The organism is Paenibacillus sp. FSL R5-0470, from assembly GCF_037975205.1.
Taxonomy (GTDB): Bacteria; Bacillota; Bacilli; order Paenibacillales; family Paenibacillaceae; genus Paenibacillus_AQ.
This window is the reverse complement of sequence record NZ_CP150238.1, coordinates 807398-1038083: the sequence shown is the minus strand read 5'-3', so window position 1 is coordinate 1038083 and position 230686 is coordinate 807398. Positions and strand designations below refer to the sequence as shown.

At 44.1% G+C, this 230686-nt stretch carries 179 protein-coding genes, 15 tRNA genes, 3 rRNA genes, 2 pseudogenes and 1 riboswitch (2 of these 200 cut by a window edge); of the genes and pseudogenes, 60 read left to right on the top strand and 139 right to left on the bottom strand.

Annotation, left to right across the window (positions count from 1 at the left end; all coding sequences use genetic code 11):
* Both MKY99_RS04540 and MKY99_RS04535 read right to left on the bottom strand, forming a co-directional pair.
* Positions 1 to 1470, bottom strand: the 5' portion of a protein-coding gene (locus MKY99_RS04540; RefSeq protein WP_149646437.1) for a tubulin-like doman-containing protein. Its footprint begins 1920 nt before the window's first position; only the first 1470 of its 3390 coding nucleotides appear in the window; its start codon is at positions 1468 to 1470; its stop codon lies beyond the left edge, outside the window.
* Positions 1471 to 1531: 61 nt separating this feature from the next.
* Positions 1532 to 3349, bottom strand: coding sequence for a vWA domain-containing protein (locus tag MKY99_RS04535; RefSeq protein WP_339268938.1), 1818 nt, complete (start codon positions 3347 to 3349; stop codon positions 1532 to 1534).
* Between the two features lie 205 nt (positions 3350 to 3554).
* On the opposite strand from MKY99_RS04535, the gene MKY99_RS04530 reads away from it, so the two are divergent.
* The 3 genes from MKY99_RS04530 to MKY99_RS04520 all read left to right on the top strand — a co-directional run bounded on the left by MKY99_RS04530 (position 3555) and on the right by MKY99_RS04520 (position 6516).
* A complete protein-coding gene (locus MKY99_RS04530; protein WP_155986556.1) occupies positions 3555 to 3707 on the top strand; it encodes a hypothetical protein in 153 nt (50 codons plus the stop codon).
* Complete coding sequence (locus tag MKY99_RS04525; protein ID WP_339268936.1) at positions 3700 to 4626, top strand: hypothetical protein; 927 nt, start codon at positions 3700 to 3702, stop codon at positions 4624 to 4626. Before MKY99_RS04530 ends, MKY99_RS04525 begins: the two co-directional genes overlap by 8 nt.
* A 111-nt stretch (positions 4627 to 4737) precedes the next feature.
* The gene (locus MKY99_RS04520) at positions 4738 to 6516 is read left to right on the top strand and encodes a hypothetical protein (RefSeq protein WP_339268934.1); all 1779 of its coding nucleotides are present in this window, start codon (positions 4738 to 4740) and stop codon (positions 6514 to 6516) included.
* Between the two features lie 96 nt (positions 6517 to 6612).
* Here MKY99_RS04520 and MKY99_RS04515 read toward each other — a convergent pair whose 3' ends face one another.
* The 3 genes from MKY99_RS04515 to MKY99_RS04505 form a co-directional block, all read right to left on the bottom strand.
* Entirely contained in the window at positions 6613 to 7167 is a 555-nt protein-coding gene (locus MKY99_RS04515) for a pyridoxamine 5'-phosphate oxidase family protein (protein WP_339268932.1), read from the bottom strand.
* A 141-nt stretch (positions 7168 to 7308) separates the two neighbouring features.
* Entirely contained in the window at positions 7309 to 7485 is a 177-nt protein-coding gene (locus tag MKY99_RS04510; protein ID WP_339268929.1) for a hypothetical protein, read from the bottom strand.
* Positions 7486 to 7778: 293 nt separating this feature from the next.
* On the bottom strand, positions 7779 to 8261 hold the full coding sequence (locus MKY99_RS04505; RefSeq protein ID WP_339268927.1) for a GyrI-like domain-containing protein: 483 nt from the start codon (positions 8259 to 8261) through the stop codon (positions 7779 to 7781).
* 153 nt (positions 8262 to 8414) lie between these two features.
* Between MKY99_RS04505 and wrbA the strand changes: the two genes are divergently transcribed.
* Positions 8415 to 9056: an NAD(P)H:quinone oxidoreductase type IV gene (gene wrbA, locus MKY99_RS04500; RefSeq protein WP_076299112.1), complete on the top strand. Its 642-nt coding sequence runs from the start codon at positions 8415 to 8417 to the stop codon at positions 9054 to 9056.
* 85 nt (positions 9057 to 9141) lie between these two features.
* On the opposite strand, the gene MKY99_RS04495 is transcribed toward wrbA, so the two are convergent.
* The 5 genes from MKY99_RS04495 to MKY99_RS04475 form a co-directional block, all read right to left on the bottom strand.
* Positions 9142 to 10134: a Gfo/Idh/MocA family oxidoreductase gene (locus MKY99_RS04495; protein WP_339271500.1), complete on the bottom strand. Its 993-nt coding sequence runs from the start codon at positions 10132 to 10134 to the stop codon at positions 9142 to 9144.
* A 51-nt stretch (positions 10135 to 10185) separates the two neighbouring features.
* Entirely contained in the window at positions 10186 to 10539 is a 354-nt protein-coding gene (locus MKY99_RS04490) for a DUF1648 domain-containing protein (protein ID WP_339268925.1), read from the bottom strand.
* A 34-nt stretch (positions 10540 to 10573) separates the two neighbouring features.
* Positions 10574 to 10900 carry a nucleoside triphosphate pyrophosphohydrolase gene (locus tag MKY99_RS04485; RefSeq protein ID WP_076299111.1) on the bottom strand — a complete coding sequence of 109 codons (327 nt, stop codon included), beginning with the start codon at positions 10898 to 10900 and terminating at the stop codon, positions 10574 to 10576.
* Positions 10901 to 10937: 37 nt separating this feature from the next.
* The gene (gene mutT / locus MKY99_RS04480) at positions 10938 to 11333 is read right to left on the bottom strand and encodes an 8-oxo-dGTP diphosphatase MutT (RefSeq protein ID WP_339268923.1); all 396 of its coding nucleotides are present in this window, start codon (positions 11331 to 11333) and stop codon (positions 10938 to 10940) included.
* A 168-nt stretch (positions 11334 to 11501) separates the two neighbouring features.
* On the bottom strand, positions 11502 to 12215 hold the full coding sequence (locus MKY99_RS04475) for a YceI family protein (protein ID WP_339268921.1): 714 nt from the start codon (positions 12213 to 12215) through the stop codon (positions 11502 to 11504).
* 149 nt (positions 12216 to 12364) lie between these two features.
* Here MKY99_RS04475 and MKY99_RS04470 point away from each other — a divergent pair, with 149 nt between their 5' ends.
* The 4 genes from MKY99_RS04470 to MKY99_RS04455 all read left to right on the top strand — a co-directional run bounded on the left by MKY99_RS04470 (position 12365) and on the right by MKY99_RS04455 (position 16732).
* Complete coding sequence (locus MKY99_RS04470) at positions 12365 to 13045, top strand: response regulator transcription factor (RefSeq protein ID WP_339271498.1); 681 nt, start codon at positions 12365 to 12367, stop codon at positions 13043 to 13045.
* The gene (locus tag MKY99_RS04465; protein ID WP_339268919.1) at positions 13033 to 14448 is read left to right on the top strand and encodes an ATP-binding protein; all 1416 of its coding nucleotides are present in this window, start codon (positions 13033 to 13035) and stop codon (positions 14446 to 14448) included. The genes MKY99_RS04470 and MKY99_RS04465 overlap by 13 nt, the downstream gene beginning before the upstream one ends.
* A gap of 69 nt (positions 14449 to 14517) precedes the next feature.
* Complete coding sequence (locus MKY99_RS04460) at positions 14518 to 15009, top strand: hypothetical protein (RefSeq protein ID WP_149646426.1); 492 nt, start codon at positions 14518 to 14520, stop codon at positions 15007 to 15009.
* A 265-nt stretch (positions 15010 to 15274) separates the two neighbouring features.
* Positions 15275 to 16732: an amidase family protein gene (locus MKY99_RS04455; protein ID WP_076299108.1), complete on the top strand. Its 1458-nt coding sequence runs from the start codon at positions 15275 to 15277 to the stop codon at positions 16730 to 16732.
* Positions 16733 to 16817: 85 nt separating this feature from the next.
* On the opposite strand, the gene MKY99_RS04450 is transcribed toward MKY99_RS04455, so the two are convergent.
* The gene (locus MKY99_RS04450) at positions 16818 to 17375 is read right to left on the bottom strand and encodes a DUF1273 domain-containing protein (RefSeq protein ID WP_042185074.1); all 558 of its coding nucleotides are present in this window, start codon (positions 17373 to 17375) and stop codon (positions 16818 to 16820) included.
* Positions 17376 to 17551: 176 nt separating this feature from the next.
* Between MKY99_RS04450 and MKY99_RS04445 the strand changes: the two genes are divergently transcribed.
* Positions 17552 to 18220, top strand: coding sequence for a hypothetical protein (locus MKY99_RS04445; protein ID WP_339268917.1), 669 nt, complete (start codon positions 17552 to 17554; stop codon positions 18218 to 18220).
* Positions 18221 to 18295: 75 nt separating this feature from the next.
* Here the strand turns inward: MKY99_RS04445 and MKY99_RS04440 are convergent, their stop codons facing one another.
* Entirely contained in the window at positions 18296 to 20326 is a 2031-nt protein-coding gene (locus tag MKY99_RS04440) for a beta-galactosidase (protein WP_076283847.1), read from the bottom strand.
* A 119-nt stretch (positions 20327 to 20445) separates the two neighbouring features.
* Between MKY99_RS04440 and MKY99_RS04435 the strand changes: the two genes are divergently transcribed.
* Positions 20446 to 21279, top strand: a complete 834-nt coding sequence (locus MKY99_RS04435) for a helix-turn-helix domain-containing protein (RefSeq protein ID WP_076283846.1) — start codon at positions 20446 to 20448, stop codon at positions 21277 to 21279.
* Positions 21280 to 21945: 666 nt separating this feature from the next.
* Here MKY99_RS04435 and MKY99_RS04430 read toward each other — a convergent pair.
* The 4 genes from MKY99_RS04430 to MKY99_RS04415 form a co-directional block, all read right to left on the bottom strand.
* Positions 21946 to 23937, bottom strand: coding sequence for a beta-galactosidase (locus MKY99_RS04430; protein WP_339268914.1), 1992 nt, complete (start codon positions 23935 to 23937; stop codon positions 21946 to 21948).
* A 126-nt stretch (positions 23938 to 24063) separates the two neighbouring features.
* Positions 24064 to 25365, bottom strand: coding sequence for an ABC transporter substrate-binding protein (locus MKY99_RS04425; protein ID WP_042185065.1), 1302 nt, complete (start codon positions 25363 to 25365; stop codon positions 24064 to 24066).
* Positions 25366 to 25426: 61 nt separating this feature from the next.
* Positions 25427 to 26260, bottom strand: a complete 834-nt coding sequence (locus MKY99_RS04420; RefSeq protein ID WP_042185063.1) for a carbohydrate ABC transporter permease — start codon at positions 26258 to 26260, stop codon at positions 25427 to 25429.
* Positions 26260 to 27141: a sugar ABC transporter permease gene (locus MKY99_RS04415; RefSeq protein WP_339268912.1), complete on the bottom strand. Its 882-nt coding sequence runs from the start codon at positions 27139 to 27141 to the stop codon at positions 26260 to 26262. The genes MKY99_RS04420 and MKY99_RS04415 overlap by 1 nt, the downstream gene beginning before the upstream one ends.
* 163 nt (positions 27142 to 27304) lie before the next feature.
* On the opposite strand from MKY99_RS04415, the gene MKY99_RS04410 reads away from it, so the two are divergent.
* Together MKY99_RS04410 and MKY99_RS04405 are read left to right on the top strand one after the other, a co-directional pair.
* Complete coding sequence (locus tag MKY99_RS04410; RefSeq protein ID WP_339268910.1) at positions 27305 to 29098, top strand: histidine kinase; 1794 nt, start codon at positions 27305 to 27307, stop codon at positions 29096 to 29098.
* Positions 29095 to 30756 carry a helix-turn-helix domain-containing protein gene (locus MKY99_RS04405; protein WP_339268908.1) on the top strand — a complete coding sequence of 554 codons (1662 nt, stop codon included), beginning with the start codon at positions 29095 to 29097 and terminating at the stop codon, positions 30754 to 30756. The genes MKY99_RS04410 and MKY99_RS04405 overlap by 4 nt, the downstream gene beginning before the upstream one ends.
* Positions 30757 to 30856: 100 nt before the next feature.
* Here the strand turns inward: MKY99_RS04405 and MKY99_RS04400 are convergent, their stop codons facing one another.
* Together MKY99_RS04400 and yicI are read right to left on the bottom strand one after the other, a co-directional pair.
* Complete coding sequence (locus MKY99_RS04400; protein ID WP_339268906.1) at positions 30857 to 32023, bottom strand: GDSL-type esterase/lipase family protein; 1167 nt, start codon at positions 32021 to 32023, stop codon at positions 30857 to 30859.
* A gap of 124 nt (positions 32024 to 32147) precedes the next feature.
* Positions 32148 to 34469: an alpha-xylosidase gene (yicI, locus tag MKY99_RS04395; protein WP_339268904.1), complete on the bottom strand. Its 2322-nt coding sequence runs from the start codon at positions 34467 to 34469 to the stop codon at positions 32148 to 32150.
* Between the two features lie 127 nt (positions 34470 to 34596).
* On the opposite strand from yicI, the gene MKY99_RS04390 reads away from it, so the two are divergent.
* Together MKY99_RS04390 and MKY99_RS04385 are read left to right on the top strand one after the other, a co-directional pair.
* Positions 34597 to 35487 (top strand): AraC family transcriptional regulator, encoded by an 891-nt coding sequence (locus MKY99_RS04390; RefSeq protein ID WP_042185052.1) that lies wholly within the window; start codon positions 34597 to 34599, stop codon positions 35485 to 35487.
* Positions 35488 to 35611: 124 nt separating this feature from the next.
* Positions 35612 to 36370, top strand: coding sequence for a hypothetical protein (locus tag MKY99_RS04385; protein WP_339268901.1), 759 nt, complete (start codon positions 35612 to 35614; stop codon positions 36368 to 36370).
* Positions 36371 to 36469: 99 nt separating this feature from the next.
* On the opposite strand, the gene MKY99_RS04380 is transcribed toward MKY99_RS04385, so the two are convergent.
* The 9 genes from MKY99_RS04380 to MKY99_RS04340 all read right to left on the bottom strand — a co-directional run bounded on the left by MKY99_RS04380 (position 36470) and on the right by MKY99_RS04340 (position 47902).
* Complete coding sequence (locus MKY99_RS04380) at positions 36470 to 38539, bottom strand: class I SAM-dependent methyltransferase (RefSeq protein ID WP_339268899.1); 2070 nt, start codon at positions 38537 to 38539, stop codon at positions 36470 to 36472.
* Positions 38540 to 38666: 127 nt separating this feature from the next.
* Positions 38667 to 39542, bottom strand: a complete 876-nt coding sequence (locus tag MKY99_RS04375) for a radical SAM/SPASM domain-containing protein (RefSeq protein ID WP_339268897.1) — start codon at positions 39540 to 39542, stop codon at positions 38667 to 38669.
* Positions 39543 to 39561: 19 nt separating this feature from the next.
* Positions 39562 to 40548, bottom strand: coding sequence for a Gfo/Idh/MocA family oxidoreductase (locus tag MKY99_RS04370; RefSeq protein WP_042185046.1), 987 nt, complete (start codon positions 40546 to 40548; stop codon positions 39562 to 39564).
* 261 nt (positions 40549 to 40809) lie between these two features.
* Entirely contained in the window at positions 40810 to 42198 is a 1389-nt protein-coding gene (gene thrC / locus MKY99_RS04365; RefSeq protein ID WP_042185043.1) for a threonine synthase, read from the bottom strand.
* Between the two features lie 102 nt (positions 42199 to 42300).
* Positions 42301 to 42804 carry a CYTH domain-containing protein gene (locus tag MKY99_RS04360; protein ID WP_076283838.1) on the bottom strand — a complete coding sequence of 168 codons (504 nt, stop codon included), beginning with the start codon at positions 42802 to 42804 and terminating at the stop codon, positions 42301 to 42303.
* 189 nt (positions 42805 to 42993) lie between these two features.
* Positions 42994 to 43980, bottom strand: coding sequence for a phosphotransferase (locus MKY99_RS04355; RefSeq protein ID WP_339268894.1), 987 nt, complete (start codon positions 43978 to 43980; stop codon positions 42994 to 42996).
* 76 nt (positions 43981 to 44056) lie between these two features.
* A complete protein-coding gene (locus MKY99_RS04350) occupies positions 44057 to 44605 on the bottom strand; it encodes a GNAT family N-acetyltransferase (RefSeq protein WP_339268892.1) in 549 nt (182 codons plus the stop codon).
* A gap of 90 nt (positions 44606 to 44695) precedes the next feature.
* Positions 44696 to 45670, bottom strand: a complete 975-nt coding sequence (locus MKY99_RS04345; RefSeq protein ID WP_339268890.1) for a phosphotransferase — start codon at positions 45668 to 45670, stop codon at positions 44696 to 44698.
* 180 nt (positions 45671 to 45850) lie between these two features.
* Positions 45851 to 47902, bottom strand: a complete 2052-nt coding sequence (locus MKY99_RS04340) for a beta-galactosidase (protein WP_339268888.1) — start codon at positions 47900 to 47902, stop codon at positions 45851 to 45853.
* 170 nt (positions 47903 to 48072) lie between these two features.
* Between MKY99_RS04340 and MKY99_RS04335 the strand changes: the two genes are divergently transcribed.
* Entirely contained in the window at positions 48073 to 48906 is an 834-nt protein-coding gene (locus tag MKY99_RS04335; protein WP_339268886.1) for an AraC family transcriptional regulator, read from the top strand.
* A 70-nt stretch (positions 48907 to 48976) separates the two neighbouring features.
* On the opposite strand, the gene MKY99_RS04330 is transcribed toward MKY99_RS04335, so the two are convergent.
* Together MKY99_RS04330 and MKY99_RS04325 are read right to left on the bottom strand one after the other, a co-directional pair.
* A complete protein-coding gene (locus MKY99_RS04330; protein WP_339271496.1) occupies positions 48977 to 49942 on the bottom strand; it encodes an alpha/beta hydrolase in 966 nt (321 codons plus the stop codon).
* Positions 49943 to 50169: 227 nt separating this feature from the next.
* A complete protein-coding gene (locus MKY99_RS04325; protein ID WP_339268884.1) occupies positions 50170 to 52722 on the bottom strand; it encodes a glycoside hydrolase family 2 protein in 2553 nt (850 codons plus the stop codon).
* Between the two features lie 320 nt (positions 52723 to 53042).
* Here MKY99_RS04325 and MKY99_RS04320 point away from each other — a divergent pair, with 320 nt between their 5' ends.
* From MKY99_RS04320 to MKY99_RS04295, 6 genes are all read left to right on the top strand, one after another.
* Positions 53043 to 54395, top strand: a complete 1353-nt coding sequence (locus tag MKY99_RS04320) for an extracellular solute-binding protein (RefSeq protein ID WP_076299086.1) — start codon at positions 53043 to 53045, stop codon at positions 54393 to 54395.
* Between the two features lie 107 nt (positions 54396 to 54502).
* Positions 54503 to 55396: a sugar ABC transporter permease gene (locus tag MKY99_RS04315; RefSeq protein ID WP_339268882.1), complete on the top strand. Its 894-nt coding sequence runs from the start codon at positions 54503 to 54505 to the stop codon at positions 55394 to 55396.
* A gap of 2 nt (positions 55397 to 55398) precedes the next feature.
* Positions 55399 to 56232 (top strand): carbohydrate ABC transporter permease, encoded by an 834-nt coding sequence (locus MKY99_RS04310; RefSeq protein WP_042185023.1) that lies wholly within the window; start codon positions 55399 to 55401, stop codon positions 56230 to 56232.
* 30 nt (positions 56233 to 56262) lie between these two features.
* Positions 56263 to 58116, top strand: a complete 1854-nt coding sequence (locus tag MKY99_RS04305; RefSeq protein ID WP_339268880.1) for a sensor histidine kinase — start codon at positions 56263 to 56265, stop codon at positions 58114 to 58116.
* On the top strand, positions 58117 to 59616 hold the full coding sequence (locus tag MKY99_RS04300) for a response regulator (RefSeq protein WP_339268878.1): 1500 nt from the start codon (positions 58117 to 58119) through the stop codon (positions 59614 to 59616).
* A gap of 13 nt (positions 59617 to 59629) precedes the next feature.
* The gene (locus tag MKY99_RS04295; protein WP_339268876.1) at positions 59630 to 60367 is read left to right on the top strand and encodes a fused MFS/spermidine synthase; all 738 of its coding nucleotides are present in this window, start codon (positions 59630 to 59632) and stop codon (positions 60365 to 60367) included.
* An 82-nt stretch (positions 60368 to 60449) separates the two neighbouring features.
* On the opposite strand, the gene MKY99_RS04290 is transcribed toward MKY99_RS04295, so the two are convergent.
* The 5 genes from MKY99_RS04290 to MKY99_RS04270 all read right to left on the bottom strand — a co-directional run bounded on the left by MKY99_RS04290 (position 60450) and on the right by MKY99_RS04270 (position 65991).
* Positions 60450 to 61337 carry a sugar phosphate isomerase/epimerase gene (locus tag MKY99_RS04290; protein WP_339268874.1) on the bottom strand — a complete coding sequence of 296 codons (888 nt, stop codon included), beginning with the start codon at positions 61335 to 61337 and terminating at the stop codon, positions 60450 to 60452.
* A gap of 38 nt (positions 61338 to 61375) precedes the next feature.
* The gene (locus MKY99_RS04285; RefSeq protein ID WP_197069744.1) at positions 61376 to 62404 is read right to left on the bottom strand and encodes a LacI family DNA-binding transcriptional regulator; all 1029 of its coding nucleotides are present in this window, start codon (positions 62402 to 62404) and stop codon (positions 61376 to 61378) included.
* A gap of 68 nt (positions 62405 to 62472) precedes the next feature.
* Entirely contained in the window at positions 62473 to 64053 is a 1581-nt protein-coding gene (locus tag MKY99_RS04280; RefSeq protein ID WP_339268871.1) for a DUF3502 domain-containing protein, read from the bottom strand.
* Between the two features lie 77 nt (positions 64054 to 64130).
* Positions 64131 to 65027: a carbohydrate ABC transporter permease gene (locus MKY99_RS04275; RefSeq protein ID WP_197069743.1), complete on the bottom strand. Its 897-nt coding sequence runs from the start codon at positions 65025 to 65027 to the stop codon at positions 64131 to 64133.
* Positions 65028 to 65055: 28 nt separating this feature from the next.
* Positions 65056 to 65991, bottom strand: coding sequence for an ABC transporter permease subunit (locus MKY99_RS04270; protein ID WP_339268868.1), 936 nt, complete (start codon positions 65989 to 65991; stop codon positions 65056 to 65058).
* Positions 65992 to 66582: 591 nt separating this feature from the next.
* Between MKY99_RS04270 and bglX the strand changes: the two genes are divergently transcribed.
* From bglX to MKY99_RS04255, 3 genes are all read left to right on the top strand, one after another.
* Positions 66583 to 68742, top strand: a complete 2160-nt coding sequence (bglX, locus tag MKY99_RS04265; protein WP_339268866.1) for a beta-glucosidase BglX — start codon at positions 66583 to 66585, stop codon at positions 68740 to 68742.
* Between the two features lie 30 nt (positions 68743 to 68772).
* The gene (locus MKY99_RS04260; RefSeq protein ID WP_076121423.1) at positions 68773 to 69741 is read left to right on the top strand and encodes a metallophosphoesterase family protein; all 969 of its coding nucleotides are present in this window, start codon (positions 68773 to 68775) and stop codon (positions 69739 to 69741) included.
* 194 nt (positions 69742 to 69935) lie between these two features.
* On the top strand, positions 69936 to 70697 hold the full coding sequence (locus MKY99_RS04255) for a 3'-5' exonuclease (RefSeq protein WP_339268863.1): 762 nt from the start codon (positions 69936 to 69938) through the stop codon (positions 70695 to 70697).
* A 108-nt stretch (positions 70698 to 70805) separates the two neighbouring features.
* On the opposite strand, the gene MKY99_RS04250 is transcribed toward MKY99_RS04255, so the two are convergent.
* Positions 70806 to 72125, bottom strand: coding sequence for a 6-phospho-beta-glucosidase (locus MKY99_RS04250; RefSeq protein ID WP_076283820.1), 1320 nt, complete (start codon positions 72123 to 72125; stop codon positions 70806 to 70808).
* Positions 72126 to 72362: 237 nt separating this feature from the next.
* On the opposite strand from MKY99_RS04250, the gene MKY99_RS04245 reads away from it, so the two are divergent.
* The gene (locus MKY99_RS04245; protein WP_076283819.1) at positions 72363 to 73076 is read left to right on the top strand and encodes a GntR family transcriptional regulator; all 714 of its coding nucleotides are present in this window, start codon (positions 72363 to 72365) and stop codon (positions 73074 to 73076) included.
* A gap of 88 nt (positions 73077 to 73164) precedes the next feature.
* Here the strand turns inward: MKY99_RS04245 and MKY99_RS04240 are convergent, their stop codons facing one another.
* A complete protein-coding gene (locus MKY99_RS04240; RefSeq protein ID WP_339268860.1) occupies positions 73165 to 75717 on the bottom strand; it encodes a hypothetical protein in 2553 nt (850 codons plus the stop codon).
* 18 nt (positions 75718 to 75735) lie between these two features.
* Positions 75736 to 77580, bottom strand: a complete 1845-nt coding sequence (locus tag MKY99_RS04235) for an S-layer homology domain-containing protein (protein WP_339268858.1) — start codon at positions 77578 to 77580, stop codon at positions 75736 to 75738.
* 548 nt (positions 77581 to 78128) lie between these two features.
* Between MKY99_RS04235 and MKY99_RS04230 the strand changes: the two genes are divergently transcribed.
* From MKY99_RS04230 to MKY99_RS04215, 4 genes are all read left to right on the top strand, one after another.
* Positions 78129 to 79427, top strand: a complete 1299-nt coding sequence (locus MKY99_RS04230) for a sugar ABC transporter substrate-binding protein (protein ID WP_339268856.1) — start codon at positions 78129 to 78131, stop codon at positions 79425 to 79427.
* 93 nt (positions 79428 to 79520) lie between these two features.
* Positions 79521 to 80405 (top strand): sugar ABC transporter permease, encoded by an 885-nt coding sequence (locus MKY99_RS04225; RefSeq protein ID WP_076283815.1) that lies wholly within the window; start codon positions 79521 to 79523, stop codon positions 80403 to 80405.
* Between the two features lie 16 nt (positions 80406 to 80421).
* Positions 80422 to 81309, top strand: a complete 888-nt coding sequence (locus MKY99_RS04220) for a carbohydrate ABC transporter permease (RefSeq protein WP_081382815.1) — start codon at positions 80422 to 80424, stop codon at positions 81307 to 81309.
* Between the two features lie 138 nt (positions 81310 to 81447).
* Positions 81448 to 82224, top strand: a complete 777-nt coding sequence (locus tag MKY99_RS04215; protein WP_339268853.1) for a MerR family transcriptional regulator — start codon at positions 81448 to 81450, stop codon at positions 82222 to 82224.
* Positions 82225 to 82294: 70 nt separating this feature from the next.
* Here the strand turns inward: MKY99_RS04215 and aroD are convergent, their stop codons facing one another.
* Together aroD and rbsK are read right to left on the bottom strand one after the other, a co-directional pair.
* Positions 82295 to 83059 carry a type I 3-dehydroquinate dehydratase gene (aroD, locus tag MKY99_RS04210; protein WP_076283813.1) on the bottom strand — a complete coding sequence of 255 codons (765 nt, stop codon included), beginning with the start codon at positions 83057 to 83059 and terminating at the stop codon, positions 82295 to 82297.
* Positions 83056 to 83982 (bottom strand): ribokinase, encoded by a 927-nt coding sequence (rbsK, locus tag MKY99_RS04205; RefSeq protein WP_339268851.1) that lies wholly within the window; start codon positions 83980 to 83982, stop codon positions 83056 to 83058. Before rbsK ends, aroD begins: the two co-directional genes overlap by 4 nt.
* Before the next feature lie 277 nt (positions 83983 to 84259).
* Between rbsK and glgP the strand changes: the two genes are divergently transcribed.
* Together glgP and katA are read left to right on the top strand one after the other, a co-directional pair.
* On the top strand, positions 84260 to 85876 hold the full coding sequence (gene glgP, locus MKY99_RS04200) for an alpha-glucan family phosphorylase (RefSeq protein WP_339268849.1): 1617 nt from the start codon (positions 84260 to 84262) through the stop codon (positions 85874 to 85876).
* Between the two features lie 249 nt (positions 85877 to 86125).
* Positions 86126 to 87583 (top strand): catalase KatA, encoded by a 1458-nt coding sequence (gene katA / locus MKY99_RS04195; protein ID WP_339268847.1) that lies wholly within the window; start codon positions 86126 to 86128, stop codon positions 87581 to 87583.
* Positions 87584 to 87739: 156 nt separating this feature from the next.
* On the opposite strand, the gene MKY99_RS04190 is transcribed toward katA, so the two are convergent.
* Complete coding sequence (locus MKY99_RS04190) at positions 87740 to 87934, bottom strand: sporulation protein Cse60 (RefSeq protein WP_042184993.1); 195 nt, start codon at positions 87932 to 87934, stop codon at positions 87740 to 87742.
* Between the two features lie 394 nt (positions 87935 to 88328).
* Here MKY99_RS04190 and MKY99_RS04185 point away from each other — a divergent pair, with 394 nt between their 5' ends.
* Positions 88329 to 88784, top strand: a complete 456-nt coding sequence (locus MKY99_RS04185) for a GreA/GreB family elongation factor (RefSeq protein WP_060625163.1) — start codon at positions 88329 to 88331, stop codon at positions 88782 to 88784.
* A 100-nt stretch (positions 88785 to 88884) separates the two neighbouring features.
* On the opposite strand, the gene MKY99_RS04180 is transcribed toward MKY99_RS04185, so the two are convergent.
* The 20 genes from MKY99_RS04180 to MKY99_RS04085 all read right to left on the bottom strand — a co-directional run bounded on the left by MKY99_RS04180 (position 88885) and on the right by MKY99_RS04085 (position 100632).
* Complete coding sequence (locus MKY99_RS04180) at positions 88885 to 89349, bottom strand: YdeI/OmpD-associated family protein (RefSeq protein WP_339268845.1); 465 nt, start codon at positions 89347 to 89349, stop codon at positions 88885 to 88887.
* Between the two features lie 102 nt (positions 89350 to 89451).
* Positions 89452 to 89522, bottom strand: a tRNA-Gly gene (locus MKY99_RS04175).
* Positions 89523 to 89534: 12 nt separating this feature from the next.
* Positions 89535 to 89608: transfer RNA gene (locus tag MKY99_RS04170), tRNA-Pro, on the bottom strand.
* A gap of 30 nt (positions 89609 to 89638) precedes the next feature.
* Positions 89639 to 89715, bottom strand: a tRNA-Arg gene (locus MKY99_RS04165).
* An 8-nt stretch (positions 89716 to 89723) separates the two neighbouring features.
* Positions 89724 to 89798: transfer RNA gene (locus tag MKY99_RS04160), tRNA-Gly, on the bottom strand.
* Positions 89799 to 89804: 6 nt separating this feature from the next.
* Positions 89805 to 89888 (bottom strand) — tRNA-Leu (locus tag MKY99_RS04155).
* Positions 89889 to 89903: 15 nt separating this feature from the next.
* Positions 89904 to 89979 (bottom strand) — tRNA-Lys (locus tag MKY99_RS04150).
* Positions 89980 to 89986: 7 nt separating this feature from the next.
* Positions 89987 to 90061 (bottom strand) — tRNA-Gln (locus MKY99_RS04145).
* Between the two features lie 16 nt (positions 90062 to 90077).
* Positions 90078 to 90155 (bottom strand) — tRNA-Asp (locus MKY99_RS04140).
* Positions 90156 to 90180: 25 nt separating this feature from the next.
* Positions 90181 to 90257, bottom strand: a tRNA-Met gene (locus tag MKY99_RS04135).
* Between the two features lie 72 nt (positions 90258 to 90329).
* Positions 90330 to 90406: transfer RNA gene (locus tag MKY99_RS04130), tRNA-Met, on the bottom strand.
* A 17-nt stretch (positions 90407 to 90423) separates the two neighbouring features.
* A tRNA-Val gene (locus MKY99_RS04125) sits at positions 90424 to 90499 on the bottom strand.
* A 6-nt stretch (positions 90500 to 90505) separates the two neighbouring features.
* Positions 90506 to 90577 (bottom strand) — tRNA-Glu (locus MKY99_RS04120).
* A gap of 16 nt (positions 90578 to 90593) precedes the next feature.
* Positions 90594 to 90686, bottom strand: a tRNA-Ser gene (locus tag MKY99_RS04115).
* 5 nt (positions 90687 to 90691) lie between these two features.
* Positions 90692 to 90767: transfer RNA gene (locus MKY99_RS04110), tRNA-Asn, on the bottom strand.
* Between the two features lie 3 nt (positions 90768 to 90770).
* Positions 90771 to 90847 (bottom strand) — tRNA-Ile (locus MKY99_RS04105).
* Positions 90848 to 90905: 58 nt separating this feature from the next.
* Positions 90906 to 91022, bottom strand: a 5S ribosomal RNA gene (gene rrf / locus MKY99_RS04100).
* Between the two features lie 75 nt (positions 91023 to 91097).
* Positions 91098 to 94026 (bottom strand): 23S ribosomal RNA (locus MKY99_RS04095).
* A gap of 259 nt (positions 94027 to 94285) precedes the next feature.
* Positions 94286 to 95843: ribosomal RNA gene (locus MKY99_RS04090) — 16S ribosomal RNA — on the bottom strand.
* Together the 16S, 23S and 5S rRNA genes with 15 tRNA genes alongside form the textbook arrangement of a ribosomal RNA operon.
* 472 nt (positions 95844 to 96315) lie before the next feature.
* Complete coding sequence (locus tag MKY99_RS04085) at positions 96316 to 100632, bottom strand: S-layer homology domain-containing protein (RefSeq protein ID WP_339268843.1); 4317 nt, start codon at positions 100630 to 100632, stop codon at positions 96316 to 96318.
* A gap of 167 nt (positions 100633 to 100799) precedes the next feature.
* Here MKY99_RS04085 and MKY99_RS04080 point away from each other — a divergent pair, with 167 nt between their 5' ends.
* On the top strand, positions 100800 to 100925 hold the full coding sequence (locus MKY99_RS04080) for a DUF4023 domain-containing protein (RefSeq protein WP_052404154.1): 126 nt from the start codon (positions 100800 to 100802) through the stop codon (positions 100923 to 100925).
* 113 nt (positions 100926 to 101038) lie between these two features.
* On the opposite strand, the gene MKY99_RS04075 is transcribed toward MKY99_RS04080, so the two are convergent.
* Together MKY99_RS04075 and MKY99_RS04070 are read right to left on the bottom strand one after the other, a co-directional pair.
* Positions 101039 to 101743: a hypothetical protein gene (locus tag MKY99_RS04075; protein WP_339268841.1), complete on the bottom strand. Its 705-nt coding sequence runs from the start codon at positions 101741 to 101743 to the stop codon at positions 101039 to 101041.
* 187 nt (positions 101744 to 101930) lie between these two features.
* Positions 101931 to 102452, bottom strand: coding sequence for a GNAT family N-acetyltransferase (locus MKY99_RS04070; protein WP_076287051.1), 522 nt, complete (start codon positions 102450 to 102452; stop codon positions 101931 to 101933).
* Between the two features lie 164 nt (positions 102453 to 102616).
* Here MKY99_RS04070 and MKY99_RS04065 point away from each other — a divergent pair, with 164 nt between their 5' ends.
* Positions 102617 to 104212, top strand: a complete 1596-nt coding sequence (locus MKY99_RS04065) for an AMP-binding protein (RefSeq protein ID WP_339248425.1) — start codon at positions 102617 to 102619, stop codon at positions 104210 to 104212.
* Positions 104213 to 104292: 80 nt separating this feature from the next.
* Here MKY99_RS04065 and MKY99_RS04060 read toward each other — a convergent pair whose 3' ends face one another.
* Positions 104293 to 104871, bottom strand: coding sequence for a hypothetical protein (locus MKY99_RS04060; RefSeq protein ID WP_339268839.1), 579 nt, complete (start codon positions 104869 to 104871; stop codon positions 104293 to 104295).
* A gap of 11 nt (positions 104872 to 104882) precedes the next feature.
* A complete protein-coding gene (locus MKY99_RS04055) occupies positions 104883 to 105323 on the bottom strand; it encodes a HEAT repeat domain-containing protein (RefSeq protein WP_042184977.1) in 441 nt (146 codons plus the stop codon).
* A 227-nt stretch (positions 105324 to 105550) separates the two neighbouring features.
* On the opposite strand from MKY99_RS04055, the gene MKY99_RS04050 reads away from it, so the two are divergent.
* From MKY99_RS04050 to MKY99_RS04040, 3 genes are read left to right on the top strand one after another with little or no spacing between them, the layout of a single operon-like run.
* A complete protein-coding gene (locus MKY99_RS04050) occupies positions 105551 to 106039 on the top strand; it encodes a DUF4358 domain-containing protein (RefSeq protein WP_042184975.1) in 489 nt (162 codons plus the stop codon).
* A gap of 6 nt (positions 106040 to 106045) precedes the next feature.
* Entirely contained in the window at positions 106046 to 107431 is a 1386-nt protein-coding gene (locus tag MKY99_RS04045) for an MBOAT family O-acyltransferase (RefSeq protein WP_339268836.1), read from the top strand.
* 13 nt (positions 107432 to 107444) lie between these two features.
* Positions 107445 to 108584 carry a DHHW family protein gene (locus MKY99_RS04040; RefSeq protein ID WP_339268834.1) on the top strand — a complete coding sequence of 380 codons (1140 nt, stop codon included), beginning with the start codon at positions 107445 to 107447 and terminating at the stop codon, positions 108582 to 108584.
* 589 nt (positions 108585 to 109173) lie between these two features.
* On the opposite strand, the gene MKY99_RS04035 is transcribed toward MKY99_RS04040, so the two are convergent.
* Genes MKY99_RS04035 through MKY99_RS04025 form a run of 3 tightly spaced genes read right to left on the bottom strand, consistent with a single transcriptional unit; the run spans position 109174 to position 112496 of the window.
* Positions 109174 to 110583, bottom strand: coding sequence for a HAMP domain-containing sensor histidine kinase (locus MKY99_RS04035; protein WP_339268832.1), 1410 nt, complete (start codon positions 110581 to 110583; stop codon positions 109174 to 109176).
* The gene (locus tag MKY99_RS04030) at positions 110567 to 111214 is read right to left on the bottom strand and encodes a response regulator transcription factor (protein WP_339268830.1); all 648 of its coding nucleotides are present in this window, start codon (positions 111212 to 111214) and stop codon (positions 110567 to 110569) included. The genes MKY99_RS04035 and MKY99_RS04030 overlap by 17 nt, the downstream gene beginning before the upstream one ends.
* Positions 111215 to 111224: 10 nt before the next feature.
* On the bottom strand, positions 111225 to 112496 hold the full coding sequence (locus MKY99_RS04025; protein ID WP_339268828.1) for a cellulase family glycosylhydrolase: 1272 nt from the start codon (positions 112494 to 112496) through the stop codon (positions 111225 to 111227).
* Positions 112497 to 112652: 156 nt separating this feature from the next.
* Between MKY99_RS04025 and MKY99_RS04020 the strand changes: the two genes are divergently transcribed.
* Entirely contained in the window at positions 112653 to 113096 is a 444-nt protein-coding gene (locus MKY99_RS04020) for a hypothetical protein (protein WP_076286168.1), read from the top strand.
* 81 nt (positions 113097 to 113177) lie between these two features.
* Here the strand turns inward: MKY99_RS04020 and gshAB are convergent, their stop codons facing one another.
* The gene (gene gshAB, locus MKY99_RS04015) at positions 113178 to 115508 is read right to left on the bottom strand and encodes a bifunctional glutamate--cysteine ligase GshA/glutathione synthetase GshB (protein ID WP_339268825.1); all 2331 of its coding nucleotides are present in this window, start codon (positions 115506 to 115508) and stop codon (positions 113178 to 113180) included.
* A 19-nt stretch (positions 115509 to 115527) separates the two neighbouring features.
* Positions 115528 to 116871: an MATE family efflux transporter gene (locus MKY99_RS04010; protein ID WP_339268823.1), complete on the bottom strand. Its 1344-nt coding sequence runs from the start codon at positions 116869 to 116871 to the stop codon at positions 115528 to 115530.
* 228 nt (positions 116872 to 117099) lie between these two features.
* On the opposite strand from MKY99_RS04010, the gene MKY99_RS04005 reads away from it, so the two are divergent.
* The 5 genes from MKY99_RS04005 to MKY99_RS03985 all read left to right on the top strand — a co-directional run bounded on the left by MKY99_RS04005 (position 117100) and on the right by MKY99_RS03985 (position 123753).
* Positions 117100 to 118005 carry a winged helix-turn-helix domain-containing protein gene (locus tag MKY99_RS04005; protein WP_339268821.1) on the top strand — a complete coding sequence of 302 codons (906 nt, stop codon included), beginning with the start codon at positions 117100 to 117102 and terminating at the stop codon, positions 118003 to 118005.
* A gap of 113 nt (positions 118006 to 118118) precedes the next feature.
* Positions 118119 to 119393, top strand: coding sequence for an MFS transporter (locus MKY99_RS04000; RefSeq protein ID WP_339268819.1), 1275 nt, complete (start codon positions 118119 to 118121; stop codon positions 119391 to 119393).
* A 228-nt stretch (positions 119394 to 119621) separates the two neighbouring features.
* A complete protein-coding gene (locus MKY99_RS03995) occupies positions 119622 to 121595 on the top strand; it encodes a serine hydrolase domain-containing protein (RefSeq protein ID WP_339268817.1) in 1974 nt (657 codons plus the stop codon).
* Positions 121596 to 121654: 59 nt separating this feature from the next.
* Positions 121655 to 122332, top strand: a complete 678-nt coding sequence (locus MKY99_RS03990; RefSeq protein WP_339268815.1) for a response regulator transcription factor — start codon at positions 121655 to 121657, stop codon at positions 122330 to 122332.
* Positions 122329 to 123753 carry a HAMP domain-containing sensor histidine kinase gene (locus MKY99_RS03985; RefSeq protein ID WP_339268813.1) on the top strand — a complete coding sequence of 475 codons (1425 nt, stop codon included), beginning with the start codon at positions 122329 to 122331 and terminating at the stop codon, positions 123751 to 123753. Before MKY99_RS03990 ends, MKY99_RS03985 begins: the two co-directional genes overlap by 4 nt.
* A gap of 394 nt (positions 123754 to 124147) precedes the next feature.
* On the opposite strand, the gene MKY99_RS03980 is transcribed toward MKY99_RS03985, so the two are convergent.
* The 6 genes from MKY99_RS03980 to MKY99_RS03955 form a co-directional block, all read right to left on the bottom strand.
* Entirely contained in the window at positions 124148 to 124876 is a 729-nt protein-coding gene (locus MKY99_RS03980) for an ECF transporter S component (protein WP_042184957.1), read from the bottom strand.
* The gene (locus tag MKY99_RS03975) at positions 124858 to 126528 is read right to left on the bottom strand and encodes an energy-coupling factor transporter ATPase (protein WP_339268810.1); all 1671 of its coding nucleotides are present in this window, start codon (positions 126526 to 126528) and stop codon (positions 124858 to 124860) included. Before MKY99_RS03975 ends, MKY99_RS03980 begins: the two co-directional genes overlap by 19 nt.
* The gene (locus MKY99_RS03970) at positions 126501 to 127391 is read right to left on the bottom strand and encodes an energy-coupling factor transporter transmembrane component T (RefSeq protein ID WP_339268808.1); all 891 of its coding nucleotides are present in this window, start codon (positions 127389 to 127391) and stop codon (positions 126501 to 126503) included. The genes MKY99_RS03975 and MKY99_RS03970 overlap by 28 nt, the downstream gene beginning before the upstream one ends.
* Complete coding sequence (locus tag MKY99_RS03965; protein WP_339268806.1) at positions 127391 to 128365, bottom strand: DUF4430 domain-containing protein; 975 nt, start codon at positions 128363 to 128365, stop codon at positions 127391 to 127393. The genes MKY99_RS03970 and MKY99_RS03965 overlap by 1 nt, the downstream gene beginning before the upstream one ends.
* 73 nt (positions 128366 to 128438) lie before the next feature.
* Positions 128439 to 132440 (bottom strand): S-layer homology domain-containing protein, encoded by a 4002-nt coding sequence (locus tag MKY99_RS03960; protein WP_339268804.1) that lies wholly within the window; start codon positions 132438 to 132440, stop codon positions 128439 to 128441.
* A gap of 164 nt (positions 132441 to 132604) precedes the next feature.
* Positions 132605 to 132806: riboswitch (cobalamin riboswitch) on the bottom strand.
* Between the two features lie 90 nt (positions 132807 to 132896).
* Complete coding sequence (locus tag MKY99_RS03955; protein WP_339268802.1) at positions 132897 to 133475, bottom strand: hypothetical protein; 579 nt, start codon at positions 133473 to 133475, stop codon at positions 132897 to 132899.
* Positions 133476 to 133694: 219 nt separating this feature from the next.
* Here MKY99_RS03955 and MKY99_RS03950 point away from each other — a divergent pair, with 219 nt between their 5' ends.
* Positions 133695 to 135416 carry a cellulase family glycosylhydrolase gene (locus MKY99_RS03950; RefSeq protein WP_339268800.1) on the top strand — a complete coding sequence of 574 codons (1722 nt, stop codon included), beginning with the start codon at positions 133695 to 133697 and terminating at the stop codon, positions 135414 to 135416.
* Positions 135417 to 135479: 63 nt separating this feature from the next.
* Here the strand turns inward: MKY99_RS03950 and MKY99_RS03945 are convergent, their stop codons facing one another.
* The 7 genes from MKY99_RS03945 to MKY99_RS03915 form a co-directional block, all read right to left on the bottom strand.
* Positions 135480 to 135773: a transposase gene (locus tag MKY99_RS03945; RefSeq protein ID WP_076286155.1), complete on the bottom strand. Its 294-nt coding sequence runs from the start codon at positions 135771 to 135773 to the stop codon at positions 135480 to 135482.
* A gap of 24 nt (positions 135774 to 135797) precedes the next feature.
* Positions 135798 to 136355, bottom strand: a complete 558-nt coding sequence (locus MKY99_RS03940; protein ID WP_339268798.1) for a hypothetical protein — start codon at positions 136353 to 136355, stop codon at positions 135798 to 135800.
* 108 nt (positions 136356 to 136463) lie between these two features.
* Positions 136464 to 137117 (bottom strand): SprT family zinc-dependent metalloprotease, encoded by a 654-nt coding sequence (locus MKY99_RS03935; protein ID WP_339271494.1) that lies wholly within the window; start codon positions 137115 to 137117, stop codon positions 136464 to 136466.
* A gap of 80 nt (positions 137118 to 137197) precedes the next feature.
* A complete protein-coding gene (locus MKY99_RS03930; protein WP_339268796.1) occupies positions 137198 to 138571 on the bottom strand; it encodes a hypothetical protein in 1374 nt (457 codons plus the stop codon).
* A gap of 117 nt (positions 138572 to 138688) precedes the next feature.
* Positions 138689 to 139171, bottom strand: a complete 483-nt coding sequence (locus MKY99_RS03925) for a hypothetical protein (protein WP_339268794.1) — start codon at positions 139169 to 139171, stop codon at positions 138689 to 138691.
* Positions 139172 to 139340: 169 nt separating this feature from the next.
* Complete coding sequence (gene bshB2, locus MKY99_RS03920; protein ID WP_042193301.1) at positions 139341 to 139994, bottom strand: bacillithiol biosynthesis deacetylase BshB2; 654 nt, start codon at positions 139992 to 139994, stop codon at positions 139341 to 139343.
* Between the two features lie 23 nt (positions 139995 to 140017).
* Positions 140018 to 140362: a YojF family protein gene (locus MKY99_RS03915; RefSeq protein WP_042184926.1), complete on the bottom strand. Its 345-nt coding sequence runs from the start codon at positions 140360 to 140362 to the stop codon at positions 140018 to 140020.
* A gap of 267 nt (positions 140363 to 140629) precedes the next feature.
* Here MKY99_RS03915 and MKY99_RS03910 point away from each other — a divergent pair, with 267 nt between their 5' ends.
* Positions 140630 to 141088: a hypothetical protein gene (locus MKY99_RS03910; RefSeq protein ID WP_339268791.1), complete on the top strand. Its 459-nt coding sequence runs from the start codon at positions 140630 to 140632 to the stop codon at positions 141086 to 141088.
* A gap of 109 nt (positions 141089 to 141197) precedes the next feature.
* On the opposite strand, the gene MKY99_RS03905 is transcribed toward MKY99_RS03910, so the two are convergent.
* The 18 genes from MKY99_RS03905 to MKY99_RS03820 form a co-directional block, all read right to left on the bottom strand.
* Complete coding sequence (locus tag MKY99_RS03905) at positions 141198 to 142433, bottom strand: MFS transporter (protein ID WP_339268789.1); 1236 nt, start codon at positions 142431 to 142433, stop codon at positions 141198 to 141200.
* Between the two features lie 99 nt (positions 142434 to 142532).
* On the bottom strand, positions 142533 to 144092 hold the full coding sequence (gcvPB, locus tag MKY99_RS03900) for an aminomethyl-transferring glycine dehydrogenase subunit GcvPB (RefSeq protein ID WP_339268787.1): 1560 nt from the start codon (positions 144090 to 144092) through the stop codon (positions 142533 to 142535).
* Between the two features lie 26 nt (positions 144093 to 144118).
* The gene (gene gcvPA, locus MKY99_RS03895) at positions 144119 to 145519 is read right to left on the bottom strand and encodes an aminomethyl-transferring glycine dehydrogenase subunit GcvPA (RefSeq protein WP_339268785.1); all 1401 of its coding nucleotides are present in this window, start codon (positions 145517 to 145519) and stop codon (positions 144119 to 144121) included.
* Positions 145520 to 145573: 54 nt separating this feature from the next.
* Positions 145574 to 146356, bottom strand: a complete 783-nt coding sequence (locus MKY99_RS03890) for an SDR family NAD(P)-dependent oxidoreductase (protein ID WP_339268783.1) — start codon at positions 146354 to 146356, stop codon at positions 145574 to 145576.
* A 14-nt stretch (positions 146357 to 146370) separates the two neighbouring features.
* Positions 146371 to 149526 (bottom strand): glycoside hydrolase family 2 TIM barrel-domain containing protein, encoded by a 3156-nt coding sequence (locus MKY99_RS03885; protein WP_339268781.1) that lies wholly within the window; start codon positions 149524 to 149526, stop codon positions 146371 to 146373.
* 74 nt (positions 149527 to 149600) lie between these two features.
* Complete coding sequence (locus MKY99_RS03880; protein ID WP_076286144.1) at positions 149601 to 150413, bottom strand: carbohydrate ABC transporter permease; 813 nt, start codon at positions 150411 to 150413, stop codon at positions 149601 to 149603.
* Entirely contained in the window at positions 150410 to 151363 is a 954-nt protein-coding gene (locus tag MKY99_RS03875; RefSeq protein WP_339271492.1) for a sugar ABC transporter permease, read from the bottom strand. Before MKY99_RS03875 ends, MKY99_RS03880 begins: the two co-directional genes overlap by 4 nt.
* Before the next feature lie 62 nt (positions 151364 to 151425).
* Complete coding sequence (locus tag MKY99_RS03870; protein ID WP_076286143.1) at positions 151426 to 152691, bottom strand: sugar ABC transporter substrate-binding protein; 1266 nt, start codon at positions 152689 to 152691, stop codon at positions 151426 to 151428.
* A 115-nt stretch (positions 152692 to 152806) separates the two neighbouring features.
* Positions 152807 to 154027, bottom strand: coding sequence for a response regulator (locus tag MKY99_RS03865; protein WP_339268779.1), 1221 nt, complete (start codon positions 154025 to 154027; stop codon positions 152807 to 152809).
* Complete coding sequence (locus MKY99_RS03860; RefSeq protein WP_339268777.1) at positions 154005 to 155753, bottom strand: sensor histidine kinase; 1749 nt, start codon at positions 155751 to 155753, stop codon at positions 154005 to 154007. The genes MKY99_RS03865 and MKY99_RS03860 overlap by 23 nt, the downstream gene beginning before the upstream one ends.
* A 139-nt stretch (positions 155754 to 155892) precedes the next feature.
* The gene (locus MKY99_RS03855; protein WP_339271490.1) at positions 155893 to 157599 is read right to left on the bottom strand and encodes a trehalase family glycosidase; all 1707 of its coding nucleotides are present in this window, start codon (positions 157597 to 157599) and stop codon (positions 155893 to 155895) included.
* 279 nt (positions 157600 to 157878) lie between these two features.
* A complete protein-coding gene (locus MKY99_RS03850; protein ID WP_339268775.1) occupies positions 157879 to 159576 on the bottom strand; it encodes a hypothetical protein in 1698 nt (565 codons plus the stop codon).
* 61 nt (positions 159577 to 159637) lie between these two features.
* Complete coding sequence (locus MKY99_RS03845) at positions 159638 to 160483, bottom strand: transporter (protein WP_339268773.1); 846 nt, start codon at positions 160481 to 160483, stop codon at positions 159638 to 159640.
* Between the two features lie 141 nt (positions 160484 to 160624).
* Complete coding sequence (locus MKY99_RS03840) at positions 160625 to 162205, bottom strand: hydantoinase/oxoprolinase family protein (protein ID WP_339268771.1); 1581 nt, start codon at positions 162203 to 162205, stop codon at positions 160625 to 160627.
* A complete protein-coding gene (locus MKY99_RS03835; protein WP_339271487.1) occupies positions 162205 to 163320 on the bottom strand; it encodes a DUF917 domain-containing protein in 1116 nt (371 codons plus the stop codon). The genes MKY99_RS03840 and MKY99_RS03835 overlap by 1 nt, the downstream gene beginning before the upstream one ends.
* A gap of 1 nt (position 163321) precedes the next feature.
* Positions 163322 to 164632, bottom strand: a complete 1311-nt coding sequence (locus MKY99_RS03830) for a cytosine permease (RefSeq protein WP_339268770.1) — start codon at positions 164630 to 164632, stop codon at positions 163322 to 163324.
* Between the two features lie 37 nt (positions 164633 to 164669).
* Positions 164670 to 165251: a TetR/AcrR family transcriptional regulator gene (locus tag MKY99_RS03825; protein ID WP_076300294.1), complete on the bottom strand. Its 582-nt coding sequence runs from the start codon at positions 165249 to 165251 to the stop codon at positions 164670 to 164672.
* A 190-nt stretch (positions 165252 to 165441) separates the two neighbouring features.
* Positions 165442 to 165891, bottom strand: coding sequence for a VOC family protein (locus tag MKY99_RS03820; RefSeq protein ID WP_339268768.1), 450 nt, complete (start codon positions 165889 to 165891; stop codon positions 165442 to 165444).
* A gap of 96 nt (positions 165892 to 165987) precedes the next feature.
* Here MKY99_RS03820 and MKY99_RS03815 point away from each other — a divergent pair, with 96 nt between their 5' ends.
* Positions 165988 to 166926: a YafY family protein gene (locus tag MKY99_RS03815; RefSeq protein ID WP_339268766.1), complete on the top strand. Its 939-nt coding sequence runs from the start codon at positions 165988 to 165990 to the stop codon at positions 166924 to 166926.
* A gap of 2 nt (positions 166927 to 166928) precedes the next feature.
* On the opposite strand, the gene MKY99_RS03810 is transcribed toward MKY99_RS03815, so the two are convergent.
* Entirely contained in the window at positions 166929 to 167603 is a 675-nt protein-coding gene (locus tag MKY99_RS03810; RefSeq protein WP_339268764.1) for a MarR family transcriptional regulator, read from the bottom strand.
* A gap of 168 nt (positions 167604 to 167771) precedes the next feature.
* Between MKY99_RS03810 and MKY99_RS03805 the strand changes: the two genes are divergently transcribed.
* Entirely contained in the window at positions 167772 to 168395 is a 624-nt protein-coding gene (locus MKY99_RS03805; RefSeq protein WP_339268762.1) for an NAD(P)H-dependent oxidoreductase, read from the top strand.
* 1 nt (position 168396) lies between these two features.
* Here MKY99_RS03805 and MKY99_RS03800 read toward each other — a convergent pair whose 3' ends face one another.
* From MKY99_RS03800 to lpdA, 3 genes are read right to left on the bottom strand one after another with little or no spacing between them, the layout of a single operon-like run.
* Positions 168397 to 169557, bottom strand: coding sequence for an ABC transporter permease (locus MKY99_RS03800; protein WP_339268761.1), 1161 nt, complete (start codon positions 169555 to 169557; stop codon positions 168397 to 168399).
* The gene (locus tag MKY99_RS03795) at positions 169541 to 170173 is read right to left on the bottom strand and encodes an HlyD family efflux transporter periplasmic adaptor subunit (RefSeq protein WP_339268759.1); all 633 of its coding nucleotides are present in this window, start codon (positions 170171 to 170173) and stop codon (positions 169541 to 169543) included. The genes MKY99_RS03800 and MKY99_RS03795 overlap by 17 nt, the downstream gene beginning before the upstream one ends.
* On the bottom strand, positions 170170 to 171564 hold the full coding sequence (lpdA, locus tag MKY99_RS03790) for a dihydrolipoyl dehydrogenase (RefSeq protein ID WP_339268757.1): 1395 nt from the start codon (positions 171562 to 171564) through the stop codon (positions 170170 to 170172). Before lpdA ends, MKY99_RS03795 begins: the two co-directional genes overlap by 4 nt.
* Positions 171565 to 171760: 196 nt before the next feature.
* On the opposite strand from lpdA, the gene MKY99_RS03785 reads away from it, so the two are divergent.
* The 3 genes from MKY99_RS03785 (at position 171761) to MKY99_RS03775 (ending at position 173878) form a co-directional block, all read left to right on the top strand.
* The gene (locus MKY99_RS03785; RefSeq protein ID WP_339271485.1) at positions 171761 to 172327 is read left to right on the top strand and encodes a TetR/AcrR family transcriptional regulator; all 567 of its coding nucleotides are present in this window, start codon (positions 171761 to 171763) and stop codon (positions 172325 to 172327) included.
* 85 nt (positions 172328 to 172412) lie between these two features.
* Positions 172413 to 173399 (top strand): DUF4003 family protein, encoded by a 987-nt coding sequence (locus MKY99_RS03780; RefSeq protein WP_339268755.1) that lies wholly within the window; start codon positions 172413 to 172415, stop codon positions 173397 to 173399.
* A gap of 20 nt (positions 173400 to 173419) precedes the next feature.
* A complete protein-coding gene (locus MKY99_RS03775; RefSeq protein WP_339268752.1) occupies positions 173420 to 173878 on the top strand; it encodes a GNAT family N-acetyltransferase in 459 nt (152 codons plus the stop codon).
* A 120-nt stretch (positions 173879 to 173998) separates the two neighbouring features.
* On the opposite strand, the gene MKY99_RS03770 is transcribed toward MKY99_RS03775, so the two are convergent.
* Both MKY99_RS03770 and MKY99_RS03765 read right to left on the bottom strand, forming a co-directional pair.
* Positions 173999 to 176644, bottom strand: coding sequence for an ABC transporter permease (locus tag MKY99_RS03770; protein WP_339268750.1), 2646 nt, complete (start codon positions 176642 to 176644; stop codon positions 173999 to 174001).
* Between the two features lie 13 nt (positions 176645 to 176657).
* Positions 176658 to 177359: an ABC transporter ATP-binding protein gene (locus MKY99_RS03765; RefSeq protein ID WP_042184895.1), complete on the bottom strand. Its 702-nt coding sequence runs from the start codon at positions 177357 to 177359 to the stop codon at positions 176658 to 176660.
* 274 nt (positions 177360 to 177633) lie between these two features.
* Between MKY99_RS03765 and MKY99_RS03760 the strand changes: the two genes are divergently transcribed.
* Both MKY99_RS03760 and MKY99_RS03755 read left to right on the top strand, forming a co-directional pair.
* A complete protein-coding gene (locus MKY99_RS03760; protein ID WP_339268748.1) occupies positions 177634 to 179409 on the top strand; it encodes an ABC transporter ATP-binding protein in 1776 nt (591 codons plus the stop codon).
* Positions 179396 to 181171 (top strand): ABC transporter ATP-binding protein, encoded by a 1776-nt coding sequence (locus MKY99_RS03755; protein WP_042184891.1) that lies wholly within the window; start codon positions 179396 to 179398, stop codon positions 181169 to 181171. The genes MKY99_RS03760 and MKY99_RS03755 overlap by 14 nt, the downstream gene beginning before the upstream one ends.
* An 80-nt stretch (positions 181172 to 181251) precedes the next feature.
* Here the strand turns inward: MKY99_RS03755 and MKY99_RS03750 are convergent, their stop codons facing one another.
* From MKY99_RS03750 to MKY99_RS03695, 12 genes and pseudogenes are all read right to left on the bottom strand, one after another.
* Positions 181252 to 184617 carry a HEAT repeat domain-containing protein gene (locus tag MKY99_RS03750; protein ID WP_339268746.1) on the bottom strand — a complete coding sequence of 1122 codons (3366 nt, stop codon included), beginning with the start codon at positions 184615 to 184617 and terminating at the stop codon, positions 181252 to 181254.
* 171 nt (positions 184618 to 184788) lie between these two features.
* Entirely contained in the window at positions 184789 to 185541 is a 753-nt protein-coding gene (gene yaaA / locus MKY99_RS03745; protein ID WP_339268744.1) for a peroxide stress protein YaaA, read from the bottom strand.
* A 103-nt stretch (positions 185542 to 185644) separates the two neighbouring features.
* Positions 185645 to 185896 (bottom strand): hypothetical protein, encoded by a 252-nt coding sequence (locus MKY99_RS03740; protein ID WP_339268742.1) that lies wholly within the window; start codon positions 185894 to 185896, stop codon positions 185645 to 185647.
* A 31-nt stretch (positions 185897 to 185927) separates the two neighbouring features.
* On the bottom strand, positions 185928 to 187484 hold the full coding sequence (locus MKY99_RS03735; protein WP_339268740.1) for a glycosyltransferase family 39 protein: 1557 nt from the start codon (positions 187482 to 187484) through the stop codon (positions 185928 to 185930).
* Positions 187485 to 187654: 170 nt separating this feature from the next.
* Positions 187655 to 188527, bottom strand: coding sequence for an aminoglycoside phosphotransferase family protein (locus MKY99_RS03730; protein ID WP_143759535.1), 873 nt, complete (start codon positions 188525 to 188527; stop codon positions 187655 to 187657).
* A 37-nt stretch (positions 188528 to 188564) separates the two neighbouring features.
* On the bottom strand, positions 188565 to 188951 hold the full coding sequence (locus MKY99_RS03725) for a VOC family protein (protein ID WP_339268737.1): 387 nt from the start codon (positions 188949 to 188951) through the stop codon (positions 188565 to 188567).
* 146 nt (positions 188952 to 189097) lie between these two features.
* Positions 189098 to 189391: a hypothetical protein gene (locus tag MKY99_RS03720; RefSeq protein ID WP_339268735.1), complete on the bottom strand. Its 294-nt coding sequence runs from the start codon at positions 189389 to 189391 to the stop codon at positions 189098 to 189100.
* A 291-nt stretch (positions 189392 to 189682) separates the two neighbouring features.
* A complete protein-coding gene (locus MKY99_RS03715) occupies positions 189683 to 190303 on the bottom strand; it encodes a GHKL domain-containing protein (RefSeq protein ID WP_339268733.1) in 621 nt (206 codons plus the stop codon).
* A 653-nt stretch (positions 190304 to 190956) separates the two neighbouring features.
* Entirely contained in the window at positions 190957 to 191685 is a 729-nt protein-coding gene (locus tag MKY99_RS03710) for a LytTR family DNA-binding domain-containing protein (protein WP_339268731.1), read from the bottom strand.
* Positions 191686 to 191814: 129 nt separating this feature from the next.
* Positions 191815 to 192720 (bottom strand): GNAT family N-acetyltransferase, encoded by a 906-nt coding sequence (locus tag MKY99_RS03705; RefSeq protein WP_339268729.1) that lies wholly within the window; start codon positions 192718 to 192720, stop codon positions 191815 to 191817.
* Between the two features lie 133 nt (positions 192721 to 192853).
* Positions 192854 to 193594 carry a hypothetical protein gene (locus MKY99_RS03700; protein ID WP_339268727.1) on the bottom strand — a complete coding sequence of 247 codons (741 nt, stop codon included), beginning with the start codon at positions 193592 to 193594 and terminating at the stop codon, positions 192854 to 192856.
* Positions 193595 to 193715: 121 nt separating this feature from the next.
* A pseudogene (locus MKY99_RS03695) lies at positions 193716 to 194032 on the bottom strand (Na/Pi symporter); the annotation flags it as partial.
* Between the two features lie 268 nt (positions 194033 to 194300).
* Here MKY99_RS03695 and MKY99_RS03690 point away from each other — a divergent pair.
* Positions 194301 to 196106 (top strand): flagellin, encoded by a 1806-nt coding sequence (locus MKY99_RS03690; RefSeq protein WP_339268725.1) that lies wholly within the window; start codon positions 194301 to 194303, stop codon positions 196104 to 196106.
* A gap of 137 nt (positions 196107 to 196243) precedes the next feature.
* On the opposite strand, the gene gnpA is transcribed toward MKY99_RS03690, so the two are convergent.
* Positions 196244 to 198406 carry a 1,3-beta-galactosyl-N-acetylhexosamine phosphorylase gene (gene gnpA, locus MKY99_RS03685; protein WP_339268723.1) on the bottom strand — a complete coding sequence of 721 codons (2163 nt, stop codon included), beginning with the start codon at positions 198404 to 198406 and terminating at the stop codon, positions 196244 to 196246.
* A 12-nt stretch (positions 198407 to 198418) separates the two neighbouring features.
* Positions 198419 to 199438: a glycoside hydrolase family 88 protein gene (locus tag MKY99_RS03680; RefSeq protein ID WP_339268721.1), complete on the bottom strand. Its 1020-nt coding sequence runs from the start codon at positions 199436 to 199438 to the stop codon at positions 198419 to 198421.
* 416 nt (positions 199439 to 199854) lie between these two features.
* Between MKY99_RS03680 and MKY99_RS03675 the strand changes: the two genes are divergently transcribed.
* On the top strand, positions 199855 to 200796 hold the full coding sequence (locus MKY99_RS03675; RefSeq protein ID WP_339268719.1) for an AraC family transcriptional regulator: 942 nt from the start codon (positions 199855 to 199857) through the stop codon (positions 200794 to 200796).
* Positions 200797 to 200813: 17 nt separating this feature from the next.
* Here MKY99_RS03675 and MKY99_RS03670 read toward each other — a convergent pair whose 3' ends face one another.
* The 3 genes and pseudogenes from MKY99_RS03670 to MKY99_RS03660 form a co-directional block, all read right to left on the bottom strand.
* A complete protein-coding gene (locus MKY99_RS03670) occupies positions 200814 to 201536 on the bottom strand; it encodes an MBL fold metallo-hydrolase (protein ID WP_339268716.1) in 723 nt (240 codons plus the stop codon).
* A gap of 206 nt (positions 201537 to 201742) precedes the next feature.
* Positions 201743 to 203659, bottom strand: a complete 1917-nt coding sequence (locus MKY99_RS03665; RefSeq protein WP_339268714.1) for a hypothetical protein — start codon at positions 203657 to 203659, stop codon at positions 201743 to 201745.
* 324 nt (positions 203660 to 203983) lie between these two features.
* Positions 203984 to 204270: pseudogene (locus tag MKY99_RS03660) on the bottom strand (helix-turn-helix domain-containing protein).
* A 219-nt stretch (positions 204271 to 204489) separates the two neighbouring features.
* On the opposite strand from MKY99_RS03660, the gene MKY99_RS03655 reads away from it, so the two are divergent.
* Positions 204490 to 204786 carry an NAD(P)H-dependent oxidoreductase gene (locus tag MKY99_RS03655; protein ID WP_339268712.1) on the top strand — a complete coding sequence of 99 codons (297 nt, stop codon included), beginning with the start codon at positions 204490 to 204492 and terminating at the stop codon, positions 204784 to 204786.
* A 62-nt stretch (positions 204787 to 204848) separates the two neighbouring features.
* On the opposite strand, the gene MKY99_RS03650 is transcribed toward MKY99_RS03655, so the two are convergent.
* Together MKY99_RS03650 and MKY99_RS03645 are read right to left on the bottom strand one after the other, a co-directional pair.
* On the bottom strand, positions 204849 to 206015 hold the full coding sequence (locus MKY99_RS03650) for a DUF4317 domain-containing protein (RefSeq protein WP_339268710.1): 1167 nt from the start codon (positions 206013 to 206015) through the stop codon (positions 204849 to 204851).
* Positions 206016 to 206173: 158 nt separating this feature from the next.
* Positions 206174 to 207295, bottom strand: a complete 1122-nt coding sequence (locus MKY99_RS03645) for an FAD-binding oxidoreductase (protein WP_339268708.1) — start codon at positions 207293 to 207295, stop codon at positions 206174 to 206176.
* Between the two features lie 219 nt (positions 207296 to 207514).
* Here MKY99_RS03645 and MKY99_RS03640 point away from each other — a divergent pair, with 219 nt between their 5' ends.
* The gene (locus MKY99_RS03640) at positions 207515 to 208702 is read left to right on the top strand and encodes an ABC transporter permease (RefSeq protein WP_339268706.1); all 1188 of its coding nucleotides are present in this window, start codon (positions 207515 to 207517) and stop codon (positions 208700 to 208702) included.
* A 46-nt stretch (positions 208703 to 208748) separates the two neighbouring features.
* The gene (locus tag MKY99_RS03635) at positions 208749 to 209288 is read left to right on the top strand and encodes a helix-turn-helix transcriptional regulator (protein WP_339271483.1); all 540 of its coding nucleotides are present in this window, start codon (positions 208749 to 208751) and stop codon (positions 209286 to 209288) included.
* An 80-nt stretch (positions 209289 to 209368) separates the two neighbouring features.
* Here the strand turns inward: MKY99_RS03635 and MKY99_RS03630 are convergent, their stop codons facing one another.
* The 10 genes from MKY99_RS03630 to MKY99_RS03585 all read right to left on the bottom strand — a co-directional run bounded on the left by MKY99_RS03630 (position 209369) and on the right by MKY99_RS03585 (position 218241).
* Positions 209369 to 210355, bottom strand: coding sequence for an iron ABC transporter permease (locus MKY99_RS03630; RefSeq protein WP_339268704.1), 987 nt, complete (start codon positions 210353 to 210355; stop codon positions 209369 to 209371).
* A complete protein-coding gene (locus MKY99_RS03625; RefSeq protein ID WP_339268702.1) occupies positions 210355 to 211314 on the bottom strand; it encodes an iron ABC transporter permease in 960 nt (319 codons plus the stop codon). Before MKY99_RS03625 ends, MKY99_RS03630 begins: the two co-directional genes overlap by 1 nt.
* 147 nt (positions 211315 to 211461) lie before the next feature.
* The gene (locus tag MKY99_RS03620) at positions 211462 to 212283 is read right to left on the bottom strand and encodes an alpha/beta hydrolase-fold protein (protein ID WP_339268701.1); all 822 of its coding nucleotides are present in this window, start codon (positions 212281 to 212283) and stop codon (positions 211462 to 211464) included.
* Complete coding sequence (locus tag MKY99_RS03615; protein ID WP_076306684.1) at positions 212280 to 213290, bottom strand: ABC transporter substrate-binding protein; 1011 nt, start codon at positions 213288 to 213290, stop codon at positions 212280 to 212282. Before MKY99_RS03615 ends, MKY99_RS03620 begins: the two co-directional genes overlap by 4 nt.
* A gap of 112 nt (positions 213291 to 213402) precedes the next feature.
* Positions 213403 to 214515 carry a helix-turn-helix domain-containing protein gene (locus MKY99_RS03610; protein WP_339268699.1) on the bottom strand — a complete coding sequence of 371 codons (1113 nt, stop codon included), beginning with the start codon at positions 214513 to 214515 and terminating at the stop codon, positions 213403 to 213405.
* 195 nt (positions 214516 to 214710) lie between these two features.
* Positions 214711 to 215571, bottom strand: coding sequence for a hypothetical protein (locus MKY99_RS03605; protein WP_339268697.1), 861 nt, complete (start codon positions 215569 to 215571; stop codon positions 214711 to 214713).
* A complete protein-coding gene (locus MKY99_RS03600; protein WP_052404147.1) occupies positions 215564 to 216142 on the bottom strand; it encodes a sigma-70 family RNA polymerase sigma factor in 579 nt (192 codons plus the stop codon). The genes MKY99_RS03605 and MKY99_RS03600 overlap by 8 nt, the downstream gene beginning before the upstream one ends.
* A 279-nt stretch (positions 216143 to 216421) precedes the next feature.
* Positions 216422 to 216781, bottom strand: a complete 360-nt coding sequence (locus MKY99_RS03595; RefSeq protein WP_339271481.1) for an NAD(P)H-dependent oxidoreductase — start codon at positions 216779 to 216781, stop codon at positions 216422 to 216424.
* Between the two features lie 30 nt (positions 216782 to 216811).
* Positions 216812 to 217498 (bottom strand): nuclease-related domain-containing protein, encoded by a 687-nt coding sequence (locus tag MKY99_RS03590; RefSeq protein WP_339268695.1) that lies wholly within the window; start codon positions 217496 to 217498, stop codon positions 216812 to 216814.
* A gap of 245 nt (positions 217499 to 217743) precedes the next feature.
* Positions 217744 to 218241: a hypothetical protein gene (locus tag MKY99_RS03585; RefSeq protein ID WP_339268694.1), complete on the bottom strand. Its 498-nt coding sequence runs from the start codon at positions 218239 to 218241 to the stop codon at positions 217744 to 217746.
* Positions 218242 to 218502: 261 nt separating this feature from the next.
* Between MKY99_RS03585 and MKY99_RS03580 the strand changes: the two genes are divergently transcribed.
* The gene (locus MKY99_RS03580) at positions 218503 to 218730 is read left to right on the top strand and encodes a helix-turn-helix transcriptional regulator (RefSeq protein ID WP_076120142.1); all 228 of its coding nucleotides are present in this window, start codon (positions 218503 to 218505) and stop codon (positions 218728 to 218730) included.
* Between the two features lie 355 nt (positions 218731 to 219085).
* Here MKY99_RS03580 and MKY99_RS03575 read toward each other — a convergent pair whose 3' ends face one another.
* Positions 219086 to 220156: a hypothetical protein gene (locus MKY99_RS03575; RefSeq protein ID WP_339268692.1), complete on the bottom strand. Its 1071-nt coding sequence runs from the start codon at positions 220154 to 220156 to the stop codon at positions 219086 to 219088.
* 188 nt (positions 220157 to 220344) lie between these two features.
* Between MKY99_RS03575 and MKY99_RS03570 the strand changes: the two genes are divergently transcribed.
* Both MKY99_RS03570 and MKY99_RS03565 read left to right on the top strand, forming a co-directional pair.
* Complete coding sequence (locus MKY99_RS03570; protein WP_042184825.1) at positions 220345 to 220743, top strand: (deoxy)nucleoside triphosphate pyrophosphohydrolase; 399 nt, start codon at positions 220345 to 220347, stop codon at positions 220741 to 220743.
* Position 220744: 1 nt separating this feature from the next.
* A complete protein-coding gene (locus MKY99_RS03565) occupies positions 220745 to 223642 on the top strand; it encodes a DEAD/DEAH box helicase (protein WP_042184824.1) in 2898 nt (965 codons plus the stop codon).
* Between the two features lie 202 nt (positions 223643 to 223844).
* Here MKY99_RS03565 and MKY99_RS03560 read toward each other — a convergent pair whose 3' ends face one another.
* The 3 genes from MKY99_RS03560 to MKY99_RS03550 form a co-directional block, all read right to left on the bottom strand.
* A complete protein-coding gene (locus MKY99_RS03560) occupies positions 223845 to 224225 on the bottom strand; it encodes a DUF6438 domain-containing protein (RefSeq protein WP_156113051.1) in 381 nt (126 codons plus the stop codon).
* 687 nt (positions 224226 to 224912) lie between these two features.
* Positions 224913 to 225158 (bottom strand): helix-turn-helix transcriptional regulator, encoded by a 246-nt coding sequence (locus tag MKY99_RS03555; protein WP_042184818.1) that lies wholly within the window; start codon positions 225156 to 225158, stop codon positions 224913 to 224915.
* A 193-nt stretch (positions 225159 to 225351) separates the two neighbouring features.
* Positions 225352 to 230686: the 3' portion of an S-layer homology domain-containing protein gene (locus MKY99_RS03550; protein WP_339268688.1), read on the bottom strand. It continues 668 nt past the right edge of the window; 5335 of the gene's 6003 nt are visible here — the last part of the coding sequence; the start codon falls outside the window, past its right edge; the stop codon is at positions 225352 to 225354.

The window sequence follows — 230686 nt, the reverse complement described above, 5'->3', positions numbered from 1 at the left end:
TTGCTCTGGGTGCAGGAAGATGCGCTCCAGCTCTTCACTGAAACGTCCAACAATTTCGCCAGGCAGCTGCTTTTTCGATTTAATATATTCCTCACGGGCACGAGCCAGGAAGTTCTGCTCCAGCTCTGTATCCATACTTACCACTTGATTCTTGACTACATTGGCATGACTCAGACGTTCGCTGTTCTCGTAACCTGGCAATGGCTCAGGCACACGGGATTCAAAGGTTTTAATCATACTGTCGAGATCAATCCCAAGCTTACGTGCGAATTTCTCTACATCCTCTTGACCAGGCGCCTGCTGGAACATTTTTTCCATTTTATCAAACAAGCGGAAAGCCAGATAAGTCGTCATTTCCTCAATCGGAAGCACGGCAGACGAGGCACCGATAATGTTGTACTCATAGTTAGCTGGATAAGTCTTATTCATCTGCGCAATATTGGTGCGGATATTACTGATATAGTCATGGATGGCGAATTCTTCACCAGACTGTTTCTCTTCACTTGCCATAAAGTTCGTGATGTTCTCAGCCGTTACGTTCATACAATAATCATACGCATTCTCTAACAGCTTACCTTCGGTATTCGTTGCAGAGATCAAATGGCATAAATTAAACGGAGGCAGTGGAGAGTTTACCGTCAAAATATTCCCGTATTGCTGCTGGAATCGCTCCCCACGACTATCTACATTCATCCAGTAATCCAGCTCTTTTAGCGCCGCATAACCGTTCTTGCGAATATATTCACGCGTATGCTCACTTAGACTTTTATTAGACAGGTTCACGTCCGGTGTAAAGAGATAACCCAGTGTGTTCACACGGTCAATACCGGCTGATCCATAATCACGTTCAATAATACCGCGTACGATATAGGCAATATCAAGGAACGCTCCACTACCTGTACCCCCTGACAGACCTGTCAAAAGGAAGACCATCAGCTTTTTGTTCGTGCCTACAGATAAGGTCTTGATCTTCTTATCAATCGCTCCTACAACCTGATTAATCTTGGTGAACAAGAGCAGACGTCCAGCCTGCCGCACACCAGCGGCACCGTTCATACCATCTGTGATACTCAGCTCGGGTGACAGCCAATCCGTGATGTACGAATCAAGGATACTGCGGTTCTGCAGCAATCCGCCGATTTCAGCGTTCGCCAGCAATACAAATTCATTCTGTGGATCGAGTCCGATCCCTTTGTATTTCTTTCCGCGATCCTGTTCATTCGTTTCAAAAGCTAGAAACTCTACATTATCCGGCTTGTCCCGCTTCTTCTTGGATATCGGATCTTCCGGCAGCTTAAAGCGGCGGTTAATCTGATATTTAAGACGCAGCAGGGCATCAATGCCCGTGCCGCCTAGTCCAATGATCAGGATCGGATTATCAATCGTATCCACCCTGATCTTATCGCTGACAATCCCGCCGCCTAGTGATACATCCAATTGCTGTATATGCTCTCTTACTACTGGTTTCATATGCTTTATCCTCCTAAAAGTTTTGCGGAAGCTGTACTTCAGATTTCTTGCAAAACCACTTCTATACTAAATATTCGAGATAAATCGTCTTATCTACCGTGTGCAGGGACACTGAAACGCGGTCACCACTCTTCAGCTCAAGACCACGCGAGGCATCCGCAGCACGTCCGGATCTCTCTACAGTAATACCTTCTCCACTGCGTAACAGCAATCGGTCATTCTTAGCTGGTGTGAAAATAATACTCTCGCTTTCCTTCAGCTCAGGCGCTAATTGCAGCAGCTGATGAAGGGTGAACTTGCCTCTGAATCCAGCAAGTTTCTTATATTGTGGGTAGGTCTTCTCACCCGTATTGCCGTCTTTAACCTCAATTACCAGCTGTCCAACAAAACCACGTGCCGATTTCTTATTCAGCACATACCATGCCGCAGCGGCTGCCAACACCAGAAGAATACCACCAATAATGTAATACAAGTTATTGGACGATGCTTCTTTCAGAGGTTCTTCTTTGCCCGTTCCTGTCGAAGGACTGGTAGTTGCAGCGCCACCTGCCTTTGCGCTGATTTTTACAGGAGCACTTTCACGATAGAAACTGCTTTCCTCTGCACGAACCTTCAGCTCATAGTCATGGCTTTCTTTTACCTCGAAGGTGCCCTTAAAAACATCCCCGGAGTTATCCAGTTCGATTTCCTGTACATCACCTGTATCGATATCTGTAGCAAGCAGTACCGCCTTCATATCTTGATACAAATTACTGAGCGTTACCTGAGTACCATTGCTGAACAGGTGAGAGGTAATATCAATTTTATCACCTTTTTTATAGGTTGCTGATGGCAACGCATCGATCTTAAGCTCCAAATCGTAGTTAAAAACTAGATTAATATCAATTTTATCCTTTGGCACACCTTTGACCTGAAGCTTCCAATCTCCTTCTTGCGGTGACAACAGCTTGATCAAGCTATAAGTAGAAGACTTCGACAGCACAACATCCTTGGACGGGATGGCGACAGCATTTCCTGAAGGATCAGTTAGCTTCGCGGTCACAGGCTGTGACGACATAATTGAGATATTGGCTTCCAAAACACTGCCGTTAGGCACGTTAACGGTCACATCCTGATAATCCCCATTTGCAGTGATCGACTGCACAGGTACTACCTTTAGCTTCAGATGACTAGCAAAAATTTCACTAAGTATTTGCGGAAGATCATCTGCGGAGTCCGTCGAAAATGCTTTACCACCTGTCTCAGTGGACAGATCAGCGAGTTTCTGTTTATTCAGCTTGCCGTCTGCGTTAAGACCAATCGTATAAATGGGATAGCCATTCTTTTTAGCGACTTCCACGGCTGCATTCAATTCTTTATCCGATTCGCTTTGCGTCCGGCCTGTTGATTTGTTGAAATCGTTATTGCCGTCAGCTAGCATTACGATGATTGGCTCATGTTTCGGATCGCTACCATTCTGGAGCACCTTCACAGCTTCTTCCACACCGACAGCAATGTCGGTATAAGCTCCACGGTCCAGTCCATCAATAAAATCCTTCAAATCCTGTTTATCTGTCTCTGAGTTAATTTCCAGCAGGGCCTTCTCCCGCTGCACTTTGTCGGTATAGGCAACAATACCTACTTTATCACCTTGAGTGGATAGCATATCTATGAACATTTTCATCGCTTCGTTCGCGACCTTGTTCTTGTCACTAGTCTTCATGGAGTTACTGACATCGATAAGAAGCACCGCATCAATGTGAGATTGCGCCGACGTTGCCGCATAGGCCTTAACAGCTGCAAAAGGCGAGGCAGCTAGACAAAGAGCCAGGAGCAATGCCGGAAAGATACGTAGAAAGAGAGTCTTGGTTGTTCTAATACTTTGATATTTACGAAGCATAAATAGGGCTCCTCTTGTGTTATATTAGGCACATATGACAGCTTCAGCACTGTCGCTAAAATCTGTAAATAGTATGCCATTATGATATAATTAAACCTTGTAAACTTCAACTTTAGGACCGCCGGACCAAAGTAGCAATGATGCATAGAGTGATCATTCTATGAGACATCCGGTCTGCAAGGCGTCCATGAGAAAGGACTGTTCCATGATTTCATACGTCATTCTTGGGATTACGTTCCTAATTGCCGTAATTCAGATTTCCATTTATGCCGCACATCAGCGCAAACCACTGACACGTGATGATATTAACGATCGACTGCTAGCCGCTTTGAACGGAGGCGATAAAGGCCGTGAATAAGAAAAGACCCGTTACCTTCCGGCCTTTCAAGGCCCCGCGTTACGCTTATGACAAGCTTCGTATTTGTCGCCACTGCGGACAATACACCGCTCTCGGTGAAGATCGATGCACCAAATGCGGTAAAGACTCACTAATTACGGTAGAAAATCAAGCTGCATCTATTGCAGGAAGAAAAATGCATACGCGCCTCCTATTCATCTTACTGCTTACACTAGCCTCCGTCTATTTTGGGAATAGCATAGAGCAGATGATGTTATGTGGTGCCGGAGGGATTCTCCTCGCTGGACTATTGTACTATACGCAGCGAAAAGCACGGCAGAACGAGAATCTTCGTTCTCTTAACGAGCTGCTTGGACGAGGGATTGGCATCATCAAAGAGGGACTGGAGATCAACCGTCAGGAGGCTGTCTCCGTACTCCGTGAGGATGATGTGCTTGCCTACGAGAAGCTGCGCGAACTCTCCATCCTGCTTCGTGGTGACCGGATCGCACGGCAGCGTATCGCCTTGCTGCATGGATTTCTGCTTCGCAAGGATATGGATTTAGAACTGGAGCAGCTTCTTCTTAAGGATTTCGAGCCGCTGCTAGCCGAATATATCGGCGAGATCGCTAAGGTCCGTCCTGATCTGATCAAAGATCGTACACTACGATACGTAAAGAACTATGAAGTAGAAATTCGTCATATGAATAATGGTATGACCATCCTTACGGGAGTTGCCGGAGCTTCAGTAAGAATGAAGCGTTATGCCCTGCTCTATTCCAGTATGATCGGCCGATACGTGCAAGATCTACCTAAAGACCGCTTTATGCGGTTATCCAAACTCATTGCTGCGAATCCCCATGAACCGTGGAACGGCTTGGACCAAAGAGTAGCTGACATTCGCGAAGCCAAATACCGCTGGGACCCCGAAGTTCAATAGACATTCTTATATTTCAAGAAGAACCGGCATAATTGTTTCTCGGTGAAATATAAGAATAAAGAATGATGTGAAACTATGCTTTCTTATATTTTGAAAAAGAGGCTACTCTATATGACGTTCAAACAATTAATAACCCTGCGAAACTTTATGATCATTTTGTGTATAAGTATGTTTGTGATGCTTGGACAGAAGGTTTTTCTCATCACCGACAAAATACAAATAACCAAGGAAGCCGACCGTCTCTATGCTGCTGGCGATCTGATAAGTGCAGAGAATCAGTATCGCCTAGCGGCGGCAAACCATTCCATTCTTTATATGGAAGAAAAGGTTGCGAAGCGACTTGATGAGCTGTCACCAATCACGGCCATCCGCCAAGGTTTGAATGCCTTGGTATCTTCCGCTAAAGCACAAGCTGCGACTAAAGATTTCACCGGATTTATGAAAAGTTATGATACTCTCCTCAGCTTAAAAGCTACATATATGAAGCCCGGTGGTCCTTATGAATCCTATTATCGCCAGTTATCGACCGATTCAGGCATTTCTGACCAGTTCACAACCTACTTCCGAGAATTTAAGGAGCAGTTTCTTACCGAACTTGCTCAGAGCCAAGATGGAAACAAGAGTGAAGAAGACACTTTTAAATGGAATCTGTTGCAGATTCCCGATGCTTATTACGGAAGCGCTGCATCCAAGGAGGAGTTGCTAGCCTCCAAGTTCAAAAGTCATGATACAGCTAAACTAAAAGCCTTAGCAGGCACAGGAAACTTTACAGGCATGCTGGAGAGCACCCTCTCCATGATGAATGCTTACAGCCAGCATAGTTACGAAGCGCCATGGGTACTTGGGCAGGCAGAAAGTAGCGGAAAGATCATCCTGAACAAAGATCTAGAGAGCGATAACATCACCGCCTTTGCTGGGCATGCTGTTGCTTATCGTAATTTTGCAGGATCGGCAGGGATTACTTCATCCAAAGTACTAACCTTAGTAGATACTAGTAAAGCTAAACTACTTAAAAATGCCAAGCGCATGACCAGTAAAGGTCAATATGCTGAAGCTATTCAGCTATACAGTGATCTTGCTCCGTTAGAGGATACTTCTTCAATCATTGCCGCTACAAGTTTGGCTTGGAATATTGCCGAGCCTGTGCGCCTTCTCCCGGGCGGTGAAGAGCAAGGCAGATATGGGAACGTCATCTCCAGCAAGGGACTACACGATAAGAAGGTCATTGTGGCTGGAACGGATAGCAATGGTGTCCTCTATTATGCAGCAATGAATAGCGACGAAAGTGTCATAACTTTAACTGGAAATATTTTACCAAAATTCGAGAGTCTGCGCAGTCTAACTTTTAATGACCAGCTTGCTGCCTCTTCAGGTTCTGGTGCCCCCGTGGTTCTGGCTGAATCTGAGGTCGAAGGTGGACGTACCCTTTTTACAGCATATGAAATGAAATCGGATGGTATTTCGCAGTTGTTTTCAGTGTCTGGAGATAGCTATGAACTGCAGTCCGATGATTCCTTACTCGTATCTAACGCGGATCTCGGAGACGGTGTCGTTGGACAGACGGCACGTTATCGTAAAGTAGATGGCAGCTATCAATTTGCTGAGATTGTTCAGGAGTATGCGGTAATTTCAGCTTCCGATGTAGCGCTTCATCCTTTTGAAAAGGTATCTTTTCACTGTGAAATCGTCGCAGATAACTTCGGTAATATGCTGGCTTATTCGAATGGGGTTTATATTTTGCTTCAAGGAGACTTGGGTTCCGTTACAGGTAACGCGTTAGTTAGTGGTCAATATCAGAACGGTTATCAGCTTGTTGGAACGGACATGGGAGAGCAATATGTGCCTGTGTTTGTGGTGGAATCCGTGGGTAGTATGAGTTTTGGACAGTAGAATATATGAGATAACTGCTTAGTCGAATTGAGAGATCGCTCATCGTGATGAATGAGAAACTTTATATATACATGAACCTAGGATCACCATGTCCGCTTAGTTTTTTTGTCCAAGGGGTGTCGGTAGCCCGTCTATACTTGTGGTGTTCTTCTCTTGTCTATATTCTTTCAGACCTGCTTCGCCCTTTTGGATAGACCAACGTTGTAACGTATCTCGCTCACCATCATAACTCATGAATGGGACCGAAAATCCGCAGGAAGTCTGTACCTTATGAACATCAATTAAAATGATCTGTCTAGCTCCAGGCAGAGGTGTAAAAATAGGGTACAGTGCTTCCCATTCAAATGAACCAGGCAGGATTACTGTCCCTGTTCCATACAGTCTCAGAATATTCGGCGGTCCTTCAAACGCACAAAACATAACCGTCACTCTTCCATTTTCCAGCAGATGTGCGCTCGTCTCATTACCACTACCGGTCATATCGAGATAAGCCACTTGATTAGGAGACAAAATCCGCAAGCAATCATGACCCTTAGGTGAAAGATTAACATGCCCCTCTTCAGATAGCGGCGCTGACCCTACGAAAAAAAGATGCTGCCGAAGAATAAACTCCTGATGTGCAGGTAATATAGCCGCGAATTGTTTTCCCATTTGGTGTTCTCCGTTTCGTTTTGATTTGTGTGTGATTTGTTTGTTGGGTCTGTCATGCTCCATCGAACATATTAACTAAACCAGCTACTTCGTCTACACTTCCTTAGTTCAACTCCATCAAAATTCATCCATTTAACCAACTCAAACAGCTACTTCGTCTACTTCACTCCATAAAAGCTCATCAACTTCACTTGCTCCATCTACTTCCAAACGGTTTGGAGCATCATTAGGGTAAATGTAGGGTATTTCTACCCCTCTTTCTTGCTTTTTGGGCTCTTTAGGGTAAATGTAGGGCATTTCTGCCCTTGAAGATTGCAACTTCGGCTAGACGCAGCTAATGTGGGAGATTTTTACCGTTCTGTTGCACCACTTCAGCCTAACACAGCGAATGGTACGAAATTTTTACCGTTTACTGGTTAACGACACATCCGCATTTAAATATGAAGCGTATTTACTCATTCCTTCTATTGATATATATTCGTTTTAATCGTTGAGTAACCCTTCACCCTCACCCGAGGGATTCAGCTCATCCGCGAAAAAAGGAACTGCCTCTCGGCAGCCCCCAAATCCCCACGAAACATTTCTTTTAGCTAAAATATCTTTCACCCGATCTACTCAATCGCAATATAAATCTCAACCTGCGTGTTAGCAGGATCAAAATTCCGTGAATCGTAAATTTCAAAATCGCCCGTATAAGTTCTTATCTCTGTAGAGCCTTTAAAATACGTCCAAATCTCCCCCCATGCTTGCGAGACTACTTCAAATACCGGACCTTTTTTCGTCGTAAAAACCATATACTTGCTCTCCGGAACAGCCGCACTAACGATGCCACTATCCGCTAAATATCTCTCCCCAGCCACTTCATGCCCAATCACAACGGTATAAGCTCCTGACGCATCACTCTCATAATCTGTATACAAGGCATAGATATACTCAGGCTTAACCGTATCCATCTGCCCCGCAATATTACTTTGGAAATACGTTTCCCACAGCCGCGATAAGCCCCCATCGGGACCCATTTCTACTTCATTTGTCGTACGTATGCTAACCCCAGCCAATGTCATTTTCGGTTTTTGTGCAAAATAAGTATTCATTATTCTCCCTCATTTCCTGTAATTGAGTTCAGTATACACAAGGGAAGTGGACATCTGTCTGTCCAGTTAGAGCGGAATTATCGATTTGGGTTATAAAAGCATCAATGGGGTAATTAATAGTATGGAACTACACTCGAAGGGAATGACTCCAGCATGTCAAAAATTAAATTAGCCGTCATCTACTACAGTGCCACAGGAACTAACTACCAGCTAGCACAATGGGCCGCGGAAAGCGCCGAGAAAGCGGGAGCTGAGGTAAAACTGCTGAAGGTGCAGGAGCTGGTTCCCGAGGATAAAATCGCGGCCAATCCGGCCATGAAGGCCCTGGCGGAGAAGACAAAAGATATCCCCGTTGCAACACCTGATGATATTGTGGAGGCCGATGCGATTATTTTCAGTTCTCCAACCCGTTACGGTAACATTGCTTCTCAAATGAAGCAGTTCATTGATACAACCGGAGGGATTTGGGGCAAAGGACTCACCGTAAACAAAGTCGTCAGCGCCATGAGCTCAGCACAGAATCCACATGGCGGACAGGAAGCAACGATCTTGGCGCTCTACACATCGATGTATCACTGGGGAGCGATTGTCGCAGCACCAGGTTACACAGATCCCGTCACATTTGGAGCGGGAGGCAACCCGTACGGAACAAGCGTCAGTGTAGATGGAGACGGTAAAATGATCGAAGAGCAGGATCGGATCCGTGATGCTGTTTTTCATCAAGCGAAGCGCACCGTTGAAGTGGCCGGCTGGGTCCAAGCAGGCAAAAGTAAAAACGCCAATAGTCAGAACTAGACGCCCACCTTCGATCGATATAGCAAACACCCCTCGGAGCTACCTTAGTAGCACATAAACCGAGGGGTATTACTATTTTTAAAATTTACTCTCCAGGATACTTAAGACCCCACTGCGCACGTATTTGATCCAGCAGTTTCAGAATCGCTAACGATTCATCCAGTGACATAACTGGGCTTTCTGTTAGCCCTGCTTGTAGACAACGTCCTACTTCCTCTGCTTCAAAACAATATCCAATAGAAGCTCGATCATCCACAAAGCTCTCTACCTTCTCATCCCCTATATAAAGCGAAGCAGATTTCGGGTTCACTAATGTCCCTTCAACAATTATACGGCCCTCTGTTCCAAACACATGCGCTTCCTCCAGCGTATTAAGACGAATACCACCGTTCAACGAAGCGGTTTTTCCATTGCCATAATTCAGCAGCATGGAGAAATGCTCGTCCACTCCAGTCTCACCAATATGCACCGTACTGGAGATAGATTCAGGATGAGGTCCAAACACCATCGAGGCAAAAGAAACCGGATAAATCCCAACATCCAGCAGCGCACCTCCGCCCAGCTTCGGATTCAGCAATCTGCTTTCCGGATTCCAGTCGGTGCGAAATCCTAAGTCTGCCTTCACCAAGCGAACTTCACCGATTCTACCCTCGGCGATCCATTCTCTAACCTTCACAATCGCCGGGATGTAACGACTCCACATGGCCTCCATCAGGAACAGCTTATGATCTCTAGCGTAGGCCACCACTTCTTCCAATTCTCCGCTATTCACGGTAAAAGGCTTCTCACATAGGACAGCTTTGCCTGCACGTAGCGCCAATAATGCATTTTCTTTGTGAAAAGGATGTGGCGTTCCAATATATACCGCGTCTATATTCGGGTCATTTACCAATTCCTCATAAGTAGCATAAGCATGTGGTACTCCATGATCCCTCGCGAATTTATCTGCACTTTCCTGTGAACGCGAACCCACGGCATATGCCACGCCATTTCTGGCGTGAGCTAAATCAGTAACAAACTGATGGGCAATCCAGCCTGTACTGAGAATTCCCCATCTTACCTTGTAAGCGTTATCCATTTTCATATGCATGTTCCTCCTAATCCTTCTGCTAAGTCTCTTTTAATTCTATCAGACCATTCTAATAAATGTATAGGAACTGATGCCAGCAAACACCACCGTCACCACCAAAATAGCAATATTCCAGATCCTGCTCAAAGCCGCTGAATGCTCGTTAGAACTCTGAATAAACGCTTTTTGCAAAAGGAACTGCAGGAGTTTCATAATTATTAATCCCAAACATCCAAGCCCGCTTTGCAAAATAACCTCCAGACTAGACTTACTTACAAATCTATCAGCCATGTTCCCATCGTAATGGATCGGGACCCTATCAGGCATTTTGGAATATAGGAATAAATAAATAGCTACAGGAATTAAGGCTACCACACCGCTTAAGATCATCATCAGTTTGGTTTTGGACAACATTAATAACCTCCTTATACGGAACAATAATCTCTAGTTATTCTCCTTCCACTTCAATTAAAAATATCCGTTCCTTAAATCCACCACGACTTTCAGCTTTCTCCGCACGAAGCTCCTCCAGCTCTGCGCTATTACTTCCATGGGTCTCCGCCAGCGCTTGAATTACTTCCAGCATGTCGGCAAGCTCCTCTAGAGCTTCTTCATTACTCACTGCCCGAAAATACTCCTCCGACTCTTCTTTCAATTTTTTACGTAGTTCAGTTATGTATTCTTTGGACTCTAATATTCTTGTTTTAAAGTCTTTACCTTGAGAAGCTATCAGGTTAGGGATTCCATCACGCACTAGCTTTTCATATACGGGCACTTAAGTTCTTCCTTTCTACTTGATGTTCGGACTGCCTTCACACTTGATCTGACCCCACCATTAGCCGTACTACAAAAGGAATATCTGCAGGGGCAAAAGTGAACTGACCGAGTGCAGTTGGAAACACCCACCTATATTCATCGTGATCGACAAGTTCAATTACACCTCCCAGATATCGGGCTTTCCAAGCAAACAATCTGATCTCGACACTTCCATAGTTGTGCTCGTTCACGCCAAAGCTTTCATAGGGAAGGATTGTTATCCCCATCTCCTCCTGAAGCTCTCTTTGCAGACAATCTGCGATGCTTTCATCCTGCTCTATTTTGCCGCCAGGAAATTCCCACAGACCTGCCTGAGATTTACCTTGCCTGCGCCGAGCAATAAGAATCTGTCCTTCTTCATTATTTATAATCGCTGCCGCCACCTGGATCACAAGGAACACCTCCTTTATTGCTTTTTATTTGACAGATACTTCTATTAAAACATACATTTCATTCCAAACCAAAGAGACTCTCCCAAAAGCTATTAGGCCCGGGAAAGTCTCTTCCGTACAGTTTCTCTATAAATTTACAGCAACATCTTCCTTAAGGAAAGACTGCTGCTATTTCTTCAGCACAAGCTCTAATCGAACCTCAAGATTGTTCTCCGTATCCAGCACAACCGTGTGTGGATTGCTTAAGCCAAAATCAGAAAAAGCCACTGTTGTTGTACCCGACAGCATCAGCTGTCCACCACTGTACGCTGCTTGAGACTGGAAGGTAACATCCTTTTCTACACCCTTCACTGTAAGCGTTCCTTGCATTTCAACCGGCACAGTGGCTCCTTCGGTCCATTCCGTTGGCAGCTCCGAGAATGATTTAACGACAAACGTAGATTGTGGAAATTCCGTAACGGCTAGAAAGTCTTCCCCTTTTACATGCTCATCTCTTTGACCATTACCAGAGTCCAGATCGCTCATATCTACTGACCCTTCTCCAACCATCGAAGTAGAATCTTCTATATTAACTTTCCAGGTACCTTGAACTTTGTTATCCACGAAGTTTACTGTTTCTTTAGAGGTGGTTACTGACCAATATACTTTAGAAGCATCCGTAACCGTCCAATCACCGTTTAATTGGTCGGCTGTGACCGCCATACCTACTGGTGCTCCAGTGTTAGTCGTGCTTTCTCCATTACCGGCTGTTGTGGCTTGCCCTGGAATCACGGACTCGATCTGTACATTATTGCCCAGCGATTTATCCAGCAATGTATAACCTGTGACTACTCCTACGATAATGACTCCGGCAGCGATCAAGGCTATTCTTTTTCTCTTCATCCTGTTCCCTCCAATATTCAAAATATTCTGTATATTTTCAAGCTCGTCCCTCATTCTAACAAAGCAATAAGTCGGGAAGAAGTCAGAGCAGAGCGAGCTATGATGTGTTAAACTTGTCGTAATTTTATAGATTGGAGGACCACCACATGATGAGATCCATTCTAATTGTTGAAGATGAGGAAGCTATCTCCAGGGTCCTCAGTGCCTATCTGAAAAAAGCAGGCTTCCATGTCACCCGTGTAGCCGACGGACGTGCTGCGCTGGAGTCTTTTGCTATAACACCTCCCTCATTAGTATTACTCGACATCATGCTGCCAAACATGGACGGCTTTGAACTGCTAAAGCTGATCCGTGAAAAAAGCAGCTGTCCCGTGATCATGCTCACCGCAAGGGACGGGATCAATGACCGACTAGCCGGTCTCGACGGTGGTGCGGATGATTATATGTCTAAGCCCTTTATTCCTGAGGAAGTGGTGGCACGCGTGAATGCTGTGTTACGCCGTCCTTCGCAGTGGTCCGATGGTAGCCGCAAACGGCATTATGGCAGTTTGTTTATCGACTTTACTGCACGAGCTGTCTTTTTAAACGGGGTTGAGATGAGTCTTAGTCCACGCGATATGTCGGTCATGTTATTTCTGGCTGAAAGACCTAATCAAATATGTACTCGCGAGCAATTAATAGAACATGTCTGGGAGATGGATTACGAAGGAAGTGACCGGGCCGTGGACTTGTCTATCAAAAGACTTCGCCAAGCGCTGTCGCATTGGCCAGTAGATGAGGGGGAAATCCGTACCCTGAGAGGGACAGGATATCAATTATGGACAACCTAAAGAAAAGCAGCCCCAAACGCACTTCGATTCTCTCCTATTGGACGATTCGTTACCTGCTCATCATTAGTGTTGGCCTCCTGCTAACTGCACTAACGACGTTCTGGTGGATCCAACAAGAAGCTATGAGTAACCGGATGCAGACTACTGGATTATTAGCACAGGAGATTGCCGACCGGAGCGTAAATCGTGAGGGTTCAATAGAGATCAGCCAAAATCTTGGAATGCTCATTGAAGACCGAAAACGATTCTTCAAGTTAACCGTAGAAATGTGTGTAATCATTACGGATCAGCAAAATCAGATGCTGTTCTCTATGCCACCACTAACTGAAGATGAGATGAGGCATAAACTTAATGATAGTCTTAACGACTCTCGCAGCCCGGAGTTCAAAGCTGCAGTAGCGTCCATACAATCGGATGACAAAACGCTTGGACAGGTGATTGTCCTTCAATCCAAGAAATCACTGAGGCATATCCCTCAGGAGGAGATCATTTTTTTCTCCACCCTGTTGCTATTTCTAATCATATTAAGTTGGCTAACCATTTACCTCTTGTCTCGTAAACTGGCAAAACCGATCCAGAAAGTAGCCAAAGCAGCCGCTCAAATCAGTCATGGCCGTTATGATATCGTTCTGGATAAGGACGCTAAAGAACGAGAAATCCATGAACTGATGTTGTCTTTTGAAGAGATGGCAGGCAAGTTACAACAATTTGAGCAGTCCCGTGCGGTTATGTTAGCCGGTGTATCCCATGAACTAAAGACACCAGTAACCTCTATTAAAGGCCTAATCCATGCCGTTCGTGAAGGGGTTGTCGAAGACGATGAAGCTGTGGAATTTCTAGATATTGCTTTGCAGGAAGCTGGACGATTGCAACGGATGGTTGCCGATCTTCTGGATTACAACGCACTGACTGCAGGAATCGTCTCTGTCCGTCACGATCGACTGGATGCCGTGCCACTGTTATCAGAAATCGTGTATCAATGGAAGCTGACACAAGCGGATGAAGTTGCGGAGCCTATGCTCCATATGCCAAGAACTCCCTTATTTTTGTGTGGGGACCCGCTACGTATCCAACAAATCATCGTCAATTTACTTAATAACAGTGTACAAGCCAAAGCCCCAGACCGAATGGTGCAGCTTACAGTAGAGTTGCTTGAACAGCAAGGTCATGGCATGGCGGAGATTCGTGTTCAGGATAATGGGCTGGGCATCTCATCGAATCATAGTGAACACGTCTTCGAGGCTTTTTTCCGAGGTAGCGACAAACAGAGCACACTACGTGGTCTGGGACTCGGTCTCACCTTCAGCCGTCTTTTGGCCGAATCTATGAACGGAAGCCTCGTGCTTGAGAAGCACTCCCAGGAAGGCTGTACCTTCGTGCTGTCTCTGCCGCTTGATCACTAAAAAATAGTCTGCGGGCCATCGTCATGGTATAATCATGTGCACAATCACACCGAAAACCGGAGGCTGTATATGCTTACTTTTGAACAAAAATTAGCGATTCTCGACTCTTACCCCCAACTGGAACGTAAAAACGTATCCCTTGGGCGCGTGAACTATCACTACGAGGAAAGCCAGCATGATAAGAAAACCGTTGCTTACCATCTGCATCCTAATGGGAATGGTTATGTGTTCGCAGGCTTATTGCGGGGCTATGAGGCAGATGATAAGGGCTTTGTGAACATTCGCGACTACTCGGAATCCGAGCTGCGGAGTCTGTTGGATGCCTCCATCACCTCACTTTCTATTTACATTCCAGACGCCCCTGTAGCCAGCAAAAGAAAGAAAAAGGCTGCGGCAGCCGCCGACTCACTCTGGACTAATGATGAGGGCCATACACTGACTCTAAAGCTTGAGGATGATTTATGGTATGTCTATGCCGACCTTAATCTAGAAATGGCCTTTGAGACCCTTGAGGAAGCTAAAGAATATTTAGCAGAAGAGGGATTTACAGCACAGGAGTAAGCAGGGGTAATAATAACTCCTATCAGAAAAAAATAAAAAGAGGTGTCCTAACAGCCATTTATTTTGGCCATTTGGACACCTTTTTTCAGTTGCGCGCTTGCAAGCTCTACCCAAAACTTCGCTAATAAAAAACATTAATATCCCCTCTAACTACCGAGACCATCATTCAATAATTTGTAGTATAAAAAGAATACTACCACTAAAACCCAAATTATGGTTAGATGAAGGGGAAGCTATATCCTAAGGGAAAGAAGCGTGAACGCACATGAGTTTTGAAATCGTAGAAGCCACTATACCGGAGATCCAAGCTGCATTAGAAGCCGGAGAACTTACGTCAAAACAACTAGTTCTCATGTATTATGAACGCATAGCTGATCATGACAAAAATGGCCTGACGATTAACTCTGTGCTGGAGATCAATCCTGATGCATTATTTATCGCAGAATCTCTAGATGTTGAACGTACGATCAAAGGCTCCCGGGGACCCCTGCACGGCATACCTGTGTTATTGAAGGATAACATCAATACCGGGGATAAAATGCATACTAGCGCGGGCTCGCTGGCTTTGGCGAATTCTTTTGCCGGGGAAGATGCGTTTATAGTTACCAAACTGCGTGAAGCCGGAGCAATCATTATGGGTAAAGCCAATATGACCGAATTCGCCAATTTTATGACAACCGGCATGCCCTCCGGATACAGCTCCCGCGGCGGGCAGGTCCTTAACCCCTACAATATATCTACACCAACAGGTGGCTCCAGTGCTGGTTCCGCGGTAGCTGTCGCTTGTAACTTTTGTACAGTCTCTGTCGGCACAGAAACCTCGGGATCGATCCTTAACCCTGGCAACTTGGGCTCCATTATTGGCATTAAGCCAACCGTTGGACTGCTCAGCCGTTCGGGAATCCTTCCGCTATCCAATACACAAGATACTGCTGGCCCTATGGCCAGAACCGTTCGTGATGCCGTTCTGCTGCTAAACGCTATGCTCGGCAATGATACTCAAGATGCAGCAATGGGAACGAATATAGGTAGAATCCACAAGGATTACACTGTATTCCTAGACCAGAATGGCTTGCAAGGCGCTCGAATAGGTATCCCGCGTGATTATTATTTCGAGGAGCTGACAGAAGAACAACTTGCACTGTTCAATGCTTCTGTAGATAGAATGAAAGAGCTTGGAGCTACTATTATTGATCCTGCGGATATTAAGACCGCCCGGGAAATTAGTTATTCTTCTGTGGTATTGAATGAATTCAAAACAGCTTTGAACGCTTATTTATCTCGTTTGGGCCCTGGGGCACCGATGCGAACGTTGAAGGATATTATTGATTTTAATCATGCACATCCTGTGGAGACTTTGAGATATGGTCAAGCTACGTTAATAGATGCGGAATATACCTCTTCCGGCACACAAACCGAACCAAAGTATTTGCTGCACCGTGCGACTGACCTAAAACTATGTAAGGAAGAAGGCATCGACGCCACCATGAAGGAGCACAATCTGGATGCCCTGCTGTTCCCCGCCGATTTCGGCGCCAGAATTACCTCCAGAGCAGGATATCCGTCCATCGTTGTGCCTTCCGGTTATACATCAGCCGGCGCCCCCTTCGGTGTAACTTTCTCAGCGAAAGCTTATCAGGAGCCTACACTCATCAAGCTCGCCTATGCTTATGAACAAAACTACAAGGTGCGAAAAGCACCATCGCTAAAGAGTTTTATCTGATCACTTCTTATATCAAAAAGCCCGTAAACGGTGATGGTCTCATTCACTGTTTACGGGCCATTACTTTTCCAAAATCTACATATAATTACTCATAGTCACGTTGATTCTCTTCATCGGCAATATTCTGAATTTCATCAGAGTGAATTAGAAACAACTCATACTCTCCTTCAGCATGCAGCTTCAGCGCCCGCTCTTTAAAAAACTTCGGACTCCCCTCCGCCGCATCCTCATCATAAAAGAGCAATATTCCGTCACTTTTGCGGAACAACAAATCGTCTCTAGCCCGAAACTGCCAGCTACCGTCATAAGGAGCATTACTGACCGCCCCGAAGAAATCCGCACCCGCAATAATACGCCGATACTCGTTCTGCTTTTCTTCTTTCCATTTCTCTTCCTGTCCAGTATGCGCTGTAATGATCCCAAGCTTTAAGTCCGGATATTGCAGCTTAAGTTCGCTCACCACTTCGCATGCCCACAGATCCACACCATACTGGCCGGGCGTAATCACCCATTCCACGCCTTCTTCGATCAAAGGTTTTAATCGGTTAGCTAGTGCCTTTTTGATATAAGGAATCCCTAGATGCTTATTGTCAAAAATACCGAGCTCGTGCGCACGATACCCCGTTACTAGTAAAGTCTTCATGTGCTGCCTCTTTCCTGGTCGTTAGCTTATCCTTTAAGTCTACATATTTGTTCATTATATAACATTTGCATATTTCATTTCTTTAGGCAAACTCTCAGTAGAAATTAAGCAAACTTTCAGAACTGTTTGTTATATTTCTCCTAATCTATCTTTAACCTACTAAGGAGGAATAAAAAATGAGAAAGTTCGTCCCTATTCTAATATCTGGAGCCCTACTCGCTTCTCTATTATTGGCTGGCTGCAGCGCGAATTCGGAGGCTGAAGGAGCAACTGCTGCAAATAACCAAGCAGACAGGGGTTCAGCAGCCAAACAACCACAAGCAAACGGCGATCAACAGAATGGCGGACCTAATATGTCCATGAATTACGGTAAGATTAAGAGTGTAAGCGATACTACCCTTACCATCTATAAATCGGACATGTCTATGCCCCGACAAGGTGCTGGAGAAGGTGACGGGCAGAACAGTCAAGGCGGTACCCCACCGGAAAGACCTGATGGCGATCAAAGTACAGGACATGGCGCTGCGCCCGAGGGTGGGATGCCACAAGGGGAAATGCCGGAAGGTGGCGGAGGACAAGGCGGTGGGCCACAGGGAGGTAGAATGCAGCAAAGCTTCTCCGATGAAACCACAGACATTACGATTGATGCGGATACTAAAATCGTAGCGGTTACCTTCGACAATGGCACGCGTCAAGAAAATGCGATCACCTTAGCAGAACTGAAGGCTGATGATATTATCCAATACACACTTAAATCAGATTCCACCGTGGCGGAGAGCATTACATTAAGTAATGGCAATCCGGGTGGAGCTACTCCAGATGACAGCGCGAGCAGCAGCAGCTAATGAAATGCTGCACCACAAAAAAAGATCTCCGGGGACAAGCTGGTTCCCCGGAGATCTTTTTATATATACTACGAATTAGTTCTTATCCGACAAAATCAATACTCCACGGGCTGGCACAACAGCAGAACCGCTAACTTTATTGCCAGTCAGAAGATCCGTACGCTCAGTAGCACCAATATCCGCACTCAAATCACCAGTGGTGTGGTTCAGCAAGAATAGGTAGGATACACCTTCCTTCACACGTTGCACAGATTCGATACCTTCCGGTGCAGTTACTAGCGGCTGAATGTTCTTGTCGGCACACAGATTGGCTAAGAATCCTTTCAAGAATCCCGCTTCTGGGCTGGTAGCCACGTAATACGCTTTACCTTCACCAAAGTTATTCACAGTCAAGGCTGGCATTCCTTTATAGAAATCAGATCCGTACTCTGCCAAAACCTCAGCACCTTCGGCATGAATCAGATCGCAGAGCAGATCACATTTGTAAGAACCACTCAAATTACCCCACGCTTTGTCCATCACAATCTCATTACTCATCCCTGGCAGCAGTGCATCAATTTCCTCAGCCCAGATCCCTAGTACGTTGCGCAGTTCCCCAGGGTAGCCACCTACGGTTACGAGGTCGTTCTCATTAACAATCCCACTGAAATAAGTCGTAATGAATGTACCGCCTGCTTTTACAAAAGCTTCAACCTTCTCAGCAAAACCCGGCTTAACCATATACATCACAGGTGCGATTACAATCTCATATTTGAACAGATTCTCTTCTACACCGATCATATCGGCTTCGATATTTTGTTGGTAGAGTGCATCATAATATTTATGAATCTCATTCACATAATCCAAAGCTACGGATGGTCCGCTTGAAAGGTTGATGGCCCAGCGGTTTTCCCAGTCATAAATAATCCCTACTTTAGCTGCACTCCGCGCATCCAATAGCTGATCTCCAAGCTGTCCCAGCTCTTTACCTAGCTCAGCGCATTCACGGAATACACGCGTATGCTCATGCCCCACATGCTCAATAACAGCTCCATGATACTTCTCACATGCACCAATTGAACGACGCAGTTGGAAGAACAGAACAGTGTCTGCACCACGCGCAACAGCCTGATAACTCCACAAGCGCATAACCCCTGGACGTTTCAAAGAGTTATAGGGCTGCCAGTTCTGCTGGCTTGGCGTTTGCTCCATCAGCATGAACGGTTGTCCATTCTTCAATCCACGCATGAGATCATGCGCCATGGCTGTGAAGCTGACCGGTGTATCCAGCGAAGGATAGTTGTCCCAAGAAATGACGTCCATATGTTTAGCCCACTCAAAATAGTCCAATTCATCATAAAAGCCCATCAAGTTAGTGGTAACAGGTACGTTAGGACTGTGCTCCTTAATCGCATCGCTCTCAATTTTGTAGCATTCCAGCAAGCTATGAGACATAAATCTACGGAAGTCTAATGAAATGCCTTGGAAGTTGGTGCGGTTGCCATCCCATTCTTCACTCAGCTCACTAGGCAGTACAATTTCTTCCCAATCATAAAACGTATGTCCCCAAAAACGTGTATTCCACGCTTTGTTTAATGCATCCAGAGAACCATAACGATCCTTCAACCAGACACGGAACGCCGCTTCAGATAAATCAGAATAATCATAATTACTGAACTCATTCGAAACGTGCCAAGCTACAAGCGCCGGATGATCCTTATAACGTTCAGCCAGCTTTCCTGCCAGCTTCGCTGCAAACTTGCGGTAAACCGGACTGTTTGGATTCGAGTTATGACGTCCACCGAACTTGCGTTTTCTGCCCTTCACATCAACACGAGTAACTTCAGGATAACGATGAGCCATCCAAGCTGGGTGCGCTCCTGTACCTGTTGCCAGACATACGTAAGTACCATTTTTATATAGTCTATCCATTAATTCATCTAGTGATGAGAAATCATAAGTGTCTTCGGAAGGTTGGATCAGCGCCCAGGAAAACACATTAATTGTGGCAACATCAATTCCTGCCAGCTTAAACATACGCTCATCCTCTGCCCATACAGGCGCATCCCATTGCTCTGGATTGTAATCTCCACCGTACCAAATCTTAGGTAATTTATCGTTAATCACACTTCGCACATCCTTTATAGTATAATTATATATATATTGTAATCGGTTAACCTTACGCTATAAATATAAAATAATCTTCCCAGCATATAAGAATATGGAACTAAGAGGAGATGGAGTCATTGAAGGGAATCGTGCATCGTAGAATTGTGTTCCCCCATGAGGGTGGACAGGATCTACCTATTACATTAGACAGTATCGGTCACAATCATCAACAGGAAAAAGTATCCCGCTTAGATGGCTACGAAACCTATCATTGGCTCCAAACGGCGTCTGGTGAAGGGGTGATTCATTTTGAGAATAAAAGCTTCTCCCTTCCCGCAGGCAGTGGTGTATTACTCCTCCCCTATACTCCACATCGCTATGAAGCTTCGGCTGCTAACTGGAGCACCTCTTATTTAACGTTCGGAGGCAGCTCTGCAGGGTCTATTTTGGAGACGCTGGGGATGAATATGAATTCTTTTTACCGCTGGGAAAAAGAGGCGCCTCTCTCCAAGCTGCTAAGAGAAATACTTGATCAGTATGATGCCTCACAGGACATGTTTGGTCTGACTGCCTCCACTGATGCTTATCGCTTTCTGCTTACTTTAAGCAAATATGGGCAACTGCATAACAATACAACGATATCCCGCAATGTGGATAAGCTGCAGCCGCTACTGAAATGGATGGACAGCCATTATGGTGATCCTGATCTCGGACTTAACGATCTAGCCGATCAGCTTGGCGTCTCAGGGCGATATCTCAACAATCTATTCATACAAACCTTTGGGCTATCTCCTTATGCCTATTTCGTACGGCTACGTATCCGTAAAAGCAAAGAAATGCTCGTAAGCCAGCCGGATCTTACTGTAAAAATCATCTCGCAGAGAGTAGGCTTCCGTGATGTTAGCCATTATGTTGCCACCTTTCGCAAGCAGTCGGGGACTACACCGGAGCAGTTTAGACGACTTCACTAATACTCTAAGGTGTACAGCTTAATCGCCTCCTGCGTAGTGAAATATTACATAAGGTTTCGTATGATAGAGCTCATCGCTGTGTAGATCTCATTAGTATGGGCATGTGTGTCAGAGTAACTGCATTTTGTACACTTAAATCAGCCTGTTCAGCACAAAATATCCATATAAGTGTATTCTGTGCAGTTATATTCTCAGCATTTGGCTGTGAACCGCGATACTTCGCATTATAGCTGCACTAAATACAACTAAATCCATTTCATAGGCCGAGAGCATAAAATAAGTGTAGAAAGTGCAGCTATTCTGTATCAAACCAACTCTCCGTTCCTTCCAGTTCAGCTATTCCGCATCGTACCAACTGACTTGTCTCGACAGCTACAATCCCCGCCAAAAAGTGTATTCTATTGCACTTCATACATTAGAATGCCCTTTTCCATCTCATTTCGAGCATTCTATTGCACTTCGTGCATTAGAATCTGGTGAAACCCATCAAAATGGACGTTTCCCACCAATCTGATTGCACAATCTGCAACAGATCTCAAATCCCCCCACCCAAAAAGGAATTCTATTGCACAGAGTGCAATCACAATCACAATCACATTCACAAGGATTCGATCATACGCCGAAGGAGATATGAATGCCCTTCCCATCATCGGTTACTTAGAATCCCTACATCTCCAGAATATCCACACCATACGGCTCAAGCTGCAGCTCTCCTGAACAAATCGAGTGGTTCAGCAGACTGTTATACTCCTGCGGCAACGGGATCGTCACAGACTCCCGGCTCAAATTAAGCAAGAATAAGAAGCTTCCTTGATCTCCCGAGCGCACAGAGGCCTGTACTCCATCCGGCAAACCCTCAAATCTAAACAGCCCCTGCTGTTTGGAAAGGCGCTCCAATAAAACTGACCAGAATCTCTCTTCCATATGAGTCCCAAAGTAATAAACCTGACCTTTTCCAAAAGCATTGACGGTTACAGCCGGAGTTCCACTATAGAAATCATCGCCATACCATGCAATCGGCCATGCCACAACAGGTCTCAGGATGTCGCACCACTGCGTGCATTCATATTGGTTCCCCTCAGCATCAACGACCTTATGGGTTTCAGCACCTATTGGATCATACTCCAGCACTTCAACCCCTGTGCAATTGCTCAGTAGCCCCGGTAGTGGCTGCATGACTGCGATGTTATTTGTAGTTTTCACGCCACTTCGATTGGTAATAAGCAAAGTTCCGCCAGCTAGTGCAAAATCCTCCAAACTACGTACGATCTCCTCATCCAGCAAATATAAATTCGGAGCAATCACTACTTTATAACCATCCAGCGATTGTCTAAGATCGATAACATCGCAACCCATACCGAGCTTCGTCACCGCACGGTGTATCTGTTTAATATTCTCATAATAATCGAATCCTTCAGCCTGAGGCTGAATATCCAGCGCTGCTTTTTCTTCATGAGAATGGAGTATAGCTACTTCATTCTTTAGCGTCGTTCCAGTCAGCTTCTCCCCGAGTGTATTAACCTCATGGCATAGCTGAGTGAACTCCGCAAACCTGCGTCCTGGGACATTGCTGTGATCAATCAGTCCGTGCCAGAATTGCTCTGCTCCCGCGACTGCACTACGCCAGCGGAAATGAACGACGGTATCCGCACCTCTGGCTATCGTCTGCCACGCATAAGCACGAATCATCCCAGGATACGGCGTTCTCCACATCGGCATCCAACAACCTGGTGAACCACTTAGCTGCTCCATGATCCAGAAGTTTTGACGTTTAATACCACGGGTTACATCTAGTGAAAGTGCTCCGCTATATGGTGTTGTCGCTTGCTTGGTTGGCGAAGTATTCGGATAATAGTCAAATGCAGCGACATCCAGATCAGCACCGACTGCGTACATATCCAGACGCTGCGGATAGCTATGAAAGTTATGAGTGATAAAATGCTGCGGACAAACAGACCGCAAAATATCAATTTGGGTCTTCTGGAATGCTACCACCGAATCCCACTGAAACCGCTGATAATCTAGCAGGAATGATGGATTCTGATGTGGTGATCCACCCAGTGGAACAGTAAGCTCATTCCAATCGCTATATTCTCCACTCCACACAACCGTTCCCCACTCTGCATTCACCCGATCAAGGCTGCCATATTTGGCTTTCACCCAATTGCGAAACGCTATATTACAAGCATCACAATGACAATCTAACATCCCGAATTCATTATCAGTCTGCCAACCAATAACGGCCGGGTGTTTACTATAGTGCTCCGCAAGTCGCTGCGTGATACGACTTCCGTATTCGCGCAAAGATGTACTATTATAGCAGCGGTGTCCGCGTACCCCCGGATGAAAGGTCTCTCCCTTCGCAAATAGCGGCAAAACGTCCGGAAATTTCGTAGTTAACCATCTAGGAGGTGTAGCTGTGGGCGTACCAATCACAACCTGTAATCCATACTTATGAAAAAGATCCAGCGCGCGGTCCAGCCAACCGAACTGGTAATTGCCCTCCGCTATCTCTAACCGGCTCCATGCAAACTCGGCGACTCGAACTACCTTGACACCTGTTTCCTTCATTAATTTGATATCTGGTTCCCACATGGATTCTTCCCAATGCTCCGGGTAATAGTCCACACCTATCTGAATAAGATCATATCGTTTCACCGGCGTCCTCTCCCCCTATCTTGTTATCACCAAAATAAAAGGCGCTCCCCGTCTCATAATGATGAGGTATACGGAGAACGCCTTTGTTAACCACTAGTCCATTTTAATCTTATGAACGAGCTTCACTTATTTCTTAAGCTTGTCCCAAGCTGCTTGCATGCCTGTCATCCAGCCATTCACATCAACCTTGCCAGCGATCATCTGTTGAATCACACTAGCAAATTCTTGAGTTACACCGTCAGGGAATTTAGAGGATTGCAAACCATACACTTTGTCTTCTTTTACATAGTTCCATACGTCAGATCCAAGCTTACCGATATCTTCAGGAGTTGCTTCGATGGTGGACAACGCAGGGATGAATTTCCATTTTTTAACGATGTACTCTTTACCCATATCTGAAGTTACCAACCAGTTCAAGAATGTTTTAGCTTCTTCTTTAGATCCGGAATCTTTGTTGATAACAAGGTTTGCAGGAATACCTACAGTCATTTTGTCATTCTTTGCAGCATCTTCATTGATTGGCATAGGGAACATACCGATGTTCATGTCAGGTGTAATGTTATCAACAAGGGTTTGTGCCCAGTTACCTTCTTGCATCATTGCAGTTTCACCTTTAGCAAACATAGCCAAGTGAGTGTTAGCATCTGTAGTCAACGGATTTTTTTGTCCGTATTTCAAAGTCAAGTTGAGCAAGTTGCTCCAATCTTCAAACACTTTGTTACCTACGATTGTACCCGTACCGTCATTCAAGCTCTTAATGAAGCCATTTACATCATCTTGTTGAGCGAATGCTACGCTGATCCCTTGGTTACCAAGGAGCCACCATTCTTGATACGCATTACCAAAAGGAGTTACGCCAATCGCTTGCAATTTCTTAGCTGCATCTTCTAGTTGTGACAATGTTTTAGGAGTTTCAGTGATGCCTGCTTTTTCGAACAGGTCTTTGTTATATACAAAACCAATTCCTTCAAGGTTCATTGGCATACCGTACACTTTACCGTCTTTAGTCATTGGCTCTGCTGCCATAGGAATCAGATCTTTCACCCAAGGTTGATCGGACAGATCTTCCATCTTATCTCCCCAAAGCTCCATTTCAGCATATCCGCCATTTGAGAAAATGTCAGGCGCGTCGCCGGAAGCAAACTTAGTCTTCAGTGCTGCAGCGTAATCGGCACCACCACCAACGGTTTGAATATCCAGCTTGATGTTAGGGTGTTCTTTTTCAAATTCAACCTTAAGCTCATTAAGACCTTCAACGATTTCAGTTTTGAATTGAAAGATCTTAACCGTCTTTACTTCACCTTTATCTGTGCCAGCGCTTCCATTTTGTGAGTTACTAGAAGCGTTATTGCCTCCACCGCATGCTGTTAATGCTAAACTCATCGCCATTACTGCCGAAAGTGCAACTGCCGAGCGTTTCTTATTCATTATATTTTCCCCCTTAAGATAGTGGACTACTTATGAAATATTTGGAACGGAGGGCTCGGTGTTAACCTTTCACCGAGCCAGCCGCTATTCCCTCAACAATGTAACGCTGCATGAACAGATAGAAAATGATAATTGGAGCAATCCCGATTACGAGAGCCGGAAGCGCCATATCCCATTGTTTGGTGTATTGACCAAAGAAGGAGAAGGTCGCCAGCGGAATGGTCCGAAGTTCTGGTGCCTGAAGAATCAAGGAAGGCAGCAGATAGTCATTCCATATCCCAAGTGCATTAAGCACGATCGTTGTCATTACCATTGGCTTCAGCAAAGGAAGTACTATGCGGAAGAATACGGTAATTGGATTACATCCATCAACTGTAGCCGCCTCTTCAATTTCAAGCGGAACGGACTTGATAAAGCCGTGGAATAGAAAGATTGCCATTGGAACACTGATCCCTAGATTCGTGATAATCAAACCCAGGAAGGAGTTGTTTACTCCCATTACATTTACAACTTTCAAGATTGGAATCATGATCGTTTGAAACGGAACAACCATTGCGGCTACGAACAACAGTAACAAAAACTGATTAAATTTCGTATTCGCCCGAACCATACGATAAGAAGCCATCGCACTAAACAGAGAGATTAGAATAACACTGATAACAGTTATGATAACCGAATTTCGGAAAGCTTCACCGAAACGTGCCAATTTCCAAGCACTTGTATAGTTCGACCACATAAATGTCTGTGGCCAGCTTGCAGCATCACTCAGAATTTCACCGAACGATTTCACTGAGTTTGCTAGCAAGAAATAAAATGGAGACAGGAAGAGCAGGGCCAGAAGAATCATCAACACTTCCACGCCGATATTCCATCTGCTTTTTGTCTTGGCGTTCATTAAGCTTCTACCTCCTTGCTCTTCGTAATACGGACTTGAATCAGAGTGATAATCGCCACGATAACGAAGAACAGCAGCGCTTTAGCAGTACCCAGACCGTAACGATTGTTCAGGAAGGCTTCATTGTAAATATTCATAGCAACTGATTCTGTAGATTTGAACGGTCCGCCTTTCGTCAAGGAAAGGTTAAGGTCAAACATTTTGAAGGACCAAGAAATGGCCAAGAACAAACCAATGGTTACAGCCGGCATAATCAACGGAACTACAATGCTGCGTAGTACCTGCCAACGGGAGGCACCATCAATATCAGCCGCTTCCAGGACTTCTTTCGATACGTTACTGAGAGAAGCGATGTAGATAACCATTAGATAACCGGAAGACTGCCAAACAAAAACCATTACAATCGCCCAGAAGCCGGTTGTTGCATCACCCAGCCAAGGAAGATTAAAGAACGACCAACCTGTGAGTTCTCCCATTGTTGCGAACCCTTTGATGAAGATAAATTGCCAGATGAACCCGAGCAACAATCCCCCAATAACGTTCGGCATAAAGAAGATCGTCCGAAGCATGTTACGTGTCTTTAATGGTTTCGTTAACAGATAAGCTAGGAAAAACCCTACCACATTAGTCAAAATTACACCTAACACAGTAAATCTTACGGTAAACCAAAAGGAAGACCAGAAGTCGGGGTCATTCGTAAATATAGTGGTGAAGTTTTGAAATCCTACCCAACTTACATTACCGGATACACCGTTCCAGTCTGTGAAGGAGTAATACATCCCCATGATAAATGGGATAATCGTTATTAAGATAAAAAACAAAACTGCAGGACCAACGAAGAATACCTGTTGACCTAACTGGGACAACTTAGTGCCGCGCATTTATTGTCCCCCCCTTTCTTTTGCTCACTTACTTGTTTATGCTTTATACACATATTATCTGTTTTTTTGAGCGCACCTCACACCTACGGAAGTGATCTTTCAGGTGTAAAATATTGATCGGATGTGACAAATTTCGATGAAATGGAACACGATTCGCACAAAAATGATCGTTTTCATCCTACTCCCAACACTAATTTGTATTATGGCCACGATGTTTATAAGCTACCACTTTAGTACTCAATCCTTAAGAACAAGAGCAGTAGATGAGAATACGAACCTTCTCTTTCAAGGTACTAGAAACATTGAAAGTCTGATTCAGGAAATCAATCGACTCTCCCTTATCGTCTATTCAGATTCAGAATTCTACAGATCTCTCGAAGCTGGATACGAGGATATGCTAGCAAATGCACGAATTTATTCTTCTCTGAATTACATTTCATCATCTATGCCTGACATATCTCAGGTCTATTTATACGGTGTCAAGGACAGCAAAGCCACTCTGCTCACCCAAAATACACCGAAACGTTGGCAGGGTGTTCCACCTTATCCTGATTCCAAGATCACTACCGATTCTGCGGTATCCTTACAGAGTACGCATTTAAGTCATAGCTACGGCCTAACGGCACCGATCCCGCAATTTATACCGGAGCCAGTGTTTACCTTACACAGAAGAATCGAAAGAGTCCCTACCACAAAAGCGCTTGGCTACCTGTCGATTGATGTCAAGCTAACGGCTCTAACCGACATCATCAGTCAGTTATATGATCAGAAGCAGGAGAAAATCTGGCTGCTGGATGGCAACGGAAACATTGTCTACGGGGACAATAGTGAAGAATTCGGCAAGAAACTGAATGCAGCTTGGTACGATACGAATATCAGGGACAAGCAAAGCTCACAAGGATACTTTGAAGAGGATAAAGCTATGTTTATTTACCAGAATATCGAAGGTCCAGGGTTAAATTGGACGCTGGTGAAGCAGATTCCCGTATCTTATCTTTTCCGAGAAGCCAATGAGGCGGCAACGATCAATATAGCACTGATGGTCCTGCTGCTGATTACAATTACAACGCTAACGATCCTAATCTCTTTTCGAATCACCGCCCCGATTAAGCAGTTGACCCGCTATATGAATCAGGTCCAGACCGGGAAGCTTGATATCGATATCCGTCCCATGGGCAAAGACGAGATCGGTGTCGTTACAGAACGGTTCCGCAGTATGATGGATACGATCAACAATCTGATCCTAAGAGAATACAAGCTGGAATTAACTAATAAAACGAATGAATTGCGGGCTTTGCAAGCGCAAATCAATCCGCATTTCCTTAACAACACCTTGCAGATCATCGGTACGCTTGCCTTGGAACTTAAAGTACCCCAAATCTACTCTCTTCTTTCTGCACTAGCGAAAATGATGCGCTACAGCATGTACAATGAGGAGAAGGTTGTCACGGTTAAGGATGAACTGGATCATGTCAAAGCTTACATCGAACTACAGAAGGAACGTTTTGAAAATAAATTCAGTTTCCGTTACGATATGGAGGAAGTTCTTTTAGAGACATTTATGCCTAAGATGATTCTGCAGCCTATTGTAGAAAACTATTTCAAACACGGTTTTAACCATTCCCGCTCAGACGGATTTGTTGAGATCACCGCGGCCAAATTGGGCGACAAGCGAATGGAAATCTGTATTCAAAACAATGGAAATGCTATCCCTTCAGCGAAACTGGATCTTTTGCGGCAGAAGCTTCAACATTCCACTAGAACAGATATAGATTTATTAAGAAATACAGAGCAAGACAAGGAAGCTACAGGATCTGGTATTGGTCTGCCGAACGTTCTGGCTCGGCTCAAGCTCGTATGCGGAGATAGCGCCATCTTGACGGTGGACAACCTCCGAGCAGGTGGAGTGGTTGTAAGACTGGAAATAGACATTATAGCGGAGCGTGAGACGATATGAAGGCGTTAATTGTTGATGACGAGGCGAGAGTTAGAAAAGCTGTTAGACTTCTTGTCGACTGGGACGCACATCAAATCAATGAAATTCTGGAAGCCGGAAACGGAAATGAAGCTATTGAGATCATTCGGCAAGCGAAACCAGCCTTGGTCATTATGGACATGATGATGGAATCCGGTAATGGCGTAGAATTAATGACATGGGTTAACGAATTTGCCGGCAACATCAAATTCATTGTGGTCAGCGGACATAATGATTTCGAGTTCGTGCGCCAGACTGTTCGTCATGGTGGAATTGATTATATCCTTAAGCCCATTGAAGCGGAGGCAATCAATGTAGCAATCGCTAAGGCAGTGACTGCTTGGCGTTCAGAGGAAGCTGACCGTAGAGAACGACAGAAGCAGAACATTCAGCTTAATGAGTTCAAGCCCATCTACGGAGAAAAACTGCTATCCGCGCTAATCGATGATCCGATCAACTCGGAATTATCTCTTCGGAGGTTGCGAAGCGATGGCATTATCCCGGACAACGTCCTCTCTTCACGCCTAATACTGGTGCAGACAGATACAGGAAATAATCTCCTACTTAACCGTTTTGGAGGAGACACCGGTCTCCTGAACTACGCTATCGTCAATATTTGTAATGAATTTTTGCAAGGTCAGCGTAAGGGTGTGGCTTTTCGTTACTGGGGAGGCCCTTCGGAGATTGCCATCATTCTATGGGATATCCAAACGTCTGTTGTTGAGCTTATAGGGAGAATTAATCAGGGGATCTACTCTACATTGCAGGTCCGAATGCATTTCGGAATTAGCTGCATCGGCAGCCTGCCTAAGCAATTATCTTATCAGCGTGCAGAGGTGGCTGAGGCCTTACAGCGTAGAAATTTATTAATTCATGAGGATTACTGCCATTTTTCTACTTCCTCCGAAGAGTTTAAAGAGCGCAATGAAAACGCAAAGACAGAAATTCAAGGACATGCATCGCCGACGATCTTCGCACATGTGAAGGAAGATTGGAAAATGGCGGTCATCAGCGGAAGCTCTGATGTATTGTCCGCGGCAGCACAGCACTGGGTGGACGAGCTTAGCCGATGCGGAATTGTTACACCGGAGATTCTAAACTCGTGGAAGAATGATGCACTCTTATTTCGTTCCCAGTTGGTACGGGAAACGTTAGGCCCTGATGCCGATAGCGCACTAGCCGAGTTAGAACAGGCCGACCAGCTTCACCCAGCTCCTTATACGAATGGTTACTCGTTCTCCTTATTTGCTTGGCGTGACTGGTCATTTGATCTGATGGAGCGAATATCAGAAGTGATAGCCGCTAAACAAGCTAAAGAAAGCAATCCTATGCATGATATCGTGAAATATATCGAACTTAATTATGCCTCTGATCTATCCTTGCAGGAGATTGCCGGAAAGTTCTTTGTTAGCCGCGAATATATTTCACGCCGGTTCAAACAGGAATACGGCATTAATTTCTCCGATTTCATCGTTAACGTCCGGATAGATAAAGCTAAATTGCTTATGCAGAACCCTCGTCTAAAGCTGTCGCAAATTTCCGAAATGGTGGGGTTTCATGATGTGAAGTATTTTAGCAAGGTATTCAAGAAACAGGTTGGTGTATCACCCAAGGACTATCGAAACCAGTTTAAAATTTAATTAATACCACGCTACGAGAAAACGGTTGTCTCCTTTATGGAAGACAACCGTTTTCTCGCAGAAATATAAAGATAATGTATAGCGTGAAACTTATATTTTCTTATATTTTTAAAAAGGCGTCCGCGACCGTCTTACCGGCTATGCCGTTCGGATGCGGGTCGTCTGTTCCACTCATAAACTCTGGTCTGATCCGGTGATCGTCTGGTGCAGGCAATGACAATAGGCTTGCTATATCAAACACCCGGCTCACACCTATAGGCGGATTAGACAAAATCTCACGATTCACCTTGCGCCAAGTTTCTTCTCTTTCACCCTGAAAATTGAACGGTGGCACCGTACTTAGAATAATATTAGCTTCAGCATTTGCCCCCTTGATCTTAGAAATAATGGTCTGCAAGTCACCAAGAAGCTCGTCCGCCGAACGGCAGCCAATATCAATATCATTTACTCCGAGTACGATCATCACTTCATCACTTTGCTTAGTTTTGTTTAGCCATGGACCATCCGCGGCGACATCATAAGCTCTAGCCCAGCCAGAGCCAAGATTCCATACACCAATATCCGTGCCAAGGCCATCCGCAATTCTCGCGACCCAATATTCGTACTCATCCTTTAATGTCCGCACACCTTGAGTAATCGAATCCCCCAAGAATACTAGTTTCTTGGTAACAGATTTCTTATACCCAATGAAGCTTGGCAGTACCAAAAGATTATCAGACGCTGTAAAACCATCCGCTGATTGTTGTGCGGCAAGATTTCCAGGCGCGTCATAAGCTGAAACCAGCATCCCTTCAACATTGAAAGGAATCGATTTACCTGCAGTGAGTGTCTTAATCGTCCACGTAAACGCCAAGTAATGACCCTCCGGCAGAACAATGCTTGTCTCATCACTCCAGAAACATTCGCCAGCCGCAACGGTTTTTGAGGCTTTGCCCTCAAAGGTAAGCGCATGCTGTGTATTCTCAGCTATTGTTCCGTCTGGTTCTGTTTCTCCGTCAGCGATATAAGCTGTCTCGATAACCCAGTCGCCTCCAGGTTCACTGCCTACAGCTTCTTGCCCTTGATCCCATGTAGAATCCACCGCGTTGCTATGCCAGAACTTTAACTTCAACGTACCATTTTCCCTTAAACGAATATAAGTCCGGAAGGTATGCGTAAATGGTTCTTGCCTATTCATTATAAAATTCGCTGCAGTTGAAAGAACCGTTGCTGAGGTATATTCCGTCTGGTTCAATACTCCACTTCCCTTTGTTAAATTAGTATCCATAACGTTCCCCCGTTATTCAGTAAGATTGTAACACTAAAACCTCTCCAATAAACCAAGGGAACAGATCGTCCACCCAGTTTACAAGAGAGGTAATGGCTATATCAATATGCTTTAAGAAACAATCTTATTTCAATGTAATCGTAAACGATACGGTTTTTGCACCTGCGTTTACTTTTACTGTAGTTTCATCTACTTGCTCTGCACCTTCTACAGAAGCGATAGCTCCCAGATCTTTAAGTGAAAGCGAGAATTCTTTACCGCTACCTTCCGCAGTAACTGTTACCGTACTGCCTTTACGGTCAGCCTTCACAGTCAATTCAGGAGCACCTTTGAGATCACGAACGGTTGCAGAAGTCGTAGTGCCATCTTCAAGTGAATATAAGCCGAATTTAACGCCATTCGCATAGTCGTAATCCGGTTTGTTATCCACACTGCCGATTGTCAGCAAGGAATTCTGGCGAACGAATAGTGGCAGGCTAAAGAAATCATATTTCTCTTTGCGCCATGATCCACCTTGTACGGTTTCACCAGTAAGCAAGTGAGTCCAGCGACCAGCCGGCAAATAGTACTTCGCCTCGCCGTTTTCTTGGAAGATTGGGGCTACAAGCAAGGATTCACCTAGCATGTATTGACGATCCAACACTTCGCAAGTAGGATCTTCCGGGAATTCCATAACCATAGCCCGCATAGAAGCCCAGCCATGTTCATGAGCCTGTCCTGCTACATCATACAGATAAGGCATCAAGCTACATTTGAGTTTGGTGAAGAAACGGGTAACATCACAAGCTTCATCATCATAAGCCCAAGGCACACGGTACGAAGTGCTACCATGCAAACGGCTGTGACTGGACAATAGTCCAAACGCCAACCAGCGTTTAAATACATGTGCCGGAGCCGTGTTCTCAAAGCCACCGATATCATGACTCCAGAAACCGAAACCAGATAATCCTAGAGACAATCCACCGCGAAGGCTCTCTGCCATGGATTCATAATCTGCGTAGCAGTCACCGCCCCAGTGAACTGGGAACTGTTGGCCACCGGCAGTTGCAGAACGTGCGAACAATGCCGCTTCATTTTTACCAAGCTTCTCTTCTAGCACTTCAAATACAACCTTGTTATACAATTGAGTGTAGTAGTTGTGCATTTTCATCGGATCAGATCCGTCGAAGTAAACTACATCTGTAGGAATACGCTCACCGAAGTCTGTCTTGAAGCTATCTACGCCCATATCTACCAAATCACGCAGGTAGCCGGCATACCATTCACAAGCCGCAGGGTTGGTGAAGTCCACCAGTGCCATACCTGCTTGCCACAAATCACATTGATAAACGTCACCGTTAGGTTTTTTGAGCAGATAACCATTTTTCTTGCCTTCTTCAAACAAGCGGGAACGTTGCCCGATATAAGAGTTGATCCATACGCAGATCTTCAGCCCTTTATCTTTCAGTCGTTTCAGCATGCCTACTGGGTCAGGGAATACGCGCTCATCCCACTGGAAATCGGTCCATTGAAATTCACGCATCCAGAAACAATCGAAGTGGAATACGCTCAGCGGTAGATCGCGCTCTGCCATACCATCTACGAAGGAGTTTACGGTTGCTTCATCGTAGTCGGTAGTGAAAGAGGTCGTCAGCCACAGGCCGAATGTCCAAGCCGGAGGAAGTGCAGGTTTGCCAGTAAGTGATGTGTAGTTGCTGATAACTTCTTTGATGGTAGGACCATCAATCACGAAGTATTCTAAGCTTTCTCCAGCAACGCTGAATTGCGCTTTTTTCACTTTTTCCGAAGCGATCTCATAAGAAACCAACTCAGGGTGGTTAACAAATACGCCATAGCCTTTGCTGCTTACATAGAAAGGAACATTCTTATAAGCTTGCTCGGAGCTAGTACCACCGTCTTTGTTCCAAAGATCTACGGTCTGTCCATTCTTTACAAAAGCGGTAAAACGCTCGCCCAAACCGTAAACGAATTCACCTACACCGAGATCCAGCTCTTCACGCATATACGTGTTGCCGTCTTGATCCGTGATATAAGCCATGGACTTGAAACCGCTGCCTGTAATTCTCTCGTCTCCACGATAGAAATCCACAGCCCATTGTTGGCCTTTGCGAATCACTACACGAAGTCCGCCGCTGATCAGCACAGTCTCGGAATCGTTTTCTTCAATCTTAACGTGATCTCCAGTACCTTTCGTGAGTTCGAAGACTGGACCGCGTTCTTGTACGCCATCATGATGAATAATCTTAACCCCTACCACACCTGGAAGCGGGGAATGAAATTTTACAGTAAGCAGGGTTGAATTCAGCGTCGCTGAACGCCCTGTGATTGGAGTTGTTTGAGTAATTGCTGTTAATCCATCTGGAGTCTTTTCTACAACATAATTTTGAACTGCACCGTTAATCGTGATACCATCACGCACCAGCCAGAGACCATCAGTAAATTTCATTGTGTACTTGCCACCTTTCAATTTGGTGTTTATAGTTGCATTATACCGATAAAAAATAAACAAAACTAATACTATATAGCTCATTTATAACACTATTTTGATGTTTTATCCGAAAGGAGTGGCATTTATGGACCGTACAACCCAGAGTTTGCTAAAAGAAGACAGAGTGCATGGCGATAGCATGTTTCCGCTTGCAGCTTATTGGATAGAATTACCAGCTGGAACACATGTCCTCGATACCCATTGGCATGAAGAAGCGGAGTTTTTCATGCTGCTCGAAGGAGAAATTCTGTTTCAGGTGGATACCGAATATTTCCCACTTAAAGCCGGTGAGGCTGTATTTATCGAGTCTGGTGATATTCACGCTGCCTATGTACTGAACGAAGATACGCCCTGCAAATTTTGTGCGCTCGTGTTTCTTCCTGATCTTCTCGCTAGTGCCCAATATGATACGATCCAGCAGAACACCATCTTACCCCTTCAGGAGAAAAGACAAAGCTTTCCTCGCCACCTAACACCGGCTGTGAAATGGCAGCATGAACTTCTCGGGCACTTAGAACGCATGATGGACGCCTACGCTGCGCAATCTCCCGGGTTTGAAGCTTTTATTAAAGGAACGTTACTCATCATGCTCTCGCTGATTGCTCCAGAGGATCGTTTTGTAAACCGCAGCCAGTTGGATGACGCTGATACTACTAAGATCAATCGACTTAAGAAGATTATTCTCTATATTCAGGATAACTATCAGGAGCCGATTCGAACTCGGGACCTCTCCGACCTTATCCCCATGAGTGAAGGACAGTTCTGCCGCTTTTTCAAAGAAATGACCCGTAAGACTCCAGTAGATTACATTAACTCTTACCGAATTCGCCAAGCCGCCGATCTACTTCAACAAAGCAACAGAAAAATATCCGACATCGCATTCGAGGTCGGATTTGATAATGTGAGCTATTTTATTAAAGTGTTTCGCAGAGCGATGAAATGCTCGCCTTCGGAGTTTAGGAAGGGGTCCCGTTGACATCTTGCTGTTTAATTTCTATTCATCGGTCGTTCTGAAGCTAATGGCTCTCTTTATTAATTCTTCCTGTTCATCTACCGATATATTATAGATAGATCTTATCGTCGTAGGAGGAGAATAAGCTATGCATATAACGAATATGACCTCTGCTATGGGAACGAGACTTAATGTAGCTGTTAGTCACCAAACTAACGATAAAACCATAAATTCAAACAGCAAGACAAGTAGTAGCGGAGACCACTTATCGATAAGCAAATCTGCAAAAGCAGCTTTTCAAAATCAATCTAAAATGAGCGGAATGGTTGATTCTCTACTTAAACAAAAACAGAGTATCATCGATAACAAGAACAGCCTAATTGAAAGAACCACCAAAAACTCACATAACCTTGATTCTATTCAAGATCAACTTAAGGAATTCGATAAACAGCTCCAAACGATTGACCAACAAATTGCGAAGTACACCTTTGAAGAGCAACAAAAGAACTTAGAAAAAGCTCAAAAAGAAGATCTATCGGATGAACCTAAAACCGAGCAAGAGATACAAAACGAAAGATTGAATACGATTGTTGCTATAAGCCAAAATGTTTCACAAATGGAGGTAGTTTCTTCTACCCATTCTAAGATGCATGGCGAGGCAAGAGTTCTGACCAAGGAAATCGAATCGGATGAAGCTCGTTCTACTCATTCTGCAACAGCCAAACGTGAGCAGTTATCCAAAATCGAAGATAGAATATCGGAAATGAATGAAACGTTAGGCGATACCATAAAAGACACCGGAGATAAAATTAAAGATCAGGAACGGACTGAGAAATTAGCCACCTACCAAGAAATTCAGCGTTTAGCCGAAGATTCTGATAAGTCGCAGCTAGAAATACTAATCTAACAAAGACAAAATTCTCTATATAGAAAAAGCAATCGGACCTCTACCACATCAAAGGGGTTGCCGATTGCTTTTTTATATGCAGATGATGTTATCTTTCAACTATTCCTTCCGAATCACGATAAAGCAGGTGCTGTCTGGCAAGGCCACTTCCTGTCCGCTCTCATCCATGAACCTTACTCTATCGCGCAGCGCTTCGGTATAACCTTCTTGCAAGTAATGCCGGAAGACTTCAATCTTCGCCTGCTTTCCTAAAGTCTGTTCAATAAATGAGGCAAACTCCGTAGGGGTAAAATAACCAAACTGTTCCTGTACTTCATGAATGTAAGCCTCTTCGCCCCAGGTATACGTATATAAAAACTCCATGGCATCATTAACAGGCATGAGTACTTCTTCTTCCCCTAATCTCTGATACTGAAGCTGACGTCCGGCAAAATCCTTCGCATAACGCTCCAGCCACGCCATACCGTCTTCCTCCAGAAAACGAACTTTCCGCAGCAATGCTGTGGGTTCGGTCATTATCCCATCGCGGATAATGATAACCCCGCCCACTGACAATACATCAAAAGCACTTCGCAGGGCGGCCGAGACGGTGTCATGATTGAACTTTTTACCATTAAGCGGCACATAAGAATATAGCTCATGCAAAATCGAAGAAAAAATTACCGTACCCACCGTTCCAGCCTCCACGAAATCTTCAAGGTTCAACGCATCTCCCTGCAGGACCTCCCACTGACGACCTTCCCGTTGCTTGCGCTGCCGCAGAGCTTCCACTACATTGCTCGATATATCAATGCCGATAGGGGTAACCTCTGGCATCCGCTCTTCCAGCAAATCCAGCAGCACACCGCCGCCCGGGCCGATATCCAGCACTTTTTTCCCAATGACATGCTCCAGAATCACAGCCTTATAATCTGCTGTATTATTCATTTGACTTAAGTAGGTATCTTCATTATGAAAACGGTCGAAGGCGTCCCTGCGTAGCTCGAACAAGTCGAATAACAGCAATACAGCACGTTCATACAAGGGCGATTTTTCAGCTTCCATACAGAATTCGATCAGCTTCTCTGCCGCTGCCGAGAATTGAAACTGAAAAAACACCGTGTCTGGCAGATGTTCCTTAGCGTATGGACGAAGCATTAGATGAGGATTCTCATCAGGTAAAGTCCCTTTTTCGATATCCTCCCATCTAAGCTCCGATAAATATTTTTCTATAATCCGCTTCTTATAAACATTGATCTTCTTAACACCCTTGTAGTCATAGTAAATGCTGTTCATAACCTGCTCGAAGCTGATATGGCGTAGGGGTTCATTCTGAGCCCTTTGAGCTGCAAGCAACATCACCTTCAGAAATTGCTCCAACGAGAAAGTCTGCATTGCAGATTCCACATACCAGAAGATAGTGTTACTTAAAGACTCCAACCGTTCCGCATGGAAGCCTTCCTGTGTCAGCTTTGCCCACTCCGTAGTGAAATCCTCTCCTCTAGAGATCGGACCTAGCCGCATTCTGCGCAGTCTTTCTTTCATCGGCATTGGACTAGCAAGTTCACCGGATGCAATCAGAGTGATAAGCTGTTTCACTTCATGCTCTACATTCAGCCATAGCTCGGGAGATACAGCTCCGATGATGCAATGATTGAGTACGGTTAGCAAACGTTCAAGTTCCTCGGCAGTCAGTAACTGTTCCTCCACAAGATCACGAAGCGGCTTATTTACTTCCGGAGGCACCTCCCCACGGATTTGCTGTCCTATCAGTCCATGGGTTTCAATAAGCCGATGAACCAGTGCACTTTTGTCAGAGACCGTACCGCTCAAATGTTTCCCGTATAACTGTGCGGAGCCAATGTTATGTACAAAACAGTTAATGCCTTCCTCCTGCCAAAGTAACCGCTCCTTCAATGTGCCACCCTTAGCTGTTTCTGACCAGATTAATGTTTCTTCCACAAGCTCTTTGATCCAAATCGAACGGGGAAGCTGGTCTAGCAGCTGCAAACTGCGTTCCACATAATCCAGCACGGGATTCCTGCGGTCCAACTCCTCCAGAGATTCCACTCGCTCCAAATTTACAATCTGCTCCTCGGCTTGGACAATAAGCTTCAGCCAGAGGTTATTCTCCAAATGATCTTGTATTCCTTCACGGTATAAGGTGATGGCTTCCAACGATTTCAGCATATACTCCTCCTTCGCTCCAAAGTGGAGACTATAAAGACTTATTATTATATATACACTCCCGTTAATTAAAAAACAGAACCAGGATTCATGAAATTGCCATGTCCCGGTTCTGTTTATATTCCAATCCTCAAGTTCCGAACCGTTGCCGATATCCGCACTTGCGGCACAGCTCTTCTACTGCCTCTCTACGAGAGAACCCGTAAAACAGATTGTTCGCCCGCTCACCCTCTACGATTTCTGAGAAAGGAGTCTCATGAATGTTTCCTAGGTTAATGACTCCTTCACCATCCAGACAGCACGGTACAACGGTACCATCCACAAGGATTGCCGCTTGGCTGCGTAGTGCATGACAGAACCCTTTTCCATCATCTTCCGGCTCATTCAGTGCAGGCCATCGGAACTCATGGTCCTGATTGAGATATACCCGTGGGGCAACCTTGACGCCGCTGCCAGGTACAACCTTTTCTTCGATCTTGAAATCAAGGTTAAAGGCTTCCTCCAGCACAGCAAGGGTCTCACGGTTCCGATTCTTCTCCAGATTGGTCAGATTATCCTCCGTCAAATTCCACAGCCGGAAGGAAATAATGACCCCTTGCGCGGATGCTTCCCGTACAAAAGAAATAATCTCCGACAAATACCCTTCGCGGTTCTCAGATCCTTCATGCCCATCAAAGCTATGCAGAGAGAAGTTCATCTGTCGAAGTGCAGGTTTGCCGAGGATCTTAGGGCCAGCCTTATGAATTAACGTACCATTGGTAGTAATATTGACCTTGAACCCTTTGGCATGTGCCGCATCCAGCAGGTCACCAATCTTGGGATGCAGCAATGGCTCACCTTTTACGTGAAGGTAAATATGATTACTATGTGGCTTAATTTCATCTAATATCGTATTAAAAGTATCGAGCTTCATAAAGTTCTTCGTTCGGGCGGTTGGTGGACAAAAGCTGCAGGCCAGGTTGCAGACGCTTGTTATCTCAATGTATACCTTTTTAAAAGTCTTCAAGTGCTGCTCCCCATTCTATTTATAGATCTGCGGCATAGCGGAGGCCGATCTGTGCTCTGGCTTCCTCCATAACTTCTGCTACTGCCAAGGAATTCGCATGTGTATTAACTCTGCTTTCCCGTTCACCATTCTTAATTAAGTTGATAAATTCCTCAACCTCATAATACATAGACTCGAATACCTGAGGCTGCGTAAGCTCCTCGACGGTTCCGTCGCGATAATGAATTTTCACTTGGTAAGGTTGGTTGATCTTATCGATCACCATTGTACCACTTTCCCCTTGAATCTCGGCTGGCAAATAGGAATCAGCGATCTTGGAATGCATCACAACTGCATCCATATCATCATATTGCATGACAATACTTCCTTCTCCATCCACTCCAGAAGAGAGCATTAGACCCACGGCCTTTACAGACTTCGGTTTCCCGAACAACACTACCATAGGATACAGACAGTAAACACCAAGATCCATCAACGAGCCATTAGAGAAGGCTGGGTTAAAAGCATTTAATACCGTTCCCTGTCTATAGGCGTCATATCTCGATGAGTATTGACAATAGCTCGCAAAATAACGACGTACTTGACCAATCTTATACAAATTGTCTCTGATCACTCCGAAATTCGGCATGAAGGTCGATTTCATTGCTTCTACCAACAACACATCATTGTTCTGAGCGGCTTCAATCATTGCTCTAAGCTCCGCACTGTTTGAGGCAGCTGGTTTCTCACAGAGTACATGTTTGCCATGATTTAAGCACATAATCGCCTGCTCAGCATGCATGGAGTTCGGGCTTGCAATGTAAATAGCATCGACATCTTTACTGGAAACCATATCTTCCAAATTCGTATAAATTGTAGCTCCAGCATATTTTGCAGCAAAGGCCTGACCCTTCTCCATTGTGCGGGAGTACACGGCTGTCAGGATAAACTCCTCATTCTCCAAGCCGGCTTGCACGAAGCGGTCTGTAATAAAGTTTGTTCCAATGACCCCGAAACGAATTGTCATGATAATCCCGTCCTTTTTAGTTCTTACTAAAGCTCTATATGCTATTTTCTCACTCTCAGGGTAGTCATGTCTACTTTTCAGGACAAATTTCCGACAAATTCCGATAGATCCACTTTGTGAAAAAAAGCACCACTCCTTCATCTTTTGTCGATATCAAACTATTCATAGTAAACAGCGACATTATTTGTCGAAAGATGCAGTAAAGAGGCTCCCATTCTTAACTTAAGAACAGGAGCCTGCTGAGCCATATGGACTTACAACTTATTTATAAAAAGCCTGCAATTGACGCACAATTTCATCCTTGTCATGATCCACTACGGTTTGGTGTTGTGGCATTTCGAACAACGCTTTAATTTGTGCCGGGAATTCCTGCTTAATGTCAATCAGAGTAATCGCCTCGTCAAACTTAGCTGGATGTGCGGTCGCAAAGGTAATCCCAATCTCATCCGAGCCATTGAAAGCTTCGTAAGCTGCGATTCCACATGCAGTATGCGGATCAAGTAGGTAGCTATATTCTTTTTGATACTTAGCAATTGTATTCAAGCATTGGTCATTCTTCACGCCAAGCGCTGCAAAATCCTTCTGCACCTGCTGAAGCGCCTCGCCTTCAACCGTAATCTTGCCCTCGGTTTGCAGCTTGGACATATACGCGGATAGTTTCTCGGAATCCTCGCCTACCAAATAATATAGATAACGCTCAAAATTGCTCGCCACTTGGATATCCATCGAAGGACTGTATGTGCTTGTGAAGCTGCCCGGTTTGTATTCACCCGTGTTCACGAAACGCTCCAAGATGTTATTTTCATTCGTAGCAATAATCAGTTTGTTAATTGGTAATCCCATTTGCTTCGCCAAATATCCGGAGAAAATATTACCGAAGTTGCCGGAAGGCACGCTGATGTTAATCTTCTTCTCACTGCTGCCATCGACATGCAGATACGCATAGAAATAATAGACAGTCTGCGCCAGAATACGTACAAAGTTAATGGAGTTGATCGCACGCAGATGATAGCGACTCTTAAAGTCGAGATCTGCGAACAGATCCTTAATCACCTTCTGGCAATCATCAAAATTACCATGAACAGACAGGTTCAGTACATTGCTGTCATCAACCGTAGTCATCTGCAGCTCCTGCACTTTACTAACCTTACCATGCGGATGAAGAATACAGATCTTGATTCCTTCTTTACCGCGGACACCCTGAATCGCAGCCGCCCCAGTATCCCCCGAGGTTGCTCCGAGGATGTGGATGATCTTGTTCTGCTTTTTGGAAATATACGAGTACAGCTCACCCATAAACTGCAGTGCTACATCTTTGAAGGCAAAAGTAGGGCCATGGAACAATTCCAGTACATACAGGGAATCATTCACTTGGTGAATAGGCGTTACTTCCGGCGTGCGGAAATTGCCATAACTAGTATTGACCATTTCCTGCAAATCTTCTAAAGGAATCTCATCATTAGTGTAATAGGCGAAAATCTTCAGGAACAATTCCTGGTAGCTAAGACTTCTCCACTCTTCTAAAGTAGCTGCTGAAACGACAGGAATCTCGGAAGGAACCATCAATCCGCCGTCATCGGCAAGTCCCATCAACACCGTATCGATAAAGCCTTTAGGTTCCACATTGCCTCTTGTGCTTATATACTTCATGCTCATCCTCCTGAACCCCTCATATACTATATATAAATATAAGTTTCACTTAATCGTTGCCTGTTTTCCCTATATACTACCACGTTTACGCGCTAAAGTCCGTTAATTCTTTGTCTTATTTTGCAGCTCTTTCCAGACGGTTTTGTTGCTGTACTGCCGTTCCGTGCTGACATCCTTGCCGAACCATTCCGGCGCCTTGAAGCTTTCCGCTTCCTCCAAAGATTCAAATTCAACCTCCAGAACGGACAATTTCAACTGAGAATAGACGTCGATCTCAACCGTTGTGCCATTCCACACCGCCGTAATCCGCTCTTTGACCAAGGCTACCGCATTAACCGCCTCAATCATCTGATTATATAAACCCTCTGAGATAAAATATTCGATCTCTTCGCGCTTGATCCCTTTGCCATCCTTAAACGTGTGTGTATACGTTACCTCACCTGAGTCCAGATCCGTAATTTTACGCACACGCAGCTCTTGTCCGCCGTCTATCGCCAGATAGGTCTGATCGATATTATGCCGGGTCACAATCTTCAATTCGCCTTCTTGAATAAGCTGCTCCGGAAATTCCGGCAGCAGAAACTTGCGTTCGATCTCCAAAGCCATGATGTTTCGCTCCTCTTCGTGCCATTTATTTTATATTAATAATCATCATAGGGGTGAGACAAACCCAAGTCAATGTAGATTATGGGGAAAAAGGTCATGTTCTTATCGAATTACCTCAATAATAGAAACAGCGGCAGTCATGGACGTGGAAAAGCAAGCCCTAAACTGTCGCTGCTAATTATGGAGATTCTAAAGATTTCCTAACAAAGCGGACATATTTTTTTGATTTTCTGCAAGCCAAATCATTTCCTTCGCAAAGCGAGCTGGCGGTACACTATGTTGATCCATGTTAGCATTAATCCACCATGTGCTTTCCATATACCACAACAACTGTAATGAATGTGTTAAATAGCCCTCTACCACGTCGCGTTCCTCACTGTACCCTTCCATAAACGCCGAAGCCAGGGAGACATCTAAATTATCATCTAAGGCACATGACATCACAGCACGAGCTACATCAAGCTGCGGATAGTCATATTTTAGTCGATCAAAATCTAGAATTGCAGATAAACCGTTATCATTAAATAAAAGATTATCTACCCAAAGGTCACGATGTGCCCAGCCTGTTTGAAGTAAGTCGAGTAATTCTATATTCATTTCTTCAGTAGCTTTAAATTGAGTTTCTATCTCAGCAAGCAGCTGAGGTTTACCAAGTCCCTTAGTCTTTTCCCAAACGGAGTTCCAATGTGCTAAACGCTCCTCACGACTTGGAGGAATAAATTGCGGACTATTTTTAATGCCAAGTGTCCCGTCATTTAACAATCGATGCATTTTTCCTGTTGCTCGACCTAAATCATATATTTGATGGACATTGATTTTACCTGGTGAAATTAGTTTTCCCTGGCAATACTCCATCACCAGGAAGCGTTCTCCATTATCAGATTCAAGCAAAATACTTTCATTCTGTGATAACACTTTGGGGCACGCTAGATCTTGGTCATACAATCTAATCTGTTGAGAGAGTGCTAACAATATCTCCTCTGACTTATATAATTTATATCTTTCTTTGTTGTATTGTTTAAGTAACAATTCCCCTGCATCCGTCGTAACTTTCCACTTTAAGTTTAACCAGCCTCGTTTTATCGAAGTAGTTTCAATTACATTCATACCGAATAAACGATGAAATGTTTTTAGTAGGTCATCCAAGATCATTTCCTCTGTTAATATTGTCTCCATCTGGTCAACTCCTATATTTATAGTGAATAAGTTTTTATTCCTTATGGAGACCTATATAACCTCTGGGATTAAATAATCAATCTGTTATTAATTTTGAATACATATTGAGATCTATAAACTTTCCGTTTACTCTTTCATACCTTCTTAAGGTTCCCTCAAACATAAAGTTCAGCTTTTGCAAGACTTTTACTGAATTCACGTTTTCGGGTTCCACTTTTGCTTCGATTCGATTCAGCTTCAAAGTTGAGAATGCGTAATCTAACAAAGCACTTATAGCTTCTGAAGCATAGCCTCTTCCCCAAAATGCTCTAGCAATGTCATATCCAATCTCCGCTTTCTCATTTTCAAAGTCTAAGGAATTAAAACCACAAGAACCTATGATTTCATTGGATTCCATTTCAATTATAGAGAAACGAATAGCTTTGTTATCTAGAGAAAATTCATCAAGAAGTTTTATCATATCTTTTGCCTGATTTTCATCAGTAAAACTATCAATATTCATGAACTTGGTAACCTCTGGATCAGACCAAATTTTAAACAAACTTGGCGAATCCGCTACCTTCATTTTTCTTAAATGTAATCGTTCTGTGTGTAACTCTGTAGTTAACATTATTTTTACCTCCATTAAATTTTAATAGTTGGTTTAAAAATAATGATCTCTGCGCATAGTTCAGTCCCTTCATTTTTCATTCCCCATTAGAATATCACACCATCGTTAAAACGAATAATATACCTCTTTCCCCTCAAGAAAATCCCGACATAACGTGCTGCATATTTTGGAGGCGTGCTCTTTTATCCAACCGTTCCTCTCAGAGTCATGAATAAAAAATACGTAACTAATAAAAATATCCATAAATATTTGTCCTTCAATGTACCGAATCTCATCAAGCGAAAAGCTTGATTTAGAAGCATAACCCTCCAAAAGCATTTTGCGCAGCTCACTTTTCAACATGGAAGATGCAGAGCCCAAATCAAACAGGTAGTAACCATAACCAAATAAACAATAATCTATTAAGATAGGATTTTGTTCTGACACAAGGACATTGCCCAGTTGAAAATCAGCATGAATGAATCCCCATGAGTTGTCCCTAGCGTCTAGCTCTGCTAATTGTTCTTTTACTACGAGTAGAACGCTACTAATAACTTCGTAATCCTCCTGAATAAGGGCTCCATTGTCTGTTCCCTTTCCAAGTTCTATTAAAGTTTCATCAATCTTTGTGACATTGTATACAGGTCTATGTAACTCCAAGGGCATTAGCGTTCGTGAGAATTCATGTAAACTAGCAAGATTTCTACCTAATCTATAAACAATCTGTTCAATGTTATCTTCATCTTGGGTTAGCGTCGAGCCTTCGATCCATTCTAAAAGAGTGGCCAAACTAGTACCAAATTGCTCCGAACTATATTCAGTAACCAGTTCCCCTTTTTGATTTAGAACAGGTCTTTGAACTTTTAGTATGTTCTTCTGATCGATTTCTCGCAGAAAAAACATTTCTGCCTGTAATCCATCTCGGGTATGTTGTAAGCCTGAGAACCCTTCCGATATTGGTTTATGTATACGCAACAAATAATTCTTGTTATCCGTTTTGTCGGTCACTTTAAATGTAATATTCTCATTATGTCTAATGAATTCAATGATGGGATCGATGAACGAATACTGCAGCAATACTTTCTCAGCTTCAATGATCATAAGACTTCCCTCCTTCAAATCTAGAATATTCTTTATATTGTACCTGTTGCTCGTTGTATTTTGTTGGAATTAATAACTATATTTAAAAAGTATCCTTTTGAATATCTTCTATAAAAAAATAGAGTTACATATTAGTTCTCTAATACGCAACTCCATTAATATCATTATTTATTCATAGCGTTAATATAATATCAATACACCAAAGCCTTCCATAGTAACCTCACCCGATAACGTTGTCCCGCTCAGTAAATCCATTTTGGTCTCATGAAGATGGATCGCGACAGGAGCTTCACTATAATTAAGCAAAAAAGTATAACTGGAAGAAGTCCCGTTACGAACTTGCAGCTCTACATCTTCAGGGAGCACCAGCCAATCTACTGGCGACTGCAGGCTGACTTGATCTATGATTATGGACGCTGCTTGTTCATTAAAGACTGCTCCGTAATACCAAACCTCGCCTTTGCCGCGACGATTTCTTGTAACCGCCGGTTTTCCCGCATAATAGTCCGAGGCATAGACCGCCATGACTTCGACCGAATCATCCTCAATCTGGAGAATATCATTAAAATCATCTGCCCCAGTAACCCCTTCTGCCGCACCCGACCAGCTAATCGTCGTTGGCTGACGACTACCTTTAACCATTGTGAATTCTTCGACTGTGATCCCGCATAGATCTCTAGCAGCACCTGGGAAAGGACGCATATAACATTGGCCGCGTTCATCCTTATAGCCGGTTCTGCATCCGAAGATCAGTTTTCCACCTTGCTGAACGTATTCATCCAGAAGCGACGCTGTCTCATCTGTCATAATTGCCGGGTGAGGATAGATAAGCACATCGTACCGTGCGAGCTCTTCCAGCGTCGTCTTTTTGCGTAAATAGAGTACGTCATTCGGGATATGCTTCTGCTGGAGTGCCTTGTACCACTCCTTATTACTCTTCCACATAAATGGACCATGCCACACATCATACTCTCCATCCCACTCATTAGCATAATCACGAACAATAGCAACGTTAGCCTGATTACGGGTGCCGATAAGTGCTTGCCCTGCCCCCGCCAGCTCTTGACCAATCTGTCCCGCTTCCCGTACTCTTCGGTTCGGCTGGTTATGGTAGTCGTTAATGCCATGCCAATAAATTTCATTGCCCATCGTGGCTGTCCGCCAGCGGAAATACAGCACCATATCTGCGCCATGAGCGATCGATTGATAGGTCCATAACCGCATCTGTCCCGGCTTCGGAGATGGCATATCCATCCGGTTCACCCAGCCACCCGGTCCCGACTGCTGCTCCATAATACAGAAATTAGGGGAAATAGAACGGACAACAGATAATGAAAGTCCCCAGCCTCTGTCATTCAGCGGATTCCGCTCATTCGGATCATAAAAAATAGTCGAGAACTGCGGATAGGAATCATAGCTGAAGAAATCCAGTAATTCATCCGTCAATTCATGGCTGTCGAGATGCCCGAACAGACCGTTCGTTGTTACCCACTGCTTAGGGGCAAGTTTACGGATGATTTCCGCTTGGTTTTCGGCAAAAGAAATCGTATTATCCGATATAAACCGCTTTTCATCCAAAGCCTGATGGGGATTGGGCTGCTTGGGTGACGGGGTAGGACGCGGAAGATACACCTGAGACCAATCACTATAACTCTGATTCCAAAAAACAGCCCCCCAAGCCTCGTTTAGCCGCTCAAGCGTGACATATTTCTGCTGCAGCCATTCCCGGAAAGCCTTATGGTCACTCTCTGAATAAAATTCACTGATCTCGCAGTTGAGCTCATTATCAATTTGCCAACCGACCACACCTGGATGATTGCCATAATGTTCAGCCATCTGTTCCGTAATCCTAGCACACAGCTCACGGTATTTTGAGCTACTGTAATTATAATGACGGCGCATGCCATGCTGAAGGGTAACACCTTCATACGTCACGTTTAATACTTCTGGATACTTATGGGTCAGCCAAGCTGGAGGTGTTGCCGTCGGCGTACCGAGCACAACCTGAAGACCATGTTTATGAGCTAAATCAATCGCCCGATCAAAGAGCCCGAACTGAAATTCACCCTGGACTGGTTCAAAAATAGACCAAGCAAACTCCCCAATCCGAATGATTGTAAAGCCTAGTTCTCGCATCCGGCGATAATCGTCCTCCCACATGCTTTCCGGCCAGTGTTCCGGATAATAACAGACGCCAAGCTCGAATTTTTCTGTTGCGACAGGTTTCTTCATGATTACCTCCAAAGTATTAAAAATATGCTTTCAGTATTTTATAATTCTATTGTAGTATCAGTATTAATAAGGCTTATATAACAAAATATTGCGATTATATAACTATCTTGCGTTAATTACCTTAATCCAACTAGCGCTCTGATGCGCGACAGAAATGAGTGCCATATAACATGAAGAAACAATGGTATTTGCCGACACCAGCTTTTTCAAAATATGTCTGTTATCCTGAATTTTTGGGACATTACAGTCACTTTCCACAGCATACCGAGAGAAGAAGTGAAGGATTCCTGGGAAGCTATAACCTACATTTAATCTTTGGTGGGAAGGGTTATGTATTCCATGAGGGCGAACGTATTCCAATGAGCAGAGGACGAGGGTTTCTTTACCCTAAAGGCGCCTACCAGCAGTACGGCTCTGATCCCGGAGAGCCTTGGGATGTTCGTTGGGTTCATTTTAGCACTCAAATTGTACTCCCCTTATTAGAAGAAGTGGACCAGTCTAGTGCATACCTGTTCACTTTTGATTTGGACGCTAAGCTGGACGAGCTATTCGAGGAAATGTACTTGCTGAGCGCTTCCTATGTAACACGTAGTGAGCCAAGGCTATCCGCGCTTCTGTATGAGCTTCTAGTGAAATTGCTACAGAATTCCGAACCGCTTCACGGCTCAGTACCGCACGAGGTCAGGCAGTCTATCCGCAGTGCCGCAGATATCATTCATGTCGAATGTGCCCGTCCTTGGTCACTGGAGTCGATGGCAAGACTAACCGGGTATAGCAGCTATCATTTTCTACGGCTGTTCCGAATGGTTATGGGCAAAACACCAAACCGTTATTTAACGGATTGTCGACTGGCCAGAGCCAAGCTTCTACTGGTTTCTACTGGACTCTCCATTGCTCAGGTTGCGACTCAGTCCGGTTTTGCCCAGTCCAGCTATTTCATTAAAGTGTTCAGAACGTTCGAGGGGATGTCCCCCGTAAAGTACCGTCAGGCTTTTGGATCATAATTCCTTAAACGAGAAAAAACCGAACGACAATCAGAGAAAACCCTGAAGTTCGTTCGGCTCAAACAGTCATTTACTTAGCTTCTTCCATAAATACTCTGAAGTTTTCTACGATCTCTTTTGCTTTAGTACGATATAAATAATGACCTTCTTCAAATGTCAGCACTTTTCCATGTACAGAGTCTTTTACTTGCTTTTCATGCTCTGGTATCCATCTATCCGTTGCTGGTTGATTCGCTTGTATAAAGAAAATAAGAGGAAGATTTTTAGGAAATGTTAAGCTTTCAGCTGATTTAAAATTAGAATACATCATTCCACCTTCATTTAATTGGGTGGGATTAAATATGTTTTTGCGATTGATCAGTCTCATTTGTTCTTTTGTTTTATCATCAAATGGTAGTTCAGCAATGGGGTCAGCACTAAATTTCATTTGCAATCTGATTAAACCGGATTTTTTGAGCAGATTTATAGTTCTTAATTCCGAAGCTTCGATCTTCCTCTCGCTTATCGATGGAACACTACTATCAAGCCCGACAAATGCACTCACTTCATTTTCATACTTGTTAACATAATCTAGTCCATATATGCCTGAAATAGAGTGGCCCATTAGAATATAACGGTCAATATTAAGAGCCTGTAAAGCTTCATGAATTTCACTTACAATATTCTCCGTGCTGCGCTCCTTTTTGGTCAGATCACTTAATCCATACCCAAAAGGCTCAATCATGACAACTTTGTAAAACGGCGACAGTTCATCTATTAATGCTTTAAAATCAAGAGCTGGCGCTGCTGTGCCATAACCCGGTAGTAGCACGACTGTTTCTTCACCTTTTCCTTGAATATAAACATTCATGTTTTTCCCATCTACGGGTACTAACTGACCATAGGGTTCTATTTTATTTTGTTCCGATTTAATGCTGATCAAATTAACTGTATAGACAATAGCGAGAAAAAGCACGATTGCGATGATTATTGCTCCTACTACTTTAAGTAGTATGTTTAGTATTTTACTTGTTCTCGTGCCCGCCTTCATTTTCATTCTTTCTTTTATTTCCACTCGTATCTTCTCCTGTCATCAGCTGTGTTTTGGACTAGCATAACTAACTGCTAAGCTAAGATTAACCAATGAAGATGTACTCTCTATGACGTTAACATGAACGGAGTATGAATAGGAAAAACAACATTTATACCAGCACACAAAAAAACAAACCAAGAGCCGAGCTCATGGCTTGTTTCCTTTAGAAATAAATTATCTCTCCTTAAGATTTACAGTAAATCTTCGCTCACAAAATCAACCATCGATTGAACCTTCAATCCCTTAGGAGCGCCTGGAATCCAGTCCCTTCCATCGTTCCCGCGTTCCGAGAACGTTATCGTCTTGGGTTGCCCTGGGAGAAGATCAAAGTAATTGTCAGAGAATATTCCTTCATCTTCTGAGGTCAGGTATACGCCTCTAGCTAATACATCGCTTGTCACAGTGAAGCTTAGACCTCCGCTATCTGGAGTTTCCATTATGTTAATTACTGAACGCTGCAACCGAATTTCTTTTTCCGGGATAAAATAGTGCACCTTACGATCTATCATCTCGCCATTAGCCTGCAAGCTGATCTCAAGCAATACATCGTTCGATCCATGACCTTCTAACAGTTCCGTCACTGGAGACGAGAATACGATAGCCGCTGAATCGGCTCCCAGCTCAACGGGATATGTCCACTCTCGCAGTACCGAACCGTTAAACTGATACAATTTAAGCCCCAAATCAGCGGTGACTGCTGTTCTTAAATCAGATACGACATGAACGTCAATCCGCTCGTGGTCGGTACCGTCAATAGACAACAGAACATCTTGAAAGCTTGAGCGCACGGTATATTGCAATGCTTTCCAGCGTCCGTTGTAATCCATCCCCGCCCAAGAAGCGACTGGCCAGCAATCATTCATCTGCCAGTATAAAGTACCCATACAATAAGGTTTATTTCTTCTGTGACTTTCAATCGCGATTCGAATCGCTTCGGCCTGGAGGATTTGACTCATATACAGAAATGCTTTAAAATCCTTCGGCTGCGGCAGATACATATCCATGTATTCCTTGATCAGCAGGTTTCCGCGTCCATTCTTCTGATGCGCCAGCATCACCTCTGAGGTAAGCTTCAAATCCTGCTCTTCAGCATAGCTCATTACGGTCTTTAGTTCCGGGAACGACTGGAATCCGTATTCACTCATAAAGCGGCCAACCTTGGTATTATAATTCTCAAAAGGCTCAATCCCGTGCCACACGCCCCAGTAATGCACATCCCCATCGCCCACAATCCGCGTCGCGTGTTGATTCATATCTCCAGTCAAATTCCGCATCGGTGAAGACGGCCAATAGTCCACACCTGGATGGAACGCGGCTACAGCCTCCGGTAGAATCCGGTGGAATATTTCCTCATAATCAGCCCACATTGTAGCTCTTTGCTCCGCGCTGAGTTTTTCTTTCCAGCCCCAGCCCATATTTTCCTCGAACTGTGACCAGGCCGAATCAATCTCGTTATTGCCACACCATAAGGCGATGCAGGGATGATTGCGCAATCTTTTGACGTTATACTCAGCCTCTTTCTTCACATTCGCAAGAAACTCTTCATCCCCCGGATACATGCTGCAAGCGAACATGAAGTCCTGCCAGACCAACAGCCCGTATTCATCACAGAGCTTGTAAAATATCTCCTCTTCATAAAAACCGCCACCCCACACTCGCAGCATATTCATGTTTGATTCTGCGGCCGTGGCAATTTCATGCCGATACCGCTCTTCGGTAACTTCTGTGATGAAGCTGTCATTCGGAATATGATTGGCACCTTTGGCGAAGACCGACACACCATTCAGTACAAAAGAAAATGAAGCCCCTTTCGCATCATGCTCCCGAATCAATTGAATGCTCCGGAGTCCAGTTCTTACGCTTTTGCTAACTTCAACTTCCTTACCTTTCACCAAATCCGCTTGGAATGTATATAAATGAGGCTCGCCCAGCCCTCTACACCACCAGAGCTGCGGCTGATCTACCACGATATCCATCTCTATTTGTTGCTTGCCACTCTTTAAGGAAACCGCTTGCATCGACTCTAAACCATCAGCACTCATTCGCAGCATTCCCTGCCATGCCGCAGGAGCATCTACTTCAATAATTGCGGTTAATTGAGCCTCTTCCTTTGTGATCACATTTTGGCGGATATAGAGATCTATGATTTGAACTGAATCACGTCCCTTAAGGGCCGCCTTACGCCATATTCCACTGGTCAAGAAACGCGGACCCCAATCCCAGCCGTAATGATAAGGTGCTTTGCGGGCAAAAACACTAATCCGCTGGTCCTCTAGTCCCCCAAGCTCGGATTGATCATTCGGTGCAGGTAACGCATACCCCAGCTTCTCTAGCTTAGGTAGATCCTCTTTAACTACAGAGCGGAATCTCACTAGTATATGGTTTTCACCAATCTTCAACTGATCTTTAACATCCACTCTCCACGCCAAAAACATATTGTCTGCAGCGAGCACATGTACATTATTCACATACACGTCAGCATATGTATCAAGACCTTCAAAAATAAGTTCTGTGCAAGTAAGCTCCAACCACTCTTCACCAAGCTGCAAAGTGGTTTGATATTCCCAATCCTTCTTATCAATCCATTGTAGGTTATGTTCATTTGTTCCATAGAAGGGATCTTCAATCTTTCCGTTCTTCAGTAAATCCGTATGGACCGTGCCTGGCACAGTAGCCGGAAGCCACTCCTCGTCACCACAGCTTCTAAATTCCCACTTCGCAAGATTCATCTCTAGATGTTTCATAATATCCTCCTAATTGCTAAAAGTTTTGTAGAGCATATGCTTCTCCAAGTGACTTCGTACAAAACTCACTTCGGAAGCGTTCGCTTAAGTTTTGTAAGCCTATTCATCTTTCAAAATAACATACCTCTTCTAGCATTTCATTGAATCCACTTGTTATTCTTGGTATTTTGTTATCCATTCGTTAGGTACACACTAATTATAATCGTTCAAACAAAACAAATAAAGACAATAAATAATAATACAATACATTTCTAAACGCTTTATTTAAAGCTATAATGTTCATGTAAACGCTAACAAAATAATGAAAAGGGGATTAAGTTATGAGAAATAAGTTATTTTCGTTATCTTTTGTTATGGTTATGATTTTATCATCAACGCTTGCTGGCTGCGGCTCGAACAATGGCAACAGCACCAATAACGGGGCTTCTGCAACCGATAAGCCCGCAGCGACTAACACAGAGACTACCGGCGGTGACACGACAAGCAACGCAACAGCCGAACCTGCAGCAGGAGCTGACATTAGCGGCAAAATCACCTTCCTGACTAACAGAACAGACATGATTGGCAAAGAATACGATGAATATTTAAAGCGCTTTAATGAAAAATACCCGAACGTTAAAGTCGAATTCGAGGCTTCCCAGACCGACTATAATCAACAGGCTAAAGTCAGAATGGCCAGCGGCGAGCTTCCTGACGTTATGTTCATTCCTACCATTCCTAACTCCGACCTACCGAAATACTTCGCTTCACTGGATGATCTCGGCCTGAACGATCAAATCACCTTTAAAGACTTCAAATCCTTTGATGGTAAGCTGTACGGAATTACCACAGGGAACTCTACATCCGGGATTGTTTATAACAAAAAAGCATTTACGGATGCTGGCATCACAGAAACCCCTAAGACTTGGGATGAATTCCTGGCTGCCTGCGAAAAGCTGAAAGCAAAGGGTGTCATTCCACTGTCCTCTAACTTCAAAGATAAATGGCCACTGGGTACATGGGCTTACGATACTCCGCGCCTAATTGCAGGCAACCCCGACTTCCCTAATGAGAAGCTGAACTCTGAAACACCATTTACCATGGACAACGGCTATGGTAAAGCCTTTAGCCTGCTCAAGGAGCTCAACGAAAAAGGGTATCTGGAAAAAGACATCAACTCCACCAACTGGGAGCAATCGAAAAAAGACATCGCTTCTGGTAAGTTCGCCATGTACTATCTCGGCAACTGGGTCATTAACCAAGTTATTGGAGTAGGAGCTCCTTCAGACGATGTTGGCTTCTTCCCGTTCCCTTATGACAATTCAGGTAAACCATCCGCTACTCTTAGCCCTGACTTCTTCTATGCTGTTGCTAAAAACAGCAAAAATTTAGAAGCTGCCAAAGCTTTCGTAAAATGGATGATTGAGGATTCCGGCTATGAGGACTTCGCGGGCTTTATCTCCCCACTAAAAGGAAAAGAATCTAATCTGGCTCAGCTAAAAGAATTCCAAGCTACCGGAGTAGAGTTAGTAGAAGGAACTGTTGACGATGCGAAGGTTACAGAAATCGGCAACAAGGCACAATTAGATCTCCCTGCTGTTGTACAGGAATTTGTGCTTGCCAAAGATCCGCAAACTGTATTAGACAAATGGAATAAAGCCTGGGCTAAAGCTAAGAAAGATCTCGGCTATTAATACAAACTTTTGACCAGAAGTACACCACTGCGCAAAATGGATTATCGCCCTTACGGATAGTCCATTTTGCCTTTCCATACCAAGCTTTTATGAAAGAAGGGCTAGCGATGTTTGGAACACTTTCCTATAACAAACAAAAAATGATAATCATCGTATCATTCCTTACGATCCCATTGTTGCTCCTTGCGACATTCACGTATTATCCAGCGCTTAAGTTGATCTATTACAGTTTCACCAATTGGGATGGCTATAGCCCTGAGAAACCATGGGTCGGACTTGCTAATTACCGCGAGGTCTTCTCTAATCCTGATATTTTCAAAGTATTTACACATAACTTTGCTTACTTCGCTATGGGAATTGTTCAGAACATAGTCGCCATTTATTTTGCGGTTGTTCTGAATAGTAAGCTCAAAGGGAAAAACGCATTCCGAATCTTACTTTTCCTTCCTTACATCATGAACGGAGTTGCCGTTGCTTTTATGTTTGGTTATGTCTTTGACACTACTAACGGATCTCTGAATATGTTCCTGAATAGCATCGGTCTAACCAGACTAGGACAGACCAGCTGGCTTGGAACAGAAGGACTGGTCAACTATTCTCTGGCATCCACAGGATTTTGGCGTTTCATGGGTTATAACATGGTCATCTACATCGCCTCCTTGCAGGCCATACCAAACGATATCTATGAGGCTTCAAAGATTGATGGTGCTGGACCTTTCCAAACCCTTTGGAGAATTACTTTACCGAATATGAAGCCAGTCATTCAGCTTAACTTATTTCTTACCGTCACAGGAGCACTGGAAGTCTTTGATCTCCCATTCGTATTGACCAAGGGTGGTCCTGCAGGCGCCAGCGAAACTTACGTACAGAAAGTTGTAGACACTGCATTTGCTTACAACAACTATGGTCTCGCTTCTGCCATGAGTATTATCTTGCTCTTCTTTGTCGTCATCGTACTATTAGTACAGCAACTAGTTCTTAGCCGGGGAGGAGACAAATAGACATGACAAACTCCAAATTCCGCTTTACAGATGTTATTAAATACTTCTCGCTAATCATCGGCGTATTTGTCGTGCTTTTCCCTCCTTATGTAGTTATCGTAAATGCCTTCAAATCGACTGATGAATTTAACAGTAGTAGCTCCATGGCACTGCCAAAAAGCTTTTTTAATTTCGATAATTTCATTGCGGTGTTCCAACGTGGAGGTTTACTTAACGGATTTGGTAACGTATTAATTATTATAGCTATTACTTTAATTCTGAACATTCTATTTGGAACTATGGTAGCATTTGTACTGGGACGCTTCTCTTTTAAATTAAAGCCTGTTGTCTTTGGTGCTTATCTAATAGCCACTATCATTCCTAGCATCACGACGCAAGTAGCCACTTTTGGTATCATCAAAAGCATGGGGCTTTATAATACACTCGGCGCCCCTATCGTGCTATATATCGGAGCAGATGTGATTCAAATTATTCTTTATTTGCAATTTATCCGTAACATTCCCGTGGATCTAGATGAGAACGCGATGGTAGAAGGTGCATCTCTTTTTAAAATCTATCGCTCGATTATTTTTCCATTATTGACGCCGGCTACGGCTACTTTGATTATCTTGAAGACGATTAGTATCTATAATGACATGTACATCCCTTATCTATATATGCCAAAACAAAGCCTGGGCGTAGTTACGACGATCCTGATGCGTTTTCAAGGGGTCAATTCGGGCGAATGGAATTTAATCTGTGCGGCCATTCTGCTTATCCTGCTCCCCACAATAATTCTATATTTCTTCCTACAACGTTACATCTTTGAAGGCGTAACCAGCGGCGCAGTTAAATAAGGCAGTTCACTTTAAGAAAGGACAACGCAAATGGTATCATTCATCCGGCTAGCCTTAAGAAAAATGTGGTTGTTCCTTGCCAATCTTCCGATGGAGCGAAAACTGATCGTCGTATTTGTCTTTCTGATCTCGCTTCCAATCACTTATGTTAGTTATTTGTCCTCCCGCTCCATGTTCAACTCTGTTCTTGTGAATGCAACGGAAGGCGCGAACCAAATGACATCGAATGCCTCTGATACCATTGACCGTTATGTTGCCGATCTAAAAAGATACACAGCCCTACCGCTGTATAACACCGATGTACAGTTCTACCTAACTCAGCAAAATACCGACTGGGATAAAAGTACTGGCATGGCGATGTTCCTGAGCTACTTGAAGCATACGAAGGAAGAGATCATCGCCGTGTACATGGTGGATCAGTATGGCTCTGTTTTTTATGATAGAGTCCCCGGGATCCACGAGCTGTATCCTGAAGAACGACTAGCCGAATGGAGAACCTTAAGTGAAGAAGCTGGGGCCGCTCCTGTCATTCAAGGCAGACATACGATTCGTATAAACTCCAATGTCCATAGAGAGGTTTTCAGTGTACTTCGCACCATTAATTCTGTAAGCACGCTAGATAATATAGGAATTCTCGTATTTGATGTAGACATCAACTTGTTTAAGGGGATCATTGATCCCGTAAACGCAGTTACACAAGGCAACACACTAATTGTAGATAATAACGGAGAATTGATCTATGACGGTGAAGACGCCTCAAATTCGATGCAAACCGGTGAGGGGCAAAGTCTGAACACGCAGCTTTTGCTGCCGCATGTGAATCAGCAACAGGATCATTTTCAAATAGAAATGAATGGCCAGTCTTATCTTGCAGTGTATACCGTCTCGAAACAGACAGGTTGGACGACTATGGTTACGATTCCTTTGGCCCGGATCCTGTCACCTGTACAGAAGAATCGCAATGCTCTTATATTAACTACACTGATCATTATTGCTTTTGCACTTTGTGTTGCGACGTTCATCTCACATGCGCTGACCAAACCCCTTAAATCTTTAGTCCGTCTAATGAAACGGGTACAGCACGGTAATCTAGATGTCTGGCAGCACTCCAAATATAATGATGAAATTGGAATGCTTGGCAGTCATTTTAATCGAATGATCATAAGGGTCAAGGATCTGCTACAGGAAGTATCCCTCACTGAGAAGCGTAAGCAGAAGGCTGATATGAAGGCACTTCAGAATCAGATCAATCCCCATTTTATTTATAATACGTTGGAGTCTATCCGTATGCTGGCAGAGAGCAATGATGACCCCCGTGTAGCGAAACTCACCTATTTGCTTGGACTTCAGATGCGTTACAGTATTGTCCGAAGCGAAGAAGCCGTTACGATCAGACAAGAGCTGGATCATGTACGAAATTATTATCATCTGCTACAAATCCGGTTTCCAGATAAGTTCAATCTACACATTGATGTGCCAGAGAAATTTCTACATCTTCCTGTAATCAAGCTTGTCTTCCAACCCATTGTGGAGAACGCAGTTTTTCATGGCTTAGATCAAAAAATAGGTCTCGGTACCTTAAGCATCACCGCATGGAGTGAGCATGGAAAAGTCGTATTCTGTGTAGAAGATGATGGCATCGGTATGGATGCAGCTACCCTTCGTTCCTTAAATAATAGTCTGCAAAATGGGACTGAAAGTGAAATGTTTGGTATTGGCCTACGAAATGTGAATGAAAGGATCCGTCTGCATTACGGCAGCTCATTCGGGCTCCTTGTAGAGAGTAAGCTCGGAGTGGGTACTCGTGTTACGCTGCGTATTGAGGACATTACCTTCACTACTCCTAGTGAAGATGATATGAATTACAGAGAGGAGATGCTCTGATTGCTGCGTATTGCAATTGTTGACGATGAAATCCTGATCCGCGAAGGTCTGGCCCGAATGATCAGCAAAGAAAACACTGAATTTCTGGTCATCGGCACCTACTCCGATGGGAAACATCTACTTGACGAGTTACCTTCACTTCAACTTGATGTTGTGATTACTGATATTCGTATGCCGCAAATTAACGGCTTGGAATTAATTAAACAATTAAAAGCCAGTCACCCACAAATCCGCTCCATTCTAATGAGTGGATTTGTTGAATTTAATTATGCCAGAGAAGCCATACGCAGCTCTGCAGTAGACTATTTATTAAAGCCAATCGATAAGGAGCAATTATTCGAGCTGCTTTATCAATTAGAGGAAGAGCAGCAGTTCTCTCGTGACAAGGAGGTACGTCACCGTTCTGGTCTCTTACTGACCCTTCTTCAAGGCGACGAGCCCCCTTCACCCTTGCTTTTGTCGAGCCTTACTTTGCCCCAGCCTTATTTCTCAGTCTTTGTGTTCAAAGGAAGATCAAGAGAACCCGTCAGTTTTTGTGTAGACAGTCTGCGGCAAGTGATGGCATTTAGTATCGACAGCTTAGAGATTCAAAATGGACTGCATGTCTGTATCCTGTATTCTACAAAGCAACTCTCAGACAGTGATAGGAATGAAATCGGCGACAGAATCCGTATCTCTGCCAATGGTATGATACTGCATGTAGGTACTAGCAGTTCCTATAATGATACCGCCAAGCTTAGACAAGCATATCTAGATGCTAAGTTAGCCTGCAGCATCGGCATCTATAATCCTGACCGACTGCACTATGCAAATATTCAGAACATTCAGCAGTCTGAGATAAATATCCTTGAGCCTTTTAATGCGATCAAGGAACCATTAATCCATGATCTGCAGATCCTGAATATGGAGGGTGCTTTAGAACGCGTGCATAACTTATTCTCAGTGCTGAAATCACAACAAGCTATGCCCGATCAAATTCTCCGTGTCTGTCGATGGGTTATTGAATCTGCGCAGAAAGAATTGCAAGAATTTGAGGCCCTCTACAAAGGTGCACCCTATCTTGGGCTGGATGAAAGCATCGCGTCCAGTATGAGCTTCAGTGAAATCGAGCGTGGTTTCACCAACCATTTCTCAAGCATTCTATTTGAGATCAGAGCCCATCGCCTAGAGATGTCCGGTACAGCTGTAGAAACCATAAAGCGCTGGATATCAGCCAACTATAATCAGCATGCGGATCTGAACACCTTAGCGAATATGGTTTTTTTGACACCAAGCTATCTAAGTAAGCTGTTCAAACAAGAGACTGGACTTACATTAACGGACTACATCACGGAAATCCGGCTACGTAAAGCCAAGCATCTGCTCAAGAATGCCCCTGACCTAAAGATTCACGAGATTGGAGCAGAAGTTGGATATGGCGATCCTGCCTATTTCAATAAGCTTTTTAAACGTGTAGTCGGCGTTACACCCAATGAATATAAACGAATTTCTATCGTATAAGGAGTTTGATCACTTGCAATCACAGATTCACACGAGCAGCGATAATCATGAAATCACCGTCTATGACACCACAGAACTATACGGTGAACAAGGTGCGTTCCGCGTCATGCAGTTTTCCAATCAGGCCATTCAAGGTGCGATGGATCTCAATCACCCAGAACGAGTTGTGTTTGAATATCCGCGAGCCATCATTCACTTGATGGAATGCAATGCTCCCTCTTTCGAGGATGCCTTTCTTATTGGTCATGGGATTGGAACGATTGCTGGGCATTTTCTAGACAAAAGATTTAAAGTAGCTGAGCTAGACAGTGAAGTAGTCGAATTAAGCCGCCGCTATTTTGGATACATCCAAGATAACGTAGTGATCGGGGACGGACGTCAGATCCTTGAAGGTGAAGAACCACAGAAATATGATTACATCATCTTGGATGCTTTCACCGCCGCGGGCACGCCGAGGCACTTAATCTCCAGTGAATTTTTCAGCATCGTGTATTCAAAACTGAATGCCGAAGGGTATCTCCTAATGAATCTAATGGGAAAAGGTGAAAATGACCCACATATTAACGCGATTCACACCACGCTCGCGGAAGAATTCACCTATATCAAATCCTTTTCACTGCCTTCAGATGGGGCTGCGGATATCAAAAACATCATTATTATAGGTGGATTTAAGCCGATCCACTTTCAAGCTCGCCACATGGCAGGCTTTAAAGAAATCCAACTTGGGCAAGGATATCTTATTCGGGATTAAGCTATGCATATAAAAATGACCTCATCCTCCACTTCACTGTGGGTTTTGAGGTCATTTTTGGGTTGTTACTATCTGATATCCTTTACACCGGATTAGGGACAAAACTGCCACCTCGGCAATACTTCAAATAATTTAGTGCATGTACTTGTCCAGTCATTTCTAGTTCACCCTGGTAGACAGGATCATGCCAGCCTTCAATATCAATAGTTCCCTTATAGCCGGCTTGGCGCAGAATCGAGATGATATCCACCCAGTTCGTATCTCCGAAGCCAGGCGTCCGGTCCCACACATAAGGCTTAGGTCCATGAATTCCGTATTCCTTGACGATATCCCAGGCAATAGTGGCATCTTTACCATGCACATGGAACACCTTGTTCACCCATTTGCGTAGCTGCGGAATCGGATCAATGAGACCTATCAGCTGGTGGCACGGTTCCCATTCCAGACCCAGATTGTCTGCTGGTACAGCATTGAACATTTTCTCCCAGGCTGAAGGATTGTGAGCGATGTTCCACTCTCCGGCCTGCCAGTTTCCACCCATAGAGCAATTTTCAAAAGCAATTCTTAAGCCACGATCGGCTGCCCTTTTGGACAATTCACTAAACACCTCTGCAAATCTCGGAATCGACTCGTCAATCGAAGAACCTGGAAGACGTCCGGTGAATCCACCGATAATATCTGTGCCGAATAAATGGGCATGATCAATCAATCGCTCCCAACTGGCGAGTGTGTCAGCATTGTCTCCATCTCCTGAAAGTGGATTGCCATAAATCCCAACAGAAGAGATGACAAAATCATGTTCAGCAGCCAGTTCCCTAAGTCGTGCAGCTGTTTCTACAAGATTGGTTTCACCGGTGGTCTGCCAAAAGTTCAAGTTAAAGGACTCAAACCCATGCTGAACAATTTGCGGAATAACGGCGACGGCCTCCCCGCCACGAACTAGAGTACCTATTCTTAATGTGTCTTGCATTTGGGTTACCACTCCAATGATAGCGTTTATAGTCAGTATTATACCTTAAGTGTTTTGAGCATCTTGCAAGAGCCTCGTTTGAGCAATACCGCATCGTAGACAATATGCTGATGGCCTGATCGTCCAGAAATAAGATCAAACAGGACGCCCACGCTAGATAAGGCCATTTCTGTACCCGGTTGGCTGATCGTATCGAGTGAAGGATGAAAATATTCAGCCATCTCAATTCCGTCAAAGCCAATGATTGAAATATCATCAGGGATAGACAACCCCGCGGTAAGTACAGCTTTGGCAGCACCGATAGCAATCGTGTCAGAAGCCGCAAATATTGCGGTTACTCCCTTATTCCTTTTAAGCAGTCTTCGTGCTGCATCAAATCCCGAGCTAGGACTGTATTCACAATCCTCTACCAGCTGTGGATCATAAGGCAGATTATGTTCTTCCAGTGCTTTTTTGTAGCCCAAATATCGCCGGTTCCCTGTAGTTTCATCCAGCAGTGGGGACTTGGCTAGAAAACCAATATTCTCATGCCCAAGTGAGATCAAATAATTGGTGGCTTTATATGCTTCTTTCAATTCATTAATGGTGACACTAGAAAAGATATCAGGGTCCACCTCTTGTGTAGATGTGATCGTTGTCAGTACAAACGGAACCGTCAGCTGCTTGAATTTCTCTTCGGAATGATTGTAGGTTCCCCCCATGAAGATGATCCCGCATAGATTTTTTTCTTTGATCAGCTGAATCGCCGCATTGATTTCATCCGTACCGTCCTCTACCTGATGAATAAGGAAAGGATAACCTCGCAGATTAGCCTGGCGCTCGATTTCTTTGATCATATTGGAGAAGAACGGATTCGTAATCCCCTTGACCATAAGTGCAATGTTCTTAGACTCCGTAGTTTTTAAATTTCTTGCATTCGAATTGGGAATGTAATTATATTCCTTTACAACATTTAGAACCTTTTCCCGTGTAGCCTTGCTCACCAGCCCCTTGTTGTTGATGACCCTGGAAACCGTCGAGATGCCCACACCGGAAATCCGCGCGATATCCTTGATATTTACGTCCACTATACTCCCCCACTTATGAATAAGGGAGCTATATGAAACTATAGCTCCCTCACACCTTTTAACGTTCTTTAGTTCACCGGAACAAACTCAGCCAATTGCTTTTCTACTTCGGCAATAACCTTGTCAATTCCTGCTTTTTTCAGTTGCTCACGGTAATCCGCTACAGCAGCTTTAGGATCTTTGCTTGTTTTACCAAGCATCAATTGAATACCAAGCTGGGAATTCACGTTGGAGATGGAAGCAATTTCTGTAGTTACATTCGCTGGATCGAAAGTAAAGCCGTTGTATGGATCATTGATAGCCACTTTATCCCACTCTGCGAACAGAGAGTTACGGATTGGGTTCTCTGTGTCCGTAGGAACTACGAATTTGTCATTACGAAGTGACCAAGCAGCGAAACCTCCGCCGTCTGTTTTTTCGTTGAAGCCTGCAGGCTGCTTTTTAACTCCATTTTCCATGACATATTGCTTACCTTCAATACCGTTTTGGATGAGGTTGTAGTAGCTTTCGTCAGTCATGAACTTCTCGATTACCATCAAAGAACGCTCTGGATTCTCAGAGTTGACACTAATTACGGTAGAGTTATCAACACCCATTTTACGTTTAATCTTCTTGTTAGCTTCTGCAAAAGTATAGAAATCAGTTTCTACCCCTGGTAGTGCCGTCTTATCCCCGCCATATTGACCGAGCCAGTCCTGAGTATGCGTCAAGTAACCCGCGGAGTTTGCTGCTCTGAAGTTATCCTTGCTTCCAAGTGATGAGGACAGTACATCTTTGCCCCAGTATCCCTTGTCTGCCCATTCACGCATCTTCACAGCCCAATCTTCGAATTCTTGGGTGTAGGCTGGAGAGAACACTGTTTTGTAGTCCTCTGCGCTCTTAGTCACTAAATTGATTTCATTTGTTGAGATCCCTGGTGCATTAAGCCACTGACCAGTAGTATCTACGAGCATTCTGAACATATTTTGTGCATCTTCAGCTTTACCATTAATAGGTGGGAATGATTCATTGGCAACTACATTGTCCATGTATTTAACCATATCGTCGATAGATGCAATTTTTTCCATGCCGTATTTTTTCAGCAAGTCTACACGATAAGCATAACCGCTTGGTGTATATTCGCTATAAAGACTCGGAACACCATAGATTTTACCTTTGACCTTCGTATTTTCCCACACACTTGCTGGAATTTCTGCCTTCAGCTTAGGAGCAACTTTATCGAGCATGTCAGTAATGTCTACCAATGCACCTTCACTTGCTAATGTATAGTAGTTTACCGGTGCTCCAGGAGAAGCATGTGACAAATCAAATGTTTCACCAGAAGCAAATAGCAATGGATATTTCGTTGCAATATCTGGCCAGTCGATATATTTAATTTCTAAAGTTGTATTGATATCTGCCTTGAGTTTTTTGTTAATCTCAGCTAGAATCGCCTTATTTTGAACACCTTCACTGCCCCACAAGTAGTACGTCAGCTTAGCTTCTTTGGAAGTATCGACTCCTCCTGTATTGTTAGCAGATGTTTCTGGTGATTTAGTAGCTGCTGCATCATTGCTAGAAGCATTGTCTTTGGATGATGAGCAAGCTGTAAGTGCCCCCGTAAGCATTAGGACAGCTAGTAAAGAAGACGCCGTTTTTTTACCTTTCATTAGGTAAACCTCCCTTTTTTTCTGTTAATAATGATTGCTTGATTTATAATAAACGCCCTATGAAAAGGAAACGTCCATTAACCCTTTACTGCCCCGATTGTGAGGCCTGTTACGAAGTAACGCTGCACAAAAGGATATAGAAGAATAATAGGTCCAGTAGCTAGCACAGCTGTAGCCATTTTAATGGATTGCGTCGGAAGATCAGCAGTATTGATTACCGCCCCCGAATTGACTAGCGCTCCGAGATTCGCCTGATTGACCATTCGCTGCAAGAAGTATTGAAGCGGATACTTCGTCGGATCGTCGATATACAACATTCCGTTATACCATTCATTCCAAAAGCCCAGTGCCGAGAACAATCCAATCGTAGCTAAGGATGGAACTGCTAGTGGAATGAATATCCGCCAATAGATGCGGAAGTCACCGGCGCCGTCAATTGTAGCGGATTCATATAGAGAATCCGGAATAGCTTTCATAAAGTTACGCATTAGGAAGATGGACCAAGCGCCCACTACACCCGGAAGGATCATGGCGAATAAGCTGTCCTTCATATGAAGATGTTTGACCATCAGGATATACGTTGGAATCAAACCACCGCTGAAAAGCGTTGTAAAGTAAATCATAAAGGAGAAGAAATTACGATATTTGAAATCTTTTCGGTTAAGTACGAACCCAGCCATTGACATCATGAATAGTCCAAGTACCGTACCTACTACGGTGATAAAAATCGTAACCTGATAAGCACTTACTAGTTTGCCAGAGTTATTTAACAGCAATTCATAAGCCTTTATTGAGAATTCCTTTGGCCAGAGCTTATAGCCTTCACGGACAATTTCCTGTTCATTCATGAACGAGGAAGAGATCATTAATGCAAAAGGAAATACACAAAATAGTGCAAAGATTGTAATGCAGAGATAGCTGACCGCTTTAATGAGAATACTGCCAGAATCCTGCTTGATTTTTGATTGTTCCACTGATATCACCCCTATTTCGTTTCTGAATTTAGAATAATGCGCTGTCTGGTTCGACCTTACGAACAATAAAGTTTATCACCAGTACCAGAATCAGACCGAATAAGGATTGATAGAAGCCGACTGCCGCACCCATGGAGAAGTTGAATTGCCCCACTAATGAACGGAAGACATAGGTATCAATGATATCCGTCTGCGGATACAGCACGGAGTTAGTACCAATCAGGTTGTAGAATAGGTCGAAGGAGCCTTTAAGAATGCCACCCAATCCGAACAACAGCAATAGAATAAAAGTAGGCTTCAGAATTGGAAGAGTCATGTAGCGAATCCGCTGCCAGGTCGTAGCCCCATCCATATAGGCCGCCTCATACAAATCATGATTAATTCCTGTAATGGTTGCCAAATAGACAATCATACCGTATCCAGTTCCAGCCCAAATCTTAAAGGCAACAATGATATACTTCCAAATCCCAGGGTCAGAGTAAAATTCATAACGATCTAACCCCAAGCTTACAAACATCGTATTAATAAAACCTGAGTTGAAGTTGAACAAGTTGTAGGCAAATACACCGACGATAACCATTGAGATAAAGTTTGGAAGAAGAATGACGGACTGCGTTATCTTCTTGAACCACTTACCTGCTATTTCAGATAACATAATGGCGAAAATGATTTGAATAATATTCCCCAAGGCAAGAAATACAACATTGTAGAGCAGTGTATTTTTAGTAATATTCCAGAGATCACCGTTTTGAAACAGGAACTCAAAGTTCTTAAGGCCAATGAAATTACTACCGAAAATACCCTTATTGAGCTTGTAATCTACGAATGCGACGTAAGCGCCAGGCATTACCGCATAGTGAAAAATAATGAAGTATAGGATTACAGGCAGCAACATTAGAAAAAGCACTTTGTTCTTAATGACTTCCCGGACAATATTTCCACCCGCAAGCTTAATTCTTGCCAATGAGCCCACCTCCAATTTGAAAAATGCATTTCGTCAGATGCATAACTTAGCTTCCTTTCCTGTCCCGCAACCAGCTTAAAACTGATTGCTCATCCTTTATGATAAAGCGTATCGGATGATATAGAAACGTTTCCATAATTTCTTTGAAACTCCCTGTACGAAAATCATACTCCCTAGATGTATGCGCTGTCAATTCATTTTATTTTTGTTTTTCTAGTAATAAAAATCACATTTTACAACCTAAATATAATGAATCGGCCGATTTCACGAAGATAATTGACTTTTTATGGCCTTCGGACTAAGATCGATATGTATCGTTTATGGAAACGTTTCTATCTGTTCTTTCATAAACATGTCAGCCTCTATCTATGACGTCTGACGTTGAACTCCCCGTACCGATCTATTACATGTCTCATCCAATAATATTAATCTGCGTATGCACACGGAACAGGGTATTGAAAGCTATCCTTTACTCGGAATCCTCTCCCGCTTAAAGTAGCGGCGAACAGAAATCGCAAGCGCTTTCTTATTGGTATAGCACATCTAATTTTCACAATAACTATCAATGCGCTCACGAGGAAGGTGTTAACCATGACTAAATCTTTTATCCAAGATCTTGTGAACGATATGACTCTGGAAGAAAAACTGGCCCAATTAACCCAGCTAGGCCCTCACTATTGGGGCTTGGATGATACCGTGGATTTAACCGGCCCATTTAAAGAACTGAACATTCAGCCACAAGTAATGGAGAACATCGGAAGTGTTCTGAACGGTATTGGAGCCAGAAATGTGATTGATCTGCAGACCCGGCATTTGCAAGCCAGTCGTCAGAAGATTCCTCTGCTCTTCATGGCGGATGTCATTCATGGCTACAGAACAATTCTTCCGATCCCGCTTGCGATAGGTTGTAGCTTTGATATGGAAGCTTGCGAACGATTTGCTGAAATTGCAGCCAAAGAGAGCGCAGCTGCCGGCATCCATCTCACTTTCTCACCTATGACGGATCTCGTACGCGATCCGCGCTGGGGACGGGTGATGGAGACATCCGGTGAGGATCCTTATCTAAATGCCCGTGTAACTGAGAGCATGGTACGGGGCTATCAGGGCAAAGACCTAAAAGAAAAAGGGCGGATCGCTGCCTGTGTGAAGCACTTCGCCGGTTACGGCGCTCCCGAAGGCGGTCGTGAATACAATACGGTAGATATGTCCCTCGGCGTATTACGTGAGTTCTATCTACCAGCCTATAAAGCTGCTGTAGAAGCTGGTGTAGCCATGGTGATGGCCGCATTCAATACGATTGACCGCATACCAGCAAGCGGTAATTCCAAACTTCTCCGGGGAATTTTGCGTGAGGAATGGGGCTTCAACGGCGTTACCATTGCCGACTTCAATTCCGTCAATGAGCTAATCCCCCATGGTGCAGCTGAGGATGGCCGTGAAGCAGCGGAGAAAAGTATAGCTGCTGGACTTGATATTGAAATGATGTCCACCCATTATCTAAACCACGGTGCCGGTCTGGTCGAGGAAGGCAAGCTGGATGTCTCTTTGATCGATGAAGCCGTTATCCGAGTGCTAGAACTTAAGGATGCCCTCGGCTTGTTTGACAATCCGTTCAAGGATGCAGACCCGTTAGTAGATGAGGCGCCCACGCCGAGCACGGAGAATTTGCAAGCAGCTAGAGAGCTGGGTGCCAGCTCAGTGGTACTGCTGAAAAATGACAATGACGCTCTGCCCCTTAAACGCGGTATGAAGATTGGATTGGCTGGTCCCTTCGCTACCTCTATTCATGTGCTGGGCGGCTGGTCTGGAACGGAAAAAGACCCGGCCGTATCACTCTACAACGGCATTTCTCAAAAAACATCTGCCGCAGATATTATTACGGCCATGACTGGTGAGCTGGGAAGCATGCTGGAGGGTGTTTTTGATGTAGAGGATGAAATCGAAGAAGCCTTCCAGCGCCTAAAGGATTGCGATGTAATTCTCGCTGCTGTAGGTGAGAATCAGCAGGATACCGGGGAAGGCGGAAGCAAAACCAATCTGCGCTTGTCGACCAATCAGGAGAAGCTGATCTGGCGTTTGAAAGATACCGGCAAAAAGATTGTTACCGTTGTATTTAGCGGCCGACCACTGGAACTAACCCCTGTTCTTGAGGCCAGCGACGCTTTGCTGCAAGCCTGGTTTCTGGGTACAGAATCCGGAAACTCACTAGCTGATGTGCTGTTCGGAGATTATAATCCATCCGGTCGTTTATCTATGAGCTTCCCTTACTCGGTTGGACAAATTCCTATCTATTACAATGCCTATCAGACGGGGCGTCCCTATGATCCCCTATATCCCAATGTACGATATGTAACTCGATATCTGGATTGCCCTAATGACCCTCTCTTCTGCTTTGGCTATGGTCTGAGCTATTCCAGTTTTGATTACAGCAACTTCAATGTTGATGCTAAGGGTCGGATTGTTGCCTCCATTGAGGTGGAGAATACTTCAGACATCGCCGGTAAGGAAACCGTTCAACTCTATATCCATGACGTCAGCGCAAGTGTCGTTCGCCCGGTCAAAGAACTAAAGGGCTTCCGGCAAATTACACTCGCAGCGCATGAGAAACAAGTAGTTTCTTTCGAGATCACTAGAGATATGCTAATGTTCTACGGAAAAGACGATCAATTGGTCTACGAGCCCGGAGAATTTGATATTATGATTGGTAGAAACTCCGGAGATCATTTCACACAGCGGATCTGGATCAGCTAACAATATTACACAGTAAGGGAGATACCCCAAATGAGACACAGCTTATCATTTCAGCAAGATGGAACCTTGAAAATTGTACAGTTCACTGATCTTCACTGGATGGATGGAAGAGCCGAAGATCAGCGTACTCGGGAACTGATGGAACGCGTTCTGGAAGCGGAACAACCTGATCTTGTGGTCTTCACGGGAGATCTGATTTACACTGCCCCTGTCTCACCTGGTGAACAGGCGTGTGAAGACCCTGCCCAAGCATTTCGGGATGCTGTCGCTGCTGTTGAGAAAACAGGTACCCCTTGGGCCTTCGTATTTGGCAACCATGATACAGAAACTCTGATTTCCCGCAGTGAACTGATGCAGATTGCATTGGAACATCCCCACTGTCTGGCCGAAGCCGGTCCAGAGGATCTTGAAGGTTCAGGCAATTACACACTTGAAATAAAAGATCAGGATGGCCATGCGGCCGCTGTCCTTTATTTTGTTGACTCCGGCAGCTACTCCGAGATGGAGCATATCCCTGGCTACAATTGGGTTAGCCGGAATCAGATTAACTGGCTAACTGCTGAATCCGCTAGATTGAATCCTAAAACTGCTGAGAACAGGCTGCCTGCATTAGCTTTCTTCCATATCCCGATTCCCGAATATCGTGAGGTCTGGTCTACACAAGTCTGTCATGGGTATAAGTATGAGCGTGTATGCTCACCTGAGGTTAACTCGGGATTATTCTCGGCTTTGCTTGAAATGGGTGATGTGCTGGGCACCTTCTGCGGACATGACCATATCAATGATTTTACGGGCAGCCTGTATGGCATACGTCTTTCCTATGGCCGTGCTACCGGCTACAATACTTATGGAAAAGAAGGCTTTATGCGGGGCGCACGCGTCATCAGACTGACCCAAGGTACCCAAGACTTCGATACCTGGCTTCGTCTTGAAGACGGATCTGTCCTGCTGGAACAGCCAATTCATCAGCCTGAACCTGCTGCCGGTTCAGAGCATTAATCGTCTTACTTTATTGTCTGCAATCATCTTTGCTCATTTATAGTAATAAAAGGAACCCGCATAGTGCAGGTTCTTTTTTATGTTCCAATATTAGCTTGTTCCCATATTCCCCATTACATCGCTTTTTTTGTTAAAATAGAGTAGTCGACGTATTAAGCACTACAGCGTCAGTCATGGAACGGAGGCAAGTACCTGTGGATTATATTATTCTGGACATCGAATTCAACGGCCGTAAGTTTGCCAGCGAGCACCCTATGGAGGTCATTGAAATTGGAGCTGTCCGGTTAGACTCTTCATTGCAGTATAAGGATGAATTCTCTTCCTTGATCAAACCCATATATTTCTCTACCCTTAATTCTTTTATTAAGAAAAAAACCGGGATCCCCCAAGAGGAAATCGATATTGCCCCCCGCTTCCCGAAAGTCATCACTGCTTTTAGAGAGTGGCTTGATCTAAGTACAGACGGAGTTCTGCTACTAACTTGGGGCGGCGAGGACATGAAACGAATCATTCAGGATGTGCGTATGCACAAGATGGACGACTCCTACTGGATGTCCGCAACGTATTTCGATTTACTTAAGGGTGTGCTGCGGGCTCGCGGCCTAAGTAATGATATTAGTGTTGAAGGTGCAATGGCTTTGTTTGAGCTAGAGCCCTCTGGGTCTGCTCACCGAGCACTGGATGATGCAAAGATGACTTCAGAGATCTTCCGCGCTGTATTTAAGGATCTGGATTTCGAGCGCTCACAGCATTACGTAGATACCTTTTCTAATGCCAAAGAACGCAAGACGGTCAAAGTCGCCATTAAAGCGATGAACTCACAAAAAATAGTACCTACCTGGGACCTTGTTCTCGAACACTACTTCTCAGACAAAACAACCCTAGCTGATCCTCGCAAATTAGAGGAATTACAGAATTATTTTGCGGCGCAGATGGGACTTAAAAAGGTTCAATAGTCTACTAAAACAGCATGTAGGACAACCTAAACAGCGGCAGTCTTCCCAATGAGCACTCAGAGGATGGCTGCCGCTATTTTGAGTTAATATAACAAAGTACTAAGGAACTTATCTCTGAAACTGTGGTAGAAAGTCGGCATTCTGCTCTAGAATATCAGCTAGCACCGCCTTGGCAATTCGTTCATCGCCGACCAGCGGGTGGAGCGTCAATGCCTGAAGAGCAGAAGCATAATCGCCTTTCACCGCAGCTTCAATCGTCAGCTCTTCATAGGACTTCACCACCTGAAGCAATCCTCTGATCTGTGGAGGCAGTGGCTTAACTAGTCCCAAAGCATGTGGGCCATCCGATTTAATGACACAATTGATCTCAATGGATACATCATCCGGAAGACAAGGTATTGCCCCTTGATTGCGAACATTTACAGTCTGAATATCGCCTGTATCATTATAAATAGACTTCATGAGCTGAACGGCCGCTTCAGAATAATAAGCTCCGCCACGTTTCTCCAGCTGGGCAGGCTTTTCATGTAGTTCCGGCTGTTTATACAGCTCAAACAGCTCCGCCTCTACTTCCTTCACATCATCTGCACGAGTTTTGCCTGTCGCCTGATAATATTCTAGCATCTCGCCGTACATTTCTTCCTTCATATAATAGTAACGGTGATAAGCGCAGGGAAGGGCACCTACCGAATGAATAAACTCAGCATCCCATTCCAGATCGGGAATATTGGCTGGCGAAGATTGACCGATGCTGCCAAGTCGGGTCATGAAATCCTCTGTCACATCATCACCATCAAGCACTACCCGGGTCGTCCAATTCAAATGATTAATTCCGACAATCTCAATGAACATCCGCGTTTGCTCCACCCCGTATAGCTCGGCAATCTGCATTTTTGTACCAATAGGTAGATTGCATAACCCAACGGACTTAACCTTAGAATACTTGGAGACAGCTTCTGTAATAATACCGGCAGGGTTAGTGAAGTTAATCATGAAGGCATTGGGCGCTAGCTCTTCAATATCACGGCAAATACCAAGAATGACTGGAATGGTACGGAGAGCTTTGGCGAAGCCACCTGCTCCTGTCGTCTCCTGACCGATCAGCTGATGAGACAACGGTATCTTCTCATCTCTTGAACGTGCGTCTAACATCCCTACCCGAATTTGTGTCGCTACAAAATCAGCATCTCTGATCGCTTCGCGCCGATCCAAAGTCGTATACAATGTAATCAGCTTTCCACTCGCATTAATCATTCGCTGAGCCAGTTCGCCAATAATCCGTAACTTCTCTGCCCCTTGCTCGATATCGGCTAAATACAGCTCAGTGACCGGAAACACTTCATGATAACGGATCAGCCCCTCAACCAGCTCCGGTGTATAGGAGGAACCTCCCCCAATAACTGCAATCTTTAAGTGTGACTTCTTCATTTATTGTTCTCTCCCTCTTGCACTCAATTAGTTTATAGTAACATCGTCATATCTTGTTCCTACAATTTTTTCTTTTGTCTTCTAATAAAATACTTTGAACAAGGTTAGGACCATTCACTATTCCAATATTAGTAATTTATTCGTCGTTTTCTTAGTTAAACCGCATTTATTTTATGTTTCCTCCGATTCTTCATCCGTGATATAATATAACAAATATGTAATCGGAGGATGTTTGTAATGACAAAGAGAATAAATAACTCATTATATTCCATCATAAAAGAACAACTTCTGAAACAAATTCAGTCTGGAGTATACGCAGTTGGAGACAAGCTTCCTACTGAGGCTGAGCTATGTGAGATGTTCTCCGCGAGTCGAACAACAATCCGCCTTGCCCTTAGCGAGCTTGAAAATCAAGATATTTTGGAGCGGTATCAAGGGAAGGGAACTTTCGTCAAACGTAAGGAGCTTCAGCTCAACCAGGCGCGCAGCTTCACTGAGGATGTGCTGATGAGTGGCAAAGAGCCCACCAGCAAAATTATCGAAGCCAAAGTAATACCAGCCGAAATGCCGATTAATGAATATCTTAATATCCCTTTAAAGGCACCCGTGAACCACTTGCTGCGGATACGTTATGCCGACAATGAGCCATTACTTTATGAAAATACTTATATCGCTTGGGATCTGGCACCTGGTCTTATCAATGACTACAAGGAGGGTTCGCTGTTTTCCTTTTTAGAGACAGAGCATAATCTAAAAGCCCACCGTTCCGTTGAACAGTTGAAACCCGTTCTAGCCAATAGTACCGCCAGCAAGCTGCTTGGAGTTAAGGAAGGCTCGCCCTCTCTGCAGGTAAGGACATTTACTTATTTAGCTGATAACTCCCCACTGGAGTACAGCTTTGGCGTATTCCGTGGTGATTTTCCCATCTATACAATTGAACGACAATTTTGAGGCTCATCACTGGCATCAGCTAATAATTAGCTAGAAGTAACCTGCCTTGAAGAATGCGAAGCGCCCTTGCGGGCGCTTCTTTCTGTACTCACTCTTTTATAATTTCAAAGTAGCGTCCCATCCAGTATGGCAGGGTGAATACCGACCCGGCTTCTATGCTACCCGTGCGATAGTTGTAGTTTGGATTGACGCCAGTGGATTGGCTCTCATTAGCAAACGGATTGGAATTGTGCTTAATAATCCGACGCTCATCAGGAGCGAGTGCGTAATTTGTCTGTTTGGCTTTATCGCGGTCTCCAGGTTCAATATAAAATACATCCTGGCGATCCCATTCAACAGGAAACTCAATCTGGAATTCAGGGAACCGGTAGAGGAATCGAACGGCCGACTGTAAATCTACATCTGTTTTGTCAGGATGCGCGAGCTGATACAGGAAGGTATAGAACGGATTCTCCTCCCGGACTTCGTTAGAGTACCACTGATCATAAGCCTCTACGATCTTGGCGTGTCTAAGCTCATCCTGTTCCAGTGTGACAAGTATAAATACCGGGAACCATCCAAGCTCTTCATCGGAATAGTTGATATATTGGGTCCAGTCATTGTGCAGCGTAGCATTGGCGTTGGTACTGTCGCCTGCATTGTCCATGGTTACCACCTCATTGCCGTTATCACTGTAAGCATTGGTAGCTTGGCGCACAATTCTCCGTTCAACATATTCCAACGCCATATCTATATAGCCCAGACCGTTCACATACGGATCTTCCTTACTATAGCTGCTAGCAAAAGCCTGTTCATATGCCATCTCGTATTTGAGCGAGTCCGCCGGATATCTTTTTTCAGTGACGAAGCTAGCTGTTTTCAGTACACCCATTACCTCGAGAGCATTGAGCGGTGCATCTTCATAGCCATAGGACAGTGCATCGTTCCCATCCTTATCGACACCAACACTGAATTCCCACTGTTTCTGCTTCTCCATAGTGCTAAGACTGTCGTTAAAATACTTCCCGAGCCATCTCGACCACTGTGTCGATTTGCCAGTAGCATCCTCAATATAGTAATGGTCATCCTTCAGAATCAGTTCTGTCATACGTTGCGTAGTTTCTTCAATAAAGGATTTCAGCTCTAACAATTCGGGATCATTACTGTCCCCTATCAGATATTTGAAGGCTGTATAGAACATAGCATAGTGACCAATCACTTCATCTGATGAAGTATCCGCTTTATAGACGATCTGATTCATATCAATATGACCATCTACAATTACGCTACTAGGGAACAAATCATTGAAGAAATCAGGAATTTGCTCATACACAGGTGCTGTCAGCTGAAACAAAGGTTTATTCGTTTCGCTCGTTGTCTTATCTTCCTTTGCGGTGCTGTTGTTGGTGGCCGCCGTAATCACTGGAAGCACTTGATATACCGGACCGCTTTCCGTTGTTTCAACGATGGTTTTAATATCAATGCCTAGCTTCTGCCCCTCGGGACGTGTCAGGTTGAGCTCATCGATTGATGCTTGACTAAGACCGAGCCCATTATAATTCATTACATCAGTACCACCACTCGGGAATAACATCGAGCCTTTTTTGTTCTCCGCATCCTTAGTCACCCTGACCATCGAATAGCCTATGGGTTCTACACCGTCATCGCGTTGCATGCTTGGAATAATCCCATTTGGATTATTCTTATCCGGACCGACGAAATTCTGGAACCAAAAACCATTCGTCGATTGATACCCATACACTGTATTTCCCACCGTAGCTGCAGTCGCCTCGCTAGTTAGCATATAGGAACGAACTGGGAAGCCATTTCCGCGGCCCGACACATAATCTAGTAGCAGCACTGCTTTGGTGGCACGGAGTGCAGCAGCCTTTGCGTCATTTATTTCCGCCACCTGCTCTGAGGTCGGATTGGTGCCGTATTGCTCCTGCAGCGCCTTATAGCGGAAGACCTCGCCCATCGCATACATTGTCGTCCATAAGCCATCATTATCACTGGTCGTAGGTGTTGAATTGAAAACACCAGTTGCCGAATTGTAGTTTACAGCATCTGTTGTGTTGTCCGTGTCAGTAAAGGTAAAGCTTGTGCCATGAACCATACCGCGTCTGTCCAGAATAGTCTGAACTAAATCCTCATAAATGAATGATTTCTCATGCAATGTTTGCTCCGGCATAGCAATATGCGTCACACCACTTGCTGTCCGCGCCCAAATACCTCCCGCTTCGTCACTAGCTAAACCAGTAACATGATTATCTCCGCCATACAAATATCTTGGACCTGCCATGTATTGAACGATATCCTTTGTATCACTTGCATTAAAATCGACCCGCTGTAGTCCATTCTGCGTACCAATCCAATAGACGCCTTCCTTATCGAGAACGACACTTGTCACATCACCGATCACTGACAGCGGCAAAAATTTCAACGCACTTGCGTCCGTAATCCAGTCAAGCGTATTCGGAATGGAAGCTGAGCCATTTTTATAGTAGGTCATTTTCTTTGACTGCACGGCCTCCAGCTGAACAGGTGAATAGCTAGCTCCAGGCAGCTTTGCTGCCCCTACAGGTATTGCCGACAGTGTGAATAACGTAACAGCAAGCAATGCGCCTGTTATTTTTCGAGCGCGTTTCTTCATCATTTGCATAAATTCATTCCCCTTCCCTTATTGATAAATATGCGATACACCTGTTTCCGTAATGGCCAAAACACCTGTGCTGCCGTCAGAGATTAGCAGAAGCACTTTATTATCCGTTAACTGCTTAGTCTCAGCTGTATAAGCTAGCATTTCATTGGTGGAAAGCTTAATTCGAGTAACCCCACTATCGGTTCCAATCCATAGGTACGTCCGATTTTTATCTAAAACTGAGCTGTTAATTCCTCGAAGGGAGGCAAAAATAGAAGGCTTAGCGTTGAATTGGTAGTTTACGAAGGTAATAGCGTTGGTGAGATCAGGCATAACTACTGCTGAGTTAGCGATTGAAGGTTTATACGAAGGATCTTGAAGAAAAGTTATATATTGCTTAGCCGTTCCTTCTGCCCCAGTAGAGCTAAAGGATTTAAGTACCTCTTCATAGCTGTACAGTACGGTAGCTTTTGGTTCAGGATCAACCGTACCAGGTTCTCCCGTTCCAGGATTTCCTGTACCCGGGTTTCCTGTACCGGGATTCTCTGTTCCCGAGCTACCGGAACCAGAACCGCCAGAACTACTCGACGTATTAGGCACCCCATTACCGCTGCCTTTATAATCGTGACCGTTTATTGTCACTTTACTAGCATTCACCGTCAGCTTGTTCGGCATCGATGCCAAGGAAACTCCCTCAGCATTCACTTCAGCTTCTGCAATTGTTCCTTCACCAGTTACTTCAGCCCCACCGTTAAAGAACAACTTCTTAATGCTCGCACCTTTCACAAGCTGAATTCTTGACTCTGCTGCTAAAGAGGCGACCTTAAAACTAGTGATTTCGCCACCATTAAAGACAAAACGTGTCTTTCCGGCAAGATTTAGCTGATTTACATTTCCATTCAATGAGACATCCGCAAGCCCATTTGTTAGTACATTAATTGTATCAATTGGGTTATTGGATTCATTAACAACCTGCGATCCCGAGAGGACATCTATAAGTGGGAGTGTCGTTGTCCCTTTAAGTACAACTCTTATTGGAGAGGACGGTTTATTGATTACAATTCTTTTTATTTTACTGTCCGTAATTGTGATACTGTTCGCACCCCCGCCGTTTATGTAAACGACGCCTCCGATTACTGCACTTTGCAGACTCAAATCTCCTTCCCCAACACCCGGAGTTATATATAAATTGCCTGTAAGGTTCAGATTGGATAGGACTGCTCCGGGCCTGTTGACAATCATACTGCTGCTAGAGATACCGGAATGTTCTCCGCCATCGGTGATCAGAATCCCCATAGCTCTATTAATCATTTTCACTGCCTCTGCACGAGTCAGCTCCTTCTTCGGCTGAAAGGTAGCCTCTGGTGTGCCTTCCACATAGCCGGCTGCCTTCATCGCATAGACCGCTTCCTTAGCCCAACTGGAGATTGCTGCATCATCAGCAAATGCGACACCACTGCTTGCCGAAGTCGCAACATTAAACACTCTGCTAAGAATAAGAGCAGCCTTCTCCCGGGTAAGTACCTCTAGCGGTTCAATGCCTCCCTCCCCATTGCCGAGAATTGCCTCAGCAGCAACCGCCTTGCTAATTTCTGGCGCATACCAAGCAGTCAAAGGTACATCCTTAAAGGTTTTACTACTCACTGCACTGAAATTAAAGATGCGATTGATCAAGGTAACGAATTCTGTCTTTCGAATTCCTTCGTTAGGCAATACCTTGCCGTCTTTATCACCTTTGAGTAGCCCCATTTCCTTCCACGAGGCAATTTCTGTTGCAGCCCATTTTGGAATAACCTCCGTCGTGTCTGCGAATGCGGCTGACGTGTACGCCATAGATGATGTAACAGCAAGTATAGTGAGTGCCTGCTTCAAGCTGAACTTCATATGCGCTCCTCCTTCATATTTTTGCTTTTAGTTTCACCATATAGAAAACTCAAATGCTAATATTATGTCACCTCCATGTAATATTATCATAATTTGTAGTAACGTTTAATCACATTCTATTTTTAATCATAACAAATTGTCAATAGCTTATTTAGAGTGCATTTATTTTAATTTTATTCAGCATAATTCAAAACCATTTAGAATATAAACCCTTATACATCCACTTTTGTTTGCGCTTTCATTCACTAATGTTAATTTTCAAAGCCCCCGGATTACAGTTAGCATTCCTGCATTATTTTTCTTATTAAAATCTCAAAAGTGATTGACATCACATTAAATATAATCAATAATGAGAACTAAGTTGTTACTACATTTATCTCATCCAATTTATTACTCCTCTTAGCTCATGCCAACATCGCCCTCCTGTGTTAACTTAAATCACACGAAAGCTAATGGAAGAAGAAACTTAGGCACTCTTAGCAGTATAGGAAGTAAGCACGATGTCAATTTCATTATTGTTTCTATTAAACTCAAGGAGAGATGATCGATTGAGAAAATGGATGATTGGACTAGTTGCATCAATGCTGATTACTACTTTGGCAGGATGTTCCTCCACCTCAAACAAAGAGAGCACAGCAGTAAACACAGGCACTACTGAGGGAAAAACGCAGACACTTCGCATTGCCATGGGTTCACCAGGTGAAGGTTTAATTAAAGTCTGGGAGGACATTGGAAAGGAATTCGAAAGCCAACATGCGGGGATTAAAGTTGAGTTCAACTATCAGGATGATGATACATACCAGACCATCGGGCTACCCAATCTACTCAGCGGCAAAAATGCTCCCGACCTCTATTTCGAGTGGGCTGGACAACGGCTACAGACAAGAGTAAGCGATGGTTATGCCGCAGATATTACCGAACAACTACAAAGCTCAGGCCTGAAGGATATGTTTGCTGACGGCACCTTCAACGGTATGATTGTCGAAGGCAAGACGTATATGATTCCAACAGCAGGCGATGTGACAAATGTGATCTTTTACAATAAAGAAATCTTCAGTAAGCAAGGTCTTGAACCGCCTACCACCTGGGAGGAGTTCCTTACAGTGTGCCAGAAGCTTAAGGATGCCGGCATTACGCCGCTTGTTATCGGTAACTCCGATCTATGGACAGCCGGCAACTGGATTGCCCATGTCATTTCTAGAGTAGTAGGAGAAGATGCTTACAGTGAAGCGCTGCAGTTAAAGCAACCGTTTCATTCAAAAGATTTCATTAAAGCATACACCTATGTACAGGAGCTATGGGATAAAGGCTACATCAACGACAATGTGAATGCCCTCAACGACAGTGAAGGTGACATGATGTTCCTGAACGGTAGCGCGGCCATGCACCCCATTGGTAGTTGGCTTGTCCCAACCGCTGTTGAAGAAAACCCTGATCTTCAGCTAGGCTACTTCAATACTCCAGTCATGCCGGAAGGTAAAGGCAATCAGGATAGTGTAATCGGCGTACTTAATGGTATGGTCGTCAACAAGAACTCTAAGCTGATCGACGAAGCCATTGATTTTATGAAATTATATAGTTCAGCTGAATCGTCTAAAAAGCTATCCGATGCCGGGGCTGTACCGATCACTAAAGATGGTATTAATACCGAAACGACCCACCCGCTCTCGTTAAGCTTAAATGATCTGATGGAAAACGCACCTGCTCTAGTATCGCCTCCTGATACCGGCTATTCCATCGAGGTTGCAAATGCCTTAAATATGGCTACATCTCAAATCATTGGTGGAGCCAAATCCCCGGAAGACGCATTATCCGAATTGGAAACAACCATAGCCCCACTTAAATAAACATTCCTCATCCTTTATATAAGTCTCATCAGACCGCTCATCAGCAGTATACCTTGGGCGGTCTCCCCATACTTATGAACTGGAGGTATTGTCATGTCCGGCAAGAGTAATAAGCTTTCCCCTTACTTGTTCACAGCCCCCGCTGTATTGATATTTGCCTTTGTCGTGCTTGTGCCTGTTCTCATGACCTTCGTATTCAGCTTCTATGACTGGAACGGGATCGGCGCAATGACCTTCACAGGCTTCGACAACTATATTCGGGCTTTTCATGACCGTATTTATATTAGCTCCTATGGACATACACTTATCTATATTGTTGCTACGGTATTTGTGGAAGTATTAGTCGGACTTGGACTTGCAGGTTTAATAACAATGGGTCGCAAAGGCAGCGGACTATTCCGACTCGCCTTCTTTGTTCCTGTCATGTTACCAATGATTGTTATCTCCTACCTGTGGAAATTTGTTTACAATTCCGATTTTGGGATCGTCAATATGCTGCTGGACACAATCGGCCTGGAGAGCTGGACACGCGTCTGGCTAGGCAACCCTGATACCGCACTATACGCAATTTGTATTGTCTCCGGATGGGTATATGCTGGATTCTATATGACTATCTTTTATTCTGGCATACAGCGTATTTCCAAGGAGGTCTATGAATCTGCTTATCTGGATGGTGCAGGAGAAAGACATATTTTTTTCAAAATTAAAATTCCAATGATTCGTAATTTGGTGGAAACGGGAATCCTGCTATGTGTGTTAACTGGGTTTCAAGCCTTCGACCTGTTCTATGTTATGACCAATGGTGGTCCTTATAACTCAACGGAAATTGTTACTACCTATCTCGTCAAAGTCGTGTTTACTCATATGAGCATCGGCTATGGCTCCGCGCTGGCTGTCATCATGACGATTGTTATCGCTGTGATCGGACTCGTTACCGGCAAATTAACTAAGAAGGACTCCGACGCGCTGGAGTATTGAGAAAGGAGAACTGTATATGCCCCCACTAACCACCACTGTCATTCCTATTAAAAAAAACAGCAACTCCGTCAAAGCTACGTCCAACAATAAATGGTTCTCGCATATTGGATACTATATCTTCATGATCGTGCTCTCGTGCTTCTATTTCTATCCGATTGTTTGGCTGATCCTTTCATCCTTCCGTGAAAATAATAAGATCTTCTCAACTCCGTTTGCACTACCGGAAACGATTAATCTACAGAACTGGTCAAAAGCCTGGAATATCGGCAATATGAGTACCTACGCTAAGAACAGCATCATTGTCACGATATTAACTGTCATTGGCATTCTGCTATTCGCAAGCCTCGCAGCCTTCGCCTTTAGCAAGCTTCGCTTCCGTGGAAGCAGCCTCCTAATGCTGATGTTCGTATTCGGTCTGTTTATGCCTCTGCAATCGTTTTTTATTGCACAGAGCTATATTTTTGAGCAACTGAATTTGAAGGATTCTTATTGGGCACTGATTATACCTTATATTGGAACTGGGCTGCCACTTGCGGTCATCCTGCTTAAAGCCTATTTAGACTCCGTTCCCAGAGAGCTTATGGAGGCTGCACGCATGGATGGCTGTGGTGACTGGTTGCTCTACCGAAAGATCATTTTCCCTCTGTTGATCCCTAGCATGGCTACGGTTGGCATTTTCTCGGCGTTAAATTCCTGGAATGAACTATTGCTTGCCATGCTGTACATCCAGAATGATGCCTTAAAAACCATCCCAGTCGGACTCTTGGCGTTCTCCAGCAGGTATATGACCGATTACAAGCTACTGTTCTCCGCACTCGCTATCATTACACTGCCGATGATTATTGTGTATATCTTCTTTCACCGCTATATCGTTGCGGGTCTGACCGAAGGTGCACTTAAATAGTCTCCTATCACAACATAAATAATATAATTAAGCAGCGGTAGTCTTCCCAATGATCATTCAGAGGGTAGCTGCCGCTGTTTTTGGTAACTATAAAATAATATTTGACCTTTACGCTACGTAAAGGTGTACAGTGAATTTGTGGGAGGTGATACTACGGAATACACAGTGCAGAAGCTTGCGGAGTTAGCTGGTGTTAGTACACGGACCTTGCGATATTACGATGAGTTTGGCATTCTTAAGCCGGCTAGAATCAACTCTTCCGGGTATCGTATTTACGGTCAGCGTGAAGTAGATTTGCTGCAGCAAATTCTATTTTATCGAGAGCTTGGTTTAAGTCTAGAGAACATCAGAGAGATTGTTACACAACCGTCCTTTGACGGAACGAGAGCACTACGAAAGCATCATGATAAGCTACTGGAAAAGAGACAACAGCTAGATCTATTAATTGCTAACGTCGAACAGACGCTGGCTCATAAGGAAGGACAAATTATAATGAGTGATAAAGAGAAATTCGAGGGCTTTAAGCAAAAGCTGATTGAGGATAACGAGAAGAAATATGGTCAGGAGATTCGGGAAAAATACGGAGACAGCACGGTAGATCAGTCCAACAAGAAGCTGAAGGGTATGACTGAAGAACAGTATGCGGCTATACAGCAGATCGAGTCGGAAATGTTCGAGTTCCTGTTGCAGGCGATGGAAGCTGGAGATCCTGCTAGCGTATTGGCACAAAAGAGTGCTGAATTGCATCGCCAATGGCTCTCCTTCTACTGGAATTCTTATACCAAAGAAGCACATGCGGGTGTAGCTCAAATGTACGTGGATGATGAGCGTTTCACAGCTTACTATGACAAGCACCGTCCTGGACTTGCAGCGTTCTTAAGAGATGCAGTGCATGTGTATACAGGAGCAAAATAATGAGATAAAAATAGAGCAGTGCCGGAATTCCGGTCCCTGCTCTATTTTTTCGAATCTCTGCTGATACCTCTTACAAGCTACGATGCAGCAGCGATAAAACATTCCGAAGCTCAGCTACAGCGACCTGGCCTGGTGCAGACGGCTTATGCGCGGCCCCAAACGTTAATGCTGAACCGAAGATTTCACCCGACAGACGGCTGACTACTCCTGCTCCTGCCATGGACATCGTAATAATCGGGCGATCTGCATGTTTAGTTTTCATAATATGAGTGGCTTCTAGCAAGGTCAGAACGTCACCTGCATCTTGAGGCATAACTGCAATCTTAGGCAAGTCCCCACCAAGCTCCTGCATCTTACATAGACGCGAGATTAGCTCCTCTTTGGGAGGTGTTTTATGAAAATCATGATTCGATATGATAACAGCTACGTTATGAGCGTGAGCAGCCTCAACTAATCCTCGTACATCTTGTTCCTCATTAAACAATTCAACATCAATAATATCTACTAGCCCACTCTCAGCAGCAGCAACATTAAGAGCTATGTAATATTCTATACTGACCTGCTTCTCTCCACCTTCCTTCGCACTACGGAACGTAAAGATCAGCGGAAGATCCGGAATGATCGCGTGAATATCACTTAACGCTGACTTCACTGCTTCTAAATCCTCCACTTTTTCAAAAAAATCCGTACGCCACTCCACCAAATCAGGATTTAGCTCTTTTAAGGCTTCAGCTTCCTGCTTCAGTTCAGTAAGGGTAGCACCAATTAACGGGACGCATATTTTAGGTATTCCTTCACCGATCACTACATTTTTAACGATTAATGTTCTGCTCATGATTTTAGCTCCTTATCATCCGATACATGCTTTATAAAATTTTCAACCTCAGGCAAATACGGCAGTGACGGTATTGCACCTGCTTTCCCAACAGCCAAAGCACCGACAGCATTCGCGAAGCGTAACGCTTCCTCCAATGACTTACCTGAGACTAACTGCTGTGCGAGTGCACCATTAAAGGAATCTCCCGCAGCAACTGTATCTATTGCCTTTACCGGGAACCCAGGAACTAACTTGGTCCCCTCAGCATTAACTAACAATGTGCCTTTAGCACCTAAAGTTACAATAACGTTCTTAACACCCTTTTGTAGCAAAATACGGGCAGCCCGCTCAGCCGTCTCTATACTATCGACAGTCATCCCAGCTAGAATTCCTGCTTCCGTCTCATTTGGCGTCAAATAGGTTACTTGACTTAACATCTCATCCTTAAGCCTTCTGGCTGGTGCAGGATTTAAAATGATTGGAATCCCATAACCATGGGCAATAGCAACAGCCTGTTCGGTCATTGCTAAATCCATTTCAAGCTGCATCACAATCATCTCAGCCTGGCCGATTACAGTCTCTAACGCCTGTATATCCTCTGCAAAGAGATCAATATTCGCCCCAGAAACAACTATAATCCGATTCTCTCCATCTTCTTCAATAACGATTGAAGCTACACCTGTTGCCTCCGTTTCACTCACTGAGATATGTTCTATATGAATACCTTCTTGCTTAATAATCTCCAGCATTTCGCTTCCAAAGGTATCTTTTCCGACGCTGCCGATCATACTAACCTCAGCACCCAGACGTGCTGCGGCAACGGCTTGATTCGCTCCCTTTCCACCGGGAGATAAAGCAAATGCTTGTCCCATAAGCGTTTCTCCTGCATTCGGTGCCCGGTTCGTACGTACTACCATATCCATATTTAAGCTTCCAATCACAACTATACCCAACTTAAACACCACCAATAATTATTTCTTCAATCTCTTTATCTTAGGGTCTTCCCTTCACTTTATCAATCACTTCCGTTGATTTTGCCCCTAATTGGCTATTTTCACCAAATTGACGTTATGCTTTTGTAGATAAAGTGTGCTAGAATGATGGTGTAATCGCTTCCACAACGATTGATGACTGTTTTTTGAGCAAACGTTTGCATCGTAGATAATGCCAGCAGCTTTACTGCAATTCAATCTAATCCGCGATTAGGAGGCTTATCAAGTGAACGAACAAAAATTACCATCAGTAGCTTATTTCAGTATGGAGTACGGGTTACATTCCGATTTTAAAATGTATGCCGGAGGGCTTGGAATTCTCGCCGGAGACTACATTAAGGGAGCTAAAGACATCAATGCTCCTATCATCCCTATCGGGCTGAAGTGGAAACAAGGTTATACGGATCAAAAAATTGATGCGAACGGTAATCCATACGACTCCTATCACAATTATGTTTATGATTTTCTTGAAGATACAGGAGTGAAGGTAACCGTAAAAGTCAGAAAGACCGATGTGGTGTGCAAAGTATGGAAGACTGATTATTTTGGCAACAGCACGTTGTATTTACTGGATACGGATATCCCCGAGAATAATGATGCTTGGATTACTGGACAATTGTACGGCTGGTTCGGTGAGGAACGGATCGCTCAAGAGATCGTACTCGGGATCGGCGGAGTAAAAGCTATGCGTGCTCTCGGCATTCCGATTGATGTCTATCATTTCAATGAAGGCCATGCAGCCTTAGCAGCCATCGAGCTCATTCGTGAGAAGATGTCCGGAGGCAGCACCTTTGAGGAAGCTTGGAAAGCTACTCGGGAAGAGGTTGTCTTCACTACACATACGCCGATAAAAGAAGGCAACGAAACCCATCCACTCGACCGCCTAGAGTATATGAGTGCATTCAATGGCTTAACCCGCGACCAGATGGAGCGTATCGGTGGCGAGCCGTTCAACATGACGGTTGCCGGTCTACGACTCTCACGTATTTCTAATGCAGTGGCTCAGCTTCATGCGGATACAGCCAATAAGATGTGGAAAGAGGTTGCCGGAAGATCGGACATCATTGGCATTACTAATGCCATTCATACCCCTACCTGGGTAGATGAAAGAATGACACAAGCCTATGAACAAAATGGCGATTTATGGGCAGTGCATAAAGAAATTAAGGGTGAACTGATTGATTTCATCAAAGAACGGTCCGGCATTACTCTAAATGCTGACAATCTACTCATTGGCTTCTCACGCAGAGCTGCTCCTTATAAACGCAGTGACCTGATCTTCTCGCAGCCGGAAATTATTGAGCCTTATCTGGAGTCCGGCAAAATACAAATCGTCTTCTCTGGCAAAGCCCATCCACTCGATGATAACGGCAAAAAAATCGTCAGCAATTTAGTGGCGATGATGAAAAAATATCCGAAGAGTGTTGTCTTCTTGGAGAATTACGATATGACTATCGGCGCACAGCTGACACGCGGTTCTGATATTTGGCTCAACAATCCGCGTAGACCACTGGAAGCAAGTGGTACCTCCGGGATGAAGGCAGCCATGAACGGCGTATTGAACTGCTCTATTCTGGATGGCTGGTGGCCGGAAGCCTGTATAGATGGCGAGAATGGCTGGCAGATCGGAGACGGCTTCGAGACTACTGACTTCGAGGTTCTGGATAAGCATGATAGTGATGCGCTATACGACACCCTATTGAATCGAGTACTCCCAACCTATTATGAGAATCGTGAACAGTGGGTACAAATGATGAAGAAGAGTATCGAAACCACTCGCACCGAATTTGCCACCAAAAGAATGCTGGATGAATACTATAACAGAATGTACATTAAAAACTAAGTACAGAAAACGGATATTCCTATATCAAAATAGAACAGCGCACCCTCCAGTGATGGAGAGGTACGCTGTTTCTTTTTTAACTCTGCTTAGTAATTAATCACTCTATCTATCATATATATCTGAATGGGACGACGATTACCACATACTGTAATGTGTCAAATATTCAAAAAGTGTTGCATTTTCCCCAAAAAACATTAATATAGAACTTATACTAAATCTAAAATCAAATCTTACGAGGTGATTCTATTAATGAGCTCCAATAATAATAATCTTACGACCAGCTGGGGTGCTCCAGTAGGCGACAATCAAAATTCAATGACAGCCGGTGATCGTGGTCCTACTTTGCTGCAAGATGTCCATCTGCTTGAAAAATTAGCCCACTTTAACAGAGAACGTGTTCCTGAACGTGTCGTTCATGCTAAGGGTGCTGGCGCTCATGGGTATTTTGAGGTCACTCAGGATTTAACTCAATATACAAAAGCTAATTTTTTATCTGAGGTAGGCAAGCGTACCCCAATGTTCATCCGTTTCTCAACGGTAGCTGGGGAGCTAGGTTCTGCTGATACTGTAAGAGACCCACGTGGTTTTGCTGTGAAGTTCTATACCGAAGAAGGAAACTATGATCTCGTAGGTAACAATACACCTGTATTCTTCGTTCGTGATGCAATCAAGTTCCCTGACTTTATTCATACACAGAAGCGTGATCCACAGACACACTTAAAGAACCCTAATGCGGTTTGGGACTTCTGGTCTTTATCGCCGGAATCTCTACATCAGGTTACGATTTTGATGTCAGATCGCGGAATCCCAGCTACGTTGAGACATATGCACGGGTTCGGAAGCCACACCTTCAAATGGGTAAATGCCGAAGGCAATACCGTCTGGGTGAAATATCATTTCAAAACAGAACAAGGCATTAAGAACCTTGCTCCAGATCTTGCCTCCAAAATAGCTGGGGAGAACCCAGATTATCATACAGAAGACTTGTTCAATGCTATTGATAAAGGAGATTTCCCAGCGTGGAAGCTCTACGTGCAGATTATGCCGATCGAAGATGCGAACACTTACCGCTTTGATCCATTCGATGTAACCAAAGTATGGTCGCAAAAAGATTATCCATTAATTGAGGTTGGCCGCATGGTACTGGATCGCAATCCAGAGAATTACTTCGCGGAAGTAGAGCAAGTTACGTTCTCTCCTGGCTCTTTTGTCCCTGGTATTGAAGCTTCTCCTGATAAATTGCTACAGGGTCGACTGTTTGCTTACGGCGATGCTCATCGTCACCGTGTAGGTCCTAACCATAACAGCCTGCCTATCAACCGTCCAAAAGTAGAAGTGAAGAACTATCAACGTGACGGTGGCATGGCACTCGGCAACAATGGCGGATCCGGTGCCTATTATGAGCCTAACAGCTTAGGCGGACCTAAAGAAGCACCACAGTACAAATCATCACCTTTCGAAGTATCTGGAAATGCCGACAGTGTCTCCTATAATAGTGATGACCATTATACACAGCCTGGTGACTTGTATCGCCTGATGAGTGAAGAAGAACGTACCCGTCTTGTTCAAAATATAGTAGGCGCTATGACACCAGTTGAAAGTACCGATATTAAACTTCGTCAAATTGTTCATTTCTATAAAGCTGATCCGGAATTAGGACAGCGTGTTGCATCCAGCTTAAGATTATCCGTTCCAGACGGAATATAAGACTGTAATTGCACTTATACAAACAAAGAGGACCTTTACCCGTAAATGGGAAAGGTCCTCTTTGTTCATAAGAAAAGCTAAAACATATAGTATATAAGAACGATCACGATGCATAGCGTGGAGACAACAGATAAGCACGAAAAAAAAGTATTCCAGTTATTGCCCTTCATTTGTCTTATACACGACCAGTATACTGCTTCTTTGATGCTCTGCCCCATCACGTGAAGATTTAACTACCGAACCGTAACAGATATTCACAACCTGTTCCTCACGCAGCCCTGCCAAGAACTCATTAGCCTTATTCTCAGCATACGAATTATCAGCATCTACAAACTCTTTTACTTGAATCATCCTGATCTCTCCTTTAATAAATTATAGTTACTTTTTATGTCTAGATTCTATAGGTGAACTCAACGAAATGTACATGGCGTATCACTCCCCTGGTAACATTTAATGTAAAATTATCTTCGAAATATAGTATAGGCATTCCGCAGTTTTCTACGAAATGCCTATAACATCAGCCTATCATAGCACCCAACTATACAATAGTCAAACGTTTTAAATACAATATTTAGTAAGAATTTATTGCCTTTGCAAAATGGATTGGATTTACATATAGAAGCTGTTATACTGATCAGAAGGTTCCCTCTAGGGGACCTCTATTTGTATAGGAGGGATTTTAATATGGCAACGCGTCATAACAAATTTGCAAAGAATGTGCTACTTAGAGGGGGTGAAATCTACTATGAACCATAGTCTAATTTATGAAGGCTCAAGGACACAACTGGTCCAGCAGCTTATTTATTTTGATGAGGAAAAAATCGCATTTCTAAATCAGTATTTCCCGGAACGAAGCAAACAAAGAAGTAATGCTGAAACGCTGTTGTCCCGTTATTGCTCCGAGCTGGAACAATTACTTTCCCGTTTCAATGGTGAAGAATTGAATTCACTCGTATTGATTGGAAGTCAGCTTCAGCTACGCTACTTAGACGACAATACTACAGATACCTACACCATCGTATTTCCAAACCAGGCAGAACCCAATGATAACAAGATTTCAATGTTCTCGCCTATTGGCATGCAGCTGCTGTTAGCTCAGATCGGCAGTACATGTCAGCTAGCTATTCCTTCAGGTGAGTTATCAGTAAAAATCGAAAGTATTAAGTTTGTGAATTGTGGTGAGGTGGCCGTTCTTATTTAAGCCCACTTGCACATATCACCAACATTAACAGCGTCCCTTTCCAATCTTATGGAAGAGGACGCTGTTCATCTATTCAGCCTGCTAAGCACTCTTCATACTTTTATTTGAGCCTCAATCCTTCACCCAGTTTACTGACTGATTTTTTGATACGAGATGCTCTGGTTTCAGGTCTTTTCGCCGCTTCGATCCAAGATACATATTCCTTCTGATAAGAATAAGCCAGACCGTTATAATAAGCTTCTGCCTGCTCATGGATACTCAACGCATCAAGGAAATCCTCTGGGGCTTCTACCTCCCGTAATTGATGATCTTGCTCCATCGTCACATGCACAATATCACCAGGTTGAGCTTTGGCTAGATCCCGTAGTTCCTTCTTTACCACCATAAAATGCTTTCCGTTTCCATGGGGCATAAGCGTTCCTCTATAGGGGATTCCATTTACACTTCCTTTTACCTGTATTCTGGACTTTGTTTCAAATATTTGTTCGGCATCAAAAGGGACGTTAAGATAAGTCCAGCTCCCACTTGCATCAGGTCGCACTAATTTAGCTTCAAATTCAAACATTGCTACCTCCTCAACTAAAAGCCCTAAGTTCTATTGTATCCATATGAATGTAACTATACAAAAAAACACCTGCCTATAATAGACAGATGTTTCTTAATTATAAGCGGGTGATGGGAATCGAACCCACGCTATCAGCTTGGAAGGCTGAAGTTCTACCATTGAACTACACCCGCAAAGGTATAAAATCGGGATGACACGATTTGAACATGCGACCCCCTGGTCCCAAACCAGGTGCTCTACCAAGCTGAGCTACATCCCGTCAAAACATGTAATTACTTAGTAATAAAAATGGCGCGCCCTGAGAGATTCGAACTCCCGGCCTTTTGATTCGTAGTCAAACGCTCTATCCAGCTGAGCTAAGGGCGCAAAAATTATGGAGCGGAAGACGGGAATCGAACCCGCGACCCTCGCCTTGGCAAGGCGATGCTCTACCGCTGAGCCACTTCCGCAAAATATGGTGCGCGTGAAGGGACTTGAACCCCCACGTCGTGAAACGCCAGATCCTAAGTCTGGTGCGTCTGCCATTCCGCCACACGCGCACACTTTGAAAATAATGGTGAGCCATGAAGGACTCGAACCTTCGACACCCTGATTAAAAGTCAGGTGCTCTACCAACTGAGCTAATGGCTCTCATAAATGGCTGGGGATATAGGATTTGAACCTATGCATGACGGAGTCAAAGTCCGTTGCCTTACCGCTTGGCTAATCCCCAACAATAATTAACTAAATGGCGGAACCGACGAGATTCGAACTCGCGATCTCCTGCGTGACAGGCAGGCATGTTAGGCCAACTACACCACGGTTCCATAGACATAATGCATAAGAGTAAATTGGTTGCGGGGGCAGGATTTGAACCTGCGGCCTTCGGGTTATGAGCCCGACGAGCTACCGGGCTGCTCCACCCCGCGTCATTTAATAATTATATACTATTCATTTACACTAAACCAGCTAGTCCCAAAACATAATGCTTAAGGAAAATTTGGTTGCGGGGGCAGGATTTGAACCTGCGGCCTTCGGGTTATGAGCCCGACGAGCTACCGGGCTGCTCCACCCCGCGTCGTTCTTAAATGAATATGGTGGAGGCTGAGGGGATCGAACCCCCGACCCTCTGCTTGTAAGGCAGATGCTCTCCCAGCTGAGCTAAGCCTCCATGTTATGACCCGTATGGGATTCGAACCCATGTTACCTCCGTGAAAGGGAGGTGTCTTAACCCCTTGACCAACGGGCCATGCTAATAAACTTTATGGCGGAGAGAGAGGGATTCGAACCCTCGAGACGCTTGTGGCGCCTACACGATTTCCAATCGTGCTCCTTCGGCCAAACTCGGACACCTCTCCATAAATGGCTCCCCGAACAGGACTCGAACCTGTGACAACTCGATTAACAGTCGAGTGCTCTACCAACTGAGCTATCAGGGAATATGGTGGGCCTTAGTGGACTCGAACCACCGACCTCACCCTTATCAGGGGTGCGCTCTAACCAGCTGAGCTAAAGGCCCTTTTTAAGACACATCAATATTAAGGGCAAAAAAAATACCACGGGTAATGTGGTTGTCCGCTTGGCGACGTCCTACTCTCCCAGGACCCTTCGGTCCAAGTACCATCGGCGCTGGAGGGCTTAACGGTCGTGTTCGGGATGGGTACGTGTGGAACCCCTCCGCTATCGCCACCAAACGGGCATTTACATCGTAAATGCTCAGGCTTGAGTCGCCTGAAAACTGAATCCGAATTGAATTTGCGTATTAAGTATAGGATAAGCCCTCGACCGATTAGTATTGGTCAGCTCCATGCATTACTGCACTTCCACCTCCAACCTATCTACCTCGTCGTCTTCAAGGGGTCTTACTAATTGGGAAATCTCATCTTGAGGGGGGCTTCACGCTTAGATGCTTTCAGCGCTTATCCCGTCCGTACGTAGCTACCCAGCCATGCTTCTGGCGAAACAACTGGTGCACCAGCGGTACGTCCATCCCGGTCCTCTCGTACTAAGGACAGCTCCTCTCAAATTTCCTGCGCCCACGACAGATAGGGACCGAACTGTCTCACGACGTTCTGAACCCAGCTCGCGTACCGCTTTAATGGGCGAACAGCCCAACCCTTGGGACCTACTTCAGCCCCAGGATGCGATGAGCCGACATCGAGGTGCCAAACCTCCCCGTCGATGTGGACTCTTGGGGGAGATAAGCCTGTTATCCCCAGGGTAGCTTTTATCCGTTGAGCGATGGCCCTTCCATGCGGTACCACCGGATCACTAAGTCCGACTTTCGTCCCTGCTCGACTTGTAGGTCTCGCAGTCAAGCTCCCTTATGCCTTTGCACTCTTCGAATGATTTCCAACCATTCTGAGGGAACCTTGGAACGCCTCCGTTACTCTTTAGGAGGCGACCGCCCCAGTCAAACTGCCCGCCTGACACGGTCCCCGTACCCGGTAAGGGTACTAGGTTAGAACCTAGATACGATCAGGGTGGTATCCCAACGGCGCCTCCACCGAAGCTTGCGCTCCGATTTCTACGGCTCCCACCTATCCTGTACAGATCGTACCCAAATTCAATATCAAGCTGCAGTAAAGCTCCATGGGGTCTTTCCGTCTTGTCGCGGGTAACCTGCATCTTCACAGGTATTAAAATTTCACCGGATCTCTCGTTGAGACAGCGCCCAAGTCGTTACGCCATTCGTGCGGGTCAGAATTTACCTGACAAGGAATTTCGCTACCTTAGGACCGTTATAGTTACGGCCGCCGTTTACTGGGGCTTCGGTTCATAGCTTCGGGTTACCCCTAACCACTCCCCTTAACCTTCCAGCACCGGGCAGGCGTCAGCCCGTATACTTCGCCTTGCGGCTTCGCACAGACCTGTGTTTTTGCTAAACAGTCGCTTGGGCCTTTTCACTGCGGCCCCCTCGTGCTATTCACACTACCGGGGCACCCCTTCTCCCGAAGTTACGGGGTCATTTTGCCGAGTTCCTTAACGAGAGTTCTTCCGCGCGCCTTAGAATTCTCTTCTCGCCTACCTGTGTCGGTTTGCGGTACGGGCACCTTCTCCTGGCTAGAGGCTTTTCTTGGCAGTGTGAGATCATGACCTTCGCTACTGTAATTTTCGCTCCCCATCACAGCCCAGCCTTAACGATGTGCGGATTTGCCTACACATCAGCCTCACTGCTTAGACGGACATATCCATCAGTCCGCGTCACTACCCTCCTGCGTCACCCCATCGCTCATAGCGGATTACGGTGGTACAGTAATTTCAAACTGTTGTCCTTCGACTACGCCTTTCGGCCTCGCCTTAGGTCCCGACTTACCCTGAGCGGACGAGCCTTCCTCAGGAAACCTTGGGCTTTCGGCGGATCAGATTCTCACTGATCTTTTCGTTACTCATACCGGCATTCTCACTTGTATGCTGTCCAGCGCTCCTTACGGTACACCTTCAACCCACATACAACGCTCCCCTACCCCAGATACATACGTATCTAGCCATAGCTTCGGTGGTGTGTTTAGCCCCGTTACATTTTCGGCGCAGAGTCACTCGACCAGTGAGCTATTACGCACTCTTTCAATGGTGGCTGCTTCTAAGCCAACATCCTGGTTGTCTGTGCAACTCCACATCCTTTCCCACTTAACACACACTTGGGGACCTTAGCTGATGGTCTGGGCTGTTTCCCTTTTGACAATGGATCTTAGCACTCACTGTCTGACTCCCGGCAATAAGTATATGGCATTCGGAGTTTGACTGAGCTTGGTAATCCTTGCGGACCCCGCACCCAATCAGTGCTCTACCTCCACTACTCTTATACCGAGGCTAGCCCTAAAGCTATTTCGGGGAGAACCAGCTATCTCCGAGTTCGATTGGAATTTCTCCGCTACCCCCACCTCATCCCCGCATTTTTCAACATGCGTGGGTTCGGGCCTCCAGTGCGTGTTACCGCACCTTCACCCTGGACAGGGGTAGATCACACGGTTTCGGGTCTACGTCCACATACTCAATCGCCCTATTCAGACTCGCTTTCGCTGCGGCTCCGTCTTCTCGACTTAACCTTGCATGTTAAACGTAACTCGCCGGTTCATTCTACAAAAGGCACGCCATCACCCATAGATCGGGCTCTGACTTTTTGTAAGCACACGGTTTCAGGTTCTATTTCACTCCCCTTCCGGGGTGCTTTTCACCTTTCCCTCACGGTACTGTTTCACTATCGGTCGCCAGGTAGTATTTAGCCTTAGCAGATGGTCCTGCTGGATTCATACGGGGTTTCACGTGCCCCGCACTACTCGGGATCCGTCTCGGAGAGAACACAGTTTAGGTTACAGGGCTTTTACCTCTATCGCGGGCCTTTCCAGACCTCTTCACCTACCATATTCCTTTGTAACTCCATGTGAGACGTCCCACAACCCCTAAGAGCAAGCTCTTAGGTTTAGGCTGTTCCGCGTTCGCTCGCCGCTACTGACGGAATCACTATTGTTTTCTCTTCCTCAGGGTACTTAGATGTTTCAGTTCCCCTGGTCTGCCTCTACATCTCCTATGTGTTCAGAGATGAGTAACTGCGAATTACCACAGCTGGGTTTCCCCATTCGGACACCCCCGGATCAAAGCTTGCTTACAGCTCCCCGAGGCAGTTTCGTTGTTCGCCACGTCCTTCGTCGGCTCCTGGCGCCTAGGCATCCTCCGTGTGCTCTTATTAGCTTAACCTCGATTTTTCCGCAGGAAAATATCAAACGATATCTTCTTTGAAAAATCTCACTAATAACATTTACTTGTTTACACAAGTTGCTAAAAGATGTTCTAAAACGCAAATTCGTTTCGGTATCCAGTTTTCAAGGATCAAGTTTAAAGATGAGAGTTTAAACTCTCAAAACTGAGCAACGAGTGAGTAACAGGCCTAAACCTGAGTTGTGGAAGTTTAACTTCCGATTTGAATGTCTTCATTGCAGAAGACGATTCTCCATAGAAAGGAGGTGATCCAGCCGCACCTTCCGATACGGCTACCTTGTTACGACTTCACCCCAATCATCTACCCCACCTTCGGCGGCTGGCTCCCTTGCGGGTTACCCCACCGACTTCGGGTGTTGTAAACTCTCGTGGTGTGACGGGCGGTGTGTACAAGACCCGGGAACGTATTCACCGCGGCATGCTGATCCGCGATTACTAGCAATTCCGACTTCATGCAGGCGAGTTGCAGCCTGCAATCCGAACTGAGACCGGCTTTGATGGGATTGGCTTCACCTCGCGGTTTCGCTTCCCGTTGTACCGGCCATTGTAGTACGTGTGTAGCCCAGGTCATAAGGGGCATGATGATTTGACGTCATCCCCACCTTCCTCCGGTTTGTCACCGGCAGTCACTCTAGAGTGCCCAACATTACTTGCTGGCAACTAAAGTTAAGGGTTGCGCTCGTTGCGGGACTTAACCCAACATCTCACGACACGAGCTGACGACAACCATGCACCACCTGTCTCCTCTGTCCCGAAGGCCGCCACTATCTCTAGTGGATTCAGAGGGATGTCAAGACCTGGTAAGGTTCTTCGCGTTGCTTCGAATTAAACCACATACTCCACTGCTTGTGCGGGTCCCCGTCAATTCCTTTGAGTTTCAGTCTTGCGACCGTACTCCCCAGGCGGAGTGCTTACTGTGTTAACTTCGGCACCAAGGGTATCGAAACCCCTAACACCTAGCACTCATCGTTTACGGCGTGGACTACCAGGGTATCTAATCCTGTTTGCTCCCCACGCTTTCGCGCCTCAGCGTCAGTTACAGCCCAGAAAGTCGCCTTCGCCACTGGTGTTCCTCCACATATCTACGCATTTCACCGCTACACGTGGAATTCCACTTTCCTCTTCTGTACTCAAGTCACCCAGTTTCCAGTGCGACCTCAGGTTGAGCCCAAGGTTTAAACACCAGACTTAAATGACCGCCTGCGCGCGCTTTACGCCCAATAATTCCGGACAACGCTTGCCCCCTACGTATTACCGCGGCTGCTGGCACGTAGTTAGCCGGGGCTTTCTTCTCAGGTACCGTCACTCCGATAGCAGTTACTCTACCGGACGTTCTTCCCTGGCAACAGAGCTTTACGATCCGAAAACCTTCATCACTCACGCGGCGTTGCTCCGTCAGACTTTCGTCCATTGCGGAAGATTCCCTACTGCTGCCTCCCGTAGGAGTCTGGGCCGTGTCTCAGTCCCAGTGTGGCCGTTCACCCTCTCAGGTCGGCTACGCATCGTCGCCTTGGTGGGCCGTTACCCCACCAACTAGCTAATGCGCCGCAGGCCCATCCCTCAGTGACAGATTGCTCCGTCTTTCATTCTTTCTTCAGGAGAAAAAAGAAATTATCCGGTATTAGCTACCGTTTCCGGTAGTTATCCCAGTCTAAGGGGCAGGTTGCCTACGTGTTACTCACCCGTCCGCCGCTAAGTTATTTTGAAAGCAAGCTTTCAAAGTGACTCCGCTCGACTTGCATGTATTAGGCACGCCGCCAGCGTTCGTCCTGAGCCAGGATCAAACTCTCCAATTAGTATTGAAAAGAGCGATATGCTCATTTTGAAACATCTGACGAGAAAATTAATTCTCTAATTTTGGATATCACTTTCGTGATTTCCTACTCACTCGTTGTTCAGTTTTCAAAGATCAAGTTCTCGTTGGCGCCGTTTGATGTCTCAGCAGCAACTCTTATACTATATCATGTTCAGCCGTTTAATGTCAAGCTCTTTTTTTAACTTCTTTTTCGAGCTCGGCATGTGTGTTTCTTGGCCGGATTTAGAATATATCATGTATAGAGATTCATTGCAAGCATTATTTTAAAATTCATATTATTTTGTATTCTGTTACTTCTTCATCATAATAGTCCACTTCCTTAATGATGTTTTCCGGCAAAGTGATGGCTTCTTATACAAAAAGCATTAAACACAAAAGAGCCCCAGCAGATAAGCTGAGACCCCTTTGTTAGATACAAGCTAAGCTTGAGTTCAATTCACGCAGATAATAGATTACTTCTGCCCTTTTTCTAATAATGCAAGGATTATGGTAACCGCCTCTGCTCTTGTTGCCTTCTGGTTAGGTGCAAATTTATTCTGCCCTACACCGTTCACAAGGCCTGATTTCGCTGCTGCTGCAATATATGGCACTGCCCATGCTGGTACATCCTTAGCATCATTGAAGGTTAATGTCGCTTTAGGATCTACCGTAATACCAATAGCACGAACAACCATAACTGCTAATTCTGTACGTGTTAGCTCCTGCGTAGGACGGAATGTTCCATCATCATAGCCACTGATAATTTGCAGAGATACAGCCTGTGCCACAAAAGACTTAGCCCATGCTGGAATCTTCGCAGAATCCTTAAAGCTTGAAGTGTCACCATTCTCCGGCAATTGCAATGCACGTGCCAGCATTGTGATAAATTCAACCCGATTTACTTTCTGATTCGGACGGAAAGTATCATCCGGATAACCACTAACGAAGCCAGCTGCTACTGCTTTCTCGATAACAGCAGCCGCCCAGTGATTGCTAGTATCCGTTAAAGATGGCTTACTAACTGGCGTCGCAGTTGGTGAAGGCGCCGTTGTCGGTGCTGGTGTAGCTGTTGGCGCTACTGTTGGTGTTGGTGTTGCTGTCGGTTTTATCGTTGGTGCTGTTGTTGGTGCTGTTGTTGGCGCTGTCGTTGGTGCTGTTGTTGGTGCTGTTGTCGGCTCTGTTGTTGGTGTTGGTGTTGGTGTTGGTGTTGGTGTAACTCCACCATTCTCATCGCCCTTAACAATACCGAACTCTTCAAGAACATATGGTCTAGCCTCATTAACATTCTGATCAATCTCATAAGATACAGCTGTCAGCTTCCCTGCATCTACAGTGATACCAACAAAGGTCTGAACTTGACCGCGCATTGGACGCGTAGCATCACTTGGGTCCGCTCCGTATTTAGCTGCTGTATTCTCATTGGCTACTTCAAAGAGATTATAGTAAGCATCTCCCAATTCTTTCTTCATGTTCTTATAGTAAACCTTCGCTCCTGCCGTAGCTGGAATCAGATAGATTGTTCCATCTGGGTTTACTGTGTACTCCACAGTTTGACCATTGAAGCTTTCCTTGATCTTCACTGTGTCTGCTGCAGTTCCGTCTGCCTTGATTGGCTTCGTCCGTGCATAAATATGGTCGTGGCCTTGAAGAACCAAGTCTATGCCCAGTTCAGCCATCATTGGAGCGACTTTCGCTCTTTCTCCATTAGCGCCCATAATATCTTTGTCAGTAGCGTGGTTAGAGGTTGTATATGGTCCTTTATGCATAGCGACGATAATCCACTTCGCTCCAGCAGCCTTCGCTGCTTTTACATCGGCCTTCATCCAATCCAACTGTGCTTTGCTGAAGTTAGCATATTCATCCGAATTCTCATTCGTGTTCAAGACTACAAAGTGCGCATTGCTGTAATCATAGGAATAGTATGCTCCTGTTTCTGTTGGTGAGCCTGCGGCTTCCTTAATATTGTAGTGCTCATAGAAGGCATTTGCTTTATCCTCATGGTTCCCCGCAACTGGAACAATAGTAGTATTGAGCAAGGTTTCCTGCGAATGGCCAAGCAACCAATTCCATTGTGATTCGTTGGTTCCAGTATCTACGATATCTCCGTTAATCGCCACAAACTCAGCATTCGGGAATGTCGTAAGTGCTTTTGCCATCGTTTCTCCAGAAAGAATAGCCTCATCTTCCGTCTTAGCTTGTGTGTCCGCCAGATCGATGAAAGTAAATGCACCTGTCTTAGCAGCTGTTTCGAAAGTTCCCACTGCACTCCACAATCCCAGTGCTTTATCACCTACACGGAAGTAGTATTTCGTATCAGCCTTAAGGCCAGAAGCTTCAGCTTTATGAACTAATTCATCCTTTGAATTTCTGGAAACAGCTGAACGGCCTGTAAATTCAGCAGCTTTTGCAAAGTCTGGAGTAACGCCCGTATTCTCCACAACCTGTAGGTCGCTTCCTGCAGATTTCAACGCTGTGTACCAAGTGAATCCTTTTGCACTCACTGGGTCGCCGTTAAAGGTAACTGTAACTTTTTTGATAGAATCGGTAGAAGCAATTTTAGCTTCTGAATTGGTTCTGTTACTTACAGCTTTGATAACAAATTGATAGGTTTGGTTTGGATTAGTATTTTCTACAGTGTAACTATAAGAAGTTTGACCTTCCATATTAGGAACACTGACCGTCCAATTTGCAGATACCAGATCATTTTGCTCATAAATGCGATATCCCGATACTGGTGCACCGGATGCAGGAGCATCCCAAGTTAACGTGATTTTACCGCCATCTGCTACAGTAGCTTTTGCATTCTGCACAGGTTTAACAGCTACGTCTGACTTATGAATGCTGTACTTATCATACAAGTCTGTAGTTCCACCAGTTGTTGTGGTGTAGGCTTCGTAAGAAAATTCATCGTGAGTTACAGTCATTCCTGTGAACATTTCCTTACCAGGCTGTTCGTATTTAGCTGCAAAAGGAAACGGACCTGCGCCAACATTATATTTTTTATTGCCCGCTGCATTTGTAATCAGGTATAACGTACCCTTAGGATCAGTTACCACTCCGTTTTTATCCGGCTTAATATCCGTCAACGGCTGATTGTTGTACATTTGATAGCTTCTAGTATAGGTGTGGTCATGTCCTCCGATAACCATGTCAATACCAAGCTCATCAAATACCTTTGTCAAATTAGCTCTGTAATAGAGTACATCTGTATCATTTGTGTGACTGGCAACAGAATAAGGTGATTTATGCAAGAGCACAACCTTCCACTTCTGATCGCTTTTCGCGGCTTCACTGCGCAGCCACTCTACTTGTTTTTTGTAAATTTCGTTATTCTCAAGACTTGAGCTAGCACCATAATATTCTGTATTAATAACCATAAAGTGTGCTGAACCGTAGTCAAAAGAATATACAGAGCCATCTGGTTTTGCGCCCGTATTCGAGACATTAGGTAAATTAAAATGAGTTGTGTAATTGCTATAACTCTTACTTTCATGATTACCTACCAGTGGAACCAATGGAATATTTGCTAGAATATCCTTTGGTTTATTGAAGAACCATCCCCATTGCTCCTCAATATCACCGTTGTCTACCAAATCACCGGAATTCAGAATGAATTCACTTGTCGGGAATTTAGCCAATCCCTCTTGAAGGGTATGATTCCAAATATCAAAATCACCTTCAGTTGTACCTTGAGAGTCCGTTGTATATAAGAACTTAAATGCCTGATTACTGGAGCTTTCTGTTGTAAACGTTCCGATGTCACTCCAATTGTCAGCTTGTCCATCCCCAGCACGGTAAGCATACTCCGTTCCCGGCTGCAGATGATCAGCAATGACCTTATGACTAGTCAGTACTACTGGTTTCTTGGCTGACTTATCCGCTTTGGTCATATACACGCTTGTTGTAACCGATGTTCCTTCGTAAGTTTGAGCACCTACCGGGAACTGACCGTCCACTAATTTAGAAGCTTCTACTACTTCAAGCTTGGTACCCGTCACACTCTCAGGTGCATACCAGTTGAATCCCATACTAGTCTGAGGGTTTCCGTTAAAAGTAAGTGCGATAGACTCAGGCTTCCCAACTCCAGGGTCTACAGGCTCTACTACCGGATAAGCAATCAGGTTCATATCCCAATAGAGGTCAGAGCTACCATCACTCGACTGATGCACCTCAGCTGAAAGCTCATTACTTCCGTCCTTCAAGTTAGCCTTTACTACTTCGGTAAGGTCTACCTTGGTATATTCGTTTGGATCACTTAAGTTAGTTGAACTTTTTGTTTGAAAATTAATTTCGCCCGCTGGCATAGCCTCACGGTAAATTTCTTTACCGTTCAAATATAGTACAGCTCCGTCATCAAATGCGAAGTTACCCAAGATTTTATCGGATTTCGCAATCTCTTCCTTATTCACCGTTACGTTTGTACGGAAGTAAGAAGTACGATATTTCATACTCTTATTAGAACCGTAGCTTATATTTGTGTTCAGAGCACCAAATTGCTTGCTGCTGACTCCGGATCCACTATCTTTATAACCAAGCGGCGCTTGGCCAGACGCCCATGTTGAATCATCGTACACGGACCGCCATACCGTCCCTTGATCTGTTCCGTGATCTAGATACTTCCACGTAGAATTCCCTGCCAATAATGTAACAGGCTCTAACGATTGTAATTGCAGTAGTCCAGCATCCCCATTGCTGTCTTCAGCATAAGCTGGTATTCCTGTGAATGTAATTCCCAGTACCATAACGAAAGCTAAGGTCATGGATACAGCTTGTTTAAATAACCTGTTCATAATCAGTCTCCCTTACTGTTCTATGAAATGCTTGCATCCATTTATAGTAACTATTAAATATTTTCGCAATGTCTTTATAAACATAGAAGTTTGTAAAGTACATCGTGTATGTATTCTTACAAAAGTGGTTACAGTAACGGCAAGGTTGCCAATCAAGGAGGATAATCATGGACGATACTCATGCTTTTGTAGAAAAAGTACACGATACCCAAAAGAAAGCTGAAAAGAACAAAGAAAATCACGGTAAAAGTACACCAAGTCAAAAGCTGCCAAATAAACAGCACAGTAAGTAAAAGCGTTTAAATCATTGGCTCCCAAACACGACAAAAAAAGCAGCAAGCCTCTTCAACTACGGGAGACTTGCTGCTTTACTTTTTAAGGCACAAAGATAAGTGCTAATGAGGGCTTATTTCGTCCATTTCACTACATTCACTGCTACTTTTTCTAATTGCGTCTTACTCAGTGTTTTATTCGGGGAACTAATAGTAACAAAACGATCATCTAGTTTATAGGTCAAGAACAACGAATCGGTGGATGGACTATACCATTTAGCTTCGGTTCCGTTAGAGAGCTTTACGGTTTCACCTTTATATTCGTAAGAGTAATCACGAGGAGAAATGTTCACCTTCATCTGCTTAAACAGAAAGTTCACACCATCATCTGAACCCACTACTTTTTGAAATGCGTCTCCACTCACCATTTGAGTAGGTGCATAGGCTGTTTCAAAACCTTGGAAATTGGCGAAGGCTTTAACAATCTCTTCTTTCTGAGTGTTGCTGTATTGTACTGGAGTCAGAGAAATAGTGTCAGTCACCGAGCCTCCTGTGCCAAGAATAACCTGATTGTTCACCGCATCAAAGGTCACAGGCACCTTCATTACATCAGCAATCGCACGTACAGGAAGATAGGTTGTATTGTTATACGTAATTGGTGCCAGTGCATTTCCTTTATTATCAACTGGCGTATAAGCCGTGCCATTCACCTTAAATCCAATGCTGTGATTGAGATATGCCGTAATTTTCTGAAGTTTAGTTCCTGCGTACACACCGGCTGATCCTGTAACTACCATCCCAAACACCATTGTTGCTATAATTATTTTTTTGTTTTTCATAAGTAAGCCCTCCTCGAAAGTTCAATCTTTGTTCTTACTTTAGCTCAAACAAAATAAGATTATGTCTCTAAGTTGTTTCTTACTTGTACCCATTTTGTAATTAAAAAAATCAAAATATCATTAATTCAAAAAAAATAAAAACAGCAACCCGCTTGTCCTAAAAAGGATCGTACGGATTGCTGTTAGATTAACTTTGATACGGCGTTGTAACCTTATACACTTCTGTATATAAAATTTCTCTATAAAGATTGAATTCTTCTACATCGACAGGGTTAGGGTAAGTCATAATTTGAAGCGGTAAATCCGCATTTCCCTCACGCAGAGGGGGCTGCACATACGCATAAGGATTCAAATGGAAGCCCAGTCGCTCATAAAAGCCAATTCTCCGTTGTTCCATTTCACCCAGTGGCGGCTCTACTTCAAGAAGCACAGGCTTGCCCGACTGACGGATATATTCTTCCATCAGCTTTTTACCAATGCCCCCACCTCTTATACTTGGGTCCACGGCAATATGTTCTACAAATCGAAATCCTGGAAACTCCCAGCAAGCTATAAAAGCAATGATTTTCCCCTCAGCATTCACTTCGGTAATCAATCGGTAATGTGAAACATCCAATAACTCCTGTTGTCCCTCATAGGTTCTGATCTCGGAGGTAGGAAAAGAGGCTTCCATAATGGCGAATATTTCATCAAAAGTTGTGTGATTCATAACATAGTTCTCACTTTCTGGATTTATATTTACACAAGTTATCTTAACCTTCTAAACCCTATGATATCAAATTTAAGCCTCAAGGTACTAGTACCTGGTACTAGGATAACGTGCTATACTAAGCATAACAGTTATACACATCTTGTTTTATATAGGAGAGGTTCATATTGGATAATCAGCAGTGGATCGCACCTGAGTACTACAATCTCACTTCGGAAATGGAACGTCATGCTCCGGAAAAGATTGCGCTTAAGTGGTTGAATGAACAAGGAGACTACGAGGAGATCACTTACGGAGATCTTCGCAAGCAAGCTAACCAACTTGCCGGAGGGCTCGCAGCACTCGGCCTTCAGCAAGGGGATCGTGTTCTTGTAATGGTTCCCCGTCGAATCATCGCTTATGTCATCTATTTAGCATGTCTGAAGCTAGGACTTGCCATTATCCCTTCATCAGAAATGCTTCGCGCAAAGGATTTATCTTATCGTCTGCGGCATTCCGAAGCCAGAGCTGTTATTGCCTGGTCCGAGGTCACTGATGAAGTTAATAAAATCTCAGACGATCTGCCTGCTCTGGATTACCGTCTTTCCGTATCCGGCGACCCTGACGAGCTCGGTCATGGATGGCTAGATCTGGAAGGCCTAATGATTGATCAGCCAGATAAATTCACAGCAGTCGAAAGCCACCGCGACGATATGGCAATCTTGGCATATACCTCTGGAACAACTGGCAACCCTAAAGCAGTCGTTCACAGTCATGGCTGGGGTTATGCTCACTTACGTATCACATCGCCTCAATGGCTCGATATCAAAGAAACCGACACCGTTTGGGCAACAGCAGCACCGGGCTGGCAGAAGTGGATCTGGAGCCCCTTCCTAACCGTCCTTGGCAATGGGGCGACCGGCTTTGTATATAGTGGATCTTTTCATCCCAAAAAATATTTGCAGCTGTTACAAGATCACAACATCGAGGTATTATGCTGTACGCCAACCGAATATCGCTTGATGGCCAAATTAGAAAATCTCAATCAGTATGACTTGTCCCATCTTCGCTGCGCGGTTTCCGCTGGAGAGCCTTTGAATCAAGAGGTTATCAACACCTTCCAGCGTGAATTCAATATCACGATTCGTGATGGTTACGGTCAAACAGAAAGTACGCTTATTATCGGTACTCTCAAAGATACACCTATCCGAATAGGTTCTATGGGTAAGTCTATTGCTCCTGGTCTAATTGAAGTGGTAGATGAGGACGGTATTCCGTTACCTGCTGGAGTTGTTGGAGATATCGCAGTGCACCTAAGCATGCCAGCGTTATTCCATACCTATTACAAAGACCCTGGCAGAAAAGAAAGCTCTACTCACGGCGAGTTCTTCATAACTGGTGACCGGGCACGGAAAGATGAAGAGGGTTATTTCTGGTTCGAGGGCCGTGGAGATGACATTATCATTAGTTCGGGCTACACCATAGGTCCTTTCGAAGTAGAAGAAGCCCTTATGAAGCATGCTGCGGTTAAGGAATGCGCGGTCGTTGCAAGTCCGGATGAAATCCGCGGACATATCGTTAAAGCTTTTATTGTACTAAAAGATGAGACCGCCGCTTCTCCAGAGCTTGTGAAAGAGCTGCAATCCCATGTTAAAGAGTGGACCGCTCCTTATAAATATCCACGCAAAATCGAGTTCATTCAAGATCTTCCGAAGACGACCTCCGGAAAAATACGGAGAGTAGAGCTTCGCGAGCAGGAGAAACGTGCTGCGCAGGAGTAACATAACAGTAGATATTTAATAAACAAAGAGCAGCTAGTCCGTAATAGGACTGCTGCTCTTCTTTATAGGGTATCAGCTTGTTACTCGGACCAATATTTCGCATCCGGGTTTAGAGCCGCGCCTACTTCGCCCTCTTTTACTAAATCGCAATCGAGGTAACCCTCTTCATCCAGGAAATAAACCTCCTGCTTGTAGAACTCACATAAAGTCTCCAGGAACTTTTCAGGTGATTCATACATAACAATCAGATCCCCAAAATCATGCAGCAGGTCACATACACGTTCCACACCATCTGCAGATTTATAGTAACAAATGAAGTCGCTACCGTAGTTCGTTAAGATCGGCAAGATAGCGCCATCCACTTGATGGCCTTTTTCCTCCAATATTCCAGCTAAAATCTTCATCTCTGCTTCATATTCATTAATATGAATTAGACGATACCCTGGAATAAATTCGATCAGACTTGGTTCTTCTTCCTCACTGCTTGTACCCGAAACTGTGTTATAAATGGCCTTCAGCAGTTCAGGGGCTTCCGGAAAAATCGCCGTAATCTTCGCTTCATTATCACCCTTACCTAAGCTGGCAATATATTCAGGACGTAAGTCAGCGGAAAGCTTGAGATATTCTTGAAATTGTTCTGTCAATTTGTTAGTTTGCATGTTGTCATCCTTTACTTGTTCGAGGAATTCCACATCTTCATCAGCCAAGCATCAAAGTCAGCGCCCTTTTCGCCTTCGTAAATATCGTACACGTCGATTCTCATCTTCTTCAGTTTCTCTTTGAAATCTTCGTACGAATGATCTCTTGGCAAGCTCTTCTTGATTCTCAGGAGTATTTTGGATACGCCTTTTACTAGCTCTGGTTTATTCTTGGACGGTGCTTTAACATCTTCGCCGAATGCCTTCAGTTTAAGGTAAGCCGCTTCTTGAACTGTATATACAGGATCGCTCTCCATTAAACGCGTCAGGATATCGATAATTTGTTTGTGGTTAGTCTGTCCCAGTTCTTCAACAGCTTCTAGACGGGCTCTCCAATCCGCAGAGCGGTTGGCAGCTTTCTTTAATTCCTCGTAATTCTCCGGTAGTCCATTATTGTTCAGTTCTTCGATCATTCCGTTCAATCCCCTTCTATTCAAAACTATCTATCTAACATTAACAGTATAACCAACCATTGCGCAAGCTAAGAGAGGAAGATCTTTGCATGACCTTTTCCTTCAAACATATTTCCACAAAATTGGGGTAAAGTATTCGAAAGAAAGTGTCCCGCAACATTCTATATATTCTTTACGTTAGTTAACTAGAGAAACGTAGATCAAACACACCAAGGAGAGTGACCTAATTGAAAAAACATACCTTCATTCTAGCGTTAACTATTGTATTAAGTGTAATGCTTAGCGCCTGTTCCAGTAGTAACAATGAAGCCGTTGTCGAAACCAATCTGACGCCGAAAGAAATGATCGACGAGATGCTCGCAAAAGTGGAACAGCCTTCATTAATGGAAGTTGAAGAAGATATGGTGGCTCAGCTGTACCATCTAGCTCCATCATTACTTGAAGATTATAGCATTAGAATGCCAATGATGAATGTGAAAAGTAACGAAATTGCCATTTTAAAAGTTAAAGATGCAAAAGATATCTCTACTGTCGAAACCGCCGTCAAAGAGCGTGCGACTGATATTCAAAAGCAATTCGAACAATACCTTCCGGATCAGTATGAGAACGCCCAAAATTATAAGCTGGTCACAAAAGGCAATTACATCTTATTCGTGATTTCGGAGAGTGCTGATCAGCTGGTGACTGAATTTGATACCTTGTTTACTAAAAAATAATTAGCGATGGTATTCAGCAGCCTACTGTTCCTTTTCCTGTTCCTGCCGGCTGTCCTTGCACTCTACTATGTTTCGCCTTGGCGAATCAAAAACCTCATATTGTTCTTAAGCAGTCTGGTGTTTTATGCTTGGGGCGAACCCGTCTACATTGTAATTATGTTGCTGTCCACCATTACGGATTACGGCTTTGGTCTACTTCTTAGTAGACCGAAGCTAACTAAGGTACAGCGCAAGTGGATTGTGGTTAGCTCTATGCTTATTAACCTGGGCTTATTGTCGTATTTCAAATATGCAGATTTTCTCTTCCAAAATGTAAATGAACTCCTCGGTACTCATATCCCATTAACTGATTTACCACTACCTATTGGGATTTCGTTCTATACCTTTCAATCCATGTCGTACATCATTGACGTATACAGAGGAACTGCTAAAGCACAGCGAAATTGGATTGATTTCGGTACGTTTGTAGCCTTGTTCCCACAATTAGTAGCCGGTCCTATCGTTCAATACAACACCATTGCAGAGCAATTACGAGCGCGTTCGGTGGATATCCCCATGTTCGCAGAGGGTGTACGAAGATTCATTATCGGACTAGCCAAAAAAGTGCTGCTTGCCAATAACATCGGTTTGCTCTGGCACACCATCTCCAGCTCCAATCTAGATTCCATGCCTGCTTTAACCGCCTGGATTGGCATTATTGCATTTGCTTTTCAGATCTATTTTGATTTCAGTGGATATTCGGATATGGCGATTGGCCTCGGCCTTATGTTCGGCTTCCGCTTTAACGAGAACTTCAACAAACCTTATATTTCACAGAGCATTACCGACTTCTGGCGGAGATGGCATATTTCCCTTAGCAGTTGGTTTCGTGACTACGTATATATCCCGCTTGGAGGCAACCGCCGGGGTTTAGGCATTCAAGTGCGCAATATCCTCATCGTCTGGCTGTTGACGGGAATCTGGCACGGAGCAAGCTGGAATTTTCTACTCTGGGGATTATACTTTGGGGTTATTCTTATCTTTGAAAAATGGTGGGGATTAAAGCTACTGAGCCGCCTACCGCGCTGGGTTAGGCATCTATATGCCATTGTACTTATTCTCATCGGATGGGTCTTGTTCGCCTTTGAAGAACTTCCATTGGTGCTTAGTTACTTGCAAGCGATGCTAGGCTTTAACGGTCAGCCATTGTGGGATACCACTACTTTATACTTCACTTACACAAACGCGATTCTACTCGTCATACTAACTTTAGCCTCTGCACCTTTAAAAGCTTTCAAGCGTATGGATGCTAGAACGATTCCTTCTCTTGTTTGGTATGGTGTGCTATTCTTCCTATCTGTCGCTTACTTAGTGGATGCTACCTTTAACCCGTTCTTATATTTCCGATTCTAGGGGGTGATTGTTTATGAAGCAGAGAACGGATCGAATACTAGTGGCGGGATTTGTCGCGACGCTGTTTCTGGTGGGTATAACCTTTTTCTTATTGCCAGTTCAACGTTTCTCTGAGCTAGAAAACCGATATTTGCAAAGCGCTCCCCAACTGACATGGGACAATTTATTATCCCACACCTACGCGGAAGAGGCGGAAAGCTTCGTAACCGATCACTTCCCTTTTCGCGCCAAATGGGTATGGGTGAAATCGGCGGTGGAGCAAATGAGGTTGCAGCAAGAGAATAACGGAATTTATAAGGGGAAAGACGGCTACTTATTCGAAAAATTCGAGGCACCTGATCACAATAAGGTTCAGCAATATACAGCGGCTGTGAAGCGTTTTGCCGATAAAAATGCTGAAGCCAAAACGACCTTTCTGCTTGCGCCGACATCGGTAGGCTTGTACAACGAGCGTCTGCCCTGGTTAGCACCCGTATATTCGCAAGCCGAGGTGAATCAAACGATTGCTGAGGATGTAGAGAATAGCCTAACTTTTATAAATGGATTTGATGTGCTTGCTCCTCATGCCGCAGAGGACATTTATTATCGGACCGATCATCACTGGACAACCTACGGCGCTTATTTGGCTTACGTAGCTTATGCTAAAAGTATGGGATGGCAACCTCTGTCCCAGAGCGAATTCGAGATTGAGACGGTAAGCGATTCGTTCCTTGGAAGCTACCATACGCGGAGTCAATTTAACGGAGTGGCGCCAGATTCCATTCAAAAGTATAAGCCAGTTCATAATGTATCCACCAAGATGCATATTGTAGATACGGGTGAGACTTTAACAAGTATGTATGATCCAAGCTATCTGGAGAAAAAAGATAAATACTCTTATTTTCTAGGGGGCGTTCATGCCCTCATGAAAATCACAAGCCAGCTTGATCCTAAAGTGATCAAACAGGAGAAGTTACTCGTCATCAAGGACTCCTATGCACATAGTGTAATTCCTTTTCTGACTCAGCATGTACCGGAAATCCACGTGATCGACATTCGTTATTATAACGGGAGTATCAGCGAGTACATGGCTCAGAATGATATCAAGGATGTATTGATGCTGTTTAATACAGCTACTTTTGTTGATAATGCTTCGATCTTGAAGCTGAATTGATGGTAGGGCGATGTATATGGTGATGGGGCGATGAATATGGTGATTGTGTGATGAATATGGTGACGGGGCGTAACTGCGGGAAGTTTGGACTTTCGGTCGCTGTTGTCTCCAGATGTTTTTGATTTCACCGCTATCAGCGGATAACATCCGGAGACAAAGGCGAACGCTCCGCTCCTACAGTTCCAAAATTCCCTCCGTTACTTTTCACCATATTTATGGGTTAAATCATTTATTATGAGCTGCAATTCAATTCCACTAGCGTTGCATTAAGCTTCACATCACACCACTTTGCGGATTAGGGAAATCCTCCCTAAAATTAGTCAATTATCGGCTCAATTTGTGACTTTCAAGGAAATCCTCCCTAATAAATACGAGAATACCCTCTTTATGAATGAAACACCCTGATAATTGGGGAGATTTTCCCTAATTATCGCTTGGAGCACGATTAATCTCACATAATTAGGGAGGCTTTCCCTAATCTAAACATTTAATCATTGATAGTGCCTGATACATATTCATTATGAGGTTGATTAAGAGTGAAAGAGTTGCCACAGTAACTGAAGATTTCTTAAGGGACATTTTCCTCCCACTAGCAATTATTTTCTGTAACCTCTACATCAAACCAAACACTAAAACTAATATACGAGTCCTCTAATGTGGCTTCATATTTTAGATCATTCTTAGCTAGAATCTCCGCGACAATAGACAGGCCAAGTCCAGTACCGGAGATTTCTTTATTCCGAGACTCCTCGATGACATAGAACGGGTCCCAGATATACGCTAGATGCTTCTCTTTTAGGCGCGTGGTTTTATTAGTAATGGTGAATTTCAAAGTGCCTTGGGTATCATTCGCTACTGAGATGCCAAAGACATTCTCTTCCCCATATTTAATGGCATTACTAATTAAGTTGTTGAATACAATTTCTATCTGGCTGCTATCCTCCTCAACGATGGATCTTTCAACCGAATGGAAGTCGGTCTGTAAGATCAGGTTTTTATTTTTGAACGTAATATTATATTGTGAGATCACTTTGAGCAGAAGCTCTTTAAGATCGAATTTTTCTTTATGCACAACGGTCTTTTGGATCTTGGACAGCTTAATTAAGTAATCCACCATATCAGACGTATACTTCACCTGTTCCAAAATGATATCCGTATAGGTGCCATCATCCAGATCGTCTTGAATACCAATGGTATACGCTTGGATTAAGGATAACGGTGTTTTTACCTCGTGTGAAATGCTTGAGATCAGTGTGTTTAAGCTTTGATTTTTCTTTTCCAGCTCTGCATGGGCGCTTTTCAAACGCTGACTCATCTGGTTAATGCTCTTTGATAATTCTTCGATTTCATCCCCCGATTTAATCGTCACTTGTTTAAAATCAAGATTGGAGATATCCTTCGCTACATCCTGCAATTGCTCTAACGGAGTAATGATTTTCCTCGAAAAATAAGCCACTAACAGCAAACTGATAATAATCCCCAAAAGAATGGAATAGAAGCTGAATTGGTTTACGATGTTTAAAGCATCTGTATTGTGCACAACCACTGTGCCGATCAGGATTAGACTGCCATCCTGCTCGTATATTTTCGTTAATAGACTGGACTTCAATTTCCCCTGATTAAATAATAGATTCACCGTTTTTCCTTCGTTTACCTTTTCCAATACTTTTTCCGTAATCCAGAATTTATTAAGTGCCACTTTATCTTTGTACAACGCAAATTGAATGTTCTCGTTGATTATTGTTGCGCTTCCGTTGTTCTCAACCCTAACTATCGTTACATTGTTATTGTTCTCGATCGCTGTTTCTTTCTCCATGAGCTGATCCAGACTGAGATCCTTTACTTCGTCATAAATGTCGTTAATTTTGGTTTTCATTTTATAAAGGTAATAATCAGACGAGAAAAAATTGTGCAATGAATAGGACGTCCCAAATACAATCAGCAGAATAATACTTACCATAATCAATAACTTCGTGCTTATTTTATTGATTTTTATCATGGAAGCTGTACCCCATTCCCCTGTGTGTAATTACGTGGTCAGCCCCAATCTTATCGCGTAATCTTTTGATATGTGTATCCACGGTTCTCTCTTCACCAAGATAATCCATCCCCCAAACGGAAGATAACAAAGAATCTCTGGACAAAATCCGGCCTTTATTCTCGTATAGGAAGGTTAGCAGTTCAAACTCTTTTTTATATAGGGACAGCTCCTCCCCATTCTTGAACACTTTTTTTCGCTCAAAATCAATTTCTAAGTCCCGTATAGCAGCTACCTTTTCGGTACCCAGCATTTTTTTGATTCTCAGCATTAAGATCCGTGGATCGAATGGTTTTCTTATATATTCATCTGCACCGATATCTAATGCGCTAAATTCATCGTCATGGGAAGATCGAGCGGTCAACATGACCACCTTAGCTAAACTAATCTGCTTGATTTCATTGCACACCTCAATTCCACTTCGCTTAGGCATCATCCAATCCAGTACCACTAGATCGATCTTATTCGAAAAAAAGAGCTCCAGCGCCTCCTCCCCATCCATAGCTACCCAAACGTTATAGCCCTCTTTTTCGAAATAAGTCTTCAATATAGTAGTCATGTGTTTCTCATCATCCGCAATTAGAATGTTCAAGTAGCATCATTTACTCCTTTCCTTCAAGTCCTTTCTTCAATACTTCCCATATTGGGCTATCGACTACTTTTCGAGGAGGCTGTTCGCCATTCTCTATCGCTTGCCAATATTCCCAGGTTGGGGGCTTACTTCCCAATTCATAATCCATACCGTCCCAAGTATCCTCGCGGAAAGCATAAAACGCCCAGTGCCAGCCGAAATCATCAAAAATCGAAATTAAATCAGCCATGTATTGATCTGCACCTTTTACTAATCGATTCGTTCCAAACTCTTCTGCAACAATCCGATTTGCGGGGATGTTATTTTCCTTTGCCCACTGTGCAACAGGTTCCAGAAATTCCTTTAAGGCTTCCTTGTTAAAAGCTTTTTCCGTTTTATTATCCCCGACCTTTACCGTTCCAGGATACTCATAGGTAAACCCTTTTTTCTTATTTTGACTGGTTAACTCGTAAGGCTCGTACATATGAAAAGCATACAACACATTCTCATCATCGATCGGTTTTAAATATTTAAAAGCCCAAGGTGTAGCATACAGCCCAGAATTTACGATAATTGGCGTCTTGGTATCTACGGTACGAATAGCGGTCACTATCGTCTCATATAAAAGATTCAAATCCGCAGGGGTATTCTCTACTGAGCTATACCATTCGCTGTAGTCCTGTGTCCAAAAGTCATTAAATCCCGTGGCGGTCTCTGGATGCGGCTCATTTATCAGGTTATAACCGATTACCGCAGGATGATCTTTCAACCGGCTTGCTAGATCTCTCCAAAACACTGCTGCTTGTTCATGATAACTGAAATCTTTCCATATCCGATCATCATTTTTGTAATTATTGAACTGCCTCCAGCGATCTCCGGGGAGACTGAGGACGGTCAGCACCACTTTGGAGCCCCGAGCCTCGGCTGCATCTAAGTCCGCTTTTAACTCGGCAAAATCCTCCTCAACAATCCCTTCATACTTATCTGCATTCCCTATTAGAAAATCTTTATCCGGGTTCGCATCCGGTTTGTCATTAAATAAATAGTCACTGTCTTTTGCCCATTTATCTGGTGCCAAACGAATGAATTCAATATTTTGCTCTTTGGCAGCATCATAGTTTTCCGGTAAAGATTTTGAATTCATGAAATTAGTTCCTTTTCTCTGTCCATCCCAGAAGGCTAACTTCTCATTCCTTTCTGTCTTCTCTTCCTTCTTCAGTTCTGGATTGGCTTGTGATGGTACCGAACTGCATCCGACAACCAACAATAAGATCAACACGATAAAAGCTTTAGATTTTTTCATTCTCTCACCTCGTAAGCTATCGTAGCGAATCTCTGTTACAAGAGTGTCACAAGGGGTCGGAATCAAGCTCTACAAGTAGGTAGCTGATGAATTTCATACGAATCCAAGAATCGAACCTTACTCTTTCATATTCTATTTCTAGGAGGTGAGTATAATATGACCATTCAGTTTGTAGATTTAAGACTTTCCAACCAAGCTGCTTCGGATGCTACACCAGCAGTTATTCCACTAGCAGCGACTCCCCTTGTTTTTGGGGATATTGGTATTCAGACCGCAGGCGTATCGGCAGATAATCAAGGCAATGTCCGCATACTTTTGACTGGATTTCTAAAAGTAGAAAACAATCCTCTTTTCAACACTAATACCGTTAATGTTCGCAGAAACGGAACCATCATTTTCACCACAACATTTGGTGTTGCGATCAGCAGAGAAAACGAGGCTTTCGGCTTTACAGCAGTAGATGTTCCACCGCCAGCAGCGGTCGCAGCAGGTCAAATTCAGTACACGGCGGAGATCTTCACTAATGCTGCTGCAACAGATCCCTTTAATAATGTCCAAGCCAGAAACTTTAGTGGCGTTGCGGCAGCGGGTAACTTCTAGCATTAATATGCAGCGGGTGGATGAGCGAATTGTCTCATTTAAAAGCAGAAGCTCAACCAAAAGTACTGGTTGAGCTTCTGTTTATTCCCCAAACAATAGATCCAGAATTCGTTCATCCGCTTGACGGTTCTTGCCTTTAAAAGGATAACAGTGGATATGAATCGCTGGATTAAAATTGATCTCAATAATGCTGTAATTGGTACCCTTCGCCTCTTGCCTAATATCATCAATCATCATGTCTACTCCACAAATAGTGGCCCCTGCAGCTTTAGCTGATTGAATGGCTAGATCTTTATAGCTGTCAGGAATCTCATCAGTAAAGTCTAAGCTATCTCCACCAGTACTAATATTCGAATTCTCCCGCAGGTAGATGATCTCATTCAATGGAGGGATATCGCTCCAAGTCATAGTGTGATTCTTCAACAACATCTCTTCTGCTTCGCCAATCCGAATCTTCTCAAGCGGAGTTTTGTAGCCACGACCTCTTAGCGGATCCTTATTCTTTTCGTGGACCAGCTCTTCAATCGTATGTACACCATCACCGACCACATTCGCCGGAACCCGGTGCAATACTCCGACTACTTCATCACCCATGACTAGAAAACGATATTCTTTCCCCGTCATAAATTCCTCAAGCAGCACTGTTCGATCATGCTCGAAGGCGATTTCGAAGGCTTTTTGATAATCTTCTTTGGTGAAATCATCTGTAAAAATAGTAATGCCGAGTCCAAAGTTGGTTGATTTGGGTTTGATCACTATTCGCTTATTACGATAAGTGCCATATGCATTCATTGCCGCTTCAAGATCTCCAAATGCCTCACCTGAGGGAACACGAATGCCTTGTTGTTTGAGAACTTCCTTCGTAACAATTTTATTCTCCATAATTAGTACCGTGCTGTAAGAATCCAGGGATGTCTTCGTAGCCTGCTTAACGTATTCTTTATGATCGCCTTTCGTAAGTACAACGAAGTTCTCTTCCCGATCGAGCAATTGGAACTTAATCCCACGTTTAACCGCTGCCTTCAGCAGAAGCTGTGTAGATAGCTCCAAATCCTCATATCCTACAAATCGGTATCCATTCGCAAGACTTTCCTTAGCATATTGTTTGGCTTTATTCAGATGATATTTAATAAAAGAGGATTGTTGAACTTCCGACTTCACAATCCCCGCAAAGCTCTGATCTGGATTTAGAATCTTATCCTTAGCTCCGTTCAGAACGTTCGAGAGCTGTTTATCCTCTGGGTTCAATAGCTGAATCATATCCTGCATTTCTTGCATACAAATTAAAGCCTTCTGTTCCATTGTCCCGCAAGAATCTCCATAATCATGCAAACAGCCTTTGATCCCCTCCATGATCAATTGATCATGATTAAGATTCGCCATCTTCTGATCCTCTACTCCGAACGGTTCATCCTCTTTTAATAGCATATACAGGATAAACAGATGAATGAAGGTCATTGATTCTTTGCTAATTCCTATTTTATAGAGTGGATTGAGATCAATAAAACGAAGCTCCAAATAGGCAATCCCATCCTGCAGCAGCTCCTCTAACGGATGTTTACCTCTTGCCGTCTTCACTCTAACCGGGCTATAGAACTCTTTTACACTTAATAATTCTTCCGATTCAATCAACGCTTGTAAATCATGTACATATTCGGTAAGCGAGTCAAAAGATACATAGAGAGGCTTTTCATTCCGATACCCGCATTCGCTATTTCGCAGTGAATTCATATTCAGATAATAGAAGCTTTTATCATCATCCGATTCACCACGTGCCACACATTGCTCCATATAAGTCTTATCAAAAACAGGACTAGCACCTGTTAAATAGATTAGAAGCCAGCGGTATCGCAATAGGTTGCGGGCTATTTTTAAATAGGTCGCATCTTTGAAATCTTTAAAACTCTCTTGTGGATCAGCGATATCATGAAGCTTTTTTAGAAATTGTTCATCAAAAGAGAAATTATAATGGATCCCACTCAGCAATTGTCTTTTACGACCATACTTATCGGCTAGCTGATGTCTATACTCGTCCTCTACCGGATTACCCATTCTGGCAATGGGAATGTCCTTATCATTCGGTAGCATGGGAGGATTACTACTCGGCCACAGATATTCTTCATTAAGCTCTAGCGACACAATATCCTGCAGCGCCTCCAGAAAGTTATAAGTCTCTTCAATAGAATCAAAAGAGGGTGTCACCATTTCAACCTGACTCTCTGAGAAATCCGTTTGAATATAGGGGTTCTCCAGCTTGTTTCCAAAAGCTTTTGGATGTGGTGTCAGCGCAAGTCTTCCCTCTGGATCCACTCTGACATTTTCTTTTTCCAGTCCAAATTTTCCGTGAAAAATCTCCTTATTCAAATGGTTATCCCTTAAAAGCTGTATGAGTTTACGATTTAATAAAGCCATCCCTACGCTCATCCTTTGCTTAGTAATTTGCCTGCTGTTTATTCATTCTGAACAAAGATCTTCTAAACCAGAATACAAGAATAACACCCTTGAACACACTGCTTAGCGCAATCGACATCCACACCCCATTCAAGCCAAAAGGTTCGGATAAGAGTAAGGCTAGTGGAATTCGGAGTGCAGTAAATGAAATACTAAAGATCGGTGGGATGTGGGTTTGACCCATGCCGTTAAAAGCACCTACTGTCATCAATTCCATACACATGAATAATTGTGAGTAACCGATGATCCGCATATAATCTGCGCCCAATTCCAAACTTGTCTGGTCTGATAAAAACAATGAAAATAGCTGCTGCGGGAACGCAATAAATATAAGCGACACGATCACGCCAAAAATGGAGGTTAAAATTAAGGCCTGACGATACCCCTGCCCGATACGGTCGAAGCGACGTGCTCCATAATTTTGACCAAAAAAGGCAGCAATAGCTCCCTGTAGTCCGCCAATGGTCATATAGGAAATGGATTCAATTTGGATTCCTACTTTTTGAACCGCAATAGCATCCGCTCCAAATCGTACAATGATCTTGGCAATGATGATCGATATGATCGTAAAGGTGACCCGTTGGATCGTTATCGGTAGCCCCATGCGGATGACTTCTTTCATTTGACGACTGTCCCACGCGGATGTGTTTGAAATGAGTTCTGACTTTCTTGTCTTCACGATAAAAAGAGCCGTAACCAAAATGTTCGCCGTTAATGTTGCAATAGCTGCCCCCGCTACTCCCCATCCTTCAAAACTGCCCCAGCCAAAAATCAAAAATGGATCAAGGACAATATTAACCATAAGACCAATGGAGAAGATCTGAAACGGGTGTTTACTATTTCCCATAGCGTTTAAGAGAGTTGCGAATAACGTATTCACGATGGAAAATACCGATCCAAATATCGAAATCACTAGAAATTGTCTAGCCATCCGCTCTACTTCATCACTTCCAAGATCAAAAAAACCAATCAACTGATTCTTGGTTAATAGCACTAAACTCATATAGAGAAGTCCTAATAAAATAGACATCATAAATCCATTCTTTATATAAGATTTAGCCTTCTCTAACTGACCAGATCCCATACAATGCGCCACCTTAATCCCTGTACCGATCGTAACCATAGTCGATAAAGCAATCGCTAGATTAATGAAAAAACTCGCTGTACCAATCGCGGCAACCGGACCACTTCCTAATCTTCCAACCCAAATCATATCGACTAGACCATAAGTAGTAGAGATGAAATTCGTCGCAATAATCGGAAGCGTTAATTTCATTAAGGTAGGCATAATAGGACCCTGAGTCAAATCGTTTGTGTCCTTCAAGTCCTTCAAGTCTAATTACACCTTCTTCATCTAATTTCAAATCCATTATATAACCACATACTTATATAAACAATTGATTATGTGTGAACAATATGTTGAGTTCGGATTTTTCGGTGAAATGGCTATTGAAAAGAACGACTAGTTCGTTTAGAATAAAACCAACGATCAGTTCTATATTTATAGAACTAATAACAAGTTCAGTATTTCACTGAAAGAATGGAGCAGCTCTTGGATTATAAAGTAGAGGTCGATTTTGCACCCATGTATGAATGTGTTAGTAGTATGACTGCTTTTCTAAGTAAGCAGAACCATACTGCCATGGATTCCGGCAAGCTCTGGGTACGCGATGTTCAAGCCAGATTCGCGCCAATGCTGCTACGTAAAATGCAGGAAGTCGTTAAGAAACTTGATGATTTCAGTTTGGCTCCCTATATTTGGTGCTGTCCGGGAGAGCGTTCGGTAGAGGGGTTTTTGGAGTGGTTCGATGGTTTATCTTCGGGCGAACTGTATGAAATATCCGGACGTTTCGGCCAATCGGTCCCTTCCAATCTTGCGGAGCTTAGGGACACTGCCACTGACATCCTCCGCGAATGGAACTCAGGTTACTTCAGTGGAATCGATCCTAATATCATCAAAGGGCTTGAGCAAGAAGCCGAATCAAGACGCGCGATGCTAAGCGGGAACAATGATATGGAAGTCTTTGAAGCAGCCACTGCTGGAATGCGCCTTTATCCAACCGAACATCTGAAGCAGGTCATTATCATTCCGCAATATCATGCTCGTCCACTGGTTACGACCGCTATGTATGATGAATTCGTATTCACCAGCTACTCTTGTGATGTTCTCCCTCCGGAAGCTGGACGGCCTGCGCCTGCATTACTCCGCCTTACCCGTGCGTTGTCAGATGAGACCCGGCTGTATATCCTTCGTTTGCTCACAGGCAAGCAGCTCAATTTCACAGAAATCGTGCGTGAGGTAGGACTTTCTAAAAGCACAATCCACTACCATCTTATCGCACTGCGTGCAGCTGGGCTGGTCATTGTCCATACCAATGTTAGAAACGCATCGTACAGCCTGCGATTAGAAGCGTTAAACGGGCTGCCTCAGCAGATTGAGGCGTATCTGGAGAGTTAAGCATAACCGCCTTTGGCGTCCTTATAAGGACGGTAAGCGTATTTGCGAGAAATATAAGATAGTATAGGCGCAAAACTTATACTTTCTTATTTTAAGAAAGGAGCTACCAAGCAATGATAAAACGCAGCTATTATGGTCTACTCTCCACCATCACTTTAAGCGCTTTTGGAGATGCTTTTGGCTTACTGGCTATGGAATGGCTCGTCTATGAGCTAACCGGTTCTAAGCTAGCGATGGGAGCACTCGCGCTCAGCTCCGGCATACCTGAGCTGCTGTTGCGCTTGCTCGGTTCACCGTTGTCCGATCGGCTGCACCGGATCCGGTTTATGGCCTGCTTGGCAGCCATTCGCTTGCTGGCTATAGCACTGCCACTCGGCATGGGCCTGGCTGGCCAATTGCAGCTGTGGCATCTGTTTGTCGCCGCGGGTCTCAGCGGATCTTGCGCCGCATTGTTCATGCCAACAGCGATGGCTGTTATTCCTGGCGTTGCCGACAGCCGGAAGCTGGTGCGAGCTTTTGCTATCATTGATGGCAGCAAAAGCGCAGCAGTCCTGCTTGGGCCTGCCTTAGCAGGTGCGTTGACCGCTGCTAGTGGAGCGCTGCCCGCCCTTGGCATCAACATGATATGTTACGCAGCCGCCATCACTACCTTGCTGTGCTTACAAAAGCTACCGAAACCTTCTCCAGCCCCAGGTAGTTTCTCCATCACCGTTTACGTTCGCGAGATAGCCGAGGGTTTTACCTTCTATAAACAATTTCCTGCAATGCTTACGATTATGATCATGGCCTCCATCAGTAATTTAAGCTCAATTGCCGTCTGGACGATGATGGTCCCTTTTGTACGCGAAGTGCTCCACCGCGATGCGGCCACGATGGGCACGCTAAGCACAGTTTTCGCACTGGGAACCTTAGTCGGGCTAAGTGTGATTTCCATGATAGGGGAAATTAAAAAAAGACGGCTTGTCATGCTTAGCAGTCTGGGGATCATAGGTTTAGTGACTACCTTATGGGGGTTATTCCCTAGTTTTTCTTTTGCTCTCGCCGCTGTATTTGCTACTGGGACGTTAGGTCCCTTCTTCGGTTCCTTAAGCTCTTCACTCCATGGACGTCTAGTTCCGAGCCATCTGCAAGGAAGAGTCAATTCTATTCGCTTTCTGATCGGTGGCGGCTTGCAGCCTTTTGGTGCTTTTGCCGGTGGCGCGATTGCCCAGCATTATGGGGTGCCCGCACTTTTTGTAATCGCCGGACTACTTCCAATGCTCTGTGCTAGCGCAGCCTTGCTGCTCCCCGGACTAAAAGCGCTGGATGGTGACCTTTGCACCCTTGAGGCTACCCATAGGCGACCCGTTGTGGAAGTTCCGTCACAAGGTGTTGTAACTGAACGATAAGTGGGGATATGTAGAAGAGTTCACTGTTTCTTTTAATTTATCAGGCAAAAAAGGAAACCGGATTTTTAATTTTTTCACAATAGACTACCCACTGTCGTTGATGGCGGCGGATGGCAGTCTGTTTTTTTATAGTCTTGTTAACGTTCCATTCACACTACTCTGATAATGTCTATAAGCGTTAGGTGGATGATCATCCAAACCCAATAAATGATGATGCGGAGGATAATAATGTTAACTTATATAAAAAAAAGACTGATCGTTGGTCTAACCCTATTGGCTGTGATTAGTGCCGGATTAGGCGCAAGCCTGGTGTTACCCGGGTACCAGGCATCGGCCGAGACCAAAACGGATCAAACCGTGCTACCCATAACTCAAACTGAAGAACCCGCCAATCTCGATGATACCGCGAGTCTGACTGCCTTCGTTGATAGCATCATGGAAAAAGATATGAATCAGCTGCAAATTCCGGGAGCGGTCATCTCCATCGTAAAAGACGACAAGATTATTTTGGCCAAAGGTTATGGCAGTTCCAATCTGGAAAAGGCAGCACCCGTTGACCCGACAACCAGCATGTTTCGAATTGCTTCAACGACAAAGCTATTCACCTGGACAGCGGTGATGCAACTGGTCGAGCAAGGCAAAATTGATCTAGATACGGATATTAACACCTACCTGAAATCAGTGAAGATCCCTGCTACTTATCCTGAACCTATCACTATGCGCCATTTGATGACACATACAGCAGGGTTCGAAGAAGGTGGAGTTGGTTATCAAATCACTACAGACCCTGCCAAATTGCCGGGGTCAATCTCGGAAACACTCAATAAGCATATGTTGGCACGGGTAAGACCACCCGGACAGATAAGTTCTTATTCGAACTACGGTACTACACTCGCAGGTCTAATTGTAGAGGAAGTTAGCGGTGTTCCTTACAATGATTATATAAAGAAATATATTTTTGATCCGCTCGACATGAAATATTCGACTGTAGTAGAACCTTTGCCGGAGTCATTCATACCCAACAAAGTTGTGGGGTACAACAGCGAGAACGGTAGTTTTATTCCAGGCACACCTACCTTCGAGGGCGGGTTTCGTCCTGCCGGCTCGGGTACAGTATCAGCAGTAGATATGGCGCATTTCATGATCGCCCATCTGCAGAACGGGAAATATGGAGACCAGCAGATTCTGAGACCCGAGACGGCAGAACTAATGCATTCAACGGCGTTTCAATTTGATAAACGTCTGCCGGGAGTGGATCTTGGGTTCGCAGAGAAACAAATCAATGGGCTCACGCTGATCACTCATGGTGGTTCTGACCCCATGTTTAATACGGGATTGTATCTTGTGCCTGCCAAGCATGTAGGCATCTTTGTATCCTACAACGGCGGTGAGGGGGGTGATTCCGCAGAAGACCTCATCCAAGCCTTTTTCAACCGCTACTACCCTGCTCCTGATGCCAGTCAGGCTGAATTCATCGCTTCTGATGAATCTATTCAGAAATTTGCAGGAGCCTATCAATTTACCCGCAGAAACATCAGTGATATTGATAAGTTTTTCAATTTTTTCGCTCAGCTGAATGTCTCGGTTGAGGATAATAAGCTATCCTTGGGAAGTGGTAGTGAACAACAATTGTATAGTGAAGTTAGTCCGAATATGTTCCAACTCGAGGGAGGTACCGAACAAATTGCCTTCCGCACTAATGAGTCCGGTAAGGTTACACATATGATCTTAGGGATGGCACCTGATATGCCGCTGGAGCGTACGCCTCTCTTGGATCAGAATAAATTTTGGCTTATCATACTAGGGTTCTCGGGGTTGATTTTCATCACTGCATTGCTCGGACTAATCTTCTCCAGACGCAAGATTAAGGCGATGACGCCACCTGAAAAGTGGGCCATCCGCCTATCTGCGGGAACTGCTGCTTGGGCGCTGCTATCTTTCGTCACGATATTTATGGTGGTTATGTCCATGGACATGATGCAGAAGTTCAGCGGGATCAGTCTTTCGCTTTCTCTCAGTTTAGTTATGCCAATCATTTTGGTTGGTCTGACTTTAGCTTTACTAATCTCGGCTATACTGGTTTGGAAGAATAAATACTGGACAGCTTTTAAGCGTGTGCATTATACCTTAGTGACGCTTTCGGCTGTGGCGATGACTCTGTTCTTCTACTATTGGAACCTGTTGGGTTGGCAGTTCGGATAACACCATTACTTGCCAAGTACAAATCAGATATAATGAAAGCTTAATAGAGGAGGAAAATCGTGGCTACTATACTTATCGCTGATGATGATGATAATATCCGAAAGCTAATGTCTTTATTTTTGCGAAAAGAAGGTTTTGACCTCAAAGAAGCCAGGGATGGTACCAAAGCTCTGTCCATTATACAGAACTCGCGTGTCGATCTCGTCATTCTAGATATTATGATGCCAGGATTGGATGGTTGGGATCTATGCAGAGAAATCAGGCGCTGGGATGCCAACATCCCCCTCCTCATGGTGACGGCTAAAGCGGAATCCGCACACAAAGTGAAAGGCTTTCAACTTGGTACGGATGACTATCTAACGAAACCATTTAATCCGCTTGAGTTGGTAATGCGAGTAAAAGCTTTGCTTAAACGCTCGCTGGTCGTTTCTTCCCAGTCCGTGCAGTTGGGTAATGTGACGCTCAACCGGCGCACTTTTCAGGTCACGCGTGGTGAAGAACCGGTCACAATTCCTTTGAAGGAATTTGAGCTGCTGTTTCTGCTGGCCAGCCATCCTGGGCAAATCTTCACAAGAGAACAGTTGATTCTTCAAATCTGGGGATTGAATTATGAAGGAGACGGCCGGACTGTAGATGTGCATATAAGTCGGTTGAGGGAGAAATTCAGCGGCAAGGGCGAGCAATTTCAAATCGAAACGGCCCGCGGCCTGGGATATCGGCTGATCCCTATGCCATGATCAAGACATTGTATGTACGCGTCATTCTCACGTTTCTGGGCATCATTATCTTTAGTCTAGTCTGTTCCTTTTTCATTGGCTTGTATGTCTTTCAGAAACAAATCAGTTACGAGGGACAGAATGAAATGATCGTAGTGGGAAAAGAGATCATTCACCGCTATGATGACGCCAAACCTAAAGATACGGACGAGTTCCTGAATAGTATGGTTAAAGTATCTGCACACCCTATCCACCTGTACAATCATGCCGGAGAACATACCTTTTATGGGCTCAAGGGTAGCCCGGCTGTCACTGTCCCCCCCGAAGCCGTCAAACAAGTACTACAAGGAAAGCTCTACCGTTCCTCCGCGGAAGATAAGGATATTTTTATCGGGATGCCCTTTATGTTGAACGGGGAGTGGCGTGCGATGTTCTTGCAGTATTCTGCTGAGAACGAAAATATCGTCAATCGGATGGTGCTCTTTGTGCTTTTGCTCGTGCTTTTGCTGGGTAGTGTATGCATTCTTATTGCCGCCAGATATTTGGTGGAGCCGATCAAAGCACTGACGAATGCGACAAAAAGACTGGCCAAGGGGGATTTCGAGGTGGAGCTTAAAGTGAACCGAATAGATGAAATCGGGGAATTGACACAAAGCTATGTGGAGATGGCAGGGGAGCTGAAGCAGTTGGAACAAATGAGGCAGGATTTCGTATCCAACGTTTCTCATGAAATCCAGACACCGCTTACGTCCATTTCCGGCTTTGCCAAGGCGTTGCAGAACCATGATTTGATCGTGGAAGAGGAACGCAGCGAATATCTTGATATCATCATTGCGGAGAGTGAACGTCTGTCGAGGCTAAGTGATAATTTACTGAAGCTCGCTTCCCTGGATTCTGAACATCATCCCTTCAACGCAAGTCCCTTCAATCTTGACGAGCAGATTAGAACAATCGTTGTGACTTGTGAGCCCCAATGGTCAGCCAAAGGCATTGTTATCGATCTTGAACTGCCGGAAGCGATCAAAATTAAGGGTGATGAAGATCAGCTGAAGCAAGTATGGATGAATTTGCTCAGCAACAGCATCAAATTCACACCGGTAGGCGGAAATATCCGTATCAGTATAGATAGTAGTGCAGCAGAAGTATCCGTCACCATCAGCGATAATGGAATCGGGATGTCCCCGGAAGAGTTCAATGCCGTATTCCAAAGATTTTATAAAATAGACAAGTCGCGGAACGGAAACAACAATGGCAACGGTCTTGGACTTGCGATCGTTAAAAAAATTGTCTCTCTGCATCAGGGAAGGATAGAGGTAGATGGTGCTATCGGAGAGGGAACGACGATTATCGTTAGGTTGCCCGTCTCCCCGCCTGCTCCCAGCCGAAAGAGCCTTAAGCCCTTTGAAGATACCTCAGCGCCTATGGATATCGTAAGGGAATAATCAAAAAACAGGCGATACCGGTAGACCGGAGCATCGCCTGTTTTTTAAGGTTAGATCTAGGAGCATCGCTACTAGAATTCCATACCGATTGTAATATCTTATAGTGGCCAAACCTCCAGCCACTAGGTACTACCGCCCCCCTTCGGCTAAAAACCGAAGGAGGGGTTCTTTGAGCCTTTCTTCGATGTTAGGTTGGGTTTCGCGCTGATGGCAGCGGAGAGAACGGACTGATTGTGGAAAAGCGGAGCGTTCGCCTTTGTGTCCGGATTTTACCCTAGGGGGAAAAATTCAAAAAAATCTGGACACAACAGCGATTGTAACAACAGTCCGTTCTCGGAGCGTCCGCCAGCGCAAAGCGCAGCACTTTAAAACACCAAACACCCAATTCCAAAACCTAAGGCTCAATCAACCCATACTTCGTTTTTATCCGATCCAACTTTTCAATCATAGGGTTAGCAATGAAAAAGAGGAACACCACCGTCGAGATGGCATGCACCATATCAAACCAAAAGGCGGAAACATAAGTCGTCATCAACGCCGATAATGAGAACTCAGAAGTGAACATCATCAGCGAGCCTATATTGATAATGCCACCATATACCAAGAATGTCGCTAGCCCTCCGAATATACACAGCGATAGCTTAGTCTTTTTAAGCAGACCCTTCTTGAAGAAAATGCCCGCCAGGAAGCCAATGATGCCAAAACAAAACATTTGCCAAGGCGTCCAAGGTCCCTGCCCAAAGAAGAAATTGGAGACGAAGCCCGCAACAGCACCGACCAGAAATCCTGCCTCAGCTCCCAAACTAACCCCTGCGATGATGACAATGGCAACAACCGGCTTAAACTGCGGCAACATGAAAAAGGCTGCGCGTCCAGCAACGGCAATGGCTGCTAGCACCGCTATGACGATGAGTTCCCTCGCCTGCGGCTTCCGATTCTCGAACACCAACGCAAACGGAATCATCGTGTAGAGGACGATCAATAGGCTGATAAAGTAATATTTGCGATCGTCTAGGACAAAGATACCTAACAAAATTGTCGCTGGAATAACTATAAAGATTAGCAGTCCCGCTAATAAAGTTCGACGACTCAAACGACGACCCGTTACCTGCTTCGTTGACATAAACCAATCACACCCTCTATCGTTACTCCCTCGCTCCATACATGACGCGCCATACGGTTGGCGGCAGTCGTATAGAAGCTGTTTCCAGCAAAAAACTTCTGGGCTTCATTCGTAGTGATGATACTTCCATCAAAGAACATGGCGCAGACCTCCGCGTATTTGGCACAGAATTCAACATCATGCGAAACCATTACGATGGTAACACCTTCAGCATTAAGCTTCTGTAAGAATAAAGCTAATTTCTCTTTAAAAGGTCCATCCAGTCCCTTCGTCGGTTCATCCAGCAGCAGAATCTTTGGTTCTAACAAAAGCACTTTTGCCAGCGCAGTACGCTGCTGTTCTCCCCCGCTAAGATCATACGGATGCATGGAGAGAAGATGTTCCAGTTCTGCGAACTTAACCACGGCCTCAACTTTAGCCACCTTTTCTTCCTTCGTTAAAGGAAGCTGAGATAACATTTCGTATAAATCTAGCTCGACTGTTTTTTTCACAAATAAGGTTTGTGGATTTTGCGGGAGAATACCCATATTGTTAGTAAACAGTTCCTTTGCGTTCATCTTCGCTGGATTCTTCCCACCGATTAGAACCTTCCCTCTGTACGGCTGAAGAATGCCACTCATCAGCGACAACGTCGACGTCTTCCCCGTTCCATTTCCACCAACAATAGAGTAGAATTGCCCCTGCTTCACTTCAAAAGACAAATCTTTTATGATATCGGGTCCGTGTTTATCATATTTAAACCATACATCTTTGAACTTTATGACAACAGGACCGTCCTCTTTCATGCTTGGCTGAGATTCTGTCATCAGTGCAGGTGTCTTATCCTTCAAAAAAGCATCCAGCCATTGGCGACCTTCCTTCACAGTAACAGGCCATGCTAAGCCATTTTCTACGCCTGCGTATATCTGCATCGGTGAGGGCATGGACAGGAACATCGGATGATTCAGCTTACTTAAAGCCTCGCCCACCCTTTGTGGGGTATCATCAGCAATCACGATGCCCTCATTCAGCACAATCAGCCGATCTGTAAGCGGAAGAACATCCTCTAGACGATGCTCGCTCATGATAACGGTTGTTCCAAGCTCGCGATTAATCTTTTTGACCGTTTCCAAAAAATCGGAAGCGGCGATGGGATCTAGCTGAGAGGTAGGCTCATCAAGGATTAGAACCGAGGGATGCATAGCCATAATCGCTGCTAAATTGAGTAGCTGCTTCTGGCCACCCGATAGCTCAGTCACACTTTTATGGAACCAGGTCTGAATTCCGAAAAAGCTCGCCATCTCAGCCACGCGCAAACGAATCGTAGAATTGTCATAACCTAAGCTTTCAAGGCCAAAGGCCAACTCATGCCACACCTTGTCTGTCACAATTTGATTGTCCGGACTTTGGAGTACATAACCGATTTCCGCTGCCTGTGTCCGTTGATCGATCTCTTCTACAGGTTGACCCTTATAATAAATCGCCCCTTGGCGTTTGCCATGTGGGGTTAGGATTGTTTTCAGTTGTCTTAGTAAGGTACTTTTGCCGCAGCCTGACTTTCCACAAACAGTAATAAAGTCTCCGCTTGCAATCGTAAGATTAATATTCGAAAGAGCCATCTGCTCTTGTTCAGGAAAAGCAAAGCTTAGTTCTTCGATTCGATAGATTTCCATTTCATTGCCTCCACCATATTGATGAGCACAGGGATCATACATAGCGCAAAATAAGCGATATATACAAGGATACTAAAAGGTGTAATTGCGCTCGCTTTAATCGACGGATAATATCTCATCGTGTTCTCACCCATTGCTGCGCCGATGACTACCATCGCAATTAAGCCTGTCATGATCAAGAGGGCTACTTTGTCCCGGGCATCTAGACGGAAGATCGAAAAGCTTGTACGTCCAGGCAATCCATATCCTCTTGACTTCATGGAATCTGCCGTTTCAATCGCATTTTCCAGAGCCCAGGTAGTCATTATCGATAGGATCGTTATCCCATTTCGCGCTCGCGCGAGGAGATTTCCCTGCGTGACATCCCGGCCTATACATTTTTGAGCATTCGAAATCACCTTGATTTGCGCTAAATATCTTGGAACAAAACGAAGCACCATCGAAAAAATCAACGACAGTGCCGGCAGTATTTTTCCGAATATATAAATAAACTTATCCGAGGTCATCACGACGTTATAACAGGAGAACCATATGATTACCGTCACAAACATGCACGCCGCTGCTACACCATAAAGAATGGATTCCTTCGTGATGGGATTTCCATTGTTCAAATAGAACAAGATCGTTACCCCTTGATGATTAAAAACAGGGTTCATAATCGCCATAAATAGTAGAAAAGGAACCATGTACAGCAGATTAAATCGAACGGCTTTCTTTCCTTTTAACATAAAGGAGTAGACCACTGCACTGATAAGGGCAATCACCTGAAATATGGGATGCATGAACACCATGCTAAACAGCAATACAACGACAAAATATAGAAAATTCACAAACGGATGAAAGGTAGAAAAGCTATCCTTCATTATTTCTGAGCTCCTCCTGTGGCTACATAACCACCTACATCTCGACCTAAATCACAAGTGTATACCCATTCAACGACATCGCCATCCTTGAGAACATAACGACTACTGCCGTAGTTAGGGAACCAGCCATTTACTTTGTACATCCATCCACTGAGCTCTCCAGCATCAAATTCATAAAGATTATTTATGCCTTCAATATAATTACTGTTATAGATCGGAGTCATACTGAATTCCATATGGATTTTATTCTTCTTCATCTCTCTTAGCAAAACATCAAACACAGACTCACCTTCATAAAAGGTTACCTTCTGCGCTTTATAAATGATACCATCTGCCGGCAATACTTCAACCTTATCCTTATTGAAAATATCCATATTATCTAAAATTGTTGCTGCCGACACGGACAAAGTAGCCGTTAATTGCTTCTTCTTATCTACCGTTGCATCTTGCCATTCCACGGGCTTAGGTTTCCCGCTCGGCACTGGATCGGTAAGGAATTTATCCTTTTTCGGTTCCTGCTTTGTTTCTGTTGTCGCTACTTTTGAATCCGGTTTGGTTACTGGTTTTGCCGTCGCTTTCGTTTCCGGCACGGACGTTTTAGCCGCTTTCGGTGTTGTGGTCGGTTGTGCCTGTGTATCCGATTTAGGTGTTGCAGTCGGCTTTTCAACCTCTGTTACCGCAGTTTCGGTTGGCGTTACCTCTTCAGTTGGTTTTAACGTTTCAACGGGCTTAGGCTTAGCTGTTTCACCAGGTGTAGCTGTAGGAGCTATCTCCGCTGTCTCGGCATCACTTGAGGTTGTAGGCTCTACATCAACATTCTGATTGGAGGCCGTATTGGCTGATTCTACAACTTGAGACTCAACACTGTTACTCGCAACCTTGTTCGGGCTCTTCTGATAATTCCCGCCCCAAAAGAAGGCAATCGCCAACACACCAATAATTAGTATCGCTGTTAGCCATTTTTTCTTATTCATTTCTTAAGTTCCCCACCTTAAATAATAAGCAAGGGTATACATGCTACCCTTGCTTATCTCTTTAAATAAAGTTCTATTTAACGTCTTTCATGTCATAAAGACTCGTCTGACCCTTAACCAACCGATCATAAGCAACCAGTGCATACATCGCTTGATCCGTAGCCATAAGATCTACTTCTCCGGGTTTCGCGCCTCCGTTGCCTACGCCACCCTGCTTCACGTGATAAAAACCACCTTCAGGTGCAGCAAAGCCAAGCAACGCATCTACCGCTGAACGGCCATTTTTAATGAATCTGGAATCCTTATGTGGATCTATACCAAGTCCAGCTAAAGCTACGATCACCTGAGCAATGCTCTCGGAGTTCGTAGACTCCCAGCTTGCATAACCTCCGTCTGCTGTTTGCGTTTTGGATAACCAAGCAATTCCACGATCCACAGCAGCCGTTACTTTGGCATTCGTTTTGTAATAAGGGGTCAAGCCTTGTATAACCATTCCCGTAATATCCGGATCGGCCGCAGTAGCATTACTGCCTAGTGCCCAACCCCCGCCGTTGATCTCTCTACCTAAAATGTAATCAATGAGCATCTCTCTAGTTGTCTGCGTCTTTACATCCTTAACCACTGGAATGTCGTAATGATTACTATCCAGAGCGATCAGGGCAAACACAGGTCCATTAATGCCTTGCTTGATTACAGTATCAAAATCAGCGAGTGGTTCAAGAAGGTTATAACCCGCCACTTTATCAATATTTTTGCCGATTGAAGTTAATGCCAAAATAACTCTATCATATTCCGTATATTTTACGCTATGCAGCTTCCCAGCTTTTTCTTTAATGGTGGCTTCTACATTCGCATAGTACTTAGCGTAATAACTATCTGGAACCTTCACACCAGAACGTGCCAGCCCGAACACTGTCCAATCCCCGCCAACCGAGGATATGACCGGGTTTGTTACTGTTTTTTGCAAAAAGGCTGCTGTGTTCTGAATGTATGGACTAACTGCTTTGTCGCCACTCTTATAATCATGGGTTCTAGTAGCTACAACAGCTGCCATTTCTCTAGTTACAAGCTCTTTAGGCTTAAACTGATTATTGTCACCTAACATAAGTCCGGTGGCAACAATGGTTTCCACATCTGCTTTTGCCCACGCAGACACAGTATTGATATCTTTAATAGCTGTCCCAGGCTTCGTAGCCGGGATTGATAATGCTCTGACAATAATGGCTGCCATTTGTTCGCGAGTAATCTTATCATTTGGCTTAAATTCATTATTAAAGCCTGTAATTAACCCTGCTTTATGAGCAGCATTCACATATGGATAGAACCAATCTCCCAGAGCGACATCCTTGTAGGTGATGCCTTTGTCACTCTTGATATCCAGTTCCAATGCTGATACTAGGATCTTCGTAAATTCTGCTCTTGTAATGTGATCTTTCGGATTTACCTGACCATTGTTACCTTGGATGTACCCTTTTACTGTAGCTGTTTCAATCGCTGAGAACGCCCAGGATGAGATTTTATCGGCGTCTTTATACACTTGCTTGATATCGTTAGGAGTCGCTGTTGGCGATGGACTCGGATTTGGATCAACGTTGGCTTCTGGATTAGTTCCTCCACCCGCTCCTGGAACTCCACTTGGTTTAGGAGTGGCAGATGGGGTTGGAGTAGGGCTTGTAGTTGGTATCGGTGCATTTAGATCCGCACCCCACTGTGTTGTATAACGCCACTGAATACTATCTCCAGCACTCAGGGTATATTGAGATGCCCCAAAATCCGGATACTGTCCATTCACATTGTACATCCATCCACTACCGCTACCATGGTCAAATTCTCCATCACCCGCTATGGATTCGACATACACACTATTGTATATTTCTGTCCATTTATATTTATAGACGATACCTCGGCTGTCGAGCACTCTCTTTAATACAGACCATACTGTGTCACCCGGTTGGAGCTCTATCTGTGCCGATGGAACAACGTATCCCTTATTGATCGTAAGCTTATCCACGGATAGGGTTACATATTGCTTCGATGGAGTGGTTCCACCACCGCCAACGTTGCCATTGCCACTACCGTTACCTTCGCCAGTACCACTTCCACCATCACCAGGTGTTTGTACTGCGCTGGAGGTGTACGCAATGTAATCAGTGAAGTGATTGGTTTTTACGATTAAATCATTTCCATTATCGTATGCATACTCTGACTTGCCGCTTGCCAAACCTAAGGCGTCACTTGCAAATTTTTGAATCGCATGAGGTGTGCCGTCTTGAATATAGGCTACATCTTTTCCTTTAAGGTCCTTAAAGGTTAACGTAATAAAGTGACTGAATTCTACCTTTGCATTGCCACCCATGGAAAAAGCTTGGATAATGTTCTCCAGCTTCTTGTCCTGAGAAATAACCTGGTTCAGACTATCTTTTATTTCAGATTCTGTGCCTGTTAAAGGAGAGATCAATTCAATCGCAGAGGCATCCCCACTTGTAACTTTTGCACCCTTTGGAATAACTACAGATACGTCACCTTTGGTAGCCTCTATCTGAGGAAGATCGCTGTTACTAAGTAAACTGACACTAACCTTCGATTGTTGATCTTTAGGAATAACTACCGTTATTTCCTTGTTGCTGTCTCCAGAGCTGATCGGAATGATATAATCATGAGCATCATCTTTGATTACAACTTCCGGCTTATCACCCGAAGGTAACTCTATTTCTTTTTCTTTCGGATCATCTGGTTGAACAGGTCCCGGCTTTTCGTCAGACATATCATATAGACGATTCTTATGATTGATCAGACGATCATAAGCAACCAGTGCATATGTACCTTGATCTGTTGCCATACCATTTACTGCTCCTGTTGGTCTACTCTTAAAGCCACCATCAGGTCCAGAGTTGGCTAATAACGCATCAATTAGGGATTTACCCTCTTTAACAAACCTTGGGTCACTGTGTGGATCTATGCCAATTGCTGTTAAAGCAACAATAGCTTGTGCGATGCTTTCGCTACTTGAATATCCACCTTGACTGTTTTGGTTATCTTTCAACCATGCGACTGCCCGATCCACAGCAGCTTTTACATTCGGATTATCATAATAAGGCGCAAGAGCTTGTACGGCCATTCCAGTCATATCGACTTCGGCCCGAGAACCAAAAAAAGCCCATCCACCATTGGTTATTTCTTTACTTAAAATGAGCTGAATCAGTTTTTCTCTTGTGGTTTGCTCTTTATCCCCTTCAACTACAGGAATATCGTAATTTCGAGTATCTAAGGCAATCAGAGCAAATATAGGAGCATTAATCCCTTGATTCTTAACCAATTGATAATCAGCGAGCGCAGTTCTCAGATCATATCCCGCAACATTCGTGATATCTTTTCCGATAGATGCAAGACCTAGAATCCCTCTGGAATTCTCTGTACTGAAATATGGGTGGAGTTTACCATTATTTGTTGCCAATAAACTTTCAACCATCTTAGTTACATTATTGTAGTAGAGATCATAATAACCACTTGGTACTTTGTAGTTCGCACGTGCTAGAGAAAGAATCGACCATTCTCCGCTACCTGTTCCAAATGACGGATTCTTTACGGTGTTAACGATGTAGGCCAAACTTTTATCTAACTGTTCTTTGGCAGTGATTTTATAAGTAACCTGATAGGTTACATTATCTGCTTTGTTTCCTGCGCCATCCACAGCCGTTACTGCGATTACGTTACTACCCGGGTTAAGAGATGCTTTGTACTCACCATTAGTAGCTGATAGAACGACTTGGTTCAGCTTAACTACTGGAATAATGTCTTTGTAGACATTGTCTGTAACCACTACTTTGAAGCTTAAATCTTTACTGGATACTTCCTGTTTATCTTGTATACCTTCTATCAAAATCGTAGGCTTCTCTGTATCTGGCTCTTGTACTAACGCATTAATCTGCTCTACTAGAGCTTGATCAACCTCTGTTGTTACAACTGCACTATCGGCAATTGCTTCATTCGCATGAGCCGGGATTACGCTTGTAGAGAACGTCGTGATAAATACTGCTACAATAAGTAACCAAGCTGAAAACTTATTTTTCTTCATGTTTCCATAACCCTTCCCTTCTCTTCCTATGTTAAAAAACAGAATAAACTTTCATAGCACTACAAAAAAACCACTCAACATAACGTCAAGAGGTTTAAGATAGTGAACCGCAACAATAGCAGGCATATACTATATCAAACACCTCTCTATCGCTCGTAGAGTTTAACGGTGTATTAGAAACAGGCAGATATTCTGGCTCAAGTATCATCACCCTTGCTACCTTCCCAGTTTCCCAGTGGCACCTTGCAAGGACTCCTCTTTCACAGCGGCGGGACCGCGCGGGATTCACACCCGCTTTCCATTTAACCAATCTATGATTGTAATTCCGAAACATTCATAATTGGCACCTATTGCTAATATTAATTTTTCATGCTTCATCATATCTAATATAGTTGCTTTTGTCATGCAATATTTGTTTTTTGTATAACGAGTAGTTAGCAATAATCCTATTGAATATCAAATCATTCTAACCACAATATATTCTTTTTCTCTCAGCTCAAAACCATCCTCCAGTGACAAAGAGGCCAAATCAAAGATTCGATCATACTTCTTATTACGTGGGAGTCCTTCTTCCTCAGCCCAGCATGTATAGAGCTCGAACTCGGCACCAGATACCCCATAATCTGTCATAAGCCTAAATAACTCCCGACAACACTTGAGTGAGGCGTTATACGATCCCGGTAGAGTATCTTTTAGCTTAGGGGTTACAGAGAAGCCGCCCCAATTCGGTGAAATCCGGTACACATATGGACTCCGAAAATGCTTGCGGATCTCATCGTTCCAATACCCAAGTTCCTCTATAAAAATACCCGCTGCATCTTCTTCCGAGTCGTATACAAGACAATCCTCATCTCTTAAATGAGATAGATCTGCGATGTCATCCAAAGGAATTATGCCTTGCAGGCGCAGAGCCTCTCTTTGTTTCTTATACTCCGGGGAATTTTTCACTTCATTATATGTCTTTGCTGACGGTACACTGCCTCTTTCTCCTAACGGAAGCTCTGTAGCCGAGCCTATGTAATGAAATCTGCTCACTGGATTGCCCTCCATAACTTTGGAATCACTGCAAATCACTAATTCATATATGAATTTACCACAAATTAGTAAGGTACTCGTTGAAATTATTCTATGTTAGGGTATTTGGTAAGCGTTTACAACGAATTCATGGAGGTGTACGTGTTCATCTAAGCACCAAAGTACCAAGGAAGGTCAGGTTTAAGCATCCTCAAAAATGATCTTACAAAGGAGAATTCAATGACTACTCGAATCCAGAAATCATTCTTATCATTGACCCTTGTCACCGCTCTTCTGCTCTCTTTGTTCTCATCCATTGCCGCCGCTGCCACTAAGGACGAGCAACAAGCTAAGGCAGCACCAAAGAGTAAGATCCAATCCTATGTGGACGATATGCAGCCCGGATGGAACCTTGGCAATACTCTAGATGCTACAGGTGAGGATGAAACCTCCTGGGGCAATCCGCGTGTGACCCAAGAACTGATTAAGAAAATCGCCGCACAAGGCTACAAAAGTATCCGTATTCCTATCACTTGGGATTCACACATAGGTGAAGCACCGAACTACACCATTGATCAAGCTTACCTCGACCGTGTCGAAGAAGTTGTAGGCTGGGCGCTGGACGCCAAGTTATATGTAATGATTAACGTCCATCACGACTCCTGGTTATGGGTAAGTCATATGGAAGAGAAGCATGAGGAAACGCTGGAGCGTTATAATGCAGCATGGACTCAAATTGCGGACCGCTTTAAGGATAAATCCGATAAGCTGATGTTCGAAAGCATTAATGAACCTCGTTTCACAGATGGCGGAAGTACGGATGAAGCGAAGATGGAACAGATGCTTGCAGAGCTCAACAATTCCTTCCATCAGATCGTTCGAAACTCAGGTGGAAAAAATGATGTCCGTCCGCTAGTGCTACCTTCATTAGAGACTTCTCCTACCCAACCTAGAATGGATCAGCTCTACAAGACGATTACAGCTCTTAACGATCCGAACATAATTGCGACCGTTCACTACTATGGCTTCTGGCCGTTCAGTGTGAATATCGCTGGTTACACCACATTTGAAAAAGATACAAAAAACGATATCATCCAAACTTTTGATAACGTTTACAACACATTCGTAGCCAAAGGAATCCCTGTTATCGTTGGTGAGTTTGGACTGCTAGGATTCGATAAAGATACAGGTGTGATTGAACAAGGCGAGAAGCTGAAATTCTTCGAGTACCTTACCTATTATTTAAAAGAAAAGAAAATGACCTCCATGCTCTGGGATAATGGGCAGCATTTCAACCGCAAAACGTATAAGTGGTCCGATTCTGAGCTGCAGGGTGTATTAATGTCTGGTCTGAAGGAACGTTCCTCCAGCACTGAAAGCGATCTGGTCTATCTAAAAAAAGGGGCAGCGATCAAAGACACCAAAGTGAAGCTTAATCTAAACGGAAATAAGCTTACTACCATTAGTGTAAATGGCAAATATCTAACTAAAGGCAAAGATTACACCTTAAATGGCGAAGAACTCACAATCAAAGCCAGCCAACTTAAAAAGCTCACAGCTTCCCAAAAATACGGTGAAAATGCTGTGTTAACGCTGAAATTCAACAAAGGCGTTGCGTGGAGACTAAAGATCATCGTGAATGACACTGCCAAATTAAGTGATGCCAAAGGTACGACTGAATCGTTTGTGATTCCAACTACCTTTAATGGTAACCAGCTTGCCACGATGGAGGCTGTCTATACCGCTGGTGGCAATGCAGGCCCGCAAGACTGGACACCATTCAAGGAGTTCGGCAATACGTTCTCACCCTCTTATAACACGAAAGAAATCAAGCTGCTTCCAGCCTTCTTTAAAGATGTTAAAGATGGAGAGGTCATCTTGAAATTCCACTTTTGGAATGGTGATATCCTTACGTACAAGATCACGAAGAGTGGAACAAACGTTGTAGGAAAGCCCTCTTAGCTTTCGCTGTATAATAAAAAAAGGAGTGTCCCTTCACGGGGACACTCCTTTTTTTAAACTACATCATACATATACTTCTTCATACGTCATCAACATCAAGCGATAGACCAGATATACTCCAAGATAAGCTCCCGTTAAAAGGAACATTGGATTCAAAAAAATCGCATGGATCGAGGTCATAAATACCGTGTTATCTCTTAATATTTCATATATAGCTAGGGCAGAAATATTACCTAAAATAAGCGTAGACAACACAGAAGTTACATTAAAAACAATACGCCACTTTATCCATTTCCGTTGTATCATTAGCATGGCGACGGGAACCACTATACTGCCAAATACGATTAGAAATTTCATTTAGCCAGCCACCTCAGTATCTCTTTAATCCTCCAGTTCAACACTTTCGATTTGCCCCTCGGCATTCACTGTCCACTCGATATCAACACCTGGCATCAGTCCAAGCTTGTCCTCATCTTCGATCACTACATGATCGGGGATGGTTAGGGTCTGCTCTCCCCCACCTTCGACTTTAACGGTAACCTGTTTACCATTAGACGTAGTAATCTTCCCATCATATTCAATCTGCTGCAAAACAATCTTTTGGCTCGGATCCGTAATGGTAACCCGCTTGCCTCCGTCTGTCAGCAGCTCAATCTTTTTATGATAGCCGTCCTTTAAAGTGACTTCCTTAATGACTCTCTGAACGCTAACATCCGCCGGAAGTCCCTCTGTATTTGTACCGGATGATGCATTGGGTTGTTCTGTTGCATTGTTCGTAGCCGCAGGTGCAGTGGCTTCTGTTATAGGTGTTGGAGTTACTTGTGTGGTTTCATTGGCAGCTTTAGAGCAGCCACTTAATAGGACGGTGCAGGCACAGATCAAACAAAGAATTGAAGTTCGAATCTGGCGTTGTGAATTTCCTTTATTCTGTGTCATCATTTACCTCCGCATTTAAATTTCTTCCAGTTCTATTTTGTGAACATAGTTTTACCTCTTCCCTTCCTTTTATTCACCAGAAAATGGACCATCTGAATTAATCTCTGATTATCACAGCGTCATAGCACGCCCATATCTAGCTAAATACTCTTCCTTCTCCTTATAATCCGGCATGAGGCTTCCAACCTTTCGCCAAAAAGAGCGGTCATGATTCATATGAAGTAAATGACACAGTTCATGGATGATTACATAATCGATAACTTCCACTGGAGCCATCGCTAGGCGATAGTTAAAGGTTAGCTTTTTATCCGAGCTACAGCTTCCCCACTTGGTTCTAGACTCAACAATGTCAATCGTCTTTGGCTTTACTCTAAGCTGCGTCTGATATTTATTGATCCGTTCAGCTACAACCTTCTTACAGCTAGCGAAATAGAATTTCTTCAGCTTAAGTTTAAGCTCTTCCTCATTTAAATCCCCTGTCTCTATTAGCTCTTGCAGCGAATAATATTTGCCTAGATACAGGAACTTACCCTCGTCTTCATACTCTTTCAGCTTTGGTGTTTCTCGGTTCGCTTCAATACTTTGCAGCTTCTCCACTATTAATTTCCCATTACGCTCTACCACGCTTTTGATCGTCTCTTCACTTGTTTTCTTGGGAGCTTTGAGTGTTATACGCCCTGAAGAATCTATATGAATGGAGATTTTCTTGCCATTTCCATATTGAACATTAAACTCGATCACCTGATTGTCGTACTCAATCTTCATACCCACCATCGTTTCTATAAGGTTATTCACAAAAAAAGGAGAACGCGTTTAAGCGTTCCCCCCTATTTTAACATGATTCATCAATACACTGGATATCCTGCCACAAACATCGCTAAATACAAAAGACTCCCCGCAACAGAAACTACAGTAAGGATAGCATCCTTTGATTTCTCTTCAGTGATCGCGACAGCAGCAAAAGCTAGTGGAAATGCAACAAGCAAATACCGCGGGGCTGACAGCAGCCAGGTAGCTCCCACTACGAACACAAAATACACGATGAAATAGGCGGTGTATGAAGGTCGTATCTTTTTTGCACCCATGAACATGATAATTAGTGCTGAGAATATAGCGATTAAATTAGGCAGCCATAAGCCGAGAAAAGAACGGCTATCTCCACTCTTAAAGGTGCCCACAGCGTATTCCATCTGATATCTTACCGTATCAAAAAAGAGATAAAACCGCTGAGACCAATGCTCTCTCTGGTAAATACTGAACTGAAACGCATTTCCCGTCACGTGATAATTAATAAACAGATAGGCCAGCAAGCCCGTTGATATGATAGCGAGAAAACATACAGCGCTGATGATTCTATGTATAAAGACTTTTTTACTTAATAGCTTATAGTTGCCCATCAGATCCCGTCCAAATTCAATCGCAACCGGTACAATCAGAAGCACTCCGGGAGAACGTGTATAAGCTGCAAGTGCACCGCATAAGCATCCGATCAGCCATTCCTTTTTTCTCACAAAATATAAACACATCAAAGATAATGCCAGAAATAGAGCCTCGGTCATCGGAATGAAGAAAAAGAACGCGGCAGGGAATATGAAAATGTATTTCACGACCCGCATGGCATTCTTTCGATGCATGTCTAGTGCAGCAAGCTCATAAGCGACCAGGGCCGCGACAATTGAAGTGATATTTGAAACGATGAATCCAGAAACGAGATAATTCCCTACGAATGCCTGAACCACTCTTATTAAATTTGGAAAAAAGGGAAAGAACACGATATGGAATCTCGCATCACCCTCGGTCACGTATCCATTCTCAGCAATGCCCAAATAACTAGAAGCATCGATTCCAGAGATATGCCAAGTCTCTGCCATTTTGCTAAGCAGACCACCTGAATAGCCATTCTGTATGATCAAAAATGAATACCCGATGAGCATAAGCAGGATACGACTCGCCAATATCCATCCAATAATATAAAGCCAAGCCTGTCTTCTATCCTGCTCCTTACTCTTCCAAGTCACTTCAGGTGCTGGATTCGTCAAAACAAAAGCCGTCAATACAGGTATAGTGCGGAGCCCCAATAGCACAAAAAGCCCGAAACAGACCACAGAAGCGAGGGTGCCCAGCATGGTCCAGCTCTGAGTCGAAATGGCCCAGTAAATAGCCGTCACCATCATAACAAGTATGAAGATGAAGGAAATGATTTTGTCGTGCTTTTTCATTTGATCCTCCAGTTATTTAGTCCGAACAATTGTTTAGGAAAAAAGGATATAATTACCTATAGAAATATAATAGTCTTTGTGTATTTTTTTGTAAATCACATCTTATTTCTTCGTTCCTTACTCCCCCTCATAGCTGAAATAAAAGTTCAAAGGCAATTCATCATCACTTTGAAAACTGTTCGACATCCTGTATGTTATATACAATTTATCCTCGCCCTTGCCGTATGACCATGATTCTTCGATAGAGCCTGTTAATGGCTTTAGCGGAAGAGTCATCCTGTCAATCGTTAGGATGGTTTTTTCGACTTTGTCAGCCGCCTCCTCATCCGCAGGTTTGTATTGGTTCATAAAAGCACGTACCAGCTCTCTCGCATCTTGATAACCGCTTTCCGATCTGGGAAAGGTTGTATCGTATTCACCCACTGTATCCGCAATTTGCAAAGCAGCAAGCCCTTCTTCACGCGGCTGCATGAACACAGCCCGATGCTCTTCCACATGTGTGAAAAGCTCAGCATACTTGGGTCTTTCCTTACTGCATGCAGTGAATACCAGCAAAAGAATGACTATTCCACAAATGAGATTAAAATATGATTTTTTCAAACGAATACACCTCCTGGCCTGACGAAACCGGTTTGGTTGATCCCCCCTAAACCTTACCATATATTTGAAAAAAGACACAGATATTCATGCCTTATATTAGAAAAATGAAGCCTGACCACGGCAGTGGGCCCCAAAGAAAAAGCCCGAGCGTTTATGCTCGGACTTAATATCATTCAAATGGATAGATCCAGAAATGCTCTGTTCCAAAACGATCTTGGATTTCTTTATCCTCTAGCGTTTTGCTGCCTAACAGTTCAGCGGCTTGGAATTGGGATTTATGCGCCTGAATGGATGCCATCTTTTGCTTCAGGAAATCTTTCACTTCAATGATTACCTGAGGCTTTCCAATCTCTTCAATATTATTGGCGAAAGCTATACAGTGAACAGGAGGTCTCTCTGCCTTGGGCATTCTTCCAACCGTTCGAACCACTGCAGCTCCGGTAGCATCATGATCGGGATGAACGCTGTACCCCGGATAGAATGTAATGACCAGTGAGGGGTTAAGCTCCTTCAGAAGCGCATCAATATGGCCCTCGAGCAGAGCTTGATCTTCAAATTCAATCGTTTTATCGTGGAAACCAAGCATTCTCAAATCCTGTATTCCAATCGCTCGGCAGGATTCTTCCAGCTCCTTTTTACGGATCTCTGGGAGGGTTACCCGATTCGCAAATGGCGGCACGCCCATATTCCGGCCCATCTCTCCAAGTGTCAGACAAGCGTAGGTGACTTGGGTGCCGTTTTGCACATGCTTGGCAAGCGTTCCGGATATACCGAAGGCCTCGTCATCCGGATGCGGTAATATAACAAGAATATGTCTTTCCACTGAACTCCTCATCTCCTCTACCATTAGAACGGCTCCCGGCTTAATTGCAAGGATACGACCAGTTTGCCTTGGCTGTCATGACCGGCCAGAATTAATCTTTCGGTCTCACTCTCTTCATAGTGAGTTAGTCCTTCCGAGTACACCCAGCCTTGTGACATTTTTAGGCCTACGCGATAAGGTCCATGACCGGAAATCGAACCATGAGAATATCGGATTACAGCATTAGTAATGAAAGTAGCCGCTGGGTGCTTAGAACTATCGAAATGGGCAGCGTATGCTCCCGTCGTCATCTCAAGATGGATATATAGATCCTGATCTTTAAGCAGGTCGATCCTCTCTTGTATTTCGGATTGATTAATTAGCTGCAAGGTTACGCCTCCATATCTGAATGAAATTATACCTACGAAAAATAAGATCCCTACCCTATTAAGGACGGATCTGTTAAAGGATAAGCGGGTCCGTATTTCTCATCAAAGTATAACTTCCAAAGGTTTGTAATTCAATGGTCACTCCTGAGAAGAGGCCTTACACATAAAAAAAGAGCATTAGCCCGCGTAGCTTGATCAAGCACTAAGATCACAATATATGGTAAAATCATTGTGGAGCCTTTGAATTAGGAGAAAGGATGGAGTGACTTGGGATTTCATGAAACGTCTCTTTCAATCAAATATCCAAACGTAATGAAAACACTAATTGCAATGTTTTTTTTAGAAGTTTCCTTAATAATTACTATGTATAATAGTACTAATCGCATACCTGACTTCCTGTTCTTCTTTCCAAGAATATGGTTCATCTTTATATTCATTATTATCATATTTTTACTCTATCGATTGCTCAGTTCCAAGAGTATTACACTTGGCGACAATTTTATTATTTCTTTAAATAAAAAAAGATACGATGCGGATGAAATAAGTTCAGTGTTTATCGATGGTGAACGAATTGGATTTAAGACTGTTGATAAAAAGTTAGTTCCAATACAGCTGTACTTTACTTTTAAAAAAGAGAATACGGTTAATGGCATGAACGAAATTAGGGAGTGGGCACAAAGAAACAACAAGCCCATAAGATATAAGTTCTTCTTTGGATGGATTTAAGCAAAGGGGCGTCCTATATCCATTTTACATGGATTTTTGGACAGCCCCTTATATATTTATTCACACTGCTGTCCAGATTGAATTACTTATGAAAATTGTATTCAGCCATTCATTCTTTCAGCCTTTTATCCAGAATTGGGCGGATGAACCAGATATAATAAACCAGACAGAGAAGCAATACTACAGATGTCAGAAAAAAGGGGATTTCATAATCCTGTCCAATCAAAATCCATCCCGTAAGCAGAGCGGCGCCGGATGATCCGAGGCTCCGAAATACGGATCTCATCCCTGCGTAGAGATTCCTCTCCCGCTCCTTAAAGGCAGACATCAACTGACTATCCAGCAGATTAGACAGCATTGTAAGCCCTCCCCCGCGAACCAGAAACACGATTGTGAACATCCAGACTGGCATAGCCCAGGATAATGAGGCGAACACGAGTATGTTAACCAAAAAGACAGATACGATGGCCACATTGTGGCCAAAACGCTCTAATACGTAAGGCGTCATTAAAGAAGCTGCAAACAAAACAACTCCGCTTACCGCCAGCAGAATGGACACTTTATCATCCATCCAGTTCAGTCTATACTTCACAATTACATTAAGAAATGACCCAGTGATGGCTATCGCTCCTCCGAGCAGGGCCATGAATAACGAAAACAGCCAGAGTGTGCCGGAAGGCAGCTTTTTCCTCAAGCTAGAGACTTCACGGTTCACTTCCAGAACTTCAGAGGTTCTAACCGTTTCGCTTTCCTTCCCCTCAGAGGGAAGCCAGAGTCCTCTAATCATACTGTGAACAACGAAAACCAGTGCAGCAAGCAGCAGCGTTAGCCCATACCCATCCCCGCTATCAGCCGAATTCGGCAAGTATCCGGCAGCCAGGGTTCCTGCCCCTGTAAATGCCGTAAACACGGCAAACATCAGGGAGAAGGCACTTGCTTCTTCCTTGCGCGAGCCACAATAGTGAAATAGCAACTGCACCTCAGTCGTCTCCACAAGAGTAAGGCCAATCGAGACCAAAGTTTGAGCCAAATAGAATATGCCGGAATGATTGCCAATCGCATAAAGTGCACTTCCTGCCGCTATAAACATGATGCCGGATACTAGCAGCTTTTTACGACCTATACGGTTTGCCGATATGGATACAGGAATAGCCAATGCACCCATGATCAGTATACCTATGGACATGAGCAGCCCGATTTCATCCTCCTTCATTCCTTTGGACAGCAAATGCAAATTAAGAACTAGCGAATACATACCGATGCCGATGCCATACATGGCTTCGGTCATAAGAAACCGGCGGACGCCGACAGACAGGCGCAGCAAGTTCCTCATATACCCAGACATACCCATAACCCCTTTCTTTGGTGATACAGTCAAATAGGAAGGGCTCCAAACGGAGCCCCTCTACTTTCAAATGTATATTTTAATTGTAGGGACCAAGCCCTATTCCGGCTGTGTCTTCTTTAGATAAGCCCGCCACGTAATACACCACTTTGCAGGATCATCAAGAGAAGATTCCACATTCCGGTGAACGGTACTGTTGTGCGGAGCTAGTTTGACGATATGCGGCTGCGTGTAAGCTTCATTCGAAATATGGGTCAGCGCCTCGATATATTCATCAAGATCTTCCTTCGAATAAGATTCAGTCGGCTCCAGGGTGAACGGCTGCGGAACGATGTACGGATGATGGGATGTCCAATAATGCAGGCCGAAATCACACATCCGGCGGGTGATGTCTTCTGTCGTTACCCCAGTCTCATCCGTAAGCTGCTTCCAGCTGTACCTTACCTGTTCAAGACGTCGACCTTTGATGTAAGGAGCGCTGGCTCCGCGGATTTGCAGAATTTTGTGGTACAGGTAGTTATTATTCAGTACAGCGATTTGGGCCACATTCTTAAGACCGTCTGGCCCCAGGCTCATAATCCAAGCGTAGGAACGAAGTACAGTCTGGGCCACGCCGTGGAAGCTGCGGACTTTGCCGATGCTATCACCGCTTTGCTCTACAAGGACATAACGACTACCGTTCCAGTCAACAAGCGGACCGGGTAGGAAACGCTTAAGGGAATCGGTTACCCCAAGAGCGCCTGTAGCCGGCCCTCCGCACATGTGAGGTGCGGCAAAGGTCTTATGCAGGTTGAAGAAGCACATGTCAAACCCGGCTTCCTTGGCCCGGGTGATACCCAGCAGCCCATTCGCGTTCGCCTGATCGTAGAAGCAGATTCCTCCTGCTTCATGAACCACGTCCGTGAACTCACGGATACGATGATTGTATATACCTGTGTCTTCCGGATTGGCCACGACGAAACCCGCCGTGCGTTCAGAAATGGCATTCTTCAGCTTCTCCAGATCCGGGAATCCGTCTTCGTCAGGATGCAGTGTAATAATCTTATATCCTTTAACAGCTGCGGTCGCCGCTTGGGACGGATGTGAAAAGATCGTCGTAATGATCTCATCCCGCTGTTCTCCCTCGCCACGTGAATCATGATATGCGCGGACAATGGAAGCCATGGCCAGCAAGGCCTGGGTGCCACTGCTTGGCTGGAACGAGAAAGCATTCATCCCTGATATTTCACGCATCGCCTGATCCAGCCTATAGTAGATTTCCAGAATTCCTTGAACGGATCCAGCATCCTGCAGAGGATGCAGTTCCATCAGATTTGGGGTACGTATAAGCATTTCATTGATACGGGGAATATATTTCATCGTACATGTCCCCTGTCCGATCTCTACGTTAAGGTCGGAACCCAAAGTCTCTTGAGAGAGTCTTAAATAATGCCTAAGAACTTTGGCCTGACCGATCTCGGGCAGCGCCGGTGCTTCTTTTCGCCGCATCGCTGATGGAATTCGGGCAGAGCCTAGACCAACAACCTCGGCAATCCCAGCCTCGGTGCCCGGCGGGATCACTCCGCGCTCACCCGATCGGTGAAGCTCGAAGATCACCGGTTCATCCCATTTGGCCTGGTGAAAACGGCGCACCTTATGATCTCTACGAATCCGTTTCATGGCTTTCCTCCTACTCTTCTGTACTATTAATTCTTGCAGACAATGTTCTCGATAGCTGAGGCAAGCCGGTCCAGATCTGCCTGCATATGAATTTCAGTTACGCAGTATAGAGCACATTGTCCCCACTGGGGATAGGCGGAGGATAGATCCTTTCCTCCGAAAATCCCTACTTCCAAAAGACGCTTGTTAATCTCAGTAACAGATATTCCAGTCTTGTTGAAATCTAAGACAAATTCTTTGAAAAAGGCTGTATCTTTAAAGCGCAAAGAGATCCCGGGAATGGCACACAGCTTATTCGCCGCATATTGAGATTTCTGAATAATGGTCTCCCCTACTTCCTGCATCCCCACTGGTCCAAGCAGGGATAGATAGACTCCGGCGGTAATTCCCCACAGGGCTGTCTGTGTTCCCACCGACTCCTTCCCCTTCTCCCGTTGGGCAAAGGATGTACGCTCATAGGCTACATCACCGAAGCCATATTCACCTTCCACTTCAGTAGGAACAATACCGAACAGGCGGGACGGATATTCCATCACATAAGTCTCTTCATCCCGGGTAGCGATGAATCCGGCTTGACCCCCACCATAGTTCATATGCATGCCCAGCGGCTGCAAATCTCCACAGACAATATCAGCACCGTAGCGGCTTGGAGGTTCCAGTACGCCAAGGGAGATCGGATCAACGCCCACAATAGAGATAGCATTTACCGCGTGCACAAGCTCAGATATTTCAGCACCCTGATCCTCAATAATTCCAAGATAACCTGGATTCTCGAAGTAGAACGCCGCCGTTCCTTCCTCAAGCTTGCCCTGCAGATCATCCAAATCTATTTTTCCTGTCACCGGATCAATCTCCACGTACCTAATCTCCATTACAGGTGTACAGTAATTGGTAATGATCTTGGCTTTATCCGGATCGACGGATCTGGAGAGCAGCGCAATCCTGCGGCCTGTAATCCGGCCAGCCATTCGGATGGCCGTGGAGGCGGCCTGTGCCCAGTCGAAGGTAGGGACGTTAACTACGTCCATATCGACGAGTTCGGCCATCAGGCTCTGATACTCGAACAAGGACTGAAATCGGCCGTGGTCTTCGTAAGGCTCTCCTGCATAAGCCGTCACGAACTCCGAGCGCTGATTAATTTCGTCGCATACAGCCGGAACGAAATGCTGCCAGCAGCCAGCCCCGAGAAAGTTGATATAATCGGCGCCATGCTTGTTCTTCGCAAGCAGAGCCTCGATATGTCGACGTAGCTCATATTCATTCATAGCTGGAGGAAGATTCATCTCCCGCTTAAGCTTCAGACTGTCTGGAATTGCATCATGCAGCTGGTCGACGGAGCTCAGGCCGATTTCCTTCAGCATTGCCTCACGGACTTCCGGTGCTGTATTCGGGATATAGGGATGGGCATAAGTTCTGTGTTCAGACAAGGTTAACGCCTCCGTCCTTAAAAGGTTGATTTAAAGTATTTATTTCTTTAACCGTTAGGCAATGCCGCCGCCATCCACAACGAGTACGCTTCCGGTGACCCAGGAAGACAGATCGCTAGCTAGGAACAATACCGCATTTGCGATATCACGTGGTGTACCCAATCGCTCCAATGGACGTCCCCCAGCAGAGGCTATGAGGAAAGTAGCTTCGTCCTGTTGAAGCTGCTTGGCTTCATCGCGTAAAAGCGGCGTATCCGTGTCACCTGGGGACACGCAGTTCACGCGAATGCTCGCGGGACCGTGGTCAATGGCCATGGCTCGGGTGAGATTGACCACTCCAGCCTTGGCTGCACAGTAGGAAGCGGCACGGTCCCCGCCTTTAAGGCCCCAGCCGGAGCCGGTATTAATGATGCTGCCACCACCTCCGCGCTCCATCACCGGGATCATATATTTGGAGAGTAGATAGACTCCCTTAAGCGATACATCCATCACCAGATCCCAGTCGGCTTCCTCAAGCTCGACAACGGTCTTGCGGCGGATAATCCCCGCATTATTGAACAGAATATCGACTTTGCCGTGCGCGTTCTCAATCTCTGAGGCGGCACGCATGCAGTCCTCTGAAGAGGAGACATCGCAGCGCTGGAAGGTAGCCGCCCCTCCCCGCCCTTTAATCTCAAGAACAGCCTGCTCCCCTTGACTTACATTGATGTCCAGCACAACCACATGTGCTCCGAAATCTGCAAGCAGTCCAGCCGTAGCAAGGCCAATACCTGAAGCACCTCCGGTAACAACAGCTATCTTTCCGCTTAGATTGAGTACATCCTGTGTGTGGAGCATGCTGTCTCCTCCTCTCATTGTTGTGGTTGTGGTAACCCAAACAGCATTTGTCTACCAAGCCACTCTGGCGTGGTATCTTCTGATAAAAACGGAATGAGCAGAATACGGAATGTAAAAGCTTCCGATGTTACCTTATGATTCGGCATCTGGGCAGGTCCACAACTGTTGCTGCCCAGCCCATTCTGCCGGTAATCCAGATTCAGCGTGACGAAGTCACGCGGAACAAGCTCGCTTGCATGTTGTGCCTCTTCAAGATCCTTGTCCGTATAACGGCGCGCGCTGAATTCAAGCGTCGGAATACCCGCAGCAAGTAGACCAAGTCCGGATGCGTCTGTGACGGATATCCATCTGACATCCATCCGGTTCCCATTCTCCTGCGGATATATATATGGAGTGAATAGTCCATCAATTGAAGCTGTGTACACTCCAACACGGCCTGCCTCTTTGCTGTCCGAATAATTCTCACCAGGTCCCCGGCCATACCATTTCACCCGATCCATGTCGCCCGGAATCTCCATCTGGAGTCCAATCTTAGGCAGCATTTCTGGCGGTTTGCCCTCCGGTGCGCCCTGCACATCCATAGTGATTTGTCCTATACTGGTTACGGTATAGGTGATTACACACCGGAAACCCCAATCAAAAACTGGCGGAGCAATCCTTGAACTTACTGTGATGCGGATAGCCCCTTCATCAAGCCGGGCCCAGCTAACCTCATCAACACGTTCTGTTAGCCGGTCCAGGTGTGCTTTGCGCCAGTCCGGTAGCACATACATGTCATTGTCGATCGGCGCACGCCAGAAATTCAGCCGCGGTCCGGCTTTCATTAGTTCCTTGCCATTCAGACGAAGCGAATCGATTCGCCCGCTCCGCGTGTCAAAGGTCATACGGAAATCCTCATTTGCGAGAATGATCTGCCCAGCAGCTTCTGTGCATTGAAGATTCCGCCTGATCTGTTGACTTCTCATCCCGATAGCAGCATTGGAATGGTCATCTGAATGCCCTGTATGACTATCGCCAACACGATTTCCCAACTCATCCTGCATTAGAAACTGAGCCCAAGCCACTTCATGCCCCTGCTCCGCCCAAAGACAGTCAGCGGCGATCGAGAAGCAGATGTTCAGCCACTGTTCCGCACCCTCACTGCGAAGGAGAGCATCAAGACTGTGGTCATAAGGAATCTCCACTTCTGCCTGTCCGCCCGCTTCAATCTCTGGCAGTGCAAGAACCCCGCTTTGAACGGTACGTCCATCCATGGTGATGCTCCAATCAGCATATAGGTGATCCAGTGTCAGGAAATCATAACGGTTAATCACATTAACCTTGTTCCTGCTTATATACTCGACGCGAACCGGCTCGATAATTTTCTTATATTCAAGCAGGCCCGGTGATGGCGTTCGGTCCGGGCGGACTAGACCATCTATGACGAAGTTGCTGTTATTGGGCACATCCCCGAAGTCCCCGCCATAAGCATAATCAGCCTTCCCATCCGCCGTCTTCCAGCTCAGCCCGTGGTCAATCCATTCCCACACAAAGCCGCCCTGCAATCTATCGTACTTGTCAAAAGTATCAAAATAAGGTCTTAATCCACCGGGGCCGTTGCCCATGGCATGCGCGAATTCACACAGAATATGCGGCTTCGGATGATCAGTCAACTGACCGAAGCCCTCCATCTTCTCAACGGAGGAGTACATCGTGCTTACCACATCACTGACCTCAGCTTCGCGATCTTCTTCGTAATGAATAAGCCGTGTTGGGTCAGCTTCTCTGCACCACTGCGCCATCGCCCGGAAATTGCAGCCGAAGCCGGACTCATTCCCAAGCGACCAGAAGATCACGGAAGGATGATTCTTGTCGCGCTCAACCATTCGCTGAACGCGCTCCACGTAGGCTTCCTGCCAGGCAGGATCATCGCTGAGTCTGGAAATGTTGCCTAGCAGTTCGAATCCGTGTGTCTCCAGATCGGTCTCTTCCATAACATATAAGCCGTACTCATCACACAGATCATAGAACCGGGGATCATTCGGGTAGTGCGCGGTTCTTACAGCGTTAATATTGTGCTGCTTCATCATCTTGATGTCCTGTAGCATGGTGGAGACGGTGACTGTGCGACCTGTATCCGGGTGATGGTCGTGACGGTTGACTCCTTTGAGTTGAATCGCCTTTCCATTCACCAGGAATTGTCCGCCGCGCACCTCAACTGTGCGGAATCCAACCCGCTGAGCCGTCATCTCTACCGTATCTCCACTTTCATCCAACAAAGTGATCTTCAGATGGTATAAATTGGGTGATTCTGCACTCCACAGTTCCGGCTGTCGTACCGGCATTATAAGCTGCACATTCTTTCCTGCAGTAACCCGATCCTCAGCGCATGCAACAGATTCACCACTTCGTTTAAGCAGTTCAAGCCGCAGACTGCCCTGTTCAGCAGCTTCCCCTTGTATGTTCACATGAACAGACAAGATCCCATCATGGCTTGATTCATCCAGTTCCGTTATAATCCGATAATCGGCAATGCGGAGCGAAGACGGCTCGGAGAGCAGATACACATCTCTAAAAATTCCGCTCATCCACCACATATCCTGATCTTCCAGATAACTGCCGTCCGACCATTGGTACACTCTAACGGCTAAAGTATTGTGGCCCGGTTTCACATAAGGAGTGAGATCGAATTCTGAGGTTAGGCGGCTGCCCTGACTGTATCCGACCGGTTTGCCGTTTACCCAGATATGAAACGCACTATCCACCCCGTCGAACTTAATGGCGACATTCCGTCCGTTCCAGGATTCAGGCAGCATGAACTCTCTAACATAACTGCCTGTCGGATTCTCGTCAGGCACATGCGGGGGGTCTGCCGGAAACGGATAATATAGGTCCGTATAATGTGGAGTTCCGTATCCCTGTAGCTGCCAGTGCCCTGGTACCTGAATCTCATCCCAGCCGGAAGTATCATACGCCTCCTCGTAGAAATAATCCGGGGCCCACTTTGGCCCTTTTGCATAATTGAACTTCCATATGCCATTCAAGGATTTGAACCAGGGGGAGCTTCCCCTATTGTAAGTTAGTGCCCCTGACCAGTCAGAATAGGGGATGAAGTAGGCCCGGCTTTTGGCCCGCCCTCGCTGAAGGATGCCAAGATCATCCCAATCCCTCCCGATAGTTTGCTGTGACATGGTTCATTTCTCCTCTCTTTTCTCTACTCTGCGCTGTGTGCTGTTATTAGATTTTCCGAACCCGCTACGGCGAATTAACCTTTAATGCCCGTAGTCGCAATGCCGCCAACGATGTAGCGTTGAGCGAAAAAGAAGATTGCCAGCGGCGGAATCGAGATCAGAACTGTAATCGCCATAATGGACTGCATATCCACACCGTACATCCCTTTGAACTGTGAGAGCCCTAGGGTCAATGTGTATTTCGTCTGGTCGTTAAGGAAAATGAGCGGACCCAGATAATCATTCCAACATCCCATAACCTGGAACACAGCGACCAGGATCAGCGAAGGCCCCATCAGCGGGACAATAATCCGTGTTAATACGGTCAGCTTATTGGCTCCGTCGATTGTAGCTGCTTCGTCTAGCTCCCGCGGGATGGTGAGAATGAACTGCCGCAGCAGGAAAATGAAATAGGCGGACCCGAAGAAAGACGGTACAATAAGAGCTTTGAGCGTATTAATCCATCCCAGAACGTTGAACAGCATATACTGCGGGATCATAGTGACTTCCCAGGGAATCATCATGGTTGCCAACACAACCAGGAACAGAAAATCCCTGCCCTTGAACTGAAATCTGGCGAATCCATAGGCTACGAGCGTGCATGAAATCAGTTGACCAAACGTCGACAGGATGGTAATAATCAGTGTATTTTTCAGAAACATATTGAAAGGTTGAATGTTCCACGCCTCTGCAAAATTGCTGAACTTCCATACAGAAGGAATCCATTTAGGTGGAAAAAGATACAGCTCGGACTGTGACTTGAGCGCAGTCGTAACCGCCCAGAACAGCGGGGCTATGAACAACAGTGAAAAAAAGAGCAGCAGGACGTATACGAGTATTTTCTTCACAAAGAACGTCTCCTTCCTTGAGCCTTCAGTTTCTCCTGAGGATTCTTCTTCATTTCACCTTCGTAGAACACCCAGGCTTCCGAGGATTTGAACACAAGAAAGGTCAAGCCGAGCACGATCAGGAACATGAACCAGGCGTTAGCTGCCGAATATCCCATTTTGAAATACTTAAACGCATTCTCATACATGTACATGGCATAAAAATATGTTGCTTTCATTGGACCGCCTCCGGTCAGCAATAAAGCCAGGGTCAGCTGCTGGAAGGCTGCAATGATGGATGTAATTAAGTTGAATAAAATCGTCGGAGTGATCATCGGAATCGTCACACTGAAGAATTGTCTGAGCTTACCTGCCCCATCAATGGAAGCGGATTCATAAAGATCTCTCGGAATCCCTTTGAGGCCAGCCAGAAAGATCAGCATCATCGATCCTTGTCCCCAGAGACTTGCAATCACCATCGCTACTAATGACCATTGCTTATCATTGAGCCAATCAGGGCCCTGAATACCGATCAGGGACAGAAAGTAATTCAGAATCCCGTAATCACCGCTGTACACCCAAGACCAGATCATAGCCAGAGCGACACCGGATATAACGGAGGGAATATAAAAGGCGGTTCGGAATATAGCACTGCCCCGTGTCTTCTGATTCAAGAGAATCGCAAGCCCAAGCGCCACAATGATGTTCAATGGAACGAACAGAGCTGCAAATTTGAGGGTGACCCCGAGTGAGGTCCAGAATAACGGGTCATCCGTAAACATTTCCGCATAATTGCCAAACCCGATAAAGTGTACTTCGCCGACAATCGGCCAATCAAAAAAAGAGATGATAAGGGAAAATAACAATGGCCCCAAGGTGAACACGAGGAATCCGAAGATCCAAGGAAAAATGAAGAGGTAGGGAACAGCCCTACCCCAACTACGTTTTCGTGTAGGCTTGAGCTGGGCCATAGGCTCCCCTGCTTGATGCAGAAAGGTCTGAGCCATCTCTTAACCTTCTTTCTGTAAATGTGTTATTTCAAATAACGTTGACTATCTTTAACAGCCTGATTCAGCACTTCCTGGGCATTGCTGCCGTGCATAACCGCTTCCACCGCAGCAGAGAGCTGGCGGTTCACTTCATTCCATTTCGGATTGAGCAGGAACGCAGGTGTATTGCTGGAACGTTCCAGCATCGTGTAATACGGTTTATAGAGCGGGTCCTGATCTTTCTTCAGCTCGTTTACGACACTGACCCTTACAGGCAGATCTGCCACACGCATCTTGATCGAATCATTAGATACATAGAATTTCACGAATTCCCAGGCCAGATCTTTCTGCTTCGAATCCTTGGCGATGGACAAAGCGGACTCCGCGAGCACGCCTTTGACCGGTTTGCCCGGGAACGCAGGGATTTCGACCGTTCCTACATTTATGCCTGCCGTCTTGAACGATTCCAGCGGCCAGATACCGCTCTCCCACATAGCGATTTTACCTGCTTTAAAAATGTCATCTCCGCTCTGCTGGCCTTTGCCTCCGGTCAGCACAGCCGAGCCGTTCTTAACCATGTCGCCGAGCATCTGGATAGACTCAGCTGTCTCTTTGCTGTTCATAAATCCTTCAATCGTTTTCCCGTCATCAGAGATGAACGAGCTTCCGTTGCTCCATACGAAGCTCTGAAGGTCATACGTATCGTTCTCTGCCCGAACCCCGAACCCGTACTGCTTCTTCGACTTATCGCTGAGCTTGGCCGCGATGTCCTGGAACTCCGTCCATGTCCATCCATCCTTCGGATAAGGGATCTTGGCATCATCGAACAACTTCTTGTTGTAATAGACCACACGTGTGGTGAACCCTGCCGGAATGCCATATAGCTTGCCGTCAATTTTGCCATAGTTGAACAATCCCGGATAGAAATCTTCGATGTTCAATTCTTTATCTTTGCTCGAATAGCTGTCCAGTGGTTCCAGGGATTGATGATAGGTCGGGAAATCCCACATATACATCACATCTGGCGGATTGGTTGCCCCGAATCCGGCGGCAAGCTTCTGGTCAAAACCGTCTGCATAAGCCTCTACCTGAACCTTCGTGCCCGGATGGGCTGCTTCGAATTTCTTGGCGATGTCTTGCTCAATCTTGAGCGCGTCTCCGGTATCCCATGTCGCAAAACGAAGCGTCTTCGTCTCCCCTGAGCCTGCAGCACCTGTGGATGATGAAGGCTCACTGTTCCCCCCGCAAGCTGTGACCATAGTTGCCATTAACGTAGTGGCAAGTACAATAAGAGAAATTTTCTTTTTCACTGTGGCAGCCTCCCCTTTGAATGAGGTAATAATAATTGAACCGCTTTCATCTTAACTTTTATGAAAGCGGTTCAAAACCGATATCTATTCGAATGTTTGCGTACTTTTGTTCGATTTACAGATCGGGGTGTCCATCTGTTCGAATCACGGCGTCTTTTTGTTGTATGCGGTAATAACTAGGCGTCTGACCCGTGCAGCGCTTGAACCATTTGCTGAAATATTTACTGTCGCCCAGCCCTGTCCGCTCCGCAATATCCTGCATCGTCAACTGCGTATCCCGCAGCAATGCCTTGGCAAGCTTAAGCTTCCTTTTATATTGAAAAGCCACAAAGCTGTCGCCAACCGTCTTCTTAAATAGGATCGAGAAATGGCTTCGGCTAAGTCCCACCTGGCTCGCCAAATCGCTAACCGACCAATCCGCTCCAGGGTTCTCATGCAGAAGCTTCACGGCCTTCCAGATCGGCTCAGGCCAGTCCTGGGACGAAATACCATGCAGCTTCTCCACTTCCGCTTCCTTGTGAAGCGCCATGAAGGCCTTGCTTAAATCTTCAGCGTTGCCCAGCGGTCCTCTCTTAGCCCATTTCAGCTTCTCGATTTGGCTTTTCATCTGAACGAGCAGACTGTCCGCAATCTCCAGCTCGTCACCAGGTACAATCCAGTAGCAAAGGTCCTCACCGTAAGGGATGATAACAGGTGCGCTATGGGGCATCCGGCTATTCTCATCCTCATTAAGCTTGACGAGATCCAGGTAAGTACAATCGCATCCACAGGTCTTGATCAGATAAATGTACAAGGGTTCCCTATTCAGCGGCAGCTTCTCCCTAATGAGCTTATCTATTTCGTCAACAAATTTGCTGCTGTGTCCACTCTGCCAGGCAAACAAGAGAGAGCCCAGCCGTTCTCCATAGATTTCGCTTGTTTCAGCATCCGCTACGGGAGCAGACGATGTCAGCTCCCTCTGGAACTTCTCCAGCATTCCTTCCAGCTCTTCATCTTCAAAGGCCGTCTTAAGCAGATATCCTGAAGCCCCAAGCTTAATTCCCTGCTGAGCAAACTCAAAGTCACGGTGACAGCTCAGCAGAATAATCCGGGTGTCCTTATCGACCTCTTTAACTTTGCGTAACAGTTCAATCCCATTCATCTCCGGCATGACGATATCGGTGATCACTATTTGAGGCAGGTGAATCTGATAGGCCTCCCAGGCTTTAAGGCCGTTTGGCGCATCCGCCACCACTTCCATCCCATACTTATGCCAAGGAATTGTAGAGCGAAGTCCTTTGCGCACGATACTCTCATCATCTGCAATTAACACTTTAATGGTCTTGGTTGTCTCCATGCGGACTCTCCTCCTTCTTGGGCCACCGAATTACGATAGTAGTGCCTTCACCTTTCGTAGAATGCACCGTCAAGCCATACTGCTGTCCGAAATGAAGCTTGAACTTCTGATTCGCGTTCTGAACACCGAGTCCTCCGCGTCCCTGCGGTTTGCTTTCCGGCTTTGCACGCATAAGCGCCTTCAGCTTCTCTTCAGTGATCCCTGCACCGTCATCAGACAATGTTAACAACAGATGCTCGCCTTCCTCCCGTACACTTAACGAAATGGTCCCCTTCCCATCTTCAAATCCATGAAAAAAGATGTTCTCGAAGAGCGGCTGAAGGGTCATACGGGGAATCAGATACGGCTTAAACTCTTCGTCACAGGTCTGTTCATAACTGAATGCCGACCCGTAACGGATCTCTTGTATTTTCAGAAAATGCTCAATCATGCGGAGTTCACGTCCTAGCGTGATCAACTCCTGAGAGATATCCAGATTACCTTCGAGCACCATCGTCAGATGATAGAGCATCTGGCGGATATCCTCTGCCCCTTGGAGTCTTGCCTTCCACTGGATAGAATTCAGCGTATTGAAGAGCAAGTGTGGATTAATTTGGTAGTGGAATGCCTTAAGCTCGGCCTCCTTCTTCAGCCGCTCACTCTGCTCCACTTCCTGCACAAGGGATTGAATCCCCCCCACCATACGGTTGAAGCTGGTGTCCAGGCTACCGAGTTCATCCTTGCCTTCCACCAGGGTCCTCGTGTGTAGCTTGCCAAAGCTGACCTTCTGCATCGAGTCTTTCAGCCTGCGAATTCGAGCTGTGAATTTCGATGAGAATATATAAGCTAGCCCAAAGGCAAGCAGACAAGAAACAATGGCTACAAGTACTGTGTTGGAGCGAATCAGGTTCGAGGAAAAATAAAATGCTTTGGCCGGCAATCTTGCTTCAATCTTCCATCCGTTGGCTGTCAGTGTCCTATTCCACACCACGTCACTACCGTCTGGAGTGAATGGAGAATCTGAATGGTAAACGGGTTGCCCTTCAGAATCAGTTATCGTCAAATGCGCTTTGGTATCTTCTTCAAACATATGGAACATATCAAGAAGAACCTGCGCATTCTCTTCAATTAAGATCGTGCTTCCATGCTGGGTTCCAGCCGGATTATTAATCCGTACAGCCAGCCCCAGTATAGGTTCTCCGGTATCCGAAGCTTCCATGCCATGATTCATAGGATAGAAGCCCAGCCAATAGGGCCCTTTGGATGAATAAGTAAGGGCCCGCCAGGCGGGGATATCATTAAGCTTACTGACATTCAGATTATTCTCTCCATAGTAATAACCAGAGCGGGTAATCAGATAAATACCTCTTGTCAGATCCGTCTTAAGTGATTTAAGCAGCGCCTCGAAGTCATCTTTATCCATAATCTCCTGATACGTAGTTGGAACGTGATCACCTAGTCCCACCCGTGCAGGATCAAGGAGATACGAATAAATTGTTCCTGTCGTCTGATTCATCCGGTTCAAAGCGGAGCTGATCTGCTGATCAAGTTGTGCCACGGTGTTCTCCCCGTATTTCCCGAATTGAGAGTTGATGACTATAGCGGATTGATAATAGTTCAAGGCTCCCAGTGACAGTAGCGGAATAATCGCGACTATAAGAAAGCAAAAGAGCAGCTTAGTCCGGATGCTGAAATAAGAGCGAATAGAGAAGCGATGATATAACTTCTTAAAGAAAAGACTCCACATGACTTCTCATCCCCGCCTTATATATTTCATTTTTATAGTTGAAGTGTAGCACGGACTGGCACGCTCGGGAATATCTCGGAAAATGGGAAAGCACTTCCCCTCACGCCGATCTTGACCAGGAGGAAGTGCCCGTATGTTTTTAAGTTGTATACTCGTGCCCTAGGATTAAGAAGACACTTGAGGTCCAAGTAAACGCCCTGTCGCGAAGCCCTTGACCCGTCAGGGCATCGAAGTTCTCAGCCATGCCACTCTTGTTCAGCATATTGCAGAATCGGCGGGCTATCTCGCTTGCCAGTTCAACATCCCCCGCCGCGGCCACACCTTCCACGAGCAACATGGTTGATGGCGCCCAAATCGGGCCCCGCCAATAGCCATCCGGCGTGTAGTATGGGCTCTTCACACTCTCTGTAGCCCAGCCGTTCGGCGTCAAGAAGCGGCTCTCATCCCGCAGGCCATCCAGCAGTGCGCGCAGGATTGGCTCCGGAAGCCGCTTGCCAAGCAGAATGGGCACGAAGAGCAGCAGGCTGTCGCCGTCGGATGCTTCGTGAGTTCCAGAACGGCAAGCGGTGAACCTTCCATCCTTCCAGAAATGACGCAGCATTTTCTCCAGGGTCTCCTCGCCTAATCGTCTCCATGCGGTGCTTTCGTCGGTAAGCCCCAGAAGCCCGGCAATTTCGGCAAGCAGTTCAATCTGCAAGATTAAAAATGCTGCCAGATCCGGACTCTCCACCGGAATCCCGTTATTAAAGGCAGTACTGTTGTCCCAACCCGAATCGTTTCCATGATTGTACTGTGGTATACCGTCCTTGTCGTTATCCCGGTAATGGAACCACCAGTTCGTCCACTTGCTCAAGGGCCCATATACTTCACGAAGATGGGATTCCTTAATATAATCCGTCCGCTGCATCATCCAGGCCAGTGTCCAGCCATGAATAGGGGGTTTGTTGCAGTTCCAAAGCTCGTACTTGTCGTTGATAAAGTCCGGAATCAGGCCACTCTCATCCTGGCGGTCGAAGAAAATCATAAACTGGTCCCAGGCCAGCTCCGGGTGATGTCTGACCAGAGCCATCGCATTGAAGCAGTGATCCCAGCTCCAAATATTCGTCATCCAGTTCTTCGACATATACATTGCTGGCCGGGTCAAACATCCTTCCGCGGGAACCAGACAGGACCAGGTAATATAAGCCGCCAGTTCACGGCCGTCTTGCCAGCGTTCGGGAACGGTCAAGCTGGCACCCAGCCACTGGTCATATTCCTGTTGCACCGCTAGTACCGCTTCCTCCCATGGTGTCCAGGCATCACGCCGTTCCCATACCGTGCGGAATTCTTCCACCGCGAACTCGGCAATTTCCGTACCCGCTTCAGGGATGAACTCCGCCACAATGCGGGAACTTTTGATTTTGTCCCAAGGTACCTCCATCCGGAGAGCCCCGGTTAACCGGGTGAGCATGAACCGGCATTCATGGGTGAAGCTGTTTACTTCCCAACTGCCTGCGCTATGTTCATAAGCATAATCGTAGGCTGAGGTACGGAAGGTTAGGCGGATGCCACATCCTCTGCTCTTGAAACGGACCGTACGGCCATCTGTGATACAGATCTCCGCATAGATATTGTCGGTATCCGTATTCAAACGAAGCAGTGCAGGCTCTGCCTTAGCCACGTACGGAATATACTGATTACTCTCGTCCAGCAGTTCAATTTGAAAAGCTTCACCAAATTTATCATCCCCACCACGCACGGTCCGTAAGTAAAGTCCCTCCGCCCTGACATCCGATTCAGGTAGTTCAGAAATAGCCAGAAAGGTGCCTCTTCGGCTGAAGGGTACCGTGTTAAGATTAAAGTTCATATCGTTGGACTCCTTTCCAAAGGAAGTATGCGCTTTCAGTTTATCCAAGGCGTCAGAATTACGAAACAGACAGGTGTTAGCGATGGGGCGTCATATTGTTGGAGTGAGAAGTCTGAGGCGTACACGGGTGTCTTTTTGTTAGATGATCAGGGGTACAAATGTTAGCACCTCTTTGTAAACGAGCATATCGATAGGGAAACGGCATATGAGTTTGGTAGAAAAAAAGGTTATCCGTAATACCTCATGTAGGCATTAACGGGATAACCTTTTGCTGGTAATTTAATTTAATGGAATAGAATAAAACAGTCTGGATCCGTTGTTGTTGGTATACCATACAATTTTGTCGCCGCTAACAATAGGGCTGCTTTCTGATAGTACAAAGTTCTTAATCGTTTGGATACCGCCAGTGGTTGCACCCTCTCCATTTATAAGAACATATTTCAGGTCACCCGGATGATTCTCTTTATCAAACTCCTGCCACAGCACCATCATTTTGTCGTCTGTGATTTTTACTAGTTTAGGAATGGAAGCGATCTGGTTCGTACCAACATATTTAGCCAAGGTGATGTGGTTCACTGCTGTGCTAGACAGGTTGGCTTTTGGTAGAACACTAAGAACGATATCTCTCTGATCCTTCTCCAGTCCCACCATCTCATAAGACGTATATTCTTTGACAAGCGAATGGTCAATCGTATTCATAGCGACAATATAGTTCGCCGAAGACATCTCAAATCCGCCTATAGAAACGCCTGTGGTGTTCGCTCCGATTTTGCCGGGAATATTAAACAGGTCTACCTCGTTATAGCTGGTTCCATTTCCTTTATTCAGCACAATCGAACGAGGATAGGCATCACCATGATCCACTAGAACATGCGTAGCACCATCAAACAATACATATTGATCAAAAGAGTGGCTGACATGATTCTTCTGGAATCTTCCCAGATCATTCGTCACGGTCATTGTTTGGGTATTCACGATAATGGTCAGCTGCGATTGATGATTTAGTTTATCTTCTGTCGTGTATCTTGTACGTGAAGTGTGGAATACAAGCGTATCACCAGCCTCGGCCATACTACCAGAGCCAGAATCAAAAGGGCTAACCGTATAACTCTCGCCACCCTTAATGGAGACACTATCTACTCTATTAAAGCTTTTATCATAACGGACAATACGAATCACTTCTTTGCTATCATTCTCTTCGCGATTCTCTTGTCCAAAAGCAATATAGTTATACTTCTCCCCACTATAGAAACCACCAAATATCGGAAGCTCAAAAGGGATACTCTTATTTCCAGTTAGTTCAAACTTCTCATTATATGATTCAATCGTAACTTCCTTATTCGCCTCAAGGACACTTTCAGTCCCGTCATTATTATTCACGAGATAGGAAGTGGCCGTACTTTTCCATCTGGGAAAATAAGAAGATACAGCGTTACTTTCGGTTTTCACCGCCGTCTTTACCCGGTAAGCATGATCTGGAACTTTTGAGAACAAGGATATGCGATCAGACTGAACGTCATATTCGATATCGAATGGAATTTTCCCCGCCAAATCTCGCAACTGAACATAGTTATTCTCGTCAATATTGTACGCCGTAATCGACTGTAGCTGTCCGTTCACTAGTACTTTAGAGGTCGACAGCGTAGCTGAATAATTTCTATTGCGACTATAGTAGTTGCTGCTAGCTTTCTTTTCGGGAGTATAGGCTTGCCCGGTTATGATCTCTATCGCATTGTTTGCTTTATTCCAAGTGATATCAAATTGACTGGCTGTTCCCGAGAAATACTCCGCTACATCGCGCAGCCGGAAATAATTGTTGTTCGAGATATTGAATCCGTTCAGGTCCCTTTGTTCTCCGTCAAAATATGTACTGCTCTCGGTTACCTTAGCCTTCACCGTACTGCTCGCAAAGGTTGTAGTGCCTAGTGCTGGTATAACCAGTAATACAATTAGCAAAACACTAAAAATCCTCTTCATCCAACTTTTCCCCCATTTATATATAAATAAAAATACTATAATTTTTATCGGTATTTTATTCCTATTCCTCCACCACATAACTTACAAACGCCAAGCGCTTACTATCCGGAGACCACGAATTCACGTTAATCGTACCTTGTCCTCCAAACAATTGTACTAGTGTGCGATAATCTCCTCCCGTGCTTGCCATCAATCGAATCTCAACATCCTTATTCGCAGGGTGATCGCCAGGATCTACATCTCCTTTGCGGTAACTCAGGTAGGCTATCGTCTGACCATCTGGCGATACATGCGGGAACCAGTTATTACTCTCATCAAAAGTCATCTGTGTTTGCTCAGTGCCATCGGCATTCATTCGCCATATCTGCATCAGCCCTGTACGCACCGAGTTGAACCATATATGTCCACCATCTGGTGAATATTCAGGCCCATCATCCAGCCCAGGCGAATCCGTCAGTTGTACCTCTACTCCCCCGTCTACTGGAATGGTATAAATATCATACTGACCATTGCGCTCTGCACAGTAAGCTAACTCAGCACCGTTTGGAGACCAACCATGTAAATAGCTTGGAGCATTCGGTGTAACTAGAACCGGTTCGCCACCCTCCATGGGAAGAATATATATACGAGATTTACCATCTTCTTTCGTATGGTGACTAATTGCGATCTTAGTGTTGTCAAAAGACAGAACATGATCGTTATTACATTCCGCAGCAAATCCCGAGTCAATTTGAACAAGCTCACAGGTTGCGATGTCGAACGAATAGAGACAACCTCGACTATTATAAATAAGATGCTTACCATCGCTAGTCCAATTGGGTGCCTCGATTAAATAATCAAATGAGCGGAGCGCAGTACGTTCCCCAGTATGTACATCTACGATTTCTAATGTGCTAATCACTTTCATTGTCCTCTCTCCCATCGTTAAAATATGTACATAACCCACTTCGACAGCTATTCTTAATCCCCTTTCTTCTGGTCATACTATTGTATAAGAAAAAAGATCCGCCTCGAAGAGTTCACTCCTCAAGGCAGATCCATACTCATCTTATAAACGTCCAGCCGCTTTTACTTTTACCAGCAAGGCATTGCCCGGCAAGTATGCAATCGGAATATCCTCAGACAATACGATCTGAACGGTATTGCGATCTGCACCGGCTAGAACAGCTTGCTCTATTGCATGGCTGCGGGCATCTTCCTTAGCTTCATCATAAGACATTTCGTCCAGGGAATAAATGCGCTCTGTCTCCCCGCTCACCTCACCTAACGCAGCGCCAATCGCATTCGCAGCATCATAGTGATCCGGTCTCACAATCCGTGATACACCTTCAAGCTTGTCTGCCACAAGAATACTTCCGCCACCGACCAAAATGACGTCAACAGGATCTGAGCTTGTCTTCATCCGATCAATCGCTTCCTCGATATCCCGCGTAATGATCTCATCTGCTCTCTTGCAGATCGATTCATCAAGTACCTCTGTCTGCGCATCTTTCCACTCGTATCGATTAAGCTTCACCGCCACATCGGTTGCTGTGAGCGTATCACCACCAAAGATGAGGCCGCGCTTCAATAGCTCGTACCCCACGCTATCCGGACCCACTGTTACCTGATCCTGCGTTTCATCTAAGCGAACGATTGTACCGCCGCCGATCCCGATCGATAAGATATCCGGCATGCGGAAGTTCGTGCGAATGCCGCCAATCTCAACCGCAGCGGATGATTGACGCGGGAAGCCTTGCATCAAGACGCCGATATCTGTCGTGGTGCCACCAATATCAACAACAAGTGCATCATTCAGACCTGACAAGTGTGCCGCACCCCGAATGGAATTCGTCGGACCGCAAGCAATCGTCAGAATCGGGTAACGAAGCGCATATTCACTGTACATCAGTGTTCCATCGTTCTGACAGATGTATAGGCTCGCGTCAATTCCATAAGTGTGAAGCGCCTCTTCGAAGCCCTTTACGACTCCAGCAATAACGTTAAGTAATGCGCCGTTCAGCAACGACGCGTTCTCACGCTCGAGCAATCCAATACTTCCAATCTCATGAGACAACGTCACAGGCATATCTGCGCCAAGTACTTGCTTCGCAAGTTCTTCGACACGATTCTCCTGCGAGGTATTCACTGGGGAGAACACACCACAGATCGCAACCGCTTCGACTTCACCCTTCATTTTCAAAAAGCAGTCTAGAATCTCTTCTTCATCCATTTCAACAATCGTGCGGCCATCATACTCATATCCACCATGAACAACATAAGCATGTGGGCAAACCGTTGCCTTAAGTGTATCGTCCCAATCCGCAAGTGGAGGAACCGCAGTTGTTGCCGGTGCCCCGATTCGAATCAAGCCGACTTTCCCCAAGTGCTTGCGCTCTACAATAGCATTCGTACAGTGCGTAGTTCCGAGCATTGCATAACGAATCTGCGCCGGATTCACACTACTCTCTGCTAACAAACGACGGATGGATTCAGTAATGCCTTCATTTACATCACGTGTGGTATGCACTTTTATCGTATGAATGGTGTTTAACTTGGAGTCGAGCAAGGCTGCATCTGTATTTGTCCCGCCGACATCAATCCCAATGCGGTATATTTCTTCCATGTTGTCTACATTCGTATGAGACATTACTCTGCTCCCCCTTTCTCTGCTGCCAATTGTTCAATTGGAATATAAGGTGCATCATAGCCAAAATATTGTGGACCTACCGTCTCGAGGCCCTTTGGTGAACGCCATTTCGGATCACAAGGGAAACCAACCACACTCACCCGGGCACCGTATTTCAAATTCTCAGTCGTGATTGGCATACCGGTATCCTGGTCAAGCACAGAGATCAGGTCAGGAGTAATAGCAATTGAATGTCCATCTTCTGTGGCAAGAAGGAACTCATTCTGGAAGAACAAAGTCATCGTACGTCCCTTTTTAGCATCTGTACCTTCGAAGATCGCTTCACCGCGTGTAAATCCGCCTTCTGTACGACGGCGAATGTCTACTGCCTTCCCCTGGAACAATGCATATCCATTCAGCTGCTTCAGCAGCATTTCAATTGGATTCTGCTTCAATTCCTTGGACTCGAACAATGTTTTTCCGATCTCATACGCAAGCGTCAAGGTATGTGGGATTGCACTTTGCTTTACCTGCGCTCCAGTTACCGGATAATCACAAATCGAAGCTGATCCGCCCATTTGAATCGTAACCGCACGCGCCATCCGCTCTTCCCAAACACCGTCGATCGCATGCATAAGCACACCGTTGCCGCGTTCATCTGCCATCGTAATCGGACTGCAGTCAATACCGTCCAAGTAGAACGTCACCATTTGCGATTCTGGAAAAGCCCGTCCCATGGCATCCGCATCTACGATAGGAATATTGCGTTCCGCAGCCGTAATTACGGGAACCAGAGAGTTACCGCCACCTACCTCAATCGGCATAATGGCGCTCACCTTGCGTCCAAGCTCTTTCTCAATCATATCCAAAGGCTTGATCATTTGCTGAATCGAAGGAATCTTCTCATTCATAACCGTAGGTGCGCCAATCATGGATATAGGAACAACCAATGCATCGTCCTCCAGATCCTCAGGACTTAATAAACGAACAGGACCATATTTGCGAATGGCTTCCATCGCCATCAATTTACCAATATGCGGGTCACCGCCCCCGCCTGTTCCAAGAACGGCTGCACCAACAGCAATGTATTGCACCGCTTGTTCATTTAATTCTGTTAGTTTGTGATTTCTCATGATGTTATCCCTTCTTAGTCATGATTTTGCCGACAATCCACTGCACGATAAAGGCGAACATAAACGCATCTAATGCCGGTACGCTCGTGATTTGGAACCATCCAAATCCATCTGGCGATGCGGTTGTCATAAAAGCGAACAACGTAGCTGCAACCCACACCGCTAAGGAGCGAATCACCCAGTTCTTATTGCGATCCAGACCTTCAAAAGTGAATTTCTTTCGATCTACAAGCAAAAATTCGGACGTGTAGATCCCCCCGATTGGAGAGACAAACACCGTAATAATATTTAGGAAAGATAAAAACTTATCATAGATGCCAAGTACGGCAAGCAACGTAGCAAAGATACCTGCCACAATAGTAATTAGCTTTTTCGGAACCTTTTGGAACACGACAGAGAACCCTAGCGAAGCAGAATATAAATTGTTCGTGTTTGTCGTCCATTGGGCAAGCGTTAAGACGATAATGGCTGGAAGCCCAAGTCCTAGCGCAATGAAAATATTCGTCAGATCATCTGTGTCCATAATTCGAGATAGGAAAATAGCTACAATTGTCATGAAGCTGTTACCCACAAAAAAGCCAATAAAAGCCGCGGTTATAGCATGCTTCGGTGTGCGCGCCCAACGAGCGATATCCGGTGAAAGCACCGTGCCGACAATAAAGATACCAATAACAAGCGAGATCGCTGTCCCCATCGGGATCGCTGCTCCGCTAATCGGTTCCCACACGGCTGAAGCTCCTTTGGTATGGAACGCGGAATAAATAGCCACTCCGATAAACAAGATAAGCAATGGTACGGACCAGGTGCTTAGTCGTTCAATAGATTGATATCCCCAAATAGCTGTAGACATCATCAAAAGCCCACCTATGAATGAAAGCACCCCTAAGGACAGATGAATATCCCATAATTGACTAAAAGCAGTCTGCATATTCGAAGCGAAGAACCCGACCTGCACCCCAAACCAACCGAGTGAGAAAATACCGAGGATAACCGCTACGACACGTGCACCCATATTTCCGAATAGAAACCGAGAGATCATCGATGTCGATAACCCTGTTTTCGCTCCTACATACGCACATAACGCTCCGATCACCCCTAGGATTAACGAACCGATTATTGTTGCTGTGAGTGAATCCGTCAGATTCATTCCATTGCCAAGCTGAGCACCCAAGAACATCGCTGATAGGTCAATCCCGATGGCGATCCAGACGAGCGACATAGATAGCCATTTTTTACGCAAATGAGCTGGAACCGGCTCTCTCTCAAAATCCCCCGAGCTAAGCTCGTTCCCCTTTACTTCACTTACTTCTGCCATTCTCCCCATCCCCTTGTTGTTATCTTCTTCTGTAGCGCTATGAGGACGCACCCTTCCAATACATTTCAAACGCATGGTTCAGCTTACGCTCATAAATTCCCTTAGAAGTGTAATAGAAATACTGCATGCTTAATCCATCCATCAAGTTGAGAAAAGCATCTGCGAGAAGCTGAACGGATTGATCGCGAATTACTCCCTCTTCCATCCCTTTCGAGATGAATTGTTCAATGCTCTTCGTCAGCATCGCGTCGGACTCTAGAAATGCTTCCTCAATCGTTTCCTTTAAGAATGCCGGTGGGAAGACCACATACCTCAGTACAATTTTGCTTGCTTCAGGACTCTTCTGATAGAACTCATACTGTCTAGACAATATGCCTCGTAGACTTTCCTGCGCACTCAGTACTTTCTGCTCTTCCGATAGCTCTTGAATATAAGTGTTATAGGACTGCATAGCCTCACGAAAGACCGTCATAAACAAATCCTCTTTATTCTCAAAAAAGGCATAGATCGCCGGAGTCTTCACGCCAACTTCCTTCGCAATTTCAGAGAGAGCCGTACCCTCGTAACCCTTCTCTCCGAATAGTCGCATCGCTACTTCTTTCAACTTGTTTTTGGTCAAGACATTCCACATCCCTTACTTACTTAATTAACGTTAATTAAAAAACACTATACATCTTTATGCATAATAATTCAATGTTTTTCATAAAAAATAGCCATCAATACATACAAAAAAGCCGACCAACATCAGGATAATCCCTGAATTATGATCAGCTGAACGGTGAACTGGGTTTACTTTAGAAGCAAAGTTGTTAATGTAATCTTTCATCAAACATGAGTTGAATTTGAATACCAAAGGGATCTTCAATGATACCGTAGGCTTTACTAAACACATTACTAGATAAAGGAGCAATAATTTTCACGCGCTCATCCGTGATTAAGCTACTATAGAAGTGTTCAATTTCCTCTAGGTCAGCACTTTGAATACATAATGAAGTGTTATTACCCACTGTATATTTCTCATTCGTATTCATTGTATCTTCTGCTATCATTATTTTTGTTTTTCCGATTAACAGGACAGAGTGAGTAATATAATCCTTATTTTCATCCGTAAGCTGTATGGAGCTGTCACGTTCTGCTAGTTGTTGATAGGTAACACGTAACAATTCCTCTGCATTAAAATGCTTTTTGTAAAATTCTATAGCTTCCTTGGCTCTTCCCTTCATCGATAAGAAAATAGCTACTTCTAGTGTTGTACTCATAGTGTAAATCTCCTTCGTATATTTGATATGTGATCTTAAACTTATTATCATATATAAAGGTATCAAAACATGACACCTTAATAAGGAGCTTTTTATATGAAGAAATCAGAACGATTAAATGACATGATGAGATACTTAAACGGGCGAGAGTTTTTTAATCTAAGTGACCTTATGGAGAAATACAATATTTCAAAAAGCACAGCGCTACGTGATATTAGTTCATTAGAACAATTAGGAATGCCTATTTATTCAGAGCATGGCAGACACGGACGTTATGGACTTTTAAAAAATAGATTGTTATCCCCTATTATTTTCACGATAGATGAAGTCTATGCACTGTACTTTGCTATGCTGACGCTAGAATCTTATCAATCTACACCTTTTCATTTAAGTGTTAATAAGCTAAACGAAAAGTTCGAGCACTGTCTATCGAGTACACAAATCAACCAGATTCATAAAATGAAAAAGGTTCTACAATTCGAAATGTATCAGCATAAGCATGTCAGTCGTTTTTTAGATAAAATCCTGGCAAGTATTCTAAATGAATGTGCCTGTAACATTGAATACACAAAAAATAACGAGACAAAAAGCTACCCTGTACAATTCTTCAGAATTTCCGCGAAGTTTGGTCAATGGTATGCTACTGGAATAGAGTTAAATACGAATACATATAGAGTGTTTAGATGCGATCGAATAACCTTCATTGAAGAAGAGGAAAGCTCAGCCCGCTATTCTATAGAAGAACTTCTTAGTCGTTCCTTAGAATTTTATCAATCCGAGAACAGTATTCACTTTGAAGTTGAGATTGCGGAGCAAGCCAAAGATATTTTTTATAAAGAGCATTATCCCTCTATGGAAATAGAAGCTGGCCCGAAAACAGTCATAAAGGGATTCTATAATCCAGGCGAAGAAGAATTTCTAGCTAATTATTTCATGAGATATGGTCAATATGTTAGAGCGGTGAAGCCTGAAGCCTTGAAACAAATAATTCAGGATAAGCTAGAACAACTCTTAACTCACTATCAGAAATTATAAAGCTACTCAAAAGAGGTAAAAAACACATCTTGAAGAATGGCCTTAGCTTTCTTAAGATTGCGTGTATCAAGTTGGTTAAGCATGTCTACGATTTGACTCATTTCATCGGTTTCCATTGCCTCATGAGATTCTCCAGCATTTAATCGTTCTTCTTCAGCAACCGATTCCGGATGAACCCATGATGCTTCTAAAGTATCCTCGAACGCTTGGATCAGAAATAACAATTCATCTGTGTTATATCTCTGTAGAAACCGATTTATCCCTTTATTCATCTCTTTATGTAGTGCTTGATGCAAATCGAATATTTCTTTTCCAAGAGGTGTTGTAAGAAACAGCACTTCTTTTTTATTATCGGGGAGAAATTCCGTGCGAATAATTTGCTGCAGAACTAATTTTCTAGTGATTTTGGACACGCTACCTTTCGGAATTCCGAAATGCTTCGAAATGGTAGTGCCATTCACAGGCTCAAGCTGTCCAATTGCATCTATTACATGCAGCATCATGACTGTGGAGTCTTGGAGGAAATCAATGATAAGGGGATTACTACAGTTCTGAATCAACCACGCCTTCTCTTCATCATCCTCCGATTGAAATCGCTTTTGTAATTGGGGAATCATCTCTATCAGTTTTTTTATCAAAATATCCTTATTAGGTAAGTTCTCGAAAGAATGCGTCACTGTTAAGTCTCCTCGTAAATTCATCTTATGCTCATTTTAACAAGACACAGCTCATAAATAAAGTTTCCTAGAAATAATATTGACAACAAGGAAACCTAAAACGTATTATTGTTTCCATAGTTAATATTTAATTTCTAGGAAATAATAAAACGAAGAGAAGGTATTTATATGAATGTCTTAATTATTTTTGATCATCCATATGGAGCATCAGCGTCCGAGAATATCCCCCATCAGCGAAGCTATTCCGCAGCCTTATTAGCCTCCGTAATGCGAGGTTTTACCACCAAAGGGCATACGATTGATCTTATCGATCTGCATGCCGATGGATTTGATCCAGTCATGTCGCGCGAAGAACTTGCTGCTTGGCGACAAAAGAAAACCACCGACCCCCTAGTCGCCAATTATCAGCAACGGCTTATGGCAGCAGATCATATCGTCTTCCTATTCCCCATTTGGTGGGAGGCCATGCCCGCTCTCACCAAAGGCTTTCTTGATAAGGTATTCGCAAAAGGTATTGTCTACGAGGAAATTAAACCTGGAAGGCCCTTCAAATGCTTGCTCACGAATCTTAAAGGAGTGTCACTGCTGACCGTAATGAACACGCCCGACTTCTTTTATCGCTGGATTTTTGGCAACCCCATCACCAAAATTCTGTTCAGAGGAACCTTCCGCAAAATGGGAATACGGAAGAACCTCCGTTGGTATAATTATGCCGGGATGTCAGATCGCAGCTTAGAAGAACGGGTGAAGCATCTTAATAAAACAGAACAACGTTTTGCACGACTAGAGTAGATTAGATTACTGAAGCTGGGACTGATTTCGAGAGCTGAACCTCGGGTTTGTTCGCCTCTCTGAGCACCAGCAATCCGATGAATAAGGATACAACACCAATAATGATCAGCAGTGCTCCCAGCTCCTGACTGTAGGCTGTTAACGCCACATCCCGAAAAGCCATCCCGCGTATAAGACGATTAAGCCAGTTCATCGGCAATGCCCAAGCGGAAATTTGAAAAAACTCCGGAAACGCTAATGGGCTCAATTGGATTCCAGTGGCAAGAAACGACGGATACAATACGAAATTAGTTCGTAAATTAACTTTGGATATGTCTTTGGCAGTATAACCAATCAACAGGCCCATAAGTGACAGAGCAAAGGCATACACAAACAGCGGAATAATAAAAAGATAAGGTTCTGCTTCAAAGCGCATTCCCCCTACCTGCTTTAATAAGCCATAACACAGGAGCAGCGAGATCGTTGATAAAACAGCGTAAGGTACACTACGAACCCAAATCTGCCAAGGAGACTTCCCGTTTGCAAAAAGTTTCCCCTCCTGCCGTAAGCGAGGGGCAATTGAACCTGCTGCGCTTGTTGTAATCATCAGCACCACAATATTCACAAATCCAATGACCATAAAGCTCACATAACTTGTGGTCGGATTAAACAACATTCGCTGCTGCAGGGACAACGGAGAAGCAAGTCCTTTAGAGGTTTCGGCATCCATCCCCTTTTGGAGGAGACGGGTCATAGAAAGAGTCATATTTTCCGTCTGGACGACTTCCTGAATCGCAGTTCGGATGCCGGTTAGACCTGATGGCATGGTGTTATCCATTAAGATGCCGAGATTCGTTGATATCCCCTGCTGCTGATGCAGCCCTAACGCTTTGGGAAGGGTGATGACCGCGACAGCCTGCTCATTTGCCAATAATGTTTCTGGATCTAAGGAGCTGGCATACACATTAGTTACTTTCATATATGGAGAAGCATTTATTTTAGAGATCAGCTGTCGTGAATACGAGCTGTGATCCTCATCAATGACTACAACATGCGATTCGCTGATTTGATTCTTCGAGAACATCAAGCCAAAAAATATAGCCGCGATAAGCGGACCAATAAAAATCAGGCGTAAATACTTACTGCCCGCCACGTACTTCCACTCATCAATCAGTGACTTCATCGAGCTTCACCTCCGCTGTCATCCCCGGAAGCAAATCAGCATTCGCATCCATAGCTATACGGACAAGAAACATGCTTAAATCGGCTTGCCCTTTTTCACGTGACATGCGTAAGCTCGCAAATTGAGGGGCGGCTGCGATGGAAGTAACGACACCCGTCACCTCGCTTGGATGGTTCAAATACGGAAAATGAACGTCGATACTTTGATTCACCTTTAGCTTTTGGATTTCGCTCTCCTGTATGTAAAGGTCTGTATAAAAGTTGTTTTTTTGCAAAACCGCCATTGGCATTCCTAGCTGTATTTGATCTCCCGGCTTTACAACAATCCTGTTGACCGACCCATCCTCCGGCGCGAGTACATCTGTTTCTCCTTCTTCAGCGGATTTAACCTTGAACAATACCTCTCCCTGTTTTATAGAATCACCTACAGCCACACTGACCTCTACAATTGACCCTGGACTGTTCTGATAAAAAATAGTCTTTTCCTCTGCATCAAGAATCCCTTGTTTCCTGCTCTCAGCTTGACTGACAGCATCCTTTCCTTTTATAGCAAGTAGCGAACCTCCAACGATTAACGCAATCGCAATTCCAATATAAAAACCTGCTTTTATCTTCATTTCCCACTCTCTCCCCTTACCATTTTTTTAGCCGCATTTTCGGCAGCTTCCATAATCACTTCTCCCAATGTGGGATGAGGGTGAATGGTCATCGCCAAATCCTCTACAGTTGCTCCCATCTCAATGGCAAGGGCAAGCTCCGACACCAGTGTAGATGCTTCTACTCCAACAATTTGGGCACCAATAACGATTCCCGAGGTTGGGTCCGCTACAATTTTGACGAACCCTTCCGTTTCCCTCAAGGCCAATGCTCTCCCGTTAATCCCAAAAGAAGATTTGCCAATAACCAGCGGGATGCCTTTTGCCTTTGCTTCTGTTTCACTTAAGCCAACACTGGCCAGCTCTGGATCAGAAAAAACAACAAGCGGAATGGCTCTATAATCAACCTCGGAGGAAAGACCTGCAATGGCTTCTGCCGCAATTTTGGCTTCATAGGACGCCTTGTGAGCAAGGGCTGGACCCGACGTAATATCCCCAATTGCAAAAATATTCGGAATAGCCGTTCTGCACTGTTCATCTGTCTCAAGGAACCCCCTGCTCGTCACTGGCAAACCTATACGGTCCAGCCCTAAGTCGCCGTCTGTATTTGGTTTTCTGCCGACAGTGACTAACACATATTCCGCTGTCACATGCAGCTGCTCCTGATTTTTCAAATAATACAGTGTGATGGCGTCTGCACTCTGCACTACGTTCACAGCTGTCGCTCCGGTAATCATCTTAATCCCATCAGCTTTCAGCTGCCTTCCAACAGGGCTCACAAGCTCCGCCTCAAATCCAGGCAGCACTTGATCTCCTCCCTCCAGAATCGTTACCGTTGTTCCAAATTTGGCATACATTTGCCCCAGTTCAACGCCTATATATCCACCGCCAATAACTACTAGGCTAGTTGGAACTTCACGGAGCGACAGAGCTTCTGTCGAAGACAAAACACGTCCGCCAACTGGAAAGGCTTGCAGCTCAATCGGACGTGATCCTGTGGCTAAGATGGCATTTTTAAAAGAAATGCTTTGCTCTTGTCCGGACTGACTGATAATAGCGGTATGCTCATCGACCAATCTGGCCTCCCCTTCCAAAATGCTCACACCTGCAGTCTTTAATAAATAGCCAACTCCACCTGCCTGCTTATTCACAATTCCTTGCTTGAAATCCTGAGCATTCTTAAATGACACTGCCGCATCCGCAGAGCTGAACGGTCTAAACAACTCGTAACGATGGGATTCAGCAATTAATGCTTTGGAGGGAATACACCCAACATTAGTGCAGACCCCACCTAGCTGATTGCGTTCAACAATCGCCGTTCTCATTCCAAGTTGTGAAGATCGCAGCGCCGCCACATACCCACCCGGACCTGATCCAATGACCAACGTTTCTACGAACTCAAGATTCCCCATCTCCTGATACCTCCTGTACCTGCTATTTTAAAATATGATGATCGTAATATATTATTACCATCATATTTTAAAACCGTCAACAACCGTGTTTATCCTTTCATAAGCAGACAGTGCTCAGAATCGTTAAATTGACAGGCTTTATTATGATGCATATAATATTTTAAAAGTAGAATTATGAAGCTATGGAGTGATTATGATGCCCTATCCCAAAGGCCATAAAATAAAAGTACGGAATACGATTGTTGAAAGTGCTGCCCAGGCTTTTCGCACCCATGGCATTCATGATGTAAGTGTTCCATTCATTATGAAGGGAGCCGGATTGACTCACGGCGGGTTTTATTCACATTTTGACAACAAAGAACAACTCGTCGCCGAAGCCTGCCGGTATGCCATCAGCGATACCATCGCACTTTTGCAGAAGGTCGCGGACCTGGAAGAGCAGAACCCCAAAATCAATGCGGTCATTGACTATTATTTAAGTCCGTATCACCGCGACAAAACGGAGATGGGCTGTATTATCCCTGCCCTTTCTGCCGAGATATCTCATTCTTCCGAAGAAGTTCGGCAAGTATTCACCCAGGAACTGGAGCGGATGACTGCTTTTATCTCCGATCTGGCGGGAATTGAACCCTCCAAAGGTAGCGCACTGTTCAGCACCATGGTTGGCTCTCTAGTTCTTGCAAGGACTGTAACTGACCCTGAACTGAGCGACAGCCTTCTTTCGTCAGGCAAACGGTATGCTAAAGAGCTGGTTACGATCTAAAAACAATAAACACCCCAAACAAATGAATCCAACTCAGAAAATTTTCGTAATATTATGAATTATAGATAACTGAGGGGTGTATCCAATGAACGAGCAGTATGCTGCAAGGGTTGAATTGTTCGCAGAGAACGCGCAGAGGATCAAAAAGGCTTTTCCTTGGCATAATGCAATGGTTAGCCGTTTGGCGGGGTTACTGTACACAGCAGAGAATAAAAGTGCAGATGAGGATGCGATTCGTGCGAGCCACGAGCTTATTAAAGAAAATACCGGAATGTTTTCTTCGTTTAGGGGGAACTCTGCAATCAGTATTGCTACTATGCTCTCTCTTTCTGCTGACAAGGAACAACAGCTTGCAAACACGCTGACCGTGTATGACTTATTGAAGGACATCAAATTTAGAGCCTCTGATTATCTCGTCGTTGCCGCTTATCAAATCGCCGCTAATACGACAACAGATCAGTATCAGCGTACGGTAGAACGCGCAAAGATGTTTTACGATAGTATGAAAGCGAAGCACCGTTTCCTTACCGGACATGATGATTATATTTTCTCTGCCATGCTCGGCCTTTCCGATATCGACGTGGACAGCGGCATCGACCGGATGGAGCAGCTTTACACTACACTAAAGCCTGAATTTATGTCGGGGAACAGTGTGCAAGCTCTGACACAGGTACTGGTTCTTGGAAAAGAAGCTTCAGAAGCAGCGGATCGTGTACTGGCATTACGAGATGCGTTCCGTGCACATGGCATCCGGTTAGATAAGGAATATACCCTTTCTTCGCTGGGCGTACTAACTTTGCTCTCCTCCAACAATAAGGACATGGTTACGGAAGTCTCAGAGACCTTCGAATTACTGCGTACCAAAAAAGGCTTTGGCAGCTGGTCCATTGTAAAGCAGGAATTGCTACTGCTGTCAGCTGCGCTGGTAGCCTTCAAATATGTAGAGGATGTGCAAAGCGGCATTGTAACCTCGATGCTTTCCACCAGCATCACTAATATTGTGATCGCACAGCAGGCTGCTCTTGCTGGGGCTGCGGCTGCGTCGGCTGCGGCTGCAGCTTCTTCGAATTAAGTGGAAATGTGAGGGAAGACATGGACTCGATACAACCAATCACCGCTAGAAATGAAGAATGTTTATACCGTCTACTGAATATTTGGGAATTATCTGTGCGGCATACACATCTATTCCTGTCTGAACAGGACATTGATGCGTTGCGGCCACTGGTTATACAAGGGATGGAGCATATAAGTCATCTGCTTGCTTTTATAGATGACCATGACCAATCGCTTGGATTCATAGGAATTCAGGATAACAAGATTGAAATGCTATTCGTAGAACCTACTGCAATGGGAAAAGGCATTGGTAAATCGCTCGTTGCTTATGCTATACAGACACTGAACGTACGCTACGTTGATGTAAATGAACAAAATCCGCAGGCCTTAGGTTTCTATGAGCGTATGGGTTTTCAAGTTTTTGAGCGTTCTGCACTGGATGAACAGGGGAGTCCTTTTCCTATCCTGCATATGAAGTTATCGATCGACTCACGTTAAAAGATTCCATCGCCTTTCAAAGCAAAAGAGACCGCTTCGAGTAGCCATAACAATGGCTGTTCGAAGCGGTCCTTTGTTTTTAGGTAGGATCAACTTTTGTTTTTGGTGTGGAAGCTCCGCTTATTCTACCGACTTCAACGCCTCAATCATATGAATCCGTTTGAGCTTAATATGCATGAAAGCCATGACTATGCCTGAGAACAGCAGTGTTAAGAGTGCGGCATACACATAGCTTGGCCACTTAATAATCGGCGCGAACATCGTCGCATCCAGCTCAGCTGTATTCAAGACGAAGCTGTGCAATATAATGCCAAGACCCGATCCGGCTACAATGCCAAGTAGGCTTAGCAGCATATTCTCACGGTAAATATACAACGTTACTTCCTTATCATAAAATCCCAATACCTTGATGGTTGATAGTTCCCTGATCCGTTCAGAGACATTAATATTGGTCAAATTGTAGAGGACGACAAAAGCCAGAGCAGCAGCCGATACAATGAGTACCAAGGTTACAACATCCATACTCTTCATGGTGTCATCAAAGGCAGTACCTACGTTGCTGGAAAAGCTGACCGCGGCCACTCCCTCATTGTCCGTTAGCTTCTCGCCGAACTTGTCCTCCCATGCTTTATCGTGCGTGGTATAGTTCAGCAGCTCTGTGTTGAACACCGGTTCTTGTCCAAATACGGAAGAATAATACGCAGGTGTCATATAAACATAGTGCATTACATAGTTCTCTGTAATCCCTATGACCTTAATCTTGAATGTCTCGTTATCCTTGTCCACCACATTCAACTGGTCGCCGGGTTCAAGCCCGTATAATTTAGCCAGCTTCTCCGAGATTATAGCGCCCTCGTCCGAAAGCGTGCGTTTTTCTCCACTCACTCGATCCCGCAGCTCCACATAATCGGATATCGCATCAACAGATGCAGGGATGAACATATGCACATCCTGATCATTTACACCACTGCCATGCGCTTTCATCGTTTCCTGTGCCACACTTAGTGATCCAGTTATAGTGGACTCGCCAGTGATCAATTGCTCGTAGGCATCCCGCACATCAGCAGACGCATCTTCATGCAGCGCTACAAGTGCATCATATTTCATAATCGTGCCGAACTGCTGAGGGGCAATGCTGCCGATCGAGTCTTTAAGACCAAACCCGGTCAGAATTAGCGCCGTACAGCCGGCCACGCCGAACACAGTCATGAACATCCGCTGCTTGTAGCGGAATAAATTCCGTGCGGTAACTTTCTGAACAAAGCTCAGCCGTTTCCATACAAACGTAACTCTCTCCAGTAGAATCCGCTGCCCGCTCTTTGGCGCCTTCGGACGCATTAACACAGAAGCATTGCTACGCAGCTCTACACGTGCGGCAATCCAAGCCGTCAATGTAGTGCAGATAAGCGCCACTATAATGGAAATGATGGAATACGACGGATAGAAGCTTTTGATAAGATCCGGCAGATTATAAAGCGAACTGTACGCATTATAGATAATGGTTGGAAACATGGTAAAACCGAGCGCAAGTCCCGCAACCGAAGCCGTCAAGCTGGCAAGTGTACCATAAACCAAGAATTTGGCCATAATGTCACGGTTGCCATACCCAAGCGCTTTAAGTGTCCCGATCTGCAAACGATGCTCCTCGACCATTCGAGTCATAGTCGTCAAGCTGACCAGCGCAGCAATCAGGAAAAAGAATACCGGGAAAGCACTCGCAATTGCCGATAATCGATCAGCGTTGTCTTTATATTCGGCATATCCCGGATTGGCACTGCGGTCAGTGACATAGACCTTCGGGAGCCCTAGTTCTGCAAGCTTTTGCTCCCCTGCAGCCAGTTCCGCCTTGGCAGAGACCAGCCCATCAGCAATGGCTTTCATGTTTGCAGCTTGTCCCTGCTGCACCACTTCTGGCTGGCGCTTTAAATCGGCGAGCTGCTTCTCGGCGGCGGCCACCTTGCCTCGTCCACTGGACAGCTCTTTCTCGCCTTCCGCGCTCATCTCCGCAAGCCGAGCTTCCGGCACACTGGACATCGCCTGCTCTACTGACTTGGTATGCTGTTCGATCAATCCCTCATACTCTGGTGAATAAGCCTTCACTCCGGTTGTATCCTTGAAGGATAGATAGGCTTCCGTATAGACCGGGAGCTTAAAATCTGACTCTGGGATCGCTGCGAATGCATCCGCCGTCCCTTTACCAATTCCGCTGGTGCCCCGGGTACTCTTCTCTATAAATTGAGGACTTCGCACAAAGCCCACAACAGTATAATTCAATGTTTCAAAGTTGTTCGACAACTCCGCATCCGTTCCAGCTCCGCTGAACGTTATTTTGTCGCCCAGCGCATACTTTCCAGCCAGCTTGTCATCCAATACGATTTCTCCGGAATCCTCTGGAAGACGTCCTTCAATCATACTGTACTGGTTAAGCGGTTTATCTGAATTGTAAGAATGGACTTTGAGTATCAAAGCATTATCGCCGCTGAACACATCTGCGCTGTAACCCGGCTGGACTTCATCGATCCCCGGTACATCGCTCAGCAGATCTATGTTATCTTTGGTCAAACCATAGTTGGTCTGCACCTTCAGATCCATTAGTCTCGTCTCTTGATAAAAGGTTCCGGCTGTATCCAGCATATCTGGACCGGCTGACTTGATGCCAGAAAAGAAACTAACGCCCAGCATGATAATTGCAAAAATCGAAATAAATCGGGCCTTAGTGTGCCTAATTTCACGAAAAATATCTTTCCATAACGCACGCTTTTTCATAGATGCCTTCTCCTTACCATTCGATATCTTCAACGGATACTGGCGAAGGATTGGTTACCATCTTCCGTACCTTAGCATTATTAATCTCAATAACCCGGTCTGCCATTGGCGCAATCGCCAAATTATGTGTGATTACGATGACCGTAGTGCCTGTGTTACGGCAGGTATCCTGAAGCAGCTTAAGCACTTGCTTACCAGTATTGTAATCTAGCGCACCTGTTGGCTCATCGCAAAGGAGCAGCTTCGGCTGTTTAGCTAGCGCTCTGGCGATAGCGACACGTTGCTGCTCACCACCAGACAGCTGAGCCGGAAAATTATCCAGCCGTGCACCTAATCCCACATCCTCCAACACCTTACGCGCATCTAGTGCACGCGGGGAAATCTGAGAAGCAAGCTCAACATTCTCCAGTGTGGTAAGATTCGGCACTAAGTTATAAAACTGGAACACAAAACCCACGTCATTGCGGCGGTAGCCCGTCAACTCCTTGGCACTGAACTTGGCAATGTCCGTACCGTCCACAATGACCTGGCCTTCGTCAGCAGAATCCATCCCGCCAAGAATATTAAGCACCGTCGATTTGCCCGCACCGCTGGGGCCGACAATCACTGCAAACTCACCTTTATTTATCTCAAAATCAATTCCGTCGTTGGCAACGATCACACTTTCACCCATTTTGTAACGCTTGTACTCATTTTTGACAGCAACAAAGCTCATTCTCCATCCTCCTGTCTCTATCCAAACCAAGCCTAATCACTTTACATTGTTTCAGTTTATCATAATTAGAACGCCCAAGCCCGAATGGCAAACCCTCATTACTCAAGGATAAATTCACATCATTAATAAGTTCATTTTTTTGTAACAATAATGTAACAAGGAAATTTTACCGTAAACGATACTTAGTCAATTGATAGTGTTATAATCACTTTGTTTTATTCACTCTTTTCAGGCAAGAGTGAAAGAACAAGAACAATCAGAAACAGGTGATCAGATGTTCGAACTGAAATGGCTATGGCAGAACTTAGAGGGCAACCGGACACGGTACATTCTAGCGCTCTGCCTCTCAGTAGTGGGTTCAAGTCTTACGATTGTAAACCCTTACATCAGTCAGCGCATTGTCGATACGTTTATAGCAGGTGACAATGCGCTGCAGAATCTTACACAAGAACGGCAATTATTGATTATGCTCTGTCTGGGCATGATTGGGTTTTCTCTACTGCGCACAGGACTTGCTTATATTACAACCATGCAGTACGAAAGATCCTCGCAAAACATGATGTACAATATCCGTATTTTTTTGTACAACAAGATTCAAGGACAGGACAGAGAATATTACGACCGTAACCGTACCGGTGATCTCATGACCAAGATGACCGGGGATCTGGACATGGTTCGGCACTCGATGGCATGGATTTTCAAAACGATCATTGAATCGCTAACGATCTTCATTGCTGCTGTTATCTATTTTTTCACTATAGATGCTCAGCTAACGCTGTGGATGCTAATCCTGTCACCGCCCATTTTTATCGTGGCTTACATATTCGCTAAACGCGTCCGTCCTATGTATATTGACCTGCGTGAGCGGCTGTCCCAGCTTAACACGACTACTCAGGAGAATATTTCAGGCAACCGTGTGGTTAAGGCTTTTGCCCGCGAAGAGTTCGAAGTTCAAAAATTTACGGAGAAGAATGTCAATTACTCTACAGCGAACAAAAAGGCCGCCCTTGTATGGCTTGATTACTTTCCTTTTCTGGAATCCTTCGCTCAGGGCTTCAACGTCATTCTAATGCTGGCAGGTGGTTTGTTCCTGATGAACGGCCGGATCACCTTCGGTGAATTTACAGCTTTCTCTTCACTGATCTGGGCTATATCCAACCCTATGCGCAACATTGGTATTATTATCAACGACATTCAGCGCTTTTTTGCGAGCTTGTCCAAAATCATTGATATCTATTACGCAAAGCCTAATATCGTAAACGAGCATAAGTCTACTGACAAACGCCGTTACGAAGGCCGTATTGAGTTCGATCATGTTCGCTTCAAATATGACAGCGCTATCGTACTTGACGATGTTAGCTTTACCGTGGAACCTGGTGAAACCATAGCAATCATGGGCTCGACCGGATCAGGCAAAACAACAATCATCAACCTGATTCCACGCTTCTATGACGTAGCCGAAGGACGTGTACTCGTCGACGGCGTTGATGTCCGAAAGCTGGAGCTCGATGAGCTGCGCGATAATATCGGCATGGCGACCCAAGATGTGCTCTTGTTCTCTGATACTATCGATGGAAACATCGCCTACGGTGATCCTGATCTTCCGGAAGAAGATGCGATAAGCTTTGCCGAGCTCGCAGCCGCACACGACTTCATTACCAAAATGCCTGAAGGTTATGATACCGTTGTCGGAGAACGAGGAGTCGGCTTATCTGGAGGTCAAAAACAGCGTATCGCTTTAGCACGTGCTTTGGCAGTTCGCCGTCCGATCCTCATTCTGGATGATACGACCTCTGCTGTCGATCTTGAGACGGAGGAGCATATTCAGAAAAGTCTACGCGAGCTGGATTATCCTTGCACGAAGATTATTATCGCGCAGCGTGTATCTACGACCGCGCAGGCTGACCGTATTCTCATTCTGGATAACGGGAAGCTGGTTGAGGAAGGCACCCACGCCGAACTGCTAGCGAAACGAGGCTACTACTACGATGTGTTTAAACTGCAGAACGAGGGTATTGGAAGGCAGGTGACCGCAAGTGGCAAGGAATAAATTCGACGTCGATGAGAATCTGGAATCGCCGTTTAATATAAAACACTTCCGGCGTGCGATGGTATACATCAAACGAAAGAAAACGCCAATGATTGTTGCATTTATCCTCAGTGCACTTTCAGCGGCCATTTCACTATCAGCTCCACTGATCATGCAGCATGTGATCGACGTGACCATTCCGGCAAAAGCGAAGCTTGCGCTACTGGGCTGGGCTGGACTGATGCTTCTGACCATTGTGGTCAGTGTTTATCTGGCTACTATTCGTTCACGTATCATGACGAGTGTTGGGCAGGATATTATTTTTGACATCCGTACAGATTTGTTTAAGCATCTGCAAGAGTTGCCCTTTAAGTATTATGACGACCGTCCGCAAGGCAAGATTCTCATCCGGGTCGTAAACTACGTTAACGCCGTTTCAGATGTGTTATCCAACGGTATTATCAACTTTATTCTGGAAATCGTGAATTTGCTCTTTATCGCAGCCTTCATGTTCGCTGTTGATGTGCGTCTATCATTTGTCATCCTTGCAGGGCTGCCAGTATTCTTTGTCATCATGATGCTGATCAAAACTCGGCAACGCCGGGCTTGGCAAGCAGTATCCAATAAAAGCTCCAACCTAAACGCCTATTTGCAAGAAAGTATCAGCGGTATTGGTGTGACGCAAATGTTCTCCCGGGAACAACGCAACGAAGGAATCTTCACACGTCTCGCGGGTAATTTCCGTACAGAATGGATGAAGGCTCAACGTTACAACTTACTTATTCCGTTCTCCGTAGACAACTTGTCTACGATCGTTACATCATTGATTTTCCTTGTAGGCCTACTAACACTGAGTCCACAAGATATGACCCTCGGCGTCATTCTGGCGATGAGCAGCTACGCTGCCCGCTTCTGGCAGCCTATTCTGAATCTTTCGAACCTGTACAATAACTTCATCAACGCCGTTGCCTATCTCGAGCGTATCTTCGAGACGCTGGATGAGCCCGTTACCGTCAGTGATATTCCGGATGCGAAGACACTGCGGCCTGTAGAGGGCCATGTCACTTTCGACGATGTGACCTTTGCCTATGACCCAGGACTCAATATTCTGGAGAATATCTCCTTTAAGATCAAAGCGGGAGAAAGCATCGCTCTAGTGGGACCAACAGGTGCAGGCAAAACTACGGTCGTCAATCTGATCTCGCGCTTCTATAATATTTCAAGCGGTAAGATTCTTATCGACGATCAGGATATCTCGCAGGTTACGCTGAAGTCCCTGCGCAGCCAGATGGGGATTATGCTACAGGACAGCTTCATCTTCTCCGGTACGATCTTGGACAATATTCGTTACGGTAAACTCGATGCCACCGAGGAAGAAGTGATTGCTGCGGCGAAAGCCGTGTGCGCCGACGAATTCATCCGTGAATTCGATCAAGGCTACATGACGGAGGTCAACGAGCGTGGCTCCAAGCTGTCTCAGGGACAGCGGCAGCTCATCTCGTTCGCAAGAACGCTTTTGGCTGATCCGAGAATTCTCATATTAGATGAAGCCACTTCATCGATCGATGCGAAGACTGAGCGTTTGCTGCAAAAAGGTCTGAATGAGCTCCTTAAAGGACGTACCTCATTCATTATCGCGCACCGCCTGTCCACCGTAAAAAACTGCGACCGCATTATGTATGTGTCTAACAAAGGTATCGCAGAAAGCGGCTCACATGATGAGCTTATCGCACAAAAAGGTCTTTACCACCGCCTTTATACGGCGCAGAAGATGGAAGCTTAATTGAATAAACACCAAAAAAGCTCAGGCCGAATTGTAGCCTGAGCTTTTTTGGTGTTTATATTTTATTAAAACTATGAAAACTAATCTATCACCGTCCAAATATTTAGCGCAAGTGAGCGAACCGCAATATTCGTGTGATTTCTGTACACCCTCAAACGCTCTGCAGGCTCTGGACTCCAGAGTAGAGCACTTCCGGCAACCTCAAGCAACGAAAGTCCAATATACTGAGATTCGTAACTCCCCTCAGACCCTAGCACATCTACAATTTCCAATAAGGTCTCCGGACTCCAGTAGCCTGTGCTGTCTTTTAAATTATAAGCAACCTGCTTGTAGGCGTCGCTCAACAGCTGCGGCTGATTTGAAATACAGTTAACCATCTGATTCAGATAAGCGGCGGATTCCTGCACATTATTCCAGTCTATTACTGCTATATACAGCTTCATCACAACTTGCTGTAAAGTCTCATCCGATGCTAGACACTCAATCAATCCCGTATACAAAGGTTTAAGGTGCACCCGGGTGATTGTTGGCAAAGCGTTCAGCTGGTTGATGAGTTTCAGGAGACGTTGCCGATGAGGCAAATCTCTACTGGTAGTTGCATTCCATTCATCCCTTATCGCCGCACTAGCTAATTTCTGACAAACGCCGATTACAACCTCATTGATCTTACCATCGCGGCAGGTTTGTATTAGCGTGTTCATGGCAAATTCCCATCTGTTGCTGTCTTCCAAATCCATAATAGCCTGAGCGGTGGCAGCTGCAACAATGCCTTCATTTCCATTGGTCCACCGCATCATAGAACTGAAAGCATACTTGCCGACAAACCCATCCGGATGATTTCCGATTTCAATGATTAATTTTAAATAGCGAAGTCTATAGTCTAGCGGAAGATCATTAGGCTGTTGGGATAACAAGCTTCTTGCGATATCACTTTCTGATGAAGCAGCCATTGCACTTAAAATCTCCCAAGCGCGCTCATCATCTAAAAGCTGTTTTGCAGCATGCCCTATGGCAATGATTACATCCTTGTGTGCATTTGGTTTCTCGAACTCGTTCATCAATAGCGGAATGCTGTCATCGCTTCTATAAGCACCCAGTAAGCGGATGGCCTCTTTTCTGACAGTGATCTTCAGCTTATCCCGATTCAGAAGCTCTTTCAGCATGGTAACCAGTAACACCGGATTCACCCTGCGGATGCATCTGGGTATCGAGTACATGGCTACACGTGCCCGGTCCCCATCCAGATTCTCCAGCAGAATGGGAAGTGCCTTCTCCGGTTCTTCCATAAGTGAAAAGGCATGAAGTGCAGCTTCTACTACAGTTACTTCCTTATCCTGCATAAGCCCAAGTAACCTATCCGAACCGAGATCAGGCATGCTTGCCATGATCTTAATAACTCTTGCACGCTCCCAAAGATTACGTTTGGCATCGTATGCAATTTTTTCTAATAAGGCACTTAATGCTTGTTGCTGACATGGCAGCCATCTGTGGAATCCATCCGCGGCCGGCACAAGATAGATAGTTTTGCCTGATAGGAACTTGCCCTTAATGACAGCCCCTGAAATAAAAGGATCGAGCCATTCTTGACGCTTCAGATGCAGATGCTGGAATACTTCATGGATCGTAAGATACGATTTATCTAAAGCTAATAATTCCTTAACTCTGGCATCACGTGTTGAACGAGGCGCAAGCCAGTATCTGGCCGCTAGTATGGCTGTAGAATCTGCCTTTGCCCTCGTTGCTTCCTTTAACAGATTCTGAAGTTTTATGATACCGTAACCTCTTTTACCAAATGAGCTAGCCAGGCTAAGCACCAGATTGTAGTCTTCTCTTTTGTTGCCCTGTACAGCTAATGTATAGATTTCATCAAAGATGACCTCTTCTACTCCCTGTGGTAAATTCTTCTCCAGCGATGGAAGTGAAAGCTGTCCGTTCTGCTGGGCCAGTTTCCGGATCGTATTTAAAGAGAACTTGAACAACTCACTGTGAGGATTTAATGCGTTATGCCGGAGAATAGCAAATGCCAGTTGTTGAACGGAAAACTTCGTACCATATGAAGTATCTCTGGCATCTATAACACTATCAACAAGCATAGTAAGTTCTTGTACATGGGCATCGGTGAACACAGATGCAGGACTTTCTGAAAGCTCCTTAAACACAAAACCTCGAACAGGATCTTGCTCATTTCTAATCCGGCCCAAAAATACCAAAGTCTCATGCATACCCTGTCTCGACAGAACCGTACTTCTGATCAGTTGCATAAGCGCCGTGGAACGTTCTTCTGAACTGGATACCTTTGTTGCTTGTTCAAGCCCCGCTCTTGAATGAAGAATAGAACGGCAAGCGGTGAGTCTGATTGTTCTCTCCCGGTCATCATTGATTTCACGAAGGCCAAGCATCCGGGTGGCTTCCTTGTCACGCAAGGCATGCGGTAATACATAAAGTAATCTTTCCGGAAAAACACGTTCTTGGCGTTTATCTTCTTCATACACAGCATCGAAAATGACCTTGCGGTTAGAGGGTGCAATATTATGCAGCAACTTCGCTAAATGCATCGGGTGATCTGCGAGTAATTTCGCTATCTCAATCCATTGCTCCATGGATAAATATTTTTTTCTTTTTAGAACCCCTTCAGGCACACCATAAGAAATCAGATCGCTCCGCGACTCCGTTCGTGTCAGCAGCTGATACACTATATTCGGATTTTGGCGTACTAGCGTGCCAAGTTGTTCCTTTAACGCAGGATGTATGACACCCTCGGATCCATGATTCATCGCACACGCAAGTACCAGATCTACCTTCAGATTGCATAGAATCTCCATAGCTGATGAGAACCTCCACCAGACATATCCTTTTTCCCTGGGCGGTGTGCTTCCCAGCGTTGTTTCAAAGTATTCCGCTACTACGTCAAGATGCCTGCTGGCTAGTTTCTTCCAGTCTTTTATGGCATATCCGATATCAGCTAGCCATTTACTTACCGTTGCCGAATAACAGGCCTGCAATATAATCGCGGCTTCCTCCGCCCCCCACCGGGCGTACACCATAGGCAATAAGCGTTCCGCCAATTCCTGACGGTTAATCTGTGAAATACTGTGCAGCAGCTTACGGCGGCAATCATATGATAAATGGGGGAGCTCATGTTCAATATCAGCATCTGAAGCCACCTTTGCCAAAAGCCCCGCAGCCGTATTTCTGATACTTGCCATAGGATGCCGCAGGGCTGACAGAATAATAGGGGCATCATGTGTTGCAATGGCACCGATTAAGGCAAGTCGTGCTTCATAAACGCCATCCTCCAGCAAGGAGGCTAGTAATTGGGAGTACTGGACAGATCCAAGATGATCACGGCCTAATATCGCTACTTTTTTGACTCTGTCGGAATAGCCTAGTGAATCCAATTCTTTAAGTAAGCTCTGTTTGTCCAATGGATCTCTTTTAAAAATCATAAGCCCTCCTCTTTCACCTGTTCTTATTCCATCCGAACTTTATTCTCTATACTGCAATCTATCCCCTTTAAAAAACTAGAATTTGCCATCTGTTTTCGTTGACCAAAAATAAAGGTAACCCTGAAGCTGGTTGTAGAGCCACCTCCAAGATTACCCATAGTACTACTTACTCTATTCATTCTTTTTTTGTATAAACACATACGTACTCTCATCCGACAGCTCATCAGCAAAGCTGAAATCAAACCCGTCGAAGCCTTTGATATCCTCCACACAGGTGATTTGCCGCTCAGCCATGAAACGCACCATTTCACCTCTGGCCATCTTAACCAAAGTCGCTCTCTCAACGATCTTACCGCCGATTTCCTGCCCGAATACACAGCTAATCATTCGAACGTTTCCGCCAACATACGGGGAGATGCACTTGCTGTATTCCTTAGAGGCCAGATTCAGAATGATATCAGTCTCCGAAAATAGCTGATCTGCCAGCTTCCTGTTCCAGAACTCATAGATAGACTTGAAACCTGGTCCGCTAAGCTTAGCCTGCATCTCCAGCCTGTACGGAACAACGCCGTCAAACGGCCGGACGATTCCATAGAATCCGGACAATATCCGTAAATGCTGCTGAAGATATTCCAGCTCCTCCATTTGAAGTACCCCAGGTGCCATGTACTGGTACTGGATACCCTCATAAGAAAAGATAGCGGGTGTAAGATTCCGTGTTACATCCATATCCCGAATTCGCTCCACATTCAGCGTGGCGATGGCATCATTGCATTTCCATAGCGATTTAGCTTCTTCATAATTCAACTTTTGTAATAAGGCCAGAAGAGTCTGCGACTCGCTTATGAATTGCGGCATCTGGCGGCAATCCATAAAATCCGTATCCATCTTCATCTTCTTGGCAGGCGATATAATGATTCTCATGTTGCTCCCTTTTCTCTTTTCTTACCCCCGCGGGGAATTTAAATGTAATCTTATCCTATCACACTTAATCTTCGTAGGCTTGGGGCAAGTTCATGAAATTTGTTCACTGTCGCCCACTTTGCCCGCTAACTCCTCCATCTGTACCTTGGCTGCCGTTTCTTCTTGTCCCACCATTCATGCCGGGAGAGCTCCCTCCATCTTTACCCCGACCACCGTTAAAGCCCTGTCCCCCGTTCGCCCTTGAACCAGAATCTGTACTTGATATCTTCTGAGCGGTGATGGTGTCACAGGAGGCGAGCACCATGGAACAACTAAGCACTACTATGAGCAAAGTGAGATATCGCTTGATCCGCATCTTTGAACCCCCTCTTTCCGAGCAAACATGGTCAACGTGGAAAATATCTTTTTAACATATAATCATATACATCTTTAAAACCCATGTAGGATAACACGATCAGCAGCGGATATACCGGGTAAATATATCGAGACTTAATCTCCCATAGTAGATAGAATCCGATAAAGCCCAGCACCACAAGAATCAAAGAGGTCTCTTCAAATCTTTTGGCTCTTATTCCACCGATTAAGCGAAAGAGTATAAAAACATACATCAGAAAATTCAGGACATACAGCGACCACAGCAGCCCGCTTCGGTAGCTCGAATCCCCCTTAAATAGATCCGTAGCAGCATTAGTGTAGCTATAACGGTCCATGACAAATCCCATTCTTCCACCGTTACTGGATGATCCATCATTCCCAAGTCCATATCGTTCCATCTGGTATGTTCCTTCTGTCCAGGTCCAAACGATTTTTTTATAATACATTTTCACTACGTCGCTTAGGCTCGCCTCGGAGAGTCTATGGCTGATTTCCTCTTTAAATAGCTGCGTACTTTCTGCCTTATTATAATTGGCATCCTGCTGATAGATCGTATAGCTCTGCCAGTTATCCCAGAATCCAAACGTCTCCAGATTGATCCCCATATTCAGCCACATATAGACCGGTGCGGAATTTTCGTTAATCGGTTCATCTACGACATTCGTCGCCTGCAGCAAAGCATTTTGCTTCCAGCTTGGAACATTAAACAATAAAGCCGTAATAAACAACGCGCTCAGAGCTTTTTTTACCCCGATCGCACGCATGTTGAACAAAAGACTGACTACCACAGCAATCAGAAAAATAACACCGATACTTCGGAAATAGTTCCCGACTGCCAGGAAGATGGCTGCGAAAACAATATCCTTTATAGACTTTCTTTTTATAAATTTCACAGCAAAATATAAAGCACTTGTCAAAAAGGCGGTAGCAATCACATCATTATAAATTAAATTACTCATAAACAAAGAAGGGATATAGGTAGCGGCAAACACGAGAATGCCATAATCATGATCCTCAGACTTACCCTTGAGCTCTTTATACAGCAGGTAAATCATTAACGAGGTTAAGAGTGTAAATAGAATATTGAATACTTTGATCACCAAGTAATTATCCGGAAATAACTGTAGCAACGTCTTTAAGTACACAACAATCGAGAAGTTAAACGGGAACATATGCAGATAACCTGTCGTGTCAAAAGATGAATAATCATTTCTGTACAGCATATCGAGTGCCAGTGAAAGCACCGTCTGCGAATCATCCGTCGGCAAGCGAGGAAATAGAAAAATGATCACGATCTGAATGGCAAAAGAACATAGCAATATGGCTGGAATGACGATTTTCAAACTGTACTGATTAAGCTTCAGGCATATTTTATACAAAATAACGCTTAACGCCAGCACCACCACAATCCCTAGAATAAAAAGGCCGAGCTGTTGCTTCTCCAAAACTGGCGTGTCCCCATATACGAAATAATTATATTTCGCCCGGATAAAAAAGGAGGAAGCGATAAACAGTCCTATGAAGCATGCCAGTATGAGATACAATGTTTTTTGAATTGCCCTTACCATGGAAAACCTCCTTTTCACAGTCGAAGTCTATACAAGCACATCCCCCGATTCATAAAAAGCATTATAAACACCCAAACTGAATATTGATTGAAAGCAGCGAATAAACGTAAATAGACCACCTCCCTCGCAAAGGGTTGCGGTCTGTATTGTAATTTTTTTTAAGATGAAGTTCATTTAAACCCTTGGAAATCCAAATCTTTCAGGAATCGATTACTTCCTAGTATGCTCTTTACCCTCTTCGATACATTAGGTCCTTTAGGTGTACTGCCCCGTCTATTCAGTAAGATCCATCTTAGACAAGCCCAAGCTTCGAACACCTCAAGCTCTTCCTGTTTCATAAAATTCTCCAATAGATAAGCAGAACGGAACATATCAGCGTAACGCTCAGAGATGTGGATTTTCAGCAGAATAAATGACCATGCAAAATCATATCTAGGATCTCCCAACTGGCCGTTCGTCCAATCGATGACGGTAAATCGCTGTTGTTCCTCTACTATATTTCCTAAATGAAAATCTCCATGAATGATACGATCTTGTCTCATAGGCGTTTGCTCCACTAGAGAAATCAGAGCTTGATTAAGGTCTGTATGCTCTCTCACTTCAGGAAAAAAGTAGTCGATGAAATCGTACTTAGGTAGTTGTATATGTTCCAGCTCAGCGATATCTATTTGATGAATTCTGGCTAAAATGCTCGCGAGCTCCTTCATTGTCTTATTATTCACTTTATGAATTGGCGTTCCGTCAAAGCTTGTTAACAACACCTTATTTCCGTCCGGATTGATTCCCCAACCCACTGGTTTAGAGACGGCTACCCCTCGTTCGGACAGGACATCTAATAAACGGTATTGAAACTGAACATCTGGTTTGGAGCTCTTACTCCATGTTTTCAAGACATAGCTTTCCTGATCTAGATTGATCTTTAGAACCTCTGCTTCAAAGCCATCATCCATCGGATGCGTGGTTAAGCTGGCTTCATGATAGAGTAGCTCATCCATGATTTCATGGTGTTCAAGCCAGTTTACATTAGTTATAGGGGTTCTCAAGAGCAATTCTTCCTTTCGGGTGATTGTATATATCCAGTTATTCTTGTGGAATGCCAGCTACGATCTCAAGCAAATTGCCTTCTGGGTCAACCACAACAGCTTCACGCAACCCATAGGGCTGTGAAATAGGTTCTTTTATAGGAGTTGCACCTGCCTTCACCAGACGCTCAAATTCCTTGTCGACCTCTTCAGGTGAGAGAACGCCAAATGAGACTTCCATTGTCCCATTCAACCCATTGGGATAACCTAGTCCTGAAATACTCAGCGCATCCCGCTGACACAAATTAAAAAATACACCACTCTTTAGCTGAACCCCGGTAAATACGCCACCATCCCATTCTATAGCCATATTCATGACGTCCCGATAGAATGTGGCCATCTTTTCCATGTCTTTTACAATCAAAGTTATAGCACCGATTTCCATGAAACCCACCTACTCTTCTAAATTATTCCTTTTATGATCGTAGATATATTAGCATAGGCGGTAAAATATTGAAATGAACTATACAATAATAAAAAGCCCTGTAGAAACTCTACAGAGCACTGTCAGCTTGAATCTAACTTCTCTACCTATGTCACTGAATAAAATGCTAATCCGATACTAGAAAAGATAAGCAAAAGTATGGTAATAAATACTGCAGATCCTATATACTTATTCTTCCTTGGCTTACCTGTAATTGATATTCCTCTTTTTCCAATAAGAGAATATAAAATGAATCCCAATATGGGAGTGGTCGCAATCATTAAGAATACCCAAATCCAAGGATTTATTCCTCGATACAAACAATCGTTGTAGAGCCATAGACATGATAGCGTTATAGTCAATAAAGCAAATACAACCACTAATATAACTAATGGAATCATAACATTCTTCCTCCTTTCCTATTTGATTTAGAATTCACATGTTCCAAAAAAGAAATGGATACAGTTTGCATAATGAAAGCCGCACAATGGCGACTCTTTGCTCCCCCCTATTTCACTTTTCTTTTGTACTTCGGAATAATCATGCCCTTGATAACCTACATTGAAATCATAAACCAATATTTTTTTGTTTTTTGATGCTCGTTGTAATCCGCACAATACTCGTTGTAATCTGCAAAATAAAAAGGCGATTTCTCATTCGATTTTTGAATGGAAAGTCGCCTTTTTGTTGTCTTACGGAATTGGTAGAACTACGATTGAATTAAAATAGCCCTCATCGTACGAAAAGTCTGAGTATCCTTTTAACTTTTTGACTCGTTCATTGATGCTGCTGATTCCAATGCCGTACCTATTTTTCCCTTTTTCAGAAATTAATCGCCCATAGGAGAAATCCACATTCACATGATTCGACGAATTTACAATGATTATGAATAATTTATCCTCACTAAATTTTATTTTGATTTCAATTTCCTTTTTTATTTCTTCTGTTAATCTAAGCACTGCTTCTACTGCATTATCTAAAAGATTCCCTAAAATGGCCGCTAGATCAATGGTATGTTCTATAAATAAATCATGAGGAACTTGGAGGTCTAAAGTGCATTCTATATTATACTTCTTGGTTTGTTCTAGCTTACTATGAAGAATGGCATCGATGGGTATACACCCGGTTAATAATCTATATGAGAATACATTGGTTTTCAATAACTCCTGTAGCTCCTCTTTTACCTCGTCTGTTCTATCCCTCTCCAATCCATAGGCTATATTTAATAAAATATTTTTCAGATCATGTTTTAGCTTAGACATTTCCCTTTGATTCTCTAAGCTCTCTTCGTAATATTTATTTTGTGTCTCCATTATGGAGTACTTATGTATAAGAAAATTTTTCCCTTCTAAACTATTGTAAATCAGCATAATGCACACATTCACAATTAACAAAAAAACACATGGAACGAATTGATTGATATCTTTATACTGAAAAATCCAATATATACTCAATAAGGATAGACAAGGCACTATACTTAATAACAAACATTCCTTATTACTTAATCCGATCTCATTATCAGATCTAAAATAGAGTAACAGCTTTGCCGACAACATCACAATTAACAACGATAAAAAGTTTGCACTAAAATATACGACTAGCATAATGAATAACTGACCTTCAAATTTTTGATCATAATTATATGTAATAATAGACAACGCCAAGTCTGCAAGTGTAGTGATCAGCGTAAAAAAGATAATGTGGTAGATCCTTTGAGCCATTGATCCGTAGAACGAATACAGTATACAGATACTCAAAAGAACAACAAATAAAAACAACTTAACCATAGAGTTTGTATCACTAGACAATAATTTTATTACTCCCATAGCGAGAAATGTTAAGGAATAAAATTTATGCTTTGAAATTCTGAGGTTAAGAAATCCATTGAAATAAATAGAGATCGATGTTACCTGAACAAGCGTATAGAGAATAGCTAGAACTGCAATGCTAATAACCTCAATATTTCTCAATAGCCAATCCTCCTTTTTATGAAGTTGTTATAAGCATCTTTAACTACCTTTCTCTGACCTCTACTAATTGCGAAATTTTCTTTATTGGTGAGAATAATATCGGTTCCCGAAACAATATGTACATAATTTAGATTTAAAATGGTGCCTTGATTTACTTTTATAAAGGACAAGGGATCAAGCATTTCTTCAATCTCTTTTATCGTGCCATAAAATGAAAACTCGTCATCAACGGTTACAACATGTATAATCCTACCTTTCTCAGATGAAATGGATAGAATCGTCTCACTTTTGATTTGATAGTTAAGATTTTGAGTTTTGAAGAATAAGTACTGGTTATTCCTTCTAACCTCATCAATGGCGTGGAGTAATATTTTGCTTATATGTTCGTCTTGAATAGGTTTAAGTATGTATCGAAAAGGTGAAACTTCAAAGCTTTCCATGGTGTAATTGTCATAGCTGGTAACGTAAATGATAATCATATTTTTATCTATTTTTCTAATTTCCCTAGCGACCTCGATTCCATTTAAAATCCCCATTTCAATATCTAAGAATAATATTTGGTACTCTTCGTTTCTGGCATTTAAAGCTTTCAATAATGATTTTCCGGACTCATAAATGTCAATATCGAACTCTATGTTTTGATACAAACCTGCACTATCCATAATAATCTTCTCTAATTTGGAACTATGTAATTGCTCGTCATCACAAATACAGATTCTAATCATTCCTCTAAACTCCCTTTTTAAATAAACATATTATTTTGAAAATAATACCTTATTAGTAATAATTCAATAAAGAAGATCAGTAGTCCTTGTAAATAAAAAAGACGACCGAAGTCGTCTAGTAAATGCTTATTAATCGATTTCATAGCCAACGGTAAATCTTGAACCGCACAACTCATAACCGATCTGAGTATATAGCCTAATAGCTTTCCTATTATCTCCATGCGTGCCCAAAGTAGCGATTGTTTTGCCCTGCTGCTTTAGATAATTCAGTGCGGTGCAGATGATGTTACGGGCAACACCTTTTTTCTGCCATTCAGGAATGACGAATACATTCTCCGTTGCACTTCTCTCGTCGGTGATTCTCCAGGTTGAGGTGTTGCCGATCAATTGATCGCCATGAAACGCGCAGAAATTAACGATTTCGGGAGATCCCTGCATCCATCCCAAATGGTTCAGACTCCACGCCACACCGTCAAAGGCTGCGAGTTCAGCATGACGATATGTTTCCTGAGCTTCACTATTGTTCAGTGCAGTTGGCTTCACCAGAACCCCTTCTGGTAAAGGATACTTAGGAATCTCCCTACTCAAGTCATATTTATATACGACAATCGTATCGCAAATCGTAAATCCACGCGCTAGACAGAAGCTCAACTCTTCGAGATCATCTGTGTCGAGATATTGAGCCATGATAATGCGCTTCTCTTGATACCCAGCTTTAATTTCTCTAGATCGTCCGATCAATGCTTCAATCAGTGCAGCTTTGATACCTTCATCCTCGGCGTTCTCTGCAAATATAATTTCGTAATTAAGATATCGTTTGAAGTTTGGGTCTTTATCATGTCCAACCGCATGAAAAGTATCATGCTCCATCAGATGAGCAACGGCCAGAACCTCTCCGTCGCCACTCACTGCACAGAACATATTTCGCTTATCCAGATCTCCATGGTACAGATATAGCATTTTTAGAACAAAGTCCATGCTTTCAATTTGCTCCGCATCTTCATCCTTTGGATTTCGGATTACAAAGTCCCTCATGAATACACATCGTCTCCAATCTTTTATGGCGCTGCAAATCATTTCTTAGTTAAATAATGGATGAGGCAGGCTATGCTCAGCAAGGGAGAGTTTAGTTATATTCATAATTGCGAGGGATATTGTGAACATATTTTTATAGAGTCTGTACTTCGAAGCTTACAGGATCCATACAAAACACTTGGACTTCCAGCGCATCCATAAGCTTTTCCAAGTGCTTTCTTTCCCCATTACGAAGTTCCAATATTTCCTTATATTGTAAGGAATCTATAACGATCAAAACCGCTTTCTTTATGCGTTTAGGTGATCCAAATTCATTCGAATAACTATTCAAAAACTTGGACTTTGACAGCACCTGATAATATGTAGCGATTTCAAGCACACATCTTAAGAGGGTTTCTCTATTTTCATTAATTTTAAATTCGATCAGAACCATACAATCATCCACCAAAGAAATTAAATCAATCTTACCTAGTCCCTTATCCGCACTACTATTTTTCAAAGGGACTTGATAGTCCATAATCCTTCCAATACCATTAAATATTTTTCCACTTTGACTTAAGTTAAATAATTGAATAGCAACTCTCTCTTCTTTTCGATTAGAATCCTCTTCCTTGTGCCCGGTAGTAACAACCCCGTCATGCGTGATCACACGATACCCACTCTCTCTTACTACTTCATTGATCTCTTTCAGCCGATTTTTTATATCCAATCTCAACAATTCTTCAGCAATTACTTCTGCGAATAATTCGCCATTCGTTGTCTTACCTCTACGATTAAGGATGCTAGATTTATACAATTGATCGATTGTATTAACGTGAGCACCTACCTCATTAATAAGGTTCATCTTTGAGAGCATGCTCTTTCCTTTTTTCATAATAAAAAAACACCTCCTAGAGTTTCATCGGATAGGGATTATCCAATGTCTATTCTAAGGGTGCTGTTTATTATTCGTGCAAAACGAACTGTGCAATATTCTTACAATGATCACCAATTCGCTTGATCCCTACAATAAATGCTGTCATTGTTGTTCCTATATTTGCGCCCATAACCACACCAATGGCTTGTCGCAAAGTCATAAGGCCCACATTTACAAGCCCAATCGCCAAAACCGTTGTCCCCGTTGAAGATTGTATCAATACAGTTACGCTAATCCCGACAAGAACACCCAAAATCGGGTTAGATGTATACCTCTCGAGCAGGCCACGCATTTTATCCCCACGGATTTCTGAAGCCCATCTGACATGTATTTAATACCAAAAAGAAAAATCCCAAGTCCACCAACAAACTTAAATATTAAATCCTGCCAATCCAATATATAAGCCTCCTCTAGTTGTTTATTCTATTTTGACCCATTTGGTTTAACATAGTTGGCTACAAGATATAGCATGATCTAATTTCGGAATGGCTAACCCGGGTCTTCATATAAATAAAACTTTTCAAAATAGTAAGGATTTAAAAAAACCCAAAAAAAATAAGCCGATTCATTCTGCAAAGCTGCTTTAATGCATTCATGGACGCAATATCTATTATTGTGATAATATGTATGGGAATTCACATTATTTCTCTTAGAGGTATCAATTATGATAATAATGCACAATTTGTCTGCTCTAAATGCAAATAACTTGTTACGGAAAAATGCTAAAGCTGGTTCTAGTAGTATGGAAAATCTATCATCAGGCTTACGCATCAATAAAGCTTCTGATGATGCTGCAGGATTGTCAATATCTGAAAAAATGAGGGGACAAATTAGAGGACTGGATCAGGCATCCAGAAATATACAGGACGGCGCTTCACTCCTTCAAACAGCAGAGGGCGGCCTACAAGAGATAAATGATATATTACAAAGACAAAGGGAATTGATTATTCAGGGTCTAAATGATACGAATACGGATAACGACAGGCAACAGATTGAGGCTGAAATACAACAACTTACCCAAGAAATAGACAGCCTTTCAAGGAGAACAGAATTTAATTCAATTAACTTGTTGGCTAGAGATGATTATACGATACTTGCTGATCGATCGAGCAGTAATACAGCCTATACTATCAGTGACCCGCCACCAACTACTAGAGTAACTAACAGTATAGTCTACAAACCTCAAGGAACATCAGCAGAAACAAGACATGTAATTAGTAGTTCAGATACATCAGTAACGACCAATACATATTCAAATACCAATAATATTTCTCCAATCGCCTCTCCAGATGGAAGAGCAGGCTATAATGAATATAATATTGATATTCAAACAACAACTAAGACGGACACAAATAATACTGTTTATGAAACGTTAACAGCATCAAACGATCCACAATATGCTACACCTGCCTACTGGTTCTCTGTTGGAATGAATAAAACCAGTTTTGGCCCCAAAGATCTTGGCGATGTATACGGTTCAATGCTCGAAAATATTGAAGTTAATGGAAGTTTAATACCCATCGAGTATACATCTCGCAGTGGTTCAGGATCAGATCCTGCCTGGGATCATATGTGGTTCCCCGGCACAAACCTATCAATTATGAGACATAGGACTGTACTGGCTGATAACTCCATGGAAATCAAATATGTAATTAATAATATGGATCCAACCGATGCCAATATCAAACTAGATAATATAATCGCCCCTCCAATTAATTCAGTTATCACTGATGCAGGAGGAAATCCGTTAGCTACCGGAAATACCATAATAAATCCACCTTCAGGAAGTTCATTTAACCTAACGGGATCAGATGCCAACGCTGGCTTAAAATTTGATGATTTGCTTGGATTTCTGGCACCTTCAGAGCTTACGATTAATAATCCGGCAGCAGGTCAACCACAAATAAATTTTGATTGGCAACTCACTATCCCCTCTGGTACGAGTGTAACATTGGGCTTCAATTATGGTCCGTTTTCATTAAATCTTGATGTATTTGAACTAACACATGAACTAGTAGAAACTAAGCATTTTGAAACAACAGTGAAAACGGATATAAAGGATATTGACTATGTTCCACCAAGTCTCGATATTCAAGCAGGGGCTAACCATAATCAAACAATCATCATCCCCCTGTTCAATGTAACCTCTCAAGGATTGGGCATTGCAAATATGGGAATATTGCCGCCCGGTATACCTGATAAGACATTAGCTCAAATAGATAAAGCCATAGGAAAAGTAATAAACTATAGAGGGATGTATGGTGCATTACAAAACCGTATGGAGCACACATTGAACAATGTGAAAAACTCTGCAGAGAACCTAGCTTCGGCAGAATCACGTATCCGTGATGCGGACATAGCTAAAGAAATGATGAATTTCACAAAAACCAACATATTAACTCAAGCTGCCCAAGCGATGCTGGCACAAGCAAATCAGAATCCTCAAGCTGTATTGCAACTCCTAAATTAGTATTAAGATAGACTGCAAACTCAACGTATAGCATATTCGCTTTACAACAAAAAGCTCAAGCATCGGCAGGTTAGCCGCAGCTTGAGCTTTTAAATGTTATAACCATGGATGGTTTTTCCGTTCCTATGCCGATATTATTAATCCCCAATCATTTTAATCATCGTGTCAAAAGGATCTAACTCCAGGGTGTGTTGTCCATATTCCGTATGAATCGTAGTTTTTTGAAGCTGATCGCTATTGTTAATGACCACGAGGATTTTACTTTCCGGATAATAAGCACACTCTGTATATAAGTTATCCGTAATATACTTGGTCTCCGTGAACTCATTGCCAGCAAAACGAATCAAATTCAGCAGCAATCTTGTATTCTCAAAGCTGAATTGGAAAGATGGAAGGTAGATCCCCTTTCCTTTACCGAAAGCATGGGTGGACAGTGTTAATAGACCATCCGTTTCAGTCACAACCGCTGCTGCTCCATCAGTAAGATAAATGTTATTTTTGGGTGTTATGCTAGCCCCAATAGGTACTAAACCAAGCCCATCCTTCACTTCATATGTCCATTTCCCATGCGCTACTCTGGAGCCTGTATCCTCATCTACACCGAGAACATGTGCCATTCTGAAAAAGCTGTCATACCCTTCAAGCGCTGAAGGCTGATTCACGCCTATAAAAGTACCACCTTCATTCACCCACTTTGTCAGTAAGTCCACACAATTGTTGTCCCTCCAGCGTTCTCCACCACTCCATGCTGAACCAGCCGATCCGGCATTGATCACTACATCACAATCTTTTAAAATCCCCTGACGGATATCCTCAAAATCAATGAACTGTACTTCAATCGGCAATCCGGATAAAGCCTCGTTGATATGAATCAAATCATGCATATACGTTTCGTGGAAATGCCCGGACAAGGTCCACGATCTCCATTTGCCCCAAGCGTGCAGAATGGCTACCTTCGTCTTAATATGATACGGTTTGCCTTTATGATGCAGCTCTTTAATTTCTCTGAATTCACCCGCAATCTTTTCGATATAATCACAAAAATCCGGATAAGGCTCTACAAGATGCAAATATCCACCCAATCCAATTCGATCTATAGGCTCTCTGAGTAGAGCACGCCGGATATTGATCCAATATTTTTTGGCATCTAGTGTAGGGTTCCCTCCCTCCATAAAGGTAGGCAGACCACCTAAACCAACCGGAAACAAGTAGGGATGCAGCCGAATCTCATGGGTATCTACTTTTACACCTGAACACATTCTTGCCTCGAACCCTGAGAACACACATTTAATCATCCCGTCGAAGCCAAACTCCTCGAAACGATCATTGTAAGGCTCCATGCCAACCCAACTGTCATCATAGAAGACATATGCCAGCTTGTCGTACCCATGCACAATATCAATTAATTTCTTACTAAATTCGATGACAAAATCATTGATAAATGCCATCCAGTCCAGCTTGCGCTGTTGCGCCGGGATATGACTGACACGATATTTTCCACCATTCACAAAATCCTCGGCCGTGAGCGAATACCCATATTTTTGAGCAAACAGATCAAGCGCTCTTGAGCTTACCGTAAAATCATATGAACCCCAGTCCGAGAACAAATGGCGATTGCGCTCATTGCTGCCCCAGATCCAGGCGAAATTATAAAATAGGGACGTAAACCGAACCACCGTTGTTTCCTTATGCTTACGACACCAATCTTCAAGGAAGTGGAGCAAATACTTTTGCGTTTCAACATAGATGGGATCAATCTGCATCAGATGCTCTTTTTCCCAGTGATTCGTGGTGTGATTGTACATGGAGATCTCTTCCCAAATCCGGTAGACCATGAAGCTGACCGTATACTTATGCCATGGCGCAATTCCAGTAATGACTACATTTCCTGATTCCCGTTCATAATTCCACTGTTCTTTTGGAACCTCATCACCAGTCGTTCGGTCAAAAACCTGCCAGTACTTAAACGCCTCTTTGGAATCATTTACTCGGAATTGCTCAGCGAAAAAGTCCTCCATCAAATAGATGGATAAATAATCTTCGACCGCTACCTTCGGATTAGTAATTAAAAAGCTCTGCTGTAGCTTATCAGGGTTTTGAGATGCCCATTCGTTATGATCTCTGATGATACAGATTGTAGAATAAATGCCGTATCCTGCGTTGATAATCTCATCGGACAACTGTGTACCGTCACTGTCACGGATGACATCGGCACCCCACCGTTCAGCTAACTCTAAGGTCAGTGCCTCATAACCGGATTCGCCCGGTAGTGTAAAGGCCCCCGTTGTTTGCTTGGACAACTTGGATCCCTCCTATTTGAGCATATCGGACAGAAAAGAGAGTGCTAAGCCTTGACCCCAGCCTTGAATCCAGTCTTTTGGAATATTGCGATAGCCTTCCCGGTCCTTCATAACCGCTGTTCCGCCCGATACTCCCAGTACACGTCCATCCTCGCTGATATTGCTTAGGATACCCTTCAGCGCCTTTTGCACATATTTGGTATGCAGCGGATTGCCGTTATTGATCATTGCAGCCGCTATCCCGCAAGAGGCAGATACTTCTTCATAAGATTCTTCGTCATCAAGCACTGTCCGCCACAAGCCGTTCTCCGTTTGCACAAGCTTGAGTGCCGCCAATTGATCGCGCAGCGAACACTCCACGTCCATACACGCCGGATACAAATACCATTCTTTCAAAAGCTTTTTGACTTGCGACATGGTATATGCGCCCCAAGCATTTGCTCTGCCCCAATATAGTCCGGACATATGATCCTGCTTCACATTATTGTAGCCATGGTACCAGAGGCCGCTGCTAGGGTCTTGCAGGTATTTGATATGCCAGTAATATTGATTCAGGGCATCCTGGATCATTTCCTGATCGTTTAATTTACTTCCAACACGGAGCAGAAAAAATGCCGCCATAAACAACGTATCTGCCCATGCCTGCTCTGGAAAATCATTAGAGACGGATACGGTATGCTGCAGCACATGATCTCCGAATCTGAGCGCATGGTTCTGCAGATAATCCACCTTGCTCATTACAATATCCCAATATTTCTGATTGCCTGTTTCTTCATACAAGGTAATCAGCATATGCCCCATGGCACAGGTATTTACCGTCCAGTCCGGCAGGCCCAGCTCAATATATTCATCTGCCCACTGGACAAGCATATCCAAATACTCTTTATTTCCTGTAGTTTCATAAGCTCTGGATACCCCATAATAAGCCACACCACAAGGCCAGTCCCATGTTAAATCCATCGTCATTGTTTTTCTAACTACTTTGTCGATGACGCTTAGAATCTCTTCTCTGTCATAAGTTAATTGAAGCATCTTGATTCTCCTCTCTTTCGCACACACCCCCATTGGCGCTGAGAGCTGTCCGTCCTATGTAAACGCTTTACTAACTCTATTGTAAGGAGTAAAATGGTCTGATTCTAAGCATATTCATAACTAATCTGTGCAATTTCAACCATTAACTAGTGGTTCTTATATTTCGGGATTGGCCGTGACTACAGAGAATGTTTGGACTTCCGGCCGCTGTTGTCTGCAGATTTCTTGATTTTATACCGCTCTTCGCGGTGGAAATCTGCAGACAAAGGCGGACGCTAACGCTCCTACAGTTCCAAACTTCTCCTCCGCCACTTTTTTCCAAAATTGTATAATATAAAGATCTCTTTATATAGTTGAACTTGAAAGCTCTTTCACCTATAATCTACACAAATCAACGGAACGGGAGTATTGAGATTATGCCCAGAAAAAAGAAACCCGTCATCGAATACCGCCACTACAGCTTGCCGATAAACTTCCCTATTTTACTGTTAAGCGGTGAACGTTGGAAGATTTCCGATATCAAAAGTGAACATCTTCATTTTCATAACCATTTAGAGATTGGCATTTGTCATTCGGATAGCGGCATCATGGAGATCAAAGGTGAATCCGTACCCTTTAAAGCCGGAGATGTGACCTTCATCCCTAGGTATCTGCCTCATACAACGTATAGTTCGCCAAATGAAGCCAGTCTGTGGTCTTATATCTTTTTTTCACCTGAGGAGCTCTTTCAGCATTCATTCAAAAGCGCTTATAGTGACTTCGAGCCAAATTTGTGGGCGATCAAGGGAATGAATTGTGTTTTGAACAAGGAGGAACATCCCAAGGTTTATACCCTTGCGACATCGGTCGTAGAGGAATTGAAGCACAAAAATCCTTACTATCAGGAAAGTGCCTACGGCTTATTATTATCCCTTTATATAGAACTGCTTAGAATTCATTCCCGGAATGAACCCTTAGTAGAGCAAGAAACAGAGCATAACCTGAAAGGTGATTTTGTCATCTCTCCGGTTCTGGAATACATCACCAAAAACTATATGATACCTATTACCATCAATGACCTAGCTGATCTGTGCCATCTAAGCACCACTCATTTTCGCAGAAAATTCCATGAGATCATGGGGACCGCACCTCTCGATTTCCTAAACAGCACTCGTATTGAAGAGGCCTGCAAGCAGTTAAAAAGCACGGATGCTTCCATCCTCTCCATCTCTGAACAAGTCGGTTTTCAGTCTATTTCCAGCTTCAACCGATGTTTCTCCAAGCTTATGGGCGAATCTCCCAAACAATGGCGTAAAGGCGCACATTCCGAAGCCCAATCTGCAAAAGCATCTATACTGGAGTTTACAGGTTGGGTATAGGGAAAGGGAGTCCCTGTTTACTTCACTTCACAAAATCTACTTAACACAGAAATGATTTGCTCCTTGCTCATAGGGGCGTCGTGCCCTGGGATATACGTAGTGAATGAAAGATTTTTTAAAAACTCAACATATTCCTTCATTTTTATGGGATCAATTTTACCTTCTCCATGATAATAATCTCCACTATGTGCATCACCTGCAAATAAAACCTCCGCTTCTTTAACATATACAACACAAGAGTCTGCTTCATGCGGCCCTCCTACCTTGAGGATTTGGCAAGTGATGCCCCCTAAATCCAATGTTAAAGAATCCTCGAAAATAATCGATCCTGTGCTGACCGAAATCTTATCGAACGTATCGTATTCTTTTTTCATACAGTTATAGGCGAAATCTATTTCTTCTTTTGTCTCTAAACGTTTTACAACGGACTCTTCATCCCATTTCCACGCTTTCAATCGCTTTAGTACCTCATTCGTTGCTGAAGATACTATGGTTTCCCCCTCAAAAGCATGCATACCAAAGGTATGATCCCAATGCCAGTGCGTAATCAAAGCATATTTGGGACGAGATAGATTGTGATCATCCAAACCCTTTATAAAGGCATCAAAATGCGATTTTGAATTACCACAATCAATCATAATTGAAAAGTTCTCACCTACAACATATCCCAAAACAGGTCTGTCTGTTTCTCTAACATTTTCTAAATAATAAATCGATTCATTTATTTTTTTTAGTTCCATAAGATTGTTTTCTCTCCTTTAGATCAACGTGTTATTTTGTAATTTAATAATGGATCCGCAAGACTTTTTGAGCAAGGGAGAGTTTAGTTTTAGGCGTTCTCACCAAGAGCACAAGTCAATCCAACTCCAAAAAAAGAGAGTCCCCCGGTAGCCACTTTTTTATGGCTACTGGGAGACTCCCTCACAATTAGGTTTTTGCTATAAGGTTATTTCGAATTCTTCATAGTTGTCGAACGAACTTGGAATGCTCCGTTTTTGTAAGCAAGAACAGAGGTTTCTACGCCTTTAATTACGGAAGTAGCTTCACCACGAATCGTTTTTGTTGCAACAATCTCATAGACTCCGTTTTTATCTACATCAGAAGCCTTCATTGTATTGTAGAGCGAACGTTTGCCATTCACTTTCACGTACTCGTTAAGAAGAACTTTAACACCACTGTCTTTGAAGGATACTACGTAAGCATTGGTGCTACCGCTGTTACCGCCAGAGTATACAGTAATCATGACATCTTTAGATTTATCACCGTTGAAATCGCCAATGAAGTTGATCTTTGGTTGGTAACCCGAGAAGTCTTTGATATTACTGTTGATCACTTTTTTAGTCTTACCTTCTAGAACGACGATGTTGATATCTGTAACCAGACCACCATTAGCGGCATCCTTGTTACCAATCAGTAAGACATTATCCGAAACACCATTACCAGTTACATCCACTTGTTGTTTCGCTAGCAAAATCGTTTTTGCTGTTGTTGTAATCCCCTTAAGCTCAAAGCGTTTGCCAACGGTGAAATCACTTGTTGTAGTTGATGGTCTAGTCACTGGCTTGCTATCGGATTTAATGGTTTCTGTACCCACAACCTTGAAAGCACCGTCTTTGAATGTGAATGTTGTTTTTTCCTCACCTAGAACTATAGCTTCAGCGTCACCGCGAATTTTTCTAGTTCCCACCAGATCATATACACCATCTTTATTAAGATCCACTTGCTCTAAAGTGTTGAAAAATGCTGGTTTACCATCCACAACAGGTTTTACACTCAAAAGCGGTTGTACCTTATCACCTGTGAAAGACAATATGTAAGCATCTGTCGTACCATTGTTACCACCGGAGAATGCTGTAAACATTACATCATTTGCTTTGTCCCCGTTAAAATCACCAATCCATTGAATTTCTGGTTTGTAGCCATCGAAACCGCTGATTTTTGCATCTTTCAATGTGTTTGTTTTGCCATCTACAACAACCAGGTTGATGTTGCTTACATAACCAAGCTCATCTGCTTTGTCACCGATCAGATAGATTTTATCTTGGACACCGTCTTTATTAACATCGTTAACTTGTTTTCTGATAAGAACAGTCTTATCTGTTGTGTTAACACCTTGCAATGCGAAAGGTTGGCCAACAGTCAGTTCACCAAGTGCAGGTTGTTTGAAGGGGTCTTCTTTAGTAGTTTCTGTTTTGCTAACTTGGAATTCGCCGTTTTTGTACGCAAACCATACTTTTTCATAGCCTGTTACCACTGAAGTAGCTTCACCATGGAGGATTCTGATTCCAAGCAGTTCGTTCACGCCATCATTTTCCACATCGACTGCTTCTAATGTTCTGAATAATGCCCGTTCGCCTTTCACCTTCAAATCCCCGCCCAGAATAATAGAAGGGGTATCATTCTTGAAAGTTACGATTCTAGCATTGGTAGAACCTTGGTTGCCACCGGAGTACGCAGTAATCATCACATCAAGTGCATGGTCATTATTGAAATCACTCACATAGCTGATTTTCGCGTTCAAACCACCAAAGTCTTTAATCCCTGCGTTTAACACTTTGTTTGTTTTGCCGTTTACAACGATGAGATTAATGTTGTCGAAGTCAGGAGATTCATTTTTGTCGCCGATGAGATATAAAGTGTCTTTTACGCCATCCAAATCAAGATCAACCGTTCTTGTTGCTATCAATACTGTATTGGCGTTCGTTTTAACACCAGCTAGTGTAAATTTTTGTCCAACTTGATTAGCGGATGTTGCTACGGTTGAACTGGTTGGCGTTGTGACAGGATTGGCCATTGCTTGAGATGAGAAAGATGCGACTGCTGCTACACATAATGCAACGGATAATGTTTTCTTTATTTTCATTGTGTTACCTCCGATGGTCTTTTAAGGTTGGTGTCGATTACAGACTTATTATAGTCCTGCAAACCTAGGACAGTGTTACGGTAAGGTAACATTATCCTATTGAAATAAAACAATAAATAAATAAAATATCCATATCAGAGGAACTTCAAGCACTAAATAATGCCAATTTTTTTTGGGGATAGCGGTCGCAAAATCAATAGAAACGCTTTCATCGGCTATACTATGGGATTTGAGCTACCCTACTTTTTTTTAATAGTTTGATAACAATTCTGTAAAATCAGTTTGATCCAATTAAAGTACAAACCTATTCGACGGCTATAACAGTTACAACTCCTCCGACAAGACGATCTCTTCTCCTTGTTCTTGTCTGATTCTAATATTTTCTTTTCCCCAAGAACACATAACGTCAACGATCTTATTGGCTGTAACCCCATATTCCGTCAGGCTATATTCAACTTTTGGCGGCATCTGCTGGATCAGGACCTTTTGTGAGATGCCCTGAATATTGCGCTGCAATTCACACCGGACATCAATAAGCAGATGATCAAAGCTTTCCACTTTCCACCGATGATTTCTAGTGTTGCCTCTATCCCTAGATTATATTGTTTCATAGAATAACAACTCGTTCATACAGATCTAATTAAATTACCCAAAACTTCATTTTTTCATATATTATTTCGTGAGTCTAGTACGTACTTCAAAGTAACCATCTTACTTTATTGTGTGTATTTTCTTTTTTAAAACCTGCAAGATAATGATGATATTCATAAAAATAAGGCGCAGCATTTTGAAGAAATACGCTTAATATAGGCCTGGAATGGAGATTCATTATGAAAACAATGGTGATTGTGGCACATCCCAACCTTGAGAATTCGAGGGTCAACCAGCGCTGGAAAGAAGCGCTACTGCAATATCCGAACGATATTACCCTTCATGAGATTTATAAAGAGTATCCTGACTGGAACATTGATATTCCTAGAGAGCAAAATCTAATGGAAGCCTATGACCATGTGATCTTTCAATTCCCTTTGTATTGGTATAGTTATCCGCCATTTCAAGCGAGCGATGAAGAAATTAATACTAGTGCAAAAGAATATATCCACTATATCTTTAAGTACCATATTTGATACAAAAAGGGCTATCCCAAGTCTTGATCAAAGACTTTAAGGATAGCCCGCTATTAAAAAATCTAAAGCGTTTCTGTAGTGAGTGTAAATCCTTCGATCACAGCATCTTCGTCAACCTCAATCAAAATGCAGCGTCTACCTTGATAATTCACTTGCTTCACATATTTCAAATCCTGTGGACTGACCGAAATCGTAGCTACCTTTGTTTCGATCTTTATCGATTTTGTAGTGAATTTCGGCATCACACTACTTGCCTTCATTTCATAGTGCTTATCGTCGACGATGGTTTCAAACGCACGTTCCACTTTTTCCATCGTCACGTCTTCAACCCCGCTTACCTTCAGCACACGTTCTACATCTCTATAGTCAAGTTTAGGAGGTTCTTCTTCATCTTGGTTGGTTTCAATGACCTGGTGGATTTCCTCGTACAGCTGAGCAATGGTGGTCGCGTCAAGTTGATCGCCCGCCACTTCCTTCACGATATCTTCGAAAATAGCTCTCTCTTCCAGTGCCGTCAAGGATCTTTCAGCGTTCAAGACCTGCTCGATGAAATGCGGATCTGGAAAATTCGATTTTCCCGTACAATACAGAATGCGGTTCACATCGGAATAATTATCCGTCACGCTTGGGTAAAAGAAGCCCTGCTCCGGCGTACTTAACTTGACGATCGGATCTACAATAACATTGTACTTAAATTCCCTTTCCACATAATCAAATAAGAGAGCTTTCCGTTGCTTCTCCGTGGAATTCACGCTGCATAGAATAAACGGATGCGCGAACATTTCGTTTTTCTCACTTTCCTCGGCTTCATCGTTTCTATCTTTGGTCGGGCGGTAATACTGTCCGCGAACGAAAGTGATCACCGTATCGCGTTCATAATGGGTATCCGCCATCATTCTGTCCACCAACAGCAGCATCAGGTCCTGCCATTCATCTGGATCCCCAGTCACCAAAGCTTGGTGAAGCATCACCTGCGCTGGCTCCTCCGCTTCCGCCTGAAACTTCAACTCGAACAATTTCTGATCCAGTTCGCCGGTCAAGAGTTTTTTGAAATTGCCCATGTACAGCTCCTGCTTCTCTCTATCCACCATTCCAAACGGCAGGCGCTCCCAATGATAGATCTCATTGCTTTCCTTCATAATATACACGTTGAGAATATCGTAAATATTCATTAAATCGTGATCTAGCTTAAATTGCTTGCGTATATGCGCGACTTCTTTCTTTATCATGATTCGTTAGACAACTCCTAGGAAGATAAATTGGTCTTTTCAGTATAAAGGATAAAAAAAACCTTCGCTATACTAGTTGAACTTAAGATTTTTCTATTAAGGTAAGTTCGTGACTCCGGTGAATGTTTGGACTTTCCCTCCATACGTGCTCGTACTAATCAATTTATCGTATGCTCTAATGCATAGTCTTCAAGCGGAATATCTACCTGTTGATCCATGGCTAGCTTGGCTAGCTGCTCACCAAGAAAGGGTCCCATCGTTAATCCCGATGACCCTAGCCCATTAGCAACAATTAGTTTATTCCATCCTTGAACCCTGCCTAACACGGGAAGAAAATCTGCTGTAAATGGACGGAAGCCTACTCTTATCTCATTTAGGCTACAATCTGCAAGACCGGAGGCCGTTTGAAGACCTTTATTTAAAATTTCTTGCATTCCACCTGCGGTTACAGAGGTATCATAACCCACAACATCATTTTCGTGAGTAGCACCTACTACGATATTTTGATCCGCAAATGCAAGGATATATTGATCTGTAGGCGGCATTACTACAGGCCATTGCTCGGTACTCGCTTGTTGAGCAAGCTTCAAGTGCATAATTTGAGCCTTCTGATAACGCACCTGAAGCATGATCCCAAGCGGATGAAGCAAAGCGTTAGACCAGGCCCCTGCACACACAATCACTTCATCTGCTGTGAATATCTGTTCTCCTACGCTAACCCCTTTAATTTCATGATCATCATGCTCAAGAATAGCATCTCCCTCAATCAATTGCGCACCGTTACGCTGTGCCGCCCTTAACAAAGCATCACGTAATTCACGTCCATCCACTCTTGCTGCACCCGATACATGAAGCGCATGATAACCTTCCGATAATAATGGAAACTTCTCTTGTGCTTGAAGATCCGTCAGCATCGTAAGCTCACCTATTTCAGGGGCGTCCTCTCTGCGAAGCTCCGCTCTTTCTTTCATCGCGAGTAACTTTCTCAGATCATCATGAATACATATTGCTCCTACTTTTGCGTATCCAGTCTCGGTTTCTCCTGTCTCTTCCAACTCTTGAATAAGTGCTGGATAAAAGCTTGCTCCCGCCTTAGCAAGACGATACCATGCTTTGTTTCTGCGTTGAGACAACCAAGGACAAATAATCCCTGCTGCTGCATCTGTTGCTTGTCCAACATCTTTACGATCTATTATTATGACTTCAGCACCTAACTTGCTTAACTGATAAGCTGCTGAAGCCCCTAATATCCCTGCACCAATTACAATAACCTTGTTCATGTCCGAAGTCCCTTCAGTTATTCATTTTTAATTAATACATTAACACATCCACTATATATCAATGTAACAACCCGAATGATGATTCATTCACAACTTACCAGTTATATCTTAAATTTGACATTTCTAATGAATTATCGTACTATAAATCTCACTCAGTTAAAAGTACTTTAATTAGAGTACTAAAATAAAAGTGCCATTCAGAAGAAAGAAGGTATACAGTTGAAGTTTTCACAGTTTTTGAAGTCCAAAGGGGCCATTGGTTCTATTTTTATGGGTGTGTTCTATGCCATTGCGATGCTTGGTATTTTCTTACCAGGGTATACTGCACTTCCAGGGAACATGGATGATTTAAAAATTGCTATCGTCAACGATGATGCAGGTAAATATGGGGCTCAGATTTCGAGTCAGTTTTCGGAGAGCTTACCATTCAAAACGATAAAAACCGATGTATCGAATAAAAAGGCGATGGATGAATTAGAGCATAATAAGTTAGCTCTAGTTGTCCATATTCCAGAAGAATTTTCCGCCAACGTTCAAAGCGGTAAGGTATCCGCAAGTATTGATTTCACAGTCAACGAAGCCTCTGCCACCATGGTATCTTCAGCCATGTCTTCCGTTGTAGGAGAAATTAACAAACAATTAAGCGCGAACTTCTCAGAGCAAACCGCAAAAGGTGTGTTAATGAACTTTAACGTACCAGAAGAACAAGCCACCGCAATGGCTACACAAATTGAGAATAGTTATGTCGGGAATTATGTTGTCATCAATGATGTTCCGGACGGCATGCACAACAACATGTTACCTATGTTCTTAACTATGGCTGGTTATGTTGGGGCAATGATTGCCTCCATGCAATTAGTTGCTTCTTTTAAAGCGAACCGCGGGAAAGCAAGCAAGACAAAACTGTTTATGTTCGTTCAATTCACAGCTTTATTAATCGCTGTATTATCAACAGTCGTTGCTTTAGCCATTGCATTCTCTATTGCAGATGTAGACCTATCCTTACTGTTACCAGTTGCTGCTCAGCAAATTCTAATGTATATGGCTGCATTTAACGTATGTGCGATTATGGTCTTCCTAGTTGGCGAAGGCGGTATGGTCTTAAATATTCCAATCCTGCTCATGCAAACCATCGCCAATGGTGCTACCATGCCTCGTGATATGATGTATACACCATACGATTGGTTTGGCCGCATCACACCGATGTATTATTCTGTACAAGCTTATTTGGCACAAATGTTTGGTTCAATTAGTCCAGCACCCTTCTTATGGGGATTAGCGGGCGTATTTGCCGGGGCTATGTTGATTAACATTGTAATCGTCCGGTTTGTTCATAAACCTGTCCCTGTGACTAAAGAAGCTATACTGCCCGTTGAAGTTAAAAATACAGCTGAAATAACCGCCTAGGTTTGGTAAGATAGAGTTTAGCCAACAATTAGGAGTGGGTTCTGTGATGTCAATTCAAATTTATATCTTAAGTAAGTTAATGGATGAAAATAATTATCCTTATAAATTAAAAAAAGAACTATCCACCCCTATTCCTTTTGATAAATTGCTCAATCTATCTGAAAGCAAGCTATATTATCACTTTGAATCTCTTTCGAAACAGGGCTTAGTTGAACAGGTAGAGATTATCAAAGAAGAACATCGCCCAGACAAACAGGTGTTTTCCATTACTGATAAAGGGCGTAAAGAACTCCCGCTCAAAATTTATAAGGTAATAGAAAATGCAGAATCTATTTCAGAGATGATTGTCGCTCTTGTGAATCTTCGTTTTGTAGAGACTGATAAAGTGATCCCGATTATCGAGAAGAAAATTGAACAGTCACTTATAAAAAAAGATCAATTAAATCAAATTTACCATCAAATAGATGTTGTTAGCTCCACTCGTGAAGTCGTAGATTTCATGGAAAGCTACTACGTTTCTCAACTTGAGCAATCTATACACTGGTGGAAAGTTCTTTTAGAAAAGCTGAAAACGAAAACGATATAAAAAAGAATGCCTTGGATTATAGCATAATCAAGGCATTCTTTTTTTATTTCCAGTACCAATCACACAATAGCTTTTTTCAGTTATTCGCTTTTAATTAATAAATATAAGAAGTATGGAGCACCGATTAAAGCCACGATTACTCCTGCTGGTATTTCAGTATTGGCTACTACCATTTTACCAAGTGCATCTGCAATAACAACTAATCCTCCACCTATTAATAGGCATGCGGGAATCATTATTTTATGACCACGAAAGAGTCGTCGAACTAAATGTGGAACCACTAAACCTACAAATCCAATACTCCCACTAACGGCAACCGCTGGTGCCGCTAATAATACACTACACACTAAAAACCAAACGCGATATTTATTTAAAGATACCCCTAAACTAATGACTACAGGATCGTTAAGCCTTAGCACATCCAATATAAGATGATTCCGAATTAATAAAGGCACAATAATAAGTAACCAAGGCAGCATAGCATACACGTGACTCCAATTACTATTCCCTATGTTCCCTGCCAGCCACACTTTGATCATCTGATATTGCGAAGGATCTAGTACGAAGGTTAACACAATCATAAATGCGCTAATCGCAGCCGCAACAGCAATACCTGTATAAATTAATCGAATGGGGATAATGCCTTGATTGCGATCATAGGAAAGCAAAAATAACAGGGCCACAACAATAAAACCGCCCAATAGGGCATAGAATGGCTGAACATAAGTGTGTAGGCCAGTAGAGCTATTTTGTAACAGCAAAAATAACATCATGGATAATCCAGCTCCAGCATTTATCCCGAGTATGCCTGGGTCTGCTAAGGCATTTCGACTTATGGCTTGTAGCAGCATTCCTGCTATCGCCAACGCGCCACCCACTAGAAACCCCAATATCATACGAGGAATACGAAACTGAAAAAGTACAAGCTCCTGCCTCGGTGTTCCATTTCCTAATAGGGTCTGCCATAACTCTTGTAAGCTTAAGCTGCTTTGACCAGTAGATACACTATATATAAAGCCTAGCAGTAAAATGATAGCTATAATTATAAATTTCCATTTTAGCTTCACTATAGTTCCCGCCTTTCTTTACGTGCCAAATACAGAAAGAACGGAACGCCAATAACTGCAATTACAGCACCTACAGGTATTTCATAAGGGGAATTTACGATCCGTGCCACTAAATCAGCAAGCACAACAAGGATGGCCCCCAGAACTGCGGATAATGGAATAATATAACGATAATCTACACCCACTATGTAACGTACCAAGTGCGGAGCAATTAAGCCAACAAAGCTTACAGATCCGGCCAAAGCACATGAAATCCCAGCTAACATAAAGGCGGATAATAGTGAGAGATTTTTGATAAGCTTAATATTAACGCCTAGACCTTCCGCTGTCTCATCCCCTACAGATAATATGGTAATCGACTTTGAAATTACGATAGCAAGTAATAGAGCAAGGAGCATCCAAGGCAACATTTGCTGTAAATGAGCCATGCTAATGCCACTTAAACCTCCTCCATACCAAAAAGCCACCTGCTGTGCCACTGAAAAAAAGATACTTATTCCTTCACTTAAGGCAGTTAGCATCGCAGATATGGCGGCACCCGCTAGTACGAGTCGAATAGGTGTCATTCCTCGTTTACTTAATAATCCAACACTAAAGACTAAACCCGCTCCCAATCCTGCACCTAGAATACAGAGCCAAAGTGTGCCCGTAAATGTAAGCGTCGGCAGGAAAACCATAGCAATAACTAGCGTGACACCTGCTCCAGCATTTAATCCAAGAATCCCCGAATCCGCTAAAGGATTGCGACTAATTCCTTGAATAATCGCTCCACTTACTGCAAATCCAGCGCCCGTTGCCATAGCGGCAAGTACTCGGGGGAAACGAATCGACTGGATCACCTGATGAGTAGATGCCTTATCATCAAAAGCGATGATCGACATAAATACATCTGCAAAGGGTATTTTTTTCGCGCCAAGGGCCATAGCAAGCACTAATACGCCTATTAATAGGATGAGCATGAAGATTAGCAATAATAAAAAGGAGAACTTTTTCTCTCCTGTTAGAGATGATTTCTGAACATTTGCGGCCAATGTGTCCAACCCTTTCCCTTCACTTTACAAAAAGAGCCAGCCAAGGGCCAGCTCAGATGCAAACGAATATGATTTCTAACGCAAGTCAGAGGATGTGGTAAGCAAAAATTTGACGGCTCGACTAATCGCACCCGAGATTACGCTCACATGCTCCTCTTGCGCAAGCAATGCCCAGCTTACCTCGAAGCTTGGAATGTGTAAGGACATCATGCTGTTACATAGATCCAAGCTATCCTTGACCATATAATCCAGCTCTTCTTCACCGGCAATCATAAGTGTTTTAGGTAAATGACTTAACGTATTGCTGTGTAAATCAGCTTTAAAATTCTCATACTCATTTAATAGTGAATAATCATTCCACCAGATGGAAGCACTGCTTGCAATATAATGCGAAAACAAGGTAGGTTGTGTAAACAAGGCATGCAGAACAAATAATCCGCCAAAGGAATGACCAAACAATGCTTGCTTCTGCTTATTGATAACGAACCGCTGGGCAATGGCTGGCATTAACTCTTTTTCAAAAAAAGCTAGCAGCTCATCTGCCCCGCCAAATTCAGGCCAAGGCTCCCCGTTGGGACGTTTCGGTAAATTCGCAAGCTCGGCTGGCATAGTTAAATCATAGGTTCGACGCACTGTATCGAATGCCTCACCCCCAGGATAACCAATGCCAACAACAATCGCGGGTGGATATCCTTTAGGCTTACGCGTCAGCAATCGAGTGATTTCAGCAGCGGTTTCAAAAAGTCCATTCCCATCTAGCACATAGATGACACCGTAGCCATCTTTTGCGGGCTCATCCAAAGGTTTAGCAATAAAGATTTCATAGTCCTTATGATTAGCTTTACTCGTAATCAGCATCGTTTCATAGTTGGGCTTTACATACGGTTTGATGATCATGGCTTTAGGAACTTCACGATATCGTCCATCGTTTTTTGATAAGCAATTAATCCGCTGGATCTCCAGTGATCACCATCCACCTCGAACACTTTACCTGCTTGGACTGCAGGCAGCGCATTCCATAAAGGACTAGCTTTAATGTCTGCCAGGAAGGCATCTCCGAGACCATCATTATCATTAATAAAGATGTAATCAGCATCTAAATCAGACAGCATTTCCAGCGAAATATCCGCAGACATTTCACCTTCTACAAGAGTACTTTGAGCAAAGCCTAGCTCACTCAGCACATAACCTCCGTAATGGAAATTACCCACTAAAAAGATCGCACGCGCATTCGCGTTAATATAAATCGCTTTTTTACCAGCAGAAACGCTAGCTAACTGTGCTTTAGTCTCTTCTAGCTTTGTATTATAAGCAGCAATAGCTTCTGTTGCCTTATCCTCTAAACCTAGCAATTTCGCAATCGTTTCTGTTGCTTCCACTACGTTACCCAGAGCATTCTTAAACACATAAGTTGGAGCAATTTGCGAGTAGTTTTCATAGACACCATTTTGTGCATAAAACGCCGTTGGGAATATAATTAATTCCGGCTCCAAATCCACTACAGATTCTGGAGAGGGAATACCATTAGCGAAGCTGATTTCTTCTACACCACTTAACGTATCCTGTAGATATTGCTGCGGTCTTTCACCCGTGGACCATTGCGCTACCGGGGTTACACCAAGCGTTACTAAGTAGTCCTCTAGACCAGGCGCATACACCTTTTGTACAGTTCCGGGAATGTTTACTGTATTGCCTACTTGGTCAGTTACTACAAACGCTTCTCTAGCCGCTACTTCCGTTTCTTTTACAGCTGGTTCCTCCGTTGCGCTCGCTTCGCTAGTTGTTGCTGGAGTATCTTTTGCTTGCTGATTCGCTGTATTATTACTGCCGCAAGCTGTTAGTAGAATGGATAATAAACCAACCATTACAACATAACTTATTATCTTTGTATTAAACCCCTTCATGATTGACCTTCCCTCTTTCCTGTTTTCTCAATAATAATCATTCTCAGTATTGAGTGTATAAGAGATAGGGCTCATTGACCATGTAACATCTTATGATTCCTCATGTACATTTTCAAGGTATCATCATCACTGCAACTTCCTCTAGCATACGCTTTAAAGCCACAGGGGAATATTCGAACCACGGATCAGAATGAATGACATAGATTTGTTGCTGTTTAATAGCCTCTAGCTGTTTGAATCCAGCGTCTCTCTGCAAATGATGCCATGTTGCGCGTGACTCATCATCAGGGCATATAATTGTAAACAGCTTATCTACCTCCAACTCACCTAACTCATCAAAAGTAATCTCGGCATTATACAGACCAGGCTGCTCATAACTAGATACCGCTCCCAAATCCTGAAACAAAAGATGCTCGATGCCTGTATTGCAATAAGCAAAGATTTGCTGCTGATAAATACGTATAACTAGAACTTTAGGCGGTGTAGAGGTCCACCCTAACTTGCGACGAACGTCTTCCAATCTTGCCCTATACTGCGTGATCCATTGTTTCGCTTCTTCTTGTTTATTTAATCGGGCAGCAAGTTCAGTTAACGCTATTAAGCAATCTTGTTTATCATCCAACCAATAGATTGGAAAATGATCCTCTATCTGTTTTACCAGCTCTGACGACAAATCTTTGGGAGAAATAAGCAGATCGATTGGCAAATGCAATAGCTCATTGGGGCTGCAATAATTTTTGTTTTGGGTCAAGGTTACCTTATGCTCGATTTCTTGCGACCATAAATTATAGTAGTACGGTGTCCATTTTGCACTTAAGGGTGCAGCAAACGGAACTACTCCTGCCGCATGTAAATACCCCATCATGTTCCCAGTTACAACACCGATATTTGATTTTTGCTGGCTGGAATACATCGTTGGGGATATCCCTTCGACCTTTTTGAACACTCGGCTAAAATAAAACTCATCACTATATCCAACAGCCTCTGCTATAAACTTCAAGCGAACGTCTTCCTTTTGCAATAACTGTTTAGCCTTTTGAATCCGCAGCTGGGTAACGAACTCCATTGGACTTTGTATATATTCCTGTTTAAACGCTGAGGAAAAATAACTGGAACTAAGACCAGTAAGATCAGCTAAATGAGCCAAAGATAAGGGCTTCGTGAAATTCTTTTCTATGTATTTTCTAACCTCACTTAAATCTGTCTTTTGAGATTGTTTTTGCATTCTGTCACCTCTTTACTGCTTGGATGAATTTTATTAAAATCGCTGATTGATAATTATTCTCAATTATACTTTTGTTTTGGGAAGCTAGCAATGGTTGGAAGTATATAGCCTCGTAAAAAAAAAAGACGCTCAGGGGAATCCCCTCGCGTCTTCTTTGTGTGTATCTATGGGCATTTCTACCCTAAGTAGACCATCTTATTTTGAATCAACAACCGGAACGGAAGCTGGAGCTGCAACTACTCCTTCATTCTTCTGTAAATTCTCTTTCACTTCTTCAGTCCCTAAGGACTGTACAGGAGCACCGATGCTGAAACTGCCGATGATCTTCCCAAGTGTAGCTTTGTCAAAGTCTTCTTGAGCGTAAAGTTCAATGGTAAAGCCATCTTTTTCCCAAATCACAATTCCATTTGCAAAATAAACCTTAGTCCCGTTAATTACTTCTGTTTTCACTTCTTCTGTAGTGCTGATCCCATTGTCACCGCCCTTGGAGATTAGGAAATTAACAGCTTTATCCCCGGAGTTATACTGCACTTCAACCATGCTGGTCCCCTGAAGAACAACATTCACAAACTCATAGTCTGCCATCCAGGTTGGTGCCGGGAAGTTCATTCCAAGCTCCGCACGTGCTTCATCCAGGGTCAACTTGGGTGCAACCGGCAATTCAATGGCAACATTCTCCCCGCCTTTCCCCTCTTCAGATGGAGTCATTGACTGTGCAGCCGAAGGGATTTCCTTATCGTATTGCGTGATTTCGAGATTTCCTACTTCAAACTTTGCCATGATTGATTGGAACATATCCTGTGCATAGGAGGTTGCAGAGAATGCTCCACCTAGACAAATTACTGCACTACCAATCACTATTGCATTTCTCCAGCTACTTTTTTTCATCGTTATCCCGTCCTTTTTCTCTGATTTGAGTTCAAGAGCTCCATGGTCCAGCTTGTATACTAAACGGTTATAAATTCTTTCTTTGGCGGCTGTGTTATCCTGTTCAACATTCTCAAGCAGCTCTATGGTTTTGCTGAATTTTGTGAGATCATCATTTTTCTTATTCATGGTTGAATCCTCCTGCTTTTAAGGAAATATGCAGTTTCTTCAGACTTCTATGCAATACGACACCAATATTGGACTCACTGACGCCCATGATCTGTGCGACTTCGGAATTTTTCAGCCCAGCCCCATATTTCATTGCAATGATATTACGTTCCTTCTCACGCAGCTTGGAGAGCGCCTTAAACAGTGCTTGATTATTATCCTCACGAATCGCCAATTCCTCCGGAGACGGCTTGGGAAATATGAGCTCCAGCAAAGAATCTAGTGAGGTGTAGCTTCTTTTCTTCTGCCCTCGGAAGTAATCCGTCACAGCGTTCCTTACAATGGCAAACAGCCAAACCTCAAAATTCGATTTTTCTTCTGAAAAGCTGTAATACTTACACATCACCGTCTCAAACACCTGACTGCAGATGTCCTCTGACACGTGGTGGTTATTAATACGATAACTAATATATTTGTAAACACGTTTGTAGTACGTATCGTACATCCGGGTAAATTCCTCTTTTGACATCATGGCACCACGTGATCTTTCGATATTCTTGTAACGGTCCGCAGTACCCTGGATAACTTCCATCTTCACCCTCCTTCCACCTCACCTTCATCGAAAAGCTAAACAAATTGCGCAATTTGTTGTGAAGAAACTTACATAAGTTAATACGTAGAAAAGCCCAAACCATTAACAAATGTTTTGATAATTGTGGGATTAAGAAACCATCATACAACTTATAGTTCACCAAATGGAGACGGAGGACCTTTTTCAGCGATCGTTCATGGGGTTAATAATCACAACACAAAAAAACGCCACCCCGAAAGGCTGCGTTAATGTAACTCCCTTACTTACTGCTCCCCTAGCTTAATTAATTATTTTTGCAGGTGCAAGCTTTAGTAATTCTACATTTAGGCGTTGCTCTGCTTCCTCATCAATACGATAACCATCTGCTTCTAACCGTTCTATTTGCCGATCCAAGAAATAAACCGTATTTAAAATCTCAGCAGCACCCAGTACAGACAAGACGGGTTTTAATGCATAATCAACGGCTAGAAGATGGCCTAACGAACCCCCAATAGCAATAGGTACAATTCGCTTATCAACCAGCGCTTTTTGCGGAAGGAGATCTAAATAGGTTTTTAAGATACCTGTATAGGAGACTTTATAGATAGGTGTTAATACGGCAACAATATCTGCTTCTTCCACTAGCGCATTAGCCCTCAGAATCTCCTCACTGGCTGTCCAATAAACGAACTAGTTTTTTTGCTTTATATTCTCTACGTGAAGCTTGCGAATTTCGGCATCGGTGATATTAGCCTGAACTAAATGATTATATATCGTTTGGATCTGCACCGTAGAAACAGGAGGTTCAGGAGTTCCCGTTTTCAAACTGAGCAGTTTCCTAGAGATAAACTCACTTAGTTCCACATCATAGACAACCAGTTCGTCCGAGTGGATTTTCCGAAGGTTTGGGTCAATACTAAATCGACATCTCATAGTGAATGAAACCATAGAGATAAATTTCACTGCAGCTATACTTTGTATCAGACTCTCGATGGCCTTAATATGTCCATAGTTTTGCTTCAACGGATTATACATCTTGTAACGGTTGCTAACTGTCCATTGTTGGTCCGTTCGTCCACCTTTAATTTCACCATTGTAGTTCTTCGTCTCAATGACAAATAAGCAATAAGGGGAAATAACGATATGATCAATTTGGGTGTAACCTGTTCGAGACCTAGGATTAGGAAGCATTAGATCGCCTAACGATTTACACTCCTTAGGTAGCTGGTCAAGTTGGATATTGATTTTATGCTCACCTAACTCTCCTATTCGTGTAGGAGCAACCTTCGGTTTCGGCTTGGAGGTTGGTGGATTACGCGCAGCTTGTGGCGGTTTGGATTCGGATCTTTTAAAGAGAGAAAATAGAGTTTTCAGCATAATAGAACCTCATATGATCTAGATTAACAATAAGTATGAGTATTCGACAATATGGTAAAACATCCCTTTATTTGGATTATGAGTGGAAGTCTGCCCACATTTTAAATGAATAGCATCGAAAAAAACAAGAACTTCAAACATATACAAGAAAAAAGACTGTCGCATGTACAGTCCAAAAATAAAGTATGCGTTTATCCCCTTTGGTTCCGATACTTATGTATTTTCCGGCAGCTATAGGGCATGCCTTAGTCCGAGAGAGCTGAAGGAACAGTAAAGGCATTTGCAAGCTGCATGCCATCCTTTAGTCCTTGTAGATATAGACGTTCATAAAGAACGGCTTGCTTCAATTGAAGCTTATCCTCCCAGTACTCAAACTCTGGCATACGTGCAATGTCCATGGAGTCAAACAACGCTTGAAAAGCTTTGCGCTCTTCTTCAAAAACATGTCTAGGCTCGGATTGATGTTCAATCTGTGCGGTCACCTCATCCAATCGACCTTGAATTGTCTGTAAAAACCATACAGGAAAGCCCACCACATCTCCTCCAAGACAAAAGTTCAAACGAAAAGATGCTGTATGTCCAACTTTTTCTTGATACATCCGATTAATGAGTTCGTCCATCTTACGACTCTGGGCCTGAACCGCTTCATTACTGCTTAACGGAATTCCCTGCTCCAGTGATTTCTGTCCGAGTTCATTCAGCTTGCGCTTTTCCTCCTCATATTTGTACTTCAAATGTTGCATTGCACCCCCACCTTCTTGGAAAAGCTATGTCTGTAGACATTTTCATTTACACTGATTATGAATAGTTTTTATTTCCTTTTGTACGTATAACTTTTTTAAAGTAAATCTATTAGTGCCACTCAAGAATGGGATAAAAATATACGTTAGCAAGAACAATAAGTTTCTGAGTGTTACGCATATGAGTACCATACTTGGGAATATTATACGGTACGCTTATACGTATAGTCAAGATTTAAACTCAGAACAAGCGAGGAGATTCTAGTGGGAAAGAGAGTTATCGTGAAAATATCTCAGTTGACGAAAAAGCATGGTATCTCTCTACGAGAGTTGTCAAGAATATCCGATGTTAGACATGCTGCATTGAGCGAATTAGCCAACAATAAAAGAGAAGGTATTAACTTTAATCATATTATTAGAATAGCAGAGTCATTAGAGATTACCGATATTCGAGAGATTATTGATTTAGTTGACACTGGAGATACAAATTGACCAGTATACTGCGAGTAATCTCATGGTCAACTTTCTAGGAATTAAATATCAAGTTAAAAATCAATAAAAAAACGAGAATACCTGATTCTAATGCGTCAGATGATATTCTCGCTTTTTCGTCTTCAATCATTTACTCCAATATTTTTATCTGTATTTTATTCTTCCGCACCATCAGTATTATGACTCAACACGATCTACTACTACATTTTTCACAGCATCGCTCACCAACACAGCCACTCTCCACATGGGATGAATGTCCGGTGTGAACAACTTTATACGATGAATCTCCAACAAAGTTTGATATATGTCCGCTTACGAGATAGCGACTCTTTTGAAGCTGATTTACCTGATGCATTTACCGATCTTGGCTCTCCACAAACACTACCTTCTCACCCTTTATGAGTTCAGCGATAGAATAGTATCGTGCACCAGAGTTATTAATCTGCGGCTTGGGTAGATGCTTCAAATGAATTACGCCTTTACTACAAAGATTATAAAAACGATACTCTTCTCCCGGATGATTAAATCCATATCCACCATTTATACGATTTGATATGTATTCTTTAATTCTAGTAGCAAAATCTATCTGTACACCTTCTAATAAAGCGTTGAGAGAAGGAGACAAAGGATCGAGAACAACAATCTCATCAATTTTATATAGAAACTCCATTTCTCCACCACCACTAGATCTGAAAGTTATATATATTGGAGTTTTATATGAAAAACCCTTCGCAGTATGTGGGCACGCATGAATAAAGTAATTTTTCGTTAACTCATACGTCTTACCCGCAGCAACCGATAGAACTTCAACCTCGTAGTACTTCATTCCTTTTCTCACCCCTTTAATAAAATCTATAAATTCTGTTGCAACTGTTACATCCTCACCTCTTCTTTTCTCTTGACTAATTACATCATTTATTAATTCTAAAATGTCTGTCCAAGTAAGACTGACAAATCCAGTTTCAGGTGGATGAAGCACTCTATACTTTGTTAAAGTTACACCTACCTTAGGCACATTAGCATCGAGCGGAAAATTTGTTGGATCAAGATACGACTCCAGCTGCCTTGTGATATCCTTTTGCAGTACAGAAGCACTTACGCTCTTGGCTTCAATTATTATAACTAGTTTTTTAGTGTTTCCTTGAAACAAAGACAAGGTAATATCGCGTCTTATTTTCTTTTCTCCAGCTGATAACATTTCTGCGTCTACCTGGACAAAATCGATTCCCTGCTTAAATTCTGGATACTTATATTTAGTCAGACGATTAATTTCTTTTAAAAACAGCTGTATCAAGTTAGGATATCTTGAAAATAGGTATGAGAGTCCTTTGGTCTGCTTCGTCTCTGTGTCCCCATGTATCAAATCAAAAAAGGTTGAATGGTAATCCGTATTTCCTTCATGATAAAGACGTAGCATAGTTTTCATTATCGATTCTCCCATACATGATAAATAGGTTTCGTATTCACTAGATGCTATCATTCATTCGATGAATAGTCTGTCAGAAATCTTTCATAATATCCCTCAGTAGCCCAAATCCCCAAAACTATAATAGAATAGAGTTATAACGCATAATTGATTTCATAAATACTAAACTGCATAACCGGAGGGAACTTATGAAGAAACATATCTACGTAGTCGGAGCTGTCATCATCGAGAATAATAAGATCCTCTGTGCACAGCGCGGGGCTACTAAAGCACTAGCTTACAAGTGGGAATTCCCTGGTGGCAAAATCGAAGAAGGCGAAACGCCACAGGCTGCGCTTAAACGCGAAATTAACGAAGAAATGAACTGCGTGATTGAAATTGGTGAAGAGATTGAGACTACCGTGCATGAGTATGATTTTGGCTTTGTGCATCTGACTACTTTCTATTGCCACCTACTAAGCGGGACGCCTACCTTAACTGAACATGTTGCAATCCAGTGGTTATCTGCGCATGAACTGATGTCACTAGATTGGGCGCCTGCTGATATTCCTGCTGTACACAATATTCAGAAGAAGCTGACAATATAACATGGACAATCCTATTCAACATTTAAAAAGCACATTAAATTGGGCGTTTATTGACCATCAACAGGACTCTTTGGATCAATACAAGCCTAGGCTTCTAGTCAATAATAAAGAGACCAGCGATTTTGTTCTTACTCCTTTGCTCGAAGAACTGGATCGCTGCCAGTCCTTTATTTTTTCCGTTGCTTTTATTACAGAGAGTGGACTAGCCACCTTGAAGTCGCATTTGGCTGATCTAAAAATGCGCGGGATAACAGGCAAAATCCTAACCTCAAATTATCTGAACTTCAATCAACCCAAAATCTATAAAGAGCTACTAAAAATCACAAATGTTAGCGTGCGCTTGACGGATCTAAGTGGATTTCATGCCAAAGGATACGTTTTTGAGCATGAAGATCATTCCACTATCATTATGGGAAGCTCCAACCTGACCGCTGCTGCATTAAAAGCCAACTATGAATGGAATGTGAAGCTAACCTCTTTTAAGCACGGGGGTCTACTGGGGCAGTTTCATAATGAATTCGAAAAAGTATGGGAAACTGCTGTCCCACTGACGGATAGATGGATCGAAGCTTATCAAGTTCTCTATGATGGGGTTCAAAAAGCAAACCATAACCATCAATTGACGCTACCCTTGATTCCTGAAGCGATCCCGCAAACTGTCTTTAGTACAATTTCACCCAATAAAATGCAGCTAAGTGCACTAAAGAATTTGCAAGCTCTTCGCAGCACCGGAGCACATCGAGGATTGGTTATTTCGGCAACAGGAACAGGAAAAACCTATCTCTCTGCTTTTGACGCAAAGAACTTCGCACCAAGTCGAATGCTATTTATTGCACATCGAGAACAAATTTTGCACAAGGCTATGACTGATTATCAACGAATTATGGGGGGAAGAGATAGCGACTACGGTATTTTATCCGGTAACAGTAGAGATACAAATGCGAAATACCTTTTTGCCACCATCCAGACGATTTCTAAAGAATTAACTTTAGCAAATTTTGATCCTAAGGTATTTGACTACATATTGATTGACGAAGTCCACAAAGCTGGAGCCAATTCTTATCTTAAAGTTATTGAGCATTTTAAACCAAAATTCCTGCTTGGCATGACTGCAACTCCAGAACGAACGGATGACTTTAATATCTACGAGTTATTCGACTATAATATTGCCTACGAGATTCGTCTGCAGGAAGCTTTGGAAGAAGATATGCTGTGTCCATTTCACTATTTTGGCGTCACTGACTTTGAATACAACGACCGAATGATCGACGATACAACGATGCTCTCTCAATTGGTTACGAACGAAAGGGTTTCTTACCTAATCGAGAAAATGGAATATTACGGACACTCCGGCGAAACGGTAAAAGGATTAATCTTTTGTAGTCGTAAAGAAGAAACCTTAGAGCTATCCCGCATGTTAAATGCAAGGGGTTATCGCACAAAAGCATTAACAGGAGATGACTCTCAGGAAGTCCGTATGCAGTGTGTAACAGATCTTGAAGCGGGAAATCTCGACTATATTCTAACGGTAGACATTTTTAACGAAGGTATCGATATTCCTTGTATTAACCAGGTCGTAATGCTGCGTCAAACCCAATCTAGCATTGTATTTGTTCAGCAGTTAGGACGCGGTCTTCGTAAACACTCGGATAAAGAGTTCGTCACTATCATCGACTTTATAGGTAACTACAAGAACAACTATTTGATTCCGGTAGCCCTCTCCGGAGATAGGTCGCAGAACAAGGACAATATCCGTCGTCATATGAAGGACACCAGTTATATTAAAGGCGTCTCAACAATCAATTTCGAAGAGATTGCAAGGCAACAAATTTACCGCTCGATTAGCAACAGCAATTTAACAGCGCTTAAAATTCTTAGAGAAGAATATTTCCAACTCAAAAATAGGTTGAATCGAATCCCCCGATTAATCGATTTCCTTGACAACGATTCGATCGATCCACTGATCTTTACTGAGGAACACTTTAGCTATTATCACTTTTTGCAGAGAATCAATGAAACCGTGCCACATCTATCCGAACAAGAGAAAATGATTATAATGATGATGTCCGCCGAGATTCTTAATGGAAAACGCAAACATGAGATCCTACTGTTAAAGCTACTATTAGTAAATGATCAGGTTACATATGAAGAATACATAAATGCCCTGCAAGAAAGTGGTTGCTCAACAGATTCCGAAACGATCGATTCAGCAAAACGTATTCTCGACTTGTCTTTTTTCACTGAAGCGATGAGGAAGAAATATGGTAATGCCGCTATCGTAGAGTTCATTGCAGATCAGAATTTTGCATTTCATCCGAAGATGGCACAGTCCTTACAGAACAACGCTTATTTTAGAGAAATAATCACAGATATTGTTCAAACCGCAATTCACAAAAATGAGCAGTATGTATGCAGCGAGCCACTGACTCTGTATCAAAAATACTCCCGCAAAGATACCTGCAAATTATTGAATTGGCATAGCGACGAAAGCTCTACCATGTACGGATACAAGACGAAGCACCAGACCTGCCCGATCTTTGTAACGTATCACAAGCATGACGAGGTCGAAGCAAGTACGAACTATCAGGAGGAATTTGTGAGTCCAGAGATTCTGAAGTGGTCCACAAGAAGTAGACGAACCCTTGAATCCGATGAGGTTAGAACGATACTTGAGGCAGACCAACGAAACATCGACCTTCATGTATTTGTGAAAAAAGACGATGCGGACGGAACGGAGTTTTATTATCTGGGTAAAGCACATCCTGATCAAGAAAGTGCTGTTCAGGCGTCTATGGTTGACAAGAATGATACTTCCATATCGGTTGTGCATATGGATTTGGTATTGGAGCATTCGGTGGAGAGTAAATTGTATGGGTATTTAACTCGGAGTTTTAATTAGAGTATGCTAGTTCAATAAATTCCGCCAAATGACTGAACAATTTCATAATTATGAATTCTAAAACGTATAGCCGCAAAAAAATTGCATTCTCTCATTTTTTGGAGGATGCTTTTTTTACAAATATTTCACAATAGATTTATGTTCTCATGAAGAACGCTCCGGATGATAAGATGAGAAACTATATACCGGGCAATAAATTCCATTAAACCTTAGTCAATTTACTTTGATCGAACAGCCACAAAATTAATCTAGTAATAGCCCTCAGCTCAGGTGGCTCAACCCCAATAACCACTCTAGCCTTCTTTGTCCACGTGCCCCTGTGAACGGTAATAGTTGCAATTTCACAATCAACGCCATAAATTGGTCTATCATAATTAAGATCATCAAACCGTTGCCTTTCAATATGAGCAAGCAATTTCAGTACTTTCTTTGGATGAATAAAACCTTCATATTTCCCATTCAATTCACGACTGATATGTACACCCTCAAATTCAAGTTTACCATTCGAATACATGTGGAATTCAAAAAATTGCCCAATCCCAAAACTCTCGAATCCAATCCCTGTTATCTCTTGTTTCGTCATCCCTTGGACACAACCCATTCTGAAATATCCGGTATCTTACCATAGAAAGATAGGATTACCGATCAAGCAACCAACTTCTTAAGCACTTTCCCAAATCATCAAATTGTGTTGTAAAGCTTTCTATTTCACCTTTAAGTATTTCGATCTCAAACATAGGTTGTTCCACAGAGTTCACCTTCGTATTCTTTCCTTCTAATTCCTTATGTGTCTGACAATACGAAGAAGAACCACTAGCATAACTTTATGAATCGTAACTACTGTTACAGCTTGAAGATGAGTTACCATTAATACTTGATGAGTGATAATAGTGACTTTGATTTATAAGAATAAGTGGGCTCAAATGATTCGAGCGATCCAGTAGATCAACTAGTAGATAATGAGTCGATTTCATTTTTGGAGGGACGTATTCACCTCACCTAAGATAACCGTCTTCTCTCTATAATCAGAAGAACAATGTAGACTACAAGTGCACCAACAAAAAGGTAATCATAGACCATTTTAAAAGTAGATACGCTAAACTTATACCTGGTATCAATTAATGTGATACTAGTGTAGCCTATAAAAAGCAAAGAAAAAGCATAATTAAGCGGTCTATTTGTAATAATGTTCCATCTCTCATCTTTTCCTTCTCTGATAAGAAATATGAGATTTATTAGCATGCCCAACATAATAATCACCGCTATCAAGCTACTCATCTTTGTTCCCCCCCTCATCTTCCTCATAAGGCTCAAAATTAAATACGTCATTAAGATCCTTTTGGAATATATATGCTATGGAAAATGCAAGCTCCAGCGAAGGAATGAATTTGTTATTTTCAATCGCAGCAATAGTTTGTCTTGTTACACCTAGTTCTTTAGCTAACTCGGTCTGTGACCACCTCTTCTCGGCTCGTAGTAAATATACCTTGTTTTTCACTATTCCAAAATAATACATATATAGGAACCCCCTTCGAATTCATTGTAATACGAAGCACACAAAATGTAAAGTTAATATAACATTTTGTTTTGAATATAAAACAAAATGTTATAAAACCCCAAAAAAATAAATTGAAAACTATATCAACCAAACAACAAAAAAAGCGAATTCAGCCCTAAGCTGAATCCGCCTCTCCATTTTTCATCATGATCTAATCAATAAGCCCCGACTTCTGCAACAGCCGCTGAATCAGAACTGCCACTTCCGCGCGGGTGACATTCGCCTTTGCCTCCAGCTTATTATCGCCACGGCCGCTGATCAAACCAGCTTTGGCTGCAAGCGCCAAACTATCCTTAGCCCAGACACCTATGTTGCCTGCATCTGTAAAGGTAGCAAGTACGCTTGTCGCATCCACTGTTCCAGTCTGGTCCGCAAGGCTAGTTAACTTCATCGCTTTGGCGATAATGTTCATGGCTTGCTCGCGAGTTATTGGAGCATCCGGCTGGAATGTCCCGTCCTCAAAACCAGTGATCAGACCGTACTCGGATGCCGTTTCAACCGCACCTGCATACCAGCTATTCGCTGGCACATCTGCAAATGCTGTCTTCCCTTCTCCAAGCTTCAGTCCCAGACCGCGTACAATAATCGCTGCGAACTCTGCCCGGGTGATATCTGCATTCGGGTTGAACGTCGTTTGGTTCATTCCATTAATTACTAGACGAGATCCCATATCGTTCACTGCGTCCTTCGCCCAATGATTCTCCACATCCGCAAAAGTCAGCGGATGCCAGATCACGGAATACGAACTGTTCGTCACACTCTTAATAACTGCGTAGTATTTGCCGTCCTTCAGAACGAATCTGGTCGGAACATGGCGCACTGTGCCATCTGGCTCCACAACGACTCCAGTCGTAATCCGATTCGGAGCAATACCACCTGGAAGTGCCACTATCCGCTCTACGTAAGCATTGAACTGACTTACTTCCACTGTCGATGTACCGTAAGTAGCGGTAACAGTGAAATCTAGTGACGGTGCAACGAGTGTAAAGCCACCTCTGCTTGCCGCACCCGCCACTACCTGGTTCATGGATGCTGAGGATTCGCTGATCGTAATCTTCAGTGTGATATCTTCCAGCTTCAAGCCGCTTCCAAGTTTTTTAGCTAACGCATCAATATTGATTTCGTCGGCTGGCAAAGTATAAGTACCTTTGCTTGTCTGAAACACTAGAGTAGCCGATGCGTTCTCCATGTTCTTAATGATTTGACCATTTAACTCAGCGACGATGATGTTGGAATCCTGCTTCACCGGAACGGTCACCACCGCCCCATTACCTTCCGCGTCCAGCTTCGCTTGGAGTTTAGCTGGGTCAACGACGATAATAGTTGTTGCCACGTTTCCTAAGGCCGTTGTTGTTGCTTTGCCCGCGTTCTCTTCCTTACCGTTAACAAGGACGATCACATCGGTAATGACTGTGTTCGCATTACCGGGGGTTGTTCCGCTATTCGAGTTTCCTCCGGTTCCTGGGCGGACCGGATCAGTACCAGGTGTTACGGTATCAGCTGCCACAGCTGCTGTTGCACTACCGTATTTCACCACCTTGCTGTCAGCATCTACCTCTGCAATACCAATCGTATCCCCATTGGCCGCAGGAACCAATCCTTCACTGCCTACAAGCGTGTATCCATTCAGGACATCCCCCACATTTGGTACGACGATGCTACCAGCGCCAAAGTTCTTATAAAAGAGCTTATGTCCTTCAGCCAGTGCAGGCGTAACGGTGATTTGCGTATAGCCGTTATTGGCCGAGCCACTTGGATCGATGGCAATCACGTTCAAGCCACCCGCAGGGTTAAGCATATTAATTGTAAAGGTCAGCGTAGTTGCCGGTCCCGCCGGAACGGACCCGCTAGCTACCACCCGTACCTTAACAATGTGCTCACCACTCAAGTCTGGGGAGTTAGTTCCGTCGTACCGTACGTATGGTCCGTCGTCCACTGAAAATTCCATACTTGTGTCCAGACCAACAATCGTATTGTTCAGATCATCAGCCGTGACTTCAGGCGCGGACGGAATGACCGCATTCGAGTCATGAACGATAACCTGAGCAGCAATAGAAGCGAATGCTGTTGCCGTTGCCTTTTCCCGAACATAATACGTGTCCGGCGCAAGGTCAGTAATCATTGTGTTTGTAACTTCTGTCCAAAGACCAGTGCTGCCTATTTTGTATTCCATTTGGACTGTCAGATTCTGAATGGTACCGTTATTAGCCCCATTGTACGTTACATCCGTAACAGTCACACCTACCGGAGCCGCTGCACGAGATGGAATGCTTAACGTCTGTACCGCACTGTCCGTTGTTGTTGAACCGTCACCTTTCTTAAGGATGCTCAGTGACGTTCCCAACCAACTGCTATCTATTTCCAGCTTGCCATCTACTGACACCGTAATCGCTGTATCGTTTACCATGTATGAGCCACTCGGTGTCAGGCCTGCCAACTGTTCAGTAGCATAGTCGATGACGGCCACTGGTGTCGCTTCTGGTATTTTCGTGAATGCCGATACCGTCACTTGCACCGAAGCCGAGGTAAATGCCGTCGTTGTTGCTTTTGTCCGGACATAATACGTGTCTGGAGTAAGCCCCGTCACGCTTGTACCAGGTACATCTGTCCATGCACCTGCTGTACCTTTTTTGTATTCCATTGCAGTAGTAACATTGATGAGCGTACCATCGTTTGTGTTCAATCCCGTTTCACCCGTAGCTGTCACACCAATCGGCGCCACTGAACGGGACGGAATGCTTAGCGTCTGCGCCGCGCTATCCGTTGTCGTCGAGCTGTTGCCCTTCTTCACGATGCTTAGCGATATTCCTATCCAACTACTATTAATGTCCAGCTTACCATCTGCTGTCGCCGTAACCGCTGAACCATTTACCGTGTACGAGCCACTTGGCGTCAAGCCTTTCAACTGCTCTGCCACATAATCAATGACGGCTGTTGGTGTCGCTTCCGGTGTTGGCACGAACGTAGCTACCGTCACGCTCTTCGATTCTGACGCAAATGCCGTCGCCGTCGCTTTCGTCCGTACATGGTACGTGTCTGGAGTTAATCCTGTTACGGTTGTGCCCGACACATCTATCCATGCCCCTGCTGTGCCCTTCTTGTATTCCAACGCGTTTGTTACGTTCGTCAATTTGCCATCGTTGGCATTTATCGCCGTTTCATCCGTCGCCGTTACACCAGTCGGCACCCCTGAACGGGACGGAATGCTTAACGTCTGCGCCGCACTATCCGTTGTCGTCGAGCCATTGCCTTTCTTCACAATACTTAGCGACGTTCCCAACCAACTGTTACCAATAACTAATTGTCCACTAGCTGTCGCTGTTGCCAAATCCCCGTTTACTGTGTACGAGCTGTTTGGCGTGAGACCTGTCAATTGTTCAGCCGAATAATCAATAACAGCTGTCGGTGCCACTTCCGGTGTTGCTACAAAAGCAACCACCGCTACTTGCACTGAAGCTGACGCAAATGCCGCCCCAGTCGCTTTCGTCCGCACATGGTACGTGTCCGGAGTTAGTCCCGTTACGGTTACACCCGTCACATCCTTCCATGCACCTGCCGCACCCTTCTTGTATTCCATCTCGGTTGTCACGTTCGTCAATGTACCATTATTAGCATTTATCGCCATTTCGTCTGTCGCCGTCACACCTATCGGCGCCCCTGGACGGATCGGAATGCTTAGCGTCTGCGCTGTGCTATCCGTTGTCGTAGAACTATTGCCCTTCTTCACGATGCTCAATGACGTCCCCAACCAAATGCTATCAATAGCTAGCTTGCCATCAGCTGTCGCTGTTAGCGAAGCCCCGTTTACCGTGTACGAGCCGCTTGCCGTTAAACCTGTTAACTGCTCAGCCGCATAATCAATGGTGGCTACCGGTGCCGCTTCCGGCGTTGGCACAAACGTAGCCACCGTCACGATCTTCGCTTCTGAAGCAAATGCCGTAGTCGTCGCTTTCGTCCGCACATAATACGTGTCCGGAAAAAGTCCCGTTACGGTTACACCTGCTACACTCGTCCATACACCTGCTGTACCTTTCTTGAATTCCATCTCGGTTGTCACGTTCGTCAATGTACCATTGTTAGCACTAATCTCCGTTTCATCCGTCGCTATCACACCAGTCGGCGCCTCTGCACGTGGCGGAATGCTTAGCGTCTGCGCCGCGCTATCCAATGTCGTCGAGGCATTGCCTTTTTTCACGATGCTCAGCGACGTATCCAACCAACCACTGTTAATGGCCAGCTTACCATCTGTTGTCGCTGTTACTGCCGTACCGTTCACCGTATACGAGCCGTTTGGCACCAGACCGGTTAACTGCTCTGCCGTATAATCAATGATGGCTGCCGGTGTCACTTCCGGTGTTGCCACAAACGTAGCCACCGTCACGCTCTTCGCTTCTGACGCAAACGCCGTCACCGTCGCTTTTGTCCGGACATAGTACATGTCCGGATCAAGTCTCGTTACGGTTGCACCTGAAATATTCGTCCAAGTACCCGCCACACCCTTCTTATACTCCATCGCAGTTGTTACGTTAGTCAATGTACCATCGTTAGCACTTATCGCCGTTTCATTCGTCGCCGTTACACCAGTCGGTGCCCCTGGACGGAATGGAATAGTCAGCGTTTGTGCCGGGCTATCCGTTGTCGACGAGCCATCGCCTTTCTTCACGATGCTCACTGACGTTCCCAACCAGCTGCTGTCTATAGCCAGCTTACCATCCGCTGTCACCGTTACCGCTGTACCGTTGTTAACCGAGTAGGCGCTGTTTGGCGTCAGTCCGGTCAGTTGCTCAGCCGCATAGTCAATGATAGCCGCTGGTGCCGGAGCTCCCGTCTCAAATATTTTAGCGGTTATTCTATAATGATCAGCATCCGTATTATCGGTTGTCACCAAGACAAGCTTGTCACCAAAGGTGGGATACAATTTGAAGCTTGGATAATATTCCACAGCGTACATCCAAGTGGCTTCATTGAAACCCTGCATAGCCACCGGAGCGGAATCCACCGGCTGATCCGATGTAAAGACTAAGTTACCGTCATTGTCATAATAATTCAGGTAAGCATACTGCGTTCCCGACCATTCTTTAAAGTTGTTGTACGCATCATTGATGGCATTGGTAGAAGTGGGGTCCGTACTTACGGTTACAAAGCCCGGGTTTGCACCACCCCTATAAATAGCAGCCGAAGATTCGCCTAGAGAGCCACTTACTGTAAAATCACCCTTACTCGTACCGTTCTTATCATATAAAGAAACCATTGATGAGTCGTTTCTATAGTTATATTGGCTGAACATGAAATTCCCGTTGTTCAACGTGGATAGAAACAGCTGTTTTTCATCCGTTCTTATTCCTTTATTAATCGTATTTAACAGAGTCCCACTATTACTGAATATTTTCAGATAAACAGTATCCGTCTGGGGTCCTACTCCTGAATTGTAAGCAACCATATATACACCGTCTCCAGCGGATACATTAGACATGCTCGCATTATGG

What these genes read in the sequence shown, in the direction of transcription:
- MKY99_RS03575 (WP_339268692.1), bottom strand. Translation starts at nt 220,156, where the DNA reads ATGAAAACTATGCTACGTCTTTATCATGAAGGAAATACGGATTACCAT.
- MKY99_RS04240 (WP_339268860.1), bottom strand. Translation starts at nt 75,717, where the DNA reads ATGCAAATGATGAAGAAACGCGCTCGAAAAATAACAGGCGCATTGCTT.
- MKY99_RS03860 (WP_339268777.1), bottom strand. Translation starts at nt 155,753, where the DNA reads ATGTGGAGTCTTTTCTTTAAGAAGTTATATCATCGCTTCTCTATTCGC.
- MKY99_RS04080 (WP_052404154.1), top strand. Translation starts at nt 100,800, where the DNA reads ATGGACGATACTCATGCTTTTGTAGAAAAAGTACACGATACCCAAAAG.
- MKY99_RS04415 (WP_339268912.1), bottom strand. Translation starts at nt 27,141, where the DNA reads ATGCGCGGCACTAAGTTGTCCCAGTTAGGTCAACAGGTATTCTTCGTT.
- MKY99_RS03855 (WP_339271490.1), bottom strand. Translation starts at nt 157,599, where the DNA reads ATGAACTTTAATCTTAACACGGTACCCTTCAGCCGAAGAGGCACCTTT.
- MKY99_RS03725 (WP_339268737.1), bottom strand. Translation starts at nt 188,951, where the DNA reads ATGGAAATCGGTGCTATAACTTTGATTGTAAAAGACATGGAAAAGATG.
- MKY99_RS04405 (WP_339268908.1), top strand. Translation starts at nt 29,095, where the DNA reads ATGAAGGCGTTAATTGTTGATGACGAGGCGAGAGTTAGAAAAGCTGTT.
- MKY99_RS04465 (WP_339268919.1), top strand. Translation starts at nt 13,033, where the DNA reads ATGGACAACCTAAAGAAAAGCAGCCCCAAACGCACTTCGATTCTCTCC.
- MKY99_RS04360 (WP_076283838.1), bottom strand. Translation starts at nt 42,804, where the DNA reads ATGGCTTTGGAGATCGAACGCAAGTTTCTGCTGCCGGAATTTCCGGAG.
- MKY99_RS03865 (WP_339268779.1), bottom strand. Translation starts at nt 154,027, where the DNA reads ATGGAGACAACCAAGACCATTAAAGTGTTAATTGCAGATGATGAGAGT.
- MKY99_RS04040 (WP_339268834.1), top strand. Translation starts at nt 107,445, where the DNA reads ATGAAGCAGAGAACGGATCGAATACTAGTGGCGGGATTTGTCGCGACG.
- MKY99_RS03715 (WP_339268733.1), bottom strand. Translation starts at nt 190,303, where the DNA reads ATGGAGACACAAAATAAATATTACGAAGAGAGCTTAGAGAATCAAAGG.
- MKY99_RS04455 (WP_076299108.1), top strand. Translation starts at nt 15,275, where the DNA reads ATGAGTTTTGAAATCGTAGAAGCCACTATACCGGAGATCCAAGCTGCA.
- MKY99_RS03585 (WP_339268694.1), bottom strand. Translation starts at nt 218,241, where the DNA reads ATGCAACATTTGAAGTACAAATATGAGGAGGAAAAGCGCAAGCTGAAT.
- MKY99_RS03770 (WP_339268750.1), bottom strand. Translation starts at nt 176,644, where the DNA reads ATGAAAAAGCGTGCGTTATGGAAAGATATTTTTCGTGAAATTAGGCAC.
- MKY99_RS03940 (WP_339268798.1), bottom strand. Translation starts at nt 136,355, where the DNA reads ATGATGACACAGAATAAAGGAAATTCACAACGCCAGATTCGAACTTCA.
- MKY99_RS03650 (WP_339268710.1), bottom strand. Translation starts at nt 206,015, where the DNA reads ATGATAAAGAAAGAAGTCGCGCATATACGCAAGCAATTTAAGCTAGAT.
- MKY99_RS03615 (WP_076306684.1), bottom strand. Translation starts at nt 213,290, where the DNA reads ATGAAGGGGTTTAATACAAAGATAATAAGTTATGTTGTAATGGTTGGT.
- MKY99_RS04520 (WP_339268934.1), top strand. Translation starts at nt 4,738, where the DNA reads ATGACGTTCAAACAATTAATAACCCTGCGAAACTTTATGATCATTTTG.
- MKY99_RS03565 (WP_042184824.1), top strand. Translation starts at nt 220,745, where the DNA reads ATGGACAATCCTATTCAACATTTAAAAAGCACATTAAATTGGGCGTTT.
- MKY99_RS04185 (WP_060625163.1), top strand. Translation starts at nt 88,329, where the DNA reads ATGAACCATAGTCTAATTTATGAAGGCTCAAGGACACAACTGGTCCAG.
- MKY99_RS04220 (WP_081382815.1), top strand. Translation starts at nt 80,422, where the DNA reads ATGCCCCCACTAACCACCACTGTCATTCCTATTAAAAAAAACAGCAAC.
- gcvPB (WP_339268787.1), bottom strand. Translation starts at nt 144,092, where the DNA reads ATGAAACGGATTCGTAGAGATCATAAGGTGCGCCGTTTTCACCAGGCC.
- MKY99_RS04280 (WP_339268871.1), bottom strand. Translation starts at nt 64,053, where the DNA reads ATGAAAGGTAAAAAAACGGCGTCTTCTTTACTAGCTGTCCTAATGCTT.
- MKY99_RS03600 (WP_052404147.1), bottom strand. Translation starts at nt 216,142, where the DNA reads ATGGAAGTTATCCAGGGTACTGCGGACCGTTACAAGAATATCGAAAGA.
- MKY99_RS04420 (WP_042185063.1), bottom strand. Translation starts at nt 26,260, where the DNA reads ATGAACGCCAAGACAAAAAGCAGATGGAATATCGGCGTGGAAGTGTTG.
- MKY99_RS03875 (WP_339271492.1), bottom strand. Translation starts at nt 151,363, where the DNA reads ATGGCCCAGCTCAAGCCTACACGAAAACGTAGTTGGGGTAGGGCTGTT.
- MKY99_RS03555 (WP_042184818.1), bottom strand. Translation starts at nt 225,158, where the DNA reads ATGTATTATTTTGGAATAGTGAAAAACAAGGTATATTTACTACGAGCC.
- MKY99_RS03570 (WP_042184825.1), top strand. Translation starts at nt 220,345, where the DNA reads ATGAAGAAACATATCTACGTAGTCGGAGCTGTCATCATCGAGAATAAT.
- MKY99_RS04025 (WP_339268828.1), bottom strand. Translation starts at nt 112,496, where the DNA reads ATGAAAAAATCTAAAGCTTTTATCGTGTTGATCTTATTGTTGGTTGTC.
- MKY99_RS03740 (WP_339268742.1), bottom strand. Translation starts at nt 185,896, where the DNA reads ATGCGGATCAAGCGATATCTCACTTTGCTCATAGTAGTGCTTAGTTGT.
- MKY99_RS04070 (WP_076287051.1), bottom strand. Translation starts at nt 102,452, where the DNA reads ATGAATCACACAACTTTTGATGAAATATTCGCCATTATGGAAGCCTCT.
- MKY99_RS04535 (WP_339268938.1), bottom strand. Translation starts at nt 3,349, where the DNA reads ATGCTTCGTAAATATCAAAGTATTAGAACAACCAAGACTCTCTTTCTA.
- MKY99_RS04260 (WP_076121423.1), top strand. Translation starts at nt 68,773, where the DNA reads ATGAGACACAGCTTATCATTTCAGCAAGATGGAACCTTGAAAATTGTA.
- MKY99_RS03645 (WP_339268708.1), bottom strand. Translation starts at nt 207,295, where the DNA reads ATGAACAAGGTTATTGTAATTGGTGCAGGGATATTAGGGGCTTCAGCA.
- MKY99_RS03985 (WP_339268813.1), top strand. Translation starts at nt 122,329, where the DNA reads ATGATCAAGACATTGTATGTACGCGTCATTCTCACGTTTCTGGGCATC.
- MKY99_RS04335 (WP_339268886.1), top strand. Translation starts at nt 48,073, where the DNA reads ATGAAGAAACAATGGTATTTGCCGACACCAGCTTTTTCAAAATATGTC.
- MKY99_RS04460 (WP_149646426.1), top strand. Translation starts at nt 14,518, where the DNA reads ATGCTTACTTTTGAACAAAAATTAGCGATTCTCGACTCTTACCCCCAA.
- MKY99_RS03670 (WP_339268716.1), bottom strand. Translation starts at nt 201,536, where the DNA reads ATGGAACTAAAAAAAATAAATGAATCGATTTATTATTTAGAAAATGTT.
- MKY99_RS03800 (WP_339268761.1), bottom strand. Translation starts at nt 169,557, where the DNA reads ATGAAGTCACTGATTGATGAGTGGAAGTACGTGGCGGGCAGTAAGTAT.
- MKY99_RS03690 (WP_339268725.1), top strand. Translation starts at nt 194,301, where the DNA reads ATGATAATAATGCACAATTTGTCTGCTCTAAATGCAAATAACTTGTTA.
- MKY99_RS04235 (WP_339268858.1), bottom strand. Translation starts at nt 77,580, where the DNA reads ATGAAGTTCAGCTTGAAGCAGGCACTCACTATACTTGCTGTTACATCA.
- MKY99_RS04425 (WP_042185065.1), bottom strand. Translation starts at nt 25,365, where the DNA reads ATGAATAAGAAACGCTCGGCAGTTGCACTTTCGGCAGTAATGGCGATG.
- MKY99_RS04310 (WP_042185023.1), top strand. Translation starts at nt 55,399, where the DNA reads ATGACAAACTCCAAATTCCGCTTTACAGATGTTATTAAATACTTCTCG.
- MKY99_RS03625 (WP_339268702.1), bottom strand. Translation starts at nt 211,314, where the DNA reads ATGCTCATCCTATTAATAGGCGTATTAGTGCTTGCTATGGCCCTTGGC.
- MKY99_RS04475 (WP_339268921.1), bottom strand. Translation starts at nt 12,215, where the DNA reads ATGAAGAGAAAAAGAATAGCCTTGATCGCTGCCGGAGTCATTATCGTA.
- MKY99_RS04515 (WP_339268932.1), bottom strand. Translation starts at nt 7,167, where the DNA reads ATGGGAAAACAATTCGCGGCTATATTACCTGCACATCAGGAGTTTATT.
- MKY99_RS03655 (WP_339268712.1), top strand. Translation starts at nt 204,490, where the DNA reads ATGAAAACAATGGTGATTGTGGCACATCCCAACCTTGAGAATTCGAGG.
- MKY99_RS03885 (WP_339268781.1), bottom strand. Translation starts at nt 149,526, where the DNA reads ATGTCACAGCAAACTATCGGGAGGGATTGGGATGATCTTGGCATCCTT.
- MKY99_RS04390 (WP_042185052.1), top strand. Translation starts at nt 34,597, where the DNA reads ATGGACCGTACAACCCAGAGTTTGCTAAAAGAAGACAGAGTGCATGGC.
- MKY99_RS04190 (WP_042184993.1), bottom strand. Translation starts at nt 87,934, where the DNA reads ATGATTCAAGTAAAAGAGTTTGTAGATGCTGATAATTCGTATGCTGAG.
- thrC (WP_042185043.1), bottom strand. Translation starts at nt 42,198, where the DNA reads ATGAAGTATATAAGCACAAGAGGCAATGTGGAACCTAAAGGCTTTATC.
- MKY99_RS03735 (WP_339268740.1), bottom strand. Translation starts at nt 187,484, where the DNA reads ATGGTAAGGGCAATTCAAAAAACATTGTATCTCATACTGGCATGCTTC.
- MKY99_RS03750 (WP_339268746.1), bottom strand. Translation starts at nt 184,617, where the DNA reads ATGATTTTTAAAAGAGATCCATTGGACAAACAGAGCTTACTTAAAGAA.
- MKY99_RS03795 (WP_339268759.1), bottom strand. Translation starts at nt 170,173, where the DNA reads ATGAAGATAAAAGCAGGTTTTTATATTGGAATTGCGATTGCGTTAATC.
- MKY99_RS04075 (WP_339268841.1), bottom strand. Translation starts at nt 101,743, where the DNA reads ATGAAAAACAAAAAAATAATTATAGCAACAATGGTGTTTGGGATGGTA.
- MKY99_RS03830 (WP_339268770.1), bottom strand. Translation starts at nt 164,632, where the DNA reads ATGGCAGAAGTAAGTGAAGTAAAGGGGAACGAGCTTAGCTCGGGGGAT.
- MKY99_RS03560 (WP_156113051.1), bottom strand. Translation starts at nt 224,225, where the DNA reads ATGACGAAACAAGAGATAACAGGGATTGGATTCGAGAGTTTTGGGATT.
- MKY99_RS03905 (WP_339268789.1), bottom strand. Translation starts at nt 142,433, where the DNA reads ATGTCTGGGTATATGAGGAACTTGCTGCGCCTGTCTGTCGGCGTCCGC.
- MKY99_RS04505 (WP_339268927.1), bottom strand. Translation starts at nt 8,261, where the DNA reads ATGAATACTTATTTTGCACAAAAACCGAAAATGACATTGGCTGGGGTT.
- MKY99_RS03945 (WP_076286155.1), bottom strand. Translation starts at nt 135,773, where the DNA reads ATGAAATTTCTAATCGTATTTGGCAGTATAGTGGTTCCCGTCGCCATG.
- MKY99_RS03775 (WP_339268752.1), top strand. Translation starts at nt 173,420, where the DNA reads ATGGACTCGATACAACCAATCACCGCTAGAAATGAAGAATGTTTATAC.
- MKY99_RS04245 (WP_076283819.1), top strand. Translation starts at nt 72,363, where the DNA reads ATGACAAAGAGAATAAATAACTCATTATATTCCATCATAAAAGAACAA.
- MKY99_RS03605 (WP_339268697.1), bottom strand. Translation starts at nt 215,571, where the DNA reads ATGAATAAGAAAAATGATGATCTCACAAAATTCAGCAAAACCATAGAG.
- MKY99_RS04315 (WP_339268882.1), top strand. Translation starts at nt 54,503, where the DNA reads ATGTTTGGAACACTTTCCTATAACAAACAAAAAATGATAATCATCGTA.
- MKY99_RS03850 (WP_339268775.1), bottom strand. Translation starts at nt 159,576, where the DNA reads ATGAAGAGGATTTTTAGTGTTTTGCTAATTGTATTACTGGTTATACCA.
- MKY99_RS04400 (WP_339268906.1), bottom strand. Translation starts at nt 32,023, where the DNA reads ATGGATACTAATTTAACAAAGGGAAGTGGAGTATTGAACCAGACGGAA.
- MKY99_RS04380 (WP_339268899.1), bottom strand. Translation starts at nt 38,539, where the DNA reads ATGCTGAAATCGTTGGAAGCCATCACCTTATACCGTGAAGGAATACAA.
- MKY99_RS04445 (WP_339268917.1), top strand. Translation starts at nt 17,552, where the DNA reads ATGAGAAAGTTCGTCCCTATTCTAATATCTGGAGCCCTACTCGCTTCT.
- MKY99_RS04055 (WP_042184977.1), bottom strand. Translation starts at nt 105,323, where the DNA reads ATGATCGAAGAACTGAACAATAATGGACTACCGGAGAATTACGAGGAA.
- lpdA (WP_339268757.1), bottom strand. Translation starts at nt 171,564, where the DNA reads ATGGGGAATCTTGAGTTCGTAGAAACGTTGGTCATTGGATCAGGTCCG.
- MKY99_RS03705 (WP_339268729.1), bottom strand. Translation starts at nt 192,720, where the DNA reads ATGAGGGACTTTGTAATCCGAAATCCAAAGGATGAAGATGCGGAGCAA.
- MKY99_RS04060 (WP_339268839.1), bottom strand. Translation starts at nt 104,871, where the DNA reads ATGCAAACTAACAAATTGACAGAACAATTTCAAGAATATCTCAAGCTT.
- MKY99_RS04000 (WP_339268819.1), top strand. Translation starts at nt 118,119, where the DNA reads ATGATAAAACGCAGCTATTATGGTCTACTCTCCACCATCACTTTAAGC.
- MKY99_RS04340 (WP_339268888.1), bottom strand. Translation starts at nt 47,902, where the DNA reads ATGAAGAAACCTGTCGCAACAGAAAAATTCGAGCTTGGCGTCTGTTAT.
- MKY99_RS04045 (WP_339268836.1), top strand. Translation starts at nt 106,046, where the DNA reads ATGGTATTCAGCAGCCTACTGTTCCTTTTCCTGTTCCTGCCGGCTGTC.
- MKY99_RS04290 (WP_339268874.1), bottom strand. Translation starts at nt 61,337, where the DNA reads ATGCAAGACACATTAAGAATAGGTACTCTAGTTCGTGGCGGGGAGGCC.
- MKY99_RS03995 (WP_339268817.1), top strand. Translation starts at nt 119,622, where the DNA reads ATGTTAACTTATATAAAAAAAAGACTGATCGTTGGTCTAACCCTATTG.
- MKY99_RS03765 (WP_042184895.1), bottom strand. Translation starts at nt 177,359, where the DNA reads ATGAGCTTTGTTGCTGTCAAAAATGAGTACAAGCGTTACAAAATGGGT.
- MKY99_RS03720 (WP_339268735.1), bottom strand. Translation starts at nt 189,391, where the DNA reads ATGATTCCATTAGTTATATTAGTGGTTGTATTTGCTTTATTGACTATA.
- MKY99_RS03975 (WP_339268810.1), bottom strand. Translation starts at nt 126,528, where the DNA reads ATGGAAATCTATCGAATCGAAGAACTAAGCTTTGCTTTTCCTGAACAA.
- MKY99_RS04085 (WP_339268843.1), bottom strand. Translation starts at nt 100,632, where the DNA reads ATGAACAGGTTATTTAAACAAGCTGTATCCATGACCTTAGCTTTCGTT.
- MKY99_RS03635 (WP_339271483.1), top strand. Translation starts at nt 208,749, where the DNA reads ATGTCAATTCAAATTTATATCTTAAGTAAGTTAATGGATGAAAATAAT.
- MKY99_RS03845 (WP_339268773.1), bottom strand. Translation starts at nt 160,483, where the DNA reads ATGAAAGTGATTAGCACATTAGAAATCGTAGATGTACATACTGGGGAA.
- MKY99_RS04370 (WP_042185046.1), bottom strand. Translation starts at nt 40,548, where the DNA reads ATGACAATTCGTTTCGGGGTCATTGGAACAAACTTTATTACAGACCGC.
- MKY99_RS03780 (WP_339268755.1), top strand. Translation starts at nt 172,413, where the DNA reads ATGAACGAGCAGTATGCTGCAAGGGTTGAATTGTTCGCAGAGAACGCG.
- MKY99_RS03840 (WP_339268771.1), bottom strand. Translation starts at nt 162,205, where the DNA reads ATGTCTCATACGAATGTAGACAACATGGAAGAAATATACCGCATTGGG.
- MKY99_RS04345 (WP_339268890.1), bottom strand. Translation starts at nt 45,670, where the DNA reads ATGATCATTGAAGCTGAGAAAGTATTGCTGCAGTATTCGTTCATCGAT.
- MKY99_RS03760 (WP_339268748.1), top strand. Translation starts at nt 177,634, where the DNA reads ATGTTCGAACTGAAATGGCTATGGCAGAACTTAGAGGGCAACCGGACA.
- MKY99_RS04410 (WP_339268910.1), top strand. Translation starts at nt 27,305, where the DNA reads ATGATCGTTTTCATCCTACTCCCAACACTAATTTGTATTATGGCCACG.
- MKY99_RS03960 (WP_339268804.1), bottom strand. Translation starts at nt 132,440, where the DNA reads ATGAAGAAAAATAAGTTTTCAGCTTGGTTACTTATTGTAGCAGTATTT.
- MKY99_RS04180 (WP_339268845.1), bottom strand. Translation starts at nt 89,349, where the DNA reads ATGTTTGAATTTGAAGCTAAATTAGTGCGACCTGATGCAAGTGGGAGC.
- MKY99_RS03610 (WP_339268699.1), bottom strand. Translation starts at nt 214,515, where the DNA reads ATGCAAAAACAATCTCAAAAGACAGATTTAAGTGAGGTTAGAAAATAC.
- MKY99_RS04035 (WP_339268832.1), bottom strand. Translation starts at nt 110,583, where the DNA reads ATGATAAAAATCAATAAAATAAGCACGAAGTTATTGATTATGGTAAGT.
- yaaA (WP_339268744.1), bottom strand. Translation starts at nt 185,541, where the DNA reads ATGAGAATCATTATATCGCCTGCCAAGAAGATGAAGATGGATACGGAT.
- MKY99_RS03590 (WP_339268695.1), bottom strand. Translation starts at nt 217,498, where the DNA reads ATGCTGAAAACTCTATTTTCTCTCTTTAAAAGATCCGAATCCAAACCG.
- MKY99_RS04330 (WP_339271496.1), bottom strand. Translation starts at nt 49,942, where the DNA reads ATGAAAATGAAGGCGGGCACGAGAACAAGTAAAATACTAAACATACTA.
- MKY99_RS04450 (WP_042185074.1), bottom strand. Translation starts at nt 17,375, where the DNA reads ATGAAGACTTTACTAGTAACGGGGTATCGTGCGCACGAGCTCGGTATT.
- MKY99_RS03820 (WP_339268768.1), bottom strand. Translation starts at nt 165,891, where the DNA reads ATGAGTACAACACTAGAAGTAGCTATTTTCTTATCGATGAAGGGAAGA.
- MKY99_RS04495 (WP_339271500.1), bottom strand. Translation starts at nt 10,134, where the DNA reads ATGGATAACGCTTACAAGGTAAGATGGGGAATTCTCAGTACAGGCTGG.
- MKY99_RS04225 (WP_076283815.1), top strand. Translation starts at nt 79,521, where the DNA reads ATGTCCGGCAAGAGTAATAAGCTTTCCCCTTACTTGTTCACAGCCCCC.
- MKY99_RS04320 (WP_076299086.1), top strand. Translation starts at nt 53,043, where the DNA reads ATGAGAAATAAGTTATTTTCGTTATCTTTTGTTATGGTTATGATTTTA.
- MKY99_RS03930 (WP_339268796.1), bottom strand. Translation starts at nt 138,571, where the DNA reads ATGAAAAAGCACGACAAAATCATTTCCTTCATCTTCATACTTGTTATG.
- yicI (WP_339268904.1), bottom strand. Translation starts at nt 34,469, where the DNA reads ATGAAATTTACTGATGGTCTCTGGCTGGTGCGTGATGGTATCACGATT.
- MKY99_RS03710 (WP_339268731.1), bottom strand. Translation starts at nt 191,685, where the DNA reads ATGATTAGAATCTGTATTTGTGATGACGAGCAATTACATAGTTCCAAA.
- MKY99_RS04020 (WP_076286168.1), top strand. Translation starts at nt 112,653, where the DNA reads ATGACCATTCAGTTTGTAGATTTAAGACTTTCCAACCAAGCTGCTTCG.
- MKY99_RS03980 (WP_042184957.1), bottom strand. Translation starts at nt 124,876, where the DNA reads ATGTCAACGAAGCAGGTAACGGGTCGTCGTTTGAGTCGTCGAACTTTA.
- aroD (WP_076283813.1), bottom strand. Translation starts at nt 83,059, where the DNA reads ATGAGCAGAACATTAATCGTTAAAAATGTAGTGATCGGTGAAGGAATA.
- MKY99_RS04325 (WP_339268884.1), bottom strand. Translation starts at nt 52,722, where the DNA reads ATGAAACATCTAGAGATGAATCTTGCGAAGTGGGAATTTAGAAGCTGT.
- MKY99_RS03950 (WP_339268800.1), top strand. Translation starts at nt 133,695, where the DNA reads ATGACTACTCGAATCCAGAAATCATTCTTATCATTGACCCTTGTCACC.
- MKY99_RS04385 (WP_339268901.1), top strand. Translation starts at nt 35,612, where the DNA reads ATGCATATAACGAATATGACCTCTGCTATGGGAACGAGACTTAATGTA.
- bglX (WP_339268866.1), top strand. Translation starts at nt 66,583, where the DNA reads ATGACTAAATCTTTTATCCAAGATCTTGTGAACGATATGACTCTGGAA.
- wrbA (WP_076299112.1), top strand. Translation starts at nt 8,415, where the DNA reads ATGTCAAAAATTAAATTAGCCGTCATCTACTACAGTGCCACAGGAACT.
- MKY99_RS03890 (WP_339268783.1), bottom strand. Translation starts at nt 146,356, where the DNA reads ATGCTCCACACACAGGATGTACTCAATCTAAGCGGAAAGATAGCTGTT.
- MKY99_RS04305 (WP_339268880.1), top strand. Translation starts at nt 56,263, where the DNA reads ATGGTATCATTCATCCGGCTAGCCTTAAGAAAAATGTGGTTGTTCCTT.
- katA (WP_339268847.1), top strand. Translation starts at nt 86,126, where the DNA reads ATGAGCTCCAATAATAATAATCTTACGACCAGCTGGGGTGCTCCAGTA.
- MKY99_RS04350 (WP_339268892.1), bottom strand. Translation starts at nt 44,605, where the DNA reads ATGGAGGTAAAAATAATGTTAACTACAGAGTTACACACAGAACGATTA.
- MKY99_RS03665 (WP_339268714.1), bottom strand. Translation starts at nt 203,659, where the DNA reads ATGAAAATAAAGAAAACATTATCCGTTGCATTATGTGTAGCAGCAGTC.
- MKY99_RS04250 (WP_076283820.1), bottom strand. Translation starts at nt 72,125, where the DNA reads ATGAAGAAGTCACACTTAAAGATTGCAGTTATTGGGGGAGGTTCCTCC.
- MKY99_RS03805 (WP_339268762.1), top strand. Translation starts at nt 167,772, where the DNA reads ATGAATGTCTTAATTATTTTTGATCATCCATATGGAGCATCAGCGTCC.
- MKY99_RS03680 (WP_339268721.1), bottom strand. Translation starts at nt 199,438, where the DNA reads ATGCTTCAATTAACTTATGACAGAGAAGAGATTCTAAGCGTCATCGAC.
- MKY99_RS04355 (WP_339268894.1), bottom strand. Translation starts at nt 43,980, where the DNA reads ATGGAGACAATATTAACAGAGGAAATGATCTTGGATGACCTACTAAAA.
- MKY99_RS04530 (WP_155986556.1), top strand. Translation starts at nt 3,555, where the DNA reads ATGATTTCATACGTCATTCTTGGGATTACGTTCCTAATTGCCGTAATT.
- MKY99_RS03620 (WP_339268701.1), bottom strand. Translation starts at nt 212,283, where the DNA reads ATGATCATCAAACCGTATGTAAAGCCCAACTATGAAACGATGCTGATT.
- MKY99_RS04490 (WP_339268925.1), bottom strand. Translation starts at nt 10,539, where the DNA reads ATGTTGTCCAAAACCAAACTGATGATGATCTTAAGCGGTGTGGTAGCC.
- MKY99_RS03935 (WP_339271494.1), bottom strand. Translation starts at nt 137,117, where the DNA reads ATGAAGATTGAGTACGACAATCAGGTGATCGAGTTTAATGTTCAATAT.
- gshAB (WP_339268825.1), bottom strand. Translation starts at nt 115,508, where the DNA reads ATGGCTTTATTAAATCGTAAACTCATACAGCTTTTAAGGGATAACCAT.
- MKY99_RS04470 (WP_339271498.1), top strand. Translation starts at nt 12,365, where the DNA reads ATGAGATCCATTCTAATTGTTGAAGATGAGGAAGCTATCTCCAGGGTC.
- MKY99_RS03785 (WP_339271485.1), top strand. Translation starts at nt 171,761, where the DNA reads ATGCCCTATCCCAAAGGCCATAAAATAAAAGTACGGAATACGATTGTT.
- MKY99_RS03965 (WP_339268806.1), bottom strand. Translation starts at nt 128,365, where the DNA reads ATGAATAAGAAAAAATGGCTAACAGCGATACTAATTATTGGTGTGTTG.
- MKY99_RS03970 (WP_339268808.1), bottom strand. Translation starts at nt 127,391, where the DNA reads ATGAAGGATAGCTTTTCTACCTTTCATCCGTTTGTGAATTTTCTATAT.
- MKY99_RS03675 (WP_339268719.1), top strand. Translation starts at nt 199,855, where the DNA reads ATGCCCAGAAAAAAGAAACCCGTCATCGAATACCGCCACTACAGCTTG.
- MKY99_RS03815 (WP_339268766.1), top strand. Translation starts at nt 165,988, where the DNA reads ATGAAGAAATCAGAACGATTAAATGACATGATGAGATACTTAAACGGG.
- MKY99_RS03700 (WP_339268727.1), bottom strand. Translation starts at nt 193,594, where the DNA reads ATGAAAAAAGGAAAGAGCATGCTCTCAAAGATGAACCTTATTAATGAG.